The 230,686-nt window shown below is 39.1% G+C and carries 211 protein-coding genes and 2 tRNA genes (2 of these 213 only partly in view); 118 read left to right on the plus strand and 95 right to left on the minus strand.

Going from position 1 to position 230,686, the window contains the following annotated elements; all coding sequences use genetic code 11:
* The 6 genes from pgi to uvrC all read right to left on the minus strand — a co-directional run.
* Nucleotides 1-223 carry the beginning of a glucose-6-phosphate isomerase gene (gene pgi, locus J8L85_RS01770; protein WP_211013983.1) on the minus strand. The gene continues 1,415 nt to the left of window position 1, outside the view, so only the first 223 of its 1,638 coding nucleotides appear in the window; it begins with the start codon at nucleotides 221-223; the stop codon falls past the left edge of the window.
* On the minus strand, nucleotides 210-1,499 hold the full coding sequence (locus tag J8L85_RS01775) for a peptidoglycan DD-metalloendopeptidase family protein (RefSeq protein ID WP_211013984.1): 1,290 nt from the start codon (nucleotides 1,497-1,499) through the stop codon (nucleotides 210-212). Before J8L85_RS01775 ends, pgi begins: the two co-directional genes overlap by 14 nt.
* A gap of 2 nt (nucleotides 1,500-1,501) precedes the next feature.
* Nucleotides 1,502-2,473, minus strand: coding sequence for a tryptophan 2,3-dioxygenase family protein (locus J8L85_RS01780; protein WP_211013985.1), 972 nt, complete (start codon nucleotides 2,471-2,473; stop codon nucleotides 1,502-1,504).
* Nucleotides 2,474-2,478: 5 nt separating this feature from the next.
* Nucleotides 2,479-3,258, minus strand: coding sequence for a DUF3108 domain-containing protein (locus J8L85_RS01785; RefSeq protein ID WP_211013986.1), 780 nt, complete (start codon nucleotides 3,256-3,258; stop codon nucleotides 2,479-2,481).
* A gap of 333 nt (nucleotides 3,259-3,591) precedes the next feature.
* Complete coding sequence (locus tag J8L85_RS01790; protein ID WP_247656532.1) at nucleotides 3,592-5,874, minus strand: patatin-like phospholipase family protein; 2,283 nt, start codon at nucleotides 5,872-5,874, stop codon at nucleotides 3,592-3,594.
* On the minus strand, nucleotides 5,858-7,645 hold the full coding sequence (uvrC, locus tag J8L85_RS01795) for an excinuclease ABC subunit UvrC (protein WP_211013987.1): 1,788 nt from the start codon (nucleotides 7,643-7,645) through the stop codon (nucleotides 5,858-5,860). The genes J8L85_RS01790 and uvrC overlap by 17 nt, the downstream gene beginning before the upstream one ends.
* A gap of 478 nt (nucleotides 7,646-8,123) precedes the next feature.
* Here uvrC and J8L85_RS01800 point away from each other — a divergent pair, with 478 nt between their 5' ends.
* Nucleotides 8,124-8,690 (plus strand): 5-formyltetrahydrofolate cyclo-ligase, encoded by a 567-nt coding sequence (locus J8L85_RS01800; protein WP_211013988.1) that lies wholly within the window; start codon nucleotides 8,124-8,126, stop codon nucleotides 8,688-8,690.
* Here J8L85_RS01800 and J8L85_RS01805 read toward each other — a convergent pair.
* Genes J8L85_RS01805 through ileS form a run of 4 tightly spaced genes read right to left on the minus strand, consistent with a single transcriptional unit; the run spans nucleotide 8,669 to nucleotide 13,822 of the window.
* Nucleotides 8,669-9,340, minus strand: coding sequence for a lipoprotein signal peptidase (locus tag J8L85_RS01805; RefSeq protein WP_211013989.1), 672 nt, complete (start codon nucleotides 9,338-9,340; stop codon nucleotides 8,669-8,671). The genes J8L85_RS01800 and J8L85_RS01805 overlap by 22 nt on opposite strands.
* 31 nt (nucleotides 9,341-9,371) lie before the next feature.
* Nucleotides 9,372-9,992, minus strand: a complete 621-nt coding sequence (locus tag J8L85_RS01810) for a hypothetical protein (RefSeq protein ID WP_211013990.1) — start codon at nucleotides 9,990-9,992, stop codon at nucleotides 9,372-9,374.
* A gap of 37 nt (nucleotides 9,993-10,029) precedes the next feature.
* Nucleotides 10,030-10,413, minus strand: coding sequence for a TraR/DksA C4-type zinc finger protein (locus J8L85_RS01815; RefSeq protein WP_211013991.1), 384 nt, complete (start codon nucleotides 10,411-10,413; stop codon nucleotides 10,030-10,032).
* Nucleotides 10,414-10,417: 4 nt separating this feature from the next.
* Nucleotides 10,418-13,822, minus strand: coding sequence for an isoleucine--tRNA ligase (ileS, locus tag J8L85_RS01820; RefSeq protein WP_211013992.1), 3,405 nt, complete (start codon nucleotides 13,820-13,822; stop codon nucleotides 10,418-10,420).
* Nucleotides 13,823-14,009: 187 nt separating this feature from the next.
* On the opposite strand from ileS, the gene J8L85_RS01825 reads away from it, so the two are divergent.
* Nucleotides 14,010-14,429, plus strand: coding sequence for a hypothetical protein (locus tag J8L85_RS01825; protein ID WP_211013993.1), 420 nt, complete (start codon nucleotides 14,010-14,012; stop codon nucleotides 14,427-14,429).
* Between the two features lie 63 nt (nucleotides 14,430-14,492).
* Here the strand turns inward: J8L85_RS01825 and J8L85_RS01830 are convergent, their stop codons facing one another.
* The 4 genes from J8L85_RS01830 to J8L85_RS01845 form a co-directional block, all read right to left on the minus strand.
* Nucleotides 14,493-16,922 (minus strand): TonB-dependent receptor, encoded by a 2,430-nt coding sequence (locus J8L85_RS01830; protein WP_211013994.1) that lies wholly within the window; start codon nucleotides 16,920-16,922, stop codon nucleotides 14,493-14,495.
* Nucleotides 16,906-17,625 (minus strand): DNA repair protein RecO, encoded by a 720-nt coding sequence (gene recO / locus J8L85_RS01835; protein ID WP_211013995.1) that lies wholly within the window; start codon nucleotides 17,623-17,625, stop codon nucleotides 16,906-16,908. The genes J8L85_RS01830 and recO overlap by 17 nt, the downstream gene beginning before the upstream one ends.
* A gap of 125 nt (nucleotides 17,626-17,750) precedes the next feature.
* Nucleotides 17,751-19,094: an NADP-specific glutamate dehydrogenase gene (gene gdhA, locus J8L85_RS01840; RefSeq protein WP_211013996.1), complete on the minus strand. Its 1,344-nt coding sequence runs from the start codon at nucleotides 19,092-19,094 to the stop codon at nucleotides 17,751-17,753.
* A gap of 183 nt (nucleotides 19,095-19,277) precedes the next feature.
* Nucleotides 19,278-20,432 carry a cystathionine gamma-synthase gene (locus J8L85_RS01845; RefSeq protein WP_211013997.1) on the minus strand — a complete coding sequence of 385 codons (1,155 nt, stop codon included), beginning with the start codon at nucleotides 20,430-20,432 and terminating at the stop codon, nucleotides 19,278-19,280.
* A gap of 85 nt (nucleotides 20,433-20,517) precedes the next feature.
* Here J8L85_RS01845 and J8L85_RS01850 point away from each other — a divergent pair, with 85 nt between their 5' ends.
* A complete protein-coding gene (locus J8L85_RS01850; RefSeq protein ID WP_211013998.1) occupies nucleotides 20,518-21,261 on the plus strand; it encodes a DUF3298 and DUF4163 domain-containing protein in 744 nt (247 codons plus the stop codon).
* Nucleotides 21,262-21,263: 2 nt separating this feature from the next.
* Here J8L85_RS01850 and J8L85_RS01855 read toward each other — a convergent pair whose 3' ends face one another.
* Nucleotides 21,264-21,725 (minus strand): DinB family protein, encoded by a 462-nt coding sequence (locus tag J8L85_RS01855; RefSeq protein WP_211013999.1) that lies wholly within the window; start codon nucleotides 21,723-21,725, stop codon nucleotides 21,264-21,266.
* An 84-nt stretch (nucleotides 21,726-21,809) separates the two neighbouring features.
* Between J8L85_RS01855 and J8L85_RS01860 the strand changes: the two genes are divergently transcribed.
* Complete coding sequence (locus J8L85_RS01860) at nucleotides 21,810-22,163, plus strand: ArsC/Spx/MgsR family protein (RefSeq protein WP_211016251.1); 354 nt, start codon at nucleotides 21,810-21,812, stop codon at nucleotides 22,161-22,163.
* Nucleotides 22,160-23,065 (plus strand): DMT family transporter, encoded by a 906-nt coding sequence (locus tag J8L85_RS01865; RefSeq protein WP_211014000.1) that lies wholly within the window; start codon nucleotides 22,160-22,162, stop codon nucleotides 23,063-23,065. Before J8L85_RS01860 ends, J8L85_RS01865 begins: the two co-directional genes overlap by 4 nt.
* 32 nt (nucleotides 23,066-23,097) lie before the next feature.
* Here the strand turns inward: J8L85_RS01865 and J8L85_RS01870 are convergent, their stop codons facing one another.
* Both J8L85_RS01870 and J8L85_RS01875 read right to left on the minus strand, forming a co-directional pair.
* Nucleotides 23,098-23,724 (minus strand): GntR family transcriptional regulator, encoded by a 627-nt coding sequence (locus tag J8L85_RS01870; RefSeq protein ID WP_211014001.1) that lies wholly within the window; start codon nucleotides 23,722-23,724, stop codon nucleotides 23,098-23,100.
* Between the two features lie 52 nt (nucleotides 23,725-23,776).
* Complete coding sequence (locus J8L85_RS01875; protein WP_211016252.1) at nucleotides 23,777-24,250, minus strand: acyl-CoA thioesterase; 474 nt, start codon at nucleotides 24,248-24,250, stop codon at nucleotides 23,777-23,779.
* Between the two features lie 118 nt (nucleotides 24,251-24,368).
* Here J8L85_RS01875 and J8L85_RS01880 point away from each other — a divergent pair, with 118 nt between their 5' ends.
* The 3 genes from J8L85_RS01880 to J8L85_RS01890 all read left to right on the plus strand — a co-directional run bounded on the left by J8L85_RS01880 (nucleotide 24,369) and on the right by J8L85_RS01890 (nucleotide 26,880).
* Nucleotides 24,369-25,343 carry a nitronate monooxygenase gene (locus J8L85_RS01880; protein WP_211014002.1) on the plus strand — a complete coding sequence of 325 codons (975 nt, stop codon included), beginning with the start codon at nucleotides 24,369-24,371 and terminating at the stop codon, nucleotides 25,341-25,343.
* Nucleotides 25,344-25,351: 8 nt separating this feature from the next.
* Complete coding sequence (locus J8L85_RS01885; RefSeq protein ID WP_211014003.1) at nucleotides 25,352-26,314, plus strand: alpha/beta fold hydrolase; 963 nt, start codon at nucleotides 25,352-25,354, stop codon at nucleotides 26,312-26,314.
* A gap of 86 nt (nucleotides 26,315-26,400) precedes the next feature.
* Nucleotides 26,401-26,880, plus strand: a complete 480-nt coding sequence (locus tag J8L85_RS01890) for a cytochrome c (RefSeq protein ID WP_211014004.1) — start codon at nucleotides 26,401-26,403, stop codon at nucleotides 26,878-26,880.
* Between the two features lie 54 nt (nucleotides 26,881-26,934).
* Here J8L85_RS01890 and J8L85_RS01895 read toward each other — a convergent pair whose 3' ends face one another.
* From J8L85_RS01895 to J8L85_RS01905, 3 genes are all read right to left on the minus strand, one after another.
* On the minus strand, nucleotides 26,935-27,519 hold the full coding sequence (locus J8L85_RS01895; protein ID WP_211014005.1) for a TlpA disulfide reductase family protein: 585 nt from the start codon (nucleotides 27,517-27,519) through the stop codon (nucleotides 26,935-26,937).
* 63 nt (nucleotides 27,520-27,582) lie between these two features.
* The gene (locus J8L85_RS01900; protein ID WP_211014006.1) at nucleotides 27,583-29,160 is read right to left on the minus strand and encodes a SulP family inorganic anion transporter; all 1,578 of its coding nucleotides are present in this window, start codon (nucleotides 29,158-29,160) and stop codon (nucleotides 27,583-27,585) included.
* 82 nt (nucleotides 29,161-29,242) lie between these two features.
* Nucleotides 29,243-30,217 (minus strand): phytanoyl-CoA dioxygenase family protein, encoded by a 975-nt coding sequence (locus tag J8L85_RS01905; RefSeq protein ID WP_211014007.1) that lies wholly within the window; start codon nucleotides 30,215-30,217, stop codon nucleotides 29,243-29,245.
* 188 nt (nucleotides 30,218-30,405) lie between these two features.
* On the opposite strand from J8L85_RS01905, the gene J8L85_RS01910 reads away from it, so the two are divergent.
* A complete protein-coding gene (locus tag J8L85_RS01910) occupies nucleotides 30,406-31,254 on the plus strand; it encodes an AraC family transcriptional regulator (protein ID WP_211014008.1) in 849 nt (282 codons plus the stop codon).
* A gap of 90 nt (nucleotides 31,255-31,344) precedes the next feature.
* Here the strand turns inward: J8L85_RS01910 and J8L85_RS01915 are convergent, their stop codons facing one another.
* A complete protein-coding gene (locus tag J8L85_RS01915; RefSeq protein ID WP_211014009.1) occupies nucleotides 31,345-32,259 on the minus strand; it encodes a nicotinic acid mononucleotide adenyltransferase in 915 nt (304 codons plus the stop codon).
* Nucleotides 32,260-32,384: 125 nt separating this feature from the next.
* Between J8L85_RS01915 and J8L85_RS01920 the strand changes: the two genes are divergently transcribed.
* Entirely contained in the window at nucleotides 32,385-33,386 is a 1,002-nt protein-coding gene (locus J8L85_RS01920) for an NAD(P)H-dependent glycerol-3-phosphate dehydrogenase (RefSeq protein ID WP_211014010.1), read from the plus strand.
* Here the strand turns inward: J8L85_RS01920 and J8L85_RS01925 are convergent.
* The 4 genes from J8L85_RS01925 to J8L85_RS01940 all read right to left on the minus strand — a co-directional run bounded on the left by J8L85_RS01925 (nucleotide 33,383) and on the right by J8L85_RS01940 (nucleotide 37,404).
* Nucleotides 33,383-35,050, minus strand: coding sequence for a glycerol-3-phosphate dehydrogenase/oxidase (locus tag J8L85_RS01925; RefSeq protein WP_211014011.1), 1,668 nt, complete (start codon nucleotides 35,048-35,050; stop codon nucleotides 33,383-33,385). The two genes, J8L85_RS01920 and J8L85_RS01925, sit on opposite strands and share 4 nt — an antisense overlap.
* An 85-nt stretch (nucleotides 35,051-35,135) precedes the next feature.
* Nucleotides 35,136-36,620, minus strand: a complete 1,485-nt coding sequence (glpK, locus tag J8L85_RS01930) for a glycerol kinase GlpK (RefSeq protein WP_211014012.1) — start codon at nucleotides 36,618-36,620, stop codon at nucleotides 35,136-35,138.
* A gap of 120 nt (nucleotides 36,621-36,740) precedes the next feature.
* Nucleotides 36,741-37,046, minus strand: coding sequence for an antibiotic biosynthesis monooxygenase (locus J8L85_RS01935; protein WP_211014013.1), 306 nt, complete (start codon nucleotides 37,044-37,046; stop codon nucleotides 36,741-36,743).
* A gap of 1 nt (nucleotide 37,047) precedes the next feature.
* Nucleotides 37,048-37,404 carry a hypothetical protein gene (locus J8L85_RS01940; RefSeq protein WP_211014014.1) on the minus strand — a complete coding sequence of 119 codons (357 nt, stop codon included), beginning with the start codon at nucleotides 37,402-37,404 and terminating at the stop codon, nucleotides 37,048-37,050.
* Between the two features lie 83 nt (nucleotides 37,405-37,487).
* Here J8L85_RS01940 and J8L85_RS01945 point away from each other — a divergent pair, with 83 nt between their 5' ends.
* From J8L85_RS01945 to J8L85_RS01965, 5 genes are all read left to right on the plus strand, one after another.
* A complete protein-coding gene (locus J8L85_RS01945; protein WP_211014015.1) occupies nucleotides 37,488-37,994 on the plus strand; it encodes a CvpA family protein in 507 nt (168 codons plus the stop codon).
* 218 nt (nucleotides 37,995-38,212) lie between these two features.
* Nucleotides 38,213-38,686: a CAP domain-containing protein gene (locus J8L85_RS01950; RefSeq protein WP_247656533.1), complete on the plus strand. Its 474-nt coding sequence runs from the start codon at nucleotides 38,213-38,215 to the stop codon at nucleotides 38,684-38,686.
* A gap of 114 nt (nucleotides 38,687-38,800) precedes the next feature.
* A complete protein-coding gene (locus J8L85_RS01955; protein WP_211014017.1) occupies nucleotides 38,801-39,343 on the plus strand; it encodes a 3-hydroxyanthranilate 3,4-dioxygenase in 543 nt (180 codons plus the stop codon).
* Between the two features lie 44 nt (nucleotides 39,344-39,387).
* Nucleotides 39,388-39,717, plus strand: a complete 330-nt coding sequence (locus tag J8L85_RS01960) for a DUF1304 domain-containing protein (protein WP_211014018.1) — start codon at nucleotides 39,388-39,390, stop codon at nucleotides 39,715-39,717.
* 79 nt (nucleotides 39,718-39,796) lie between these two features.
* On the plus strand, nucleotides 39,797-41,350 hold the full coding sequence (locus J8L85_RS01965) for an aldehyde dehydrogenase family protein (RefSeq protein ID WP_211014019.1): 1,554 nt from the start codon (nucleotides 39,797-39,799) through the stop codon (nucleotides 41,348-41,350).
* A gap of 36 nt (nucleotides 41,351-41,386) precedes the next feature.
* On the opposite strand, the gene J8L85_RS18045 is transcribed toward J8L85_RS01965, so the two are convergent.
* The gene (locus tag J8L85_RS18045) at nucleotides 41,387-41,512 is read right to left on the minus strand and encodes a hypothetical protein (RefSeq protein ID WP_282102996.1); all 126 of its coding nucleotides are present in this window, start codon (nucleotides 41,510-41,512) and stop codon (nucleotides 41,387-41,389) included.
* A 438-nt stretch (nucleotides 41,513-41,950) separates the two neighbouring features.
* On the opposite strand from J8L85_RS18045, the gene J8L85_RS01970 reads away from it, so the two are divergent.
* Both J8L85_RS01970 and J8L85_RS01975 read left to right on the plus strand, forming a co-directional pair.
* A complete protein-coding gene (locus J8L85_RS01970; protein ID WP_211014020.1) occupies nucleotides 41,951-42,856 on the plus strand; it encodes an OmpA family protein in 906 nt (301 codons plus the stop codon).
* Between the two features lie 26 nt (nucleotides 42,857-42,882).
* Nucleotides 42,883-43,437: a hypothetical protein gene (locus tag J8L85_RS01975; RefSeq protein WP_211014021.1), complete on the plus strand. Its 555-nt coding sequence runs from the start codon at nucleotides 42,883-42,885 to the stop codon at nucleotides 43,435-43,437.
* Nucleotides 43,438-43,515: 78 nt separating this feature from the next.
* Here the strand turns inward: J8L85_RS01975 and J8L85_RS01980 are convergent, their stop codons facing one another.
* From J8L85_RS01980 to J8L85_RS01995, 4 genes are all read right to left on the minus strand, one after another.
* Complete coding sequence (locus tag J8L85_RS01980) at nucleotides 43,516-44,514, minus strand: acyl-ACP desaturase (RefSeq protein ID WP_211014022.1); 999 nt, start codon at nucleotides 44,512-44,514, stop codon at nucleotides 43,516-43,518.
* A gap of 64 nt (nucleotides 44,515-44,578) precedes the next feature.
* Entirely contained in the window at nucleotides 44,579-45,313 is a 735-nt protein-coding gene (locus J8L85_RS01985) for a metallophosphoesterase family protein (RefSeq protein ID WP_211014023.1), read from the minus strand.
* Nucleotides 45,310-46,392, minus strand: a complete 1,083-nt coding sequence (locus J8L85_RS01990) for a DNA helicase PriA (protein WP_211014024.1) — start codon at nucleotides 46,390-46,392, stop codon at nucleotides 45,310-45,312. Before J8L85_RS01990 ends, J8L85_RS01985 begins: the two co-directional genes overlap by 4 nt.
* 58 nt (nucleotides 46,393-46,450) lie before the next feature.
* Nucleotides 46,451-47,599, minus strand: a complete 1,149-nt coding sequence (locus J8L85_RS01995; protein ID WP_211014025.1) for an SPFH domain-containing protein — start codon at nucleotides 47,597-47,599, stop codon at nucleotides 46,451-46,453.
* 190 nt (nucleotides 47,600-47,789) lie between these two features.
* Between J8L85_RS01995 and J8L85_RS02000 the strand changes: the two genes are divergently transcribed.
* Nucleotides 47,790-48,734, plus strand: a complete 945-nt coding sequence (locus J8L85_RS02000) for a carbohydrate kinase (RefSeq protein ID WP_211014026.1) — start codon at nucleotides 47,790-47,792, stop codon at nucleotides 48,732-48,734.
* A 29-nt stretch (nucleotides 48,735-48,763) separates the two neighbouring features.
* On the opposite strand, the gene J8L85_RS02005 is transcribed toward J8L85_RS02000, so the two are convergent.
* The 3 genes from J8L85_RS02005 to J8L85_RS02015 are packed head-to-tail and all read right to left on the minus strand — an operon-like array spanning nucleotide 48,764 to nucleotide 51,540.
* A complete protein-coding gene (locus J8L85_RS02005) occupies nucleotides 48,764-49,900 on the minus strand; it encodes an ATP-binding protein (protein WP_211014027.1) in 1,137 nt (378 codons plus the stop codon).
* Complete coding sequence (locus tag J8L85_RS02010; RefSeq protein WP_211014029.1) at nucleotides 49,897-50,652, minus strand: SDR family NAD(P)-dependent oxidoreductase; 756 nt, start codon at nucleotides 50,650-50,652, stop codon at nucleotides 49,897-49,899. Before J8L85_RS02010 ends, J8L85_RS02005 begins: the two co-directional genes overlap by 4 nt.
* 12 nt (nucleotides 50,653-50,664) lie before the next feature.
* Nucleotides 50,665-51,540: an aldo/keto reductase gene (locus tag J8L85_RS02015; protein ID WP_211014032.1), complete on the minus strand. Its 876-nt coding sequence runs from the start codon at nucleotides 51,538-51,540 to the stop codon at nucleotides 50,665-50,667.
* A 158-nt stretch (nucleotides 51,541-51,698) separates the two neighbouring features.
* On the opposite strand from J8L85_RS02015, the gene J8L85_RS02020 reads away from it, so the two are divergent.
* From J8L85_RS02020 to J8L85_RS02125, 22 genes are all read left to right on the plus strand, one after another.
* Nucleotides 51,699-52,700: a MoxR family ATPase gene (locus tag J8L85_RS02020; RefSeq protein WP_211014033.1), complete on the plus strand. Its 1,002-nt coding sequence runs from the start codon at nucleotides 51,699-51,701 to the stop codon at nucleotides 52,698-52,700.
* Between the two features lie 105 nt (nucleotides 52,701-52,805).
* Nucleotides 52,806-53,672 carry a DUF58 domain-containing protein gene (locus J8L85_RS02025; protein WP_211014035.1) on the plus strand — a complete coding sequence of 289 codons (867 nt, stop codon included), beginning with the start codon at nucleotides 52,806-52,808 and terminating at the stop codon, nucleotides 53,670-53,672.
* A complete protein-coding gene (locus tag J8L85_RS02030) occupies nucleotides 53,672-55,333 on the plus strand; it encodes a hypothetical protein (protein ID WP_211014038.1) in 1,662 nt (553 codons plus the stop codon). The genes J8L85_RS02025 and J8L85_RS02030 overlap by 1 nt, the downstream gene beginning before the upstream one ends.
* Nucleotides 55,334-56,332, plus strand: coding sequence for a VWA domain-containing protein (locus J8L85_RS02035; protein WP_211014040.1), 999 nt, complete (start codon nucleotides 55,334-55,336; stop codon nucleotides 56,330-56,332).
* 2 nt (nucleotides 56,333-56,334) lie between these two features.
* A complete protein-coding gene (locus tag J8L85_RS02040; protein ID WP_211014042.1) occupies nucleotides 56,335-57,381 on the plus strand; it encodes a VWA domain-containing protein in 1,047 nt (348 codons plus the stop codon).
* A gap of 1 nt (nucleotide 57,382) precedes the next feature.
* Complete coding sequence (locus J8L85_RS02045) at nucleotides 57,383-58,237, plus strand: tetratricopeptide repeat protein (RefSeq protein WP_211014045.1); 855 nt, start codon at nucleotides 57,383-57,385, stop codon at nucleotides 58,235-58,237.
* Nucleotides 58,221-60,026 carry a BatD family protein gene (locus J8L85_RS02050; RefSeq protein ID WP_211014047.1) on the plus strand — a complete coding sequence of 602 codons (1,806 nt, stop codon included), beginning with the start codon at nucleotides 58,221-58,223 and terminating at the stop codon, nucleotides 60,024-60,026. The genes J8L85_RS02045 and J8L85_RS02050 overlap by 17 nt, the downstream gene beginning before the upstream one ends.
* Nucleotides 60,027-60,028: 2 nt before the next feature.
* A complete protein-coding gene (locus tag J8L85_RS02055; RefSeq protein ID WP_247656534.1) occupies nucleotides 60,029-60,790 on the plus strand; it encodes a tetratricopeptide repeat protein in 762 nt (253 codons plus the stop codon).
* 57 nt (nucleotides 60,791-60,847) lie between these two features.
* Complete coding sequence (locus J8L85_RS02060) at nucleotides 60,848-61,144, plus strand: hypothetical protein (RefSeq protein ID WP_211014049.1); 297 nt, start codon at nucleotides 60,848-60,850, stop codon at nucleotides 61,142-61,144.
* A gap of 71 nt (nucleotides 61,145-61,215) precedes the next feature.
* Nucleotides 61,216-62,808: a SulP family inorganic anion transporter gene (locus J8L85_RS02065; RefSeq protein ID WP_211014051.1), complete on the plus strand. Its 1,593-nt coding sequence runs from the start codon at nucleotides 61,216-61,218 to the stop codon at nucleotides 62,806-62,808.
* Nucleotides 62,809-62,847: 39 nt separating this feature from the next.
* A complete protein-coding gene (locus J8L85_RS02070; RefSeq protein ID WP_211014053.1) occupies nucleotides 62,848-63,675 on the plus strand; it encodes a universal stress protein in 828 nt (275 codons plus the stop codon).
* A gap of 27 nt (nucleotides 63,676-63,702) precedes the next feature.
* Nucleotides 63,703-64,332 carry a carbonic anhydrase family protein gene (locus J8L85_RS02075; RefSeq protein ID WP_211014055.1) on the plus strand — a complete coding sequence of 210 codons (630 nt, stop codon included), beginning with the start codon at nucleotides 63,703-63,705 and terminating at the stop codon, nucleotides 64,330-64,332.
* A 166-nt stretch (nucleotides 64,333-64,498) separates the two neighbouring features.
* Nucleotides 64,499-66,376: a SulP family inorganic anion transporter gene (locus tag J8L85_RS02080; protein WP_211014057.1), complete on the plus strand. Its 1,878-nt coding sequence runs from the start codon at nucleotides 64,499-64,501 to the stop codon at nucleotides 66,374-66,376.
* 68 nt (nucleotides 66,377-66,444) lie between these two features.
* Nucleotides 66,445-67,464: a phenylalanine--tRNA ligase subunit alpha gene (gene pheS / locus J8L85_RS02085; RefSeq protein ID WP_211014059.1), complete on the plus strand. Its 1,020-nt coding sequence runs from the start codon at nucleotides 66,445-66,447 to the stop codon at nucleotides 67,462-67,464.
* Between the two features lie 33 nt (nucleotides 67,465-67,497).
* Nucleotides 67,498-67,893, plus strand: coding sequence for a hypothetical protein (locus J8L85_RS02090; RefSeq protein ID WP_211014061.1), 396 nt, complete (start codon nucleotides 67,498-67,500; stop codon nucleotides 67,891-67,893).
* 157 nt (nucleotides 67,894-68,050) lie between these two features.
* The gene (locus J8L85_RS02095) at nucleotides 68,051-69,244 is read left to right on the plus strand and encodes a histidinol-phosphate transaminase (protein ID WP_211014063.1); all 1,194 of its coding nucleotides are present in this window, start codon (nucleotides 68,051-68,053) and stop codon (nucleotides 69,242-69,244) included.
* A 1-nt stretch (nucleotide 69,245) separates the two neighbouring features.
* Nucleotides 69,246-70,388, plus strand: coding sequence for a permease (locus tag J8L85_RS02100; RefSeq protein ID WP_247656592.1), 1,143 nt, complete (start codon nucleotides 69,246-69,248; stop codon nucleotides 70,386-70,388).
* Nucleotides 70,389-70,559: 171 nt separating this feature from the next.
* The gene (locus J8L85_RS02105) at nucleotides 70,560-71,042 is read left to right on the plus strand and encodes a transcriptional regulator (RefSeq protein ID WP_211014068.1); all 483 of its coding nucleotides are present in this window, start codon (nucleotides 70,560-70,562) and stop codon (nucleotides 71,040-71,042) included.
* A gap of 99 nt (nucleotides 71,043-71,141) precedes the next feature.
* Complete coding sequence (locus tag J8L85_RS02110; protein ID WP_211014070.1) at nucleotides 71,142-72,227, plus strand: efflux RND transporter periplasmic adaptor subunit; 1,086 nt, start codon at nucleotides 71,142-71,144, stop codon at nucleotides 72,225-72,227.
* A 40-nt stretch (nucleotides 72,228-72,267) separates the two neighbouring features.
* A complete protein-coding gene (locus J8L85_RS02115) occupies nucleotides 72,268-75,417 on the plus strand; it encodes an efflux RND transporter permease subunit (RefSeq protein ID WP_211014072.1) in 3,150 nt (1,049 codons plus the stop codon).
* 7 nt (nucleotides 75,418-75,424) lie between these two features.
* Nucleotides 75,425-76,828, plus strand: coding sequence for a TolC family protein (locus tag J8L85_RS02120; protein ID WP_211014074.1), 1,404 nt, complete (start codon nucleotides 75,425-75,427; stop codon nucleotides 76,826-76,828).
* A 13-nt stretch (nucleotides 76,829-76,841) separates the two neighbouring features.
* Nucleotides 76,842-77,450 (plus strand): TetR/AcrR family transcriptional regulator, encoded by a 609-nt coding sequence (locus J8L85_RS02125; RefSeq protein WP_211014076.1) that lies wholly within the window; start codon nucleotides 76,842-76,844, stop codon nucleotides 77,448-77,450.
* A 2-nt stretch (nucleotides 77,451-77,452) separates the two neighbouring features.
* Here J8L85_RS02125 and J8L85_RS02130 read toward each other — a convergent pair whose 3' ends face one another.
* Both J8L85_RS02130 and J8L85_RS02135 read right to left on the minus strand, forming a co-directional pair.
* Nucleotides 77,453-77,920 (minus strand): CYTH domain-containing protein, encoded by a 468-nt coding sequence (locus J8L85_RS02130; protein ID WP_211014078.1) that lies wholly within the window; start codon nucleotides 77,918-77,920, stop codon nucleotides 77,453-77,455.
* Nucleotides 77,907-78,584 (minus strand): nucleoside-diphosphate sugar epimerase, encoded by a 678-nt coding sequence (locus J8L85_RS02135; protein WP_211014080.1) that lies wholly within the window; start codon nucleotides 78,582-78,584, stop codon nucleotides 77,907-77,909. The genes J8L85_RS02130 and J8L85_RS02135 overlap by 14 nt, the downstream gene beginning before the upstream one ends.
* Before the next feature lie 28 nt (nucleotides 78,585-78,612).
* Between J8L85_RS02135 and dinB the strand changes: the two genes are divergently transcribed.
* A complete protein-coding gene (dinB, locus tag J8L85_RS02140) occupies nucleotides 78,613-79,713 on the plus strand; it encodes a DNA polymerase IV (protein WP_211014082.1) in 1,101 nt (366 codons plus the stop codon).
* 58 nt (nucleotides 79,714-79,771) lie between these two features.
* On the opposite strand, the gene J8L85_RS02145 is transcribed toward dinB, so the two are convergent.
* The 4 genes from J8L85_RS02145 to J8L85_RS02160 all read right to left on the minus strand — a co-directional run bounded on the left by J8L85_RS02145 (nucleotide 79,772) and on the right by J8L85_RS02160 (nucleotide 81,887).
* Nucleotides 79,772-80,161 carry a plastocyanin/azurin family copper-binding protein gene (locus J8L85_RS02145; protein WP_211014084.1) on the minus strand — a complete coding sequence of 130 codons (390 nt, stop codon included), beginning with the start codon at nucleotides 80,159-80,161 and terminating at the stop codon, nucleotides 79,772-79,774.
* A gap of 66 nt (nucleotides 80,162-80,227) precedes the next feature.
* The gene (locus J8L85_RS02150) at nucleotides 80,228-80,776 is read right to left on the minus strand and encodes a carboxymuconolactone decarboxylase family protein (RefSeq protein WP_211014086.1); all 549 of its coding nucleotides are present in this window, start codon (nucleotides 80,774-80,776) and stop codon (nucleotides 80,228-80,230) included.
* A gap of 15 nt (nucleotides 80,777-80,791) precedes the next feature.
* On the minus strand, nucleotides 80,792-80,947 hold the full coding sequence (locus J8L85_RS02155; RefSeq protein WP_211014088.1) for a hypothetical protein: 156 nt from the start codon (nucleotides 80,945-80,947) through the stop codon (nucleotides 80,792-80,794).
* Nucleotides 80,948-81,038: 91 nt separating this feature from the next.
* Nucleotides 81,039-81,887, minus strand: coding sequence for a helix-turn-helix domain-containing protein (locus J8L85_RS02160; protein WP_211014090.1), 849 nt, complete (start codon nucleotides 81,885-81,887; stop codon nucleotides 81,039-81,041).
* 180 nt (nucleotides 81,888-82,067) lie between these two features.
* On the opposite strand from J8L85_RS02160, the gene J8L85_RS02165 reads away from it, so the two are divergent.
* Nucleotides 82,068-82,592 carry a PAS domain-containing protein gene (locus J8L85_RS02165; RefSeq protein WP_211014092.1) on the plus strand — a complete coding sequence of 175 codons (525 nt, stop codon included), beginning with the start codon at nucleotides 82,068-82,070 and terminating at the stop codon, nucleotides 82,590-82,592.
* 60 nt (nucleotides 82,593-82,652) lie between these two features.
* Here the strand turns inward: J8L85_RS02165 and pyk are convergent, their stop codons facing one another.
* The 5 genes from pyk to J8L85_RS02190 all read right to left on the minus strand — a co-directional run bounded on the left by pyk (nucleotide 82,653) and on the right by J8L85_RS02190 (nucleotide 87,016).
* Nucleotides 82,653-84,095 carry a pyruvate kinase gene (gene pyk / locus J8L85_RS02170; RefSeq protein ID WP_211014094.1) on the minus strand — a complete coding sequence of 481 codons (1,443 nt, stop codon included), beginning with the start codon at nucleotides 84,093-84,095 and terminating at the stop codon, nucleotides 82,653-82,655.
* A 2-nt stretch (nucleotides 84,096-84,097) separates the two neighbouring features.
* On the minus strand, nucleotides 84,098-84,565 hold the full coding sequence (locus tag J8L85_RS02175; RefSeq protein WP_211014096.1) for an IPExxxVDY family protein: 468 nt from the start codon (nucleotides 84,563-84,565) through the stop codon (nucleotides 84,098-84,100).
* 119 nt (nucleotides 84,566-84,684) lie between these two features.
* Nucleotides 84,685-85,416 carry a ribonuclease III gene (gene rnc, locus J8L85_RS02180; RefSeq protein WP_211014099.1) on the minus strand — a complete coding sequence of 244 codons (732 nt, stop codon included), beginning with the start codon at nucleotides 85,414-85,416 and terminating at the stop codon, nucleotides 84,685-84,687.
* Between the two features lie 7 nt (nucleotides 85,417-85,423).
* Nucleotides 85,424-86,674 carry a beta-ketoacyl-ACP synthase II gene (fabF, locus tag J8L85_RS02185; protein WP_211014101.1) on the minus strand — a complete coding sequence of 417 codons (1,251 nt, stop codon included), beginning with the start codon at nucleotides 86,672-86,674 and terminating at the stop codon, nucleotides 85,424-85,426.
* A 108-nt stretch (nucleotides 86,675-86,782) separates the two neighbouring features.
* Entirely contained in the window at nucleotides 86,783-87,016 is a 234-nt protein-coding gene (locus tag J8L85_RS02190) for an acyl carrier protein (RefSeq protein WP_047247024.1), read from the minus strand.
* Nucleotides 87,017-87,277: 261 nt separating this feature from the next.
* Between J8L85_RS02190 and J8L85_RS02195 the strand changes: the two genes are divergently transcribed.
* The 4 genes from J8L85_RS02195 to J8L85_RS02210 all read left to right on the plus strand — a co-directional run bounded on the left by J8L85_RS02195 (nucleotide 87,278) and on the right by J8L85_RS02210 (nucleotide 91,516).
* Complete coding sequence (locus J8L85_RS02195) at nucleotides 87,278-87,847, plus strand: phosphoribosylglycinamide formyltransferase (protein ID WP_211014103.1); 570 nt, start codon at nucleotides 87,278-87,280, stop codon at nucleotides 87,845-87,847.
* Nucleotides 87,847-88,482 carry a ribonuclease H family protein gene (locus tag J8L85_RS02200; protein ID WP_211014105.1) on the plus strand — a complete coding sequence of 212 codons (636 nt, stop codon included), beginning with the start codon at nucleotides 87,847-87,849 and terminating at the stop codon, nucleotides 88,480-88,482. The genes J8L85_RS02195 and J8L85_RS02200 overlap by 1 nt, the downstream gene beginning before the upstream one ends.
* Before the next feature lie 167 nt (nucleotides 88,483-88,649).
* On the plus strand, nucleotides 88,650-89,576 hold the full coding sequence (locus tag J8L85_RS02205) for a PfkB family carbohydrate kinase (RefSeq protein ID WP_211014107.1): 927 nt from the start codon (nucleotides 88,650-88,652) through the stop codon (nucleotides 89,574-89,576).
* 41 nt (nucleotides 89,577-89,617) lie between these two features.
* Nucleotides 89,618-91,516 carry an amidophosphoribosyltransferase gene (locus J8L85_RS02210; protein WP_211014109.1) on the plus strand — a complete coding sequence of 633 codons (1,899 nt, stop codon included), beginning with the start codon at nucleotides 89,618-89,620 and terminating at the stop codon, nucleotides 91,514-91,516.
* 673 nt (nucleotides 91,517-92,189) lie between these two features.
* Here the strand turns inward: J8L85_RS02210 and J8L85_RS02215 are convergent.
* Nucleotides 92,190-92,798, minus strand: a complete 609-nt coding sequence (locus J8L85_RS02215) for a superoxide dismutase (RefSeq protein ID WP_211014111.1) — start codon at nucleotides 92,796-92,798, stop codon at nucleotides 92,190-92,192.
* A 120-nt stretch (nucleotides 92,799-92,918) separates the two neighbouring features.
* On the opposite strand from J8L85_RS02215, the gene J8L85_RS18085 reads away from it, so the two are divergent.
* From J8L85_RS18085 to J8L85_RS02235, 4 genes are all read left to right on the plus strand, one after another.
* Nucleotides 92,919-96,014 carry a UvrD-helicase domain-containing protein gene (locus tag J8L85_RS18085; RefSeq protein WP_211014113.1) on the plus strand — a complete coding sequence of 1,032 codons (3,096 nt, stop codon included), beginning with the start codon at nucleotides 92,919-92,921 and terminating at the stop codon, nucleotides 96,012-96,014.
* A 1-nt stretch (nucleotide 96,015) separates the two neighbouring features.
* Nucleotides 96,016-97,209, plus strand: coding sequence for a glycine C-acetyltransferase (gene kbl / locus J8L85_RS02225; RefSeq protein WP_211014115.1), 1,194 nt, complete (start codon nucleotides 96,016-96,018; stop codon nucleotides 97,207-97,209).
* A gap of 113 nt (nucleotides 97,210-97,322) precedes the next feature.
* Nucleotides 97,323-98,666 (plus strand): OmpA family protein, encoded by a 1,344-nt coding sequence (locus J8L85_RS02230; protein ID WP_211014117.1) that lies wholly within the window; start codon nucleotides 97,323-97,325, stop codon nucleotides 98,664-98,666.
* A 72-nt stretch (nucleotides 98,667-98,738) separates the two neighbouring features.
* Entirely contained in the window at nucleotides 98,739-101,477 is a 2,739-nt protein-coding gene (locus J8L85_RS02235; RefSeq protein ID WP_211014120.1) for a PD-(D/E)XK nuclease family protein, read from the plus strand.
* A gap of 5 nt (nucleotides 101,478-101,482) precedes the next feature.
* Here J8L85_RS02235 and J8L85_RS02240 read toward each other — a convergent pair whose 3' ends face one another.
* Nucleotides 101,483-102,193 (minus strand): SDR family oxidoreductase, encoded by a 711-nt coding sequence (locus J8L85_RS02240; protein ID WP_211014122.1) that lies wholly within the window; start codon nucleotides 102,191-102,193, stop codon nucleotides 101,483-101,485.
* Nucleotides 102,194-102,310: 117 nt separating this feature from the next.
* On the opposite strand from J8L85_RS02240, the gene J8L85_RS02245 reads away from it, so the two are divergent.
* Nucleotides 102,311-103,627, plus strand: coding sequence for a sugar porter family MFS transporter (locus tag J8L85_RS02245; protein ID WP_211014124.1), 1,317 nt, complete (start codon nucleotides 102,311-102,313; stop codon nucleotides 103,625-103,627).
* 14 nt (nucleotides 103,628-103,641) lie between these two features.
* On the opposite strand, the gene J8L85_RS02250 is transcribed toward J8L85_RS02245, so the two are convergent.
* On the minus strand, nucleotides 103,642-104,073 hold the full coding sequence (locus J8L85_RS02250; protein ID WP_211014126.1) for an Rrf2 family transcriptional regulator: 432 nt from the start codon (nucleotides 104,071-104,073) through the stop codon (nucleotides 103,642-103,644).
* 147 nt (nucleotides 104,074-104,220) lie between these two features.
* Here J8L85_RS02250 and J8L85_RS02255 point away from each other — a divergent pair, with 147 nt between their 5' ends.
* From J8L85_RS02255 to J8L85_RS02295, 9 genes are all read left to right on the plus strand, one after another.
* Nucleotides 104,221-104,733, plus strand: coding sequence for a cytochrome c (locus J8L85_RS02255; RefSeq protein WP_211014128.1), 513 nt, complete (start codon nucleotides 104,221-104,223; stop codon nucleotides 104,731-104,733).
* A gap of 66 nt (nucleotides 104,734-104,799) precedes the next feature.
* Entirely contained in the window at nucleotides 104,800-106,761 is a 1,962-nt protein-coding gene (gene nosZ, locus J8L85_RS02260) for a Sec-dependent nitrous-oxide reductase (RefSeq protein WP_211014131.1), read from the plus strand.
* Between the two features lie 111 nt (nucleotides 106,762-106,872).
* Nucleotides 106,873-107,517, plus strand: a complete 645-nt coding sequence (locus J8L85_RS02265; RefSeq protein WP_047247009.1) for a hypothetical protein — start codon at nucleotides 106,873-106,875, stop codon at nucleotides 107,515-107,517.
* Nucleotides 107,514-107,957, plus strand: coding sequence for a nitrous oxide reductase accessory protein NosL (locus tag J8L85_RS02270; protein WP_211014133.1), 444 nt, complete (start codon nucleotides 107,514-107,516; stop codon nucleotides 107,955-107,957). Before J8L85_RS02265 ends, J8L85_RS02270 begins: the two co-directional genes overlap by 4 nt.
* Before the next feature lie 151 nt (nucleotides 107,958-108,108).
* On the plus strand, nucleotides 108,109-109,497 hold the full coding sequence (locus J8L85_RS02275; RefSeq protein WP_211014135.1) for a nitrous oxide reductase accessory protein NosL: 1,389 nt from the start codon (nucleotides 108,109-108,111) through the stop codon (nucleotides 109,495-109,497).
* A 12-nt stretch (nucleotides 109,498-109,509) separates the two neighbouring features.
* Nucleotides 109,510-110,751 carry a nitrous oxide reductase family maturation protein NosD gene (locus J8L85_RS02280; protein ID WP_211014137.1) on the plus strand — a complete coding sequence of 414 codons (1,242 nt, stop codon included), beginning with the start codon at nucleotides 109,510-109,512 and terminating at the stop codon, nucleotides 110,749-110,751.
* Nucleotides 110,748-111,458 carry an ABC transporter ATP-binding protein gene (locus J8L85_RS02285; protein ID WP_211014139.1) on the plus strand — a complete coding sequence of 237 codons (711 nt, stop codon included), beginning with the start codon at nucleotides 110,748-110,750 and terminating at the stop codon, nucleotides 111,456-111,458. Before J8L85_RS02280 ends, J8L85_RS02285 begins: the two co-directional genes overlap by 4 nt.
* The gene (locus J8L85_RS02290; protein WP_047247006.1) at nucleotides 111,451-112,233 is read left to right on the plus strand and encodes a nitrous oxide metabolic protein; all 783 of its coding nucleotides are present in this window, start codon (nucleotides 111,451-111,453) and stop codon (nucleotides 112,231-112,233) included. The genes J8L85_RS02285 and J8L85_RS02290 overlap by 8 nt, the downstream gene beginning before the upstream one ends.
* A gap of 15 nt (nucleotides 112,234-112,248) precedes the next feature.
* Nucleotides 112,249-113,478 carry a hypothetical protein gene (locus J8L85_RS02295; RefSeq protein ID WP_211014140.1) on the plus strand — a complete coding sequence of 410 codons (1,230 nt, stop codon included), beginning with the start codon at nucleotides 112,249-112,251 and terminating at the stop codon, nucleotides 113,476-113,478.
* A gap of 79 nt (nucleotides 113,479-113,557) precedes the next feature.
* On the opposite strand, the gene J8L85_RS02300 is transcribed toward J8L85_RS02295, so the two are convergent.
* The 11 genes from J8L85_RS02300 to pcaH all read right to left on the minus strand — a co-directional run bounded on the left by J8L85_RS02300 (nucleotide 113,558) and on the right by pcaH (nucleotide 123,762).
* Nucleotides 113,558-113,905: a hypothetical protein gene (locus J8L85_RS02300; protein WP_247656535.1), complete on the minus strand. Its 348-nt coding sequence runs from the start codon at nucleotides 113,903-113,905 to the stop codon at nucleotides 113,558-113,560.
* A 49-nt stretch (nucleotides 113,906-113,954) separates the two neighbouring features.
* Complete coding sequence (ric, locus tag J8L85_RS02305; protein WP_211014142.1) at nucleotides 113,955-114,680, minus strand: iron-sulfur cluster repair di-iron protein; 726 nt, start codon at nucleotides 114,678-114,680, stop codon at nucleotides 113,955-113,957.
* A 67-nt stretch (nucleotides 114,681-114,747) separates the two neighbouring features.
* A complete protein-coding gene (locus J8L85_RS02310; protein ID WP_211014144.1) occupies nucleotides 114,748-115,182 on the minus strand; it encodes an Rrf2 family transcriptional regulator in 435 nt (144 codons plus the stop codon).
* Nucleotides 115,183-115,346: 164 nt separating this feature from the next.
* Nucleotides 115,347-115,826: a GNAT family N-acetyltransferase gene (locus J8L85_RS02315; protein ID WP_211014146.1), complete on the minus strand. Its 480-nt coding sequence runs from the start codon at nucleotides 115,824-115,826 to the stop codon at nucleotides 115,347-115,349.
* A 450-nt stretch (nucleotides 115,827-116,276) separates the two neighbouring features.
* Nucleotides 116,277-117,485 (minus strand): 3-oxoadipyl-CoA thiolase, encoded by a 1,209-nt coding sequence (pcaF, locus tag J8L85_RS02320; protein ID WP_211014148.1) that lies wholly within the window; start codon nucleotides 117,483-117,485, stop codon nucleotides 116,277-116,279.
* Nucleotides 117,486-117,489: 4 nt separating this feature from the next.
* Entirely contained in the window at nucleotides 117,490-118,833 is a 1,344-nt protein-coding gene (locus J8L85_RS02325) for a 3-oxoacid CoA-transferase (RefSeq protein WP_211014150.1), read from the minus strand.
* A gap of 12 nt (nucleotides 118,834-118,845) precedes the next feature.
* The gene (locus J8L85_RS02330) at nucleotides 118,846-120,039 is read right to left on the minus strand and encodes a 4-hydroxybenzoate 3-monooxygenase (RefSeq protein ID WP_211014152.1); all 1,194 of its coding nucleotides are present in this window, start codon (nucleotides 120,037-120,039) and stop codon (nucleotides 118,846-118,848) included.
* A 9-nt stretch (nucleotides 120,040-120,048) separates the two neighbouring features.
* Complete coding sequence (gene pcaD / locus J8L85_RS17970) at nucleotides 120,049-121,179, minus strand: 3-oxoadipate enol-lactonase (protein ID WP_247656536.1); 1,131 nt, start codon at nucleotides 121,177-121,179, stop codon at nucleotides 120,049-120,051.
* A 4-nt stretch (nucleotides 121,180-121,183) separates the two neighbouring features.
* Nucleotides 121,184-122,494, minus strand: a complete 1,311-nt coding sequence (pcaB, locus tag J8L85_RS02340) for a 3-carboxy-cis,cis-muconate cycloisomerase (protein WP_211014154.1) — start codon at nucleotides 122,492-122,494, stop codon at nucleotides 121,184-121,186.
* A gap of 14 nt (nucleotides 122,495-122,508) precedes the next feature.
* Nucleotides 122,509-123,045: a protocatechuate 3,4-dioxygenase subunit alpha gene (gene pcaG / locus J8L85_RS02345; protein WP_076453723.1), complete on the minus strand. Its 537-nt coding sequence runs from the start codon at nucleotides 123,043-123,045 to the stop codon at nucleotides 122,509-122,511.
* 9 nt (nucleotides 123,046-123,054) lie between these two features.
* Nucleotides 123,055-123,762, minus strand: a complete 708-nt coding sequence (pcaH, locus tag J8L85_RS02350) for a protocatechuate 3,4-dioxygenase subunit beta (RefSeq protein ID WP_211014156.1) — start codon at nucleotides 123,760-123,762, stop codon at nucleotides 123,055-123,057.
* Nucleotides 123,763-123,954: 192 nt separating this feature from the next.
* Here pcaH and J8L85_RS02355 point away from each other — a divergent pair, with 192 nt between their 5' ends.
* Complete coding sequence (locus J8L85_RS02355; RefSeq protein WP_211014158.1) at nucleotides 123,955-124,824, plus strand: helix-turn-helix domain-containing protein; 870 nt, start codon at nucleotides 123,955-123,957, stop codon at nucleotides 124,822-124,824.
* Between the two features lie 104 nt (nucleotides 124,825-124,928).
* On the opposite strand, the gene J8L85_RS02360 is transcribed toward J8L85_RS02355, so the two are convergent.
* Nucleotides 124,929-125,696, minus strand: a complete 768-nt coding sequence (locus J8L85_RS02360) for an IclR family transcriptional regulator C-terminal domain-containing protein (protein ID WP_211014160.1) — start codon at nucleotides 125,694-125,696, stop codon at nucleotides 124,929-124,931.
* A 202-nt stretch (nucleotides 125,697-125,898) separates the two neighbouring features.
* On the opposite strand from J8L85_RS02360, the gene J8L85_RS02365 reads away from it, so the two are divergent.
* The 10 genes from J8L85_RS02365 to xylE all read left to right on the plus strand — a co-directional run bounded on the left by J8L85_RS02365 (nucleotide 125,899) and on the right by xylE (nucleotide 142,885).
* Complete coding sequence (locus tag J8L85_RS02365; RefSeq protein WP_211014162.1) at nucleotides 125,899-128,652, plus strand: TonB-dependent receptor; 2,754 nt, start codon at nucleotides 125,899-125,901, stop codon at nucleotides 128,650-128,652.
* 63 nt (nucleotides 128,653-128,715) lie between these two features.
* Entirely contained in the window at nucleotides 128,716-130,566 is a 1,851-nt protein-coding gene (locus J8L85_RS02370) for an aryl-sulfate sulfotransferase (RefSeq protein ID WP_211014164.1), read from the plus strand.
* Nucleotides 130,567-131,191: 625 nt separating this feature from the next.
* Nucleotides 131,192-132,043 (plus strand): MBL fold metallo-hydrolase, encoded by an 852-nt coding sequence (locus tag J8L85_RS02375; RefSeq protein WP_211014166.1) that lies wholly within the window; start codon nucleotides 131,192-131,194, stop codon nucleotides 132,041-132,043.
* 7 nt (nucleotides 132,044-132,050) lie between these two features.
* Entirely contained in the window at nucleotides 132,051-133,805 is a 1,755-nt protein-coding gene (gene sulP / locus J8L85_RS02380) for a sulfate permease (RefSeq protein ID WP_211014168.1), read from the plus strand.
* A gap of 6 nt (nucleotides 133,806-133,811) precedes the next feature.
* Nucleotides 133,812-135,149, plus strand: a complete 1,338-nt coding sequence (locus J8L85_RS02385) for an MFS transporter (RefSeq protein WP_211014171.1) — start codon at nucleotides 133,812-133,814, stop codon at nucleotides 135,147-135,149.
* 65 nt (nucleotides 135,150-135,214) lie between these two features.
* Nucleotides 135,215-136,630, plus strand: a complete 1,416-nt coding sequence (locus J8L85_RS02390) for an aldehyde dehydrogenase family protein (protein ID WP_211014173.1) — start codon at nucleotides 135,215-135,217, stop codon at nucleotides 136,628-136,630.
* Nucleotides 136,631-136,642: 12 nt separating this feature from the next.
* The gene (locus J8L85_RS02395; protein WP_211014175.1) at nucleotides 136,643-137,407 is read left to right on the plus strand and encodes a coniferyl-alcohol dehydrogenase; all 765 of its coding nucleotides are present in this window, start codon (nucleotides 136,643-136,645) and stop codon (nucleotides 137,405-137,407) included.
* Between the two features lie 10 nt (nucleotides 137,408-137,417).
* On the plus strand, nucleotides 137,418-139,217 hold the full coding sequence (locus tag J8L85_RS02400) for a sulfatase-like hydrolase/transferase (protein ID WP_211014178.1): 1,800 nt from the start codon (nucleotides 137,418-137,420) through the stop codon (nucleotides 139,215-139,217).
* Nucleotides 139,218-139,468: 251 nt separating this feature from the next.
* Nucleotides 139,469-141,145, plus strand: coding sequence for a glycoside hydrolase family 43 protein (locus J8L85_RS02405; protein WP_211014180.1), 1,677 nt, complete (start codon nucleotides 139,469-139,471; stop codon nucleotides 141,143-141,145).
* Nucleotides 141,146-141,451: 306 nt separating this feature from the next.
* Nucleotides 141,452-142,885: a D-xylose transporter XylE gene (gene xylE, locus J8L85_RS02410; protein ID WP_348771739.1), complete on the plus strand. Its 1,434-nt coding sequence runs from the start codon at nucleotides 141,452-141,454 to the stop codon at nucleotides 142,883-142,885.
* Between the two features lie 132 nt (nucleotides 142,886-143,017).
* Here the strand turns inward: xylE and J8L85_RS02415 are convergent, their stop codons facing one another.
* The 3 genes from J8L85_RS02415 to J8L85_RS02425 form a co-directional block, all read right to left on the minus strand.
* On the minus strand, nucleotides 143,018-144,223 hold the full coding sequence (locus J8L85_RS02415; protein WP_247656537.1) for a serine hydrolase domain-containing protein: 1,206 nt from the start codon (nucleotides 144,221-144,223) through the stop codon (nucleotides 143,018-143,020).
* Nucleotides 144,224-144,337: 114 nt separating this feature from the next.
* Nucleotides 144,338-144,411, minus strand: a tRNA-Ala gene (locus tag J8L85_RS02420).
* A 54-nt stretch (nucleotides 144,412-144,465) separates the two neighbouring features.
* Nucleotides 144,466-145,263, minus strand: coding sequence for a universal stress protein (locus J8L85_RS02425; protein ID WP_211014184.1), 798 nt, complete (start codon nucleotides 145,261-145,263; stop codon nucleotides 144,466-144,468).
* Nucleotides 145,264-145,314: 51 nt separating this feature from the next.
* Here J8L85_RS02425 and J8L85_RS02430 point away from each other — a divergent pair, with 51 nt between their 5' ends.
* From J8L85_RS02430 to J8L85_RS02455, 6 genes are all read left to right on the plus strand, one after another.
* On the plus strand, nucleotides 145,315-145,815 hold the full coding sequence (locus tag J8L85_RS02430; protein WP_211014186.1) for a GNAT family N-acetyltransferase: 501 nt from the start codon (nucleotides 145,315-145,317) through the stop codon (nucleotides 145,813-145,815).
* Between the two features lie 7 nt (nucleotides 145,816-145,822).
* Complete coding sequence (locus J8L85_RS02435) at nucleotides 145,823-147,157, plus strand: MATE family efflux transporter (protein WP_211014188.1); 1,335 nt, start codon at nucleotides 145,823-145,825, stop codon at nucleotides 147,155-147,157.
* 21 nt (nucleotides 147,158-147,178) lie between these two features.
* The gene (locus tag J8L85_RS02440; protein WP_211014190.1) at nucleotides 147,179-147,952 is read left to right on the plus strand and encodes an enoyl-CoA hydratase/isomerase family protein; all 774 of its coding nucleotides are present in this window, start codon (nucleotides 147,179-147,181) and stop codon (nucleotides 147,950-147,952) included.
* A gap of 205 nt (nucleotides 147,953-148,157) precedes the next feature.
* A complete protein-coding gene (locus J8L85_RS02445; protein WP_211014193.1) occupies nucleotides 148,158-148,583 on the plus strand; it encodes a hypothetical protein in 426 nt (141 codons plus the stop codon).
* A gap of 57 nt (nucleotides 148,584-148,640) precedes the next feature.
* On the plus strand, nucleotides 148,641-149,096 hold the full coding sequence (locus J8L85_RS02450) for a 6-carboxytetrahydropterin synthase (RefSeq protein WP_211014195.1): 456 nt from the start codon (nucleotides 148,641-148,643) through the stop codon (nucleotides 149,094-149,096).
* A gap of 20 nt (nucleotides 149,097-149,116) precedes the next feature.
* Nucleotides 149,117-149,881 carry a UDP-2,3-diacylglucosamine diphosphatase gene (locus J8L85_RS02455; RefSeq protein ID WP_211014197.1) on the plus strand — a complete coding sequence of 255 codons (765 nt, stop codon included), beginning with the start codon at nucleotides 149,117-149,119 and terminating at the stop codon, nucleotides 149,879-149,881.
* A gap of 235 nt (nucleotides 149,882-150,116) precedes the next feature.
* On the opposite strand, the gene J8L85_RS02460 is transcribed toward J8L85_RS02455, so the two are convergent.
* Genes J8L85_RS02460 through J8L85_RS02475 form a run of 4 tightly spaced genes read right to left on the minus strand, consistent with a single transcriptional unit; the run spans nucleotide 150,117 to nucleotide 153,903 of the window.
* Nucleotides 150,117-151,388 carry an MFS transporter gene (locus J8L85_RS02460; RefSeq protein WP_211014199.1) on the minus strand — a complete coding sequence of 424 codons (1,272 nt, stop codon included), beginning with the start codon at nucleotides 151,386-151,388 and terminating at the stop codon, nucleotides 150,117-150,119.
* A gap of 3 nt (nucleotides 151,389-151,391) precedes the next feature.
* Nucleotides 151,392-151,778: a VOC family protein gene (locus J8L85_RS02465; RefSeq protein WP_211014201.1), complete on the minus strand. Its 387-nt coding sequence runs from the start codon at nucleotides 151,776-151,778 to the stop codon at nucleotides 151,392-151,394.
* Nucleotides 151,775-153,463, minus strand: a complete 1,689-nt coding sequence (gene recJ, locus J8L85_RS02470; protein WP_211014203.1) for a single-stranded-DNA-specific exonuclease RecJ — start codon at nucleotides 153,461-153,463, stop codon at nucleotides 151,775-151,777. The genes J8L85_RS02465 and recJ overlap by 4 nt, the downstream gene beginning before the upstream one ends.
* An 11-nt stretch (nucleotides 153,464-153,474) precedes the next feature.
* The gene (locus tag J8L85_RS02475; protein WP_211014205.1) at nucleotides 153,475-153,903 is read right to left on the minus strand and encodes an OsmC family protein; all 429 of its coding nucleotides are present in this window, start codon (nucleotides 153,901-153,903) and stop codon (nucleotides 153,475-153,477) included.
* Nucleotides 153,904-153,962: 59 nt separating this feature from the next.
* On the opposite strand from J8L85_RS02475, the gene J8L85_RS02480 reads away from it, so the two are divergent.
* The 6 genes from J8L85_RS02480 (at nucleotide 153,963) to J8L85_RS02505 (ending at nucleotide 160,350) form a co-directional block, all read left to right on the plus strand.
* Nucleotides 153,963-154,565, plus strand: coding sequence for a carboxymuconolactone decarboxylase family protein (locus J8L85_RS02480; protein ID WP_211014207.1), 603 nt, complete (start codon nucleotides 153,963-153,965; stop codon nucleotides 154,563-154,565).
* A 150-nt stretch (nucleotides 154,566-154,715) separates the two neighbouring features.
* A complete protein-coding gene (locus tag J8L85_RS02485; RefSeq protein WP_211014209.1) occupies nucleotides 154,716-155,084 on the plus strand; it encodes a hypothetical protein in 369 nt (122 codons plus the stop codon).
* A gap of 329 nt (nucleotides 155,085-155,413) precedes the next feature.
* Nucleotides 155,414-156,337: a hypothetical protein gene (locus tag J8L85_RS02490; protein WP_211014211.1), complete on the plus strand. Its 924-nt coding sequence runs from the start codon at nucleotides 155,414-155,416 to the stop codon at nucleotides 156,335-156,337.
* Nucleotides 156,338-156,340: 3 nt separating this feature from the next.
* Nucleotides 156,341-158,326, plus strand: a complete 1,986-nt coding sequence (locus J8L85_RS02495) for a TonB-dependent receptor (protein ID WP_211014213.1) — start codon at nucleotides 156,341-156,343, stop codon at nucleotides 158,324-158,326.
* Nucleotides 158,327-158,375: 49 nt separating this feature from the next.
* On the plus strand, nucleotides 158,376-159,254 hold the full coding sequence (locus J8L85_RS02500; protein WP_211014215.1) for an MbnP family protein: 879 nt from the start codon (nucleotides 158,376-158,378) through the stop codon (nucleotides 159,252-159,254).
* A 73-nt stretch (nucleotides 159,255-159,327) separates the two neighbouring features.
* Nucleotides 159,328-160,350 (plus strand): cytochrome-c peroxidase, encoded by a 1,023-nt coding sequence (locus J8L85_RS02505; protein WP_211014217.1) that lies wholly within the window; start codon nucleotides 159,328-159,330, stop codon nucleotides 160,348-160,350.
* Between the two features lie 4 nt (nucleotides 160,351-160,354).
* Here J8L85_RS02505 and rsmI read toward each other — a convergent pair whose 3' ends face one another.
* The gene (gene rsmI, locus J8L85_RS02510; RefSeq protein WP_211014220.1) at nucleotides 160,355-161,026 is read right to left on the minus strand and encodes a 16S rRNA (cytidine(1402)-2'-O)-methyltransferase; all 672 of its coding nucleotides are present in this window, start codon (nucleotides 161,024-161,026) and stop codon (nucleotides 160,355-160,357) included.
* A 67-nt stretch (nucleotides 161,027-161,093) separates the two neighbouring features.
* Nucleotides 161,094-161,777 (minus strand): hypothetical protein, encoded by a 684-nt coding sequence (locus J8L85_RS02515; RefSeq protein WP_211014222.1) that lies wholly within the window; start codon nucleotides 161,775-161,777, stop codon nucleotides 161,094-161,096.
* 107 nt (nucleotides 161,778-161,884) lie between these two features.
* Between J8L85_RS02515 and J8L85_RS02520 the strand changes: the two genes are divergently transcribed.
* The 3 genes from J8L85_RS02520 (at nucleotide 161,885) to mscL (ending at nucleotide 164,123) form a co-directional block, all read left to right on the plus strand.
* Complete coding sequence (locus J8L85_RS02520) at nucleotides 161,885-162,529, plus strand: thymidine kinase (RefSeq protein ID WP_211014223.1); 645 nt, start codon at nucleotides 161,885-161,887, stop codon at nucleotides 162,527-162,529.
* Nucleotides 162,522-163,628: an alanine racemase gene (alr, locus tag J8L85_RS02525; protein ID WP_211014226.1), complete on the plus strand. Its 1,107-nt coding sequence runs from the start codon at nucleotides 162,522-162,524 to the stop codon at nucleotides 163,626-163,628. Before J8L85_RS02520 ends, alr begins: the two co-directional genes overlap by 8 nt.
* 87 nt (nucleotides 163,629-163,715) lie before the next feature.
* Nucleotides 163,716-164,123 carry a large conductance mechanosensitive channel protein MscL gene (gene mscL, locus J8L85_RS02530; RefSeq protein WP_211014228.1) on the plus strand — a complete coding sequence of 136 codons (408 nt, stop codon included), beginning with the start codon at nucleotides 163,716-163,718 and terminating at the stop codon, nucleotides 164,121-164,123.
* A 138-nt stretch (nucleotides 164,124-164,261) separates the two neighbouring features.
* On the opposite strand, the gene J8L85_RS02535 is transcribed toward mscL, so the two are convergent.
* Entirely contained in the window at nucleotides 164,262-164,720 is a 459-nt protein-coding gene (locus J8L85_RS02535; RefSeq protein WP_211014230.1) for a hypothetical protein, read from the minus strand.
* A gap of 259 nt (nucleotides 164,721-164,979) precedes the next feature.
* On the opposite strand from J8L85_RS02535, the gene J8L85_RS02540 reads away from it, so the two are divergent.
* From J8L85_RS02540 to arfB, 4 genes are all read left to right on the plus strand, one after another.
* Nucleotides 164,980-165,969, plus strand: coding sequence for an aspartate-semialdehyde dehydrogenase (locus tag J8L85_RS02540; RefSeq protein ID WP_211014232.1), 990 nt, complete (start codon nucleotides 164,980-164,982; stop codon nucleotides 165,967-165,969).
* An 89-nt stretch (nucleotides 165,970-166,058) separates the two neighbouring features.
* A complete protein-coding gene (locus J8L85_RS02545) occupies nucleotides 166,059-168,215 on the plus strand; it encodes a prolyl oligopeptidase family serine peptidase (protein WP_211014234.1) in 2,157 nt (718 codons plus the stop codon).
* A gap of 86 nt (nucleotides 168,216-168,301) precedes the next feature.
* Nucleotides 168,302-169,291, plus strand: a complete 990-nt coding sequence (locus tag J8L85_RS02550) for an ABC transporter ATP-binding protein (RefSeq protein WP_211014236.1) — start codon at nucleotides 168,302-168,304, stop codon at nucleotides 169,289-169,291.
* Between the two features lie 73 nt (nucleotides 169,292-169,364).
* Nucleotides 169,365-169,766, plus strand: coding sequence for an alternative ribosome rescue aminoacyl-tRNA hydrolase ArfB (gene arfB / locus J8L85_RS02555; RefSeq protein WP_211014238.1), 402 nt, complete (start codon nucleotides 169,365-169,367; stop codon nucleotides 169,764-169,766).
* 42 nt (nucleotides 169,767-169,808) lie between these two features.
* On the opposite strand, the gene J8L85_RS02560 is transcribed toward arfB, so the two are convergent.
* The 10 genes from J8L85_RS02560 to pdxA form a co-directional block, all read right to left on the minus strand.
* On the minus strand, nucleotides 169,809-171,137 hold the full coding sequence (locus tag J8L85_RS02560; protein ID WP_211014240.1) for a GntP family permease: 1,329 nt from the start codon (nucleotides 171,135-171,137) through the stop codon (nucleotides 169,809-169,811).
* A 156-nt stretch (nucleotides 171,138-171,293) separates the two neighbouring features.
* Complete coding sequence (locus J8L85_RS02565; RefSeq protein WP_247656538.1) at nucleotides 171,294-171,755, minus strand: 3-oxoacyl-ACP synthase; 462 nt, start codon at nucleotides 171,753-171,755, stop codon at nucleotides 171,294-171,296.
* A complete protein-coding gene (locus tag J8L85_RS02570; protein ID WP_211014242.1) occupies nucleotides 171,745-172,236 on the minus strand; it encodes a hypothetical protein in 492 nt (163 codons plus the stop codon). Before J8L85_RS02570 ends, J8L85_RS02565 begins: the two co-directional genes overlap by 11 nt.
* A gap of 274 nt (nucleotides 172,237-172,510) precedes the next feature.
* Nucleotides 172,511-173,623 carry an FAD-dependent oxidoreductase gene (locus J8L85_RS02575; protein WP_211014244.1) on the minus strand — a complete coding sequence of 371 codons (1,113 nt, stop codon included), beginning with the start codon at nucleotides 173,621-173,623 and terminating at the stop codon, nucleotides 172,511-172,513.
* 85 nt (nucleotides 173,624-173,708) lie between these two features.
* Entirely contained in the window at nucleotides 173,709-175,061 is a 1,353-nt protein-coding gene (accC, locus tag J8L85_RS02580) for an acetyl-CoA carboxylase biotin carboxylase subunit (RefSeq protein WP_211014246.1), read from the minus strand.
* Between the two features lie 71 nt (nucleotides 175,062-175,132).
* Entirely contained in the window at nucleotides 175,133-175,618 is a 486-nt protein-coding gene (gene accB, locus J8L85_RS02585) for an acetyl-CoA carboxylase biotin carboxyl carrier protein (protein WP_211014248.1), read from the minus strand.
* A gap of 31 nt (nucleotides 175,619-175,649) precedes the next feature.
* Entirely contained in the window at nucleotides 175,650-176,645 is a 996-nt protein-coding gene (locus J8L85_RS02590) for a beta-ketoacyl-ACP synthase III (protein WP_211014250.1), read from the minus strand.
* A 226-nt stretch (nucleotides 176,646-176,871) separates the two neighbouring features.
* Nucleotides 176,872-177,069 (minus strand): 50S ribosomal protein L32, encoded by a 198-nt coding sequence (gene rpmF, locus J8L85_RS02595; protein WP_047246969.1) that lies wholly within the window; start codon nucleotides 177,067-177,069, stop codon nucleotides 176,872-176,874.
* An 8-nt stretch (nucleotides 177,070-177,077) separates the two neighbouring features.
* The gene (locus J8L85_RS02600) at nucleotides 177,078-177,608 is read right to left on the minus strand and encodes a DUF177 domain-containing protein (RefSeq protein WP_211016258.1); all 531 of its coding nucleotides are present in this window, start codon (nucleotides 177,606-177,608) and stop codon (nucleotides 177,078-177,080) included.
* A 128-nt stretch (nucleotides 177,609-177,736) separates the two neighbouring features.
* Nucleotides 177,737-178,783: a 4-hydroxythreonine-4-phosphate dehydrogenase PdxA gene (gene pdxA, locus J8L85_RS02605; RefSeq protein WP_211016259.1), complete on the minus strand. Its 1,047-nt coding sequence runs from the start codon at nucleotides 178,781-178,783 to the stop codon at nucleotides 177,737-177,739.
* Nucleotides 178,784-178,843: 60 nt separating this feature from the next.
* On the opposite strand from pdxA, the gene J8L85_RS02610 reads away from it, so the two are divergent.
* Complete coding sequence (locus J8L85_RS02610; protein ID WP_211014252.1) at nucleotides 178,844-179,428, plus strand: riboflavin synthase; 585 nt, start codon at nucleotides 178,844-178,846, stop codon at nucleotides 179,426-179,428.
* 14 nt (nucleotides 179,429-179,442) lie between these two features.
* Here J8L85_RS02610 and J8L85_RS02615 read toward each other — a convergent pair whose 3' ends face one another.
* Both J8L85_RS02615 and J8L85_RS02620 read right to left on the minus strand, forming a co-directional pair.
* Entirely contained in the window at nucleotides 179,443-180,528 is a 1,086-nt protein-coding gene (locus J8L85_RS02615) for a heparan-alpha-glucosaminide N-acetyltransferase (RefSeq protein ID WP_211014253.1), read from the minus strand.
* A 14-nt stretch (nucleotides 180,529-180,542) separates the two neighbouring features.
* A complete protein-coding gene (locus tag J8L85_RS02620) occupies nucleotides 180,543-182,354 on the minus strand; it encodes a sodium:solute symporter family protein (RefSeq protein WP_211014256.1) in 1,812 nt (603 codons plus the stop codon).
* 91 nt (nucleotides 182,355-182,445) lie between these two features.
* Here J8L85_RS02620 and J8L85_RS02625 point away from each other — a divergent pair, with 91 nt between their 5' ends.
* Nucleotides 182,446-183,183, plus strand: coding sequence for a sulfite exporter TauE/SafE family protein (locus J8L85_RS02625; RefSeq protein WP_211014259.1), 738 nt, complete (start codon nucleotides 182,446-182,448; stop codon nucleotides 183,181-183,183).
* 127 nt (nucleotides 183,184-183,310) lie between these two features.
* Here the strand turns inward: J8L85_RS02625 and J8L85_RS02630 are convergent, their stop codons facing one another.
* Nucleotides 183,311-185,926: a M14 metallopeptidase family protein gene (locus tag J8L85_RS02630; protein ID WP_211014261.1), complete on the minus strand. Its 2,616-nt coding sequence runs from the start codon at nucleotides 185,924-185,926 to the stop codon at nucleotides 183,311-183,313.
* Between the two features lie 323 nt (nucleotides 185,927-186,249).
* On the opposite strand from J8L85_RS02630, the gene J8L85_RS02635 reads away from it, so the two are divergent.
* From J8L85_RS02635 to J8L85_RS02670, 8 genes are all read left to right on the plus strand, one after another.
* Nucleotides 186,250-187,338, plus strand: coding sequence for a HAMP domain-containing sensor histidine kinase (locus tag J8L85_RS02635; protein WP_211014263.1), 1,089 nt, complete (start codon nucleotides 186,250-186,252; stop codon nucleotides 187,336-187,338).
* Nucleotides 187,339-187,340: 2 nt separating this feature from the next.
* Nucleotides 187,341-188,666: a sigma-54 dependent transcriptional regulator gene (locus J8L85_RS02640; protein WP_211014265.1), complete on the plus strand. Its 1,326-nt coding sequence runs from the start codon at nucleotides 187,341-187,343 to the stop codon at nucleotides 188,664-188,666.
* Between the two features lie 212 nt (nucleotides 188,667-188,878).
* A complete protein-coding gene (locus J8L85_RS02645; protein WP_211014267.1) occupies nucleotides 188,879-189,238 on the plus strand; it encodes a hypothetical protein in 360 nt (119 codons plus the stop codon).
* A gap of 334 nt (nucleotides 189,239-189,572) precedes the next feature.
* Entirely contained in the window at nucleotides 189,573-190,865 is a 1,293-nt protein-coding gene (locus J8L85_RS02650) for a Glu/Leu/Phe/Val dehydrogenase (protein WP_211014269.1), read from the plus strand.
* 16 nt (nucleotides 190,866-190,881) lie between these two features.
* Entirely contained in the window at nucleotides 190,882-191,301 is a 420-nt protein-coding gene (locus J8L85_RS02655) for a GreA/GreB family elongation factor (RefSeq protein ID WP_211014271.1), read from the plus strand.
* Nucleotides 191,298-191,690: a hypothetical protein gene (locus J8L85_RS02660; protein ID WP_211014273.1), complete on the plus strand. Its 393-nt coding sequence runs from the start codon at nucleotides 191,298-191,300 to the stop codon at nucleotides 191,688-191,690. Before J8L85_RS02655 ends, J8L85_RS02660 begins: the two co-directional genes overlap by 4 nt.
* 60 nt (nucleotides 191,691-191,750) lie before the next feature.
* Nucleotides 191,751-192,596, plus strand: coding sequence for a universal stress protein (locus tag J8L85_RS02665; RefSeq protein ID WP_211014275.1), 846 nt, complete (start codon nucleotides 191,751-191,753; stop codon nucleotides 192,594-192,596).
* A gap of 119 nt (nucleotides 192,597-192,715) precedes the next feature.
* Entirely contained in the window at nucleotides 192,716-193,969 is a 1,254-nt protein-coding gene (locus J8L85_RS02670) for a mechanosensitive ion channel domain-containing protein (RefSeq protein ID WP_211014277.1), read from the plus strand.
* A 5-nt stretch (nucleotides 193,970-193,974) separates the two neighbouring features.
* Here the strand turns inward: J8L85_RS02670 and J8L85_RS02675 are convergent, their stop codons facing one another.
* Together J8L85_RS02675 and J8L85_RS02680 are read right to left on the minus strand one after the other, a co-directional pair.
* Complete coding sequence (locus tag J8L85_RS02675) at nucleotides 193,975-194,874, minus strand: SdiA-regulated domain-containing protein (RefSeq protein WP_211014279.1); 900 nt, start codon at nucleotides 194,872-194,874, stop codon at nucleotides 193,975-193,977.
* A 151-nt stretch (nucleotides 194,875-195,025) separates the two neighbouring features.
* Nucleotides 195,026-195,703 (minus strand): response regulator transcription factor, encoded by a 678-nt coding sequence (locus tag J8L85_RS02680; protein WP_211014281.1) that lies wholly within the window; start codon nucleotides 195,701-195,703, stop codon nucleotides 195,026-195,028.
* A gap of 391 nt (nucleotides 195,704-196,094) precedes the next feature.
* Between J8L85_RS02680 and J8L85_RS02685 the strand changes: the two genes are divergently transcribed.
* From J8L85_RS02685 to J8L85_RS02735, 11 genes are all read left to right on the plus strand, one after another.
* Nucleotides 196,095-196,481 (plus strand): MerC domain-containing protein, encoded by a 387-nt coding sequence (locus J8L85_RS02685; RefSeq protein ID WP_211014283.1) that lies wholly within the window; start codon nucleotides 196,095-196,097, stop codon nucleotides 196,479-196,481.
* 72 nt (nucleotides 196,482-196,553) lie between these two features.
* Nucleotides 196,554-196,859 (plus strand): hypothetical protein, encoded by a 306-nt coding sequence (locus tag J8L85_RS02690; protein WP_211014286.1) that lies wholly within the window; start codon nucleotides 196,554-196,556, stop codon nucleotides 196,857-196,859.
* A 373-nt stretch (nucleotides 196,860-197,232) separates the two neighbouring features.
* The gene (locus J8L85_RS02695; protein ID WP_211014288.1) at nucleotides 197,233-197,949 is read left to right on the plus strand and encodes an ATP-binding cassette domain-containing protein; all 717 of its coding nucleotides are present in this window, start codon (nucleotides 197,233-197,235) and stop codon (nucleotides 197,947-197,949) included.
* Nucleotides 197,946-199,352, plus strand: a complete 1,407-nt coding sequence (locus tag J8L85_RS02700) for a DUF3526 domain-containing protein (RefSeq protein WP_211014290.1) — start codon at nucleotides 197,946-197,948, stop codon at nucleotides 199,350-199,352. The genes J8L85_RS02695 and J8L85_RS02700 overlap by 4 nt, the downstream gene beginning before the upstream one ends.
* Nucleotide 199,353: 1 nt before the next feature.
* Nucleotides 199,354-200,781: a DUF3526 domain-containing protein gene (locus tag J8L85_RS02705; protein ID WP_211014292.1), complete on the plus strand. Its 1,428-nt coding sequence runs from the start codon at nucleotides 199,354-199,356 to the stop codon at nucleotides 200,779-200,781.
* A gap of 10 nt (nucleotides 200,782-200,791) precedes the next feature.
* Nucleotides 200,792-202,000: a GTP-binding protein gene (locus J8L85_RS02710; RefSeq protein ID WP_211014295.1), complete on the plus strand. Its 1,209-nt coding sequence runs from the start codon at nucleotides 200,792-200,794 to the stop codon at nucleotides 201,998-202,000.
* A 2-nt stretch (nucleotides 202,001-202,002) separates the two neighbouring features.
* Nucleotides 202,003-202,632 (plus strand): ATP-binding cassette domain-containing protein, encoded by a 630-nt coding sequence (locus J8L85_RS02715; protein WP_211014297.1) that lies wholly within the window; start codon nucleotides 202,003-202,005, stop codon nucleotides 202,630-202,632.
* Nucleotides 202,629-203,924, plus strand: a complete 1,296-nt coding sequence (locus tag J8L85_RS02720) for an FtsX-like permease family protein (RefSeq protein ID WP_211014299.1) — start codon at nucleotides 202,629-202,631, stop codon at nucleotides 203,922-203,924. Before J8L85_RS02715 ends, J8L85_RS02720 begins: the two co-directional genes overlap by 4 nt.
* Nucleotides 203,914-204,348: a hypothetical protein gene (locus J8L85_RS02725; RefSeq protein ID WP_211014301.1), complete on the plus strand. Its 435-nt coding sequence runs from the start codon at nucleotides 203,914-203,916 to the stop codon at nucleotides 204,346-204,348. The genes J8L85_RS02720 and J8L85_RS02725 overlap by 11 nt, the downstream gene beginning before the upstream one ends.
* A gap of 29 nt (nucleotides 204,349-204,377) precedes the next feature.
* Entirely contained in the window at nucleotides 204,378-205,790 is a 1,413-nt protein-coding gene (locus J8L85_RS02730; RefSeq protein WP_211014303.1) for an alkaline phosphatase, read from the plus strand.
* 29 nt (nucleotides 205,791-205,819) lie between these two features.
* A complete protein-coding gene (locus J8L85_RS02735) occupies nucleotides 205,820-206,524 on the plus strand; it encodes a VOC family protein (RefSeq protein ID WP_211014305.1) in 705 nt (234 codons plus the stop codon).
* Between the two features lie 392 nt (nucleotides 206,525-206,916).
* Here J8L85_RS02735 and J8L85_RS02740 read toward each other — a convergent pair whose 3' ends face one another.
* The 7 genes from J8L85_RS02740 to mce all read right to left on the minus strand — a co-directional run bounded on the left by J8L85_RS02740 (nucleotide 206,917) and on the right by mce (nucleotide 217,014).
* Nucleotides 206,917-207,150: a DUF262 domain-containing protein gene (locus tag J8L85_RS02740; RefSeq protein ID WP_247656539.1), complete on the minus strand. Its 234-nt coding sequence runs from the start codon at nucleotides 207,148-207,150 to the stop codon at nucleotides 206,917-206,919.
* Between the two features lie 144 nt (nucleotides 207,151-207,294).
* Nucleotides 207,295-207,684 carry a hypothetical protein gene (locus J8L85_RS02745; RefSeq protein ID WP_211014307.1) on the minus strand — a complete coding sequence of 130 codons (390 nt, stop codon included), beginning with the start codon at nucleotides 207,682-207,684 and terminating at the stop codon, nucleotides 207,295-207,297.
* Nucleotides 207,681-210,071 (minus strand): AAA domain-containing protein, encoded by a 2,391-nt coding sequence (locus J8L85_RS02750; RefSeq protein ID WP_211014309.1) that lies wholly within the window; start codon nucleotides 210,069-210,071, stop codon nucleotides 207,681-207,683. Before J8L85_RS02750 ends, J8L85_RS02745 begins: the two co-directional genes overlap by 4 nt.
* 4 nt (nucleotides 210,072-210,075) lie before the next feature.
* Nucleotides 210,076-210,576, minus strand: coding sequence for a mismatch-specific DNA-glycosylase (locus tag J8L85_RS02755; protein WP_211014311.1), 501 nt, complete (start codon nucleotides 210,574-210,576; stop codon nucleotides 210,076-210,078).
* A 2-nt stretch (nucleotides 210,577-210,578) separates the two neighbouring features.
* Nucleotides 210,579-215,471 (minus strand): type ISP restriction/modification enzyme, encoded by a 4,893-nt coding sequence (locus J8L85_RS02760; protein WP_211014314.1) that lies wholly within the window; start codon nucleotides 215,469-215,471, stop codon nucleotides 210,579-210,581.
* Nucleotides 215,472-216,477: 1,006 nt separating this feature from the next.
* Nucleotides 216,478-216,551 (minus strand) — tRNA-Ile (locus tag J8L85_RS02765).
* A 58-nt stretch (nucleotides 216,552-216,609) separates the two neighbouring features.
* Nucleotides 216,610-217,014 (minus strand): methylmalonyl-CoA epimerase, encoded by a 405-nt coding sequence (mce, locus tag J8L85_RS02770; RefSeq protein WP_211014316.1) that lies wholly within the window; start codon nucleotides 217,012-217,014, stop codon nucleotides 216,610-216,612.
* 89 nt (nucleotides 217,015-217,103) lie between these two features.
* Between mce and rbfA the strand changes: the two genes are divergently transcribed.
* From rbfA to J8L85_RS02785, 3 genes are all read left to right on the plus strand, one after another.
* A complete protein-coding gene (rbfA, locus tag J8L85_RS02775) occupies nucleotides 217,104-217,496 on the plus strand; it encodes a 30S ribosome-binding factor RbfA (protein WP_047247993.1) in 393 nt (130 codons plus the stop codon).
* Between the two features lie 3 nt (nucleotides 217,497-217,499).
* The gene (locus J8L85_RS02780; protein WP_211014318.1) at nucleotides 217,500-218,705 is read left to right on the plus strand and encodes an FtsX-like permease family protein; all 1,206 of its coding nucleotides are present in this window, start codon (nucleotides 217,500-217,502) and stop codon (nucleotides 218,703-218,705) included.
* 171 nt (nucleotides 218,706-218,876) lie between these two features.
* The gene (locus tag J8L85_RS02785; protein WP_211014320.1) at nucleotides 218,877-219,974 is read left to right on the plus strand and encodes a hypothetical protein; all 1,098 of its coding nucleotides are present in this window, start codon (nucleotides 218,877-218,879) and stop codon (nucleotides 219,972-219,974) included.
* A gap of 32 nt (nucleotides 219,975-220,006) precedes the next feature.
* On the opposite strand, the gene dusB is transcribed toward J8L85_RS02785, so the two are convergent.
* Both dusB and J8L85_RS02795 read right to left on the minus strand, forming a co-directional pair.
* Nucleotides 220,007-221,005: a tRNA dihydrouridine synthase DusB gene (gene dusB, locus J8L85_RS02790; protein WP_211014322.1), complete on the minus strand. Its 999-nt coding sequence runs from the start codon at nucleotides 221,003-221,005 to the stop codon at nucleotides 220,007-220,009.
* Between the two features lie 39 nt (nucleotides 221,006-221,044).
* Nucleotides 221,045-222,271 carry a M28 family peptidase gene (locus J8L85_RS02795; RefSeq protein WP_211014324.1) on the minus strand — a complete coding sequence of 409 codons (1,227 nt, stop codon included), beginning with the start codon at nucleotides 222,269-222,271 and terminating at the stop codon, nucleotides 221,045-221,047.
* A gap of 33 nt (nucleotides 222,272-222,304) precedes the next feature.
* On the opposite strand from J8L85_RS02795, the gene J8L85_RS02800 reads away from it, so the two are divergent.
* Genes J8L85_RS02800 through J8L85_RS02815 form a run of 4 tightly spaced genes read left to right on the plus strand, consistent with a single transcriptional unit; the run spans nucleotide 222,305 to nucleotide 225,782 of the window.
* The gene (locus J8L85_RS02800) at nucleotides 222,305-223,414 is read left to right on the plus strand and encodes a PD40 domain-containing protein (protein WP_211014326.1); all 1,110 of its coding nucleotides are present in this window, start codon (nucleotides 222,305-222,307) and stop codon (nucleotides 223,412-223,414) included.
* A gap of 28 nt (nucleotides 223,415-223,442) precedes the next feature.
* Nucleotides 223,443-224,204, plus strand: a complete 762-nt coding sequence (locus tag J8L85_RS02805) for a prolipoprotein diacylglyceryl transferase family protein (RefSeq protein ID WP_211014329.1) — start codon at nucleotides 223,443-223,445, stop codon at nucleotides 224,202-224,204.
* On the plus strand, nucleotides 224,176-225,570 hold the full coding sequence (locus J8L85_RS02810; RefSeq protein ID WP_211014331.1) for a radical SAM protein: 1,395 nt from the start codon (nucleotides 224,176-224,178) through the stop codon (nucleotides 225,568-225,570). The genes J8L85_RS02805 and J8L85_RS02810 overlap by 29 nt, the downstream gene beginning before the upstream one ends.
* Nucleotides 225,567-225,782, plus strand: coding sequence for a hypothetical protein (locus J8L85_RS02815; protein WP_211014333.1), 216 nt, complete (start codon nucleotides 225,567-225,569; stop codon nucleotides 225,780-225,782). The genes J8L85_RS02810 and J8L85_RS02815 overlap by 4 nt, the downstream gene beginning before the upstream one ends.
* 2 nt (nucleotides 225,783-225,784) lie before the next feature.
* Here J8L85_RS02815 and J8L85_RS02820 read toward each other — a convergent pair whose 3' ends face one another.
* Both J8L85_RS02820 and J8L85_RS02825 read right to left on the minus strand, forming a co-directional pair.
* On the minus strand, nucleotides 225,785-228,190 hold the full coding sequence (locus J8L85_RS02820) for a TonB-dependent receptor (RefSeq protein ID WP_211014335.1): 2,406 nt from the start codon (nucleotides 228,188-228,190) through the stop codon (nucleotides 225,785-225,787).
* Between the two features lie 92 nt (nucleotides 228,191-228,282).
* A protein-coding gene (locus J8L85_RS02825; RefSeq protein WP_348771718.1) for an outer membrane beta-barrel family protein crosses the window boundary here: on the minus strand, nucleotides 228,283-230,686 show its 3' portion. 5 nt of this gene lie beyond the right edge of the window; only the last 2,404 of its 2,409 coding nucleotides appear in the window; its start codon lies off the right edge, out of view; the stop codon is at nucleotides 228,283-228,285.

A 230,686-nucleotide genomic window follows, 5' to 3' on the forward strand; every position in this document is an offset into this window, starting at 1 on the left:
TCACCTCGTTCGCTAAATCTATAAGCAGGCCCAATGTTTCATCGGTAATTCTGTTCTTGGAAAAATCCAATAGAAAATCGTTCCACTTTTTACTGAACTTCTCAGCTCTTTGATCATCCGAAGAAAAAAGCTCTTTTAAGTGAAGGTTTTTAGCGTTCTTATAATGCTCGGACAATTTTGCCCAAGCCTCGGTTGTTGTAGGGTTGATATTATTTAGTGCCATCTATTTCATTAAGTGTTAACAAATCTTCTTCGATTTTCTCTGGATAGACTATACAGTCCAATTGTTCCTTCAAAGGATTGATATATGCGAAATAATCAGGTCTCAGCTTTTCATCCAGTGGCTCCGCCAATGGCAGCTCTTCCTTTAACGGGTCTACCTGTCTTCCATTCTTCCAAAAACGATAACAAACATGTGGCCCTCCCGTATTACCGGTCATACCGATCCACCCGATAATATCACCTTGCCTAACATAGTCGCCCTTCTTAACATTTTGGGCCTTCATATGGAGGTATTGGGTAGAATAGGTACTATTGTGCCTGATCTTAACAAATTTTCCGTTTCCACCCCTTCGGGTAGACTCTACCACTGTTCCGTCCGCCGTTGCCATGATAGGGGTACCTATTGGCGCGGCATAGTCCGTTCCCTTATGCGGCCTAATCTTATAACCATAATAACGTATGCGTCTTTTAAGGTTGTAACGCGAAGAAATTCTACTAAATTTAACGGGCGCCCTTAAAAAGGTTCTTCTTAGGTTATTGGCTTGCTCGTCATAATAATCGACCATACCCCCTTTTAGCGAATCATTTTCGTAGGCAAAAGCATATACGGGCCTTCCGTTGTGCTCAAAATACGCGGCCTCTATAGGTCCTGCCCCTGCATAAATAGAATCGTTAATATATTTTTCTTTGTAAATGACCTTAAACCTGTCCCCTTTTTGAAGTCTAAAGAAATCTATGGTCCAGGCATATATTTCAGACAGGTTGTTGGTGACATTATAGTCGATACCTTGATCTAAAATAGCTTCTGACAAAGAAGTTTCTATAACGCCCGAGGCCTCGCGCTCTAAATACTTCACCTCTTTCTTACTTTTATAAGCCAGTACGGTGTCCCTAAAATCGACCACTGTATAATTTATGGCGTCGTTTTCATAGATAAACACTTCGGCCTTCTCTGTGGTGTCCTTTGATTTTAATATCAGATAAGGCTTGCCTACCCTTATTTTTCTTACATCAAAAGTATCTTTAAAGTCTTCGGATATTTTTGCGATTTTAGGGTAGTCTACCTTGTTCTGCAACATTAGCTCCCCAAAACTATCACCTCGCCTAACAGTATCTTTTTTTACTTTAAATTCATCTAGGTTGAAACCAAAATGTGTTACCACAGGAGTTTCTACCTGAGCTACTTCTGCCTCTTCATTTTGCACCAACGTGCTCTTATCTTCTTTACAGGCCCCTAAAAGGACCAATGCAAATATGACGCCCCAATACTTTTGCATTCTTATTCTATATTTATTTTGTTAGGATTATAAATGTGGTCTACCCATTGTTTACCCCATTCCTCTATTTCTTTTTCTGTGTATATATTCGGAAAGAAAATGACTTTCTGAAAACTTGGCGGAAGATACTCTTTCCAATTGGTACCACCTGTGGCCTCTATATCTCCCGTATCACGGCTTAAATAACGATGGGCAGATCCCATATGCATCAACGGCCAATTTACATTGGCGTTCATATCCATGGTTTTCATTGCCTCTATCAGCTCTTTGTTCTGCCGATGCCCAAGAGGTAGCCCTAGATACTTATGATAAACAGTACTGTTCTTTAATTGCTTGGCTATACGGATAAACCTTGGGGTATACCTATACTCGAACTGTTTTAACGTAAGTGTTTTTTCGCCCGTCGCCATATCGGTGGCGCCTCTTTTCCAATATATATGTTCGTAAAGTGTCTCTATATCGTCTTCGGAAGAAAATTCTTCTCTTTTAGAAGAGTGTACCAAATTCTCTAACGGTGTGGCATAAATTTCTATCATTCGGTACTGTGCCGACTGAAAACCACTTGCGGGCAACAACGCCATCCTATATTGAAGAAACTGCTCTTTCTCCATTCCCTTTATCATAATGCCAAAAGAAGAAATCAGAGCGGTATAGTAACTGTTTATACGCCGTAGCTTTTCAATGAAAAAATCTAGGTCTTGAGATTTATCGTCCACCAATTGTTTTTGCTCGTGCAGTATAAGCTTAAAGTAAAGCTCGGTGATTTGGTGGTACATGATAAATATTTCCTCGTCAGGAAAATGTGTTCTTGGCACCTGTAGGCTCAACAACGTATCCAGATGAATATAATCCCAATAGGTTAAATAACGCTGGTATAAAAGCCCGTCCAAATATGAGCTAAGGTCCTGGCCCGAGTTTTTATACTTTTCCTCTAGTTTTGAAATCTGCGATTTGACCCGCTCTTTATCCGTCATTATATCTAATCCATTAATATCTTAAATTGATGCTTTAAACCATTGTAACCATCAAGATCCGCCTTTATAGAACCAACGGCCAAATCTGCCTTTATACGAATGGGTATTCTATTTTCATCATTGGACACCCACAGAGACAAACTTTCCTCTTCTTTAAAAACTCGTCCGGACTGTACCAAAGGTCTAAATTTAAGACACTCTACCTTTCCAAATTTTGTTTTAACTATTTCTTTGCCTAGATACTTAAGTTTAAAATTAAAAATGCCATCGTCATCATATAACATTTTCAAATTTATTGCCTTGCCTACTTCTAGGTCTTTTGGCTCATAGTTATTTCTAAGATAGTAAAATGCAGAAATTAAATCCTGTATACCGTCTTCAAGGGTAAAATTAAGCTTTTTCTTGTTTTTTTTATCATTTAGGAAGGCTTTGTCCTTTTCATAGTCAAAATTTATTTCGACATCCTTTTTATAACCTCCTTCATTTATTTTTCTTATGAATCTATATGGCCGCCCATCCCTTTTATCAAAATAACTCTCATAAGTATCGTCTACCTTAAAGAAAATACTTGCAAAACCGGTAGTTTCACCATGGCCTACAACATGATACACCGGTGTGCCATCTATTGTAGCATTCTTTACGTGAAGCGTTGCATAGCTCGCATTCAAAAAACCATAATGCATTCTAAATTTTAGCCATTCTCCGGTTTTAAAGGCAGACTTCTTGTTTTGGGCAAAAAGATTACTTGCCACCAAAAACAAAACAACAATAAAAGTCTTTTTCATAAACCAGATTTTAAATCTAAAATACCATAAGATTCCTTATCAAAAGCCATCTTACAATATCTTAAACAAAATTTGTTCCAAAGTATTGTATAAAAAAAGCCCAGTCTTATAACTGGGCTTTTCCTAAATAACCAACCAAACTTTAAATTATGAAAAACCAATACTTAAAGCTGTAAGGGAACCACCCCTTACATGAACAAAATTAATACATACTTTTATTTCTTTAATAGGTTTTAACTTACTTTAACTTACTACTTAACAGTAATTCACACTTACGTCGTTTAATTAGCAATTTCTTAAGAAATATCCGTTTTCTTAAAGCATTTTTTTATCTCAAAACCAATAACCTATACTGAAGAAAAATCTAGAATTATCATTTTCTGGAGACCAAGAGTACATTACCTGAACCGGACCTATAAAAGACTCCCAACCATAACCTATGCCATACCCCGAAAAATCCGGTGACGTAAACCATTCCCCGGTCCGGAACAAATCGTCCTCTACATTGGCAAAGTTTGCCGATAGCAACAAATGGTTCTTTTTTGCAAATTCATAATCCAATCTACCATACGCCTTTACATAACTGTTTCCCGGCAGGCTCAAAAAATCGTACCCTATGAACGGAACAAAATTATTGATCAAATCTGTACCATAGCCGCCAAGCACAAAATCGAACGTGGTTACGTTAGATGTACCTAATTTAAAACCACCTTCCGTCTCTAAATTAAAAGAAAGTTTATCTGTAATGGGCAGGGCCACACCCATTCTGGCTTTTGATACCGAAAAATCTTTGAAGTTTTCGTTGTAATCAGAGGACAAAAGGTAATAATGCATATCTCCCTCAAAAAACAATCCCCTTGTTGGAAAATACTTGTCATCGTACGTATCTAACTTTAAGTTAGAAAAAACACTGAAATAACCGCTTTTTTCAAAATATGTTCTTCCGTCCGAATCTGAACCTGAAAGATCGCCCAAGGTAGTAGTACTATACTTCAGGTACTTATATTCTGCACCTATGGTAAACGCAAACTCTTCTTGTAAAACGGTCTGTAGATAAAATTGATTTGTGAAGTCGGATATATCAAAGTTTATAGTCTTTAGACTTTCTGTTACCGAGACATCAAAGTTATCTCGTATTACATCAAAATTTATATCTTTCTCAAAGGAGTTGAACCTAGAGTTCAACCCGATACTCCAGTAACTTCCCTTATCTATAAAATACTTAAAATTATATCTGATATTATCACCTAGAATAAGGTCGAACGAAGCTACATCATCTTGAAAGGCCAGATTCTTTTTTGTCAGATTAATGATTGCCCCGCTTTTATAAAGGTCGTCATAATGGGCGCCTAACTTAATATATGTTGTATTGGTAACCTCATCTAGGTTAAGAATCAGATCTTCACCTGCTCCGTTCGAAACCAATCTATACCTGTTCGTAGTAAAATTACCGGTAGCGGTTAGGTTGCTTATACCTTGTTGCAGCTTTTTAAACGTAACGGGCTCTGCTAGTTTAAACCTTAATTTTCCTTTTACATACCCTCTGGTATGTTTGTGGTTTCCGTTTATCAACAATCTGTTTATGGTAATGGTATCATTAAGACTTATAGTGCTGATAGGTTTTTTAAAATACCTTGGCATGGTCGCCACTTTTTGTAATTCCGTGAATTTCTCTTTGGCCGCGATTTCTCCTTTTTCTATAATTTCATCGGTCTTATCGAATTCTATTACCGTATAGTTTTCTATATCGGGCTTAATATAAATATCGGTCTTCTTCGATTTCTCCTTCATATCCTTTACGGTTCTGTAATTATTGATCTGTAAAAGAATTTCAGTTGCCGACAACAAGGCATCACGACTCGATAATCCGTGCTGTACATCTACACCAATGACTATATCGGCGCCCATGTCCCTTACTTTATCAATAGGATAATTGTTTACGATACCACCATCTATAAGAACTTTATCTCCTATGCTCGATGGCTCGAAAAGAGAAGGCAAGGTTCCGCTTGCCATAATGGCCTCTGGCAGGTAGCCCGAATCCAATACCACTTCTTGCCCCGTCTCTATATCTGTAGCTATACACACAAACGGAATGGGTAATTTAGAGAAATCGTCTATATCCTTTACATGGTATAAAAGGCGAACCAGTTCGTTATAAACGTTCTGGCCTCCAGAGAACGCTCGAGGAACGTTGACCTTAAAATTATCGAAAGGCAATGTTAACGCATACGTTTCAGAATTTTCTTTTTCATAAAAAGTCTTGGCACTTCTTGGCAGGTTGTCTTGAATTAGATTTACAAAATCTGTTGCCCTAAAAATAGAATCGAGTTCTGAACCGGAATAACCAGCGGCGTACAATGCCCCAACAATGGCCCCCATACTGGTTCCCCCAACATAATCTACTTTTACGCCCGCTTCCTCTATCACCTTTATGGCCCCTATGTGAGCTAGACCCTTGGCCCCACCACCACTAAGAACAAGGCCTATTTTTTTATCCTTTACTTCTAGGGTTGCCTGCGCATTAACTTTTAGAAGAAAAAAAAACGAACATAATAATACAACAGCAAACCTCATATTTTTAGAACCGACCTTATATTTAATGAAATGAGTCATATATCTTTTTTGCCTTGGACAAACCTACCACTTTGCTAAGATCTTCTATACCGGTCTCTTTAATTCTTTTTACCGACTTAAACCTCTTTAATAGTTCTTTGGCGGTTTTTTCACCGATACCGCCTATACTTTCCAGCTCAGAGTTGATAGCTGCTTTGCTCCTTTTGTTTCTATGGAACGTTATACCAAAACGGTGTGCCTCGTTTCTTAGGTGTTGAATTATCTTTAGACTTTCAGATTTCTTGTCAAGATAAAGAGGCACGGAGTCTCCCGGAAAGTATATTTCCTCCAACCTTTTGGCAATGCCCACAATAGCGATCTTGCCCCTTAACCCCAATATATCAAGACTCTTAAGAGCAGAGGATAATTGGCCTTTGCCCCCATCTATAACGATCAACTGTGGTAATGGCTCGTCTTCTTCTAAAAGTCGTTTGTACCTTCTAAAGACAACTTCTTCCATTGAGGCAAAATCATCCGGCCCTACCACTGTTTTTATATTAAAGTGTCTATACTCCTTTTTACTGGGCTTACCATCTTTAAATACAACACATGCCGCTACCGGATTACTCCCCTGAATATTACTATTGTCAAAACATTCTATATGTCTAGGCTCTGAAGACAACCTAAGGTCTATCTTCATTTGGGCCATGATTCTGTTCGTATGGCGATCGGGGTCCAATATCTTGATCTGATTAAACCTTTCTTGTCTAAAGAACTTGGCATTCCGTTCAGAAAGTTCTATCAATCTTTTTTTATCGCCAAGCTTCGGTATCGTCATTTTCAGGCTCGGATCTACAAGCACCCTGAAGGGAAGATAAATTTCTTTGGAAAGGGAATTGAATCGTTGCCGTATCTCTACTATGGCCAACTGCAGCAACTCCTCGTCCGTCTCGTCCAATTTTTTCTTTATCTCCATTGTATGGGACCGTATTATAGACCCGTGCGACAACTTAAGAAAATTCACATAGGCATAGGTATCGTCCGACACAATCGAAAAAACATCCACATCATCGATTTTCGGGTTGACTATCGTTGATTTTACCTGGTAATTTTCTAATACCTCTATTTTTTCCTTGATTCTTTGCGCCTCTTCAAATCGCATTTCAGAGGCCAAAGCTTTCATTTCGTTCTTAAAATAATGAAGCGACGATTTAAAATCCCCTTTAATAATTTCACGTATTTCAGAGATTTGACGATCATAGCTCTCTGTAGACTGTAGCCCTTCGCATGGCCCCTTGCAGTTACCTAAATGATACTCTAAACAAACCTTGTATTTACCGTTCTCTATTTTCTCTTTTGAAAGGTCGTAATTACATGTTCTTAAAGGATATACACTCTTAATAATCTCCAACAAGGTCCTCACCGTCTTCATACTGGTGTACGGACCAAAATACTCAGACCCATCCTTTATAACCCTTCTAGTTAGAAAAAGTCTAGGAAAACGTTCATTTTTTATACACAACCAAGGATACGATTTATCATCTTTCAACAATACATTATAGCGGGGCCTATACTCCTTGATCAAATTGTTCTCCAACAAAAGTGCATCTGTTTCCGTAGGAACTACAATATGTTTTATGGAGTTTATTTTTTTAACCAAAACCTTGGTTTTGCCATACTCGTGGTTCTTGGTAAAATAAGAGGACACCCTTTTCTTTAGATTCTTGGCTTTCCCTACATACAATATCTTACCGTCCTTATCATAGAACTGGTATACCCCAGGGCTATTTGGAAGCGACTTTAATTGAATATTTAAGGGAATTTCAGACATTCCAGTGTATAATTTTTATCAAAAATAAGATGATTCAAAATACTTGCTTTTACCAAAAGCACTAAATATTTTATAATATTTAACTAAAAAAACGGATCTGTCTATTCGTTGTTAAGACATATGGTGGACATTAGAAAAAAAGCCTACATCCGGACTTTAAGTACAAAAAGAAAAAAACAATATCTTAAATAGCTGATTTACAGTAAAATACTTATTTTCTAACCTTTAAAAACCACTATTATATGTTAATTTTTATATAAAAAAGTGCTTTTTAACGATAAAAGTGTGCTTTTCACAGATAATTAATGATTTTTTTACTTACATTTAACTTGAATCTAAACCCCGGATATTATAATGGAAAGCTATATCATAACACTTGGGACATATTTAATTTTAATGCTATTTTTCAAGGTTTTCTTTGCAGTTGCAGGAAAAGAGTAATTTTACACACTTATATTAACCTTATCATTTTTCAACAATGTTGAAAAAAGATTTACGAGAAAAATACGCCCTGCTCAGAAGTGAGCTTTCTTTTAGCGAGTTATCATCTAAAAGTCTTTCCATTTCAAATAAAGCTTTAACCCTTCCCATCTGGTCAAAAGAATTCTATCATATTTTTTTGCCTATTGAATCAAAAAAAGAAATCGATACTATTAACCTATTGTCCGTACTTCAAGGTAAGGACAAGAATATAATAGTACCTAAAGTACATGGAGATATCTTGAAACATTATCTTCTAATGGATAATACAAAATTTATAAAAAGTAAATGGGGCGTTCCAGAACCTATAGATGGTATTACCATAGACCCTATTAAAATAGATGTCGTATTTATACCCCTATTGGCCTTTGACGAAAAGGGCAATCGTGTTGGATATGGAAAAGGGTTCTACGATACCTTCTTAAAAGAATGTAGAGATGATGTTATCAAGGTAGGATTGAGTTTGTTCGAAGCCGAGAAAGAAATTTCGGATGTATATGAAAATGATATACCACTAGATTATTGCGTAACCCCCGAAAAAAACTACTCTTTTAAAACTTCTTGACTTTCTTTCTCTTCAACAGAATCTATAACCTCTTCATCTTGGTGCTTAAAAGCCTTTTTATTAAAAACGATTAAAATACCTACTCCGGTACTTATTGCCGTGTCGGCTATATTGAAAACTGGTTCAAAAAATCGAAAATTGTTTCCCCCAACAAATGGGACCCAATCTGGCCAAGTGGTATCTACCAAAGGAAAATAGAGCATATCCACTACCTTACCGTGAAACAGGCCTCCATAAGGTTCACTGGAGAACAACGTAGCAACTTCGTTATAGCTCTCGTTAAAGATTAACCCATAAAAGACGGAATCCAATATATTACCCAATGCACCTGCAAAAATTAAAGAAACCGCAACTATCAATGTTTTTGAAGATTTCTTTTTTATTACATCGTTCAACCAATACCCTATACCGAAAATTGCGAACAACCTAAAAATCGTCAGAATCAATTTACCGGAACGATCCGTAATAGGAAAAATATCGCTCAACTTTGCACCCCAGGCAGCACCTTCGTTCTCTATAAAAAGAATCTTGAACCAATTGAACACATCGACCGACTCGCCCAATACAAAATTGGTCTTAATATATATTTTGCTCCATTGATCTATAACAAGTATCAAAAGAATTAATAAGGCAGACTTTTTTAAATTCATATATTTTGTCAAAGAATCAAAAATAGAAATATTATTCGGTTTTATGTAGTTCGATGTTTCCGGTAACGGTATGCAGCGTATACCGGTTTGAACCATTGGAAATAGGATTATCGCTTAACCACCCATATTTTGTCTGCGCGATTATTTCCGCCCTCTCGGCGTTAACAACGATATTGCCGCTCTGTGTCTTTACCTCCACGTTCTGCGAAACATTGTTCAGCTCACAAGCGCCGTCAGAAAGAACAACATCCAAATTGTTATAATCACCATAAACGACCACCCTTGCATTGGTACCATAAACTTCAACATTCTTCCACATCGGCACTATAATATCCAAAGCTATGGATACTACTTTATGGGCGCTAAGTTTATCGTTAGGATTTATAAATATCGGCTGAAACCCCGCTCCTAAAATTAAGGTATTGCCGGTTTCGGTCATGGTCAGCTCTAAATCATCGCTATATTCCCCATCCATACGCGCATCTACTTCAACTACATTTTCTTTACTGGTATGAAGCATTATTACATAGCAATTGGTGGCATCTATCTGTATAGCTTTGATAGATTGGTCCAACATTACCTTTTTTACTCTTTTTTGTGCAGTTGCACCCAGAGCTATAAATAGTACTATGACGAAAGAGAATACCTTCAAGGTTATCTATTAAAAAACGCCCCTAAAGGCGTTTCAATTATTTTTGCATGTTCTTGGCCTCAATACTCAAGGTAGCATGCGGAACCAATTTTAACCGCTCTTTATTTATGAGCTTACCTGTAACACGACAAATTCCGTACGTTTTGTTTTCGATACGCAAAAGGGCGTTTTTTAAATCCCTGATGAATTTTTCCTGTCTTATGGCCAATTGTGTATTGGCTTCTTTACTCATAGTTTCCGATCCTTCTTCGAAAGCCTTAAATGTTGGTGAAGTATCATCTGTACCATTATTACCATCATTCATATAAGAACTTTTAAGCAGTTCTAAATGACTTTGCGCTTTCTCTATTTTTTCTTCGATCAAGACTTTAAATTCAGCCAAATCCTTGTCCGAATATCTAACTTTTAAATCTTCTGCCATTGTGTTAATGTTTTTGAATAAACAATTTAGTGTTCACTTCATCAAAAGCAACTTTAGTGCCATTTTCCAGTTCCTCTTCAAAAATAAGTTCGGCCGTCAAGGTTTCAGTTTTGATATAGCTTAGGTTACTTGTAACGGCTTGCTCCACAAAACCATCCTTTAGCATTTTTATATCAATCCTGTCCGTAACGTCAAAACCTGATTCTTTTCTCAAGTTCTGGATTCTGTTTACCAGCTCTCTTGCGATACCTTCCTTTTTTAGGTCTTCGTTGATGGTTACGTCCAGTGCCACTGTGGTTTTACCCGAAGTTGCCACTAACCAACCTTCAATATCTTGAGAACTGATCTCTACATCCTGTAACTGTAAAATAATATTTTTATTTTCAATTTGAACAGATAATTCGCCTTCTTGTTCAATTTTTTGGATATCCTCTTGATTTAGAGCATTTACGGCATTGGCTATTTGTTTCATATCCTTACCGTATTTAGGCCCCAAGGTCTTAAAATTGGGTTTTATACGTTTTACCAGAATACCCGAGGCATCATCTAAAAGCTGAATTTCCTTTACATTCACCTCTGATTTTATCAGTTCGCTCACAGCTAAGATATCCGCTTTGTCTTGATCGTCCAATACCGGTATCATGATTTTTTGAAGAGGTTGCCTTACCTTGATTTTTTCCTTTTGACGGATAGATAATACCAAAGAGGAAATTGTTTGGGCCTTGCTCATTTTTTTCTCCAAACCGGTATCGATCAAACTAGTATCCACGACCGGAAAATCTGCCAAATGTACACTTTCAAAAGGTTCTCCTTTGGTAGTTGCCATCAGATCTCTGTACAGTTGATCCATAAAAAATGGTGCTACCGGAGCCGATAATTTAGATACTGTCACCAAACAGGTATAAAGTGTTTGGTATGCGGCTATTTTATCTTTTTGATAATCGCCTTTCCAAAACCTTCTTCTACATAGGCGAACATACCAGTTGCTCAAATTTTCTTGAACGAAATCAGAAATTGCCCTTGTGGCCCTGGTAGGCTCATAATCCGCATATGCCTCATCTACCAAACCAATAAGTGTATTTAGTTCTGACAAGATCCAACGGTCTATCTCTGGTCGTTCGTTTACAGGTATGTTTTCTTCCTTATACGCAAACTCATCAATATTCGCATATAGGGCAAAAAACGAATACGTATTGTACAGCGTGCCAAAAAACTTTCGTTTTACCTCAACAATACCGTCCGTATCAAATTTTAGGTTGTCCCATGGGTTCGCATTGCTGATCATATACCAACGGGTAGCGTCCGCCCCATGTTCTTTCATAGTCTCAAAAGGGTCTACGGCATTGCCCAGACGCTTCGACATTTTTTTGCCTTCTTTGTCCAACACCAAGCCATTCGAAACCACATTTTTATAGGCAACAGAGTCAAATACCATAGTAGCTATGGCATGAAGCGTATAAAACCAACCTCGTGTTTGGTCGACCCCTTCGGCTATAAAGTCGGCCGGAAAAGTCTTGCCCTCATCGATCAAATCTTTATTTTCAAATGGGTAATGCCATTGTGCATAAGGCATAGAACCACTATCGAACCAAACATCGATCAAATCGCTTTCGCGTTTCATGGGCTTACCGGAAGGTGACACCAAGGTAATGGTGTCCACTATATTCTTATGTAAATCTATTTTCTCATAATTCTCCTCGGACATATCACCTATCGAAAAGTCTTGGAAAACATCTTTTTCCATAACTCCTGCATCGATCGCCTTCTTTATTTCCGATTTAAGTTCGGCAACCGATCCGATCATCAGCTCTTCTTTTCCATCTTCAGTTCTCCAAATAGGCAAAGGTATTCCCCAATATCTAGAACGGGAAAGGTTCCAATCGTTCGCATTGGCCAACCAATTTCCAAAACGACCTTCTCCGGTTGCTTTTGGTTTCCAATTTATTGTCTGGTTCAATTCGAACATCCGATCTTTTATATCGGTCACTTTTATAAACCAAGAATCTAATGGATAATAAAGTATAGGCTTATCGGTACGCCAGCAGTTAGGGTAACTGTGCATATATTTTTCGACCTTAAAGGCCTTATTCTCTTCTTTTAGTTTGATGGCAATCTCAACATCAACAGAACGTTCGGGTGCCTCCCCGTCTTCATAATACTCGTTCTTTACGTACTTACCGCCCAATTCCCCTAATTCGGGCCTAAATTTTCCTTGTAAATCCACTAAAGGCACAAGGTTGGCATTTTCATCGAGCACCAACATAGGCGGAACTTCCGGTACTGCTTGTTTTGCAACAAGGGCATCGTCGGCACCAAATGTCGGGGCCGTATGTACAATACCGGTACCGTCTTCGGTGGTTACGAAATCACCCGCTATAATTCTAAAGGCATTTTCGGCATTTTCATAGGGTAGTACATAATCCAATAATTGCTCATACCGTATTCCGACCAGATCTTTTCCCTTAAACTCTTTGCCTTTAACTATATAAAAAGGGATTTTCTTGTCACCAGCTTCATAACCGATCAAATCGGATTTCTCCTCTACTTCGCAATATTTACCCGAGAACTGTTTGCCTACCAAACTTTTGGCAAGCACCACATTCATAGGCTTAAAAGTATATTGGTTATATGTCTCTACGAGTACATAATCTATTTTTGGGCCAACCGTTAATGCCGTATTGGAAGGCAAGGTCCATGGTGTTGTTGTCCATGCCAAAAAGTAAATGGTTCCCTCGTTCTGTAAAAATTCGGGCAATGTTTCCTCCACTGCCTTAAATTGAGCTGTTACCGTTGTATCGGTAACATCTTGGTACGTACCAGGCTGATTTAATTCATGGGAACTAAGACCGGTACCTGCCTTGGGGGAATATGGTTGAATGGTATAACCTTTATAAATAAGACCTTTATCGTAAATCTGTTTGAGCAACCACCAAACAGATTCCATATACTTCGATTTATAGGTTATATATGGATCATCCATATCTACCCAATACCCCACTTGTTCGGTCATTGCGTTCCAGACATCGGTATATCTCATTACCGCTTTTTTACATGCGGCATTGTATTCCTCGACCGATATTTTGGTACCGATATCCTCTTTTGTAATACCCAACTCCTTTTCTACCCCAAGCTCAACCGGTAGACCATGGGTATCCCACCCGGCCTTTCTTTTTACTTGGAAACCTTTCATGGTTTTATACCTTGGAAAGATATCTTTAATGGTACGGGCCATTACGTGGTGAATGCCCGGCATGCCATTTGCCGATGGCGGACCTTCAAAAAAAACATAACTCTCTTTACCTTCTCTGGCGGATATACTTTTTTCAAAAATTCCTTCTGTTTTCCAGTAGTTTAAAACTTCTTCGGCAACTTTTGGTAAATCTAATCCCTTATATTCTGCGAACTTCATACGAAATGCTTATGGTACTGGGTTTTAAAGGCTGCAAAATTATAAAATTTAGTTTGATTTAGAGACTAATAACACTACGGAAATAGCCCAAAGAAACTTATCTGTGAAAAATAATTTCGTTTTTCACATCCATTTGTCAATTTTCCTCGTATATCCCTGTATAAACAAACACTAAAAATTAACAAAAATGAAAAAATTAGTACTAAGTTCAATTCTAATGCTTGCCTTAAGTATCTCATTTGTTTCTTGTAGAGAAACTGCAGACAAAGCAAAAGACGCCGCTTCTGAAGCTGGTGAAGCTATCGAAGAAGCAGGTGACGATCTTAAAGAAGCAGGTTCTGAAGCTATGGATTCTGCCAAAGAAGTAGTTGATGATGCTGCAGACGCCACAGAAAATGCGGTTGACGCTGTTAAAGAAACTGGTGAAAATGCTGTTGACGCCGTTAAAGAAACAGGCGAAGATGCCATGAACAAGGCTAAAGAAGCAGGCGAAGATGCTATGAACAAAGCCAAGGAGGCAGGTAAAGATGTAAAGGATGCCACCAAAGAAGCTGCTGATAATGTTGCCAAAAAGGCCAAAGCGGTAAAAGACTCTATTAAACTCTAAGTTTATAGGTTTTTTTATTTTTTTCGAATGAACAAAAGGTCCTTTTTAAAAGGGCCTTTTTTATTAAAAATAATACCCTAGTCCTAATACCAGGTTTCTACCGGCTGCTACAATGCCCGAAGAATAGGTCCTATACCGCTGATCTGTAATATTTTCTAAACTCAATGTAGCGTTCAGATTACTAGAAATCGCATACTGAGAGCGCAGGTTAAGCGTATACCAAGATGGTGAATAAGGATTACCGTTATCGTCCAAGGCATATATATACTCCTTTGACTGTTCTGACAAAGCCAAGTCGGCATTGGAAACCTCTCCGTTATAATTGACAAAAAAGTCCATTTTCAATTTTTGGTTTCTCCATTTAACATGAAAATCACCAAATGTAGGGGCAGCATGTCTGGCCGGGGTATCCGTACCATCATCCTCCTCTTCTATACCTTCTGTAATGGTAAGGTTCGAAGACAAAGACCAATTATCGTTCAAAAAGGCATCTACCCCAAATTCAAAACCGTACACATATGCTTTTGCGGCATTTTGAATGGCCTGTACATTACTTAACTCTCCCCCATACTCTATTTCAGACATTCCATTAAAAGTAAAATCCCTTCTTACCAGTGCATCGACCAGATATGTATAAAATGTGGCTCCTTTTAACAGTACCCTATCATTATAATTTTTCTGCGCCCCTAATTCTATATTATAGGCATATTCAGATTCCAAATCAGGATTTGGCACTACCACCGAGCCTGGTTCCGAATCAAAAATCTTACCTACATCATCTATGTTCGGAGCCCTAAAGCCCGTAGAGCCATTAAGCGTAATTTGCAAATCCTCTTTTGGAAACCAACTAAAACCAAGACTACCTGTCAACGCGCCCGTACTTAGGTGGGCATCATCAAAAGGGAAGGAATAAAAAGTCTGATCAAACTCGGCATTGATCCAAACATGGCTATAACGTAAACCCGACATCAGAATAAAATTAGGTTTTGCCCTGTATTCCGCATTTACATATCCGGCCAAACTTTTCCATGTAGACCCGTTCGGATATCTAGATGCGGCACCTACCAACTCTCTGGTTTCTATATTTAAATCGCTCCCCACAGAGCCTACCTTGTTATAGATAAATTCGCCACCATAGTACAGTTTAAAATTACCGATTTTCTTGTTTTCCAAGTCTAGATTAAAATTAAGTGCATCCACTTTTTCCTCGGTACTGTTTAAAATCACGTCCTGAAAATCCCTATTATGCCTACTTTCCTCAAAATGCTGGTATGCCGCAGTCAATTTTAGACCATCGTATAATTTTCCCTTTCCTTTTCTTTTTAGCTGGGCATTTCCCATAAACCACTTTTGAGGGCCATAATACCACTCGGCAGACCTCAACCCTTCGCCATCTTTACCAGGTCTTATTAACCTATCATACCTAGGATAATCGGAAGTTTCAGAATAGTAGGCACCTAAATTTAAGTCCCAAGTAGCATTGGGCCTAAAAAGAAACTTCTGCATAAAATTTATCTGATCATACCCTGTGGACACTTGTTTCTTGGGGTCGCTGTTCACCAGTAATACGTCTTCCCCATCTATTCTCTGCACATAATTATTGCGTAAATAGGAATCCGGACCATGACCGCCCATTTTCAAATCTTGAAAATCGTTATAGGAAAAACTGGTAAGGGCCGCCCAATGTTCTTTTCCATAATTTACATCTGCATGTACGGTATTTTCTGTATTGGCAGAAGAAAAACGATAGTTTGCACTGCCCGAAATATGAGCCTTTTCGTTTTGACTCAAAATCGGTGTTTTTGTATAAAAGTTCATAACGCCCCCAATGGCATCACTCCCATAAATAACGGAACCTGGACCAAAAATAATCTCTGTGTTCTTTATCGTAAAGGGATCTATCGATATTACATTTTGTAAATTCCCCCCTCTAAATATGGCATTGTTCATTCTTACACCGTCTACGGAAAGTACCAACCTATTGGTAGCAAACCCTCTTATCATAGGACTACCTCCGCCTAACTGACTTTTTTGAACGAATACTTGTCCGCTACTTTGCAAAAGATCGGCAGAAGTCTGCGGAGCGTTCATAAAAATCTCCTTGGCCGAGATCGAAACAATCTTATTGGGAATTTCCTTTTTTTGTTGTTCCCATTTAGAAATAGACATGACCACTTCGTTCAATTCTTCCGGTCTTATCTCTAAATACACTTTTTGCCTAAGTTTTAAAATTTGAGATTTACTGATACTCTTAACCTCATAGCTAATATGCTTAAAAGTAATACGGTCTTTATCCGAAAAAATAGACGCATCAAAATTACCTTCTAAATCCGTTAGGGCAATTTTTGTTTTATCCGAATTAAAAACGGCAACATTCGCAATCGGTTCACGGGTATCGGCATCCAAGACAACAACTTGTTGGGACCATCCTAAATAAGAGAGAAAAAGAAAACTAAGAAACAAGAACTTATGCATACTAACTAAAAACTTCATTTAGAACCGCAAGTGATTTAGGTTTTCTAAATCCCTGTAGGTGTAATTCATAATAAAGAACAAGAGACCTGAGCAACTCTTGTCGATTGTTTTTTTTCATTTTTATGGTATGTATTGCCTCAAAATTTATGCCCAAAAAGGATTTAAAGAATAAAAGATTTTCGCCACTAATCATCGGGTTCAATGAAGCGATGGAAACAAACTCCCCTTCCAACAAATCAAAAAAGGATCTATCTATATTATTAACATCGGGGTAAAAGCCAAAATACTTGGTCAATACCAACAAAAAATAAAGATGGAAGTTAGCTATTTCCGAATGTATGTCCAACCATTGCAAAGAAGCTTCCAAGAAGCTGAACATTTCTTTATTAGGTTCTTCTTCATGAATGCTGTTGCTTAACATTTCGGCCAAGAACATGGCCATTGCATTCTTGGCTATATGGGTATGCAACGTTTGGTAATTATAATTGACCTTGGCTTCTTTTATACTCTCCAAGGCACCTTTGTTTCTATGGCTGCACACGAGCTCTAATTGTGTTAATGGTTGGAAAAGTGCTTTTTTTACTTTCCCCTTTTTTGAGGATAGAATTCCCCTGAGCAAATATGATTTTAACCCATCCGACTCGGTAAATACCTTTACGATCAGACTGGTATCACCATATTTAATAGAAGTAAGAACTATACCTTTGGTGGTTACCTGCATTAAAGAAACAAAGTTTCAACAAATATAGTTGATGTAGGCTTTTGAATGAACGTATTATGTAGTAAAACAAAAGTGCGAAGTATTTGAACAATACCTCGCACTTGGATATAATAATCTATTATTTTCTAAATTACCCCTTGGGCCAACATGGCATCGGCAACTTTAACAAAGCCAGCAATATTCGCTCCTTTAACATAGTTACAATATCCATCATCTTCTTTTCCATACTCGATACAAGAATCATGTATGTCCGCCATAATACCCTTTAAGCGCTCATCTACCTCTTCACGTGTCCAGCTGATACGCAACGAGTTTTGTGACATTTCCAATCCTGAAGTTGCAACCCCGCCTGCATTGGACGCTTTTCCTGGGGCAAAAAGAATTTTTGCTTTATGAAATGCATGTACCGCATCTGCCGTACAGGGCATATTAGCGCCTTCTGCAACGCAGATACAACCGTTGTCCAATAGTTTTTGTGCCTCTTTTTCATCCAACTCGTTCTGGGTAGCACATGGCAATGCAATATCGCACTTAATATCCCATGGTGTTTTGCCCTTATGATAGGTGGCCGAAGAATATGTATCCGCATATTCCGATATACGCCCTCTTCTGTTATTCTTTAAATCCATAACAAATTCAAGCTTATCGGCATCAATACCTTCTGGATCATGAATAAAGCCACCAGAATCTGAAAGGGTAACAACCTTTCCTCCCAACTGCATTACCTTTTCTGCAGCATATTGGGCTACGTTTCCAGAACCGGATATTACTACCGTCTTTTTATCAAAATCTTCTCCTTTGGTATTCAACATACTTTGAGCAAAATATACCGTTCCATACCCAGTTGCTTCTGGGCGAATTTTTGATCCTCCCCAAGAAAGTCCTTTTCCGGTCAGTACCCCCGTAAATTCGTTACGGATCTTCTTGTACATACCAAACAAGAAACCTATTTCTCTGGCGCCAACACCTATATCTCCAGCGGGTACATCGGTATTAGGCCCAACATGCCTGTTCAATTCTAACATAAAAGCGTGGCAAAAACGCATAACCTCATCATCCGATTTACCTTTAGGATCAAAATCGGAACCTCCTTTTCCACCTCCCATGGGTAGCGTGGTCAAACTGTTTTTGAACACTTGCTCAAAAGCTAAAAACTTAAGAATACTCGCATTTACCGTTGGGTGAAAACGCAATCCGCCTTTATAAGGACCAATAGCCGAATTCATCTGAACCCGATATCCCCTATTTACATGTATTTCGCCTTTGTCATCTACCCATGCCACTCTAAAAGAGATAAGCCTTTCAGGCTCTACCATTCTTAATAGAATATTTTTGCCATTATATATTTCATTTTTGGCAATGTAGGGAATAACGGTGTCGGCCACTTCTTGTACCGCTTGGATAAATTCTGGTTCGTGACCATTTCTAGCCTTCACCTCATCCATAAATACTTCTATTTTTGTTTTCATAGAACTAATGAGTATCTGTTCGATTTAATAAATTCAAAATTTATCAGCAAAAATATGATATTAATATAATTTAATTCCTTGTTTTTTTGCAATTCCTCAAAAAATTGCGTTTTTAATGGAGTTTTTTAAATTTTATCGAAAAATAAACATGCTTTTGCCCCAAAGCATACAAGAATCTCTCTATTACTCAATTGATTGCTCTAAATCTTCAATTAAATCGTCTACATCCTCGATTCCAACACTTAATCTGATCAGGGCATCTACAATACCACTTTTCTCTCGTTCTTCTTTGGGTATGCTGGCATGCGTCATACTCGCAGGGTGACCTGCCAAACTTTCAACACCTCCCAAAGATTCGGCCAAGGTAAAAACGCGGAGCTTTTCAATAATATTAATTGCATCTTCGTAACAAGCTCCTTTAGGAACAAAGGATATCATAGCACCAAAGCCACTCATTTGCTCTTTTGCTACCTCATGGTTGGGGTGATCCTCAAAACCTGGCCAAAAGACCTTTTCAACTTTTGGATGTTTTTTAAGAAAATGAGCGATTTTTTCTCCATTTTCACAATGGCGTTGCATTCGTACATGCAGTGTTTTTATACCTCTTAGCACTAAAAAGCTATCCATTGGGCCGCTTACTGCACCACTGGCATTCTGAATAAAATAAAGTTTCTTGGCCAGTTCTTCGTCATTCACTATCAATGCGCCCAAAACAACATCGCTATGCCCCCCAAGATACTTAGTGGCCGAATGCATTACAATATCGGCACCCAAATCTAAAGGAGTTTGCAGATATGGCGATGCAAATGTATTGTCGACCGCCAATAGCACTTTTTTCTTTTTTGCGATTCTTGAAATAGCTTTTATATCGATGATGTTCATCATTGGGTTGGTAGGTGTCTCTACCCAAATCAATTTTGTCTTGTCATTTATATGCCCTGCAATATTATCGGCCTCTTGCATACCTATAAAACGAAAAACAATGCCGTACCTCTCAAATACCTGCTTAAACAACCGATAACTACCACCATACAGATCATTGGTAGAAATCACCTCGTCTCCAGGTTTTAATAATTTTAATACCGCATCAATAGCTGCCAGACCACTGGCGAATGCGAGACCAAATTTTCCGTTTTCTATACTTGCCAAAGATTTTTCCAATGCTGTTCTCGTAGGGTTTGCACTTCTAGAATACTCATAACCCAAGTGCTCCCCCGGTGAGGTTTGCGCATATGTGGATGTTTGATAAATAGGGGGCATTACCGCACCGTACGCCTTATCCGGCTGTTGGCCACCGTGTATGGTTTTACTGTTGAACCTTAAGTCTTTGCTGCTCATAAAAAATAATTATGGGCACAAATGTATTGTTATCTTTTTGGTATTACAACGAAGCCGTACTTTTGTAATAAATGTACCCTATCAAATGAAATTTAGATTTTCTTTTCTGATTCTTGTCTTATTTTTTTTTAGCTGCGAAAAAGACACTACAATTACTTTTGAACCTTTATCTCTAAAAAAAGAGACCTGTAAAGAATGTCCCTTGATAGAAGTATCAATCCCCAAAGCAATGGGGAAAAACAAAATAGATCAAGTTATAAATACGGCACTTAGGGAAGAGGTTATTTCTATATTGAAATTTGATGATGAAATCGATGTCGCCACTATTGAGGATGCCATGACATCTTTTGAATCTGAGAACAAAAAACTAAAAGAAAAATTTCCTGAAGAAACCACACAATGGGAAGCCAAGCTTGAAGGAGAAGTTACCTATGAAGACGATTATATTTTAACCATCCGTTTAAATTCTTATCTGTTTACGGGTGGTGCCCATGGTTACAGTACCATACGTTTTTTAAATTTTGACAAGATAAAGACCAAAGAGCTAGATCGATCCGAACTTTTTAAGGATAAGGATTCTTTTACAGAATTTGCGGAAACAAATTTTCGTTCCCAAGAGGACATACCTAGCAATGCACCTATAAACAGTACGGGTTTTATGTTCGAAAACGATACTTTTTATCTTCCCGAGAACATAGGGTACACAAAAGAGGGGTTACAATTGTTTTACGAGCAGTACGAGATTGCCTCGTATGCGGACGGCCCCATAATTCTTACCCTGGCGTACCCAGAGGTAAAAAAATATTTGGCCAGGCCTATTGAACCATAAACCTAATTTTTCAACATTTTTCTTAGCGATATAATCGCCGCCATATGAAGGCCTTCATGATAAAGGTTAAAACTAATGGCGTCTTCTATGTTATTTAGTTGAAATCCGGCACTTGTCTTATATGCCTTATACCCTTTAAAACGACCTGCATCAAGATCTTGCCCGGTCCAATCCACGGTATCTATCAACAAATCTGAAACAATCTTGATTTCTTCATCCGTAGCGGTACCATCGGGCACCGTGCCTTTCATAAACTTAGCGACCATTTCATCAGGTATGCGCATCTGTAGGCCTCCAAATTTATAAACCAATATTTGTTGGGTGACGACCACATGGGCAATATTCCACCAAACATTATTTCTGAACCCCTCGGGAATTTTCAATAAAGATTCTTTGTCCATTGAGGTTAAAATAGCATGTAAGTTCTTTCTGCTCTGAAGGGTCAGTTCTAATTGGTTTTTCAAAATAATAGCATTTTAATGAACTCTAAAAATAGCACATTTAAAGAGATTTGGGTTTCTTTGTGCTTTAATTTAAAGGCGCCCGACATGAAAAAAATATACCATTTAAGTACCTGCAACACCTGCCAAAGAATCATAAAAGAACTACAACCATTGCAAGGTTTTGATTTACAGGACATAAAAACACAACCGATCACCGAGGAACAGTTAGAAGAAATGAGAGCATTGACCGATAGTTACGAAGCTCTGTTCAGCAGAAGGGCCATGCTTTTTCGTCAACGTGGTTTAAACGAAAAAGAACTACATGAAAACGATTACAAGAATTTGATCTTAGACCATTATACTTTTTTAAAGCGCCCTGTCATTATCTTCAACGATAAAATATTTATTGGCAACAGCAAAAAGGTCGTTGAAGCGGCCAAAGAAGCCATTCATTCGTGAGCAAAAGAGTACTAGCCATACTTGCAGCTTTCGGAGCCACTGCCATCTACGGTCTAAATCATACCATCGCAAAAGGTGTTATGCCCAATTACGTGCAACCTTTTGGATTTATAATGCTACGTGTTTCGGGAGCAGCGTTGTTGTTCTGGATTTTTTCTTTTTTGGGGCCAAAAGAAAAAATAGAGAAAAGGGATTGGGGCCGTATCTTCATTTGTTCTATTTTCGGAATGGTCATAAACATGTTGGCTTTCTTTAAGGGTCTTCAATTATCGACACCCATAAATAGTGCCGTGCTGGTGACCATGACGCCTATAATAGTGGTCGCACTTTCTGCCCTATTGATCAAGGAAAAAATCACATGGCAAAAAGCATGTGGTATTCTTCTAGGATTTATAGGTGCTGTTTTATTGATTTTATTGGGATCCGAAACCCGACAAGATGCGCCCAACATTCCTTTGGGAAACATCCTTTTTATAGTGAATGCATTGTCTTACGGGGTTTATTTGATATTGATAAAGAAACTTATAGAAAAGTATCATCCGTTTACCTTGATGAAGTGGCTTTTTACCATAGCCATAGTAATAAATTTACCTATTACCTATCATGAACTTATAGCTATCCAATGGTCTATTATGCCCATAGATGCCTATATGGCCATTGCATTTGTTATTATCGGCACCACATTCTTGACCTATCTTTTCAATGCTTTTGCCTTAACGCAATTAAAGGCTTCTACCGTAAGTGCCTTTACCTATTTGCAACCACTTATAGGTATTATCTTTGCCATGCTAACGGGCAAAGACCATTTAAGCTTAACCAAAGGTTTTGCCGCACTTTTGGTATTTGCCGGGGTCTATTTGGCAAGTAGAAAACCTTCGGCACCCAAAATGGAAACCAAATAAACACCATAAAAGCTATGGTCTATAAATGCTGCTTAGCAAAGCAACGATTTTTTGCATTTTGACAAATGCTCGTTCATTAAAGAAACAGCCCTATTAACATCTCTTTGGTGAATGGCCGAAATAATATTCAGATGTTCTTGTAAAACATCGCGTAAAGACCTTGTAGGTGACACAAGATCCATAATTGACCAAAAATTGCCCTTCTTATACAGGTTTAACAATGTAGTATTACCGCAATTAGTTACTATTATTTCATGAAAATGTCTATCAATTTTTTGAAATACATAACTGTTTTCAGGTCCTTTTTCAAATGGCACCATTAAATTGCGAAGGTCATCTATTTTTTCCTGTGGCGCACGAAGGGTAAAAAACTTTACCGCCGAGGTCTCTAAGGCAATCCTACAATCTAGAACGTCAATTACTTCACTAGTACTCACTTCACGTACACTTATACCTTGACCAGGTTCATAAACGACCAGGCTTTCTTTTGAAAGCCTTTTAAAGGCCTGCTCCAAACAATCGCCGTTTGCACTTAATTTTCGGGAAAGGTGTTCTTGATCAAGTGGTTCCCCCCTTTTCAGTTTCTTTGTCAATATAAGCTTATGTAATTGCACATAAACCTCTTCACACGATTCTTGTAATTGCTCGGAGTAATACATACTATTTTTTACAGATTATACAAATAAACAGGGGAAGCAACATTTAGGTAACCTATAGATTTTTAGGTGTTTTTGAAAATTTACGTGTATCTTCTTTCGTCAATACACGAAACCCCGTTCCTTTTTCAACACTTTCGAACATTTTCATAAAATCATCGGGCAAGGCAATCAGCTTTCTGGTTTTTAGATCTATCCAAGCACCCATCATCTCGCAATGTGCGAAATTCTCTCCTTTGTGGTTGTAAAAATTGTGATGAAACTCAAAGAACTTTCCATCCTCGCTCATTCCCATAATCTCCATGGAGACCTTTACAGGTTTACCCGGAAAAGCCTCTTTAAAATAGTACATGTGTTCGTAAAAGACCACGGGGCCTATTTGATGTTGTGCCAATGACCTATGATCAACGCCTATTTCCATTAAAAAAGACATACGGGTATGACTCATATAATTAAGGTAAGCAGAGTTGGCCAAATGGCGGTTGGCATCAACATCGCTCCATCGTATTTCAAATTCTTTTAGATACATCGTCATTCTTTTTTTGCTATGCATGCATAATACTTAATAAAAATAGCATAGTTTTGAAAAAGCAAGTAGCTTTTTTTTATGTTTTTTTACTTAAATTATTAACTCAATATTCTGCACCATGTCTACTAAAGCATCTTTTATCAATGACCTTTCTCTTCCTATTGTTGCCGCTCCAATGTTTTTAATATCTGGACCCCAGCTAGTTATAGAATGTTGCAAAAATGGTATTGTAGGAACTTTTCCTGCATTGAACCAACGTACTAGCGAAGGATTTGAAGAATGGCTTATTGAAATTAAAACCGCACTGTCGGATTTTGAAAAGAAAACAGGAAAAAAACCGGCACCTTTTGGCGTAAACCTAATCGTACATCAAACCAATCCGAGATTAGAGGCAGACTTAAAACTATGTGTTAAACATAAGGTTCCATTGGTTATAACTTCTTTAGGTGCGGTATCTCAGATCGTAGATGCCATACATAGTTACGGCGGATTGGTATTTCATGATATTATTAAAAAAAGACATGCAGAAAAAGCGGCCGAAGCCGGTGTAGACGGACTTATTCTTGTTGCTGCAGGTGCAGGTGGCCACGGGGGTACCATTAACCCTATGACCTTAGTTGCCGAAATTAAAAAGTTCTACGACAAGACTATTCTTCTATCTGGATGTATCAGCACAGGGCGAGACGTTGCTTCCGCTCTACAAATGGGAGCCGATCTTGCTTACATGGGCACTCGTTTTATTAACACCGATGAAAGCAAGGCTACGCAAGAATATAGGCAAATGATCATTGATGCCGGCGCTAACGATGTCGTATACACCGCCTCTATTTCTGGAGTCCATGCCAATTTCTTGGCCGCCAGTTTAAAAGCTGCAGGAATTACCGAGGAAGATTTGAAAAAAGATACTAAAATTGATTTTGGCAAGGAACTGAACACAGAGGCCAAAGCATGGAAAACCATCTGGTCTGCCGGTCAGGGCGCTGCCACCATAGACGATACATTACCAGTATCTACCTTGGTCTCAAACCTAAAATCGGAATTTAAGAGCGCCATAGAACAGCAAGCAAAAGTATTGGAAATTTTCCCCAAATAAACAACTACATGCCTCTTGTAAGTTCTAGTTACGAACCTCCCGTACTTTTTAGATATGGCCATTTTTCTACAATCTATTCTGGCTTGGTACGAAAAATAGACAGCGTGGAACAAAAAAGGGACCGACTTATACTAACCGATGGTGATTTTTTGGATTTGGATTGGAGTTTTGCTCCCAAGGCCACCAAAAAAATAGCCATTATAATTCACGGGTTGGAAGGCAGTGCCCAACGTGCTTACATTAAAGGCAGCTCTAAAGTTCTTATCGCCGATGGTTATGATGTCTGCGCCATTAACTTAAGGGGCTGCAGCGGCGTACCCAACAAACTTTACAAATCTTATCATTCCGGTGCTACGGAAGACTTGGATGCTGTTGTTCAACATATCTTACAACAACAAAAATATAGTCAGATCTTCTTACACGGTTATAGCCTAGGAGGCAACCTTTTATTGAAATACCTGGGAGAAGACAGATTGTTGCCCACAGAGATCGTTGGTGCCGTAGCCGTTTCGGTACCATGTCAATTGGCAGATTCACTACAACAATTGATGAAATTCAAAAATGTTATATACGCCGAAAGGTTTCGCGGAAACCTGGTCGGCAAATTAAAAATAAAGCAGCAACAATTTCCAGATAAAATATCGACACAAGACATAAAACAGGTTAAGACATTAAAGGACTTTGACGATATTTATACCAGTAGGGCGCACGGCTTTAAAGATGCCATGGATTATTACCGACAATGCAGTTGTCTGCAGTTTTTGCCCAACGTTAAAATTCCCAGTTTAATAATAAATGCCCAAAACGATTCTTTTTTAGGAGAGGCCTGCTACCCTATCAAAGAAGCGGAGCATAACAAAAATCTATTTTTAGAAACGCCCAAATATGGTGGACATGTAGGTTTTTATGGCCCTGACAACATTACTTATACAGAAAGTCGTACGGTTCAGTTTTTCAATACTATAAATTAGCATCCTTCATTATTAAAAAACCATGCCTACGGATAAATTTTCATATCTTAGTCTCTCCAATTTTATTCAAGATTAAATTAAAAAAAATGCAAAAACTATTCACCCTATTATTTCTTGGCGCCTTGGTGGTTGGCTGTGGAGAAAAGAAAGAAGAAAAGAAGGAGGGTTTTGAAATGAACCGTACCAAAAAAGAAGTTAAAGCTGCTGCCTCTACAGAAGGTGTTCCTGTTGATTTGGACAACAAAGGGGTAGGACCTTTTAAAAATGTTGATTTTGGAGATGAAATCGATGCTGATTTGGCAGCGGCCGGAAAAGAAAAGTTTCAGGCTATCTGTACAGCTTGCCACATGGTAGACCAACGTATGATCGGTCCGGCATTAAAGGATGTATATGAGCGTAGAAGTCCAGAATGGGTAATGAACATGATCATAAACCCCGATGTAATGTTAAAGGAAGATCCTATTGCCAAAGCCTTATTAAAAGAATATAATAATGCAATAATGCTTAACCAAAACTTAAGCGAAGAAGATACGAGAGCTGTTGCAGAATATCTACGTACCCTATAATTGTATTTTCATACAATCTTAAAAAAGCCCTTTCAAAAATTGAAAGGGCTTTTTTTATTCCGATGGTGTTACCGAAGTATCCAATAACATGTCTAAAACATTCCTGATCTTTTGACTGTTCCAATCCGAAGCACCTTTCTCTTTAACAACTATTTTTCCTTCTTTATCTATAATATAATTGGTGGGCAAGGTTCTCTCGAATAGATTATAGGGGGCGTTCATTCGAGGCACATATGCCGGAATACCAAATTGCTTCTTTTCTAAAAAATCGGAAATAACTTCGGGATCTTCGTTTGATATAAGCAAAAAGTCTACCTTATCTCCATAATCCTCATACAAGCTCTGAATACTGGGCATCTCTGCAATACATGGCGGACACCATGTTGCCCAATAACTAATAAAAACAACATTGCCCTTGCCAATTTGCTTATCAACATATGTACCATCCAATGAGGTCAACTTATAAGTAAACGGTTCTAATTGGCCTTGTTTCTCCCTTCCTAAAACATCGGGCGAAAACACCAGTACCCTAACTTTGTTGATCGCGACCATAATAGGACTTCTGGTCTGGGGTACGATCATTAAAACTATAAATACCCAGAACAGTACGTTCCCTATTTTTATTTTTTTGAAATCCATTTGCCTAAAAAAGAAGCATTCGACTAAATGGCAATGTACGAATTATACGTACACCTTTCTTCTTTATACCTTATCTACGGCCACCTTATAGGTAGGATCTTCCATAACGTTTACATCTATGATCTTATCCGCATTTTTTAATAGACGAATACAGTCTTTGCTCAAGTGTCTTAAATGTACTTTTTTACCTACTTTAGAATAGCGTTCGGTCAACTTGTTCAATGCTTCTATACCCGACATGTCGGCCACACGGCTCTCTTTAAAATCGATGATAATTTCATCGGGATCATTTGTTACATCGAATTTTTCGGCAAAAAGTGCCGTAGAACCAAAAAATAACGGCCCATAAATCTCATAATGTTTCACCCCGTTTTCATCAATATGCTTTCTAGCCCTAATGCGCTTTGCGTTTTCCCAAGAATATGCCAATGCCGATATTATTACCCCCAATAAAACAGCGACCGCCAAATTGTGCGTAATGGCAGTTATCAACGTTACCAATACCATTACGATCACATCAGATTTAGGCATTTTACCAAATGTTTTAAAGCTTGCCCATTCAAAGGTTCCTATAGCCACCATAAACATAAGACCTACCAACGCGGCCATAGGCAAACGTTCTATTAAACTAGAACCGAACATGATAAAAACCAAAAGCATAATAGCCGCTGTAATGCCCGATAGGCGTGCCCTTGCCCCTGCCGAAGTATTGATTAAACTCTGTCCTATCATTGCACAACCGCCCATACCCGAGAAAAAACCTGAAAGAATGTTCGCAGTACCTTGAGCCACACATTCTTTGTTACCACTACCACGGGTATCGGTAATTTCATCTATAATGTTCAATGTCAATAAACTTTCTATCAACCCTACACCGGCTACGATGGCGGCATACGGAATTATTATTTTAAACGTTTCTAAGGTAAATGGCAATTGGGGAATGGACAAAGGAGGAAAACCGCCTTTGATACTTTCACCTTCTCTCATAGTATCGGCTACGGTCAATGTATCTATACCAAACCCTAAAACTATCGCGGATACCACTATAATGGCCACCAACGAAGAAGGCACTACCTTCGTTAATTTTGGCAGCCCCCAGATAATAACCATAGTCAATAACGTAAGCCCCAACATAATATAAAGAGAGGATCCGCTCAATAAGGTATCGGTTCCCTTTACATAAAAATTCGGGAACTGTGCCATAAAGATGATTATGGCCAAACCGTTCACAAATCCGAACATGACCGGGTGCGGCACCAAACGGATAAATTTACCCAAACGTAAAAGGCCTGCTATTATCTGTAATATACCAGCAATAATTACGGTAGCGAACACATAATTCAGAATGGTTTCTGGCTCTATTCCCGGAAAATTTCTTTTTAACTCCAGTATAAGCCCTATATAAATAACGGCCACAGCACCGGTTGCACCGGAAATCATTCCTGGCCTACCTCCTAAAATGGAAGTAACCAAGGCCAAAACAAAAGCCGCATACAATCCGGTTAACGGAGAAAAACCCGGTATAAGTGCAAATGCAATGGCTTCTGGCACCAATGCAAGAGCTACCGTCAACCCAGACAAAATTTCAGTTTTGTAATCTACTTTTTGTTTAAAATCGAATAAATTCAAATACTTACGCACAGCTTATTTATTTAAGGGCGCAAAAATAGTATTATTTCCTCTACACCACCAGAAAGTGGCAGATTATTAACGATTTCATATATTACCAAGGTTTTAACCCTAAAAGCCTCTCTCCCAATGGGTTTAATTTGGCTTTTTCATATTTTGTCTGTTCCCAATTTCTAGGATCGCCAGGAAATGCGTACCCTTCTGGCGCTATACGATTTTCCCAAGAATTGATACGCCACTTTCTTAACGCCTCATTATCCTCTTCTGCCGGCATCATAGATATATATTGCGCAATACGTACCTTATCTACAGATTTGTTGGGACGAATGCCATGTGGTTGTGTACTATTAAAAATAAGCAGGTCACCAGCCTTCATCTTCACCTTTACAATTTTATCTTCCAAGCCTGTTATATCTGGTTGAAAATGATCCCGGTCTTCGGGTTGGGTCAATTTCCATGTATCGTAATTTCTATATAACCAAGGTATACACTGAAAACCACCCATATTTTCATCCTCTTGATCTGCCAAGGCCAACACTCCCTGTACATTTTGTGGTCGTGTCTCCGGATCATAGTCCCAATGGATAAATCCTTTTTTATCAACTCCGGGAGGTAATGGAAAATTTAAATTAGCACGATCAATAGTAACCCATAACTTCTCTGTTCCCCAGACATCTACAAATGCATCGTACACACGTTGGGTCTGCCTATTGTTCCATAAATATTGATGGTTGTATACCTCTACCATTCCCGTACCGGTCAATTCCTTCATTTTCATCTCGGCACGTGGCGCCTTGTACCAAGTACTTTTATCTTTGGGGTCTTTTTCATCGAACTCCCATAAAAAATCGGCAGTTTCTTTTGCTTGCTTTGCAGGTATTGCATTTTTTATAACGATATAACCATTGTGCATCCAAAACCGCCAATCCTCTTCGCTCAAAACACATAAAGGTTTACCGTTCGAACGGTCGTTCAATTTCTGTTTGCTACTAGTTGCCGTAGAAGGATTCCCCGGAATTTCTGTATGTGCCTTATTGGCCATTTCTACTTTTTTAGATATTTTTTGCATGGCTTATAGTTTTATAATATTTAGATATAACATTCCAAAACTAGAAACTAACTGAAGTCATGGCTACCGTAATATTGACCTATTTTTGAACAATATTAACTTTATGATTCTTTATGTAGCACATTAATATCAATTTAGGTAAATTTACCCCCTATCGACATAGTTGATAAGGTTTTATTAAAAACAAAATGAAAGTAGAGTTAGAAACCATATTACCAGAATCTAAAAGTCCTTTTAGGCTATTGCACAACCCTAAACTAAACCACCTATTTTATTGGCATTTTCATCCAGAATTAGAGTTGGTATATATAGAGGGCGCAAATGCAAAAAGACATGTAGGTGACCATATTTCCAATTATGAGGAAAGTGACTTGGTATTGATAGGCTCAAACATTCCACATTTAAATTTTGATCATGGTGTAACCACCACTTATAGAAAAGAGGTGTTACATATAAAACCAAGTTTTAAAGAAAACGTTTTAAACGATTACCCTGAACTAAAACAATTGGACAGACTTCTGGAGCTTTCCAAATATGGAGTAGCTTTTTATGGAGAAACAAAAAAAGAAGTAGGCGCGCTTTTAAAAAAATTACACACTTTACAGCCATTCGATTTTTTTATGAGCGTTATGAACATACTTAAACGTCTATCGCAAAGCAAAGAGTTTGAGTTACTTCATAAAACCCCTTTCGTAAATCGGTTTAAACAAAAAGAACAGGAACGAATCAGAAAAATATATGCTTTTATTGATGAGCATTACCAAGAGAAAATAGCATTAGAAGAAGTATCGGAAATCTGTAACCTTACAAAACCGGCTTTTTGTAGGTACTTTAAAAAAGCTACGGGCAATACTTTTGTTTCCTTTTTAAACCAATACCGTATCAGCCAGGCAAAAAGACTTCTATTAATGGGAAAAAATGTAAGTGAAACAGCTTTCGAATGTGGTTTTGAGAGCCTTTCTTACTTTAACAGGAGCTTTAAAAAAATAACAGGGGAAAATCCATCTGTATTCAAAAAGAACTACGTAACCCCCTAACAATTTATCATGATTTGATAATCGTTTAAAGAATAAAAAACCGCCAAGAAAATAATTCTTGACGGTTTATCGATCCAACTAACTCAAACTTTAATTTACCCTCTTCCGAACCACATTCATGGTAGGGTTAGAAGATTTTGTTCGTTTTTTGTCCACAGCACCTTTAGACGTCTTTAAATATTGTTGGTAACCTCTACCCCTAAATTCGTAAACCGTACCGCTATCTGGATGATACAACTCAATAGTTGCATCGTTTATGACATATAATTCGAAATAATCGTTTCCAAAAAAATCATAATCCAAGGTCAACGCCTTTAATGTCCTATCGTTAGGTATATCATATATTTGATAGTCGCCTTTAAAATCCCAACGCAAGTTTGACAACGATGTACCCGGAGCGTCTGTAGAAGACCTAAAGAAAGAAGGTAAAAACTGTATAAAGTTTTCATTGTCAAAATCGTTCAATGCCCCCTCAAGACTAGTATATGATTTTTCCCAGGTATCATATTCCTGAATAAAATAGCCGATGTTATCGTAAAAGACCTGATCATAATCAAAGTTGTTTCTCTGATAGCCCTTTAATATATACGAGGTATCAGAACTGGCATCGTACAGCTCCAAGGTTCTGCCGTTTAGTGCATAAACCTCCAATAACCAATTACCATATACATCATGATCTATCTCTACTTGACCCCTGTACGTATTATAATAACCAACATCTATTCCGAATCCATTACCCGTTTTTCCTATACCCACTATATTATTGTTGGCATAAAAAACACCTTGATCGAACGAAACCGTAAACGCCCTTTGTAAAAAAGGAACTTCCCCGTTTCCACGTGTCTCGTTTATATCCACATACCAAAGTTCATATGATTGTAAGACTTGATCGGTATTGAACGCGGAGGTTTCTATATATTCATCATCCACGATCACCTCTGCATAACAAGAAACCAACAAAGTTGCTATAAGGGTATATCCAAAAAGTAGTTTTACAGTTTTCATATTTTTTCGGTTTTATATTCCCTTTGTGTAAAACAAGCACCATGCCATAAAATGTAATATGTTGGTTATAAGCGAATAGCGTCCTGAATTTTATTTGGTAATTTTGTGTTTATATTTTTATTGTGATGAACAAGAAAGTGAAATTTGCGGTGTTGGGTGGCGGAAGTTGGGCCACTGCCATTGTTAAGATGCTGACCACCAACCAACAAGAAGTAGGTTGGTACATGCGTAATTCTGATGCCATAGGTTATCTTAAAATTCAAAAACACAATCCGAATTACCTGACATCGGTAGAGTTTAAAACAGAACAACTGTTCTTGACGGACGATATCAATGAAATAGTCGCCTATGGTGATGTTCTTATTTTCGCTATTCCCTCTGCCTTTTTAAGTAGTGAACTAAAAAAGCTTAGCGCACCATTGACAGACAAAATAATCTTTTCTGCCATTAAAGGTATTGTGCCGGAGTCGGGCAAAATAGTTGGTCAACATTTTCATGACGAATACAATATACCTTATGAAAATATTGGAGTTATCACGGGACCGTGCCATGCCGAGGAAGTTGCAATGGAAAGACTTTCTTATTTGACCATTGCCTGTTCGGATAGTAAAAAGGCCAAACTTGTGGCAAAAAACCTGTCCAGCAATTTTATAAAGACTAAGATTTCAAAAGACATCATAGGAGCGGAATATGCCGCAGTGCTCAAAAACATCTATGCCATTGCAGCAGGTATTGCCCATGGCCTGGGATATGGAGATAATTTTCAAAGTGTTCTGATGAGCAATGCCATACGCGAAATGAAACGTTTTACGAAGCGTATTCATAATATAGACCGTAACATAAACCAATCTGCCTATCTGGGCGACCTTCTGGTTACCGGATACTCTACTTTTAGCAGAAATAGGATGTTCGGCAATATGATAGGCAAAGGGTATACCGTAAAAAGTGCACAAATGGAAATGAGCATGGTAGCAGAAGGGTATTATGCGGCCAAAAGTGCCTACAAAATCAAAGAAAACTTCAAAAAAAAGGTAAAAACACCGATTATAGATGCCGTTTATGAAGTTTTATATGAGCATAAGAACCCGAAAAAAGTGTTTGCCGCCTTAACGGAAAAACTGAATTAAGACCTTGTCAGGGAAAAATCAGAATGGTCCTTGATTTCATTTTGTAATGTTTCTTTCCATTCTAAAATTTGTTCATCATCGGACTTGAACACGCGCTTAAATTCGTTCAGAACAGGTTCCATAAAGGTTCTAACAGCGTCGATATCAAAATAAAGCCTTCCGGTTCTTCTAATAAAGAAATCCATAGGGGTAAGTACCATTTCATACTTAATACCATATTCCAGCTCTGCCAACACCAATTTAACGGCATTATCGGCCTCGGTTCTGTTTTGGTAATACTCTAAAATAGTCTCTGTCTGCTCACCGTAGTTGGTAACCAAAAACCAGGCATCGTGCTTATCGAAACCATCTGCCTTAATACGCTCATAGATTTCTTTAATATACTTTTTAACGTTCTTGAACTTTTTAAAATCGTTGTTTCCACAAAGAAATATTTTCTCGGTATAACAATCTTTCACTTCCGTATCGTATTCTTCTTTCAGTTTTTCGGCAATTTTATTGACTACGCGTTCTGCCATTTTTCTATAACCTGTAAGTTTTCCACCGGCAATACTCACAAGGCCTGTATCTGAAATAAAAATTTCGTCTTTTCTAGAAAGTTCAGAAGCTGATTTACCTTCTTCGTGAATAAGGGGGCGAAGGCCCGCCCATGAAGAAACAATGTCGTCCAACTCTAAATTAATATCGGGAAACATATTGTTTACCGCTGAAATCAGATAAATGGCATCGGCAAGGTCTGTTCTTACCTTATCTTTATTATCATTATAATTGGTATCGGTAGTACCGATATAGGTAACCTTGCCCCTTGGAATGGCAAACATCATACGACCATCGGGAATATCGAAATAGACCGATTGCTTAACAGGTAATTTTTCGAACGGAAACACCAAGTGTACTCCTTTGGTCAAATGCAATTGCTTGCCTTTTTTTGAATTGTTCAAGCTTCTCAATTCATCTACCCATGGCCCGGCCGCACTAATTACATATTTGGACTTGATTTCAAATTCATTATCGGAAATAACATCTTTTACCTTAACACCCGAAACTTTATCGTTGGTATATAAAAAATCCGTAACCGATGCATAGTTCAAGGCCTGCGCCCCGAACAGCAAACTTGTTTTTATGTTTTCGATAGTTAAACGTGCATCATCTGTACGGTATTCTGCATAATACCCGGCCCCATTCAATATGTTCTTGGGTAATAACGGCTCTAATTTAAGTGCTTCCTTTTTTTTCAACATTTGGCGTTTGTCCTCGCCAGTAACCTGAGCCAGAATATCATATACCTTAAGCCCTACCGATGTTAACCATTTACCGTAAGAACCGTTTTCTATCAAGGGCAAGAGCATTTTTTCGGGCAATACCAAATGAGGTGCCAATTTATGTACTATGGCCCGTTCGGAACCCACCTCTTTTACCAACCAAAAATCGAACTGCTTTAAATAGCGAAGTCCACCATGAATTAGTTTTGTAGATTTACTACTGGTACCCGAAGCAAAGTCGTTCTTCTCCAATAAAGCCACCTTTAAACCTCTAGACGCGGCATCCAAGGCTATACCGCCTCCGGTTATACCCCCTCCGATCACAACAAGGTCGAACTTCTCTTTTTTTAGTTTATCTATGGACTTGGCCCTATCTAAATTGGTGAACTCTATATTTTTCATGACTCATTTATCTTTTGCAAAGGTATTAGGTAGCCTTCGTCTCTCCATATTTTTAAAAGAGAAATTAACGATAAAATAACGGTGATCATTCTTCTTCCCAACCTTTTGAGCGTTCTACCGCTTTTTTCCATTTGGCATACAAACGTTTTCTCTTTACACGGTTAAAAGTGGGTTTGAAAATTCTGTCCATGGGCCTATTCTGATCAATATCGGCTTGGTTCCAAAGACCTACCTGAATACCTGCAAGAAAGGCCGCCCCCATCGCGGTAGATTCTATGACCTCTGGTCTATGCACCTCTGTATCCAATATATTGGCCTGGAACTGCATCAAGTAATTATTGGCACATGCCCCGCCATCTACTTTTAGATCTTCCAATTGAATGCCAGAGTCGTCTTCCATTGCCTTTAGAATATCTTTGGTCTGGTATGCCAGAGATTCTAATGTAGCTTTTGCTAAATGTGCCTTTCCGGTATCTCTTGTGAGTCCAAAAATGGCTCCTCTTGCATACATATCCCAATAGGGGGCCCCCAAACCTGCAAAGGCAGGAACAACGTATACCGAGCTATCGCCTTCTACAGAATCTGCCAAAGCCTCTGTTTCTTCTGCACTTTCTATCAATTCTAAACCATCTCGTAACCACTGTATTGCCGCACCGGCTATAAAAATGCTTCCTTCCAAGGCATAATTTACGTGCCCGTCCAGACCATAAGCTATGGTGGTTAACAATCCATTTTTAGAAAACTGAGGTTTCTTTCCGGTATTCATTAACATAAAACAACCTGTACCATAGGTGTTCTTGGCCGTTCCTTTCTTAAAGCACCCTTGGCCGAACAGAGCGGCCTGCTGATCACCCGCAATACCAGCTATGGGAATTTGAACCCCATCTATCTCATAATCGCCAAAATGATATGCTGAAGGCTTCACCTCCGGTAACATAGTTTTAGGAATATCCAAAACCTCTAAAAGTCTTTTGTCCCACGTAAGGTTAACAATATCATACAACATGGTTCTAGAGGCATTCGTATAATCTGTAAAGTGATTTTTATTGGAAGTCATGTTCCATACCAACCATGTATCTATGGTACCCATAAGCAAATCTCCTTTCGCCGCCTTTTCTCTTGCCCCCTTTACATTGTCCAATATCCATTTTACCTTGGTGCCCGAAAAATATGAATCTATAACCAAACCCGTTGTTTGTTTTACATGTTCGGTAAGACCTTCCCTTTTAAGATGCTGGCAAATATCTGCAGTACGTTTGTCTTGCCAAACAATGGCATTGTAAACCGGCTCCCCTGTTACTTTATCCCAGACCACCGTAGTTTCCCTTTGGTTGGTAATACCTATACCCTTAATGTCCGAAGGGTTTACATTGTTCTCTAAAATCAATTGTTTTAAAACGCCCAGTTGTGAATCTAAAATTTCTTTTGGATCGTGCTCCACCCAACCTGATTTAGGAAAAATCTGCTTGAATTCCTCTTGTACCATTCCATGGATCTTTCCTTTTTCATCAACTAAAAGCGCCCTTGAGCTGGTTGTCCCCTGATCTAGGGCTATTATAAATGTTCCCATATGTTAAATTGGATATTGCAGCCCTATGTGGTTACCACGAGACTACATTTTTGAAGTAATATAAAGGGATCTACCGAATTTTCAAAAAAACAGGCTATTTAAGCTCTTGCTATACCAAGATTAAAATTCCCATGAATATTCTCGCTCTACGGAACATATTCTAACATGGTAATAGCTATACCAATCTTTGATTCCCTTAGATTGCGCCACTAAATGTTCAGAGTTGTTCTTCCAGGCCGCTATAGCCTCAAGGCTCTCCCAATAACTCACTGTAATACCTATATCTTCCCTTGCACTTTCTATGCCCAGATATCCGGGCTGGCTTTTGGCCAATTCCACCATTTCTTCCGCCATGGCTTCATATCCGTTGTCACCTTCCTTTCTTCTAGAAGTAAATATCACTGCATAATATGGTTTGTTATTCATCTTACTCTATAAATTCCTTTTCTAAAAAATATTCAACGATGGCCTCTTTCATTAAAACTGTCTGTTCTCCCGCTTTTAAGGGAGGTAGCGCTTCTTTAACACTATAATGCGGCCAACCTTCCTCATCAAAAAATTCGAACTTATAATATCCGTAAGGTTCCAACAAACGGCAAATAGCAATGTGCATAAGGTCTAACTTGTCGTCTTTCTTATACTTTTTATGATATTGCCCCAGTTCTTGCACGCCCACCAGATAAATAATGGCATCCAATTCTAGCGGGTCTCCGTCCGAAAATCGTTGAGACAACTTTTCTACCAAACCTTCCCATCTTTCTTTAAGTTGTATATCTCTTGCCATAATTCTATATCGTACTTTACAGATATTTTTTACGGGCATAAAGGTACTAATCAATGTTCTATATTTGTCAAAACACCCGTGAAATGAATATTTTGGATATCGTTATTGGAGCATTGCTGGCCTTTGGTCTTTGGAAAGGTCTAAAAAACGGCCTTCTTGTAGAAATAGCTTCTATAGTCGCATTGATTGCCGGCATCTTTGGAGCCATTCACTTTTCGTATATAACAGGCGATTATCTGTCCGAGCGAATGGATTGGAATGAAAAATACATCAATATAGCCGCTTTTATAATCACTTTTGCCATCATTGTAACAATAGTTCATTTTGCCGGTAAATTATTGACGAAAATTGCAGATTTTGCCATGTTGGGCCTTTTGAACAAAATAGCGGGCGGTTTGTTCGGGGCTCTTAAGGTCGCGGTGATCCTTGGCGCCCTATTAATATTCTTTGAACGGTTGAACGCCAATTTAAACCTAGTAAGCGAAGAAACTAAGAGCGAATCATTGTTTTACACCCCATTATCCGAGATAGGGTCTTTTGTTTTCGAAAAAGTATTAAACAGAAATGCAATAAACGAAGAAAATATTTGATGGATTAATGACAAAAATCATAGTTTGAAAATATTTTTTAACAAAAAACAGGTATTTGGTCGAAAAAAGATAAAATTTTACCGTCATAAAAATCATTTTTGATTATCATTACAGCGTCAATTCCCCAATTGACATAGAACACATAAGATACCCCTATCTTATTCTTGCCTACGAGTGCTGTTAGAACGGCCTACTTACAAATAAAACACTTTATGAAAATGAGATTACGTAATGTAGTCCCTGTTTTATTTGTAATAGTTTTAAGTTCCTGTACCAGCGAGTCTTTAGACGAAACGACGGCACATGAAGCGGAAAATGTATTTACAGTAGAACAGGAGCTTTTGGAGATTGTGAACGATTACAGATCGTCTGTGGGCGCCGTTCCTTTGAAGTTTAGTGAAATAGCATACAAATATGCTAATTCGCATACCGATTACATGATTGAAAAAGGAAGTATAAACCACGATAACTTTAGCTCTAGAGCCTCTAGCATTAATTCAGAGGTCGGGGTAGAAATAGTTGCCGAGAACGTAGCCAAGGACTACGACACCGCTATAGAAGCCTTTAACGGGTGGCATGATAGTAGTAGCCACAAAAAAACTATGGAAGGTGATTTTACCCACACGGCCGTAAGTGTAAAGACGGATCCGTCGGGCAATTTTTATTACACCCAATTATTTTATAAAGAATAACCAAACCAATTATATTTAAACCAGTAAAAAAGTCTTTGGAATACAAAGGCTTTTTTATTGTTCATACGTAAGCATAAGATCGTTCTTTTTTATAACTTTCGATAAAGTTATAATATGAAAATTAGAGCACCCTTTAATCTTAACAAATGGATCGAAGAAAACAGGGATACCCTAAAACCCCCTGTTGGCAACAAAAACCTATATAAAGATGCCGATGATTATATTGTTATGGTAGTGGCCGGGCCAAATGCCAGAAAAGACTACCACTACAACGAGACCGAAGAACTATTTTATCAATTAGAAGGAAATATAGAAGTACACATACAAGAAGATGGCCAAAAAAAGACCATGAAGTTAGGGCCTGGCGATATGTATTTACATCCTGCCAAAGTACCCCATTCCCCGGTAAGATATGAAAACTCCATAGGGTTGGTCATAGAACGCAAAAGAGCGGATTTGGACATTAAAGATGGCCTTCTCTGGTTTTGTGATAACTGCAACAACAAACTATACGAAACCTATTTTAAGCTGAACGATATCGAAAAAGACTTTCTAGGTCATTTTAAACATTTCTATAGTTCAGAAGATTTAAGAACATGTGACAAGTGCGGAACCGTAATGCCCGTAGATGATCGCTTTATAGCCAAAGAAGAGTGATCGTTCTCGTAGTCGCCAAAACAGTTAGTTTCTTAGTTGCTTTAATGCACCTATACTTTCTATGGCTAGAAATGTTCGTTTGGACCACGAAAGGAAAAAAAGTTTTTAGAAACTTTCCTGAAGACCTATTTGAACCAACCAAAAGCATGGCCGCCAACCAAGGCCTTTACAATGGATTTCTCTCGGCGGGCCTTATTTGGTCCGTTCTTATAGATGATCCTATATGGGCCGCCAATATTTCATTGTTCTTTTTGGCCTGCGTTCTAATAGCTGGAATATATGGAGGACTGTCCGTCTCAAAAAAAATATTCTTTGTTCAAGGTATTCCTCCAATTATAGGTATAATACTTTGGCTAACAATAAGATTAACTTAAAACCACTTGGTTTGTATTAAGCAGGTTATTCTTTGTATTTTTGTTTAAATATAACAATTTGGTCTAAAAAAGTTACAAAATGTCAAAAGTCGCCATAGAATTTGGAATAGAAGAAGCTTTGAAAGCTTTGGGTATTAAAGATATTAATGACGGGTCTTCTACTGGGTCCCAGAATTTTTCGTCCGGTGAAATTATTGAGTCATTCTCTCCCGTAGACGGATCCTTGATCAGCAGCGTTAAAAGCACTACACCATCAGATTACGAAAAAGTCGTGCAAACTGCTCAAGAGGCATTTCTAACATGGCGTAAAAAACCTGCTCCACAACGTGGTGAAATAGTACGCCAGTTTGGAGAAAAGTTAAGGGAGTTAAAGGAACCCTTAGGTAAATTGGTTTCCTATGAAATGGGAAAAAGTTACCAAGAAGGTTTAGGTGAGGTACAAGAAATGATAGATATCTGTGATTTTGCGGTTGGTCTTTCCCGTCAATTACACGGTCTTACCATGCATTCTGAACGTCCCGGACATAGAATGTACGAACAATACCACTCTTTAGGAATCGTAGGTATAATCTCCGCATTTAATTTTCCTGTGGCCGTATGGGCCTGGAATACGGCGTTGGCATGGATCTGTGGTGATGTATGCATATGGAAACCTTCTGAAAAAACCCCTTTATGTGGAATAGCGTGCCAAAACATAGCCGCAGAAGTATTCAAAAACAATAATCTGCCAGAAGGCATTTCTTGTCTAATAAATGGTGATTATAAAGTAGGCGAGATGATGACCCACGATAAACGAGTACCCCTGATTTCTGCGACCGGTTCCATTAGAATGGGAAAAATCGTTGCCCAGGCCGTTGCAGCCCGTTTGGGCAAATCGTTATTGGAACTGGGAGGCAACAATGCGATTATAGTTACACCCGATGCCGATATTAAAATGACGGTGATCGGTGCCGTGTTCGGCGCAGTAGGTACGGCTGGCCAACGTTGTACTTCTACCAGAAGGTTAATTATTCACGAATCTATTTATGACAAGGTAAAAGAGGCTTTAGTAGCCGCCTACGAACAACTTAGAATAGGAAACCCCTTGGACGAAAACAACCACGTAGGCCCCTTGATAGATACAGATGCCGTAGCCCTTTACGAACAGGCGTTACAAAAAGTTGTAGAAGAAGGCGGCAAGATCGTTGTAGAAGGAGGCGTACTCTCTGGAGAAGGTTATGAAAGTGGATGTTATGTGAAACCTGCCATTGCAGAGGCACAGAACGACTTTGAAATAGTACAGCACGAAACTTTTGCACCCGTACTTTACCTTCTAAAATATAAGGGAGATGTTGAAAATGCCATAGCCATTCAAAATGGGGTGGTACAAGGGCTTTCATCCGCCATTATGACAAACAACTTGCGCGAAGCGGAAAAATTTCTTTCCGTTGCAGGTAGCGACTGCGGTATCGCCAATGTGAACATAGGAACTTCAGGAGCTGAAATAGGCGGGGCCTTTGGTGGCGAGAAAGAAACAGGCGGTGGTCGCGAAAGTGGTTCCGACGCATGGAAAGTATATATGAGAAGACAAACCAATACCATCAATTACACCACCGAACTACCCCTTGCTCAAGGCATTAAATTCGACTTATAAGATTCATAACCTAAAAACGGTCTAAAAGCAACAACTTTAGGCCGTTTTTTGATTTTGGTTTTCTGTTGTCCAACTTCCGGTTACCAAGTTCTGCAGACCAAGCACAACCACCATACACAAAAACCTAATCAAATCAAGTATTTTCTTTTTTACAGTTTTCATACTCTTATTATTCAACAATAATCAAGATAAAGCATATCTGCCCAAAGAAATCTTTATTCTGTATACTTCGTTTTAAAAACTGTATGAACTGCTTTCAATCTTTATTCAAATCGCCCCAAAAAAAAGCCCCATAAATGTATTAATGGAGCTTTTCCCTAAAACCAACTAACTCAAACTTTTTAACTATACCTAACTCAGTGCCGAAACTTGGACGGGAGAGATAGGAAGCTCTTTAATTTGTTACCGCAATTTCTCATTTAATCTCTTTAAAGAAAAATGGATTTATGCCTACTATACCATAACCTGTATAAATGACATTGAACTTTGTATAACTGGATATCGCTTTTCCCTGATTATTAGCAATTAAGACTGGATAATTATCATAATTTTAAGATTTTTTTAATACATTGTACGTCAAACACTAAACATTTATGAACAATGACTAAAACAACAACAAATCTACTGCTGATGCTGATCACCATTCTGGCAGGTACTTATTTCTACATTACCTGTTGTAGCGAATGTGGAGCCAGCCCGTTAGAAGAACCCCCGAAAGAAGTCGCTGCACCCATTGCCCCCGAGGCAACATCTTATCCTTTTGCGCTAAACGATGGCTCTTTTTCTTATAGCACAAACGATAATTATAACTTTACTATTTCTTCTTCAGATATTCTAATGCCATTGGCAAGCAGTTTGGAGACAGGTATTGACACCTTAAAATCTTTTTTTCAGGCAAATCCGGAAAAAGTAGTCAACATAACAGGTTACTACACCAGTGAGGAGACCAATAACTCGGCTTATCCAAATCTTGGTATCGCCAGGGCAAATGCCGTTAAAAATCATTTTGTATCGAAGGGAATATCATCTGCCAGCATCAACACTTATGGCAAATTAATGGACGAGATGGTACCCGAGAACAACATTTATCTTGGGCCCATTACTTATGCCCTTGGCGAAAAAACAGAAAATGCAGCGGAAGAACTTTCCGCCCTATATGAAAAAATAAAGGCCGATCCCTTGGTGTTGTATTTTAATACAGCAGAGGCATCTATTAACCTAAATTCCGAACAACGGCAGAAAGTGGCCGATATTTCCAGATATCTTGATAAGGTGGAAGCTGCCACGGTAAATGTGATCGGGCATACGGATAATACAGGGCAAGCCGCCACCAATATGAACTTGGGGTTAGACAGGGCAAATTTCGCAAAGAACTATTTGACACAAAATGGTATCTCCGAATCAAAAATAAACACTTCTTCCAAAGGGCAGGCAGAACCTATAGCCGATAACTCAACAGAAGAGGGAAGAGCAAAAAACAGACGAACCGTCGTAACCCTTAATTAATAATATAACAATTAAAATAGTAAAAAATGAATTTTGAAAATATGAACATCTGGTGTTGGCTTATTCCACTTTTAGTTGGTGTAATTTGTGGAATCTTAGGTTATCTTATCGGCAAGGGCAACAGTACCGTTATCGATAATTCTGCCGATTTAAAAATATTGCAAGACAAAAACTCAAAATTACAAGCAGATTTGGATGCCTGCAACAAGAAAGTTTCCGCTAATACGAACTTAGGTGCTTCCGCAGCCTCTTTTGCCGCAGGAGCCGTAGCCGCTTCCATTCCTTTTGATGGTGCCGCAGCAAAAGCCGTTTTCGGAAAGACCATAAAACAAGACGACCTAAAGGTTGTTGAAGGTATCGGCCCTAAAATTGAGGGAATGTTCAAAGAAGCAGGCATCAAAACCTGGAAAGCTTTATCGGAAGCCTCGGTCGCCGATTGCCAAAAAATACTGGATGGCGGCGGAAAACGTTATCAAATACACGACCCTGCCTCTTGGCCCATGCAAGCTAAAATGTGTTATGAGGGCAAATGGGAAGAACTTTTAAAGTGGCAAGACAAACATGATCACGGTAAGTTATAACCAATAACCAACTGACCAAGCAAAAACCCCGATCGTAAACAGATCGGGGTTTTTTTAATAATTATAAGAACTTAAACTTTATAATGCTCCGTTAGGCTCTACCCATTTAAAATGATATTGATCTTCAGGAAACTTCATACGTTCGGCAATACGCTCTAACCTAGCAGGTAATTTTAATAGATAGTCGCGGGCTTTTTCCGCTTCTTCGTTCAACGACCTTATAGTCTCCAACTCCCAATACGCATTCAGCTTTCTTAAAATATCAACGTAATCTTGCGCCGTATACACCCCTAAACGCTGGGCGCAGTTGGAAAAATTCTCAAATGCCGTACCTATAGTGCCACCAGACTCACGTAAGAAATGTGCCGGCATTACAATTTTTTTCTTCATCATATCGGCAAAGGCCAACATCATACCAGACGGATCCTCTCCGAATATTGTTTTCACAAACTCCCTATAGGCCAAATGATGTCTCATTTCATCACCTGCAATGATCGTACACATTTTACCTAGCAATGCATTCCCTTTTTTCTTGGCCATTTGCCCCACTCTTTTATGAGAAATATTGGTTGCCAGTTCTTGAAAAGAGGTATATACAAAATTTTTATAGGGATCACGATCCGTACCAATATCAAAACCATCCGATATTAAATGTTGGGTCGTAATTTCGATCTCCCGCATATTTACCCGTCCCGACAAGTATAAATATTTGTTCAATACATCACCATGTCTATTTTCTTCGCCTGTCCAAGCCCTTACCCATTTGGCCCAACCATTGGTTTTGTAATCTCCGTGCTGATCAATTCCCACAACATCCATTAACCATGATTCATAGGTCGGCAGTGCTTCTTCGGTAATGGTATCAGCTACCATGGTTACCCAAAAATCATACCCTAAATCTTTCGATTCTTCACGTATCTCTTTTACCTTTTCTAAAAAATCATCCTGTTCAGAATCTGGCAAAAAATCGCTAGGTTGCCAAATCTTTTCTACAGGAATAAGAAAAGAATCCATAAAACCTGCTACTTTAGGTTCTAAGGCCTGCATTACCTCTAGTCTTATATTTTTTTCTGCCATAATTTTAGTTTTAATCAAAGTTCGCCAATAATATAATGAATTGAACTTAAATAGATCTCTTTTTTTAATTTCTCCCCTTTTCACCTGGATAATAGGTGTGTACGGGATCACTCTGCCAATACTCTTTCGTATCTACGTTCATTGCCGTTAATGGCCCTCTGAAAGCTGCACCCGTATCTATATTCCATACGTTTGCCGCATTTTGCGGTGTGGTTTCCCCTATGCGCGTCACCGGAGTATGGCCAATATATATTTCCTTATATAAAGTTAACCGTTTTGGATAAACAATGGCATCCTTTTTTAACTTGGGGTTTAAGGCCAACGCCAATTCCCAAAGGGTACGGTCCCAATAAAAGGTTTTAGTGAAATACTCATGGTCTATACCCTTTAAATTGGTAAACCCCGCATGCAAAAAAAGTCTGTTCTCATCATCCAAATAGTAGTTCTGGAGATTTTTATAAAAGGCGATATGACCTTTTTTCGTTGCTTCGTCAATTTTATCGTATGATGCCATCGTGGCCTTGCCCCCGTGCATAAACCATGTTGGATTGTCTTTGCCCTTGGCGAGCCATTCATAACACAACTCATCATGGTTGCCCCTTAAAAAAACACAATTGTGGGATGATTTAAGCTCTATTAAAAAGTTAATGGTCTCAACGGCATCGCTCCACCCATCTATATAATCCCCCAAAAAAATGAGTGTGTCTTTTTCGGTAACACCAACTTTTTGCAACAAATGTTGCAGTGCCTTTAATCCTGAATGTATATCCCCTATTACAAATGTCCTCTCTGAATTCATTTAGCAAAAATCGCAATTACCCCAATTACCACAATAACAAAAAGGATTAAAAAGAAGATTTTCCAAAAAGAATAAGGTCTGTTTCCACTTACCGTACCCGTTTGTCCATTGATAAAAAAATTAAACTCCTTTCCATCATATCTGTATGAACTTATGTAAATGGGCAACAGCACATGTTTAAAAGTTTCGTCGGAAAGCTTTATATCGGCATTGGTGATACGCTGTGTATCCCCCCCAATATCATTCCTGATCCAATTATAGGCAATATTCTTTGCTTTCTGAAAAGATTGGCGGTGCCCTTCTTTTAAAGAAACGGTATATTTCTCGGTTACAAACCCCGACAGATATTTTGAATTAAAAGGAACCAAATCCTTTAAATTCCAGAATGCTACCTTAGAAGGAATCATATTTCGTTTTCTCTGTGAGGCATTGACCAGAATATCATCGACAAAACCATCTACCTTTCCAGTAACATAAGACCATCTTGTCTTTCTAACCCGCCTCGTTTTTCTACCTTTGCCCGTATTATAGGTTTGTGTTTCATAATAGTAATCCCCTCTTTGTCCTTGGTAAGACGCAAAAAGATTGGCGTCAAAAGTCCAATAGGGTAGGTAAAGCCCATGTATTGCCTCTGGATCTAAGGCGGCTCTTTTTAGTTTATCCGGAGCAAACCAGAGACTGCCCACCCATGTCTTGAATATGTTTCGTGCCTTTTTAGAATCTAGCTGAAAAGGGACCAAGGCACCCGGCAGGATCCACCCTTCCGTTTCCGCATCTTCAAGAATCAAAGGCTCACCACAATACACACAGTCCAACGACTTATAATGCTCTTCAACATGTTGGTTGGCCCCACAATTTTTACAATGCAACAATTCTATCGTATCGGTATGGGCATTTTCTCCCACTACTTTAATATAATGTTCCAACTCTAGCTCTTCAAAGCTACTTTTAGACTGCTCTATAAACTCCTCATATCCACAATATTCACAGGTAAGTTGGTTTGAACCAGGTTTAAACTTTAACTCAGCGCCACAATTGGCACAGGCTTTCTTTTTTTCTGATGCTTTAATATCTTCCATAGAAATAACTACCCCCTTTACACAAAGTGAGCAACTTTTTTAGCGTTATCTAAGTTTGTTAAACTGTTGGTAACGGTGGTGGTGTATTGCCCCCCAAAAAAGATTTTAGTTCCTCTATATCCTTTAAGGCACTCCAATTGGCCATGCCTTGTTTCCAGATCAAAGAATCTCTATTTATGGTTCTACTAGCAAAAAGTTCTTTTAACCTTTCATAGGATACAGGACCCAATTGTTGTCCGTTTACGGCATAATAATAATTAACCTGTGCCGGAACTGGGGGAGGCGCCATAGAAGCCTGTTGTGGTTGGCTCATTGGCTGGCCCATTGGTTGCCCCATAGATTGGCCTCCCATTAGACCGCCCATTTGCTGGGCCAGAACAAAGCCCATACCCATGCCCATACCTGCGCCGGCAGTTCCTCCTTCGTTCTTGGCCGCTGCTTCCATTGCTTTTGCCGCTTTGAACTGCGCAAGCTTGCTCATATCCAACTTATCTAAACGACTGTATTCGAAGATCTCTTTTTTAAGTTCTTCGGGCATGGATACGTTCTCTATATAGAATTTCTCCAGCTCTATACCTACTCTATTAAATTCTGGCTGCATTACTTCTTGGCAGGTCTCTGAAAGTTCACTGGTATTGGCGGCATATAACTCTATGGGCAGATTTGCCTCACCTACGGTATCGGTAAAACGCGTAACGATCAAACTCTTTAGATGTTCGTTTATTTCAAAATTTGTAAAATTACCGTCCGTTCCAACAACATCCACGATAAATTTACCTGGGTCGTTAATTCTAAAGCTATAGGTACCAAAAGCTCTTATCTCTACCAAACCAAACCGGTCATCGCTTAACATAAATGGGTTTTTGGTCCCCCATTTCTCATCGGTAAAAAGTCTTGTATTCACAAAATATACCTCTGCCTTAAATGGGCTATCAAACCCATATTTCCAACCTTTTAAGGTCGTAAGTATTGGTAAATTTTTTGTGTTTAACGTGTAGGTGCCAGGTTTAAAAACATCTGCCAGTTGCCCTTCGTTTACAAAAACGGCCATTTGCCCCTCTCTTACGATCAACTGGGCATTGTTCTTTATTTCGTTCTGGTATCTTTCAAATCGATGGACTATAGTATCATTGGAAGTATCCAACCATTCTACAATATCTATAAACTCATTACTTAATTTTTTCTTTATCTCGTCAAATAAACTCATTTTCCTATCTTTTATAATTGTTCTAAAAAGGTAGGGAATTCCAACATACCCAACAAAAAATGTAGTTATCTACCCATTAAAAATGGCATATTAGCACAATTCAAATATTTTGCCCCCGTAATAATCCACAACAAAATTTATATTAGGCAATTTTTCTGATTATCTTAGAAAATCTAATTTCGCCTTTTGTATGAAAAAAGTCTTTTGCATTGGAGAGCTGTTGATCGATTTTGTCGCCGAAAACCAAGGGAAAAATTTATCTGAAGCCAAAGAGTTTACCAAAAAGGCCGGTGGAGCACCGGCGAACGTTGCTTGTGCCATTAGCAAACTAAATGGGAAGAGCGTCTTTTTAGGATGTGTTGGAAATGACCCTTTCGGCTCTTTTTTACTTAATATTCTTAAAGATGAAAATGTGGATGTTTCGTCGGCTCAGCTTTCGGATACGTTTACGACCCTGGCTTTTGTCTCTATAGACGAAGAAGGGGAGCGAGACTTTGTATTTAGTCGGGGTGCCGATAAAAAATTAAAATATGACCCTGCATTAAAAAAGGAATTCAATAACAACATTGTTCATTTTGGAGCTGCCACCGCTATGCTAGGAGGGGAACTGGAAGAAGCCTACGGCAGGTATTTGTTCGATGCACTGACCCAAAATTCATTTATAAGCTTTGACCCTAATTATAGGGTAGACCTTTGGAAGAACAAAGAAGAATTGTTTATTAAAAAATGTACCCCTTTTATTGAAAAATCACATTTGTGTAAATTTAGTTTAGAGGAAGCGCAATTATTATCCAATAAAGAAAACTTGGAAGAGGCCTGCAAAGTATTCCATGAAATGGGTGTGCCTATAATCGTAATTACGCTCGGAAAGGAAGGAACCATGTTAAGCACCCCAAAATTTTCGAAAACGATTGAGAGTATAAAAGTGAAACCCGTGGACACCACTGGTGCAGGTGATGCATTTATCGGATGTTTGCTCAAACAACTTTCTATGCACGATAGTCTTGACAAGGTGCTAGAGAATGAAAACCAACTCACACAAATGGTTGCCTTGGCCAATAAAGCAGGTGCTATTACCACTACAAACTTTGGCGCCATAGAATCTCTGCCTACACCCGAACAATTAGCATCTTAGCAAAGGCAATTTATAACAGAAACAAAAGGTTAGTTATATTTTACCTTTCTTAAAACCCTTAATGCTTCTTTTATAGAACCATACGTTTTAGGAAACTTGTTCTTGGTCAGGTTTTTGGCAAGTTCCATTTGGGGCTTGGCCTCCTCGAACCCGTTTAGGTAGCATATAAGATAGGTGTCTGCCATATGCTTCAGGTCTTCTTTTTCCCTAGGTTTTAAAGGTATATTGTTTTTTACTTTGGTCAAAAGTGAATTGTTGCTATTGTAGACGTGGTACAAGGTCTTTTTGTCATACTGAGGAGCCTCGAACAATAATTCGGATTCTATCTTATAAGTACCGTTATCCTGAAAATTAATAACCACTTTTTCTAAAGGAAAATATTTCTGCTTTGTTCCTAGGCCCAATTGTACATATTCTATGGTTGTAAAAGAATCATCATCAAAGGTAATGGTAACCTCATCAAGGTTAGAGTAGAACAGTTTTACCTGTTCGTTGATCAATTCTATATCTACCCTATAATAATACGTTTGATCTTTTACGGTTTTGGTATTGCCGGCCCAACAAACTACAAACTGCTCTTTAAAAACTTTATAGTGGCTGTCCAGATCCCTATGTCTATTATTCAAAAAATCTATGACACCGTCCAATGTAAGTTCTATATTGTTTCTGGCATGCTGTTCTATGGTGGCTACAGCTTCCGAATTGATGTCTTTTAACTGAATGCCATAGGCTTTTGGCAAACTTATACTGCCTTCCCTAAAAAATACCATACCCCCATAGTACTTCCAGATGTTCTTACGCAGGGCACAAACTTTACCTATAGACCTAATGGTAACCAACCCGACCACCTTGCCTTCTGGCAAATGTGGAAATGGTATATTCTCGTAGGAAATTAAAGGGGGGTTGTCTAGATAGGCATTTACGAGGTTTTGGATCTTACTATCGTCAAAAAAATCTACCCCAACAATTTTGTTGTCCTCATCCTCTACCCCGACCACAATAAAAGAATTGTTGTTGGGGTTACTATTGGCCAATGCACATACGTGTTTTAAAAACTTGGCCTTACCTTCTTTTTCTCCGATGGAGATAAAACGTTTTTTGTCATAAAAACTATTTTCGTCGTTATGAGCGAGCAAGTTCTTGACAAGAAGACGTTTATTGATCATACCTTCTTATTCACAATTGTTGAAGAGGCTTGTGCCGTAGGCATCACAACTAAATCCGCAATATTAACATGAAATGGTCTCGTAACTACAAAATAAATAATATCTGCTATATCTTCTGGCCTTAACGGTGTAAAACCTTTATAAACATTTTCGGCACGTTCTTCGTCCCCTTTAAAACGAACGTTACTGAACTCCGTCTCAACCAAACCCGGGTTAACGGCACCGACCCTTATGCCGTACTGATTTAAATCTATACGCATTCCTTGGTTTATAGCATCTACCGCATGCTTGCTCGCACAGTATACATTTCCTTTCGGGTACACCTCCTTGCCTGCGGTAGAACCAATGTTTATAATATGCCCCTCTTTTCTTTCTATCATTTGGGGCAAAATTGCCTTTGACACGTATAACAATCCTTTTACGTTAATGTCCAGCATGGCGTCCCAATCATCTAGATCACCATCTTCAATTGGATCAAGACCATGGGCATTTCCAGCATTGTTTACCAAAATGTCGATCTTTGAAAAATTTTCGGGCAAAGAGGCCACTGCCTGTTGAACAGAGGCTTTGTTTCTAACATCAAAGTTCAAGGTAAAGACCCGAACCATCTTTTCTAGTTCGCCCTTAAGTTTATCCAACCTTTCTTGACGCCTACCACATAAAATAAGATTTATGCCGTTTTTGGCAAAAAGTTCTGCCGTAGCTTTTCCTATGCCACTGGTGGCCCCGGTTATAAACGCGGTTTTACTCATACTTATACATTTTTAAGGTACTTCATGACCATTACTTGCCTCTAACATTAAAAACCAATCTTCCAATTCTAACTCCAACGCTATAGCCTTTATGGCGGACTCTAATCTTTTGGGAGTTGTTGTACCCACCACCGGATACACCTTGGCCGGATGTTTTAATATCCAAGAAAGTAATAATTGATCTTCTGTTACACCATACTTGGCACTTAGTTTTTGAAGTACGTTTTTAATTCTTTTTGTCTGTTCGGTACCTTCCTTGAAATATACTCCCAACGGACTCCAAGACATGGCCATTCTACCATGAGACAAACAATCATCTAAAGTACCATCGTACATTACAGAGTTGGAAGTTAACGAATATTCTACCTGATTACCTTCGACCGGTACGACCGTTTCTAACAACCTAATTTGCGAAGGTGTAAAATTTGACACCCCAAACTGCCGGATCTTTCCTTCTTTTTTCAATAAGGTAATTGCTTCCAACACCTCATTGGGATCCATTAAAGGGCTCGGTCTATGTAAAAGCAACATATCCAAATATTCCGTTCGTAGTTTCTGCAGCGACCTTTCTACCGATTCAACAATATAATCTCTGCCGTAATCGTAATGCTTTACCCTATTATCTCTTGTTTCCGTCTTAAATTGAATACCACATTTACTGATCAGCTGAATATTTTCTCGCCCAATACCACTTTTAGAAAAAGCATTCCCGAACTGTTCCTCATTGGTATAATCGCCATAAATATCGGCATGGTCAAAAGTAGTTATCCCAAACTCTACACAATGGTTCATGAGGGCTATCATCTCTTTAGCATTAAAATCCTTGCCCCATTTGCCCCAGGTCATGGTGCCCGCTATAATTCGTGAATACTTGAAGGTTCTTTTCATAAAGAAGTTAAATTAAAAATAAATCCCTTAAATACTTCATAAAAATCAGGGACTTTGGCTTTTTTTAACCAATCGTTAACAGCGACTCAGTGAATTAATTTTCAATTTGCATAACTGTTAATTTTTTAAGCTAAATTACGCCAAAAACAAGCTGATACATGGAAGAAAATACAACTGTTGATATAAGTGCGGTAAATGAGAAGATTGCTCAGGAAAGCGCATTTATAGATTTACTTGTTCTTGAAATGAACAAGGTCATAGTAGGTCAAAAACACATGGTCGAAAGATTGTTGATCGGGCTTTTGGGCCAAGGCCACATACTTTTAGAAGGTGTTCCGGGCTTAGCTAAAACATTGGCAATAAACACATTGGCCAAAGCTGTAAAAGGAAGTTTTAGTAGAATACAGTTTACCCCCGATCTTTTGCCTGCAGATGTTGTTGGAACGTTGATCTACAACATGAAAGAAAATGATTTCTCCATTAAAAAAGGTCCCATCTTTGCAAATTTTGTCTTAGCGGATGAGATTAACAGGGCACCTGCCAAAGTACAATCGGCTTTATTGGAAGCAATGCAAGAAAAACAAGTTACCATTGGTGACGAAACTTTTGTGTTGGACAAACCATTTTTGGTAATGGCAACCCAAAACCCTGTTGAACAGGAAGGTACTTACCCTTTACCCGAAGCACAGGTAGACCGTTTTATGCTAAAAACGGTTATCGATTACCCTAAAATGAACGAGGAGCAACTTATAATGCGTCAAAATCTTTTAGGGGCCTATGAAACGGTAAAACCGGTGGTATCGCTAAAACAGATTCTTAGTGCGCAAAAAGCGGTGCGAGAAGTTTACATGGACGAAAAAATAGAAAAATACATTCTTGATATCATTTTCGCTACCAGATACCCGGAAAAATATAACCTAGAAAATCTAAAACCCTTAATAAGTTTTGGAGCATCGCCTCGTGGTAGTATCAATTTGGGTACGGCCGCAAAATGTTATGCCTTCATAAAAAGAAGGGGCTATGTAGTACCGGAAGATGTAAGGGCCGTGGTACACGATGTGCTAAGGCATAGAATTGGCATCACATACGAGGCCGAAGCGGAAAACATCACTTCTGAAGAAATTATCAATAAAATCGTTAACGAGATAGAAGTGCCATAAATCAGTTCACAGTTGTCTCTAAAAGTTCATGACCCGTTCTAAGAAAGGAATGGGAGATGACCTTCTCACCGACTTCTGCATGCTAATCACTGTTAACTGAAACAAATGGATACCAAAGAATTACTCAAAAAAGTTCGTAAAATTGAAATCAAGACACGTCGTCTGTCCGACCATGTTTTTGGTGGGGAGTACCATTCTACGTTCAAGGGTAGAGGTATGACATTCAGCGAGGTGAGGCAATATCAATTTGGCGATGATGTGCGTAGTATAGATTGGAACGTTACCGCCAGATATAATGAACCTTATGTAAAGGTCTTTGAAGAAGAACGGGAACTTACCATGATGCTCATGGTAGATGTGAGCGGATCAGAGTTTTTTGGTACCAAGAACCAGTTTAAGAACGAAATTCTGACCGAAATATCGGCAACCTTGGCTTTTAGCGCCCTTCAGAATAATGATAAGGTAGGGGTAATCTTGTTCTCGGATCAGGTAGAATTGTTTATTCCGCCCAAGAAAGGAAAAACCCATGTTCTTCGTATTATACGGGAACTACTGGAGTTTAAGCCCGTTAGCAACAAGACCAATATTGCAGAGGCCTTAAAATATCTGACCAACGTAATGAAGAAGAAAGCCATCGTTTTTGTGCTTTCAGATTTTATCGCCTCCGACTACGAACGAACGTTAAAGATCATTGGAAACAAGCATGATGTTACCGGAATAAGGGTCTATGATGAGCGAGAAGAATATATTCCCAATCTCGGAATGGTTCAAATGATGGATGCCGAAACGGGAAAATTACAATTGATAAATACCCAATCTAAAAAAGTTAGAAATTCATACACAGAATTTTATCGCGAAAGGGTTACCTATTTTAAGGAAACCTTTACTAAATCGGGATGTGGAGTGTTTGATTGCAGGGTCGACGAAAGCTATGTCAGAAAACTTTTAGGGTATTTTAAAAGAAGAGGTTAATGCAAATTAAAAGAGTACATTTTAAAGTTAATGCCATTTTACCCTTTGTAAAGGGTATACTTGCGCTGTGCTTCTTTCTTTTTTCTTTAGTAGGTTTTTCTCAACAAAAACCCACCATTGCCACAGAGGTAGATACAACCTATATTAGAATTGGAGAACAGATACATTGGAAAGTTTCGGTAGATGTAGACTCTACCGACCAAGTTATTTTTCCAGAGGGACAAACATTCTCCCCCCTAGAAACCGTCGAGGCATTTGCCACCGACACCACGCGTAAAAAAGATAGGCTAACCCTACAAAAAATATATGCCCTTACACAATTCGATTCGGGTGCATACAAACTTCCCGCGCAAAGAATAGATATAAACGGCATCGGTTATTTTACAGACTCTATGATGATCAATGTAGAAACCGTACCGGTAGATACCGTTGCACAGAAGATGTATGATATAAAACCGTTCATCAATGTGGATAAGGTACCGACAGAACGATGGAAGTATATACTTATCGGGTTAGTCGTCTTATTGTTATTGGGAGGTATATTTTATTGGTTCTTTATTCGTAAAAAACCATTGACACAAGAAGAAAAAGAAGCTTTATTGCCGCCATACGATCGTGCATTATTAGAATTAAAACGATTGGAAAATTCTAAATACTTGATCCAAGATGAATACAAGCAATATTATTCGGAGCTGACCACCATTGTACGGTCTTATTTAGAAGAAGATGTCAATGTCTCGGCACTGGAGAGTACTACGGGGCAGTTAATAGAAAAACTTGAATTGCTAAGTGATTCCGGAGAGCTGGAACTGGAGAAAGACACGATCGATCAATTCAAAAATATTCTGCAAACGGCAGACTTGGTAAAATTCGCCAAATCAAAACCTTCTACCTCTACCGCGGAACAAGATAGAAAACTGGTAGAACAAATTGTGGTAAAGACCCATGATGCCCTGCCAGAACCTACAGAGGAAGAACTTCTACAACAAGAGGAATACAAAGAAGAACTGAGCCGCAGAAAACAAAAGAAAAAGCTTATAATCGGCCTTTCCTCTTTAGCTGGCCTGCTAATCCTCGCTATTTTGATCGTAGGACTAAAAATGGGGTTTACACAATTAAAGGACACAGTTTTTGGACATCCCACCAAAGAATTACTAGAAGGTGATTGGATCTCCAGTTCATATGGGTATCCACCCATTATGTTAGAAACCCCCAAAGTATTGGTAAGAAACGAGGTAAAACTACCTCCCGAGGCCAAAGCCAATATTCAAGAAATTCAAGCTTTTAGTTATCGAAGCCCTGAAAGTTTGTTCACTGTCGGCACTACTTCTATCACCATGAACCAAGAAGCCCAGGCCGCTTTTGATCAAACTATTGAACAGATAATAGAAGGATTTGAAAAACAGGGAGCCAAAAATATCATAACAAAACAAGAAGAATTTACCACCATTAGTGGTGTAAAAGGCATCAAGGTATACGGTAGTGGAGATTTTGCGGTCCCCGATTCTAAAGAACTGGTCAAAGGAAAATACACTGTTCTATTATTTGGGGGAAATGGTTTTCAGCAAAACGTAATTATTACTTGGTTAGATGACGATATGTACGCACAAGAAATGGTAGATAGAATTTTAACCAGTGTTGAGGTAAAAACAGATGTTTAAATGTTAGAGAATATATCATTCGCAAATCCTGATTTCTTTTGGCTATTTCTCTTATTGCCATTGGCTATCCTTTGGTATATCTTTAAGAATAAAGAGGAAACCGCAGCCCTAAGAATCTCTACCCTTCAAGGTTTTCGGCACAATAGTTTGTTACCTAAAATAAAACCTGCATTGTTCTTGCTCAGGTTATTGGCCCTAAGTGCCATTATAGTCGCAATGGCAAGACCACAGACCGAAGATATTTCTACCCGTACCAAAACGACCAAAGGTATAGATATTGTTATGGCCATTGATGTCTCTTCTAGTATGTTGGCCCGTGACCTAAAACCAAATCGACTCTCTGCCCTTAAAAAAGTGGCTTCCGATTTTATCAAAAAAAGACCCAACGACAGAATAGGGCTCGTAGTCTACGCGGGGGAAAGTTATACAAAAACACCGATTACCACAGACAAAGGTATTGTGCTAAACGCATTACGTGATATTTCATATGGCCAGTTAGAAGACGGTACCGCTATTGGCATGGGGCTGGCAACCTCGGTGAACAGACTTAAAGAAAGTAAGGCCAAAAGTAAAATTATTATTCTTTTGACCGATGGGGTAAACAACTCGGGGTTCATAGAACCACAGACCGCGGCGGACCTAGCTACGGAATATGGAATAAAAACCTATACCATAGGCCTTGGTACCAATGGTAATGCCCTCACCCCTATCAATTACAATGCAGATGGGTCTTTTAGGTACGGAATGCGCCAGGTAGAAATCGATGAAGAATTATTGGAAAGTATAGCAGAGGTGACCGGAGGCAAATACTTTAGGGCTACCAACAATGAAACACTGGAAGAGATCTACGATGAAATAAACAAATTAGAGAAAACCGAGATAGAAGAGTTTAAATATTACCGATATGAAGAAAAATTTAGACCATGGGTTTTATTGGCCGGAGTATTTCTTCTATTAGAATGGGTTTTGCGAAATACCTTATTTAGAAGCTTTATATAATTATGATACAGTTAGACGAAAAAATATATTTCTATTTGCTGTTCATCATTCCGGTGATAGTGGTACTATTCCTATTACTACTGATCTGGAAAAAGCGTACCCAGAAAAAATTTGCGGACAGTGTATTATTAAAGAGATTAACACCTACGAGGTCATATTATAAAAGCACCTTGAAGCTCATAATTTTTCTATTGGGCCTTTCATCTTTGATCATGGCATTGGTAAACCCGAAAATCGGCACAAAACTAGAGACCGTAAAACGAGAGGGTGTAGATATCGTATTTGCCGTAGATGTCTCTAAAAGTATGTTGGCCGAAGACATTGCCCCCAACAGACTAGAAAAGGCAAAACGTATCGTCTCTGAAATAATCAACCAATTGGCAAGTGACCGTATTGGTATTATCGCCTATGCCGGCCAAGCATTTCCACAATTGCCAATTACCACAGATTATGGGGCCGCAAAAATGTTTTTGCAGAGCATGAATACCGATATGCTCTCGTCACAAGGTACCGCAATTAACGAAGCCATAGAACTGGCCACGACCTTCTATGACGATGAAGATCAGACCAACAGAGTCCTTTTTATCATCTCTGACGGAGAAGACCATTCTGAAGGCACCACCTTAGATGCCGTAGAAGAGGCCGTGGACGAAGGCATAAAAATTTATACCATTGGCGTAGGAAAACCAAAGGGCGCCCCTATTCCAATTAAAAGAAACGGTATCTTGGAGACCTTGAAGAAAGATGCCCAGGGCGAAGTCGTTATCACTAAATTGAACCCAGAGGTACTGGCAGAAATCTCAGAGGAGGGCGACGGCCTTTACATAGATGGCACCAATACGGAAGAAGCAGTATCCATTATAAAAGACGAACTGCTTCGAATGGATAAAACAGAGTTCGAGGCCAAGCAATTTGCAGAGTACAAAGACCAGTTTCAATGGTTTCTTGCCGCAGGTCTCTTGTTCTTATTTTTAGAAATCTTTATCTTGGACAGGAAGACAAAATGGCTAAAAAAATTGAATTTATTTAATGACAAACAGCCTGAGTAAAATGAAAAATATAACAATCACTTTTTTTGTTCTTTTTATTGCGGGCTTAAGTTTTGCCCAAGAAAAGGAGGCAAAACAAAAAGAAAAAGCGCTTAAGGCCGCTACCAATCTTACCTGGAACGGTAACAAAAATTTATCGGAAAATAACTTTGTTCAGGCCGAGGTGGATTATAGAATGGCCATAGCCAAAGATCCAGAAAATGCGATTGCCCCATACAATTTAGGTACTGCCTATTACAACAAAGAAACCTATAGCGAAGCCTTTGGAAGATTCAAACAAGCAGGCGAAACAGCAACCACTAAAGAAGAAAAACATAAAGCCTACCACAATATGGGTAATGTTTTTATGAAACGTAAAGAATATCCCAAAGCTATAGAAGCATACAAAGAGGCCCTTAGAAACGACCCTACGGACGAAGAGACCAGGTATAACCTTGCCTTGGCTAAAGAAATGCAAAAGAAAGATGATCAAAACAAAGATCAGAACAAGGACGACCAAAATAAAGAAGACCAAAAAGACAACAAAGACCAAGACAAGGAAGGCGACAATAAAGAAGACCAAAACCAAGATAAAAAAGATCAAGGTGACAAAGGGGACAAGGGAGATGAAGGAGATGATCAAAAAGATGAGAACAAAGAAGGTGATGGCGACAAAAAGGAAGAGCAAAAGAAAAAACCCGAACAAGGGGACGGAGACAAACCCAAGGATCAACCTGAACGAAAACCAAACCAGTTAAGTAAACAACAGGTAGAAAATCTTTTGAGGGCCATGCAAAATGCCGAGAAGAAAGTACAGGAAAAAATTGATGCAAAAAAAGTAAAGGGTGCTAAAGTAAAGAATGAAAAAGATTGGTAACATATTCATGAAGAACAGAAAGCTCTTTTTATTAGGGCCACTTTTGTTGTTCGCACTCATCTTACATGCTCAAGATGAGGATGCGGTTACTTTTGAAATGCGATTGAGCAAGCCCAAGTTGGGTCTCAATGAGCGATTAAGGGTAGATTTTACCATGAATAAGGATGGGGACAATTTTAACCCTCCAGACTTTGAAGGGTTCAGGGTTCTAATGGGCCCTTCACAATCCATTAGCTCTTCATGGATCAATGGTGTAAGAAGCTATTCGAAAACATATTCATATACCCTGGCACCAACTGCCAAAGGAAAATTTACCATAAAACAGGCCACTATTGTCATAGGTGGGGTTACCTATAAATCGTTACCAAAAGAAGTAGAGGTTACTGCTGCCGTAGACAAACCCAGCGATCAAATGACAGCTGATGATATTGCCGACGAAAACCTTCATTTGGTTGCAGAGGTCTCAAAAACAGACCCTTACCTAAACGAAGCTATCAGTGTTGTTTACAAATTATATGTTAGCCCCAATATCAGTGTTTCCAACTATCAACCGCTAGACAACCCTAAATACAACAATTTTTGGAGCCAAGACATTAAAGTATCCAGGTTAAGTGCACAAAATGGCACATATCAAGGCAAACCATATAGATATGTGGTATTGAAAAGAGTAGTTCTATATCCACAGAAAACTGGAAAACTGGAAATTGAACCGCTCTCTTTAGATGTGACCGTAGATGTACCTACCAATAGAAGAGACTTTTTTGGAGGTAGAATCTATTCACAAACCAACAAAACTGTTTCTGCAGGTAAAAGAACCATCAACGTAAAAAGTCTTCCAACCGCAAACCAACCAGCAGATTTTACCGGGGCCGTAGGTGATTTCGATTTCGCTGTAACTACCAGCAAAACCAGTTTAAATGCTTCAGAATCTTTGCAAGCGGTGGTAGAAGTTAGTGGTAAAGGCAACTTAAAGTTGTTTAAACTACCAGAACCTGACCTTCCTAGCTCTTTAGAGGTATTTGAGCCAGAATTTAACGAAAGGGTACGTACAACCTTAAGTGGCATGCAAGGTAAAGTAAGCAATAGCTACACGATAGTGCCGGCATATAGGGGCAAATACCCTGTTCCTCCTGTATCATTCAGCTATTTTAATCCAGACACAAAGAAATACCACACCCTTAATTCTGACGAAATTTTAATTAATGTGTTGGAAGGCCCCACAAAATCTTCCAACTCAGCCTCCCCATCAGGTGTAACATCTAACAAGCACAAGGTTATCGCCAGTGGAAATCAGTTCAATTTTATAAAATTGAAACCAAATCTTTCGGCAAAAAGCATTTCTTACTTTTTTGGTTCCAACCTTTATTACATATTGTTATTCGGACCATTACTGCTAATTCCCCTGGCTATATTCCTTAGAAAAAAGAGAGATGCCATAGCCAGTGACGTAATCGGCAACAAAGTGAAAAAAGCGAACAAGTTGGCAAGAAAATATCTTTCGGCCGCGAAGAAACAACTTGGTGATAAAGATTCTTTTTATGTTGCCTTGGAAAAAGCCCTACATAACTACTTAAAGGCAAAACTGAAAATAGAAACCTCTGAGTTTAGTAAGGACAAAATTTCGGAGTTACTCACAAAAAAGAAAATTGAAGAAGCTACCGTAACGGATTTTATAGGTCTTTTACAAAATTGTGAAGCGGCAAGGTATAGCCCCTTCTCAGATGTAGAGATGCAACGTGATTATGAAAAGGCCAGTGAAGTGATTTCATTAATGGATAAAGAATTATAGCCATGATCAAAAAGTTCACTTTAATTCTAGGTTTGCTATTTATGTTCATTGCCTCTGCGCAGAACGAGAAATTGTTCGACCAAGCCACCGAAGCCTATAACAATGGTGATTATGAAAAAGCCATTGAACTATACAATTCCATCTTGGGCAACGGTCAACATTCCGCCGCCCTTTATTATAATTTGGGAAACGCTTATTATAAGTTGAACCATATAGCGGAAAGCATCTATTACTATGAAAAATCGTTATTACTAAACCCGAGCGATGAAGAGGTAAAAACAAATCTAGGGTTTGCCCAGAATATGACTTTAGATGCGATCGACACGCTTCCTCAAACCGGATTAGCCCGTATCTATAAAAATGTTACCACTATATTGACGTTTGACCAATGGGCCTACATTTCCATTATCTGTATGGTTTTGTTCGTATTACTTTATATCGCTTTTTACTATTTTAAATATTCCACAAAAAAAAGGTGGGCATTTATAGGTAGTTTGATCGCTTTGTTCCTGTGCATAATAAGTATTGCTTTCGCCGCTATTGGAAAAAGGGATTTTAACCTAGACAACCCTGCCATAATATTTGCCGAGGAAATTGCCGTAAACACCGAGCCTAATAATACTAGCGAAACTATTTTCACCTTACATTCGGGCACAAAGGTTAATGTGCTTGAAACCTTGAACAACTGGAAAAAAATAAGGCTTTCGGACGGAAAAACGGGTTGGGTACCACAAACAGAATTAAAATTGTTAAAGGATTTTTAAAAATACATTAACAATTTTTGAAACAATGAGTTGTATATTTGCATTTAACATTGCAATATGAAACAATTTGCACGTTTTACCTTGTTATTTTTGTGGCTTTTTGCAATTGTTGCACCAAGTGTGGCTACGCTGTGCAATCCTGACAAACCCATTGTTGTTACAAACCTAAACGAAGAAGAACAACAAGAATCAGGAAAAAAATCTTTGGCTGAAGAAAAATTTGTCAAAGAAAACCTTTTAAATTTCTCATTGATTTGTTTTAATGACAAATCAAAAATAAATAGTTACCGAGGCATGGTTTGTTTTGACCATACCTTGGAAGTCTTATCGCCCCCCCCAGAATACACCTGTTAGTATTTTTCGGTATTTATTTCAATCAACTAACACGTGTTGCATTTAGATGCAAGACATAACACTTTATTTTTATGTTTAAATATATTAAAAACGATATTCCGGCGAGTATCGTAGTATTCTTTGTTGCCCTTCCTCTTTGTTTAGGAATAGCATTAGCTAGTGGGGCGCCGTTGTTTTCTGGGTTAATTTCAGGTATTGTAGGCGGTATATTTGTTGGAGCCTTAAGTGGTTCTAAAATTGGTGTCAGCGGTCCGGCCGCAGGTTTGGCAGCAATAGTTTTAACCGCAATAGGTACTTTGGGCGGTTATCAGAATTTTTTGGTCGCAGTGGTTTTAGGAGGAGTTATTCAAATAATTTTCGGTATTCTTAAAGCGGGCGTCATTGGTTATTATTTTCCATCTTCGGTCATAAAAGGAATGCTTACGGGAATAGGTATCATAATTATTCTAAAGCAAATTCCCCATTTTTTTGGTTATGACTCCGATCCCGAAGGAGACTGGGCATTTTTTCAAGTAGATGGAGAAAACACATTTTCAGAGATACTGAACACGGTCAACAACATAAGCCCTGGAGCAACTATAGTAGCCATAATAGGTTTAACCATTTTATTGTTGTGGGATAAGGTACTATCTAAAAAAGGTAGAATATTTCAACTCATACAGGGGCCTTTAGTGGCCGTCGCGGTTGGAATAATTTTTTACATACTAACCCAAAATAACGAGGTATTGGCGATATCGCCAGAACACCTGGTAAGTGTTCCGGTACCCGAAGATGCGGCCTCGTTCTTTGGTCAATTCAGTTTTCCTAATTTTGGGGCCATTACCAACCCTCAGGTTTGGGTCGTTGCCTTTACCATTGCACTGGTCGCCAGTTTAGAAACATTACTGTGCGTAGAAGCGACAGACAAATTAGATCCTAACAAGAATGTTACACCTACCAATCGTGAGCTACTGGCACAAGGTACCGGAAACATTATTTCGGGTATGATAGGAGGATTGCCTATTACACAGGTAATCGTAAGAAGTTCTGCCAACATTCAATCGAATGGAAGAACCAAGCTATCTACCATTATTCACGGTCTTTTATTATTGATCTCGGTAGTTTTAATACCTAGATTACTAAATATGATACCATTATCGGTATTGGCGGCAATTCTCTTTATTGTCGGCTACAAATTGGCAAAACCTGCGCTATTCGTAAAAATGTACAAACTAGGCTGGAAACAATCTATTCCATTCTTTGTGACCATAGCCGGAATCGTTTTCACCGATTTATTGATCGGTATAAGTCTAGGCTTGGCGGTAGGTATTGTTGTAATACTCTTAAAAAGTTATCAAAACTCGCATTTTCTGCATATTGAAGATAACAGCAACGGAAAACATAAGATTAAAATGACTTTAGCGGAAGAGGTTACCTTTTTTAACAAAGGCGCTATTTTGAAGGAATTGGAAAACTTGCCAAGAGATACCTATTTAGAACTCGATATTCTAAAAACAAGATACTTGGATTATGATATAATCGAAATTTTAGAAGATTTCGCATTCAAGGCAAAAGAAAGAAATATCGATATTAAGCTACTCTCAAAACGAGGGGTAATAGAAAACCCCCCAAGTTTTACCGACTTCTTTGAACAAAGACCTAAATCAAAATTAAGTTTAAGCTAGTCATTGTTCTTGGTATATCCAGAATATAAAAACATCGAGATGAAAAAAGATAAAAATAGAATAGTAATATTCTCACACTCAACAAAATATCTTGAAAAGACACTTAAAAGCACCGTTAATTTAGCCAATATGATCAACGGTGAAATAGTATTGTTTCTTGTCAAGAAACCTTCTGATGTGGTTAGGGAAGAAAGTCAATTATCAGCTATTCGGGCCTTAAGCCATGAGTATATAGCAACCGACAAGAAAATAAGGGATATATTAAATGGATACTCCAAAACCTTTGGAGTACCCATTTCCTATTCCTGTTCTGTCGGAAACATAAAGAACGAGACAAAAAAATATATACAGGATAACAGTCCTGATGTAGTTGTACTTGAAAAAAGAAAATCTGCTATGCTAGATTTTCTTGGTAATAACACCATAGACTATGTTCTTCAACATCACCAAGGTCCTATCTTTATAGTTAGTAACGATATTACTTTAGAACAAAAAAATCTATCAATGGCTTTCTTAAAGACCGATGGAAGAATAAAGCCCGTACCATTTGCAGAAAATCTGCTTATGTACACCCAAAAACCCATAAAATCATTCACCATTACTAAAAACTGTGACGGACTTGGTTCTTATAACGAATTCAATGGAAAAAAAACAATCGACTTTGTCTTTGAGAAACGAGACGATTCTTTTAAAAATCTATCGAACTATCTTACTATAAACAATATAAACCTTCTTTGTGTCAACAGAACAAATGATAATTTCAATAAAAAAAACAAGCATTCCCCGGATATGTTAAATGTCAAGGATATAATTGCCAATTTGAACGTTCCCATGTTATTTACGGGCGAACACAATTACACATCATAACAATCCAACAACTTAAATAAAAATACAATGAAAGCACATACAAAAGAAACACAAGCAACCATGACCCCCGAAAAGTCGTTACAATTCTTGAAAGAGGGCAATGAAAGGTTTCAAAACAATCTAAAAGCGAACCGTAATTTACTTGAACAGGTAAACGATACCAGTGAAGGACAGTTTCCGTTTGCCACCATATTAAGTTGTATAGATTCCAGGGTGTCCGCAGAATTGGTATTCGACCAAGGTTTGGGAGATATCTTTAGTGTTCGTATCGCCGGTAACTTTGTGAACGAAGATATATTAGGAAGCATGGAATTTGGCTGTAAACTAGCTGGCACCAAATTGATAGTTGTCTTGGGGCACACCAGTTGCGGGGCCATTAAAGGAGCCTGTGACCATGCCAGATTGGGCAACCTTACCGCTCTGATCAATAAGATAGAACCTGCAGTAGCAGCAGTAAAAGAGCCTGCTGACGAAAGTTTAAGAAATTCAAAAAATCTTGAATTTGTAGATATGGTAGCCGAAAAAAATGTTCAAATGACTCTTGATAACATTAGAAAAAGAAGTAGTGTTTTGGCCGAAATGGAAGAAAAAAACGAAATTATGATCGTTGGGGCCATGTATGATATTTCTACAGGAGCAGTTAAATTTTATGATTAATAGTTAAATTTTTAAAAAGCCGTTGTTTTTACAACGGCTTTAATACCAACATCATACGGTCTAACATATTTATCTACACGATTATGACCACATAGTTTGGGCCTTTCCAAAAATCAATTAAAAAATAATACTCTAATTAATAATTAATATTTGTTACTTTAAAACTATGAAAAAACTTTTCTCAAACTTCAAGGGTGATTTGTTCGGTGGTATTACGGCAGGTATTGTTGCCTTGCCCTTGGCGCTGGCTTTTGGTGTAAGTTCTGGACTGGGACCTAGTGCAGGCCTTTACGGAGCGATTTTTTTAAGTTTTTTCGCCGCATTGTTCGGAGGTACCAACACTCAGATTTCTGGTCCCACGGCACCCATGACCGCCGTAAGTATGGTTGTAATTGCAGGATTAGTGGCCGTGAACGATGGAGATATGGAAAAGGCATTGCCCAGTATTCTTCTTGTCTTTCTTCTAGCAGGTCTTATGCAAGTGGGGCTCGGACTATTGGGAATTGGTAAATACATAAGATATATACCATATCCCGTAGTTTCCGGTTTTATGACCGCTATCGGGGTTATTATATTAATAACACAAATACTGCCTGCCATTGGCTACTACCCTAAAGAAGATCTGGAATATGTGAACGAATTTAAACCAATGGCCGAAGAAATAATTCTGGACAATATTTTAAAAGAAGAAGCGGGCGAAGGTATTTTGGTCTTGGAAGATTTTAAAGAAACAATTATAAGGGCAGAAAAAATTACCAAAGAAGAAATGCTCAAAGAGGCAAAAACACTGGCCAATACAAACGCCTCTGGGGTTATTGGAGCTATAAAAATTCTACCTAGAGCCCTGAAGAACATTAATTGGCTAGAACTGGCCCTTGCCCTATCTACCATAATAATCATATACGGATTTAAAAGAATTACCACCAAAATACCTAGTGCTTTGGTGGCGTTGATCGTTGTTTCAGGGGTCGCCTTCGGTTTTGGACTCGACTATAGGCCCATAGAACAAATACCCAGTGGTTTTCCTGTACCCAACCTCAATATTTTTACAGAATTTGAACTAGGAGCCATATCACCTTATGTATTTACCGCACTTACCCTAGCATTATTGGGGGCAATAGACTCGCTTTTAACCTCGGTAGTTGCCGACAATATGACCAAGACCAAGCACAAACCTAACAAAGAACTGATAGGGCAAGGAATAGGAAATAGTATGGCCGCTATATTTGGTGGTCTGCCCGGAGCAGGTGCCACTATTAGAACGGTAGTCAACATCAATGCCGGCGGTAAGACAAAATTATCGGGTATGGCAGCGGGTGTTCTATTATTGATTGTTTTATTGGCCCTTGGGCCAATAGCCTCACAAATTCCTGCAGCGGTATTGGCCGGAATTTTGGTTACCGTAGGTATTGGGGTAATGGATTATAAAGGCTTAAAAGCTATTCCCAGCTTGCCAAAAGATGTAAGCGTAGGACCTTTTAAGTTTAGTTCGGAAGTAGTGATAATGTTAGTTGTTCTTGTATTGTCCTCTGTCTGGAACCTAGTTTATGCTGTCGGTGTAGGACTGGTAATAGCCTCTTTAATGTTCATGAAAAAAATGGGAGATCTCACGGCAGAACGTTCAGATGTTAAATCGTTGGAAAAAGAATCCAATTGGCCCGATGAAGCAACATTTCCACAATACCTGAAAGAAGAGGTTTTTATAAAACATCTAAAAGGGCCCTTATTTTTCGGCTCTACCAGTGAGTTTCAGCAATTAGCAGATCAGATACCGAGAACAGCTTCAACTGTTGTTATCAGAATGGGTCGTATGCAATACATGGACCAATCTGGTCTTTACACCTTAGAGGATGTATTGATAGACCTAAAAAGATCGGGAATCAATGTATTATTGGTAAACGTATTGAAACAACCAAGATATATGATGGAACGTGTAGACGTAATCCCCGATCTAATACCGGAAGAGCATATTTTTGAGACCTTTAAAAACTGCTTGGATTGGATAAAGGAAAACGTAAAAGACGAGTTCCAGACGGCAGAATAAATCAAAACCGACAAAAAGGTAACTTACCTTTTTTAAAAGTTTTAAATTTGCTCCTTTAATCGACCCTGATGATAGACAAGATAAAGGAACAAATAACTGAAGTACAAGCTTTTACCGCAACTGATCTAGATGCAGTAGAAGCTTTTAGAATTAAATATTTAGGAAAAAAAGGAATTTTAAACGGTTTTTTCGCCGAGTTTAAAAATGTTCCGAACGAACAGAAAAAAGAATTTGGCCAAACCATAAACCAGTTAAAGAACGCAGCCACCGAAAAGGTCGATCAATTAAAGCGATCGCTAGAGAACAGTAGCTCTCAAGAAAAAATATTCGGTGATTTGACACGTCCTGGAAACCCTATAGAACTTGGCGCCCGACATCCTATTTCTATCGTTAAAAATAAAATTATAGATATTTTTTCCAGAATAGGTTTCAATGTCTCCGAAGGACCTGAGATCGAAGATGATTGGCATAATTTTACCGCTTTGAACCTTCCCGAATATCATCCGGCAAGGGATATGCAGGATACTTTTTTTGTTCAAACAGATCCAGATATACTGTTGCGTACACATACATCATCTGTTCAGGTACGTTACATGGAAAACAACAAACCTCCCATTAGAACCATTTCTCCCGGTAGGGTTTATAGAAACGAGGCCATTTCAGCAAGGTCCCATTGTTTTTTTCACCAAGTGGAAGGATTATATATTGACAAGGATGTTTCTTTTGCCGACCTAAAACAAACGTTGCAGTATTTTACTACCGAGCTTTTCGGAAAATCAAAAATTAGACTGCGACCCTCTTATTTCCCATTCACGGAACCAAGTGCAGAGGTAGATGTTTACTGGGGGCTGGAAACAGAAGCCGATTATAGAATTACAAAAGGTACCGGATGGTTAGAAATCGGGGGTTGCGGCATGGTAGACCCTAACGTTCTTACGAATTGTAATATAGACCCAGAAGAATACTCTGGTTTTGCCTTTGGTGTTGGTATAGACCGTATTGCCATGCTTCTATACCAAATAACCGATATACGCATGTTAAGTGAAAACGATGTGCGCTTTTTAGAACAGTTTAAAAGCTCTTTATAAGGATTTTGAATTGATAAAATCTAACATTTATTTTTGAAAAAAGACATAGAAATACCGGTTTCAAAAGACGTATATGTTGCATTGATCAGAGAATGGAACGATGAATTCTTGTCCAAAGATTGGAACGCCTATATCATAAACAATAGAACAACACCGATAGAAATGGCACTAATTGTTTCTAAAGGTTATGATGACAAGGTAAAAACTTCCACTATGCGGCATGCTATCGGTGTAGTCGCAGCCAAATCGTACGAAAAAATTGAGTTGGTGCAAGAAGATGTACTTCGTCTTAACAATGAGTTTTATGTAACTTATTACGCTGATAATAAACTATTTGAAAGAAAATTTATTTTTGAAAAACATTCGGTCAACGAGGCAAATACGGTTACGATACCCATTATAGAAAAGGATGGGATTTTCGCAAAATAGCCCCTTTTTTTAACGTCCCAATTACTATATTGATAATTTCAGCCTTCAATTAATTTTCAATAAACATTCTAACTACCTGATTTTTATATTATTCGGATAGGTTTTAGCATTCTCTGGTTTTACCTTAGTAACTATAGCAACTAAACCAGAAGAACTAATGGAAACAAGTAAATTAAACCGTAGGGATTGGATACGAACAGGACTACTCACAGCAGGGGGAATAACACTATTGCCACATCTAGGGATAGCGGAAACCGCGAAAGCATCTATACCATTAGACAGAAACGGAAATGCATTATACAGTCCGTTATTTAAAGAATATCTTCCTGAAAAATTTCCTGACGAGTCTAAATTATTGGCAAAGTTAAATGCCAATGAAAATCCTTATGGGCCTTCACCAAAAGCTATCGATGCTTTAAAAAACGTGGCTACAAAAGGAAATAGGTACGCTTGGAAAGAACTTTTTGCCCTAATCGATAAAATTGCGATCAAAGAAGGTGTGGAGGCCAAAAATATTATGATGGGCCCTGGTTCTTCCGACCTATTGGAAAAAACAGCCATGGTGTTATTTATGGACGGTGGCAATGTTGTTTCTGCCGACCCTTCTTACATGTCTCTTATTCGTGTTGCCGAAGCAACCGGAGCAAGTTGGAAACCTGTTCCTTTAAAAGAAGATTGGTCCCATGACCTTAAAGGTATGGAAGCTGCTATAGATAAAGATACCAAACTCGTTTATATATGTAACCCCAATAATCCGACCGGTAGCATAACCGACACTAAAGAACTCTTAGACTTTTGTTCCCGTGTTTCAGAAAAAGTGCCTGTTTTTGTAGACGAAGCATATCTCGACTTCTTGGAAGATGGTACCAAGCAAAGTATGGTCGGATTGATCAATGAGGGTAAAAATGTAATTATAGCCCGTACGTTTTCAAAAATTCATGGCATGGCCGGATTAAGGGTAGGATATATTGTTGCACAAGAAACCACCTTAAACAAAATACAGAAAATTACACGTGGCGGAATGGGTATTGCCTATACTTCTATATATGCAGCTTTGGCCAGTATGGATGATCCTGATTTTCAAAATTCCTCCAGGTCTAAAAATGCGGAATCGAGAGAGTATGTTTATAAGAGCTTAAAACAGCTAGGCTACGACTATGTCACCTCATATACCAGTTTTATCATTTTCCCAATAGAAATGGAGGGTCAACTATTCCTGAAAAAAATGACGGAAAAAAAGGTAGGCGTTAGAGCATTTGAGTTCATGGGCAAGAATTGGTGCAGGGTGAGCATGGGTACCATGGACGAAATGAAGATTTTTACTGCAGCGTTAACAGACGTTCTTGCATAAGATGGATGTAACCCTACAAAAGACAATTACCTTTCTAACATTTATTGGTATCGGCTTTCTTTTAAAGATAAAGTTCAATTCAAAAGAGGAGCTTTCCGGTATCAAGAAAATCATACTCAACCTTGCCCTACCGGCAACAATATTTATAGCATTGATAGGGGTTAAAATAGATGGTGCTTTACTTTCTTTACCCTTTTTGGCTCTTACCTTAAATATTGTTCTTTTTTATCTGTTTCCGTATTTAATGCCACTAACGGGTATTAAATATAATTCACCGGAACATAGAACAGCTAGATTGCTCGTATCTTCTTTGGCCCCGGGCCTTTCATGTTTTCCCTTCGTATTAGAGTTTTTAGGGGAAGATTACTTGGCAAAGGCAGCAATGGCAGACTTGGGTAATAAGGTATTTGTACTTATCATCTTATATCTGGTTGCTATGAATTGGTTTTATAGCAAACGAGCTATAGAGTCAAAATCAAAAGCTGGAAAATTAAAATCCCTAACGATGGCAATGATCTCCGAACCTGTAAATATCTTTATAGTCATTGCCTTGATTTTGGTATTTTTTGGTTTTAATATGGAGTCATTGCCATTATTTATAAGCGACACCATTACTAGACTAAGTGTAATAATGACTCCTTTGGTACTTCTTTTTATTGGCCTTGCCGTAAAAATCAAAAAGCAACAGATCTATAAAATATTTTCACTTTTATTCTTAAGGGCGGGTTTCGTGGCCATGCTTTCAGGGGTATTTATTGTTATCGCCAACATTACCGTTCAGCAAGACATACTGCTACTTCTATGTTTCGGACTAAGTGCTTGTAGTTTTTGGCCATTTTCCCATATATCAGTAGTAGATGCTCAAGAAAAAGGAATAAAAAAGAAGAAAAAAACCTTTAACTCTACTTTTGGCGTCAACATTCTTGCTCTATCGTTTCCTCTTTCTACCATACTTATATTGGGTATCTTATCCAGTGGAAAACTTTTCTCAAATGGTTACAATGTAATGGCATTGGGCCTTATCTTTCTTTTAGTGGGAACCACTCCTTATATTCTTAAAAGGGTCTTTCTATTAAAAGGTAAAGAACATGATAAAAAAGCAAATATAATTCTCTATAAAACCTCAAGTACCGAAACCTCTTAAATTATCTTGAGGTAATTTTACGCACCAATGTAGCAGTAAGATCTGAATCTAATTAAATAAAGTTCTATTGCACGATATGACAACTTTAACACTAATTATGAAAATTTAAGTTCTTTTGGTTTGTTAGTTTCCGAACTAACTGTACCTTTGTACTTTCAATTTTTCATAATTATGAATAAAGAAGAAGCCAAACAACAGTTAATAGAAGAGCTAGGGGTTCATTTTGAATCGGAATATTCCCTACCTCCATTGGCTGCAAGAATTTTCGCAAATTTGGTCATTACAGAAGAGGACGGACTTACTTTTGAAGACTGCCTAACAAAACAATGTGCCAGTAAAAGTTCTGTATCAACATCACTGAACCTACTCTTACAAATGGACTATATTAAATATTTTACCAAGTCCGGAGACAGAAAAAGATATTTTAAGATCGCTAACAAAGACGCTTTTTTTATCGGAAAACTTAATGCAGTGCTCAAAAAACTGGAAAAAGAGTCGGAAATGCTAAAAAAAGTTGAAAACTATAACATAGCACATAACCCAGAAAAATATGAAGCCAACAAAGAAAAGAAAAAGATTTATATGAAATGCGTAGAAGATACCAAGGCCATATATCGAAAGACCATTCAAGATTTGAAAAATCTAAACAAATAATTTTTTTGCCTCTATAGTTCGTTTATTTCCGAACATTCAGAATTAACAAAACCTTAACAGGTTCACATTAATAATTACATATAAACATCCATCTAAAAAATGAAAAAATTATCAATCATAGGACTATTAAGTGCAGGCCTTCTTTTAAGTTCCTGTTTTGGAACCACCCCTGAAAATAAGGCGGGAGCGGCCGCACCTCCCCCACCAAGTCTAAAGGTCGGTGAACTTCAAAAGAAAGACATTACCATTTACAACGAATTTGCGACCACCCTAGAAGGTAAGCAAAATGTTGAAATATGGCCGAAAGTAAGTGGTTTTATACAAGAGGTCTATGTTGAGGAAGGGCAGAAAATAAAAAAGGGACAATTGCTTTTTAAATTGGAGACCCAAACCCTTAACCAAGATGCCAACGCCGCCAAAGCAGCGGTAAACGTCGCCCAGGTTGAGGTAGACAAACTTAAGCCCCTCGTTGAAAAAAACATCATTAGTGAGGTACAATTGGAAACGGCTAAGGCCCAATTAGCACAAGCAAAGGCCAATTACGAAAGTGTTGTTTCTAATATAGGATATTCACGAATTACCAGTCCGGTAGACGGTTATATCGGCGAGATTCCCTATAAAACAGGAGCTTTGGTAAGTTCAAATATGACCAAGCCCTTAACTACGGTATCCGATGTGAGTGAGGTACGTGCCTATTTCTCATTGAACGAAAAAGAGCTTCTAGCCCTAAAGGAGTCCATGCCAAAAAACGAGAATAACGGCATAGATCTTAAAAATGCGCCCGAAGTAACCTTAGTTATGATCAATGGCCAAGAATATCCCGAACCCGGAAAAATAGCCATGATCAACTCCATAATCAACAGTACTACCGGAAGCGTAACGGCAAGGGCCGATTTTAAAAACAAAAACAATCTCCTAAGTAGTGGTAGTACCGGTAAGATCAAGATGCCGGTTGTTTATGGAGGTGCCTTTGAAATTCCACAGGAGGCCACCATTGACCTTCAAGGCAAAAAACTGGTCTATGTACTAAAAGACGACAATACCATTACCACAATGCCCATAAACATAGTAGCAAATACCCAAAAAGGGTTTATCGTGGAAAAGGGAATTGAGGAAGGAACCAAAATCGTTCTTGAAGGAGTGACCAAATTAAGGGACGGAATGACAATAAACCCTGTCCAATAACAATCACTACACACATTCCATAATACATAAATAAAGAACAATGTTTCAAAAATTTATAGATCGTCCCGTACTATCTACGGTGATATCGATCATTATAGCCATTCTGGGTATTTTAGGGTTGACCTCATTGCCCGTTGAACAGTATCCTGAAATTGCACCGCCTACGGTACAGGTTTCAGCTACCTATACCGGTGCAAACGCCGAAACGGTGCTTAATAGTGTTGTTACCCCATTGGAGGAGCAGATCAATGGTGTCGAAGGCATGTTGTACATGACTTCTACCGCGAGTAATGACGGATCCGCCAATATAAACGTATTTTTTAAACTGGGTACCGACCCCGATATTGCCGCTGTAAACGTTCAAAACAGGGTGGCCCGCGCCAATAGTGTACTGCCAGAGGCCGTAATAAACACCGGGGTAATTACCCAAAAGGCACAGACCAGCGCCCTAATGTTCTTCTCCCTATTTTCGGAGAACGAAAACTACGACGCCACCTTTGTCGAAAACTACGCCCGAATCAATTTGGTGCCCAAGCTACAACGTATCGAAGGGGTAGGAAACGTTACCGTGTTCGGTGCCAAGGACTACTCGATGCGTATTTGGTTGAACCCGGAAAAAATGGCAGCCTATAAACTGATGCCCTCCGATATTCAAGCGGCATTGCGAGAGCAAAACCTTGAGGCGGCTACAGGTAAAATCGGTGAAAATGCCGATGGTATTTACGAGTACGTACTTAAATACAAGGGCCGTCTTTCCGAAGAGGCCGAATATGAGAACATCATCATCAAGGCACAGGAAAACGGACAATATTTGCGTCTTGGTGATGTGGCCGAAGTAGAGATGGGCGCTTTTAACTACAGTACCCTGAACGAAGGTATGGGAAAACCCGGTACCGCCGTGGGAATCTTTCAGACCTCTGGTTCGAACGCCAACGAGATCATCGACGCCATCCAGGATATTCTTGAAGAAAGCAAAAGTGATTTTCCCAAGGGAATCGATTATGTAATCCCATACAACACCAAAGACTTTCTTGATGCCTCTATCGACCATGTGGTACAGACCCTTATCGAAGCCTTCTTGCTGGTATTTGTTGTCGTGTTCCTGTTCCTACAGGATTTTAGGTCTACCCTAATTCCCGCGATTGCCGTGCCAGTAGCCATTATCGGTACTTTCTTCTTCCTATCGCTATTTGGGTACTCCATCAACATGTTGACCCTTTTTGCAATGATTCTGGCCATTGGTATTGTGGTGGATGATGCCATTGTGGTGGTAGAAGCGGTGCACGCAAAGTTGGAGGAGAGAGCCGATAACGCCAAAACGGCCACCAAGTCGGCCATGTCGGAAATATCGGGTGCCATTATATCCATTACCTTGGTCATGTCAGCGGTATTTATCCCCGTATCCTTTATCAGTGGTTCATCGGGTGTGTTCTACCAACAGTTCGGCATTACCTTGGCCATCGCGATCCTAATTTCTGCGGTAAACGCCCTAACGTTGAGTCCTGCCTTGGCAGCCCTTTTCCTAAAACCGCACAGCCCCTCCGAGGAACATAAGAAAAAGGGATTTTTGAAACGCTTTTTTACCGTGTTCAACACCGGGTTTGACGCCATGACCGATAAATATATCGGTTCCGTAAAATTCTTTTCCAATAAAAAATGGTTGACCGTTTTAACCTTGGTTCTCTTTTCGGCCATCGCTTTAGCCTTATTCAGGTCTACCCCTTCAGGTTTTATACCAAACGAAGATCAAGGTATTATCTTTACCGACATATCATTGGCTCCGGGTACCACCTTGGAAAAAACCCAGAAAACGGTTAAGAAAATAGATTCGATTTACCAATCCATGGATGTTATCAAATCTAGGATGAACATTGCCGGTAGAAGCTTTTTAAATGGCGTAAACGGTGGGTCATACGCCTTTTCTGTACTAAAACTACAGGACTTTGATGATCGTAAAGCCGATTCACTTTCGGTAGGTGCGACCATTCAAACCTTATTTGCTAAGGCATCGACCATCAAAGAGGCCAATATTATTTTTATCGCCCCGCCCAGTGTTCGAGGTTTCGGTAATTCCGCCGGTTTTGAACTTAACCTACAGAGTAAGGATGCCGACGATTGGCTGACCATAGGCCAAACCACGAACGAATTCTTGGCCGCCTTGAACGCAAGGCCAGAGGTACAATACGCCATTACATCGTTCAATCCGAATTTCCCACAATACGAATTGCAGGTCGATATCGAAAAAATAAAATCGGCCGGATTGGCCGTTACCGATATTTTCAACGCCATGCAAGGGTATTACGGTGGGTTGTACACCACCGACTTTAACAAGTTTGGTAAGCAGTACCGCGTAATGATCCAGGCGAAACCTGAAGATAGGGCCGACGAAAATTCGTTGAACCATATTTTTGTGACCAACGGAAACGGCGAATCGGTAGCCGTATCGCAATTCGTTTCCTTAAATAAAATTTATGGTCCCGAAATGGTCAGTAGGTTCAACCTGTTGAGTTCGGTCAAAATCAATGGTGCCATGAACCCCGGTTATTCAACAGGTGATGCCATTAAGGCGATCGAAGAGGTTACCGCCCAAGTATTGCCCAATAATTACACCTATGAATATTCCGGACTTACCAAGGAGGAAAACAGTGCGGGTAGCCAAACCGTACTCATCTTCCTGTTGAGTTTGATATTCGTTTATTTCTTGTTAAGCGCCCAGTACGAATCGTACATATTGCCCTTGTCGATCATACTATCACTGCCTGTTGGTATTGCCGGGGCTATCGGCTTTATTAATCTGGCCGGACTCGAAAACAACATTTATTTTCAAATCGCCTTGATCATGTTGATCGGTCTGCTTTCCAAAAACGCCATTCTTATCGTAGAATTTGCGTTGCAACGTAGAAAGCACGGCATGTCTATCATCGACTCGGCCATCGATGGTGCAAAAGCACGACTTAGACCTATATTAATGACGTCTTTCGCGTTTATACTTGGTCTGTTGCCATTGGCCCTGTCATCAGGTATCGGTGCCGTTGGTAACCGATCAATAGGTATGAGTGCCGTTGGGGGTATGTTGATAGGTACCGTGTTCGGTGTCTTCGTTATACCGGCACTGTACGTTATTTTCCAGTCTATTCAAGAACGGGTGAGCGGTGCTCCCCAAGAACCAATCGCAGAAATAAAGAACTAGAGAAATCATGAAGAAATTAGCTATAAATAAATTCTTGTTGGTGGCCATGCTTCCGCTCTTGTTGGAATCTTGCTTTACGGCAAAAACCTATGAGCGTCCGCAGGTCGAGACCGAAAACCTGTATCGCACCGACCATCTGCCCCAAGACAGTATCTCCTTTGCCTCGGTATCGTATAAAGACCTTTTTACCGATCCCTATCTAAAAGGTTATATCGAAAAAGGATTGGAGAACAACCTGGATATACGTATTGCCCTGCAAAACATTGAAGCGGCGCAGGCCTATGTAAAACAGGGAAAAGCGGGTTACCTGCCCACCATTAACGGTGCGGCAAGTGCTACCAGAACGGCAAGAACCAGTGAAAACGGCCAGTTCGGAAGTATCTTTTCGCAACCCTACAATCAATTTGAGGCTTCGGGAACCCTATCTTGGGAGGCCGATATCTGGGGAAAGATAAGAAGCACCAAACGGGCAAGCGACGCAAGTTACCTGCAGACCGTTGCGGCCCACAAAGCCGTTAAGACCAGCTTGGTGGCCCAAATTGCCTCCACCTACTACCAATTGTTGGCCTTGGACAAGCAAATTGCCGTTACCGAGGAGACCATTGAAAACCGAATGAGGAGCTTGGAGACCATTACCGCCCTAAAAGAGGCGGGACAGGCCAATCAAGTTGGCGTAGACCAAACGGCCGCGCAATTGTACAGCGCACAAAGTCAATTGTTAGACCTTAAAAATACGCTCTTCAAGACCGAAACGACCTTGAGCCTACTTTTGGGCGAGCAACCACAGACCTATACCCGTGGTTCCCTTGACGACCAAGAACTGGCAAGCGATATGCAACTTGGGGTACCGGCGTTATTGTTGCGCAACCGACCCGATATTATGCAGGCCGAATTCGGTTTGGTAAACAGTTTTGAGCTCACCAATGTGGCCCGAAGCAACTTTTACCCTTCCATTACCCTGTCGGCCCAAGGTGGTTTTCAAAGTCTGGAAATCGAAAATTGGATAGACAGTAGTTCTATTTTTGCCAACCTTATCGGCGGCCTAACACAGCCCATCTTAAACGGCCGAAAGGTCAGGACGGCCTACGAAGTGGCCAAGGCCCAGCAAGAGCAGGCCCTCCTTAACTTTAAAAAGACACTGCTTACCGCAGGCAAAGAGGTTTCGGATGCGTTGAACGAATACAACACCGCCGTTGAAAAAGAAGCCTATGTTACCAAACAGGTGGTCGCCTTAAAAAGGGCCGAAAGCAACTCGGAAGAACTATTAAACAGTGGATACTTAACCTATTTAGATCTGTTGACCGCAAGGGAAAACTCCCTGAACGCAGAACTTAACTTGGTCGATAACAAGTTGGCCCAGTTATCTGCAACGGTAGAGTTATATCGTTCCCTAGGTGGTGGATGGCACTAATTTTTATGGATATATGTTCAATAAGGAGCGTTTTTTAGAATTTGCCCTGTCCAAGTTCACAAAATTTGGAAGCAAGCGATTTACCCTGGACGATCTGGCCCATGAACTCGGTATCTCGAAAAAAACGATATACGAGAACTTTAAAGGCAAGGAAGAGATCATTCAAGAAAGCTTGGAGGCCCTTTTGAACAAATTAAGATCCGAAATAAACGAATGTGTAAACAAGGAAAAATCCGACCCTATTCTAACTATAATTTCAATTTATCGAATAGGGTTGGATACCTTTAAATCTTTTAGTCCCAATTTTCTGCGAAGCCTAAAAAAGTACTACCCCAATGTCTATCGCCTTTTCAACGATTTTAGGGAGAACGAGGTTTCCGTCCTTGTCAAAGACCTGCTATCGAGCGCACAAGAGAAAGGCCAGATAAGGCAAGATGTCAACATTGCCCTTACGTATCAACTCTACTTTAATCGGATGGAGCTCATTGTACATGCCGAACAAAAGAATTTTTTTGAAAAATTTACACGTGAAGAGCTTTTGAACCACATCATAATCAATAATTTAAGAGGTATTGCCACCAAAAGTTATCTAGATCAAAACGATGCTTTGTTCTTCTCGTAACGCTACCACGACCTATAAGGTTTTTTGCCCAATTGCGAATTGTAGTACTTTATTTCCCCGGTCACCTCTTGCCCCAGCCACTCGGGCTTTTTAAAGTTTTCGTTTTCTTCCCGTAGCTCCACCTCGGCCACGACTAGGCCCTCATTGTCGCCATAAAATTCATCCACTTCAAAAACATGTTGTCCCACGGGTACATTATAGCGCACCTTCTTGATAACTCCCGGTTCACAAATAAGCATCAGTTGCTCTGCCTCGGCTACCGGAATTTCCTTTTCCCATTCAAATCGAACGGTTCCCGCATCGTTTGATTTTCCCTTTACGGTCAAAAAACCCGAATCCGCCTTGATCCTCACCCTAACGGTTCGCTCCGGGTGGGTGTTCAAAAAACCTTGAACTATTCGTTCTTTAGAAGTGGCCTGCCCTTGATAGGCCGAGGACGTGACCAAAAATTTACGTTCAATCTCTATCACCTGATGCTATTTTATATATTTTGTCCGATTCTATAATCGGTTTTATATACCCTTTAATGGCCACCATTAGCATAGCTTTTGCTATGGTTTCGGGCTTAATGGAACGGTATTTTTTTAAAGGACCGGCCAAGACCAAATTTACACCTTTCATGAGTTGTTTGAACACCCATTCGCCCAAACGTTTTTCTTCGCGTTTGCCCCCGATTAACGAAGGTCTAAAGATATAGGTGTTCTTAATATGTTTACCAAGTACGGCATCTTCCATTTCACCTTTTAGGCGATTGTAGAACACCTTGCTCTTCGCATCTGCCCCCATGGAAGACATTACCAAGAAACTTGAAATTCCGTTTTTGACGGAAAGCTCGGCAGCCGCCACCGGAATACCATAATCGACTTTTCTATAGGCCTCCTTATCGGGTGTCTTCGACTTGGTGGTACCGATGCAACAGAACACCTCATCACCGGTAAAATCGACCTCAAATTGTACCAACTGCATCAAATCGCCCAAATGCTCCTCTATCTTTTGATGGGAGATACCTACGCTTGACCGAGAGAACAATTTTATCTTTTCGTACCGATCGTCCTGCAACAAAAGCCGTAACAAAATACCTCCGGTAAGACCGGTTGCCCCTAATAGTATCGCTGTCTTTTTTTGTGTTTCCATCCAACTAAATATACCTTAATTTTACAGGATGTCCAACGATTTTCCAAGACGAAAGATCATTCATGTAGATATGGATGCCTTCTATGCATCGGTAGAGCAACTGGACCATCCAGAACTGCGCGGAAAGCCCATTGCCGTGGGCGGAAACTCAAAACGTGGTGTGGTGGCCGCCGCCAGTTACGAAGCACGAAAATTTGGGGTCAGGAGCGCCATGAGCAGTGTCATCGCCCAACGGAATTGCCCCGAACTTATTTTCGTAAAACCTCGCTTTGATCGTTACAAGGAAATATCACATCAAATCAGAAACATATTCCACGAATATACCGATCTGGTAGAGCCCCTTTCACTGGACGAGGCCTACCTCGATGTAACGGTCAACAAAAAGGGAAACCCGTCGGCCACCCTGATCGCCAAAGAAATACGCCAAAAGATTTTTGACACCACGGGCCTGAATGCCTCGGCAGGGATCAGTATCAACAAGTTCATCGCCAAAGTGGCCAGCGATGTGAACAAGCCCAACGGACAAAAGACCGTAAACCCCGAAGAGGTGTTACAATTTCTAGAGGACCTGGAAATCAGAAAATTTTATGGCGTGGGAAAGGTCACTGCCGAAAAAATGTACAAACTTGGCATCTTTACCGGTAAAGACCTAAAACAAAAAACGCTTGAATTTCTGGAAGAGAATTTCGGAAAAAGTGGTAGCCACTACTACTATGTGGTCCGGGGCATCCATACCAGTCCCGTAAAACCGCATCGCATTCCCAAATCGGTAGGGGCCGAACGTACCTTTAGCGAAAACCTGAGCAGCGAGATCTTTATGTTGGAACGTTTGGACCATATCGCATCTGAACTGGAACGCCGCCTCAAGAAGTCGAAAATTGCAGGAAAAACGGTGACCCTTAAAATAAAATACAGCGACTTTACCCTGAATACACGAAGCAAGACCCTGCCCTACTATATTGCCGAAAAAGAATTGATCCTCGAAACGGCCAAAGAGCTTTTGTACCAAGAAAAGCTACAAAATTCGGTGCGCTTATTGGGTATTTCACTGGCCAACCTCAACACCGAAAAAGACACAAAAACCCCAAAAAAGGAGAGCGTTTCGGTACAGTTAAAATTCGATTTTTAACTAAAAAAACCGCTGGGATAAAATTATCCCAACGGCTCTGAAAACTTCTATTTTAAATCTATTTCACTATTAATGTATTATCTGTGGCCGTTGGGTTTAGCGGGCAAAAATAAACATACTCACCTTTCTCCAACATGGTAGGATTGGATACTCCCGTCTTTCCTGTCTCCACCTGTTTTTTTACATAGGCCGTTTTAATATGATTTTCAGGATTCGAAATGTCCTCTCCTTTTTTTACCAAAACAAAACCAACATTATGCCCTACATCATTATTCGAAATTTTAAAAATATACGTTCCTTCAGATACTGTTATTTGTTTCTGGGTAAACTCTCCGGGCACTTGTTCGAGTGCAATAAACTCTGTAGAACCTTTCATTGTTTTGTCTTGAGCGTTCGCTGAGAATATCGCTCCGATCGCCAATACCAATACTACTATAATCTTTTTCATAATTCTTGTTTTTAAGTTTGTTCCCCACTGTTGGGGAGCTTGTTGTTAATTATTTGTTTTTATCTATTATACCTCAACTGTTTCCAACGGTTTCGCTTCCGGAAAATCTACTGGCACGTTGGTAGTTTTATGTAGATAATTTGAAATGGTCTTATCGCCCACCAACACAATAGTATCCACCAAATTCTCTTTGGTCCAGCCGGCTTCAAAAAAATCATCTACAACAGTTTGGTCCGTTGCCCCCCTGTTCTCTGTAATATTCTTGGCCAGTTTGGCCAATGCATCCAACTTGGCATCGAAAGAGGCCTGCCCTTTTCTAAGCTCCAATATCTGGTCGTCGGTAAAACCGTTCATTTTTCCTATTGCCGTATGGGCCGCCAAACAATAACTACAATCGTTTACCTGACTTACCGCTAGGTTCACCACTTCTTTTTGTTTTGCGCTAAGCGATGTTTTTGCATTGCTCAATGCCAAATAATTGGCCAATGCATTCTCTGAATGCGCATAGGTAGCATATAGATTTGGAACAAAACCTACTGCTTTTTCAAGATTGTCGAAAATTGCCCGGTTGCTGTTTGATACTTCTTCTCTTTTAGGTACATTAAATGTGCTCATAACTTTCTTTTTATATTAAAATGATACGTATGGTTTTTCTGCATCACAGTAAAAATCGTGATGGTGTTTTTGCTCGCAATGCGCTTTAGCGCTCAAGGTTGTTTTTACCTCTTTTTTAGATTGCCCGAATATTTCAATTAAATTGAAAATGGATTTGATACGTGTCTTCATCTTTCTTTGTTTTTAATTACACTGCAAAGATGCGACCGCAAGAAGGGTATTTGTTAGGAGCTATTGCCCGACTACTTGTACAATTTTCCTTTTATGTACCTAACACTTGTGTTTGCTTGTATTTAGAAGGGGAATAGCCCGTCATTTTTTTGAAGAATTTGCTAAAATGTGCCGGGTCGTTAAAACCTAATTCAAAAGCTATTTCCTGATGCTGTTTGTCCGTAAAGCTGATAAGTCGTTTTGCTTCTAATGCCAAACGTTCCAATATTATCTGTTGTGGGGATTTTTGGTTATAAATAGCAAAAAGGTTGGAGAGGGTCTTAGGACTCTTAAAAAGAAGCTCGGCATATTCGCTCACTTTTCTTTTTGTTTTAAAATGTGTGTCCACAAGAACATTGAATTTCCGCATTATTTCTATCTGCTCGTTATTCAACGATTTTAAAAAGTGCTGTTCTTTAGCCAAACGCGTACAGATAATAATTAAACGTTTCAATAACATTTGCAACATATCTCCCTGTATCTGATCCGATGTATCAAATTCCTCTTTAAATACTTCATATAGTATATTAAACTTGTGCTCCTGTTCTGGTGGAATAGTAATGATCGGTAAATCTTGTGTGCCAAAAAATAGTACGCCGTTACAGGAAACCTCGCTGTCGTGATCATTGATACAGTAAAAAGCCCTATTAAAAAGAAAGCTGACCAAGGGAGCTTTCGTATTTGAGAAACTTACATGTTGCAGATAGGTTGTAGTTACAAGTTGATCTGGTCGTAAAGTAATGGTAAGACCGTCTATACACAAAAATACGGGTACCTTATTCCTGTTCCAAAGAATCTGTATATTGTCAGAATTGATAGAAAAGGTATTATGATACTTTTTAATATCATCGGTAAATCCAAAAAGAGATCCCAATTTGGGATCATGAAATTCGAATTTCATGTTCTTTGTTTCTTTAATTGGCCTAGTTTTATTCTTTTAGTCTCCGTTCTTGTTCATCCTTTACAAGCCAAAAGATATTTTATGGCATATTTTGTTAAACAAAAGAGTTAATCGATATTAAATATTTTAATCGGACTCACCATTTTTATAGCTTTATGTATATAAAGAAGCAGCATACACATGTACGATCTAATTAATTACGATAATGCCTTAGACAGATTTCAAAAGACCTTAAAAATTAATTCCCTACCATTGACCTCTTGGGATTTTTATGGCACCAGCTTCGATAGAGTTTTAAAATCGAACCATGATATCAAATTACTATTAGACCTTGCCGAAAACAATCGCTGGGCCTTTAACACCATTAGTTTTGAAGAAGAACTAATAAATAAAGAGCATACTATCGTTGTAACGGATACCGACCTGCATATCGTGTATGCCTCGCAGAACATATGGGAAATGAACAGATATCATCCGGAAGAAATAATAGGACAAAAACCCAAAATATTTCAAGGGAAAAAGACCTGTAAAAAAACACTTAAGGTAGTATCAAATAGTATTCGAAATCAAAAACCCTTTGAGGTTGTAGTTCTAAATTACAGAAAAGACGGTTCTACATATAACTGTCATATTCATGGACTACCTATATTTAATAAGGCGGGTGAGATAGTTAATTTTATTGCCTTTGAAAAGGAAGTGGCCTGATAGGCCATAAAAAAACCCGCTCAACGATAAGCGGGTCTTTTATATATTATATGGTATTCTTTAAAAATTACAGGTCTCTATTTCGGAAACCCTTAAGGTATTTACCATACCTTTTTCTTTAATTGGCATGGCCGCTAGGCTGACCAACATATCACCTACCTCTAAAAATCCTTTTTTACAAGCAATGGTATTCACATCTTCTATCGTTTGATCTGTAGAAACAAACTTATCATAATAAAATGCTTGTACGCCCCAAAGTAGATTTAATTGGGTAAGTATTCTTTTATTTGAGGTGAACACCAAAATATGTGCACTTGGTCTCCATGCAGAAATTTGAAATGCGGTATACCCACTATTGGTTAAAGTAGAAATAGCCTTCGCCTTTATTTCATTGGCCATTAAGGCTGCATGATAACAAATAGATTTCGTAATATATCTCTTAGTACGCACATGTGGTGGTTCGTGCGGAACCTTAATAAGTTCCGAAGCCTCAACGCTTTCCAAAATACTCGACATTTTCTCTATAACCTGCACAGGGTAGTTACCCACAGAGGTTTCACCAGAAAGCATTACGGCATCAGCACCGTCCATTACCGAATTGGCAACATCGTTCACCTCTGCCCTGGTCGGGGTTAGACTGGTAATCATGGTCTCCATCATTTGGGTGGCAATAATCACCGGTATTCTTGCTTTCTTGGCCCTAAGAACCAATTTTTTCTGAATTAAGGGAACTTCCTGCGCGGGAACCTCGACCCCTAGATCACCCCTTGCTACCATTAACCCATCACAATAGGCAACTATCTTGTCTATGTTCTCTACCGCCTCCGGTTTTTCTATTTTTGCAATGATAGGAATCTTATGCTCTGAATGTTCTTTTATAATATTCTGAAGATCTATAAGATCTTGGCTGAACCTAACGAACGAAAGTGCGATCCAATCTACTTCTAAAGAAATTGCAAATTCAGCATCCTTGATATCTTTGGGGGTAAGTGCCGGTAACGAAATATTGGTATTGGGCAGGTTCACCCCTTTTTTTGATTTTAAAGGCCCTCCTTGAATTACTTTTGCCTTTACTTCGGTTTCCCCATTGGTGGAAATAGCTTCGAACATAAGCTTACCGTCATCCAAAAGTATGCGCTCGCCAGGCTTTACATCTCTTGGAAACTCTTTGTAATTCATATAAACACGCTGGTTGGTACCTTCAAAGGGTTCACCGGTCACAAAAGTTATTTCATCGCCCGGACTCACAACAACCTCGCCGGCCATAACACCAACCCTTAATTTTGGCCCCTGTAAATCAGCCAAAATAGAAGTGTTTATTTCCAATTCTTCATTCAATTCACGAATCATTTTAACCCGCTCTTTTACATCTTCATAATCGGCATGCGAAAAGTTGATTCTAAAGACATCTACTCCTGCCTGCATCATGCTTCTTAGCACATCTTTCTTACTTGTAGCCGGCCCTAAGGTCGCTACGATTTTTGTCTTCTTGTTAGTTGGCATTCTTAAAAAATTAAATTATTCTTCGATTTTAGTTTGTCGGCATCAACTTCATACGCCGCCATTATTCTTGGCATACCCAATAAAAGTTTGATGATCTCTTCGCAATCGATACTTTCATCATCCTCGATCTTCAAAAAGTAATCCACCTCTTTAAGTTCTGGAATAAGACGGGGAGTACTGTAAGTAGATTCGTTCTGGAACAAATCGTTCGTATTGGCCACCAATTCTTTTTTTGTGCTTTGGTTAGCAACTAGCACCCAATAACGATCGTTAAGTTCATCTTGCCATTCATAAAAAGGGAATGAACTGTTCTTCGTCAGTTCAAAGTCCGTTTTGGCCCTTTTTAGGTTTGATTTCAATACATGGTTCAATCTGTATGCGACCGCGTAATCCTCTAAAGTGCTATGCAAAGCAATTAAAAAAAAGGAGTCATCGTAAAAATCATCGTTTATTTTATATACTGATGCCATAAGCACGGAAAAACCGTAAATATAGAACTATTAAAGTATAATGCCTAACAAGGAAATAAGTTTAAGATGTTCTAATTGTTATCAAAAAGTTAGTCTTTTGTTTCAATTATAACTAAACGTTATTTCATTTTATCCTGAAGGGCAAAAAAAGCTCTTTTCGATGCCCTTTCTTCTGCCTTCTTTTTAGAGGTTGCCCTAGCCTTTGCTACCACATTGCCCCCAATGGACAGTTTTACCGCGAAATGTTTTAGGGTATCGTTACCCGTATCTTCATACACATTAAAGTTGAAGGTCTTCTTCTGTTTTTGACACCATTCTATAATCAAACTTTTATAACTGATGACCTTACCTTCTAACTGTTCAATATCTACATAAGGTTCTATAACCCGCTTATTAATGAACTTTTCACAATAAGAATAGCCCCTATCCAAATAAATGGCCCCTACAAGCGCCTCGAAAACATTACCGTGTATATTTTCCCCAAAATGCGTTTTGGGAATTCTGCTCTCAACATATTTTATTAGTTGCAGATCTTTACCTAGCTCGTTCAAATGTTCTCTGCTGACAATTTTAGACCTCATCTTGGTCAAATAACCTTCATCTCCTTCCGGAACTTCGTTGTAGAGATATTTGGATATGATCGTACCCAACATGGAATCTCCCAAAAATTCAAGTCTTTCGTAGTTCATAGGATTTCCCTTATCGTCCTTTTTGTTCATGGACCTATGAAGGAAAGCCTTTTTATAAAACTCGATTTCTTTGGGTTTAAATCCTATGATTCTTTTGACCCCTAAAAAAAAATCCCCATCCTGTTTAGAATGGGAATTGAATATATTCTTAGGAAATGTCATAAATATCTTAATCTATTTTTTTAAAGACAACACAAGCATTATGTCCTCCAAACCCGAAGGTATTGCTCATCGCCACTTTAACATCTCTTTTCTGCGCCTTGTTTAAAGTAAGGTTTAAACTAGGGTCAATATTCTCGTCTACCGTAGCATGGTTTATCGTTGGTGGCACTATGCCGTGTTCCATCGCCAATATCGATGCTATTGCCTCAATGGCACCGGCCGCACCCAATAAGTGTCCGGTCATTGATTTTGTAGAATTTATATTGATATCTTTCGCATGCTCACCAAAAACTTCCGAAATCGCCTTTAACTCCGCAACGTCCCCTAAAGGCGTAGAAGTACCATGTGTATTAATGGCATCGACATCTTCAATACTTAACCCGGCATCGCGCAAACAATTCTCCATCACTTTAACAACACCGATCCCATCTGGGTGTGGGGCCGTCATATGATAGGCATCACTAGAAAGGCCACCACCTGCGACCTCGGCATATATTTTTGCCCCTCTGGCTTTTGCATGTTCGTATTCTTCCAACACCAATGCTCCCGCTCCTTCCCCAAGTACAAACCCGTCTCTGGTAGCATCAAATGGCCTTGATGCCGTTTCGGGACTATCGTTTCTGGTAGAAAGCGCATGCATTGCTCCAAAACCTCCCATACCCGCAATGGTTACGGCTGCCTCACTACCTCCGGTAACGACCACATCGCAATGCCCTAGACGTATATAGTTAAGAGCATCTATCATTGCATTGGCAGATGACGCACAGGCCGAAACCGTTGTATAATTAGGCCCCATAAAACCGTGCTTTATAGAAATGTTTCCTGGTGCAATATCAGCAATCATCTTGGGTATAAAAAAAGGATTGAAACGTGGTGTGCCATCTCCTTGGGCAAAATTCATCACCTCGTTTTGAAATGTTTCCAAACCTCCAATACCTGCTCCCCAAATAACGCCTACCCTGAACTTGTCAACTACATCCAAATCCAATTTGGAGTCTTTTATCGCTTCATCAGAAGAAACCAAGGCATATTGTGCAAACTTATCCAGTTTACGACCTTCCTTACGTTCAAAATAATCTTCTGTTTTGTAATTTTTTAGCTCACAGGCGAATTTTACCTTGAATTTTTCGGTATCATAATAGGTAATAGGTGCAGAACCGCTTTTGCCATTTACCAAACCGTCCCAATACTCCTCAATATTATTACCGATGGGCGTAAGTGCACCCAATCCTGTAACCACAACTCGCTTTAATTGCATTGAACTTATTTTTAGTTTAAATAAAAACCGGATGTAAATTAAAAAAAATTATCCATGCGGAGAATTTACCACATGGATAATTTGAATTCTATTTAAGAAATAATCAAATTACTTTGCTTCTTCTATATAGCTAATGGCCTGGCCAACTGTTGCGATGTTCTCAGCTTGATCATCAGGGATCTGAATATCGAATTCTTTTTCGAACTCCATAATCAATTCAACAGTATCCAATGAATCTGCCCCTAAATCGTTAGTAAAGCTAGCTTCTGATACCACTTCGTTTTCATCAACTCCTAATTTATCAACAATGATAGCTTTAACTCTTGATGCAATGTCTGACATAATAATATTGGTTTTAAAAATTTAAATTGAAGGCAAAAATAAAAAACTTTGGATTAATAACACTAAATGTCGTTAAAATGTACCGTAATTTAATAAAATTAAATACAGGTACCCTTATTTGTACTCAGAAAATTTTAGGTGTAGCCATCGAATTTTGTTTTATTCTTTTACTATGAAACCTTTGGCTATTCTTTAATTTCTATTTTCTTTTGCCTTGTATTTGCGAGGTAAACGGCTTATCTAACTTAAAATCTATTTCTTTTGAACACCAAACGAATTGTGCTTTTTGCATCCGGTTCCGGCTCTAATGTTGAGAACATTGTAAACTATTTTAGCGATAAGACCCATGTTACGGTCACTGCCGTACTTACTAACAAAAGGGATGCCAAAGTATTGGACAGGTGCAACAGGCTTAATATTAGCGGATTGTTTTTCAATAAACACGCGTTTGCCAAAAGCGATTGTGTTCTAAATATTCTTAAGACATTAAATCCCGACTTGATCGTTCTTGCAGGTTTTTTATGGAAAATCCCCAATTCCATTATAGAGGCTTTTCCAGATAAGATCATAAACATACACCCGGCATTGTTACCAAAATACGGCGGCAAGGGCATGTATGGCATGAATGTTCACCAAGCGGTAAAGGTCAATAACGAAACCGAGACCGGCATTACCATCCATATGGTCAACTCCAATTATGACGAGGGCGCCATTATTCACCAAGCAAGAACACCCGTGCTACCGACCGATAGTGCCGAAGACATCGCCAACAAAGTACACCAGTTAGAGTACGAGCATTTTCCGAAAGTGATAGATAAACTTTTATCATAATGGCCAAAAAGCAAAAATTCTATGTGGTGTGGCAGGGCAAAAAACCCGGTATTTATGATACCTGGAAAGATTGTAAAGCTGCCATAACAGGTTTTAAGGGGGCCCAATACAAATCGTTCGAGACTTTTGACATGGCAAAAAAAGCCTACAACGGAAACTATCAGGACTTTAAGGGAAAGAAAAAAGAAACAACAAAACTATCTCCTTCCGAGCTTTTAAAAATTGGCAGACCTAATTATCATTCCATTTCGGTAGATGCCGCCTCTAGCGGAAACCCGGGAGTAATGGAATACCAAGGTGTGGATACCAAAACCGGCAAAAAACTTTTCAAACAGGGCCCTTTTGAACAAGGCACCAATAACATTGGTGAATTTTTGGCCATTGTTCACGGCCTAGCGTATTTAAAAGAAAGAAAAAGCGACCGTATTATTTATACCGACTCACGAACCGCCATGAGTTGGGTAAGAAAGAAAAAATGTAACACCAAGTTGGTGGAGACGGACAAGAACAAAGAGCTATTCAACTTAGTAAGGCGTGCCATTGATTGGTTAAACAAAAACCACTACAACACCCCTATTGTTAAGTGGGAAACCAAAGCTTGGGGAGAAATACCTGCAGATTTCGGCAGAAAGTAACACTTGCCATCTTCAACATGGCTCAACTTGCCTCTACCATATACCTTATATATTAACAAACCCCTGCAGCGGGCACAACTTGTGAAAACTATTTATAAACACCACAAAAACTAATTTTCAATGGGCAATGAAAACCTTATATTTGCAACTTCATTTTTATACACCGTATGGGTAAATTAGTTATAGTTGGTACCGTCGCTTTTGACGCCATTGAGACCCCTTTTGGAAAAACCGATAAAATATTGGGTGGCGCAGCCACGTTTATCGGCCTGGCCGCCTCTCAGTTTCAAGTAGATTCCGCAATCGTATCTGTCGTCGGAGAGGATTTTCCCCAAGAATACTTAGATCTTCTTTCCAATAGAAATATTGACATATCGGCCCTAGAGGTGGTAAAAGGAGGAAAAACCTTTTTTTGGAAAGGAAAATACCATAACGACCTTAATTCTAGGGACACCTTGGCAACAGAACTAAATGTGTTGGCGGACTTTAACCCAGTGGTGCCAAGCGCATACAAAAATGCAGAGGTGGTTATGTTGGGCAATTTGCACCCCAACATTCAAATGAGCGTTATAGACCAAATGGAGAAAAGGCCCAAACTCATTGTTTTGGACACCATGAACTTTTGGATGGACAATACCTTGGAAGAACTAATGGAAGTCATTAAAAGAATAGATGTTCTTACCATTAACGACGAAGAGGCAAGGCAACTTACGGGAGAATATTCTTTGGTAAAGGCCGCCCAGAAAATATTTAAGATGGGCCCTAAATATGTAGTTATAAAGAAAGGGGAACACGGCGCTTTATTGTTCCATGAAGAACAAGTTTTCTTTGCCCCGGCATTACCCTTGGAAGATGTATTCGACCCTACCGGAGCCGGAGATACCTTTGCCGGAGGATTTTCTGGATATTTGGCCGCATCAGATAATATTTCGTTCGACAATTTAAAGAAGGCCGTTATACATGGATCCAACCTGGCATCGTTTTCGGTCGAAAAATTTGGTACAGAACGGATGCTAAACTTAGATCGAGACGATATTAACAGCAGATTACACCAATTTAAAGCACTAACCCAGTTTGAAATTGAATTACAATAACCCCACGCCCCTTTCTTGGGGTTTTTTTAATACCTATAATAATGAGTGACGCTATTAAGCACGAGTGTGGTATCTCCGTTATCCGGTTGCTAAAGCCCCTTGAATACTACAAGAAAAAATACGGATCGGCATTTTATGGAGTAAATAAAATGTACCTAATGATGGAAAAACAGCACAACCGTGGTCAGGATGGTGCCGGTTTTGCCAGTATAAAACTAGATGTAGAGGCCGGACAGCGTTACATAAGCAGGGTACGATCTTGTCAACAACAGCCCATTCAAGATATTTTTGCCCAGATAAACGAACGTATCAATTACGAACTAAAGGAACATCCGGAATACGAAGACGACGTTGCCCTACAAAAAAAGAATATTCCGTATATAGGAGAACTGCTTTTGGGCCATGTGCGCTATGGCACCTTCGGAAAAAACAGCATTGAAAGTGTTCATCCGTTCTTAAGACAGAACAACTGGATGCACCGTAACCTTATTGTTGCCGGTAACTTTAACATGACCAATGTTAATGAGCTGTTCGACAACCTTATTCAACTTGGCCAGCACCCTAAAGAAATGGCCGACACGGTGACCGTTATGGAAAAAATAGGCCACTTTTTAGATGATGCCGTTGCCAAATTATACAAACAGATAAAAAAAGAGGGGTATACAAAACAAGAGGCCTCCCCATTAATTGCAGAAAGATTAAAGGTTGCCAAGATATTAAGAAGGGCCGCCAAGAATTTTGACGGGGGGTATACCATGGCCGGTCTATTAGGTCATGGAGATGCCTTTGTACTTCGTGATCCCGCAGGTATTAGACCCGCCTATTATTATAAGGACGATGAAATTGTAGTGGTTGCTTCAGAAAGACCTGCCATACAAACTGTTTTTAACGTTCCTTTCGACAAAGTACAAGAGCTCGAACCCGGTAATGCCATAATCGTAAAGAAAAACGGAAACACCCAGATCAAGCAGATCCTAGAACCCACAGAACGGAAGGCATGTTCTTTTGAACGTATTTATTTTTCTAGGGGCAGTGACAAAGAAATTTATCAGGAAAGAAAAAAACTCGGCAAACTTGTATTTCCGAAAATACTTGAAGCCATTGACAACGACATAAAAAATACGGTCTTCTCATATATTCCAAATACTGCGGAAACGTCATTTTTTGGAATGGTCAAAGAAGCCCAAAACTATTTGAACAAGAAAAAGGAAGAGCAAATTCTTTCTATAGGCTCTAAGATCACAAGTAAGCAATTACATGAAATCTTGGAGGTTAGACCCAGAATTGAGAAGGTCGCCATCAAAGATGCCAAACTAAGGACATTTATTACCCAAGACGATAGTAGAGACGACCTTGTCGCCCACGTATACGATATCTCTTATGGATCTGTAAAAAAAGGGGACAACCTAGTCATAATAGATGATAGTATTGTAAGAGGTACAACACTTAAGAAAAGTATTTTAAAAATCTTAGACCGTCTGTCTCCAAAAAAGATAATAGTGGTCTCCTCTGCGCCACAAATCAGATATCCGGACTGCTATGGCATAGATATGGCCAAACTAGAAGACTTTATCGCTTTTAAGGCAGCACTTGCCCTGCATAAAGAAAATAATACGATGCATATTGTAGAGGACATCTATAAAAAATGTATTGACCAGGTTAAATCGAAAGACAAAGATGTCATCAATTATGTAAAGGATATTTATAGCCCGTTTTCGCCAGATCAAATCTCTGCCAAAATTGGTGAACTTTTGAGTCCACCGGACATAAAAGCAGAAGTACAAATTTTATATCAGAGCGTACCTAGCCTGCATGAAGCTTGTCCAAAAAATCTTGGCGACTGGTATTTTACAGGGAATTATCCTACCCCAGGTGGAAACAGGGTGGTAAATAGGGCATTCATTAATTTTTATGAAGGTAAGAACGAACGTGCCTACTAATACGCAGAATACCTTTCAACGTATAAATCATGTGCTTCATCGATAAAACAGGTATTTCATCGATGAAACGAACATTAAGGTTCACGGTAAGCATATTTTTAAGCTTGCCATAGCATAAGTAGGTTAAGTTCATGGTAAGATTTGGGGAAAAAAGGTGGAGCTATGCTCCGCCTTTTTTATTTAACACCCTTTTTATAGAAAGCACTTCTTTACCTTATTTGTAAGAGAATAAAACAACTAGGGTATTTCAACCAAGGTTTAAGTCTTTTGGCTAATACCTTTTTCTTGCGGACACACAAGCTATATCTTTGAAGGACCATAGCATAAGTAGGTTAAGTTCATGGTAAGATTTGGGGAAAAAAGGTGGAGCTACGCTCTGCCTTTTTTATTTTAACACCAAAAGTGCCTACATTCAGATAGTTAACTTCTTTAACAGAAATAACCTCATTAGGGAAAAGGAATTTTTTTTAACATTTCTTTTTTTATTTCCCACAATACCAGTATTTTAGTGTCGCCATAGCATAAGTAGGTTAAGTTTATGGTAAGATTTGGGACGAAAAGGGTGGAGATTTCTCCACCCTTTTCTATTTCTTAAAAACAAAAAAACCACCTATAGATTTATCCATAAGTGGTCCTTTCCCTGTAAAAGATCAGGGTTTTACAAAATCTTCGATTATTTGTTCTCTGCGTACAACCTAGAAACTTCTTCCCAGTTAATGATATTAAAGAACGCACTGATATAATCTGGTCTCTTATTTTGGTAATTTAGATAATAGGCATGTTCCCATACATCCAAGCCAAGAATAGGCTGTCCTCCACAACCAACACCTGGCATAATCGGTGTATCTTGGTTCGGAGTAGAACAAATTTCCAGTTTACCTCCTTTGTGAACACATAACCAAGCCCAACCAGAACCAAACCTGGTAGCTGCTGCAGCGCTAAATTTTTCTTTGAACCCTTCAAAAGAACCAAAGGCACTGTTTATTGCATCTGCCAACTCCCCTGTTGGAGCTCCACCTCCGTTTGGTGATAACATGGTCCAGAACAAAGAGTGATTGTAAAAACCACCTCCGTTATTTCTTACCGCACTGTTGTTCATGTCCAATCCGGTCAAAATATCTTCAATAGATTTTCCTTCTAAATCCGTACCCTCGATAGCGGCGTTCAATTTAGTAGTATATCCATTGTGATGTTTTGTGTGATGTATTTCCATAGTCCTTGCATCTATGTGCGGTTCTAAAGCATCATATGCATAGGGCAATTTTGGTAATTCAAAAGCCATAATTTTATTGTTTTTAGATTAATAATAATTCCAACTCAAATTTAGGTATTTTAACATTTATATTAACCCAATAATTTGTTAAGAACTGTTGTATAATCCTTATTTTGCAGGTAAAAACAAGTGCACGAAAGTTCCTTTAAGATATATAATGCTTCTGCTGGATCTGGCAAGACCTATGCCCTTTCCAAAGCCTATCTAAAGATAGTGCTTTCTTCTTCGAACAGTTTTAGACGAATTTTGGCTATTACCTTTACCAACAAGGCAGTAAACGAGATGAAGAGTCGTATTCTTCAAAATCTCTTTCAGTTTAGCCAAGTCACTTCATTGGAAAAAGCCCCTCCGTTGTTCAAAGAACTTATGGCCGATCTGAACCTGACCGATTCCTCTCTTAGGAATTTAAGCAAGCTTCGCTTAAAGGAAATTCTTCACAATTATGCTTTTTTTGACATCTCTACCATAGATAAATTTACCCACCGGGTAATACGCACTTTTGCCCGTGACCTTAAAATTCCTCAAAATTTTGAAGTAGTATTGGATGTGGACCTACTCTTGGACGAAGCGGTATCAAGAGTCATTGCAAGGGCCGGTGAAGACATGGACCTAACCAAAGTTCTGATGGATTTTGCCCTAGAAAAAATTGATGATGACAGAAGTTGGGACATCACCTATGACCTTACCAATATCGGAAAACTATTGTTCGACGAGAACAATGCAAAACACATAAATGGTTTTTCGGACAAAACTATTTCCGATTTTCAGAAATTGCAAAAAAAGGTTCTATCAGAAATTAAGGCGGCCGAGAAAAAAGCCACAACAATCGCCGAAGAGACACTTTCATACATTGCCTCTACAGGCCTGGACGATACCGATTTTCCGAGACAAACATTGCCCAACCATTTTAAAAAAATACGCAACGGCCAATTCTCGCCCTCACAATTGTACAACAATAAGTTAGAAGAAAATTTAATAGCCCAGAAAATTGTCAAAGCCAATGTTTCGCTCCCTTCAGAAGATATAGCCGTCAATTTGTTACATTATTACCAAAACTTAAAAACCCTCATATACACCAGAAGTTTCTTTCAGAACATTTACAGAAACCTGGTTCCGTTGACCTTATTGAATGAAATAGAAAACGAGATAAAAAAAATTCAACAAGAAAAGGACCAGTTATCCATATCTGAGTTCAATGCAATTATATCAAAAGAGATCAAGGATCAACCCGCCCCTTTTATATACGAGCGTCTGGGTGAAAAATACCGCCATTATTTTATAGACGAGTTTCAAGACACCTCTGAAATGCAATGGAAAAATCTGTTACCTCTGATCGGAAATGCTCTGGAAGGTGAAGATGAACAGGGAAACACGGGTTCTTTGTTTATAGTAGGCGATGCCAAACAAGCTATTTACAGATGGCGAGGCGGAAAAGCGGAGCAATTTTTAACCCTAGTCACTAAAAACTCACAACCGTTCTCAATTGCCGCAGACACTCATGTGCTACCCAGAAACTATAGAAGTTTTGATGAAATTGTTCGGTTCAACAATACATTTTTTCAAAACGTAAGTCCGTTATTAGAGAATCCTGTATATAGGGCTTTCTTTGAAGAAGGCAACAAACAAGAGACCAACCAAAAAGAGGGCGGTTATGTAAAGTTGTCTTTTTTAGAGGAAGATGATGATGAAAACTACGCCCTAAAGACACTAGAGGCCATAAATGAATCTCTACAGAATGGTTTTAAATATGAGGACATCTGTATTATTATCCGTAAAAAGAAGCATGCGGCCATTATAGCTGAATATTTGATGCAAAATCAAATTCCCGTTATATCCTCCGAGTCGCTACTGCTTTCTGCGAGTCCTAAAGTTCAGTTTTTACTATCGCTTTCCCAGCATGCCCTGTTCCCTATGGAAGCTGAATACAGTTACCAAATTCTTCATTTTCTATCCAACAGAACAGAAACAGAACATGATTTTATAAATAAGAATTTACATAGTGTCGACAGATTTCTAGAGAACACATTTGATTTCAATGTCAAAAAATTTATACGCAGTTCTGTTCTGGATGCCATGGAATACGCGATAAAAGCTTTTGAATTGGGATCAGGCTCGGATGCCCACTTACTTTCTTTTATGGACCTAATCTTTGAGGTGGAACAAAAAAAGGGAACAGATATACAGTCATTTCTTAATTATTGGGAAAAGAAGGGTGACAGCCTAAGCATAAGTACACCGGACAATGTCTCGGCCGTACAAATAATGACCATACACAAATCTAAGGGGTTAGAATTTCCTGTAGTGATTTTCCCCTATGCCAACTCGAATATCTTCGAAGAAATCGACCCTAAACTATGGATGCCGGTAGACCCGGAAACTTTTTTAGGTTTTGATGAGTTGTTGATAAGCAAAAAGAAAGAAGTAGCCGAATACGGTACTTCAGAAGCTTCTTTGTTCAACGAAGAACACAACAAACTACAATTAGACGCCTTTAACCTATTATATGTTGCGTTGACAAGAGCCGTTCAATCCCTATACATTATCAGCTTTAAACATCTTACAAAAGAGGGTAATTATAAAACGGATTACTACTCGGGCCTTTTTATACATTTTTTAGACAACAAAAAGCTCTGGAGCCCAGAAAAGCTAGAATACGAATTTGGCGCTGTTGCCATAAATAGGTCCATATCAGAAAAACAGACTTCCACTTTTGATATACCTTATATATATACCCACAAAGAAAATGCCGATTTTAGAATACACACCAAAGCCGGTATGCTTTGGGACACTGAAAGGGAAGAGGCTATAAAACAAGGAAACATCATACATTATATATTGGGCGACATTAAGTGCGAAGATGATTTAACCCCTGCCTTGGACAAGGCTGTGCAAAATGGTATTCTTATCAGCAAAGAATATAATATAGTAGCACAAAAACTTTTAAAATTGGTACAACACCCAAACTTAAAAGAGTATTTTTCCATCGATTATAAGGTCTTGAACGAAAAAGATATTTTAATGAAAGATGGAACCATTTTGAGACCCGACCGAGTCAACATCAAAAACAATCTGGTTTCTATAATAGATTACAAAACCGGTCAAAAGAACAATAAATATTACGAACAATTAGAATCTTATGCCAACGCCTTTATGGATATGGGTTATGAAATTCGTGATAAAATCATAGTATATATAAATCAAAATATAACAGTAGAATCAATCTAAAATGTACGGAAAAATCAAGGAACATTTACAGCAAGAGCTGAACCAGATCAAAGAAGACGGTCTTTTTAAGGAAGAACGCATTATTGTAACACCACAAGATGCCGTAATCAAAATATCTACCGGTGAAGAGGTAATAAATTTTTGTGCCAATAATTATTTGGGACTTTCCTCTCACCCAGATGTAATACAGGCCGCCAAGGATACTATGGACACCCATGGCTTTGGTATGTCATCGGTACGATTTATATGTGGCACACAGGACATACACAAAGAACTGGAAAAAAAGATAGCCGAGTTTTACGAAACAGAGGACACCATATTATATGCGGCTGCCTTCGATGCCAACGGTGGTGTCTTTGAACCTTTGTTAACGGCGGAAGATGCTATTATCTCAGATTCTCTAAACCACGCTTCTATCATAGACGGAGTAAGGTTATGCAAGGCAAAACGCTATCGCTATGCCAATAGTGACATGGCAGACCTAGAAAAGCAATTGCAACAGGCCAATGCGGACAATGCACGTTTTAAAATAATTGTTACGGATGGTGTCTTTTCTATGGACGGCCTTGTAGCACCATTGGACAAAATTTGTGACCTAGCGGACAAATATAACGCCCTTGTAATGATAGACGAATGCCATGCGGCAGGTTTTATAGGTCCAAAAGGCAAAGGAACCTTAGAAGAAAAAAATGTGATGGGGCGCATAGACATTATAACGGGCACCTTGGGTAAAGCCCTAGGTGGTGCCATGGGGGGTTACACTACCGGTAAAAAAGAAATTATAGAACTTTTAAGACAACGCTCTAGACCGTATCTATTCTCAAACTCGCTGGCTCCCGCCATTGTTGGGGCCTCTATCAAGGTTTTTGACATGCTCTCAAATGACACCTCTCTAAGGGACACCTTGCAAAAAAACACCGAATATTTCAAAAAAGGGATGAAAGATGCCGGCTTTGACATCATTGATGGCGACTCTGCAATAGTTCCGGTTATGTTATATGACGCCAAACTCTCACAAACAATGGCGAATAAACTGCTAGAGAAGGGAATTTACGTCATTGGATTCTTTTATCCAGTGGTACCCAAGGGCAAAGCCCGTATAAGAGTACAGCTCTCAGCTGCTCATAAGAAGGAACATTTGGATGCTGCTATCAAGGCTTTTACAGAAGTCGGAAAAGAGTTGAAAATCGTTTAAATGCATGTTTTACAGTATTAACTGCGTTAAAAAAAATAGGAAATTGATTTTGTTAATAATATTTAACAACTTACATTTGCAGCTAATAAACACTTAAACTTAAAAATTTGAACATGAAACATCTTAGCAAATTATTAGTTGTTGTCCTACTTGTTGTAGGTTTTAACAACATACAAGCGCAAGACGAGAATAATCCTTGGCAAGTACAGTTCGGGGTTAACGCTATTGACGTATATCCAACTGGGGATGTAAGTTCTTTTGGTAACGAATTCTTCAATGCGAACGATCACTGGAACATTTTGCCTTCTATCTCTTATGTAGGAGTTTCTAGAAGTGTTGGTGAAGGATTTTCTATTGGAGCAAGAGGTTCCTTGAACAAAATCAGCAAATTAGGTGATGTTAGCGTTGATGATCTTTCTCACTATGCTATAGATGGTACAATAAAATATGACTTCATCAAGAGACATACTGTTATCGATCCTTTTGTTGAGATCGGTGGTGGTTATACTTGGATTGATGAAATCGGTGCTGGTACTGTAAACGGTGGTGTTGGTTTGAACATCTGGTTCACTGAAAACTTAGGTCTTACACTTCAATCTTCTTACAAGCATGCTTTTGAAGATTACGGTTATCAACACTTCCAACACTTAGCTGGTATCTCTGTTAAATTTGGTGGTACAGATACTGATGGTGACGGTGTATATGACAAAGACGATGCTTGTCCAGAAGTTGCTGGTCTAGAAGCTTTCAACGGTTGTCCTGATTCTGACGGCGATGGTATAGAAGATAGCAAAGATAGCTGTCCTAACGAAGCTGGTTCTAAAGAAATGAACGGTTGTCCAGATGCTGACGGTGACGGTGTTGCCGATAAAGACGATGCTTGTCCTAACGAAGCTGGTCTTGCTGCTCTTGCAGGTTGTCCAGATGCTGACGGTGACGGTGTTGCCGATAAAGACGATGCTTGTCCTAACGAAGCTGGTCCTTCTGAAAACAAAGGATGCCCATGGCCTGATACTGATGGTGACAGTGTTCTTGACAAAGACGATCAATGTCCAGAAGTTGCTGGTACTGTAGCTAACGCTGGTTGTCCAGAAGTAACTGAAGAAGTTCAAAAACAATTGAACGACTATGCTAGAACTATCTTGTTCGACACTGGTAAATCTTCTATCAAAGCTGAGTCAACTTCTGTAATGGTTGATATCATCACAATCTTGAAAGAATATCCAAACGCTAAGTTTACCGTAGAAGGTCACACTGATAGCGTAGGTAGTGCTAAATTAAACCAAAGCCTTTCTGAATCTAGAGCTCTTTCTGTAAAAGAATTCTTAGTAGAAAAAGGTATTGAAGAATTTAGATTATCTGCTGTAGGATACGGTGAAGATAAGCCAATAGCTACTAACAACACTAGTGCTGGTAGAGCTCAAAACAGAAGGGTAGAAATCAATTTAGTAAAATAAGAGGACAAAAACCTTAAGTGTTTTAATAAATTAAAAGCTCCGCAAATTGCGGAGCTTTTTTATTTTTACACCATGCAAAGTTTTCTAGAAGAAGTTATAGATGATTTATACGGACAACAACGTAATATAACAGCATATATTTACGTACTACCCAGCAAACGTGCCGGTACGTTCCTTAGAAACGCCATATCTAAAAAACTTGGCAAAACCATTATATCGCCCGATATATACAGCATAGAAGAGTTTATAGAAAAAATATCCGGCTTATCGTACGCAAGCCAAACACAACAAATATTCGAACTTTATGATTCTTACCTAAAGGCAGGCCCTGAAGAAAAAGAACCGTTCGATTCTTATCTAAATTGGGCACAGACCCTTTTACAAGACTTTAATGAAATAGACAGATATTTAATAGATGCAAGTGACCTCTTCTCTGGCTTATCGGCTATACAAGAAGTAAATCATTGGTCTTTAAAAAGTGAAAAAACAACCCTTATGGAGAACTATCTCCATTTTTGGCAAAACCTGAATAGTATATACGAACATTTTAACAACAATCTGTTAAACAAACAATTAGGACACCAAGGGTTGGTATATAGAAAAGCGGTCGAAAACATAGATTCTTATGTAAAAGACGAGAAACAAAAACATGTTTTTCTAGGTTTTAACGCCCTTAATACTGCAGAAAGCAAAATAATACAAACCATTTTAGCAACTGGCGAATCTCATATTTACTGGGATATAGACCCTTACTTCTTAAATGATAAGATACATGACGCAGGCCTGTTTATAAGAAAACATAAAGCCACTTGGCACCATTTCGCTTCCAATGATATTGAGGGTATCAGCAATCATTATCTTTCTTCAAAGAATATCGAAATCATCGGAGTACCCAAAAATATTGCCCAAGCAAAATATGTAGGTTCATTGCTTACAAAACTACAAGAAGAAAAACCTGAATCACTTAAAAATACGGCAATAGTCCTCGGGGATGAATCATTACTGAATCCACTCATTAATTCTTTACCCGCAACTATTCCATCCATCAATATAACCATGGGGCAAAAACTAGCCCTTTCAGGTTTGGCCAGCTTTTTCGATTCTTTTTTGGACCTTCATCTGACAAAAACCTCAAAAGGATGGTTCTATAAAGATTTTATATCCTTTCTCTCCCACTCCAATACCGGCTTGCTCTTAAACCACGTTGGAGTGGAAACAAACAAATTGATAACCTCCATCAATCTAAAAAACTGGACGTATATTAAAGACACCCATTTGGACATACTTTTTTCAAATAATGAAAAAATTAGATCCATATTCTTTGATCCGTACCAAAACCCAAAGCAGTTGATCGATAGGTGCCACTATCTAATTGAAAAATTCAAAGATGAATTTATAGCCACTTCAAACAAAATTGAATTAGAGCACCTGTACAAGTTTCACAAACTATTTAACCAAATAGAGGAACTTACGACACAGTATCATTTCTTGACCACATTAAAAGGTTTTCATAATTTATACAAACAACTACTATCCTCCGAAACAATGGATTTTCAGGGAGACCCATTAGAAGGTTTACAGGTAATGGGAATGCTGGAGAGCAGAAATATAGATTTTGAAACCATTATTCTAACCTCAGTGAACGAAGGTATTCTACCCTCGGGCAAATCGAACAATTCTTTTATACCCTTTGATCTAAAAATAGAATATGGCCTACCCACCTATAAAGAGAAAGATGCAGTATATACCTATCACTTTTATAGGTTATTACAAAGGGCAAAAAACATATACCTTCTATACAATACAGAACCCGATGTTTTAGAAGGAGGTGAAAAAAGCAGGTTGATCACCCAATTGTTGACCGATGAAAACCGAACTGATATTGTTGAAAAAATTGCTGCTCCAAAAATAACTGTCATCCCAACAGAAAAGCAACAAATCTCTAAAACACCAGATTTAGTTCAACTTATAAACGATTATACCCAAAAAGGTTTTTCTCCTAGTTCTTTGAGCAACTATATTAGAAATCCCATAGATTTCTATAAACAAAACCTTATGAATATTGCCGAAACCAACTCGGTAGAGGAACATGTGGCCGCCAATACCTTTGGTACCATCATACATGATACCTTAGAAGAACTATACACCCCCTTTATCGGTACGGAACTCAATGTAGAAAATTTACAAAATGCCAAAAATCAAATAAAGGGACTGGTCAAAATAAATTTTGAAAAAACATACTTGGACGGTAATATTACCTCTGGAAAAAATCTAATTGCCCACAACGTCATCATTAAATACATCGAAAATTTTATTGATGCCGAGATCAAAGAACTAAAAACACAAAATATAAAGATCGTTGCCCTCGAACAGAAGTTGAAAGTCGAATTACATATTCCTGGTATAGAGCAACCGGTTATACTCAAAGGTAAGTTAGACAGGATAGATATCGCAAACGGTGTTACTAGGATAATAGATTTTAAAACAGGAAAAGTAGAACGTAGAAATGTAGAAATAACCGATTGGAAGGCGTTAATTGATGATTATGGCTACAGCAAGGCTTTTCAGCTACTCTGTTACTCGTACATGTTCTTAAAGACGCATACTGATACAAGCGAACTGAACGCAGCTATTATATGCCTTAAAAACCTAAAATCGGGATTACTGCAATTTGCCCAAAAAGAATCGTCTCGTAGTAAAAAGAACATACTTATTAACCACGAGACGATAACTCTTTTTGAGGAACAACTTTTTTTGTTGATCAAAGAAATTTGTAACGCCGATATTCCGTTTATAGAAAAAGACGTTTAACCTATCTATTTTTTATCAGGTCTGGTAGGTCTCACCTCTATCTTACTTGGCAAGGTCCTTGGATGCATTTTTAAAAGGTCCAGCACCAATTCACCTATATCCTCCGGTTGAATTTTCCATGCATCCTTTTCATCGGGTACGTTATGGTTAAAATTAGTGGCGACAGAACCTGGCATAATGGTAGATACCTTAATGTCGTACTTTCTTAAATCTAACATTGCTGCCTGTGTAAAACCTACCACGCCAAATTTAGAAGCATTATATCCGGCACCCGAAGCAAAAAAATTGGTTCCTGCCAAACTTGCCAATGTAATATAATACCCTTTAGTTTTTTTAAGTTCCTCTACAGAAGCTCTCAGAGTATGAAACGCACCGGTAAGATTGGTATCTATCATTTGATGCCAAGCCTCTTCCGTCATCTCATCAATCGGAGCAAAATTACCGACCCCTGCATTCGCCAATACAACATCTAGCTGCCCCCAAGTTTCCACAATTTTTGAAACGGCTTTCTTCTCCTCTTCCATTTTGGCCACATCGGAAACAATACCTAAAACCGAATCGTCGTTAAAATCCTTTAAGGCCTGATCCACACTTTTTTGGGACCTTCCGCTTATGGCAACTTTCATACCTTGAGACAACAATGTTTTAGCCACAGCAAAGCCAATACCTTTAGTACCTCCAGTAATGTAGGCTACTTTATTCTTCAAATCTTTCATAAGTCCAATATTAAAATTATTGCAAGTTACTACTTCTTCAATTTTAATGTTGTTGGTATGGATTACAAATTAACGGATATGATTTACTATATTTAAGACACACTAAAAACAAGTAACATGAACAGAATAGTCCTATGGTCCATTACGGTAGCTTTAGCCGGTTTTTTATTCGGATTTGACACCGTCGTAATTTCTGGAGCAGATAAACAACTACAGGCCCTATGGGACAGTTCAGATTCTTTTCATGGTTGGGTGGTTATTTCCAGTGCTTTGTGGGGCACTGTACTTGGGGCATTGTTCGCTGGTATACCTACCAATAAATTCGGCAGAAAAAACACGCTCATTTGGATCGGTATTCTTTTTACTGTTTCGGCCATAGGATCTGCCTTGTCCAACGACCCTATAACCTTTGCGATTTTTAGGTTTATAGGTGGTATAGGTGTGGGTGTATCTACCATAGCGGCTCCTGCCTATATTTCTGAAATATCGCCCGCAAACAAAAGAGGGAAATTGGTCGGTTTTTACCAATTTAGTTTGGTTTTCGGAATTTTGATCGCGTTCGTTTCCAACTTTATGCTTAGTGGTCTAGGGGAAAATGCATGGCGATGGATGGTAGGTGTAGAAGGCATTCCAGCCATTATATACACCCTATTCGTACTCACCGTACCAAAAAGCCCCCGATGGTTAATTACCCAGGGCAGAACTGAAGAAGCTAAAAAAGTGCTTCGTACGATAGATCCCGACGAAGATGTGGATGCCACGGTAGCCTTGATCCAACAAGACGATAAAAATAATGTAAGTGGAGAATCTATTTTTATGAAAAAATATAGATTTCCCTTGATATTAGCCTTCTTAATTGCCTTTTTCAACCAAGTTTCCGGTATTAACGCATTTTTATATTATGCTCCCCGTATATTCGAAGAAGCAGGTTTAGGAGAGAGTACCGCCCTTTTAAGTAGTGTAGGCATTGGGATTACCAATATGTTGTTTACCCTTTTGGGCATTAACCTTATAGACCGGTTAGGACGTAAGCAGTTAATGTACATAGGCTCTTTTGGCTATATTCTTTCATTGACCTTGGTCGCATGTGCCTTCTTTTTGGAGTGGGAAGGGTTAGCCGTACCTATTTTCCTTTTTATATTTATAGCCGCACATGCCGTTGGCCAAGGCAGTGTTATCTGGGTCTTTATATCTGAGGTGTTTCCCAACCACTTGCGTGGAAGCGGTCAGGCATTTGGTTGCTCTGTGCACTGGATATTGGCGGCGGCCATACCAGCAGCAATTCCATTCCTGTTTTCTACAATCGGGGCCGGAACAGTATTCCTCTTCTTTGCAATTATGATGGTATTGCAACTTTTATGGGTGCATTTTATGATGCCGGAAACCAAAGGGGTATCGTTAGAAGAGCTGAGCAAAAAATTGGTAAAGGAGTAGTTTTACATTTTGCACTAAATGGACAGGAAGCTATTACCCAGCTTAATGTCCTGTACCAAGTCTTGAATTCTGGTTTCTTTTAACCTTTTTACAAAGTCATTTTTAGAATCACTAAATAGATTATGTAAAGGACAAGGGTGTTTTGCATCACATTTATGTAGTGAAAGTACGCACGTCTCTAACCTATATCCCCCATCAATTGCCGTAATAATATCTATTAAAAACCTATTACATTCTTCCTTGGTCATATAAAACCCGCCGTTGGGTCCACGTGTAGAAGAAATTAAATTTTCACGTGTTAATTCTTGCATCAATTTGGAGAGATACGCCTTTGGCACACCTGTTTGCTCACTTAAATCTTTGGCCAATATTTTATTTTCTTCCGAAGAGTTGGCAGCGAGATACAATACAGCGATCAATGCATACTTGGCAGAATTAGAAATCATATTACAATTTTATCAAATTTAAAAATCTTTCCCTTTATCAATAATTAAAGATTAAAAGACTTTTTTATCCTTAATATGACTAATGTCATATTTAATCGTAATCATGGGAGATAAATTTGTTGTTATTAATTCGTAAATAACTATTCCATGAAAAAAGTCTCAAAAAGTATATTGGCAATCCTTACCCTAGTTCTACTAAGTTGCGGAGGTAAGGAAGAAAAGAAAAAAGAAGGTTTCAGCGTTACACGTGAAAAAGCCAAGACCGAAAAGCCGGCCGAAGCTACGCCAACAACCAATACCACAACAGCATCTGAACGTATCGATTTAGACAACAAAGGTGTAGGTCCTATACAATCTGTAACATTGGCTCCAGAAATTGATCAGAACCTGGCTAAAAAAGGTGAAGAACTGTATAATCAAATGTGCTTGGCCTGTCACAGACCGAACAAAAAATTTATTGGTCCGGCACCCACTGGCATTTTAAAAAGACGTAGCCCCGAGTGGGTCATGAACATGATTCTTAATCCTGAGGTTATGGTCAAAGAAGACCCTTTGGCAAAAGACCTTATGGCAGAATTTAATGGCGCCCCAATGTCTAACCAAGGTCTGACCGAAGAACAGGCAAGAAGTATTCTAGAATTTTTTAGAACACTGGATTAATAAATAAGAAAAGTCCAACTATAAAAACTGTCATCGACAGATATAATAACCACAAATACAATTCCAATGAAAAAATATTCAATTTATCTAAGTGCTATCCTAGGGTCGCTACTGACTCTTTCGGGATGTGGCAACCAAGACGGAAAAACGACGTCGAACGGAGCTCTCGCTTCAAATAATGCGGAAAAAGTATATGTTGCACCAGGTGAACAAGACGAGTTTTACGCCTTTATGTCCGGGGGATATAGTGGTAACCTCACCGTTTACGGCCTTCCATCTGGGCGAATGTTCAAAGAAATTCCTGTTTTTTCACAATTTCCAACATCTGGTTATGGCTATTCGGAAGAAACCAAACCCATGCTCAATACCTCTTTTGGTTTTATTCCCGCTGATGATGCCCACCATCCCGATATTTCACAGACCGACGGGGAACTAGATGGTAGATGGATTTTTATTAACGGTAACAACACCCCTAGAATCGCCAGAATAAGCTTGAGTACTTTTGAGACCGAGGAGATTATTGAAATACCTAACAGTGCAGGTAACCATAGCTCTTCTTTTATAACAGAAAATACGGAGTATGTAGTGGCCGGTACTCGTTTTTCAGTGCCGATTCCCCAACGAGATATGCCGATTAAAGAATACAAAGGTAATTTTAAAGGATCTTTATCTTTTATCAGTGTTGATCCCGAAGATGGTAGAATGGACCTTAAGTTTCAAGTATTGATGCCAGGTTTCAACTACGACCTTTCGCATCCCGGCCGTGGAAAATCTCATGGATGGTTCTTTTTTACAACCTATAATACCGAAGAAGCAAATTCTCTGTTAGAGGTTAACGCATCTCAAAACGATAAGGATTTTATTGCCGCCATTAACTGGAAAAAAATTGAAGAATATATAGCAAATGGAGGCGGTACGACCATGCCGACAAATTACGCCCACAACGTTTACGACGAAACAACGCATACAGCTACTTCTACCATGAAAAAAGAAGTATTGACCATAGATCCGACAAAAGTGCCGGGTGCCGTATACTTTTTACCTACACCAAAATCTCCTCATGGGGTAGATGTTGACCCAACGGGAGAATACATTATAGGTAACGGAAAACTTTCTGCCGACCTTACCATTCACTCGTTCGATAAAATGATCGCAGCAATTGAGAACAAAAAATTTGATGGTGAGGCATACGGTATTCCTATCTTAAAGTTCGAAGATGTACTTGCCGGAACTGTAAAAAGTGGAGGATTAGGACCCTTACATACAGAATTTGATGGCGAAGGAAATGCGTATACCACATTCTTTATCTCTTCTGAGGTTGTTATGTGGAAACTTGGAACTTGGGAAGTTATTGATAGAAAACCAACATTCTATTCCGTAGGGCATTTAATGATTCCCGGTGGAAACTCTAAAAAGCCCTTTGGTAAATACGTAGTGGCAATGAACAAGATTACCAAAGACAGATACTTGCCAACTGGACCAGAATTAGAACATTCTGCTCAGTTATACGATATTTCAGGTGATAAGATGGAGCTTATTTATGATTTTCCAACTCACGGAGAACCACATTATGCTGCGGGTATTCCTGCATCACTTTTGGCTCCTAAATCACAAAAAATCTATAAACTGGCAGAAAACGAACATCCATTTGCAGTGAAAAATATTCCGGATGCAAAAGTCGTAAGAGATGGTAATACGGTTCATGTATACATGGCAATGATCCGCAGCCACTTTACCCCTGACAATATTGAGGGCATTAAGGTTGGCGATAAGGTCTATTTTCATATTACCAACCATGAGCAAGATTTTGATGTCCCACACGGCTTTATGATGATCGGTGCCAATACTTCAGGATTGCTAATTATGCCAGGGCAGACCAAAACAACCCTTTGGGAACCCAAACAAGAAGGTGTATGGCCATTCTATTGTACCGATTTCTGTTCCGCTTTGCACCAAGAGATGCAAGGTTACGTAAGAGTTTCTCCCGCCAATTCCAATATAGATCTTTCATGGTCTGTGGGAGAATAGTTTAATGGGGTTATCTATAGACCCAACCAAAAAGCAGGTCGCTTAAAGGGCCGGCCTGCTTTTTATTCTCAATAAGGTATTTCGAAAGATTTAATTTTAAGATAGTGTAAGATGAAAAGGGCTAGTATAATAATGATCGTGGGTTCTTTATGTTTATTGGGGTTGTTTGCATTTCCTCTTTGGAACATAATGTTGGGAGCTCCACAATATCCCGACCCCTTAGGTATGAACATTCATATTACGGGTATTCAGGGAGTTTCTGAATTCGACCTACAAAATATAGATGGCCTTAACCATTACATTGGCATGAAAACCATCCCCAAAGCCGATGAAATGTGGGAGTTCAATGTTTTCCCCATAGTAATTATCGCGATGGTCATTTTAGGCCTATTACTAGGTGGCTTGGGATTCATTGGTAAAATAGATCATAGGTATTTTCTAGGTTGGTTTGTATTAATGTCGGTCTTGGGAATTATGGGGATGTATGATTTTAACCTCTGGTTAACCGACTATGGATCTAACCTAGACCCACATGCCATCATAAAAGTAATTAATGAAGATGGAACCCCTATGACCTATAAACCGCCTCTTTTTGGTTACAAAAAGTTGCTGAATTTTGATGTAAGTTCAATGCCCGCTACAGGAGCATGGTTAATGTTCATAGGTATGACCCTTACCCTAGTTGCATTTTTCATAGGGTGGAAAAGTAAACAGTCCAGCTCATCCGACACAAATCATAAACCGGCAACACCATGAAAAATTCAACAATCATTATAGGTATTCTGATCCTTCTGATGTCGGTTGCCTGCAATAATGGGCCCAAACCCATTGACTACGGGGCCGAAGGGTGTCATTTTTGTAGCATGACCATTGTAGATAAACAACATGCCGCACAGTTCGTAACCAAAAAAGGCAGAACCTATTCGTTCGACGCCTCTGAGTGTATGTTAAACCACTTAAAAGAAATAGATCGCACGACAGTAGCTCAATACTTGGTAAACGATTATAGCCATCCAGGTACGTTCGTAGATGCCACTATCGCCACCTATCTGATCAGTAATAACATACCAAGCCCTATGGGCGAATATCTAACCGCTTTCAACAGCTTAGAATCGGCAAGCAAAGCAAAAGAAGACAACGGCGGAGAACTGTTTACCTGGCCACAATTGTTAGCTAGGTTTGGGGTAACAAATTAAAAAATATCTTGCTACTGTTCCTTAAGGGTTCAGTAATCGCAGATGCTGTTTTTATGGCAACAATGGCTCTAAGCGCTATTATTTCAACACTCGTAAAATACGGCAGCCCCTATAAATGGCACTCAAATATTCATAAAAAAGACCATTTCAGATGAAACTCATAAAACTACATATTACAACCATACTATTTTTATTGTTTACCCAAATAGGTCTATCGCAGACACACTCTTGTACCCATTGCAATATGGTCATAAAGAATAAGGCGTTTAAGGCCAAAATAGAAACCAAAACAGGTAAAACCCTGCATTTTGATGCGATTGAATGTTTGGTCAATTATCTCAACCCTAAAAATGAAAAAACATTTAACAAGTTGTATGTAACCGATTATGACCAGCAACGGTATATCAACGCTGAAAATGCCTTTTATTTAAAAAGTGACGCCATTAAAAGCCCCATGGGAGCCAATCTTTCCGCATATAGATCTTTAGAAAAGGCGACCAAAAAACAAGAAGAAAAAGAGGGAGAAATATTCACTTGGCTACAATTAAGAGAGCGTTTTGTTTCTTCTGGGTTGGGTGCAACAAACCATTCGCACCATCATAACGCCAATTCGTATGCTCCCGTAGGTATTATGGGAGACCACTTGCATCCTCAGGGAGGTCTAATGGTATCATTACGATACATGAATATGAATATGGACGGTAACCGAGAAGGAAACGACAAAATTTCCAACGACGCCATTTATGAAAATTATATGGTGGCACCGCAAAAAATGACCATGCAAATGTATATGCTCGGTATCATGTATGCTCCTTCAGATAACTTAACGTTGATGCTGATGCAAAATTTCATATCCAAAAATATGGACCTTACCGCCCAAATGACAATGGATAACGGTATGCCAATGCTTACCGATTTTTCTACCTCATCTTCTGGTATTGGTGATCTTAAAGCAGGCTTTTTATACGGCCTAATATCTCATGAAAAATTTTCCTTACACTCCAACCTTACCCTTAATATTCCAATAGGTGATATCGAAAATAGGGATGATACCCCAATGATGGTTGATGCAAAACTACCATATGCAATGCAGTTGGGCTCTGGCACTTTTGACCTTACTATCGGTGCTACCCTAAAAGGAAACTTCGGTGATTTTTCTTGGGGGGTACAGCCTCTGGCAACTATTAGAACCGGTGAGAATAGCCAAGATTATCGGTTTGGGAATCTATTTGAGCTCAACAGTTGGTTAGGATATGGTTTCTCTAAAACCATAAGTTCCTCATTAAGGTTGAGCGGCAGTACGGAAGGTGAGATTCACCATGCCGATTCTGACCTAAACCCTATGATGGTGACCACAGCTGATACCAATAATTATGGCGGTGAAATTGTTAGGGGAGCGTTGGGGCTAAACGTTCTTTTATTAAAGAGCAAATTAGTGTTTAGCGCTGAAATTGTTTCGCCTTTGTACCAAAATTATAATGGCATGTTCATGAACGAAAAACTAACCCTAAATGGTGCGTTGAAATATACCATATTGTAAACGATAAAGACCATGAAACAAGTAGTGTTCTTATTAATTTTGATTTTCAACCTTCTTTCAGGGGTGTCGCAACAGCCAAAAAGAATTACTGTATGTGAAACTTGTGAATTAAAATCTATTGCCGAAGCAATTAAAACAGCTTCTGACCACGATACTCTTGTTATTAAAAAAGCGACCTATAAAGAATATAACATCTTGGTAGATAGACCGCTGACCATTATTGGGGAAAACTACCCCGTGATAGATGGTGAGGACAAAGGGGAAATTATTCGCATAGTGTCGGACAATGTCACCATAGACGGACTCTTCATTATCAACGTAGGTACAAGTTACACATCAGATTATGCCGCTATACGCGTGGTAAAGAGCGAAAACTTTGTGATACAGAACGTAGTGCTCGAAAAATTGTTTTTCGGCATCTATTTAGAAAAGTCCAACCACGGTAAAGTATATCACAACAAAATTGTTGGTGATGCCCAAGATGAATATAATTCGGGTAATGGCATTCAACTTTGGTACTCCCATAATATAGAGGTAAGCAATAACATTGTTCAAGGCGCAAGAGATGGTATCTACTTGGAATTTTCCCATAATGTTAAGATCCATAATAATAAAAGTACCGACAATCTAAGGTATGGTCTTCATTTTATGTTTTCAGATGATGATGTCTACACCAACAATGTCTTTGAGAACAATGGGGCCGGAGTGGCCGTAATGTTCTCTAAAAGAATTACCATGAAAGGCAATACTTTTAGAAAAAACTGGGGAACAGCTGCCTTTGGTGTATTGCTAAAAGAAATTAACGATGCCGAAATAATCGAAAATACGTTTGAGGAAAACACTATTGGCATCCATATAGAAGGATCTAACCGAATCACTTATAAAGGAAACAATTTTATAAAAAACGGATGGGGCATTAAAGTGCTTGGGGCCTGTTATACCAACACCTTTAGTGCTAATAATTTTCTTTACAACAGTTTTGACATCTCTTATAACAGTAAGTTGAACGACAATGTTTTTGATGGTAATTATTGGAGCAATTATACAGGTTATGACCTGGACAAGAACGGTATTGGCGATGTTCCGTACCGGCCAGTAAAACTTTTTTCCTATGTAGTAAACCAAACCCCAGAAGCTATTATTTTACTACGGAGTCTATTTATGGACATCATTGATTTTTCTGAAAAAGTTTCTCCCGTTTTTACCCCTGATAATTTAATGGATATTAACCCCCTAATGACAAAAGTACAATGATTCATATAGAAGGTTTATGTAAGAAGTTTGGTAAAAACAAGGTGCTATCCGACCTTGACCTAAACATAGAAGAAGGGGGTGTTTTTGCCGTTCTTGGGCCCAATGGTTCTGGCAAAACCACCTTGATCAAAAGTGTGCTGGGCATGGTGGTACCAGATAAGGGCCGTATTTCTGTAATGGGCGAACCCATTAAAAAAAACTGGAAATACCGCAAAAAAATAGATTATCTGCCGCAAATAGCAAACTTTCCGGGCAACCTACGGGTTAAAGAACTAATACGAATGATCAAAGACCTTAGGCAGGGCGAAAGCAATGAAGAAAAGCTAATAACCTTGTTTAAACTAGAACCTTTTTTAGATAAAAAACTTTCCACCCTTTCTGGTGGTACCAAACAAAAAGTGAACATAGTTTTGGCCTTTATGTTCGATAGTCCTTTGCTTATACTGGACGAGCCCACTACAGGGCTGGATCCCGCTTCCTTGATACACCTTAAAGAATTGATCCGTGAACAAAAACAAAAGAAGAAAACTATTTTGATCACCTCTCATATTATGCAGTTCGTTGCAGAGGTTTCTGATATAATCATCTATTTGTTAGAAGGCGATATCTACTTTAAAGGGACCATTGCCGAACTAAAAACCAAGACCGCACAAACTGATTTAGAACATGCCATCGCAAGCATAGCAACTACACCAGCCCATGTTTAAAATATTAAAATATAGTTTTTACGACCTTATACGTAGCCGTTGGAGCTATGTATACTTCCTCTTTTATCTATTATTAGGTTTTGTATTACTGTTTTTGAACAATGATATTTCTAAGGCAATCATTACCCTAATGAACGTTATTATTATTCTAGTGCCCTTGATCAGTACTATTTTTGGCATAATGTATTTCTACAATTCAAAAGAGTTTACCGAATTGTTACTGGCCCAACCGATCAAACGATCCTCTATTTTCTTGGGACAATACTTTGGTGTGGCCGGTTCTTTAACATTAAGTCTTGTTTTTGGCCTGGGTATACCATTTGTGCTATATGGCCTCTTTAAAAGTGATGCTATTTTCGACTTTACACTGCTATTGGTTACCGGAGCTTTCTTAACCTTGATCTTTACCGTATTATCATTTAATATTGCCCTCTCTAATGAGAACAAGATTAAAGGTTTTGGGTATGCCGTTTTGTTATGGCTATTTTTAGCGGTAATATATGATGGTCTGTTTCTTATGTCTTTGATCGTTTTTAAAGAATACCCTTTAGATGGTTTTTCTTTGGCGGCAACTATGTTCAACCCCATAGATCTTTCTAGAACCCTAATTCTTTTAAAATTGGATATTTCGGCCCTTTTGGGATATACCGGAGCTGTTTTTAAAAAGTTTTTTGGTACGGACCAAGGACTTTTTATTTCTATGTTCATGCTTGTTTTATGGACCGTTCTACCTATTTGGCGATTGGTGATAATCTCTAAGAAAAAAGATTTCTAATTTAGTACCAATAAAATGGCAAGACATATGGTACATCTTAAGAACCACACCCGAACGGCTCTGGTGTATTTTGTCTTGGCCGCTTTTCTTGGTTGTGTTCTAAGGTTTTTTAGAGTCTTGGAAATTCCCGTAACCTATAAGTTTATTGTTCATACCCATTCGCACATAGCTCTGTTAGGCTGGGTATACATGGCACTAACCACATTGCTCTACAAACTCTATTTAAGCAAATCGGGAGTTGATAAAAAATACAATAGAATTTATTGGTTTACACAGCTTACCATGGTTGGCATGCTACTGACCTTTCCATTTCAGGGTTATGCTTTTTTTTCTATCGTTTTCTCCACTCTTTTTTTATTCGCATCCTATTGGTTTTCTTGGTTTTTTTATAGAAACATCCCTGCAAATCTTAAATCTTCCAAGTCCATAAGGTGTGCCATGGCCGCCATATTCTATTTACTGATTTCAAGTATTGGTCCGTGGGCATTGGGGGCAATTATGAGCATTCTTGGAAGCGAATCCGTCTGGTATCGCTTGGCCATTTATTTCTATCTTCATTTTCTATATAACGGATGGATGATGATGGCATTGGTAGCCATCTTTATCTTCATTTTAGAAAAACACCGTATTAACATCCCAACAAATAAATTTAACCGATTCTTTTGGTTCTTAAACATAGGGATCGTGCTCTCTTTTCTGCTATCTACCTTATTCGCAGAGCCTACTATGGCCTTCTATATTTTTGGTGGTATAGGAGCTGTTTTACAACTGTTGGCTTTTTACGATTTATTGCAGTTTATAATGGGCGTTCGTAAACAATTTACCGCATTATTTTCTAGATTTCATCAAAACACATTAAAGTTGGTTGTTGTATTGTGGGGTATAAAAATGCTCTTGCAATTATTGACGGCCATACCATATTTTACTCATTTGACAGTCACGTATCTAGATTTTACCATCGGCTATTTACACTGGACATTTTTAGGGGTGGTTACAATCTCATTGATGTTGTTTTTAAACCGATGTAAACTTCTGATCCTAAACAAGGGCTTTTTTTATTTGTATGTGGTAGGTTTTGCCTTTACAGAAACATTAATTTTCTATAAGGCCATTACATCTTGGTTATCTACACCCTTGTTTTCTTCGTACTATTTGATTTTGGCCCTTTCCAGCACACTTATTCTTGTCGCTCTTTTTGGATTATGGATAAAAAATAAGCCAAACACGATACTTAATAAAACTTAAACGTCCTCAACTATTGATATACCAAAACCTGAGGACGTTTAAACTAATGACCCAAAATATCATTGTACCTGAAATTGCTTTAAATCAGGTTTGCTATGATAATTAAAGCACTAAAAAGTAAGCTTATCAATAAGAGATTAAACGTAATTTTAGAATTTAATTGGGCCAGTACCGCAGCATTGTAGGCCATACACAAAATTGTTACGAAGAAAACCAATATCATTTTATAAAGATCTTGCATATTGGACATAAGTAACAGCATTGCAGCAGCCGAACCTAAACAGCTTTGTGCAATAATGGCTATTGTAGAGTATCCGGTCTGCCGGCTTTTAAACTCTTCTAAGAGATTATTGTACACCTGAACTATTTTACTCCTTTTCCGATTTTTGTCGGAATATTCTATGGGATGCGATGCCGATGTTTTCATGATAATCGATTTTCCGTTTTTTGATGCTTAAAAAAATAGGTCTGGGTATTTAGACCATAGCCTTCATTTGTTTTTCCAATTCGTTCGCTTTGGTGAAAAGTATGTTGTTCTCTAGGTGAATGTGACGGTGCAGGTCTTCTTCAAACTCTTGTAATAACGAATATGTAACCTTATAAGTGGTACAGGCATCCGCGGGTGGAGTATAGCCATTGCTTAATTCTGCAATCGTCCTAAAACGTTCGCCTTCGTGATCGTGCTCGTCCATCATTGCATGGATCGGATTAGAAACACTACCAAAATGGGGTCTACTCAAGGTTTGGCCAGACTGTTTTGCCTCTACCATCTTACGTATAAATGGGAAGAGCACTAATTCTTCTTTTTTCATATGCATGGCCAGTTCCCCTGCAGAAACATTAAAAAGCTCTTTGATCTTAAAAAGTTCAGGATGTTTTTGCCCATGAACCCGACAAAGCTTATCTAAATATTGTTTTAATACAGTGCTTTGTTTTTCAACATACCTATGATGTTTTTTCTCAATATAGTCAACAAGAAGGTCTAACGACCATGATTTAAAATCAATGGCGTCATTTGTGCTCTCTTGCATAGCTGCGTTCAATTCATTGGTTAACAGGTCTACACTTAAATTGTTTTTTGTGGCAACCTCTTCAAGTGTGCGGTTACCCCGACAGCAAAAATCAATTTTGTGATTTTTAAAAACTTCGGCAGCTCTATAATCTTTAGCTACTATTTCACCTATGGTTTGGGTCTGTCTCATAATCTGTCTATTTATTGTTAGTACATAAATTAGGACAATTTTGTCCGATTTAATTTTAAATTTTTTTTTAGCGTCGCAAATAAGTTAGTTCCTGCTCTAGCCCCATGGTCATATCATATAAGGTGGTGCTTTCCAACATATTCTTTAACTCGGCACGTATCTGAACAAATCTATTGTGAACAGGGCAAGGTTCTTTGGCATTACATCTCTTTAGCCCAAGCCCACAGCCTTCATATACATTGTTACCATCTATGGCATATACGATCTGAGAAAGTTTTATTTGTGAAATGTTATTTTTTGAAATCTCAAAACCGCCAGACGAACCCTTTATGGATTCTACAATGTCATTCTTAGAGAGCTGTTGTAAAACTTTGGCAGTAAAAGCCACTGGAGAATCAATTTTTTCTGCTATTTCCTTTAAACTCACACGCGTACCCTCTAGCGATTTTAATGCTATATAGATGGATGCCCTTATGCCGTATTCACATGCTTTTGAAAACATTTTTTCTCTTTGTTTTACGATACAAAGATATACTATTTTTTAATTCGGACTAATTTGTCCTAATTAATTTTAAGCTTAGTACATACCATAAAGTAGTTATTTCGATTCTAAAACAGTATCAAATCTCATTTGTGTGAGCATACAGCACCTTTTTAAGATATATTCTATAACACCTTGAACATAATATACGTGTCTACTAAACCAAGTTTTCTATGTCTAAACCCGTTAGGCGTTGTTCCTATAATTTTAAAACCATATTTTTTCCATAGTTCAACGGCACTTTTGTTTGTACTGACCACAATGTTAAACTGAATGGCCAAAAAATTATTCTTTTTGGCAAACTTCAACGAATGCTCACATAATTGTCGCCCTATTCCTTTTCCTTGTGCGTTGGGGTGTACCATATAACTACAATTGGCAATATGGTTTCCTAAATCTATCTGATTAGGTTTTATTATATAAGTTCCCAAAATTTTACCGTTCTCTTCATATACGAACGTATTCATGTAATCGGCAAACCAATGTTTCTGAATATCTTTTTCTGCTGTGTCCGGGCTAAAAACATAAGTGTCACCAGTTGCGATAACTTGGGAGAATATTTCCCATACCGCCTTATAATCGTTTTTTGTCGCCTTTCTGATCATTGTGTAAGTTTTTAATGTTGTAGATATGAAAACCGTGAATAAAACAATGCAAAACAGCCCCGACCACAACGGGTATAGCATCTATTGCAAGATTATAAACAATTTACATAACACTAGAAACAAAGTTCCATGTTCTTAACTTTATAATGTTCTTATTTGATAAAGCATATAAAGCCACACCGAGAGCCGAAAAACCAATTAAATTAATCATTCTTTAAATGAATTAGAGTTCTATCCCTATAATTGGCTTCTGAGATAACATTCTCAATTTTATCCAATTGCTCAAAATTATTGGTAAACTCTCTTGTGTCCTACAATAATCTTAAATGAAAACCATACATAAACGAACCTATTAGAAATATACCTTTCTATAACTGAGAAAAAAGAGCTTTGACTCCTCTAAAGAGTCCTAGAAAAATTTCTAAAAAAATTAATATACCGCAAAGTTACCTATTTGATTCTTTCAATAATTATAGCGTAACCCATACCAACGCCTACACACATAGTTGCCAATCCGTATTTTCCACCAGAACGAATTAATTGATTTGTTGCAGCCTGAATAATACGAGTGCCTGACATTCCTAAAGGGTGCCCTAGAGCAATAGCACCTCCATTAGGATTTATTCTTGTATCGTCATCAGCTAAACCAAGTTCACGTATGCAAGCTAATGCTTGCGAGGAAAATGCTTCATTGAACTCCATGACATCCATATCACTTAACTTTAAACCAGCTTTTAGTAAGGCTTTTTTGGTGGCATACACAGGACCTATTCCCATAATTCTTGGTTCTACACCAACCACGGCAGAAGCCACGATTCTTGCTTTTGGGGTTAAATTGTACTTTTTCAAAGCATCTTCAGAAACAACTAACATTGCAGCTGCACCGTCATTTAACCCTGATGAATTACCAGCTGTAACAGTACCATCTTTTTTGAATACGGTTCTTAAAGTAGATAGTTTTTCTAAAGTTGTACTAGGACGTATAAATTCGTCCTGGTCCACAACCATCGGATCTCCTTTTCTCTGTGGAATATCTACTGGGCAAATCTCTTCAGCCAAGATTCCGTTTTGTTGTGCTTTGGAAGCTTTCATTTGAGAATTGTATGCAAACAGATCTTGATCTTCGCGGCTAATGTTGAATAGCTCAGCTAAGTTTTCAGCAGTAACGCCCATAGCATCTGTACCGTACATTTCTTTTAATTTAGGATTCACAAAACGCCATCCGAAACTGGAATCCTCCATTTTTGAATCATTACCAAATGCTATAGAAGCCTTTGACATCACGTAGGGTCCACGAGACATATGCTCCATACCGCCTACAATAAAAACATCACCGTCACCGGCTTTAATTGCTCTATTGGCTTGAACTACAGTAGACATACCCGATGAGCATAATCGATTAACCGTTTCTCCTGGTACTGAATATGGAATACCTGCCAGAAGCAATGCCATACGGGCAACATTTCGGTTGTCTTCGCCTGCTTGGTTATGACACCCTAAAATAACGTCATCGATAACATCTTTGGGCAAGTTTGGATATTTTTCAAGTAAAGCTTTTATGGGGATCGCTGCCAAATCATCTGCTCTGATTGGAGCCAGAGCACCTCTAAAACTTCCTATTGGTGTTCTTAATGCGTCAACTATATATGCTTCTTTCATTCTTTTATAATTTTTCTACAAATTTTGCGTCAGTTTTTTCTCGAACCTCCTCCAAACTACTTCCAGGCAGTATTTCTACAAGTGTCAATTGACCCGCTATAAATTTGAAAACCGCTAATTCGGTAATTAACATATCTACACAGTTGAAATCTGTAATAGGTAAGCTACATTTTTCAACCACTTTAGAAGCCCCATCTCTATCTGTATGTCTTAAGGTGACTATTAATTTTTTTGCTCCAGAGGCCAAATCCATAGCGCCGCCAACCCCTAGTAGAGGTTTTCCTGGAACCGTCCAATTCGCCAAATTTCCTGCAGCATCTACTTCTAGTCCGCCCATTATAGCAACATCTATATGGCCGCCGCGAATCATGGCAAAACTATCGGCACTATCGAAATAACTACTTCCTGGTAAAGCGGTTACTGGCACTTTACCTGCATTTACCGGGTAAAACATTGCGCCACCGCCATCTTTCGGTTCAGGACCAACGCCTAACATACCGTTTTCCGTATGTAGTATAATACCATCTTCTGGTTTAATCAAGTCTGCTACTAAAGTAGGAATGCCAATACCCAGATTTACCACGTCACCCTTTTTCAATTCGGCAAATGCTCGTTTCGCCATATTCATCCGTTTTTCATCAACTACTTTGGAGGAACCTACCGATGCCGAAGAACCTAAATCTTCTTCGGTCAATTTTCGTTCTACCAAAAAATCGACATAACAACCAGGTGTATGAATTTCATTCGGATCTAATTCTCCAACAGGAACAATCTCCTGAACTTCAGCTATAACGATATCTGCAGCGGTAGCCATGGCTCTGTTGAAATTCTGCTCGGTCATTCTGTATTGAAGATTGCCTGCCGTATCTGCTTTCCAAGCACGAATGATGGCTACATTACCTCGTATGCCTTCAATAAAGACCTGTTCTTTACCGTTCAGTATTTTAGTTTCTCGTCCTTCGGCAATTAGAGTGCCTGCCGAAGTTGGTGTATAAAATCCGCCAATGCCTGCGCCACCTGCTCTTATGGCTTCGGCTAAAGTGCCTTGTGGCAGTAATTCATAGTCTACGCGACCTTCTTGTGCAGCCAAGACCGCTTCTCGGTTAGAAGTAAAAAAAGAACCTATCATTTTTTTCAACTGTCCGTTATTCAACAAACGGCCACCACCCATATTAGGTTCGCCTACATTATTGGCTATAAAGGTTAAGTCTTTGGTTTTTGTTTTAGCCAATTCATGAATGATATTTACAGGGTTTCCCGTCATACCAAAGCCTCCGCCTAAAATAACATCCCCATCCTTTACTAAACTTGCAGCCTTTTCGGCTGATATTATAGGAACTATTTTCATAATTGTTTGTCGCTAATATTCATAGGTTTCAAAAGGTAGTCCTACATAATTTTCTGCAATGGTAGTTCTACTGGCTTTTGACATTTTCAGATAATCGAATTTCGCCTTCTGTAACTTATAATTATAAGAACCATGTTCCTCTTGTTTATGAAAAAGTGTGGTCATGAAATTAGAAAAATCTTGTGCTCTCCATATTCTACGTAGCGCCATTTGCGTGTAGTTATCTATGTCATCTGTAGAATTATGCTTGTAAAAACTTACCAGACCATCTACCAAATGTTTTACATCGGCAATTGCTAGATTCAGCCCTTTTCCGCCAGTTGGAGGAACAATATGAGCAGCATCTCCAGCTAAAAACAAACGACCTGAACTTAGATTGTCAATCATGTGACTACGCATTGGGGTAATACTCTTATCGAATATAGGGCCTGCTTTAAGCTCAAATCCTGGTGTCGCCAAGCGTGTTGATAGTTCGCTCCAGATACGGTCGTCCGACCAATCGTCAGGTGATTCTCCATTGGGTACTTGTACATACAATCTACTAACGGTTTCAGAACGGAGACTGTGCAAGGCAAATCCATTTTCATGGTAAGCGTAAATCAGTTCATCTGTTGAAGGTGCAACATTTGCCAAAATACCCAGCCAGCTAAACGGATAGGTGATATCATAAGAGCGATAGTTGTCTTTAGGCATTGTCTTTCTACCTACACCATGAAAACCGTCACAAGCTGCAACAAAGTCACATTCTAAAATTCCGTCTTCACCAGCATGTTTAAAATGAATTTTCGGGTTCTTTGTATCAAAATCTACAATTTCGCTAGCACCGGCTTCAAAATAAAGTTCTTCATCAGCATCCAACCAAGCATCGGTCATATCCTTTACAACTTCTTGTTGTCCGTAAATAGTGATTTTTCGTCCTCCGGTAAGTTCGGCGAAAGGAATATGTACCCGTTCGGAATCAAAACTCAAATTAACCCCATCGTGCTCAATACCTTCTTTCTTCAAACGGTCGGCCAAGCCCAGATCATTCATGATATCAACAGTGTTCTGTTCGAGCAAACCTGCGCGAACACGCCCTTCAACATATTCTCGGCTGCGAAGTTCTAGAATAACGGATGAAATTCCATTTCTTTTCAACCAGTGCGCTAATGTCAACCCCGCCGGACCAGCTCCTATAATTCCTACTTGTGTTTTAATTTTTTTCATTTGGTGCTATTAAAGTTTGATGTTATTTTCTTGAAATACCTCTTCGGCAGAGTGCATGGCATCATTAGCTGCTGGCAAGCCACAATAAATACCTGATTGCAATATGACTTCTTTGATTTCAGCTGCCGATACACCATTGTTGAAAGCTGCCTTTACATGCATTTTAAACTCCGCTTTTCGATTTAAAGGAATCAACATTGAAAGCGTTATTAAGCTTCGGTGGTGTTTTGATAATCCTGGTCTGGTCCAAATTTCGCCCCATGCATAGTGAGATATAAATTCTTGAAAATCGGTATTAAACTTGTTTTTATTGCCGTTCGCCCTATCTACATGTTCGCTGCCCAAGACCGTTCTGCGTACGTGCATACCTCTATCAAAAGTGAATTCACCCACTATAAAGTTGATAAGCGTCTCCGCATAGTCAAATGGTAATTCGGTACTTGGTAAATGTCGCGCATGAAATACTTTCATCTTTGCACCGGGAATCTCTTCTTGTATTTTTTGGGCAGCAGCTACATTGGTTACCACATCTTCATCACCCGTAATGATCAAGGTTTCTAAAGGTATCGTTTTAACAACCTCCCTGAAATCAGCGGCACCAATTGCAGCGCAACAGGCTGCATAGCCTGCAGGTTTGTTTGCCAAAAACATCGTGGTCATTTCTGCTACACGGGATGTATTGTTCTTGCGAAAGCCATCGGTGAACCATTTCTCCATAGTACCCTCAACAATAGAAGTCATTCCGTTTTCGGTAATGGTTTTTATGCGTTCGTTCCAACTTTCTACCGTTCCGATTCTTGAATCGGTATTACTGATAATTAGTTTATTTAGTCTCTCTGGATGGTTAATGCCTAACCATTGACCTATGAGTCCTCCCATAGATAATCCACAAAAATGCACTTTGTCAATGTTCAGTTCGTTCAAAAGATCGATAACATCGTTTCCTAATTGCTCAATGCTATATGGGCCTTTCGTAGATTCACTTTGACCGTGACCTCGGGTATCATATTGTAACACCCTGAAATAAGGTAATAGATACGGCACCAGTTCATCCCACATTTCCATGGTAGCCCCTAAAGAATTGGAGAACATTAAAACAGGACTATTTGGTGTGCCTTGTATTTTATAGTTGGTTTTCATAGTGTTACGAATAGGCTTTTAATAGATTCTTAACCCAAATGATGCTATTGCCAATCGCATTTTTTGGTTGAAATAATTTGTCGATATTTTCTATCTGCGGATGCATTTCCAACACCACTTCTTTTAAATGTCTTCTCTGTTGGGTAGCTATCTTACATGCCTTTTTAACCGATTCGTGAGCTTGCATTTTTCCAAGAGTTTTGGATAGTTGGAAAGACACTTTTTCAGCATATATTAAACCATTTGTGATTTCTATGTTTTGAAGCATACGTTCCTTGTCTACTTCTAAATCTCCAATTAAATCTACCGCCTTCTCCAACGAACCTGCTGTTAAACTCATCAATTGCGAAAGAGTTTCCCATTCGGTATGCCAGAGCCCGGCAGAGCGTTCGTGTTCTTGTGGCATGGCAGAAAGCATGGTAGAAATCAAACCCGGGGTTCGGGCGGCATTGCTCAATATAAGTGCACAACCAACGGGGTTCCGTTTGTGTGGCATGGTACTAGAGCCTCCCTTACCTTCAGCAGCTCCTTCGAAAACCTCAGCTACCTCTGTTTGCATTAAAAGTGAAATATCTTTTGCTATTTTACCCAATGAACCTGATAGGATGCCTAAGAAAGAAGCGAATTCAACCAACGAATCACGTTGCGTTTGCCATGGAAACGATGGTGATAACCCCAATAATTTTGCAAAAACGAATTGAACATCGGTTGTAATATTGGTATTACCGCTTCCTACAGCTCCGCCCAGTTGAATACACAAAAGGCGACTTTTTAAATCATATAATCTTGATTTGCTGCGGGAAATGCTTTCTAACCATCCAGCTGTTTTGAGGCCGAAGGTCATGGGTTTTGCCTGTTGCAACAAGGTTCTCCCCATCACAATAGTATCTATATGTTTTTTGGTCAAATCAATCAAAATAGTTTCGAGACTATTTAGTTTGACTTCTAACCATTCAATATATTCCTTGCTTGTACTTATAGTGGCCGTATCGATAATATCTTGACTCGTAGCCCCTAAATGAACATACTTAGAGGCTTCAAAATCACTGTTTTTTATAAGTTTCGTCAACTGCTTTACCAAGGGTATTGCAACATTGCCCCCTAAAACCACATCATTCTTCAAGGCATTAATATCAATGGCATCAACCACACAGCAATCAGCAATTGTCTTGGCCGCCGCTTCTGGTATAATACCCACTTTTGCCTGAGCCATCGCCAAAGCAGCTTCGACCCTCAATAATTGCGAGACTGCATATCGGTCTTCAAAGAGCTCAGATAATTCTCTGGTATAAAATGTTTCAGCGTATAGAGACATAACAATTTTTCTGATTATAATTGAAAGAAGACGGTTTCGTGATTTCCCTGCATATAAATATCAAATACATAGCGGCCGTCTTCTTTTTTGGCGATTATGGTTTTCCTACGGTCTTCTGGAATACTATTCAACGTCTCATCAGTAGCGTTTAACGTTTCTTCGTCTTCAAAATAGATTCGTGTGTAGGAATGCAATAACTGCCCGCGCATGAATATAATTACATTGATAAAAGGTGCTTGGCCATCTACTGATTTTGGCTTCACCGTAGTAAAGGAAAATTTATTGCCTTCATCCGTACCTGTACCATATCTACCGAATAATCGACGTTCACCATCATTCTGCCAAAGCTCTAGCATAGCATCGTCAACTGATTTACCCTCGGCATCATAGACTGTTCCAATTATTTGTACAACATTACCTTCATCATTCTTGTCAACCATCATTCCATCCACTATACCGGGAAAATTATAACCATATTGACCTGGTGTTAATCCATATGCAAAATAAGGACCTATGGTTTGGGAAGGGGTCTGTAGTTTTTTAGCACTCATAATTTTAGGTTATAAATTCTCGAATGGAGTTGCGTTCTCACCTCTTAAAACAATATCAAATCGATACCCTAAAGCGAAACTGGGCTCAGTGTGGTCGAGATCAAAAGTGGACACCAATAAATCTCTCCCTTTTGTTGGTACGGCATTAAAAATAGGGTCATACTTGCATAATGGATCGTTAGGGAAATACATTTGAGTAATCAATCGACTAGAGATGTCCCCACCGAACAAGGATAAATGAATATGCGCCGGCCGCCAAGCATTGTAGTGGTTTCCCCAAGGGTATGCCCCAGGTTTAATTGTATAGAACCTATACTTACCGTTTGCATCTGTCATACATCTTCCCGTACCCAAAAAATTTGGGTCTAAAGGTGCATCATGCTGGTCTACTTTATGTACATATCTACCTGCAGAATTTGCTTGCCAAATTTCTATCAAGGTATGTGGCAATGGTTGCCCCTTCTCGTTTGTTACGGTACCATGCACCACAATACGTTCTCCTAAAGGTTCGGCAACCTTAATTGCATTTTTTGTTAAATCATGGTCTAAGGCACCAATTTCAAAATCCTTGAACAAGGGCCCCGTACTTTCGGACAATGACTTTTTCGGAAGAACAAGGGCCCTTGATGGCGCCCTTAAAAGAGTTGATTTATAACCTTTATCCAAATAAGATGGCTGAACTTCCATATCAAATCCCTGTTGGGCCATTTCACTCATGACTAACTATTTTTTTATTCTACCGACTAAATTATATGCATCATAAAAAGAACTATTGGACATATTTATTTTATTATTGTACTTTTTAAACATTTATGTTTTGATTATACCAAAAATATATTCATAACTTACTATATATAAATGGTTAAGACTATTTATATATATAGCATATACTTGTTTTAAATACACATTATGAGTAACATTTTACGATTTCGAGGATTGTATGGGGACCAGCACCTATCTTTTGTTAGCGATTTTATTCACATAGAACCCTTACAAGAACGAAGTAAGATATACTCATGGGAGATCAAAGAGCACTTTCATTCTAATTTGATACAAATCTTCATTATTGAATCTAGTGAGGGCACTTTATTTTCCGAAGGAAAAAAAATCAACTTAAAAGCACCATGTGTTGTTACGGTTCCATCCAATGTACTACACGGATTTAATTTTGAACCAAAAATTACTGGCGATGTTATAACTATTTCTCAATCTTTTTTTCAGACACTACTGACCGAAAAGCCGTATATCACGAAAGAAATGGGGAAGCTATCTTGTTTAAACTTAAAAAATAAACCAGAAGTGTTAGCAGACTTGTTGAAGTTGAAATCCAAAATACAACAAGAAATATTCGATGAGGCCCCCGAAAAATCACTGGCCCTAAAAATTTATTTCGAGTTGTTTTATCTAGAACTATACCGCTCCACTTTACGAAGCACCTCCGAAGCCCTAATTAGCAAAAACAAGAACCTTGCCTATTTTCAACAATTTCAAGTACTCATAAGAAAACATGCCCAAAACCTACCTAGTATCAGAACTTTTGCAAAAGCTTTAGGAATTACCCAAACCCACCTTAACCGGGTTTGCCACACCGTTGCCGGCACCTCTGCCCTAAAGGTTGTACAGGATTTTACTATCAACGAAGCCAAAAAATACTTGTTGAATACATCTTATTCTATTTCCGAGATATCGTATTTTTTAAATTTCAACGACCCTGCCTACTTTAGTCGATTGTTCAAAAAACGGGTGGGTGTACCACCAGGAGAATTTAGAAAGGGATAATTACTACACTATGACCTTTAGCGCCAGTCATACAATCAAATTATAAAATACCCACTTTAGTTAGTATCAATAAAAATCTTCAATTCACAAACCATAAAACTTACTTATGAACTTTTTTTCAATGCTATACTAATTTCTTCACATGTCGCCTGAAGATGCGGTAAAACATTAGAGACCAGTTCCTCATTGTTGAATCTACTGGTTTGCACAAGAATATTTATAGCATACTTTACTTTGTTGCCCTTAGAAAAAATTGGAGCGGAAATCGAACGCAAACCTGCTTCTAATTCTTGATCGACCAAAGACCATTTTTGAAGTTTTACCTTTTCCAGTTCTCTTTTTAAATGCTCCTTACTCATGATAGAATTAATAGTGTATTGTTTGTATTCTATGTTATCAAGGGCATTTGTTAAATGCAGATCGTTCATGGCCCATAGAACACGGCCCATTGAAGTTACATGGGCAGGTAATCTTGATCCTACCCCTAGTGAAACCGTCATTATTCTAGACACCTGCTGCCTAGCTATATATATTACTTCTAAGCCGTCTAAAGTAGCCAAAGAACAAGATTCGCCAACCTCAAGGGATAATTTTTTCATTAAAGGACCGGCTAATTCTGAAATATCGAGAGAAGACATATACCGATACCCCAGATCTAGCACTTTTGATGTTAATTCAAAATATTTGCCGTTAGTGGACATGTAACCTAAATAACAATAAGTTAACAGAAACCTTCTTGCGGCAGCTCTTGTTAATCCAGTTATTTCGGCAACTTCAGATAATGTCATCGACTTTCTGTCCGCAGAAAAAGCCGTTAAAACCTTTAAACCTTTGTCTAATGACTGTACGTAATCCGTTTTCTTTATATCCAATTTTAAACAAAAATAAATTATTCGAACAAATATAAAACCTATTGTATTATCATCAAATATTTTATCTAGAAATAGAGTATTCTCAATTTTAACATACAAATATTTGCATATTAATTAATTAATAATAATATTTATCCGAAATAAAAACTTTTGTTCGCATATAGAACAAAAATAGATAACAATTCCAACTAAACTATTACTCATGAAACACTTAATGATTTATTTTATAATGGTGATCTTTACCGGTAATGCCTTGGCGCAAACAGAAATAAACGGAACGGTTACCGATGTGCAAAATGAACCCTTAATAGGGGCAACTGTAATCATAAAAGGAACAACCGACGGAATAGCAACCGATTTTGATGGCAAGTTTCAACTTTCAACAGATCTACCTTTACCAATAACATTAACTATTTCCTATATAGGCTTCAACTCTAAAGATGTAATAGTAGAGAAGGGCGGTGATATTGGTAATATTGCCCTAGAAGAAGGAGAGATGCTCGAAGAGGTAATAGTTTCCGCTTCAAGGGCTCCGGAAAAAGTTATTGAAGCAGTGGCCTCGGTAACTTCATTAGGCCCTGCTCAAATAGCGGCCACACCATCGAATGGAGATCCAACAGAATTATTGAGAAACGTACAAGGGGTTAATTTGGTACGAAGTGGGACCCAGTTTTCAAATATAGAATTGAGAGGATCTACCACTGTAAATGAAACCAACACACTAATACTAAAAGACTACATGCCATTAACAACACCCGTTGATAAATCAACAGAGTCACGAAACAGCTCATTGTCCTCCTTAGACATTGCCAGAGTCGAAGTAGTTAGAGGTCCGGTCGGTGCCTTGTACGGGCCAAATGTAACCTCTGGTGTGGTGCACTTTATTACTAAAGACCCATTTAAATACCCAGGGTTAGACGTTGCAGTAGGAGTTGGAGACAGAAGTGCAACCAATTATAGTTTACGATATGCTGGTAACAACGGTAAAAAGTTTGGCTGGAAACTTTTAACATCATATTCAAAATCAACTGATTTTGCAATTGCAGGTGAAGGTCTTATAGATGCCAATGGCAACCCCGTAGTTAGACCAAAAAACATGGAGACATTGGGCGGTAAAACATTCTATAATGTTGAAAATTTAGACCAAGAAGTAAGCAATTGGTTTGTAGAAGGTACTTTGGCTTATAAGTTCTCTGATAAGGTAAAATTGAATTACCTGTTTTCTCTTGCTAGATCTGTGGGTAATTCAAGAAATCAAACTGGACAGAATTATAGAGGTATGCAGCGATACGAACAGCAGTTAAGAATTGATGCCGGTAATTTCTTCGCTGCACTTTATCACCGCCATAGTTTCGGAAACATTGATAGTGATGGCAACCTCAACCGACTAAAAAATCACATTTTTACTGTAGGCTATAGTAATCCGCCCAATGTAGACAGAGATGGAGACGGTATCAATGAAACACGGGTAACCGATCCAATTGGGGCAACCGATTATTATGATATTAGCGCTCAATACACTATTAACACAAACGACAATCTCCGAATGATCGTAGGTGCAGATTCAAAAATAAGCCCTTCAATTGAGTCTCCAGCTGTTTATGGCATTAACGACAAAAGTAATGGAGGAGATAATTCTTTCAATATTTATGGGGGCTATATTTCCGGTAAATATAAAGTTACCGACAAACTGGCGGTAAGTGCAACGGGTAGGGTTGATCATTACTCGGCATACAAAGAAACCGCATTTTCACCAAGAATTGGCATGGTATACAATCCAAGTGATAAAACTGGTCTTAGGCTGAGCTTTAGTAGGGCGTTCGAATCTCAAAGTCAATTAAGAACTTGGTTAGACTTTCCAATTCCTGTTCCTTCCACTTTTCCCGAAACACATATTGCTGGGGTAGGAACTCCTGTTACCTATAATAACCCAGTAACCAAGTTCGCTTTTGGAAATGTAACCGGTGCAGGAACCTATCAATTTCAAGATATTGTAAACGCTTTGGCGGCAAATGCAGGTATTACAGCGCCTTCTGTTTCAGGCACTATTGATTCTCAATTAACATCTTCTGTGTTCTCTGGACCAGGAGCGGCCGGTGTAGGTGCCTCCACAGGGCCTATTTCCAATATAAACCAAGCCGGACAACCTAAAGTATCATTGAAAACCGTGAATCAATTCGAAATAGGATATAGCACCGTTCTCGAAGAGAAACTGAAGATTAATGTTGATTTATATTATTCTATTTCCGAAAATTTCCAACCTGCAGGATCAATACCAATCTCAGCAGGTTCACAATTAAATTTAGCCAATGTTCAAGCACAAATAGAAGCACAAGTACCGGCTGGCAATGATAGAGATGCCCTGCTCAATGCTCTATACAGCCAACTAGGCACACCTAGCAACAGTAGTGTTCCTGGCTACGGATTGGTCATCTCCGATTTGGCACAGGCCAACGGATGGGAGTTTGATGCCGGTTTTCCAACTTTTGGTAACGAATCTGCAAAGTACATAGGTGCCGATATCGGATTAACGTATTATATTACACCAAAATTGATTGGTTCTGCAAACTACTCATACGTATCTAAAAATATCTGGACACCAGAAGATCTTGGCGAAACAAATCAAAACTATCAGTTCTACCTTAATTCACCGACGAGTAGAGTAAACTTAGGTTTGCGATACGGTGGCGAAAAAGGTTTCTATGGTTCTATTAGTATGAACTATGCCTCAGAGTACGAAGGCAAACAAGGTGACGGTAGAGTATTCACAGGCGTAAACCCCGCCCGTACCATTGTTGACTCTAGAATTGGCTATAAAACATTAATGTTCAATGAAAAAGCCAAAGTAGATTTTGGGTTAAGTGTACAAAACTTATTTGACAAAAAATACTCTCACTTTGTTAACCTACCAGAATTAAGAAGATTTACCATGTTTAATGTTAGAGTTAGTTTGTAATTAGTTAAGAACACCTGTGAATATTACCCATAGGTGTTCTTTATAACTTTAAAACAAGATAAAATGCAAAAAACAATAATAATATTGGCCCTTTTTATTTGTCATTTTGGGACTTCTCAAAAAATAAAAGAAAAACCCAGACCTCCTGAATTGGAAAAACTTGTTTTCAGATTAATGACCGTTCCAAATGCAGTTGACAGTAACGGTGATGGTGACCTTTCTATCGAAGAAGTACTAGCGGCACCTAAACAATTATTAAAGTTAGATAAAAATGGTGATGGAATTTTAGATTCAAATGAAATAGGTGCATGGGAAGAACAATTACCTTTAGTACGCAATCATAATATTACCAATTATATTGACGTAAATGGTGATGTTATCATATCCGCAGAAGAAATTAGAAATGCTTCATCCTCATTAAAATTATTAGATGCCGATGGCAACTGGCATATCAGTAAAAAGGAAATAGAATTTAACAAACCCCCTCTTTTTCCGCTTTTTAGTAATTCTAGAATGCCTTTGAAAACATGGAAAAGGTTTAGGGGATATATAACAGAGCTCGAAGGTCCTATCCCCCCAGGAAAGAACAAGCATGCCTACAAAGGTTACACATTGATACATGAATCAGGTGATGCCACTTTAACCCAACAATCAGACAAAACCTATTTGTTAGATGAAAAGGGGAAAAAGGTTCATGAATGGAAACATAACGGATACTCCCCTGAAGCTTCTGTCGCCTATCTTTTACCCAATAGTCAATTATTAAGAACATATAGCAAACATCATTGGCATAAGGACAAAAAATTCCCTGTAGGTGCTACATCGACTATTGAATTGGTTGATTGGGAAGGAAATGTTCTATGGGACTTTACGATGAGTGTAGCTGAAAAATATAGTTTTCATCATGATGTAGAAGCATTGCCAAATGGGAATATTTTAGCGATTAGACATAACGCCTTCACGGTTGAAGAAGCTAAAGCAATGGGTTGGAATGCAGATTTAGGTAAAAGGGCCGCCTATATGATAACCAAGGATAAGACTAAGAAAAATGGGCTCGTTTGGATGAGTAATGTTTTAGAATTAAAACCAAACCTAGTAGACGGCAGTACAGAAATTGTCTGGCAATGGAATAGTTGGGACCATCTAGTTCAAAATAAATATCCTAAGAAACAAAACTTCGGGAACATAACAGATTCTGGTAAAATACATATAAACTACCTTGATTTAGACAAAGACGTACCATATAACGTTGGACAATTTTTTCATCTAAATACAGTAGATTATAATGCGGACTTAGACCTAATTATGTTGAGTTCTCCGACTTATGGAGAATTTTGGATTATAGATCATAGTACCACTACCGAAGAAGCTGCAGGCAGTACAGGAGGAAAATATAAAAAAGGAGGCGACATAATTTACCGTTGGGGCAATGATGAAGCATTTGGGAAAGACATTCGAGACAATTCAACGTTGTATTGGCAACACAACGTGCATTGGATACCAGATGGTTTACCTGGCGCGGGCAATATCCTAATTTTTAATAATGGCCAACGTCGCACACTAGATGGCAAATTCGTTAAAGAAACAAAAACAACCGGTTTTGGTAGTACATACTCTAACATTTTGGAAGTTAAACTTCCAATGGATGAAACTGGAAACTTTAACCCGAACAAGAAAACCAAAATAGTTTGGTCTTGGGCCAACCCAGATAAGACCTGGTTCTATTCTCCGTTTATGAGCGGAGTTCAACGATTACCTAACGGTAACACCATTTTCAATAGTGCTTATGATAAATACATTATAGAAGTAACACCTAATGGGAAGAAAGTTGAAGATTATAGAGTGCAAGGTTGGGGAAGATTGTATCGCATATATAAATATGGCGATGATTACCCTGGGCTTAAATTTAAATAAATGGCAATCATCAATTCTATCTATGCCAAGACAAAAACGTAATTGCAATTCAAAGGCTTTACATCCTATAAATTATGTTGGATGGTTCAAGCATCTCGGGTTTAGGGAGCAATTGTGGTAAAACATCTACACCTTATACAAATACATGAGTCAACATTTTACAATGGTTCCCTGGTTTTAGAACAGATTCAATGTGCGATTATTTAATAGGGATAATGATAAAGGACAACGGTATTCTTAAGAAAGGTAAGAACAGAATTATGAATAAGTATTAAAAAACATTGTTACAGAGGACTCAAGTATTCCTAAGAAGAAATTTCGGACGATATAACTGTCTTTCGAAAACGGTCGCTGTTGGCAAATAGTATTTAGTATCAAAAAAGATTATTTCTAATTAACCAAGGAAATATGGGGCTTAAGAAAAGAAGATTGGAAAATTGCAAATCAAAAAGATGTTTCAAAAAAAGGATTCTTTCAACTTTTTAACTTAAAACAAGATATGTATGAACAACAAAACTTCGCTAGTGAATATCTAGAAATGTGTTCCAATCTAATTCAAGATCGGAAGTTTAGAAATAGATGTATTGTTTTTAGAAAATTTTGAATAATTAAAAACACAGAATAATTGAAAAAATCAAGAACTAAAGTAGTGCTCTTAGGTACTGGTACCCCAGTAATGGTGAGTGGTCGCTATCAAAGTTCATTAGCAATAATTGTTGATGAGACTTCATATATCGTTGATTGTGGTAGTGGTATTCTAGAACGCCTTTCAAATGCCCGCGCAAGGGGCATTAAAGGACTGGAAAATAAAAAATTAACACGTTTGTTCATTACCCATTTTCATCCAGATCATACCGTAGGCCTGCCTGCGTTTATGATTTGTCCCTGGAATGCGGAAAGATGGGATACACTTAAAATTTTCGGGCCCAAGGGTATTGAAAAAAAAGTGAATGGGCTATTGGACGTTTTTGAAGATGGCATCAATGAACATCTAAATAGTAACCCAAAATTTATGTCTCCTATAGATATAGAACCAAAAGCATATACACAAGGCATTATTTATAAAGATGATTTGGTCAAAGTTGAGGCCATTCCAGTTGAACATGGTAATTTGGAGGCATATGCCTTCAAATTTATTACTCCAGACAAAACAATAGTAGTTTCCGGTGATACCTGTCCCAGAGGAGAACTATATGAAAAAGCCATGGACTGTGATATTTTGGTTCATGAAGTTTATTGCGAAAGTGCAATAAAAAAAGGAAAAGGAGTCGTACAAGAATATTTTAAAAGAGTACATACTGGTGGTGTTGAATTGGGAAAAGTAGCCAATAGAATAAAACCAAAAAAGTTAGTCTTGACCCATCAGATTGCATATGGTCTTTCTAATGAAGAGGCAGAAAAACAGATTTTAAAAGAAGTTCAAATGAATTTTTCAGGAGAGGTAATCTATGGTAATGATTTAGACGTGATCGAATAAAAAGATAATGATTTCAATACCAATTATAAATAGAGTAAAGCATTACAACTTTAAGTTGTTCCAGTCTGACTTAATTTCTGGGCTAACTGTTGGCGTAATGATAGTACCTCAGGGCATGGCTTACGCTATGCTTGCCGGTGTACCTCCTATTTATGGATTGTACGGTGCCATAGTCCCACTTTTTTTGTATGCTATTTTTGGTACATCACATGCTATGGCCATAGGGCCCGTAGCAATTTCATCATTGTTAATTTTTGCAGGCATAAGTGAAATAGCGGTGCCCGGTTCTCCCGAATTTATTTCATTCGTGATTTTGTCCGGTTTTTTTATAGGGCTCCTTAAGCTTCTAACTAGTATAATGCGATTAGGGTTTTTGGTCAATTTTTTATCAAAACCTGTGATTATTGGTTTTACTTCCGCTGCAGCAATAATTATAGCCATTAGTCAAGTGAAGTATGTGCTTGGTGTACATATTCCGACAAGTTCATCTTTATTAAGTACTATTCAGGGTTTAAGTTCAGAAATAGATAACACTAATGTGGCAACGGCATTGGTTTGCATTAGTGGTATTACATTAATGTTATTATTAAAAAAGCTGAACAAAAAAATACCTGGCGCCTTATTGGTTGTGATATTGAGTGTAGCGGTAGTCTCTCTATTCCATTTAGAAGACTATGGCATTACAATTGTTAAAGAAGTACCTAAGGGTTTCCCTTCTTTTTTAGTGCCAAACTTCACCATAGAAAATATTCGTTTGGTAATGCCTACGGTCTTGACCGTAACAGTAATCAGCATTGTAGAGTCAATAAGTATTGCCAAGGTTTGGGAGTCTAAATATAATGCAACTCAAGATCCAAAAAATAGATATAAGATAGATGCAAACCAAGAATTATTTGCCCTTGGTATTGCTAAAATTGGTGGTTCCTTTTTTCAAGCTTTGCCTTCTTCAGGAAGCTTTACTCGCTCAGCAATAAACCATGAGAGCGGAGCAAAAACACAAATTTCATCAATAATTACTGCGCTTTTCGTCACGCTGGTATTGTTGTTTTTTACGCCGCTATTTTATTATTTGCCCCAAGCCATATTGGCTGCTATTATTTTAGTATCCGTTGTGGGGCTGTTTGAATACAAAGAGGCATTTTCATTATGGAAAACCCATAGAAGCGACTTCTATATGCTGTTGACTTCTTTTATATTAACACTTGTAGTTGGTATTAAAGAAGGGGTGTTTGCCGGTATATTTTTATCCATTATTGTTGTTGTTTATCGCTTGGCAAAACCAGACATCCTTGTGTTGGGCAAATTACCAAACACAAGCCATTTTAGATGTATTCACAGATATCCTGAAGCTGAGCAAGTCAAAAATTGTAAAATCATTCGATTCAACGGTCAACTATTCTTTGCTAATAGTGATTATTTGAAAGATTTTATTGTAAGCGTCATAACTGAAAACAGTAACATCAAAGTACTCATCATAGATGCTTCGAATATTCATGATGTAGATTCTACAGGAATAAAAATGCTAAAAGAAGTTAAAGAGCTTCTGGAAGCAAAAGACATCCATTTTTATTTTGCTAATACGATAGGTTCTTTTAGAGACCGGCTACATAGGGCTGGTTTAACACAAAAAATAGTCGGTAAAAATCATTTTATGTCAATTCTGGAGGCCGTTGAATATTCTCAAGAACAAATTCCCGAACAAGAAAAAACAATGAATAACAACGTGGTCTATGCAATCTCATCCGTAACCACCAAATTTTAAAAGATCATGACCACATTAGATATAAACCAAATAATAGATAAGGCTAAAGCCACGCCATTTCTAGTTCACATAGTTGTTCTTGGATGTTTGTGCTCAATTATTGAAGGTTTTGAGATGATAGTTTTGGGTATGATTATACCAAATCTTGCAAAGGATTGGGGCTTAAAACCAGAAGACTTCGAATATGCACATCTAGCCGTTCTATTCGGAATTTTAGCAGGCTCTATTTTTGCCGGAATCCTCATGGATAAAATTGGCCGAAGAAAATCAATGCTACTTATGTTTGGTCTGGGTACTATTGGTATGGGGGTAAGTTTTTTCCTTGAAAATATGACACAGCTGATTATACTAAGGTTTTTGACAGGATTGGGGGCCGGAGGTTCGTTGCCGATCGCGTTGGCAATAGTAACCGAATATTCTCCTAAAAAGGTTAGAAACATGTTAGCCGTATTGGTATATGCCGGAGCCCCATTTGCCACTACCGTTGGCGGGTATATAGGTCCTCATTTCATTGAAATGTACGATTGGAAGGGGATGTTTCTTTTAGGCTTTATGATGTCTTTGCCAATTTTTCTTTGGATGGTCTTTTTCTTACCTGAATCATTAAAATACCTAGTAGCCAAAGAGAAAAATACAGAGAAGGCAAAAAAATTATTAATCAAAGTTGATAGCTCCATAACTATTGCCGAAACGGATCGACTGTTTATCAATGAAAAATCGATTGCAAAAAGTCCTATTGGAGCACTGTTTTCTGAAGGTAGGTCTATTGTTACCTTCTTATTATGGATTGCATTTATTGGCGGTCAGTTCATCGTTTATTTTATGTCGCTATGGCTACCGACAATTTTACAAAATAATGGTTGGGAACAAAATCTAAGTTTAAACGCAATCGGTCATTACTATTTAGGTGCTGGAATTGGTGGAATTATTATTGGCTGGATGGCAGACCGATGGGGGTCCGCAAAAGTTTTGGCCATAGCTTTTCCTCTTGCCGCATTGCTATATTTTTGGTTAGGACAAGTTGTTGACGACCCGGATATGTGGTTTATCATAGCGCCATTTGCAGGAGCCGTAAGTGTTGGTGCAATGATGGCAAAAGCTCCCTTTGCTGCTAGTCTTTATCCAACAACAATTAGAGGAACAGGTATAGGTACGGCAATGGGCGTTGGTCGTATCGGTGGTTTGCTGACTCCTGGGGTTGGTGCCGCATTGGTAGCCGCCAACGTGACTGCTGCCCAATTTTATAACATAGCTACAATTGCCCCGATAATATGTGCTAGTGCAATACTCGTCATTTTGTTGATTACCAGGAAAAAGAAATTCGGCATAGATAATATTCAATAAATTCAATTATACCCTAAAAACACCAAAATATGTATAGTTCTTATATAAATGGAAAATGGACTGCTATGGGCGAGAATTTTGAAACCACCAGCCCAGTAACCAATAAACCATTCGCTACTGTTATTGGTTGCGATGCAGAAGATGCTAGGGCGGCCATCAAAGCAGCGAAAACGGCATTTCCATTATGGTCAGGTTTGAGTGCTGAAGAGCGTAGTCATTACCTGATCAAAGTAGCGGAAGCTCTTGAGGAAATGGTTGAGGAGATTGAAGATATATTAATAGATGAGGTTGGCTCTTGGATCGGGAAAGCAAAATTTGAATGCCTTACCACACCTAAGTTATTTCGTGCAGCAGCAGACCTTACTAAAACCGTAAAAGGTTATGAGCTAGTATCGCCTGCTGGCAAAAAGAGCATGGTAGTAAAAGAACCTATGGGAGTGGTCAGTGTTATCACACCGTGGAATATGCCCTTAAACCTTTCATCAAGAACCACATCTAGTATTCTAGCGGTAGGTAATACCGTAATATTAAAGCCTGCCGAATTATCTCCTTTGTCAGGAGGATGGGTTTTGGCAAAAGCCTTTGAAAAAGCTGGTGTTCCTAAAGGTGTATTTAATGTTCTTTTGTGCTCCAAACAAAATGTAGAGAAAGTTGGTGATGTTATGGTTACGGACCCCTCTATTAAGGCCATAAGTTTTACGGGGTCCACAGGTGTGGGTAAGCATATCGCTGCAAAAGCCGGAAGTCTTTTAAAAAAGGTTAGTATGGAGCTCGGCGGTAAAGATGCGATGATTATTTTAGACGATGCGGATTTAGATATAGCCGTAAACGCAGCTGTTTTTGCCTCCTTTAATCATTCTGGTCAAATCTGTATGGGTACCAAGCGTATCTATGTACATGAAAAACTAACTACCGAATTTACTGACCGTTTTGTTGCTAAAACTAAGAAACTTGGTTACGGTGATGTGCGAGATTTAAATAAGCCCATTGCTCCCCTGATCAATGAAACCCAAATTAGGAAAATTGACGAACAAGTAATAGATGCAGTTGCTAAAGGAGCAACTGTTTTAGCTGGCGGAAAAAGAGATGGCATGTATTACCTGCCCACAATTCTTACTGGGGTAACTTCCAATATGAGCACTTTTGACGAAGAAGCCTTTGGTCCTTTAGTATCTATATACGTTTTTTCAACTATCGAAGAAGCTATTGATCAAGTGAATGCCTCTAAATATGGTCTTTCAGGCGCTGTAATTACTAAAGATACAGTTAAAGGGTATGAAGTAGCCAGGAAAATTGAAAGTGGAATGTGCCATGTAAATGACGGTACTATCTATGCTGAAGCTTTAGCCCCTTTTGGGGGTGTTAAAAATAGTGGTATCGGGCGTTACGGTGGTCAAGCGTCAATAGATAGTTTTACGACAACGAAATGGATTACAATTGCCGATAAAGGTATTCAATATCCACCAGCATTCATGGAATAAAAATAAAACAAAATGAACAAAACAATAATAATAACGGGGTGTTCTTCAGGAATAGGAGCAGAAACAGCAAGGCAGCTTAAAGCACAAGGCATGACCGTAGTCGGCTTCGACTTAAAAAAACCCGAAGCTAACGTCGACGTATATATTCCTATGGACTTAAGTGATTATTCCTCTATTGATAAGGCCGTAGAAGCACTAAAAGTAAAAGGTGATGCACTATATAACGTAGCAGGGGTTCCCCCAACATTACCTACTGATATCCAAATTAAAGTGAATTTTTTTGGACTGCGCCATTTTACCAACCTTATGATTCCTAAATTAAATTCGAACGCTTCAATTATAAATTTAGCTTCATTGGCTGGTGCTAATTGGCTTAATAATATAGATCACATTAATTCTTTGTTCGCAATTGAAAACCCAGATGAAGCAGAACAGTTTTTAATAGAAAATAATTTGAACGATGTAGCTACCTATGCCTTTTCAAAAGAGGCCGTCATTGCATGGTCCCTTAAAGTATCGGATAAATGGAAAGAAAAAGGTATCACTGTAAAATCTGTAAGTCCAGGTCCAATAAAAACACCTATTCTTAAAGATTTTGAAGCAACAATCGTAAAAAAACAAGTAAGTCTTCCTGAGGAATATAAAGGTGAGACAAGAGATATTGCCGCAATGCTTTGTTTTTTATGTAGTGATGGTGGTAGATGGGTTAATGGCACAGATATTCTTATGGATGGAGGCTTAAAGGCTTCAAGGTTGAAATCATCATTGTTCAATTAAAATAATTGGTATGTCTTTAAATAAAGTTTTTACGGTAATTTTCATTTTGGTATTTGCAGGTTTTACATTGACTAGTTGCGAATCAAAGAAAAAGAATGATGAGAAAAAAAATGTAATAACTACAACAATTGAATTGCCAAACCGACCAAATATTTTATGGTTGGTCACTGAAGATATGGGGTCATATATACCTTCTTTTGGCGACTCTACAATTGCAACTCCCAACTTAAGCCGCTTGGCCAAAGAAGGAGTGGTGTATCCTAACCTGTTCTCTCCCTCCGGAGTATGTGCGCCTAGTAGGGCGGCAATTACTACGGGAATGTACCCAACAAGTATAGGGGCCAATAATATGCGTACCATTTTGCATACCAAGATGACAGGTTTGCCCGCCTATGGGGCAGTGCCTCCACCTGAAACGCGTATGGTAAGCGAACTTCTTCGAATGAACGGGTATTATTGCTCAAACAACTATAAAGAGGATTATCAATTTAAAGCCCCAAAAACTGCTTGGGACGAAAGTAGTCCGTATGCCCATTGGCGAAATCGAAATAAGGACCAACCTTTTTTCGCGGTGTTCAATTTTACGGAAACACATGAGTCTGGATTATTTGAACCCTATGGTCATAGAAAAATTGAAACGAGACATTATCACTCGGGAGACACTACCTATACTTGGGGAGAGGATAAATTAAAATTACAAAAAAAACCGTACATAGCTTGGGGAGCTAGTCGATTTACTGAAGAAGAGACGCCGGTGAACTTGCCCAAAAACACAAAGTTTTCTATTCCCCCATATTTGCCCAATACCCCTATAGTACATAGGGATATGTGGAAATTATATAATAACATAGCCGAAATGGACAAACAAGTTGGAGCCATTTTAAAGCAATTGGAAGATGATGGATTATTGGAAAATACCATCATTTTTTTCTATGGCGATCATGGAGGGCCAATGCCAAGGGAAAAGCGGCTAATTTATGATTTAGGGCTGAAAACGCCTATGATTATTAGGTTTCCAAACAAGCAACGCTCAGAAACAAGAGATAATCAATTACTCAGTTTTGTAGATTTTGCCCCTACCTTACTTTCTTTGGCCGACATTGAACCACCAGCTTATATTCAAGGACAAGCTTTTTTAGGAAAGTACAAAGCCAAGGAAGAACGAAACTATATATATGGGGCCGCAGATCGTTTCGATGGGGTTACCGACGCCATACGTGCCGTTAGAGATAGCCAATATAAATACATACGTAATTATAGACCTGATCAAGGGTATTATTTGCCTGTAAAATTCAGGGAAAAGATACCTACAATGCAAGAGTTGTTACGACTACGTGATGATGGAAAATTAGATAGTATACAATTACAATGGTTTCGTAAAAAGAAGCCCCATGAAGAACTTTATGATTGTTCGGCTGATCCATACGAGCTAAATAATTTGGCTCAAGACCCTTCTTATCAAGGTAAACTTGTTGAATTGCGAACAGAATTGGACCGTTGGTTATCTAAAATTGGAGATGAGCCCAATCTTCCTGAAAAAGAACTGATTGCCAAGTTGTGGAATGGGGCAAAAAAACAGCCAACAACCTCAAAACCAAAACTTACGTTTTCTGATAATAAATTAACTATTAGCTGTGCTACCATAGGAGCTTCCATAGGTTATAAAATTATTCCTGAAAATGGTAAAACACCAAAAACATGGTCAATATATCAGAAACCATTAAACCTTCCTAAACATGCTAAAATAGTTGTGCAAGCGTATAGAATAGGATATGTGCCAAGCGACATTGTTACTGAAAACAGAATCTAACAGATGAGAACCATGGTTCTTTTTTTATTCAAAATGCAACTATTTACTGGGTAAAAAAATCCATAAGCCAATAAAAACAACTGTTAGGAAAAACTATTATTAATAAAAGATGTTTTGCGATTTATAATATAAAAGCATAATGCCAAGAATAAAATTTCTGGATATCTAAAAAAGGCGCTACGTCGATAGAGTTATTCAAAAAATGATAAATGGTCTTGTCACATTGCTGAATTTTAAAATATATGTATACGATGATTAAAAATATTATTACAATTTCATTAGTTGGGATTGTTACTTTAAGTTGTGTTACGAACAAGAGGATTGATAAAGTTTCAGTGAATGAAATAAATGAGTACTCAAATCCAATTTTACAAGGTTTCTACCCCGACCCAAGTATATGTAAAGCCGGTAGTAATTACTACATGGTACATTCAACCTTTGCCTATTTTCCAGGAATTCCAATTTTTGAAAGTAATGACCTTGTGAACTGGACACAAATTGGAAATGTATTAGACAGACCGGAGCAATTAGATTTAGAGGGGTTAGATGTGTCAAGAGGAGTTTTTGCCCCGGCAATCAGTTATCACAAAGGAATTTATTATTTAGTAGGCACAATAGTTAAAGGAGGAAATAATTTTATTGTTTCCGCAACCGATCCAGCCGGTCCTTGGTCCAATCCGATATGGATACCCGAAGTAAAAGGAATAGACCCTTCACTTTTTTTTGATAATGAGAAAACTTTTATTGTATACAACAGTGTCCCTCCAGATGGAAAACCAATGTATAAAGGACATAGGACTATAAGAATGTATGAGTTCGATATAGAAAAAGGAAAAGTTTTAGGGGCACCTATAATTTTGGTAAATGGTGGTTCGGATATTTCCAAAAAACCAAACTGGATCGAAGGTCCACATATCTACAAAAGAAATAAGTATTACTATTTAATGGCTGCCGAAGGTGGAACTTATGAAAATCATTCAGAAGTTGTTTTTCGAAGTAAAAATGTAACTGGGCCATATACAAGTTATGAAAATAATCCAATTCTAACCCAGCGTCATTTAGACCCAAATAGACCAAACCCAATTGTTTCAACTGGACATGCGGATATAGTAGAAGATAATTATGGAAATTGGTGGGGTGTTTTTTTAGGATGTAGACCTTACGAAGGCAATTATTATAACACTGGTAGAGAAACATTTATGGCGCCTGTAAAATGGGTAGATAACTGGCCTATTTTTGATTTAGGTGGAGATATTGTAAAGAGAAGTTATCCAACACCCAATAATGCAAAAAAACAAAAGCAATCATTTAAAAACAGTGGAAAATATATATACAAAGAAGAGTTCGAAAAATCGGAACTTGGTTATGAATGGTTGTTTTTAAGAACACCAAGAGAAAAGTGGCACACTATTTCCAATGGTACTATTTCAATTAAAACAAGGCCGGAAAGTGCTTCCAAAAAACAAAATCCAAGTTTTATAGGATACCGACAGCAACATATAAATGGGAGTGTAAGTGCAGAAATGGACTTTAAAACACTTAAAGAAAACGAAAAATCCGGATTAGTAATTTTTCAAAACGAGACACATTATTACTACATGTGTAAATCAATTTCCAATGATAGGCCCGTAGTTCAGTTATTTCAATCTAAAAAAGACACATTAGAACTCTTAATTGAAAAACCTGTAATCTCAAAAAGTTCATTACAGCTAAAGATAGAAGCAAATGGAGCGCATTACAATTTCTATTATGCTGACGAAAATGAAAATTGGAAACCATTACAATTAGATGTAGATGCACGTTTTTTAAGTACTCAAGAAGCAGGTGGTTTTGTAGGTGCTATTTATGGTATGTACACGACTTCGTTAGGAGAGAAAAGTGATAACACTGCTAGATTCAATTGGTTCGAAATTGAAAACTTGGATTAAATGTTGATTAAAAGAACTTTCCTTCTTTTTACTTGACCTCAAACCCGTAATAGCAATAAACAAAAATCATTAAGGTTCTTCCTTTCTATGACATGTAGAATTACCCTTAATATTTATTATCAAAACAGTAATAATTTAAAGGAGGGACTAACCTATTTCAAGTCAAAAAAATGCATGAGGTAATAACTCAGGAATATTTCTTAAAACCAAAAGGGAAAAATATGACAATGTCAAATTCAGTTAAAAACTTATATAAATCGCTCAAAAAATAGCAATTCCGCAACCAAAAGTTGTTTGAAAATATTAATCAATCTAATTAAAATCATGGGAACATCAGCAAACAAAGGTTATTTAATAAAACTAACAATAGTCGCAACACTTGGCGGTTTGTTGTTCGGATATGATACAGCAGTAATTTCAGGAACTGTTAGTTCTTTAGAAAATTTCTTTGTTCTTCCTTTCGGTTTAAATGAAATGGATGCTAATGCTCGATTAGGGTTTGTTGTTTCCAGTGCCTTAATTGGTTGTGTCATCGGAGGAATATGCGGAGGAATAATCAGCAAAAAATTGGGACGTAAAAATGGCTTAATTTTGGCTGCATTGTTGTTTTTAGTGTCTGCAATAGGATCTTCAATGCCCGAACTATTTATCGAGTCAATAGGAAGCGCGGATCACACGTACATTTATATTTTTGTTATTTATAGAATTATAGGTGGCATTGGTGTTGGTTTAGCATCTATGCTTTCTCCATTGTACATTGCTGAAATTGCACCAGCTAAAATAAGAGGTAAACTGGTTTCATTGAATCAGTTTGCTATTATATTTGGAATGTTAGTGGTGTATTTTGTCAACTTTTACATTGCAAAACAAGGAGATGATTCTTGGTTGAATTCTATTGGATGGCGTTGGATGTTTGCTTCGGAAACCATTCCTGCAACACTGTTTTTAATTATGCTATTTTTTGTGCCTGATACTCCGAGGTCATTAATGTTGAAATCAAAAACAGAGAAAGCCATGGAAGTTTTAACAAAAGTAAATGGCTCAAAAGAGGCAAAGAAAATATTCATAGAAATTGAAAATACTGTAACCAGGCATTCTGGAAAATTATTTTCTTTTGGAATAGCAGTAATTACAATTGGAACATTACTTTCTGTTTTTCAACAGTTTGTTGGCATCAATGTGGTGTTATATTATGCTCCAGAGATTTTTAAAAGTATGGGCTCTGGAACCGATACAGCATTATTGCAGACAATTATTGTTGGTTCCGTCAACTTAATATTTACAGTATTAGCAATAACGACAGTAGATAAATATGGAAGAAAACCATTGATGATTATTGGTGCTATTGGTATGGCTATTTCTATGTTTGCTTTAGGGACAACTTTTTTTTCCCAATCTATTGGAGTGGGAGCATTATTATTTATGCTTATTTATGTAGCAAGTTTTGCCATGAGTTGGGGGCCTGTTTGTTGGGTTTTGTTGTCAGAGATATTTCCAAATAAAATTAGAGGCAGGGCATTGGCAGTTGCCGTAGCAGCACAATGGATTTCCAACTATTTAGTTTCTTGGACTTTTCCAATGATGGATAAAAACACTTATTTATTAGATAAGTTTAATCATGGATTTGCTTATTGGATTTATGGATCAATGAGTTTGTTGGCAATAATTTTAGTATGGAAATTTGTACCGGAAACGAAAGGAAAAACATTAGAGGAAATAGAGAAATTTTGGAAGAAATAAAAGAGCACCTAATTCCAATAAATTTCCATAACAATTACTACTATATTCAATTGTATGGCCAAGAAATAGTTCAGATTTTATACTACAGAAAAGTATAAAAGAAGCGTTTACTATATAGGTTTTCTCTTTACTCTAAAGTTTGCCCTCATAGGCAATCAAGGCCTTCCAAATAGCTATAAATTCTTGTATTCCTTCTTTGTCCAGTTCTGTATTCACCAACAATAGTTTTCCAGTCTTGGTTTGTTCATTAAAAAACATATGGGTGGCCACACCTGGGTCTCCTCCGGTGTGTCCAATTTGCCCTTTTGCAGACATCCCCATAAACACCCCCATATTGTATTCATCATTATATTCATTATCGCTTCTGTCTTTATGGTTTTGGTCTGTCAATCGAGGTTCGAACAGCATTCTATAGCTTTCTTCGGATAAAATTTTTCCATTTCCAGAATACCCCTTAATAATTTCAGATAGGTATTTTGCCAAATCATGAACAGAGGTAATAAGTCCGCCATCAGGGTAATTCACCAACATATAAAATGCCAGTTCCGTATCCGGATCTGCATATAGTTTTGAATGCATAGATAAATCTATCGCTTCAAAAGACCATCCGGAATCGGACATGTTTAAAGGGTCAAAAATATATTTCTTCGTAAACTCCGAAAAAGATATCCCCGTTGCGCGTTCTAGCACATACGCGGCCAAACCCGCTCCAATATTAGAGTAATTGAACATGCCTCCTGGCGGATACTTAGAAAATGTTTTCTTCTTATACCATCTTCCGTCCTCACTTAAAATTGCTTTTAGAAAATCTCCTAATGGCATCATCTCATCAGGATTCAAAAAATTGTCGCTTACTTTGGCGTTCCCATTTTCGAAATCTTTTAGTATATACCCCTTATCTTCATATTCAGATGGGTCTTTTATACCCGAAGTATGACTTGCTAACTGACGAATAGTTATTTCAGTATTCTTAAATTTAGGATGCACCACCTTAAAAGGCAGGTAGTCGTTTATAGGGTCATCTAATTGAAGTTTACCCAATTCTTGCGCTTTCAACAAGGCCACCCCAATAAAGGTTTTAGAGATAGAACCAATATTCTGAAGCGTATTTTGCGTGTATTGTTTATTTGCTTTTTTATCGGCAAAACCAAATCCGTTTTCATACAGTGTACCGTCTTCATTAACGATCGCTACTGAAAACCCCACCAATGGTCCGTTCGTGGAAATTTGTTCCAATTCTTTGGTTAGTTTATTGGATATAGAATCGTTTTCCTGGGCATAGGTATTACCCATACATAGTGAAAAGAGAAAAAGTAGCCTGATTTTTTTTGCTATCATAATTGTAACTAATTGATTGATGTATAATTAGTTGCAATTTAACCATTAAAACATATATGGTTTGATGGAAAATGACAAAACAAAAAGGCCCCCAATTTCTTGGGAGCCTTTACGTGGAGAATACCGGATTCGAACCGGTGACCTCTTGCCTGCCAGGCAAGCGCTCTAGCCAACTGAGCTAATCCCCCTTTTTTTTTGGAACGTCAAAGGAAATACATTTTTCGAACCTATCAAAATACATCTTAATCTTTCTTCGTACTTAATATCAAAACGGGGATGGGTACAGAAAATTCAGATTTTAAAATGGTGCTTTTTTCCCAAAGCTTCTTAAAGAATCCTCTCTTTCTTCTAAAAACACATAACAAGTCTGGATGTTTAGATTGAAAATGCTCCAAAACCCCTAAATAGGTCGTAGCATTTTCAGAAATGGTAAGTTGCGAGCTGATATCCATCAATGCCGTATTTACCCTTAGGTCGTCATCTGAATATCCAGGTGTTTTTACTAGTAATAAGTTGACCTCAGATCTATGTTTTCTTGTAATGGACACCAATGGATCCAGTATTCTCTTTCGTTTCAAAATACCCGATTTAAAGGCCACCAATACGTTTTTAAACGTAGTATATTTTGTGCCTTTTGGTACTACCAGTGTTGGTATGTTGGTTTGTTTAACAATACGACCAGAGGTATGCCCCAAATACAGTTCCTCTTGTATATCATTACTTCTAGGGGCCATAATAATCAAATCGATTCCTAAATTTTTGTCTATTTCTTTAAGGCCATCTACCAACTCCCCATTAAAAGAAGCTATTTTAATCGCTACTTTTTTAGAGTCTATCTCATTTATGACTCCTTTAAGGCGTTCTTTACCACTAGCGGCAATTTTTTCTGAAACATTGGACAAGGTTCCTGTTTTTGCCGAAGCGCTAAAGACTTCCATTACGTAGATATTTGCTCCAAAATCTGTTGCAAAATCAACGGCATATTGTAAGGTTGTTTTGGCATCTTGCGAAGTACCTATGGGCACAAGAATATTCTTCATGATAATTTTGTTGGTTATTACCCTAAATTTACAATTTTAAAATTTCATTTTATGATTAGGTCTGCAAAGTTATCGGAAATTAAGGAGATTCTGTCAATGACAAATGCATGTAGAATACATATGGAGTCTAAAAACATTTTCCAATGGACTACCTCATATCCTTCTGAATCAGCATTCACCAAAGACATTGAGCGTGGTGAACTTTTTGTTCTAGAACATGAAAACCACATTATTGGCTCTATTGTTATTTCCTCATTAATGGACGAGGAATATGAACATATTACTTGGCTCACCCCAAATTCTAAAAACATATACATTCATAGATTGGCGGTACATCCTTCTTTTCAAGGCAAGGGTTTTGCCCAACAATTAATGACATTTGCAGAAGATTATGCAATAAAGAACAATTTTGTTTCTGTTCGGTTGGATACCTTTAGCCAAAATAAAAGAAACCAAAAGTTTTATGAAACCAGAGGCTATCAAAAACTGGGAGACGTTTATTTCCCCCAACAGAGCGAACACCCTTTTCATTGCTATGAACTTATAGTCTGAACATACATTGAAAACTACCGTTAATTTTAAAAACATAAACAACCTGGCCATACCTGCGACCATTGCGGGCATTGCGGAACCGCTACTCTCTATCACAGATACGGCCATTGTTGGAAATATTCCCGTGGACGGACTGGAGTCTTTGGCCGCGGCCGGTATAGTAGGCTCTTTTCTATCTATGTTAATATGGGTGCTCGGCCAGACCCGTAGTGCCATTTCCGCAATTATTTCGCAATACCTCGGAGCAGGAAAACTGGATGAAGTAAAAACCCTGCCCGCACAGGCCATTTTCTTGAACATTGCCCTGAGCATTCTAATATTGCTTTCGACCGTTTTTATTATCCGAGAGATTTTTGAACTCTTAAACGCTACGGGTAAAATTCTAGAATACTGTATCAGTTATTATTCCATTAGAGTTTGGGGCTTTCCGTTAACGCTATTTGTTTTCGCCGTAATGGGTATTTTTAGAGGGTTGCAGAACACCTATTGGCCCATGGTAATAGCCATTACCGGTGCCGTACTGAATGTGGTTTTCGACCTTGTATTGGTATACGGTATAGAGGGGTTCATAGAGCCTTTATATTTAGATGGTGCCGCTTATGCCAGTTTAATTTCACAAGCGATCATGGCCATTATGGCCTTTTGGCTTCTCTGGAAAAAAACGGATATAAGCCTGGTTCTTACCTTTCCCTTACATCCAGAGTTAGGACGGCTGGTTATTATGAGCCTTAACCTTTTTGTAAGGGCCTTGGCCTTGAACACCGCCCTTATCCTCGCTGTTAGAGAAGCAACGGCCCTTGGCGAAAAGTATATCGGGGCACATACCATTGCTATAAATCTCTGGCTCTTTTCCGCATTTTTTATAGACGGTTATGGTGCTGCCGGAAATATCATGGGAGGAAGACTTCTTGGAGAAAAAAATTACGACGGACTCTGGCTCTTGGCTAAAAAAATAGTGACTTATGGGCTTTATGTTAGTCTCGTGTTAATGCTCACTTCATTTATATTCTACAAGCCCATAGGGGCACTATTTTCTAATGAAGATGTTGTTTTGGAGACCTTCTATGGTATTTTCTTCATTATTATTCTAGGACTTCCAATGAATACCATTGCCTTTGTTCTAGATGGTGTTTTTAAAGGTCTGGGGGAAATGAAGTATCTAAGGAACACCTTATTGGCCGCCACTTTTTTAGGCTTTATCCCTACCTTGTTCTTGGGAAAATATTTACACTGGGGCCTAACAGGTATATGGATTGCTTTTACCGTCTGGATGTTGATCAGGGGAGGTGCATTGGTCTGGAAATTTAGAAGAAAGTTTCGACCACTTTTACAAAACACTTAATTTTGACTAAAATATAAGTACATGAGAACAGATAGAAACAACGGTAGCCTTTATACAAAGATCGATGGTAAGGTGGCAACAATAGAGTTTGGCCATCCTGCAAGCAATTCTTTTGTGTCCGAGCTATTGGACAGGCTTACAAAAGAATTTGAAAAACTATCTGACAACGAAGAAGTAAACCTAATTGTTCTTAAATCTGAAGGGGACAGGGCTTTTTGTGCCGGTGCCTCGTTCGATGAGCTATTGGCCGTCTCTACTTTTGAGGAGGCAAAAACATTCTTTAGCGGCTTTGCCCATGTCATAAATGCCATGCGCCAATGCAAGAAAATTATTGTGGGCAGGATACACGGCAAAACCGTTGGTGGCGGAGTAGGCTTGGTGGCGGCCTGCGATTATGCATTCGCCAACGTAAATGCCTCCATTAAACTTTCTGAACTTAGTATAGGAATAGCCCCATTGGTAATAGCCCCGGCAGTTGAACGAAAAATCGGTGTAGCCGCCCTAGGAGAACTGTCACTTGCACCTACAGAGTGGAAAACAGCATATTGGGCCCAAGAAAAAGGTCTCTTTGCAAAGGTTTTTGAAACAACCCAAGAACTGGATAAAGAGTTGGATTTCTTTACCCATAAATTGTCTGGTTACAACGCCGAAGGACTAATGGAATGGAAAAAAGTACTATGGCAAAATACCGATCATTGGCAATCGCTGCTAACCCAAAGGGCTGCCATAACCGGTAAGCTGGCCCTGTCCGAATTTACCAAAAATGCCCTATCTAAATTTAAAAACAAACAATAACCGAAACAGCATATCGTTCTGTTTCTAAATAATTTTTATGGAGTTCTTTCAATTTTTAAACGGTAACCTAGTATTTCCTATTCTAGCACTTTTTGTTTTTGTTATCTATTTTGTGAACAGAATACGATCTAGGCGAAAATATAAAAGGTAAATTTTTATTGCACGCAACTTTTCAAGGTTCGTGTCTCTTTATATAAACAATTACATGTTTGCACGACTCTCCTTAACGCTACTTTTTCTATTCATAATGGCCTGCAATGGCCATAAAGAAACTGAGCAGGAAGAATGTGCAATGGTCGTATGCACAGAAATTTACGTTACCCTAACCGTTTCTGTAAAAAACACTTCAGGAGATATTATTGCACTCGATAGTTTTGAAGTCGTAGATACGGATACGGGCAAAAACCTTACTGAAAACTACAGCGACCCTGAATATCAATATTATAAAGAACAGGGCCTCTACCCTATTTTTAGTGACAAATACCATGAGCAATACAAAAATTCAGAAGCCGTTATTTCTTTTAAGGGCTATGTCTCCAACAATAAAGTAGTGGACCAAGAGTTTATTGTGGGGGCCGATTGTTGCCATGTAAATTTAATTTCCGGGCCATCGGAGATTGTTCTAGATTAATTTCTTTCCTATAAATCCTTTCAAAGTTTCGCTACCTTTGCCCCATAATTAAATGCTATGAGCAAGATTCGTATTACCAAGCAGTTCAATTTTGAGACCGGGCATGCCTTATATGGTTATGATGGAAAATGTAGAAATGTACACGGGCATAGTTATAAACTTTCTGTAACGGTAATCGGCCGACCTATTACAGATGTATCCCATGTAAAATTGGGAATGGTAATAGATTTTGGCGATCTTAAAAAGATCGTAAAAGAAGAAATAGTGGATGTTTATGACCACGCTACCGTATTCAATAAAAATACGCCCCATATAGAGCTCGCCAAAGAACTGACCGACAGAGGACACAATGTGATCTTGGCAGACTACCAACCCACCAGTGAAAATATGGTCATCGATTTTGCCGCCAAGATAAAATCACGGCTACCGGAAAATATCGAGCTTTTTTCATTAAAATTACAGGAAACCGATTCTTCTTTTGCGGAATGGTTTGCCAGTGACAATCAAGGGTAACATTGCTATCTTTACCTAACATGACCACAATAGAACTCCCAGAAGGAAAAAAAGTATATTTCGCGAGTGACAACCACTTGGGAGCTCCGACAATGGACAAAAGTTTTCCGAGAGAGAAAAAATTTGTTGCATGGCTAGAACAAATAAAGCACGACGCCGGTGCTATTTTTTTATTGGGCGATCTTTTCGATTTTTGGTTCGAATACAAAACTGTAGTACCAAAGGGTTTTACCAGAACTTTTGGCAAATTGGCGGAGCTGTCAGATGCAGGAATACCTATCTTCTATTTTGTAGGCAACCATGATCTTTGGATGAACGGCTATTTTGAAGAAGAGCTTAATATCCCCGTCTTTCACAGACCTCAGCAATATCTAATTAATGGGGTTTCCTTTTTTATTGGACACGGTGATGGTCTTGGCCCTCATGACAAGGGATACAAAAGAATGAAAAAAGTTTTTACCAACCCTGTGGCCAAATGGTTCTTTAGATGGCTTCACCCAGATTTAGGGGTGCGATTGGCGCAATACTTCTCTGTTAAGAACAAACTGATTTCCGGTGATGAAGACGCTAAATTCTTAGGAGAGGATAAAGAATGGTTGGTACAATATGCCAAACGAAAATTGGAAACACGGCACTATGACCACTTTATTTTTGGACATCGACACTTACCCTTGGAAATAACCCTTTCTCAAACATCAAAATATACCAATACAGGCGATTGGATACATTATTATACCTATGCCGAGTTTGATGGACAACAACTTCAATTGAAGAAATTTGAATAACTGCTTCATAAAAAGAGGCTTCTTGTGACACAAATGTTTTGTAATCCTTTTCTTACAACATTTTTATAGACTTTCACAACATAAATGACATACTTCGTTATTTAGCATCTACCTTTAAGGTATCATAGAGTTATTATTTATACTTATTTAAAAAGTATTTGGTTATCCAAATCTTAATTACCTACTTTAAAAAAGAACGGCCCTTACAAAGGGCCTTTTTTATGCAAGAAATACATTATTCCTCTTTCTCGTGTTCCTCTATATCTTTCAGTAAATCCAACTTTCTAAAGGTAGGCGAAGAAAAAGCGGTCAGCCCCACGGTTAACAAAGTCATGCTTCCTCCAAATACAACGGCGGTCACCGTCCCCATAAGTTTGGCGGTAAGTCCACTTTCAAAAGCTCCCAGCTCATTTGACGAACCTACGAACATAGAATTTACCGAAGCTACCCTTCCCCTCATATTGTCCGGTGTCTTTAGCTGAAGGATCGTTTGCCTAATAATCATAGAAATACCATCGACGGACCCACTTATGAACAGGGCAATGACCGACAACCAAAAATAAGTGGACAGGCCAAAGACAATAATACAGATTCCGAATCCGAATATGGCCCACAATAATTTTTTCCCGGCATTTTTATGCAACGGAAAACGGGTAGACCCTAACATGGTAATAGATGCCCCGACGGCAGGTGCCGCCCTAAGTATACCAAAACCTTCGGAGCCTACATGAAGAATATCTTGTGCAAAAACAGGTAATAAAGCAACGGCACCGCCAAAAAGTACTGCAACCATATCCAAGGTCAAAGCCCCAAAAACAGCTTTGTTGCTAAATACAAAATGAAGCCCCTCGCGTAAACTCTGAAAAATGGGTTCGCCTATCTTAGGGTTTAGAATCGGTTTTTTCGGAATTTGAAAAAGTGTGATCAAGGCCAAAACAGAAAAACCAAAAATGACGCACATAGACCAATGCACCCCAATAATACTTATGGAAAAACCGGCCAATGCGGGGCCTAAAACAGATCCTAATTGCCACGTAGAACTGCTCCAAGTAGCTGCATTCGGATATATTCTCTTTGGTACGATCAGCGCTATCAACGAAAAAATGGTAGGGCCAATAAAAGCCCTTACAAACCCACCTAAAAACACTAAGGCGTAAATACCATACAAAATTGTTTTGGTTCCAAATTTGGTGTCTATAGATGGCCAACTTAAAACAAACAAGCCAAAACTAATGATAGAGAAGCCAAAAATACATTTCACCAATAGATTTCGTTTCTCTTTCTGATCCACGACATGCCCCGCAAAAAGGGCCATACTCACTGCCGGTATTACCTCCATTAAACCAATAATTCCTAAAGAAAGGGGGTCTTTTGTCAACGAGTATACTTGCCACTCTATCACAATAAACTGCATAGACCATGCAAAGACCATAGAAAAGCGTACCAATAAAAAAATATTGAACTCTCTAAACCTTAATGCCGCATACGGATCAATATTCTTGTTCATTTATTAAATGGTAATTTCTATTCTGTTTGCCTCTGGATCCAATATTATACTTTCATAGTAACCGTCACCCGTGGTTCTTGGGTTTCCTTCTACGGTAAACCCATCGTTTCTTAATTGTTCCGTAAGGGCATCCACTTTTTCCTTAGTACCCACAGAAATCGCAAAATGGGCGAGGCCCAATAGATCACTACTCCCCTCAAGAGATTTAAAAACGGTAGGTTTGTGCATTAGCTCTAACCTTACCCCTTCCTTAAAACCCAAAAAATAAGAAGTAAACTCTTTTTGGGGGTTATGGTATAATTCCCCTGCAATTGCATTAAAGTACTTCTCATAAAAATTGCGCATCAACTCCAGATCCTTCACCCATATGGCAATGTGCTCTATTTTCATTGAATATCTTTAAGTTTAAGCTGGATGCTTACATTGCCCTGCCATTCATTTTCATCAATGGAGAATACCGCGTTAAAAGGTTTTCTGCCTGTTACCAATGGTAGTTTATGCCCCAGGTTAAAACCTATGGCATTTATCTTATGGCTATCATGTTGGGTAACCGATAATTTTAAATGTGCTCCTTCTTGCCCTACTGTTTTTCCATAACCCGTATCCGTTAAATTTTCAGCCATAAATACGGGAGACATATTTCCAGGACCAAAGGGGGCGAACTGTTTTAAAATTCGTAGTAGTTTGGGGGTAATATCCTTTAGTTCTATAATGGCATCTACCGTAATTTCAGGCGTAAGAAGAACAGGGTCTATGGTTTTACGCACTACTTCTTCGAACTTGGACTTAAAAACTTCGTATTGTTCTTCCAACAAAGTGAGTCCTGCTGCATATTTATGCCCCCCAAACTGCTCTATACACTCAGAACAGCCCTCAAGGGCATTGTACACATCAAAACCTTTTACGGACCGTGCCGATGCCGCTAGCTTCTCTCCACTCTTGGTAAATACCAAGGTGGGTCTATAATACGTTTCCATTAACCGGGAAGCTACAATGCCTATGACCCCTTTGTGCCAGTCTTCTTGAAACACCACCGAAGTATAACGATCTTCTTCTTTGTTTTTTTGAATCTGGTTTAGAGCCGCTACGGTAATTTCTTGATCCAACCCTCTTCTATCGGTATTGAATTTCTCTATCTCGGCGGCAAATTTTGAAGCTTGCAGCATATCTGTTTCGGTCAAAAGATTTACGGCATGTTGGCCATGTTTCATTCTTCCGGCCGCGTTGATCCTTGGTGCTATTATAAAAACAACATCGGTAATCGTCAGTTCCGATTTATTAATCTGATCTATAATCGCCTTAAACCCCGGTCTTGACTGCTGATTGATAACCTGTAGGCCATAAAAAGATAGTATTCGATTCTCTCCGGTTATCGGAACTATATCCGCCCCGATCGCAGTAGCCACTAAATCAAGGCAATAGAAAACATCGTCTATTGTTTCTCCCTTATGGGCACCAAGTGCCTGAATTAATTTAAAACCGACCCCACAACCACATAATTCATCGAACGGATAAGTACAATCTTCTCGTTTTGGATCTAAAACCGCTACTGCATTCGGTAATGTTTTACCGGGTCTATGATGATCGCAAATGATAAAATCGATTCCTTTTTCCTTCGCATAGGCCACCTTGTCGATAGCTTTGATACCACAATCCAATGCAATGATCAAGGAGAATCCGTTATCCTCGGCGAAATCAATTCCTTTGTAAGATACCCCATACCCTTCGTCGTAACGATCGGGAATGTACGTGGCCACATTGGGGTAATAAGATTGTAGGTATGAGGAAACCAGGGCAACGGCCGTTGTACCATCAACATCATAATCGCCATAAACGAGAATATTCTCATTATTGGCTATCGCCTCTTCTATTCGTGTCACGGCAATATCCATATCTTTCATTAAGAAAGGGTCATGAAGATCGCTTAACTGTGGCCTAAAGAATTTCTTGGCTTCTTCGAAATTGGTAATACCTCTTTGTAACAATAACTGCGCTACCAAATCATCGACCTGTAGCTCATTGGCCAAAAAGTCGATGTCCTCTTGTTTTGGTTTGGGTTTAATAGTCCAGCGCATGCAATCGACTACTAATTATGGTGAAAAATGGTCTTGATATCCAGTTCTGCAAATTTTCTGAACATTTCCATAACACCACAATATCTTTCTACGGAAAGATCTACTGCTCTCTGAAGCTTTTTCTCGTTGAGGTCCTTACCATGAAAATGGTATTCTATTACCACTTTATCATAATATTTTGGGTGCTCGTCGGTAAGATCGGCAATGGTTTCAATATGAAAATCTTCCACATCCAATTTCATTTTCTTGATAAGCGCGGCAACGTCCAAACCTGAACAACCTGCCAATGCAGATAACATTAATGCCTTGGGTCTGTACCCACTACCGTCACCTCCGTCTTCCTTGGCAATATCTATTTTTAATGAATGTCCGGATGGGTTATTGCTTTCAAAAGCCATGTTGCCCAACCATTTCGTGCTGATATGATTTGTCGTGCTCATAATTTTTTGTTTCTTGTAGGTTACAAAAATACTACAAATACAATCTAAAAGCGCATAATATGGCATTGGTAACACCTCTAGACCCGAATCATGACCCAGAAACGAAAGAATTGGCAGAATTCTTTAACGAAACCCTCGGGTTTTGCCCCAATTCCGTTTTGACCATGCAGCACAGACCTGCCATTTCTAAAGCCTTTATAAACCTCAACAAGGCGGTAATGGCCAATGAAGGCAGGGTTACTTCTGCCCTAAAAAGGATGATCGCATGGGTAAGCAGTAACGCTACAGGTTGCAGATATTGCCAAGCACATGCCATACGGGCCGCGGAACGTTACGGAGCCGAACAGGAACAGTTGGACAATATATGGGAATACAGGACACACCCCGCATTCTCGGAAGCAGAACGGGCAGCGCTAGATTTTTCTGTACAGGCCTCTCAAGTACCCAACGCAGTAGATGCAGAAATAAAAGAGCGTCTTTACAAGCATTGGGATGAAGGTGAAATTGTTGAAATGTTAGGTGTTATCTCTCTTTTCGGGTACCTTAACCGTTGGAACGATTCTATGGGAACAACTATAGAAAAAGGGGCCGTTGAAAGTGCCGATCAATATTTGGGCAAACATGGTTGGGAAAAGGGCAAACATGACGGATCCGTTTATTAACCAAATAAAACTTCCTTTTATAAAAGGCGCTAAACAACTCATAAAGCCTATTCGCCTCCGCATTTGATTACTTGATTAAGAATCGACCGGAAGGCTGTTATAAATCATTTTTAATTAGGAAAATTTTAAAAAAATATAAACCTTTGCTACGTGAAAACGGCAGCAATCATATTGTCATTATTTTTATTCTCCAAGCCATTAATTCCATTTATGGAATATGCCGCTTTCTATGATTACATTAAAAATGAACTTTGTGTAAACAGAGAAAAGCCAGAGTTAAAATGTAATGGAAAATGCTATTTGATGAAAAAATTAGCAGAGGCTTCCGATTCCGACTCAGAAAAGGGCAATGAAAAAAATCATTCTCTGGCTACAGAATATTCCATTGTCTACTTTCAAGAAATTAATTCATATATATCCCCGTTCTTAAAAGAACAAAATGAAAAAGTAGAATCTCCGTATAATAAACTTTATAAGTTCGATTATATGGGTTTTGTTTTTCATCCTCCCCTCGTTTAATTTCTTTTTCAGTAAATAGAAACGCAAACACTGTAAATCACCACAAATGTGTTGAGTCAAAGATTAGTTTTTGGCCATATGCGCTTATGTGCTTCCCACAAATACTTGTTTACAGGTATTTGGCATAATTACCATGCCGTAGCATAAAAGCTACTTGGGTTTGCGGTGACTCTAGATGAATTTTCTATTTACATTATAGTAGCGGGCAACGACAGCAATTTTGATTATTGCGGCCAAATGAACGGAACATTCCATTTATTTCTAAACGGGTGCCGTTCCAGCACTTAGCGCTACCCTATTTTCAACAGTTTTAATTAAAAAGGCATTAGATGAGACTTTTACATTTGTATGTAATTGCGGTGTTCGTTATGGTTGTTTCTTGCACCATAGACAAAACGGATTATGAGGCTGAAATAAGTACAGAAACTACAGAATATATTGATTTTGAAGAAGCAACTTCTATAACCAGTGGAGATTACACCATTAGTATAGAGGCGTTGAACGGTTCTTTATATAAGGGCTATAACGAGCTTCGCTTAAAGATCACCAATACACAGACAAATGTTGATCTCGAGAATTCGGAAGTTGCTTTTTTACCGATAATGACAGATGCCAACGGCAATAAGGTCTCTTGTCCTCATGAATACAATTTGCCCTTTGATGCAACAGAGGAATATTACAAGGGGTATGCCGTGTTTACCGATGAGAGCGATACAACGGTAAGTTGGCAATTGTACATTGGCTTTGTAGACAATGATCAATCGTACATGATCGATCATACCATTACTGTTGAAGAACAAACGAACCTTAACCTAAACATGACGGCGTTTACGGGCAATGACAACGAGCAATATTTTATTGCCCTGGTATCCCCTCAAAGTCCGAATGTTGCAGAAAACGATTTGGTTGCAGGTATATATAAATACAACCAACCCACGGATCCCTCAGGAACTTTTCCCGACCCATCACAGTTTTCATATTCCATAGTGCAAAACCACACCTTACTGCTAGATCCTAGAATGCCAGAACCTTCAATGGGGAACCATTCATCACCAAACAATGAGGATCTAACACAACAAAGCGACGGTTTATACCATGGGGTCGTGAACTATACCATGACAGGAAACTGGACATTGAACTTTATCCTACAGGATGAAAATGGACAGACCATCAAGGGCACCGAGGTTTCTACCGAGTTTACCCCGGGTATCGAAGGTGAGAAAAGTGAACTATATATCGACATATTATTTTAAGCAATGAAACGAATAACACTAGCTATACTTTTATTGGGAATATTCGCGAACGCTCAAAATACGCCGATAAAAAAGGACACTTTAAATGTGGTCTTGGATGAAGTGATCGTTATTGCCGCCAAGAAAAAGAAAATTGAAACGGAAATGAAAATGGCCGTTTCGGTCGATGAATTTTTGGCGTCTTCCGACAACATAAGCTTTATTAAACGAGGCGCCTATGCGTGGGAACCGTTACTGAACAATATGAGTACCGAGCGTTCTACCGTTACCATTGACGGCATGCATATTTTCGGGGCCTGTACGGACAAGATGGACCCCGTAACCTCTTATGTAGAAAGTAATAACCTTTCTGACATAGAGATAAAGTCGGGTCAAGAGGGAAGCATGCACGGGGCGACCGTAGCAGGAAGTATCAACCTAAAAAGGAAGAGTACTTCATTTGGGCTCAATAAAAAATGGAACGGTGGCTATCAGACCGGTTATGAGTTTAACAACGACCAATTTTTTAACCTTGGCAAACTCTCCTATTCTGGCGATAAGCTGGTTGTGGACGGTAGTGTCTCTTACCGAAGGGCGGAAAACTATACCGACGGCAACAACGACGAAGTAGAGCACTCTCAATATAAAAAATTCAATGCATCGTTGGGGGTGGCCTACAAGACGAGCCCATTGTCATCTGTAAGGGTAGATGCCATTTTTGACAAGGCCAAAGATGTTGGTTACCCTGCACTTCCAATGGACCTATCGCTATCAAGGGCCCTTATTACCTCTGTGGCGTATAAGCGTTTTTTTGAGGACGGACCTATAAAGGTTTGGGACACCAAAATTTATTTCAACGCCATTGAGCATTATATGGACGATACCACACGGCCAGAAAATCTTGTACATATGGATATGCCTGGTTGGAGCACCACGTACGGACTTGTTTCCAAGGTCAACTTCAAAAAAGACGATTATGCCTCTGAAGTACAATTAAACGCGTACAACAACTTGTCTATCGCAGAAATGAGGATGTACCCCCAAGACCGAAGTGAGCGCACCATGTTCGCCTATAGCTGGCCTTGGGTTACAACAAGTTATGCCGGTCTTTCCATGAGCAATTCATTGGATGTCTCCAATATAAGCCAGTTAAATTTTGGTGGTACCCTTGGGTTAAATTACAACTATTCGAAATATGTAGAGTTTAACTGGATTTTTCATCCGGGTGCTCCACAAAAAAAGACCCGATTTCTACCAAATATTTATGCCAGCTATCAACTTAATATGAGCGGTTTCGACTTTTCTGTAGGAGGAGGATACGGGCATAGGGCACCTTCGGTATCGGAAGGGTACGGTTACTATATCTATAACAGTTTTGACCGATACGATTATATAGGTGATCCGGACCTGAAAAATGAGGTTTCTTACGAAGTAAATGCCAGTGCCGGTTTTAAGAACAAAAGAGCAAGCATACAGGCACAAGCAAACTATTTCTATATACAAGATTACATTATAGGAAGAATTTTAAGTACGGGTAGCCCCATGAACTATCAATCTGTAGGTGTTAAAGGGTATACCTCGCTAGACTACGCAACATTGTTCAATTTTTCATTGAACGGAAGCTATGCCATCTTACAGGATTTGCACTGGAAAGGAAGCCTTACCTATGCACGGGGGTTGGATGAGAACAAAAACAATCTGCCTTTTATCCGCCCGCTAAGCTATCAGACTTCCTTGCATTTTTCTTATGGAAAATTTGGGTTTCTAACCTCCTTGAACGGTGATTTAAAACAGGTAGACTATAGTCCGGAATATGGGGAAGATGAAACCCCGGCCTACTCTAATTGGAATGTGTCCGCCGATTACACCTTTTTTATCAAAGACCACAAAACAGTTCTACAAGTAGGTGCCGAAAATATATTCAACACCTACTACAGTACATATGCAGACTGGGGCAATATCCCAAGAATGGGCCGTAATGTTTTTACGTCCTTAAAAATCGATTTATAAACATATAAATAACAAAAGAAAACAAATATTAACTATTAAAATCAAAACAATGAAAAACTCAAAAAAGTATCTTTTAGTATCCCTTATAGCACTAGGCGTCATGTCTTGTAGTAACGACGATATTCCGGTGGCCAACAATATAACCTTGGAATTCAACAACACTTTTGAGGACAACACTATTGTTCTAGGCGATGCCACTTCATCAGAAGCTACCGTAAACACTTCCGATGCAGGCCAGGTTCACCACTTTTCAGAATTAAAATATGTAATAAGCAATATTCGTCTTATCAAGGAAGATGGTACCGAAATACCTTATAACGTAAACGATTTGGATAAAGGCGCTACTGTCGTTGACCAATCAAAAGAGGCAACCTTGCAATATGTATTAAGCGATATTCCTTCTGATGAATATGTTCAGGTAAAATTTGGATTGGGCGTAAAAACCGAGCTAAATACCTTGGACGAAGTAAGTTTTCCTAATTTTTATGCCGCAGCGGGAGAAAACGATACCGAAATGATGTGGGAATGGGGAACAGGATACCGTTTTACAAAAATTGAAGGTTTTTATGATACCGACAACAAAGAACTATCGATCCATACCGGTAGTACAATTGACGAAGACCCTGACGATGCTACAGGAGAGAGTTTTGTTCAAGGAGTCGATGCATATAGGGACATTACATTGAACCTTCCTACAAACGCAATTGTGGGAAGTAGCGCTCCTAAAATTACAATCAAAGCTGATTTTGACTATTTGTTAAGCGGAAGAAGCAATACAATTACATTGACTTCAGGAACCAGTGGAACCGACAATGCCACACCAAATATCCATACTGCCGTTGAAATGGTAAAATTTGTAGATAATATTGGTGGTAACGGTGATACCGACATTACTGGAATGTTCTCTATAACCGCCGTAGAAAACTAAATATAAAAACCAAGGACCGTTATGGGCCAAGCCCATAACGGCTCTTTTTAATGGTTTACAAAATAGATTCCCAATGAAAAATTTAATATCCACTGTTGCTATTGTTCTACTATTGGCTTCTTGTAGCAATGATGACAATTTTGAGCTTATTCCTTTCGACAATCCAGAGGTGTCATTGAATATTCCCTCCGGTTTTCCGGAACTGAACAGTGCGGTATATACCAATACTCCCACACAATATGGGGTTGAATTGGGCGAAAAACTATTCTTCGATAAAAGATTAAGTACAGATAACACCATATCGTGTTCTACGTGCCATATACAGAAAAACGCCTTTTCGGACCATAATAAAAAAGCCATCGGAATCGAAAACAGGATAGGCCTTAGAAATGTTCCCCCTATTCAGAACATGGCGTTTATGCAATTTTATAATTGGGACGGCAGTAAACTTAAGTTAGAAGATCAGCCATTGGTGCCCATCATAACACATGAAGAAATGGATTCTTCCATTCTTGAGGTGATAGGCAAAATTGAAGATGACGACGATTATATTGAGCTATTCTATAAGGCCTTCGGTGATGAAGATATCACCCCTGACAGAATCTATAACAGCATTGCCCAGTACGAATATACATTGATATCTTCCAACAGTAAATATGACAAAGTAAAAAGGGAAGAAGGTGAAACCTTCACCGAAGAAGAAGCCCAGGGTTATACCGTTTTTCAAGAAAAATGTATCAGTTGCCACAGTACCGAACTCTTTACCGACCAAAGTTTTAGAAACATCGGCTTTCCTTTAAACACCGATACCAATGAAGCTGGGCGCGCTAGAGTTACCGGTATTTCAGAAGATTATATGAGTTTTCGAGTACCCTCATTGCGCAACATTGAGTATACGGCCCCGTACGGAAGTTTTGGACAGTTCGCTACCCTAAAAGATCTGTTGGACTATTTAAGCAATGGTGTTCTCGAGGCGGATAATCTTGATCCCTTTCTTAAAGAAAACGATAATAGGATTCCTTTAACCGAAGAGGAAAAAAGCTATCTTATCTCATTTATGAAAACATTGAGTGATGAAGAATTCATTGGTCAATAATCTTTTATTTATTACCCCCAACAACGATCACTATTTCACCTTTTGGAGGCTTTTCGGTATAATATTTTAAAACCTCACTTACCGTTCCCCTAATTGTTTCTTCATATAATTTGGTCAATTCCCTTGAAACGGAAATAGGACGGTCCGCACCAAAATATTCTTCAAAATTAGTAAGTGTCTTCACCAACTTATGTGGAGATTCGTAAAAAATTATGGTCCGCGGTTCTTCCGCCAATAATTTTAATCGTGTCTGCCTTCCTTTTTTTACAGGCAAAAAACCTTCAAAAACAAACTTGTCGTTCGGTAACCCACTATTTACCAAAGCCGGCACAAAAGCTGTGGCACCAGGAAGACACTCTACTTCTATATCGGCCTCTACACATGCTCGTGTCAATAAAAATCCAGGGTCGGAAATAGCGGGCGTACCTGCATCCGAGATCAATGCAATAGACTCACCTTGTGTAAGTTTATTTACGATATTGGCAACCGTTTTATGCTCGTTGTGCATATGGTGGCTTTGCATAGGGGTGCTGATCTCAAAATGCTGAAGAAGCTTTCCGCTGGTTCTTGTGTCTTCTGCAAGAATTAGGTCCACCTCCTTTAAAATGCGTATGGCCCTTAAGGTAATATCCTCTAAATTGCCTATTGGTGTTGGTACCAAATATAACTTTCCCATAGTCTTTTACCGAAACTAAAAACCCAACACCAAGTGTTGGGCCAATTTATGTTCTAAACTTATTGCTCTATAAAAACCTCCGCTCTATCAGTTCCATAAAACGTTGTTCATATTCTTCTTTTCCTTCCCAATTGTTATAATCGGGTTTTACCATGTTCTTTATGAACGAAACAGAACGCTCATACGTATCTATGGTGTTTAACTGAGACAATACCCTATTATAATCTTCTGTACTACCATTGAACAAATGTTTAATAAAGCCCAAGCGGTTATTCAAGTCTATTTTTAAGTCTTTGTTTACCAAACGATCGTTTAAAGATTTGGGCGCTTCTGTTTTTACATCTGCCTTACTGGGTGTAAAAAGCTCCTTATCATTCTTCATAAGATCCGGTTTGTTCATAAACTCCGTCAATACCTCTTCTAAATTATCGGTACTCGGCATTTCCGATACTATATCTTTAATAGTATCCATACCCGGTATAATAATATCCTCTTCATGTGGATTGCTTTCCGGAACCGTGGCATTTTCCCGTAACACCGCATTCGCCATTTTTTCAAATTTATCGGCAATTACACTCTTGGACACATCTACTTCAATGTCGTTCAGTTCTTCTTCAATAAACTTAAGAACCGCAATTTTTTCATATAGCCCTTTCGCAGCTTCATACAGTTTAGCTATGTCACTAATGTCTTCGGCGGTAATTATATCAGTCGACATTTTAACCAATTCAGCCTTCAATTTTTTCTTCATACCTACAAATTAGTTTATTCCTCTCTATTTCAATCCCTTTTTTCAATAACTTTAAGATTCTATAAAGAAGAACGAAAAAACCTCTTATTTTCGTCTAAAATTACAAAATGTTTCTCGAAAATACCGTTAACCATAAGGAACAATTCGGCTGGATAGAAGTCATTGCCGGCTCTATGTTTTCCGGTAAGACAGAGGAGTTGATTCGGAGATTAAAAAGAGCCCAGTTCGCAAAATTAAAGGTAGAGATCTTTAAGCCCATTATAGATACCCGTTATGATGACGATATGGTTGTCTCGCATGATGCCAATGAAATTAGATCTACCCCTGTACCCGCAGCTGCCAATATAAGGATCTTAGCAGATACTTGTGATGTTATTGGTATTGATGAGGCTCAATTTTTTGACGATGAAATTGTTACTGTCTGTAACGACCTCGCCAATAAGGGCATTCGTGTTATAGTGGCCGGCTTGGACATGGACTATAAAGGAAATCCCTTTGGGCCCATGCCCGCATTAATGGCTACGGCGGAATATGTAACCAAAGTACATGCCGTCTGCACAAGAACCGGAAACTTGGCCAATTACAGTTATAGAAAATCAAATAACGATAAATTAGTAATGTTGGGAGAAACCAATGAATACGAACCCCTGAGCCGAGGCGCCTTTTACAAAGCCATGCTAAAGGAAAAAGTAAAAGGTATGGATGTTGATGCCAAAGAAATAAAAAACTCCAAAGACGATTTAGATGCATAAGGCCAAGGAAACAGTTCTGGAGATAGATTTAAAGGCCTTGGAACATAATTACAATTATCTACGTTCAAAAATAGACCCGAAGACCAAGTTTCTGGGAGTGGTCAAAGCCTATGCCTATGGTAGCGATGCAGCCACCGTTGCCCTTAAACTAGAGGAATTGGGCGTTGATTATTTTGCCGTTGCCTATGTAAACGAAGGTGTGACATTACGTAATGCGGGCGTTACCAAACCTATTTTGGTATTGCATCCCATAGCGGCCAATTTCGAGACATTGGTCAGCAATCGGTTAGAGCCAAGTATCTATTCGCCGTTTATATTACGTCAGTTTATGGAAACGGCCCAAAAAATGGATATGAAGGACTATCCAATTCATATAAAATTCAATACCGGTCTTAACCGGTTGGGTTTTACCGAGAATGATATCACCGATTTAGGTGAACTGTTGTTAGGGCAAGATCAACTGAAGGTGGTTTCCATTTTATCGCATTTGGCAGCTTCCGAAGACCATAGCGAGGCCGAGTTTACTAAAAAGCAAATTTCTTCCTTTGATAAAATTGTGGGCCGGTTCTCTGAAGTCTTCAAGTATAGGCCTATTTGCCATATACTTAACACTTCCGGTATACTTAATTATCCGGAAGCACAGTACGATATGGTCAGAAGTGGTATAGGTTTGTACGGTTATGGCAACGAAGCTAAATTTGATGCTCAATTAAAACCTATAGCTACGTTAAAAACCATTATCTCCCAATTGCATAGATTGGGACCAAACCAAAGCATAGGCTATAACAGGGGGCATATTACCCAAGAAAATACCGTAACGGCCACTTTGCCCATTGGACATGCAGACGGTATCGGAAGACAATATGGAAAAGGCAAAACATATGTAATGCTCCATGGGAAAATGGTGCCGATAATCGGAAACGTCTGTATGGATATGATAATGATAGATGTTACCGGCATTGATTGTAAAGAAGGTGACGAGGTCATTATTTTTGGTCCCCAACTATCCGCTCAAGAACAAGCCGAAACGGCAAACACCATTTCTTATGAACTTCTTACGGCCATTTCGCAACGTGTAAAACGAAGGTTCATCGACTAAAAACGTCAATTAACATTTCATTAAGACTCTTTTTTTTTCTTACATTGCGCACTCTTATTAATTTTAATTTTTCAAAAACACTAAATCATGTTAAAAGAATTTAAGAATTTTATTATGACCGGAAATGTCATTGACTTGGCAGTTGCGGTAATTATGGCTGGGGCCGTAGGTCTTGTAGTCAGTGGCTTTGTCAGTGATATTATGATGCCGATCGTAGGTCACTTTGCAGGTGGTCTTGATTTTGCCGATATGAAACTTGTATTGGACGAAGCAGTCTTGGCAGCCGATGGAACTGTCGAGAAACCAGAAAACGCCATTATGTATGGTAAATGGGTAAACGCTATAATCAATTTGATTACAGTAGGTTTTGTTCTGTTTATGATCGTAAAGGCTTACAACAAAACAAAAACTCCACCAGAACCAGTAGAAGAAGCTCCAAAAGGACCTACTGCCGAGGAATTATTGGTAGAGATTAGAGATGCTTTAAAAAAGTAATTTAAAACATACCCTTTCCAAGGGAACCGTTGCACTGCAACAAATTTCAACTTAAACCGTCAACGCTGTTTCGCTAACAACGTTGACGGTTCTTTTTTTATTAGCATATGATGCGTAGAATAATATCATTATCCCGACTCAATTTAACAAATAAGGGGCCAAATCCTGATCCTTTTTTTTCACTATGCCAGTTTGAAATGATATTATTTTATTATTCTCAGTAATTACTGGTAGAATTATTTTTTTACCGCACACGACGAAATATACATTTTCAAAAGCAACATAATTTTGTTTATAGCGATTGAAGTCCTCTAAATTCATGCTTTCTGCACTTTTATAGTCTTTTATAGTATATTTTGCTTCGCACCCTTTTCCCATAGAATCTTTAATAGATTTAAAGTTTTTCTCAAAAAATTCTTGGTATCCCGCTTTATTTGTAATTCTATTACTTAACGCCAAATAAGCACTAAGGTTTGAAACATCTTCTTTAAGAATAGCGTTCTCTACAAAATTTCTAATTAACCTATCTTGTGAATTAAGCTTACATCCTGCAAATAAAGCTATCATCACAATTAATATATATACATTCGCTTTCATTTTAACATCCTTTTTGTGTTTTGGGAGACATCTAACACAATATATTTTGAAACACAAGAGCATGCATCAAACTATAATATAATACTCTAAACAAATTTAGAAATTTCTTACTTTTTTACTTGGTAATTTTAATGGAACAAATTTTCAAATTGTTATTTTTGTAACTTTTTGTTATATTTTATTTATTTTGTTGTTTTTATCTTGTCCAACAGACTGTAATAGCTATTTTTGTCCTCAATTTAATTTTAAGCATAAATAGATGAAAGTAGCAGTTGTTGGTGCCACAGGAATGGTAGGTGAAGTGATGTTGAAAGTGTTGGCCGAACGTAATTTTCCCATTACGGAGCTATTATTAGTGGCTTCGGAACGCTCCGTAGGTAAAAAACTCTCTTATAAAGACGAAGAACATACCGTTATAGGTTTATCGGATGCGGTTGCCGCTAAACCTGATATTGCCATCTTTTCGGCAGGTGGTGATACTTCCCTTGAATGGGCGCCAAAATTTGCAGAAGTAGGTACTACCGTTGTAGACAATTCCTCTGCATGGCGAATGGATCCTGACAAAAAATTGATCGTTCCAGAAATAAATGCGGACACCCTCACCCCCTCGGACAAAATTATTGCCAACCCCAATTGCTCTACCATTCAATTGGTAATGGCATTGGCCCCATTACATAAAAAATATAAAATGAAGCGTGTGGTCGTTTCAACCTATCAATCGGTATCGGGAACGGGAGTAAAAGCCGTACAACAACTAGAGAACGAGATTGCCGGAGTTAAGGGCGAAATGGCGTATCCTTATCCAATAGGTAGAAACGCCCTGCCCCATTGCGACGTTTTTCTTGAAAACGGCTATACCAAAGAAGAAATGAAATTGGCGCGCGAACCACAAAAGATTTTGGACGACCGTTCATTTTCCATCAGTGCCACAGCCGTTCGTATACCTACGGCAGGTGGACATTCAGAATCGGTAAATGTTGAATTTCATAACGATTTTGAACTGAACGAAATACGCCAACTATTGAACAATACACCAGGGGTAACGGTACAGGACAACCCAGATACCAACACCTATCCTATGCCCATATACGCACATGATAAAGATGAAGTTTTTGTGGGCCGTATGCGAAGAGACGAAACACAACGAAACACTTTGAACATGTGGATCGTTGCCGACAACCTTAGAAAAGGTGCCGCTACCAATGCGGTTCAGATAGCGGAATATTTAGTGGATAAGAATTTGGTGTAACCCTTCTTGTACGAATGTTAAAACCTTCAAAATAGACCCGTTTTGAAGGTTTTTTTATGGTATTTTTATGATTATCAATTAAAAAAACCATGAAAAAACCATTTTTATACGCGCTTATTGCCATTACAGTAGTATCGTGTGAAACTAAAACCAATAAAGAAACTATTACCGTGAATTACCCAACTACTGCCAAAGTTGACACCGTGGACACCTATTTTGGCACCAAGGTCAGCGACCCTTATCGTTGGCTAGAAGATGACCGAAGCCCTGAAACCGAAGCATGGGTAAAAAAGCAGAACGAAACCACTTTTGGTTATCTAGAAAACATACCTTTTAGAAACGACCTTAAAAACCGATTGGAACAACTTTGGAACTACGAGAAATTAGGAGCTCCCTTCAAAGAAGGGGATTATACTTATTTCTATAAAAACAACGGTCTACAAAACCAAAATGTAATCTATAGAAAAAAAGGTGACGGGGAAGAAGAGGTTTTTCTTGACCCCAATACGTTTTCTGAAGATGGCACTACCTCATTGGCCGGCCTACGCTTTACCAAAGACGGTTCATTGGCCACGTATCTTATATCTGAAGGAGGGAGCGATTGGAGAAAAGCGATTGTAATAGACACGAAAACCAAAGAAGTAGTTGAAGATACTTTGGTAGATATTAAATTCAGTGGTGTTTCATGGAAAGGAAACGAAGGTTTCTACTATTCCAGCTACGACAAGCCAAAGGGAAGTGAGCTTTCTGCCAAAACAGACCAACACAAAGTTTACTATCATAAACTTGGTACGCCTCAAAAAGACGATCAACTTATTTTTGGCGGCACTCCTTCCGAAAAACACCGATATGTTGGCGCCAGTGTTACCGAGGACAATAAATATCTTATCATCTCGGCATCGGTATCCACTTCGGGCAACAAACTATTTATTCGTGACCTAGAAGACCCTAACGGACTTTTGATTCCTATTGTTGAAGACACGGATTCCGATAACTCTATTATTGAGAATGTGGGCTCAAAACTTTATATAGTAACCAACAGAAATGCCCCCAACCAAAAAATAGTTACCGTAGATGCCAAAAATCCATCACCGGAAAACTGGGTAGATTTTATCCCTGAAACGGAAAACGTACTGAGCCCCAATACGGGAGGCGGCTATTTCTTTGCTAGGTATATGGTAGATGCCATCTCAAAAGTTTTTCAGTACGATTATGATGGCAATCTTGTTAGAGAAGTAAAACTTCCGGGCGTAGGAACCGCAAGTGGTTTTGGCGGTAAAAAAGAGGACAAGGAATTCTATTTTTCGTTTACCAATTATAACACCCCCGGATCTTCTTACAAATACAATGTAGAAACCGGCGAATATGAAGAATATTGGAAACCGGATATAGATTTTAATCCCGACGACTATGAATCAAAGCAGGTATTTTATTCCTCGAAAGACGGCACCAAGATCCCTATGATCATAACCCATAAAAAAGGCTTGGAGCTCAACGGTAAAAATCCTACTATCCTATATGGTTATGGTGGTTTTAATATTAGTCTTACCCCGTCTTTCAGCATTATTAATGCCGTTTGGATGGAACAAGGCGGTGTTTATGCCGTGCCCAACTTAAGGGGAGGGGGCGAATATGGTAAAAAATGGCACGATGCAGGTATCAAAACAAAAAAACAGAACGTATTCGACGATTTTATTGCAGCGGCAGAGTACCTGATAGAAAACATCTATACCTCTAAAGAATACTTGGCCGTACGTGGCGGATCTAACGGCGGACTGTTAGTTGGTGCCACCATGACCCAAAGGCCCGATCTAATGCAAGTAGCCCTGCCCGCCGTTGGTGTAATGGATATGTTGCGATATCACACTTTTACCGCTGGTGCCGGTTGGGCCTATGATTACGGAACCGCCGAAGATAGTAAAGAAATGTTCGAGTACCTTAAGGGCTACTCTCCTGTACACAATGTTAAAGAAGGAGTCTCTTACCCTGCTACCTTGGTAACTACCGGTGACCATGATGATCGTGTAGTGCCCGCACATAGTTTTAAGTTTGCAGCAGAATTACAGGCAAAACAAGCGGGTGATAAACCTACCTTGATCAGAATAGAAACAAACGCAGGTCACGGAGCAGGAACCCCCGTAAGCAAAACCATTGAGCAATATGCCGATATTTTTGGGTTTACCCTTTATAATATGGGCTATGAGGAGTTACCAAATCAGTCCGTTCTCAAAGAATTCAAAGATTAAGGTTTTTACACATCAATAAATAATTGAAAAATCCGTTCCTATTTAAGAACGGATTTTTCTTTATTTTAATCCTTCAACTTTTCTTTATGCTTAGAGTAGAAAATGTTTCGTTTACCTATGATACAGTTCCGGTATTGGAAAATATAGACCTTAGGATTCAACGAAGGGAACATGTAGCCATTATTGGGGAAAGCGGATGCGGAAAAAGTACCTTGCTAAAAATCATATACGGACTCATGGATTTGGAACAAGGAGAGGTGTTTTGGGAAGACGAGCCCATTCTCGGCCCCGCTTTTAACTTGGTGCCCGGAGCTCCGTACATGAAATATTTGTCCCAAGATTTTGATTTGATGCCTTTTACCACGGTATCTGAAAATATAAGCCAATATTTATCTGTGTTCTATCCAAAGGAATTAAAAGAGCGTACACAAGAGCTTTTAGAGATGATAGAACTTACTGAATTCGCGGACAAAAAGGTAAAGACCCTGAGCGGGGGACAACAACAACGGGTTGCCTTGGCAAGGGTACTTGCCCAAAAACCAGAAGTGTTGTTGTTGGACGAGCCTTTTAGCCACATAGATAACTTTTTAAAAAACAGCCTGCGAAGAAATATTTTTAAATATCTAAAGGACAACGGTATTACCTGCATCGTAGCCACCCATGATTATAATGATGTACTGCCATTTACTGACAAGGTGGTCGTTATCAAAGAAAAAAACATTATTGCGCGAGGACGGCCCACAGACCTATACAAAAACCCGAAAAGTCTCTATGTTGCGTCTCTTTTTGGCGAAGCCAATTCTATTGCCATCGACGTTCTAAAATCATACGCAAATACCAAAAGAAAAATCATTGTCTACGCACATGAGTTTAAGGTCTCGGAAACTTCGGGTATTCCGGTCACCGTAAATACTTCATACCCTATGGGCAGTCATTATTTGGTACAAGGTAAAACAGAAGAAGGGGAATCTATTTTCTTTCACTCCAATTCAGAACTCCCATTACATAAAAAAGTTTTCTTGAACGTTTCTTTAGAAACGATCAATCAAAGAATACAACACTCACCCACAGAATAACATTAAACACTTATTTTTACCGTACGTACGCTTCCCCTACAGTTTACTTACCTTTGGGCATAAAGAACTATCGTTGAACAAAGAGACCATACTTAAAGAACTTCAATTCAAGGCCATTAGAAGTAGTGGCCCAGGAGGGCAACATGCCAATAAAGTATCTTCTAAAGTGGAGCTCAACTTTGATCTGTTCAATTCCAACGGTCTTTCCGATACCCAAAAAAAACGTATTTCACTTAAATTAGGTTCTAAACTGACCAAAGAAGGTCTCCTATTATTACAGTGTGATGATACCCGCAGCCAACATAAAAACAAAAGTTTGGTGACCGATCGCTTTTTTGATCTCGTGGACAGAGCACTACTTGTTCAGAAAAAAAGAAAACCCACCAAACCCTCCAAATCATCTATTGAGAAAAGACTGCGGTCAAAGAAAATTTCCGCCTCTAAAAAAATAAATCGAAGAAAACCAGAAATCTGATTTGTACATTAGAATACGATAGCATTAGATATATAGGCAGGCTTAGGCGAAAAAGGAATAAAAAACAAAGACCGTTAAAGCCCCTACTACACCCAAAATCCCACATCCAAGACTAAACAACCTATACCCTGTTTTAACGTTCATTCCGCTCATTTGGGTAACTACCCAAAAAAAGCTGTCGTTAGCGTGGGAAACAACCGCAGAGCCTGCGCCAATTATAACCACGACCAAAGCTTTTTGAATATCGGTCTCAAACCCGAGCGATGACATCATGGGCATAATTATAGACGCCGTGGTCACCAAAGCTACCGTAGAGGAACCTTGGGCCGTTTTTAAAGCTGCAGCCAGAACAAAGGGTAAAAAAATACCAATATTATACTCCATCAATAATTGACCCAAGGTATCCGCTATTCCAGAATTTTGAAGGATTTTTCCAAAAATACCCCCAGCTCCGGTTATCAAAATAATCGAAGCGGCATCTTTAATAGCCTTTCCTACCCAACCCGATGACGAAAGCATATCGTAATTGAGCTTTTTAGGCAACAGCAGGCACAAAAAAATACCTATTAACAAGGCAATTACAGGTTCGCCCAAAAAACCGATTAGGTCCACAAAAGAATTGTCCAAATTTGTTCTTTTGGGATTTAATACCGATTTAAGCACAATTAAAAGAATAGGAACCAATATGGGAATAGATGACTTTAGAGCACTGGGAGCACTTGTCAATTCCTTCTCGGCCTCTAGGGCATCCTCCACATCAGGTTCTATTTGCGTTTTAGAGGCATATTTTTTAGCGAAGATAATACCAGAGATCAAGGCAATTATACTTGCCGGAAAACCAAATGCGATAACCAACCCAAGGTCCGCATCTAAAATACCGGCCGCTGCAATAGGCCCCGGAGTTGGAGGCACCATCGTGTGCGAGGCCATTAAGCCCACCCCTAAGGCAATGGCCGGGCCCGCAATTGAAATACCCGCCTTTTTAGATAAACTTTTATTTAAAGGGTGAAGCAACATAAACCCACTATCGGCAAAAACAGGAATGGATACCACATAGCCTATAATTCCCATAGCCGTGGTAACTCTCTTTTTACCGATCAGTTGTAGTACCTTCTCCGCAATGGCGAAGGCACCGCCCGTATTTTCTAAAAATGCACCGATTATAACCCCTAGAACAATGATCAGTCCTATTTTACCCAAGGTATCTCCGAACCCATTATTTATGGAAGAGATAATCTCTTCATAAGGCATACCGGCAAAAAGGCCATATAAAATGGAAATAATAAAAAGAGCTATGAACGCATGTACTTTTAACCGAGTGGTCAAAAAAATGATGGCCAAAACCGCAACCAATAAAAACAATAACTCCATAACCTACTATAAATTTTTCTAATCTTTAGTTGGGTACAATCTTTAATCCAAGGTGTACTACCGTAAAATTCTTTTAGAATTATCCTTAATCGGCCCTCTTTACAAAACCCATTGTACATCAAATGTTTAAGGTAACCAAAAAATCGGAAAACATGTTCAATAAACCGCCTCTATACGATGGGTCTTACCATTGAAGGTAAATTCATCATCCTTCATTTTTCCTAAGAGTAATTTTCCAATAGGAGTGGCCGGAGAAATACAGTAAACTACGACACCGTCTACCCTAAATTCACCTGCCGAAATTGCGATATAGTAATTGGCCGCCGTTGTATAGACCAAAGTTCCAATAGCAATAGAACCCGTACCACCGTCTACACGAACTTTGTTCAATAGGCCTTGCATATTTTCCGCATTGGCGAGCTGAACCCCAATTTTCTCCCTTTCTAGCTGTAACATGGCCCTACCGGTCTCATGCTTGTCACCAGCACTACTTTTGGTCTCTGATGTAAGTGCCTTCCCTATTTCCGAGATTTGCTTTTTTAACCGGGATATGCGGCCAAAAACAAACTCTTTACAATAGATATAAGCGGCTTCTTTAATTTCTTGATTATTTTTCAACGTGATATAAATCGGCAAGTTTATAAATGAGAAAGTTAACCATTTGATCCATACTATCGCCATTACCGAACATTGTTTGAACAGCTTCCCTATTTTCCTTCTTAAAATATGCCAGATCACCTGATCGGTCTTCACTAAAGATATTCCATGATTTTAACCCGCTGAGCATGGCTTTATGAGCTTTGTACTTTCTTGTAATCTCTTCTTTGTTCTTTTTATATACTTTATCGACAACAGACTTTTCTTGCAGCATACTATATTCTGCGGTAATGCGAGCATCCAGTTTTTCTGCCTCGGTAATAATCTTAAAATATGCCCTGGACACCAACGAATGGTATTTCTTTTCGAATAGCACATCATTGTCCAAAAAAGAGTTTTCCGGTTCCAGTATAACATCGTCATCGGCACTGGCATACATGGTAGTATAAGCAACTTGGTTTTCGTTGTTCAAAGATTCTTTCCAGACTTGCGATTGAATCATCTCTTTCCATATTTCATTATATCTAAGTTGATATTTTGTTTTGCCACTGGAACAAGATGTAATTAAAATAAATAAACAAATAAGACTCCTAAACCTCCTTTTCATATTGGTTGCTACTCGTAATTAACACTTTACAAGCAAAGAAGTAGGAATTAAAAATTTCAAGGTCTGGGGAACCTTATACTGATAATAAGAAAAGCAATATAGGAAGAAAATAGCGGTATATATATACTTTTAACAGAATGGTTAAAAAAACTGAAAAAGACGGATTTCATTAAAAAATGTTAGCCATTCGTTCGCCGACCGAAGCTCCAATAGCAACACCCATTCCACCCAATCGTACCCCACAAGCCACATTATCGGAAAGCTGTTTTACAATTGGCTTTTTCTGTGGTCCAACGCCCATAATACCGCTCCATCCATAGTCGATTTTAAAGGGGGTTCTTGGCAAGATCAATGTAGCCAGTAATTCCTTCAACTTGTGCCGGACCAAAGAGGTCTGCCCAAACTCAAAGGTTTCTTCGGTCTTAAAGTCAAGGTTTCTGCCCCCTCCCAATAAAATTCTATCATCTATATTCCTAAAGTAATAGTACCCCTCCTCTAAATGAAACGTCCCTTTTATATGTAGGTTCTTTATAGGTTTGGTAATGATTACCTGTGCACGTGCCGGCCTTACATTCTCTTTAAAAAGCTGTTGTGCAAAACCATTGGTGGCCACTAATAGTTTATTGGTCTTAAATTGAAACCCATTACACTTTATTTCCACACCACTTCCTGTGTCCAAAAAAGATTCTACCAAGGCTGAGTTCAAAATATTGATATCGGACTTCATTGCTTTCGCCAATAAAGATTTCATCATTCTTCCCGTATCTATTTGTCCTTCAAAAATATGGGTGATATAATGCTGGTTAATTCCCTCAAAACCAAATCTATTGATAGAAACCTTGAAAGGTTCTTCTTGAAAAACTGGGGTCAACAGTTCATTTATGACCGATATATTATCATAACAGTATTGAAACCGCTCTTCGTCCTTTTCTAAAAATATTTCATGCCCCGCGTTGTTTTGATATCCAATATTGGTATCGCCCAATAAGCTGCGAAGTGATTTAATTCCCTTCCATCTTTGATCCACTAAACCTACCAACTCTTCTTCTGAATGTTCTTTTAGGTCCGCCAATATTTCCGAAATACTACCAAAACATGCAAACCCGGCATTTTTGGTACTTGCCCCTTGGGGCAATATCCCTTTTTCCAATATTAAAATACTTGCCTTTGGATGTTTTTCCCTAAGCCGCAAAGCCGTAGTAAGGCCTACGATACCACTTCCTATAACGGTATAATCAACATTGGAAAACCATGATTTATATTCCCAGTAACTTAAATTCATTCCTCTCTTAAAAATTAAAGGTAAAATAAGCATTACAGTATTACTTAAAACAAAAAACCCCAACATTTCTGTTAGGGTCTTTGTCTTATTCTTTAGGTGGAGGATCCATCTTAAAGTCGTTCATAAAGGCAGTGGTATAATTACCTGCCAAATAATCGGGATCGTCCATCAATTGTCTGTGAAAAGGAATCGTCGTTTTTACGCCCTCTATCACAAACTCGTCCAAAGCACGTTTCATCTTATTGATCGCCTCTTCCCTTGTCTGGGCCGTTGTAATCAACTTGGCTATCATAGAATCGTAGTTTGGCGGTATGCTATAGCCACTGTACACGTGTGTATCCATACGTACACCATGACCTCCCGGTGTGTGCAAAGTAGTTATTCTACCTGGTGAAGGTCTAAAGTTATTATAAGGGTCCTCGGCATTGATCCTACACTCTATGGAGTGTAGTTTAGGTAGGTAATTTTTTCCTGAAATCGGAACACCTGCAGCCACCAATATTTGTTCACGAATTAAATCATAATCTATGACCTGTTCTGTAATGGGGTGCTCTACCTGAATACGGGTATTCATCTCCATAAAATAGAACTTACGGTGTTTGTCCACCAAAAATTCGATGGTACCGGCACCTTCATATTTTATATACTCGGCCGCCTTAACCGCCGCTTTCCCCATTTCTTCCCGCAACTTATCGGTCATAAAAGGAGAAGGGGTTTCTTCGGTCAGTTTTTGATGTCGCCTTTGAATAGAGCAATCACGTTCAGAAAGATGACATGCCTTACCATATTGATCACCAACGATCTGTATTTCTATATGTCGGGGCTCTTCGATCAGCTTCTCCATGTACATACCGCCATTACCAAAAGCAGCAGTTGCTTCTTGTACGGCACTTTCGAAAAGCTCTTCCATCTCATCTTCGCCCCATACGGCACGCATACCCTTTCCACCACCACCAGCGGTAGCTTTGATCATTACGGGGTAGCCCATCTTCTTGGCCACTTTTTTAGCGTCTTCAACATCTTTTAACAAACCATCAGACCCCGGAACACATGGAACCCCGGCCTTTTTCATGGTTTCTTTTGCCGTAGACTTATCTCCCATACGATCTATTTGATCACCCGAAGCTCCAATAAATTTTATATCGTGCTCTGCACAGATTCTGGAAAATTTTGAGTTTTCGGAAAGAAAACCATATCCAGGGTGTATGGCATCGGCATTGGTAATTTCTGCCGCGGCAATAATATTAGGTATCTTCAAATAGGACTCATTACTTGGTGCAGGACCGATACATACGGCCTCGTCCGCAAAACGTACGTGAAGACTTTCTTCGTCCGCCTTACTATAAACGGCTACGGTCTTTATCCCCATTTCCTTACAAGTACGGATAACACGTAAAGCGATTTCTCCCCTATTTGCAATCAATATTTTTTTAAACATCTCTTGATATTTTAGTATAAATCTTAAATTCTGGACATTGGCATAGTACCAATGATCTGGGTTAAACCAATTTAAGCTGGGTCTACCAAGAATAATGGTTGGTCAAACTCTACAGGCGATGCATCATCTACCAAGACTTTGACAATAGTACCGGACACTTCAGACTCTATATCATTGAATAATTTCATTGCCTCGATTACACAAAGCACATCTCCTGATGAAATCTTATCACCGACCTCAACAAAAGCAGGCTTATCAGGTGATGGTTTTCTATAGAAAGTTCCAATTATAGGGGATTTGATAGTAATATATTTGGAATCGTCCTCTTTCTTTTCTGGTTCCGCAGCTTTGGCAGGAGCCGAAGGAGCCTCATGCGGAGGTGCAGCGTGGGCCACCGGAGCCTGGGCCATAGGTATAGATTGAACATAGGTCGGCTCATTATTTCCAAGACTACCCGTTCGTATGGTAATCTTTATCTCATCGGTTTCCAATTTTACTTCGCTGGCACCAGATTTTGCGACAAATTTAATAAGGCTTTGTATTTCTTTAATATCCATGGTTAAATATGTTTTTTTGTTGGTTGTCTAATTAATTATAGGCCCATTTTAAATAAATGGATCCCCAAGTAAAGCCACCACCAAAGGCGGCAAAAACAAGATTATCTCCTTTTTTTATTTGGTCTTCGTAATCGTTCAACAATAAAGGTAACGTTGCAGAAGTCGTATTACCGTAACGTTGTATGTTCATCAGTACTTTTGAATGGTCAAGTCCCATGCGATTTGCGGTCGCATCAATAATACGCTTATTGGCCTGATGGGGCACTAACCAAGAAACATCTTCGTCTGTTAAATTATTTCTTTTCATTATTCGTTCTGCGACATCCGCCATGTTCGAAACGGCAAATTTGAAAACTGTTTTGCCATCTTGAAAAATGTAATGCTTTCTGTCTTTTACGGTCTGTTCGGTAGCTGGCATCAAAGAACCTCCCGCTTCCATGCCCAAAAACTGTCTACCGGCACCATCTGATCTTAAATACTCATCTTGAAGTCCTAGACCTTCCGTATTTGGTTCGAACAATACAGCGCCTGCACCGTCTCCAAAAATAATACAAGTAGTCCGATCCGTATAATCTATAATAGACGACATTTTATCCGCCCCTATCAATAAAATCTTTTTGTAACGTCCGGACTCTATATAACTAGCCGCCGTGGACATACCAAAAAGAAAACTGGAGCAAGCTGCCAATAAATCATATGCAAAGGCATTAACGGCTCCTATCTCTGAAGCCACAAAAGCTGCCGTAGAGGCGACCATACTATCTGGGGTTGCCGTGGCAACCATGATCAAGTCTATTTCTGCGGGATCTAATTTCTTCTTTTCGATCAACTGCTTAGCAGCCTTAATAGCAAGATATGAGGAACCTTCCCCTTCTTCTTTCTTTAAGACTCTCCTCTCTTTAATACCTGTTCGGGTAGTTATCCATTCATCATTCGTCTCTACCATCTCCTCCAACATTTTATTGGTGAGGACAAACTGGGGAACATAGCCTCCTACAGCTGTAATCGCTGCCGTAATTTTGGTCATATTTTAATTGCATTCAGGTGAAAACGTTCAAAAACACGTCAAAAGTGGTGAAAATTAGTGATTTTAGTCGACTTTTTTCCTCAAAACAACCGGTTTTTGAAAAATTTAATTCCTTTATGTTAAAATTGATTATAAAATTTAATGGTCGGCCTATATTAAATTATAGGTGAAAAAAAACTCCCTACTTCTTAGAAGTGGGAGTTATATATAAGGTCAATAAGCTATATTAAGCTTCTATTTCTTCGGTTTTATCTACCAATACTTGGCCTCTGTAGTATAATTTACCTTCGTGCCAGTGTGCTCTATGGTATAAATGCATTTCACCTGTTGTTGAATCAGTAGCCAATGTAGGTGCAACTGCTTTATAGTGCGTTCTTCTTTTGTCTCTCCTAGTTCTGGAAATCTTTCTTTTAGGATGTGCCATTTATAACCTTATTTATCCGTTAATAGTTTTTTTAATTCGTCCCACCTGGGATCGTTATCGTCTTTATTATTTTTTTTGTCCTTTGGTTGAAGCTCTTCGAGCTTGCGCAACGCATCCGATTTTAAAGTACCGTCCCAAATACCGGGGTGTACTCTTTTTTGAGGAACAGCCAGTATAATCATTTCATAAACATACTGGGCTATGTTTACTTGATGCTCGCCATGTGGCAATATCAAGATCTCATCGTCATCATCATTGTATTCCTCACCAAACTTTACCACCAACTGAAGTGTTCCACTTATAGGCTGGTCGTACGGTTCGCTGGTAAGATCACAATTGACGTTCACTGTTCCGTCAGCGTCAAAATCAAGCTCCATCATAGTGCTTGTTTTGTTCAACACAACGTTTAGCTGCACATCAACCGCTTCAAATTCGTCGTAACCAAAAGATTCAAAGAACTTATTTTCGATTTTATAATTAAAGTCGTGCTTCCCCTGTTTCAATCCCGAAAAAGGAATGTTGAACTCCTTTTGCTCCATCACTTACAACTCTTAATTTTAAATCATTACCATAAAAGGCGGGTGCAAAGATACTATTATTTTAATAACCGCCAATAGTTATCAACTATTTATCTTCATAACTTCTTTTGCAAAGAAATAAAATGGTATTACCGTTTTACCCGTTGCTTTTTAAGTACGTTTTTCGTCAGTTCTAGATACTCTGTCCTGTTCTTATAAATTTTCAAGGCCATAAACACCGCTTCTTTAAAAGAACTATGGTCGGCCTCACCTTTACCGGCTATCTCGTAGGCCGTGCCATGGTCTGGGGAAGTTCTCACCTTGTCCAGACCCGCGGTAAAATTAACCCCGCGACCAAAAGAAAGTGTCTTAAATGGAATTAAGCCTTGATCATGATATGCGGCCAATATGGCATCGAAGTCCTTATAGGTATCCGAACCAAAAAAACTATCGGCAGAATAGGGCCCAAATACTAAATGTCCTGTATTGGCCATTTCCTTAATAACCGGTTTCAACACCTCGTCATCTTCTTTTCCGATAACTCCATTGTCGCCACTATGGGGATTAATGCCCAATAGTGCGATTTTTGGTTTTCTGATACCAAAATCCATTATCAAAGATTTTTCTATGGTATTGATCTTGTCTCTTACCAATCTGGGAACAATGGCCTTCGACACGTCTTTTACCGCTACATGGTCTGTTAACAGACCCACTTTGAGCGTATCGGTTACCATAAACATAAGGCTTTCCCCTTGAAGCTCTTGTGCCAAATAATCGGTATGGCCCGGAAAGTTAAATTCTTCCGATTGAATATTATTTTTATTTATGGGTGCAGTTACCAGAACATCTATATCCCCTTTTTTTAAGGCCGAAACAGCAGCCTTTAACGATCGTATCGCAAAATCGCCCGCTTCTTTTGTCGCTTGGCCAAATTGAATTTTAGGTACTTGCTTCCATACGTTTACGATGTTAAGCTTGCCCTCTACCACCTTTGAAGCGTCATGTACCCCATTAAAGGCTATATTTAGCCCCAAAGCCTTTTGTTGCCCTGAAATAGTTTTGTTTGAAGCAAAAATAATCGGAGTGCAAAAATCCAACATTCGGGCATCCCCAAATGTTTTTAGTGCCACTTCACAGCCGATACCGTTCAAATCCCCAATGGAGATACCTAACCTTATTTTCCCTTTTTCCTCCATTATATCTTGTACCTTTGTAATCAAATTTCGATCATCAAAATTACTTAAATTAAACGACACATGTTCACCGGTATCATTGAAACATTGGGCAAGGTAACTTCTATTGAAGCCCATGGCTCCAATTTGGATTTAACTATTGAAGCCTCTATTACCCCAGAACTTAAAATAGACCAAAGTGTGGCCCATAACGGTGTTTGCCTTACGGTAGTAGCCATTTCTGGTAACAGTTACACGGTTACCGCAATTGCCGAGACCTTAAAAAAAACCAATCTCGGAGATTTAAAACCTGGAGACAAAGTAAACCTGGAACGCGCCATGATCATGGGGTCTAGACTAGATGGCCATATTGTACAGGGGCATGTGGACCAAACAGGGGAATGTGTGGGTATAAAAGAGGAAAACGGAAGTTGGGTCTTTTCATTTGAATATGATGCTACCACAGGGAACCCTACCATCGAAAAAGGTTCTATTACTATAGATGGCACCAGCCTTACGGTAGTGAATTCAGGAAAAAATACTTTTGATGTGGCCATTATTCCGTACACATACGAACATACCCGGTTCAACACATATAAAGAAGGTACTATCGTAAATTTGGAGTTTGATGTAATCGGCAAGTATGTTGCCAAATTAATGCAACATTAAGTATATTAACCTTTTTACACTTTTATAAAGATCTTCTTCTTATAAAGTACGAAGGCCAATAGCCCATAAAAGGCAACAACGGTTAAACCATATAGCAAAGAGGACAACTCCATTGAAATGGTATCGTGTACATATATGGTTTGAAAAAGCCATCCGTGTAACGACGTATCCCCTACTTTTATCTGCCCCATTACCTTGGCTATAAAACTGGACAGAAAATATACCACAATGGCGTTGGCCCCGGCATACCTGAAAATACTTCCGAACTCCATTTTTCTTACGTCCGTCAAATAGTATATCAAGGCAAGAATCAGATTGGCCCACCCGGCGGTTACCAATACAAAACTACTGGTCCACAATGCTTTGTTTATCGGAAACACCAAATCCCATACATGTCCTATTATTAAAAAACTGCCCCCGATACCCATTAAGATAGTGGCCTTTTTTTCTTGTTTGGAAGTCAATATCAACCCGGTAAAAATTCCCAACAAAGAACTTACAATAGACGGAACGGTACTTAACAGGCCCTCTGGGTCATAGTCTGGCTTATAGTTGTGCGAACCAAAAACCTTTACATCCAGCCAATTGGCCAGATTATTAGGGGCTCTTTCCAACGTTGAGGCAACCCCATCTACCGGCACCAATGTCATTAATATCCAATATAAGATCAATAATGTGATGGCAATACCTATTAGTGTTTTCCATTTAAAATTGATAAACAGCAAAGAGGCAAAGAAAAAGACTACTCCGATTCTTTGCAGCACGCCCGGAAAACGTATACTCTCCCAATCTTTTATGAAAGGAAACCTTATAAGAAAAGCCCCCAAGAAAAGTCCGAGGCCAATTAACTTTAGGGTTCTAATGATAATCTTTTTATAGGTATCATAACCAACCTCCCTATTTTGATACGAAAAAACAATAGAAGTGCCCACAATGAACAGAAAGAAAGGAAAGACCAGATCTGTAGGCGTGTACCCATGCCAATCGGCATGCAAAAAAGGGGCATACACATTAGACCAAGTGCCCGGTGTGTTTACCAATACCATTAATAAAATGGTAGCTCCCCTAAAAATATCTACGGATAAAATTCTTTCTCTCATAACAAAAGCATTTATTACAAGATATCTTCTTTCATTCTACCCCAAGCTTTAATGAGCAGAAAGCCAGAGACCAAGGCGATCGCAGAAAGAATCAAGGCACTGGTGGTTCTTCCATAAATCCAATATCCGGTTGCGAACATGATCGAATAAATAAGTGTAACCCCCAACAACATGGCAGAAACACCAGATGGCACGCTCCATTTTTCGCCCGGTTTCACGATTTCTTCTTGTGCCTTTTCTGCATCGGACACCACTTTTTGCCAACCAGGACCTCCCGGTTGAATTTTTCTATAAAAAGACCGTAGGGTCGCATCGCTTTCCGGAGGGGTTAAAAATGTAGCCAACATCCAAATAGCCGTGGTTACCACCACAATAAAGGGATAATTTGCCCATTCTGGAAAAACCCCAGTTTCCGGGGCAAAAAGAATATCGCCCAAGCTTGTTTTGGCCAATAGTATTACAATGATCCCCGAGGCGAACATAGCCGTAATTTCGCTCCACGCGTTTATACGCCACCAGAACCATCGAAGAATAAACACCAATCCCGTACCCGCACCAAACTGTATCAACAGATCAAACACCTCAAAGGCATTTTGCAAAGTTAGTGCAAACAGGGCGCTCAAAACCATAAGCACTACCGTAGATATTCTACCTACGGCTACCATTTGTTTTTCTGTGGCGTTCGGATTTACCTGTCTTTTATAAAAATCGAAAACAATATAAGAGGAACCCCAATTCAATTGGGTAGAAATTGTACTCATATATGCCGCTATCAAAGATGCCAAAACCACTCCTAAAAGACCGCTCGGCAATTTTGTCAACATAGCGGAGTAAGCAAGATCATGCCCCAATTTACTTTCGGCAACATTTGGAAATGCTTCTGCAATACTAGCAATATCAGGATATACCACCAACGAGGCCAACGCCACTAAGATCCATGGCCATGGACGCAGTGCATAATGCATAATATTAAAAAAGAATGTGGCCCCAATGGCATGGTTCTCATCTTTGGCGGCCAACATACGTTGTGCTATATACCCACCGCCCCCGGGTTCGGCTCCGGGATACCAAGAGCTCCACCACTGTACCGCAATAGGAATAATAAATAAGGTTATAAGTACTTCGGTATTATCAAAATCGGGTAAAATATTAAGCTTATCCACAACATTCTCGTTTGCCATTAAAGCATGTATACCACCTACCTCGGGAATATTGACTAAGTAGTATGCCGCACCCACGGCACCGGACATCGCCACAAAAAACAATAGGAAATCTGTATATACCACACCTTTGAACCCTCCAAGAGCACTAAAGACAACGGTAATCAAACCTGCTCCGACGACAGTTTCCCATGGTTCTAGCCCCAACATAATGCCTCCGATCTTAATAGCGGCCAAGGTAACCGAAGCCATGGTAATTATATTGAAAAGTGCCCCAAGGTAAATAGCCCTGAATTTTCTTAAAAAACTGGCTGGCTTGCCCCCATACCGCATTTCATAAAACTCCAAATCCGTATTTACGTTCGATTTTCTCCATAATTTGGCGTATACAAAAACCGTAAGCATACCGGTAATAAGAAAACACCACCACACCCAGTTACCAGAAACACCATTGCTACGTACTATATCTGTAACCAAGTTGGGCGTATCGGTAGAAAAAGTTGTCGCCACCATGGATAATCCCAATAACCACCACGGCATGGTTCTTCCAGACAGAAAAAATTCCGATGAGTTTTTTCCCGACTTCTTTGATACATAAACTCCTATTCCTAAAACTATTGCAAAAAAGACCACAATAAAACTGTAGTCGAGGGTACTTAATTCCATGGTTTGGTTGTTTGTTAGCTTCTAAAGATAAAATAAATTAAGATACTTTTGTTCTTTCATGACGAAACCTATTTCGTCTTTAACATTATAAATGGAAGTTTCTCTCACATCATGGATACTGGCAAGCTTGGCCGCTTTTGTTATTGGTATGTCCAAGGCAGGTATTAAAGGAATAGCGGTAATCAATGTCACTTTTATGGCTTTGGCCTTCGGGGCCAAAGAATCCACAGGAATGGTGGTTCCCCTACTCGTATTGGCCGATGTTTTCGCTGTAATCTATTACCATCGCCATACCCAATGGGCTTATGTTTTTAAGGTATTGCCATGGATGATCGTTGGTTTGGTCATTGGTGTTTTTGCAGGAAAAGACCTTCCTGAGGATGTTTTTAAAATTGGTATGGCATCCATCATTATCATTACCGTATTTATGATGTTTTGGTGGGACAGAAAAAAGGTGAAAACCGTACCTTCCCATTGGACATTTTCAAGTTTCATAGGTATCATTGCCGGTTTCACCACTATGGTAGGGAACCTGGCCGGTGCTTTTTCCAATATTTATTTTTTGGCCATGCGACTGCCCAAAAATCACTTTATAGGCACGGCTGCTTGGTTGTTTCTGATCATCAACATCATAAAGCTGCCCTTTCATATTTTTGTTTGGGAAACTATTTCATATGACTCGTTGATTCTTAACCTAAAGTTATTGCCCGGTATATTTTTAGGTTTTTTTGTAGGTATCCGCATCATAAAGTTGATAAACGAAGCTTTTTTTCGCAAAATGATTTTGGTTCTTACGGCTTTGGGCGCCGTATTGATCATGGCGGGATAGTCTTACTTTCCTAGACAAAGCAAAATCAAAAAACTTTTACAATGAAAAAACCCATCAGAAGAATCTGATGGGTTTTTACCATTATAACAATTAACAAGACTCTTTTTAGTCTTGTTCTTATCTGTTTTTATTCTGCTGCACCTTCATAGATGGTATTAAAAATCAATTTATAGGTACCTCTTGGCTGTGCCCTAAATTGTGGTCTAAAAGCAAAAAGCACTACAGACCCTTGTCCGTATTTTGCTTTTACCATTGCGGGCTTTTTGGCTATGTATTTATTTTCTCCCATAGCCCATCCACTCATTAATAGATCTTTGGGTGCATAAGTGGCTATTACCTCTACCTCTGGTGCGGGGGCATCTTTAATATCCTCATCACCACCTTCTCCTTTTTTACGTTGTTTATCTATAACGAACGCCCGACTTTTATTGAATGATACGGCAACGGTATCTTGCATACCAAAGGCCAACGGATGAGATGTGTCTATTCCCGTTTTTATCAACGAACCCGGAATAAAGAAACTTTTACTGCTAACCCCTTCGGTAGCATCTCTTAATGGCAAACCGAACTGCTCTATCACATAATTGCTCGCAGCATCAAAAGCCATTAAAAGACCTCCTTTTTTTACGTATTTGCTCAGAGCCAAAGAACCTTCCAAGCCTATACCTCCGGTGAATTTTTCTGGCATTTGCAGTATAGAATTACCGTGTAGTATAGATTCTGCCCTTTGGGAAGGAAGTATGATGACGTCATATTTTGACAAATCTGCCGTTTGTATGTCCCTATCGTGCAAGGTATCCATCTCAAAGGCATATTCATCCATTACAAAACGAGTCCACCCCTCATCCATATTGGCGACCCAAGATTTATAAAGACCCACCTTTGGCAAGTGTAATTTTGTTAATTCTACCTCTGGTTTAGATGATACTCCCTTAAACTCAAGACCATACTCCTCGGCAAGCGAACCTATTAATTCCTTGTCTCCAGAAACAACATAAGACCCAGCAGGATATGTTGTTTTGCCGACCTTAAAAGATTCTTTACTCTTATAAGCAGTACCACCTGCCTTAAGTATTTTATTGGTTGCTGCCACTGAGGCATTCGTATTTACGCTAAGGGCATACCCAAAAGAGGCATTTCCCGCTACCTCGCCTTCATAGTAATCTACCAAAGAGGTTACTTTTTCTGTTGAGACATTGAACGAGTCGCCTATTTTATCTACAGAAACACCCATTTGCATAGGTAGCGTCCAACCTGCCAAATCGTATGGCGTATCCGGTGGACCTCCAGGATATTGAAAACGGGTAGGATAATTTTGTTTTTCCAACAAATCCATCAAATAAGGCCTAAAAGCCTGTCCCCCGTATATGACATAAGAACCCTTTTCGTATTTTTTGTCGTTTACCGTAAAGCTTTTAGTGGCTTTTTCTATCTCTATTCCTCCTTTTAGCAGAACATTCACCAAGTTTACGGCCTCAAAAGAATCCCATTGTTCCTTTCCGATTATATAGGCAAAAGGGCCCTCGGTCTTCGCTTTTTCAATTGCGGAAGCCCCCATTTTATAGATGTTGTACAGGTAGTTGCTTTTTCGGTCAGCGGCCAGGTCCAATGTGGCCCAAGTAGCAGTAAGCATATAATCTACGGCATCCCTAAAATGAGATTCACCACCCTTCCAAGGGTCTGGATACATAATATCGGTGCCATCGGTAGGGGTACCGCCAGCCACTGTTTTTGGTAATTTTTCAGGATCATAAAACCTTGGGGTAGGTGAGGCCTGTCCCGTTTCGGTCAAAATACCGATCATATTATGGTAATAAGGAACGGTACGTCCGCCCCCGTTCCAGAACATGGTGTAAAAATTATCGGCAATGGCACCTGGCATATTCTCCAAAGAAAATCTTTTTATCATGGCAGACCCAACTTCACTCACACCTGCTGTGATTGCAGGGTGAATTCTTGGGTTTACGGGATCTGCATAAGGTGGCAAAGAAATTTTTGTCCATGCCGGTGAAGATTGATGATGGTTATAAACAATTTGTGGATACCACTCATTATAAAGAATCTTGGAAACATGGTACGTCTCCGGCATGGTATTCATAAACCAATCCCTATTATTATCATGCCCCATATAGTAATGATATAAAATAGGGGGACGAGAAGTTTCATAAGGAGTTCCAAGGTTTTTCTTGTACCAATCCACTACAATATCCAACCCGTCCGGATTCATTACCGGCATTAATATGGTAATTACGTTTTCCCTGATTTTTTTTATTTCGGTAGACTCCGATGTAGCCAAGGTATACGCAAATTCAGAGGTCATTTGCCCATGCGCCAATTCCGTAGAGTGCATTCCGCCATCTATCCAAACAATTGCCTTGCCTTCTTCCGACAGTTTAACGGCTTCGCTATCCGAAACTTGAACCCTGGCAAGTTTGGTGCTAATATCTTTCCATTTGTCCAACTGAGCCAAATTACCCTCACTCGAAATGAACAATACATACATTTTACGGCCTAGAACCGTTTTACCTATTTCAACCATTTTTACCCGATCAGAAGCCTTATCCAACTTTGTCAAATAATCTTCGATCTGTGAGTAATCGGCCAATTTGTAATCGTCTCCTACCCTAAAACCATAAACATCTTTTGGGGAAGGAACTTGTTGCGCCCAGCCCATGTAAATACATGACAACGCCATCACAAGAGTCACAAGGGCTACCTTGTACCTTTTTGTTTTTAATATCATTTTTTTGAATTAGTTTGAATTTGATAGAAAATTACGCAATAGTCAGGAAGAAATTAAATTCTGCGCAAAAGAATTTAACGTTCGAATATTTTTTTAAGAGTTTATAAATTGTAGATCCAATTATCATTGATTTGACAATGCCATTGGGTTTGTCGAAACAAAAGACATTACTGTCTTTTACGTTTCCATCTATATGCTCTTGGTTTTGGGAATTTTAAATTTTTCAACTCCATAGCACGATTATTACGCCTATATTTCTGATACCAAAAATTATTTAAGATCTTGCCTAGCTCAAGTTCTATATATGTAAAGACGGATATACCATGAATTCTACCGAAGACAAACTTAAAGAACGTATAAAAGAGTTAACCTGCTTGTATGATGTTACATCTATTATAGTAAACGCCGACTATCAACAACTGGAAACTTCGTTGCAAGCTATTGTACAGTGCTTAAAAAAAGCTTGGTTGTACAAGGACGATGCGGAAGTTTATCTGTCTTGTAGTGCCTACGAAATAAAAACAAAGGCATACGACCCTTCAATGGTGTCTTTAAAATCGGACATTAAGGTATTCAATAAAATAGAAGGGTATATTAAAGTAGGTTACCCGAAAGAAAAATACTCGCAATCAGATTTTCTGGAAGAAGAACAAATACTGCTGGCAAGCGTAAGTTTGGCGGTAGGCAATTTATTGGAAAGAAAACAAATAAGAGATAGTGAAGCTGCCGTAAAACGACAAATGGAACATACGGACAGACTTTATATACTCGGTGAAATTACAGCTGGTATCGCCCATGAACTAAATACGCCCCTTGCAAATATTTTAGGCTTTGCAGAACTCTTAAAAGAGAGAATGGTAGATAAACAGACCATTAAAGATCTTGAAAAGATCATGGACAATGCCATTTTTAGCCGGGAAATTGTAAAAAAGTTAATGTTCTTTGCCTGCGAAATGCCCCAAGAAATGCATTCTTTACAGGTAAACTCCAACGTAGAAAGTGTTCTAGAACTATTAAAGCCCTCTTTACAAGAGAAAAATATAAAAGTCAATACATCTTTCAGTAACGACGACATACAGTTAAGGGCAGATACCGTACAACTTACTCAAGTACTTTTTAACATGATCATGAATGCCATCTATTATTCTCCCGTTAATGGAGCAATAGGACTAGATGTAAAGGAAAAGAAAAAGAATATAGAAATCAGTATCTCTGATCAAGGTAAGGGAATAGACCCCGAAAACGAAACCAAGGTATTTGAGCCTTTCTTCACCACAAAGCCCCATGGCGAAGGCTCGGGTCTTGGCCTTAGTGTGGTGCACGGTATTATTACCAGCCATAAAGGAACCATAACACATAAGCCCAACACTCCGAAAGGAACTATTTTTACCATCGATTTTCCTAAATTATAACCATGGCCCTACACAAAGAAAACATTTTATTGGTAGATGACGACATCGATATTCTAGAACTGTTGCAAAGGCATTTGCAATCTATGAACTACCATACCTACAAGGCCGTTTCGGTAAAAGAAGCCATCTATATCTTAAAGGATACTTTTATTGATTTATTGATAACAGATATTCAAATGCCAGAAGTAGACGGACTTCAATTGCTAAGGTTCGCAAACGAGCATTATCCAGAAATGCCAAAGCTGGTGGTCACTGGTTACCCATCGGTAGGTGGCGCCTTGGAGGTCATTAAATCTGGGGCTGCCGATTATCTAACGAAACCCTTTACCAAAGAAGAGCTCAGACAGGCCGTACACAAAGCTTTTGAGATCGGCGCCAAACGAAAGACGATTACCTCTAAAACAAGTGGGGCCAAACCCAATGTGTATGCAGATATGGTCGGCCAATCAGAAGGATTTCGCAAAATCACCAATATCGTTGATAGGGTAAAAGACAATAAAGCTACCGTTTTGATCAAAGGTGAAAGCGGAACAGGAAAAGAACTCGTGGCCAGGGCCATTCATTACTCTGGTAAATACTCCCGTGCCCCTTTTATCGCCGTTAACTGCGGGGCCATTCCCGAAAATTTGCAAGAGGCCGAGCTGTTCGGTTACCTCAAAGGTGCTTTTACGGGAGCCAATGAAAATAGAAATGGCTTTTTTCAAGCGGCAGAAGGTGGCACCTTGTTCTTAGATGAAATAGGTACGGCTTCCTTGGCCGTACAGACAAAAATGCTTCGTGCACTACAAGAAAAAGAGATTACCCGGGTAGGATCAAGAAAGGCCGAAAAAGTAGATATCCGTATTATTGCCGCCACCAATGCCGATCTATTGGAAGACATTAAAAACAATACATTTCGCGAAGATCTGTACTATCGCCTTACAGTAGTAGAAATTAACGTGCCACCGCTTCGCGAACGAAAAGCGGATATTCCCCTCTTGGTAGAAAAATTTATACGTAAATACGGTGTTGAATACAAAGATCGATTATTGCAAATATCCCCAGATGCTCTCCGAATCTTGACCAATTACCACTGGCCCGGTAATATTAGGGAGTTGGAGAACGCCATACAGCGAGCCGTTATTATGAGTGATGGTACCATAGGGGTGAAGGACCTTCCGGAACACCTTAAATTTCAAATAGACTTTCCAGATTCCGAATTCATGTCTTTGCAAGAAATGGAAAGAGAGTATATTCAACGGGTTCTTAACCATACTAAAGGAAATAAGACCAAGGCAGCCGAAATACTTCAAATAGACCGCAAGACGTTGCGCGCAAAATTAAAATAACGTACCGGACAAAAATTACTCGACTGGGTAAATTATACCCGATACCTAAAACTCTTATTTTTTTTGATATATTGTAATGTGCTGTTTATCAGTTTGTTATAAATTTTATTTTTTCTTTAAGAATTATGGGCATGCCATTTGCCTAATTGGCACAAAGCTAATTAGGGAAAATTATCCCTGATAGAAAACTGTATAACCGTAAACAAGTAGATATGATCAAATACGCAATTACCATGCTGTTCTCTGTAGGTACCTTACTTGCACAGGACATTGACCAGACAACGACCGATGTAGAAGTGGGCGATGTATTTGAGATAGGAAGACCCGAAACAAACAAATACAAGCATATAAATTTTCCACGAGCCAATTTTATCATCAAACGAGGAGGAATTGCCAACTACAAAAGTGTTGAAAAAAACATGGTGGTGGTTACCTCGGTAAAAGAAAAAAAGGACGGCAGTACAGAGGTTAAAATAAAACGCAAAGATGGAGGTAGGTTTTTTGGAAGCCACACCGTAGTCTCCGTTGATTTTGACGATGCGCTACAAGCCGGTGAACTTCATGTAAAATAAAAATTTAGTTGGTTGATGTAAATCTGCCTGACTTCCAAAAACTCTAGGTTTATTCAAAGTTTGGGGATAAGGGTCAGGTAGGTTTTACTCACTTTATAGGTCTTATTACTTTCAGAGATGATTTATCCAAGAAGCATTTGTAGTACCTGTAGGTACAGAAAAAGGTGCGTATTGGCCAAGAACAAAAAAACAATAAGTTCTTGTAGCGAGTACCAACATATTTATGACAAAAATTCGTATATCCTAAACTATAGGAGACCAGAAATACCAAATTATAAAAGTAACCGTTAAAAAAAGAAAGTTTAAAAAACGGTTTCATTTTAATACCAAAACTATGATTGCAAAAACATCTGCACCCAAAAAACAAAGAAAGCAAGGCATGTTGGATAATGTCATGAGACAATTTGACAATGCGGCTGACATAATTGGGCTTAATCCCAATATTAGAAAAATATTGGAAGTAACGAACAATGAGCTTGTAGTTCATTTTCCTGTACGAATGGACGATGGTGAAGTAGAAATTTTCACTGGCTACCGCGTACAACACAATAATTCTTTAGGCCCCTACAAGGGAGGGCTTCGTTACCACCCTACGGTAGATATCGATGCTGCAAGAGCCTTGGCCATGTGGATGACATGGAAAACTTCTTTGGCGGGTCTGCCCTATGGTGGAGCTAAAGGTGGAATACAGCTAGATCCTACGAAATATTCCGATGCCGAGCTAGAACGTATTACCAGAAGGTTTACCTATGCCCTTGGTGACAACATTGGACCAGAACTGGATATTCCGGCTCCGGATGTAAACACCAATCCACAGACAATGGCATGGATCCTAGATACTTTTATGTCTACAAAATCTCCTTCCGAACGCTCTACCAACATGCACGTGGTTACCGGTAAACCCATTGGTGCAGGTGGTTCTCAAGGTAGGGACAGGGCCACAGGATATGGCGTTTTCTTAAGTATAAAATTTTGGGCCGAACACAAAAATATCGACCTAAAAGACAAAAAGTTTACCGTACAAGGTTTTGGTAACGTTGGTTACTGGGCCGCTCATTTCTTAGAGCAAGAAGGTGCTATCATGACCGCCGTGCAAGATGCGTATGGCAGTATTGTTAACGAAGAAGGTATTTCTGTAGAAAACCTATTGGAGTATTCTAAGGCAAACAAAGGTAGTATTGTAGGGTATGCGAAAGCACATTCTATCGACAACAGTGAATTTTTTGGACTCGATTGCGATATCTGTATTCCTGCCGCTTTGGGTAACCAAATTACAGAAAAGAACGCTTCTAAGATAAAAGCATACCTGATTGCAGAAGGTGCTAACGGACCTACCGATGTAAAAGCAGAACAAATATTGCTTAAAAAAGGTGTCGAAATCATTCCTGATATACTTTGTAATTCCGGTGGGGTAATCGGTAGTTACTTTGAGTGGTTGCAAAACAGAAACGGAGAAATCTGGCAATTGGAAGAAGTTATGGCAAAACTAGAAAAGAAACTTAGAGAGTCTTTTAACAAAGTCATGGAAACTTCGAAAAAACGAAATGTAGACCTAAGGTCCGCAGCGTTTATTATCGCTATAGAAAGATTAGAGGAAGCTTATGTACAACGAGGAATTTTTCCATAATTAAAATCTGGTTAAAATGAAATATGGTGTATTGGTCATAGAGAAAAAAGAATATGTACTCTTAAAAAAGTTAATGAACCTGTCAGGGTACTATAAAGATAGTACCCTTGGCAAATCTGTTCAAAAACTTGTTGGCGAAATGGAGACCGCCAAAATTTATGATGATGCCAATATGCCAAGCGATGTTATTCGTTTTAACTCTTCTGTCACCATAGTATCTGAAAATGGCTGGCGAAAACAGTTTAAGTTGGTAATGCCCAGCGATAGTGATGTAAAAAGTGATAAAATATCTATTCTCACCCCCATGGGGGCCGCAGTAATAGGTTATAGCGAAGGGGATACCATTATTTGGGAATTTCCTTCGGGAGAACAAAAACTTACTATAGAAAAGGTTGTTCAAGAGAACGAACCTATCAACTTAAATATGGTCTTATGAACGGGCTTAAACCTTTTTACAACCATGAATCCGACGATAGGATCATGGTAAAAAAAGATACGCTGGAAGTCCGAAATTGGACCGATCATCTAGAGTATATAAACGAAGAGCTGGATTATTTGCTGGATATTGAGGATAGCATGCTCAATAACTCTGAAATATACGCACAGTTACATGCTATACGAAGAGAGAATACCATAAGATTAGCAACGTTGTACCGGTACCAAGGCACTATTAAAAATGCCGTGGAGTGCGATACACTTCAATGCGACTCTTATTACCTGAGCACTCACGAAAAAAATCGTAGTCTCTATATAGAACATATTCAAAAATATCGAAATATAAAATCAAAGATTTTATCAAAAATTTTATTGCATGCCAAAAGATAACGAAACAACATAAGGTCTAAGAAGAAAAAATGTCTTGGGGCCTAAAACAAAAACTACATCATGGGAAAAAATATATTATTGCCAACAGATTTTTCAAGAAGTTCATGGAGTGCCATTCAATATGCCACTAGCCTTTTTGAAGATTGTGATTGCGATTTTTATATATTGAACACCTATGCGAAAGAAACCCACGGCCTAGACAACCTAACTCTTTTGGATCCCGATGAGGCTTTCAATAAAATGTCCGAGAAAAAATCAAAAGACGGGTTGGGCAACACCCTGGCCCGTCTTACCTTGGAGAACAACAACCCAGACCATCGTTTTCATGTATTGTCTAAATCCAACCTGTTTATTGATGTCGTTAAAGATGTCGTTAAAAACCTTTCTATAGACATGATCGTAATGGGGGCCAAGGGCGCCGGCAATAGAAGAGGGGACAACTACGGGAAAAACACTTTGGCCGTTATAGAGAATATTAGAAAATGTCCTATTCTGGTCGTGCCTAAAAATGTTGCCTTTAAAACCTTGAGAGAAATTGTATTGGCCACTGACTTCAACACCAACTTTAACAGTTATGAAGTAAAGTGTTTGGCGGAAATTGCCAAATTAACGAATGCAAACGTGCAAATATTAAGTTTAACGGACACCAAGGAACTCTCTTTAGAGCAAAGAAAAAACAAGATACTGTTACGAAAATTTCTTCAGGGCATAGATCACTCTTTTAATGTATTGCACAATGTTGAAATGCCTACGGCCATAAGTTGCTTTATAGAAAGTCGAAAAAGCAATATGGTCAGTTATATCGATAAAAAACCTTCTTTTTTTAAAAGGCTAGGTTTCGGCAAGCCAACCTTGGGTAAACTGGGGTTTTATAAACATGTACCCGTCTTGGCACTACATGCATAACAGGAAGGTTATCTCATTTTTCTTACATTCCATAATTTTATGTTATAACTACAGTTATTGAACTATAATTGCCGTTCATGATGTAATTTTGCTCTTTGTTAAGTTCAAAACAAAACACCATGAATAACGGACTGTCGCGGCTTTTATATCATTATCTTTTAGAAACAGGTATGAGCGAAAAACTTGCCTCATATCTAAACTTATTGGTTTTATTGGTTGGCGGTTTGCTCATAGCCCTATTTCTAGACCTTATTATCTGGAAAGTATTGCGATCCATATCATTACGATTGGCCAGAAAATCAAAAACCAACTATGATAATTTTTTAGTGACCAATAAGGTGCCTAGGTACCTTGCCCATATTATTCCCTTATCTATCTTGTTCGAATTGCGACCCTACACCTTTGTAGATTTTGAATATGCCGGCAACATAGCAAATAAAATACTTCAGATTGCCTTTGTAGTATTGACTCTATTGATCGTTAAAAGTGTTTTTAGAAGTACCAACGACTACCTAAAGACCAAACGAAGGTTTCGCGATAAACCCATGGATAGCTACATACAGGTATTCATGATTTTTGCATGGTTCATTGGCACACTAACCATTATTGCCATAATTACAGAGGTACAGATATGGAAATTTTTTACTGCCCTGGGCGCTGGCTCTGCCGTAATTCTATTGATATTTAAAGACTCTATTCTAGGGCTCGTAGCCAGTATACAGGTAAGTATCAATGATATGGTGCGGATCGGCGATTGGATCACTTTTGAAAAATATGGAGCCGATGGCGGCGTTATCGAAATTACCCTTGCTACGGTAAAAGTGCAGAATTTTGATATGACGATTACCACCATACCTACGTACTCACTGATATCAGATTCTTTTAAAAACTGGCGGGGAATGCAAGAAGCAGGCGGAAGACGTATTAAACGCGCCTTGATTATTAGCCAAAAGAGTGTCCGGTTTTTAACAGGTGAAGATGTGGAGAACCTTAAAAAAATCCAACTTATACAACCTTATCTTACCGCAAGAAACGAACAGATAGAATCGTACAATACCACAAACGAAGTAAATAAAGAATTGGAAATAAACGGTAGAAACCTTACGAATATCGGGGTCTTTAGAAAATATGTGAACGACTATCTACAGAGCCATTCTGCCGTTAACAAGAACATGACCTTAATGGTGCGCCAATTAGCGCCCACTTCTCAAGGTATACCATTAGAGGTCTATGCCTTTAGTTCTGATAAAAGATGGGAGAATTATGAATATATAATGGCCGATATCTTTGATCATCTTCTGGCGGCCCTGCCCTATTTCGGGTTAGAAGTTTTTGAACTACCTACTTCTTTGACCAATGCCCCAAAGGCGTAACCATTTTATCTTTTTACCAAGGTCGTATGTGGTTGTAGTTCTGTAATAGTGCCTACACCGTTCTTTTCCCCTTCGCTAGATATATACAAGGTACCGTTAGGGCTAAACGTTATACCTTCGGGCTGCGGAAATAATGTTTCGTTCAACGTATATACGTTTTTTGTTTTTCCGTTTTTGTCTAAAATCAGCATCTTTGGGTGCGCCCCGTCCAGCAGATAAATTTCTTTTGTTTGGGGGTGAATCGCCATATCAGAAGGGCGAAAGGTTTTTTGAATCTTCTTTTTTCTGTAACGATCTAAAACCTCATCGGTCATATCGATCTTAAAAATAGGTTTTTCATCAAGCTCCCAATCCTTCAAAGAAAAGGCATAGACCCCTTTATATCTATCTGAATCAACTCCGCGCTCTTTTGGTATTACCAACAACCGGTCGTGTTCGTTATCAAGCTCCAAACTCTCCATATCGTTCTTTGTACTAAATAGGGTGTGATACTCCGTTAGTGTTCTATCCTCATTTTTGTAATTCTGGATGATAGAAATTCTACCATTGCTCTCCAACACGTATGCGTTGTTATCGTCAACGGCCAAACCTTCATAATCACCGGCACCGCCAAATTCTATTTTCTGCACTACCTTTTTTTTAAGTAGATCATATATAAATATGATCCCGTCTTCATCCTGTACCGCGGCAATGCTGTTTTCATCAACCCAATCTATCGCAGAAATCTCTTTAAGCTCTGTAGGCAACTCCCAACGGCCCGCTACCTCATAACGTACTTTGTCCGGGTCATCATTCGGGGTCCAATCCTTAAAGTTCGCATAAAGAAAAACCGACCCTATGAGCAGTGATGCCAATGTCCAAAACTTCACCTTTACCATATCCAAATTGTTGCTTTTCTCATTCATTTTTAAATTTTTTGAATTTTCTAAGCTTACTGGCCTAAAATTAGACCTGAAATCTGTAAAGACCTTGGAATTAACGCAAGTAAGGATCTTTTGTCACTATTTTAACCTTTCGAGGCCTTTCTTTAATAACTAAAGATGCCGTCTTGTTCTTTTAAACTCCTTGTAGTTTATACCCCACTCCATATACTGCTTCTATTTCAATAGCGGCCCCGGCATCCGAAAGTTTTTTGCGAAGGTTCTTTATTTGAGAGTATATAAAATCAAAACTATCGGCCTGGTCTATGTGATCGCCCCATACATGCTCTGCCAAGGCCATTTTTGTAACCAATCGTGTTTTATTTGAAATCATATACAGTAGAATATCATATTCTTTTCTGTTAAATATTATGTCTTTACCAGCTATGGCTACACTTCTACTCTCGGGATCAATGACCAGATTGCCTATTTCTATATGTTTATTGCCTTCAAAACTTCGTCGGCGCACAACGGCCTTAACGCGTGCATGCAATTCGGCCATATGAAAAGGTTTTGGCAAGTAGTCATCCGCCCCTAGATCAAGGCCCTTTATACGATCGTCCAAAGAATCTTTTGCAGAAACAATAATTACACCATCTTCTTTTCCCTGGCTTTTAAGCTGTTCTAAAAGAGCCAGTCCATTACCATCTGGCAGCGTAATGTCCAATAGAATACAATCGTAATCGTACACCCCTATTTTTTCTTGGGCCGTGGTATAATCGCAAGCAGTCTCTACTATATACTTTTCGTGCTCCAGGGTCTGGCGCATATTCTCTAGCATCTGTGGCTCGTCCTCTACTATCAAAATCTTCATCGGTATCCCATTTTATGACAAAAGTAGGATAGAATTCTAGAAAAAAATGGGAATCCCTCGCTTTAGCCAAATGAAAGAACACCCAACATGATTGTTACCGAAAAAAAATCCTGAATAGGCACAATTCAACCTACATTAACACTGTATTCACTCTTTTTAAAAATTATTAATGCGATAATGTTGCAATAAGATAAATTCTTCTTAAGTTTGACAACTCTATTAAGACCGGATGATAAAAAATTGGAAAGAAATTTATTCCCCAACAATAAACAAAGTGCCCAATATATACACAATAGGCTTTAGCACTTTGTGCTCAAAATAAGACACTACATCCGGCCAAATCATCGTCGCAATAACCAGAAATTTTATACGAATACATTAAACAATAGCAATGAAGATAAAAAATCAAACTTTTGACATAATTGCACTCACCAGCTCTTTAATATGTGCTATTCATTGTGCCGCAGTGCCCATTTTACTCTCGTTCTCATCCTTAACCAGTCTACATTTTTTACACAACCCCCTTATAGAGTGGTCGTTTATAGGGCTGGGTATATTATTTGTCTTTATTTCTCTATGGCCAAGCTATAAAAAAACACATCGTAGATCCAGGCCCTTGCTTATTGCCGCCGTTGGCTTTATTCTAATTGCCATAAGTCGACTACATTTTGGTGAAATATGGGAAGCCGTAAATACCGTAGCCGGAGCATTATTGGTTTCATCGGCCCATTATGTAAACTGGAAACTATTGCGTTGTAAAATAAATCATGGTCATTGACTTCATATTTGGTTCCCATTACCAAGAACTTTAATATCATCTTAACCTTTTTTATTATAACTTTATTGATCAATGCACAAAGGCTTAGTGAAACATACCATTGGCTTTTTCTTTTTGTCCATTTTCCTCATGGTAAAAATGGCCGGCCTTCACGTGCTTGCCCATGATATTGATCAAGACCACTATGCCCATTGCGTCGTTTGCGACCACGTTGTCAAAATTCAGCACACGCCAGAGATATTTCCCCTAACTCCCGACTATACGGTTGCACTTATTGCACCGACACCTCAAAAAATAATTACCCAAGAGTACAAATTTCTTTTAGACGGTATTCTTGCCAGCGACCGGCTCTTTTCTAGACCACCTCCACTTATATAACCATATCCCAATAATTTGGTTGTTTACATTCTATAGTTCTTAAGACAAGAGTGTTTTCTCTAGCCTTATTATCGTAATGTACCAAACCGTGTTCTTTATGAATCATTGGCTATCGGGTACATATGAAAACTATTTCTGTGGTATCCTTTTTCATACTGCCCGGATCAAGTATAAATCTAGAGCTAATATTCTTTCCAAGATTCAAAAGAAAGTTAGTGTATTCCACTATTAAACACTGATATTCAATACACATAAAACGCTGACCTCAGCAGACATATATTGTTTTCAGTTCTGTTTTCCTCTAACCAAACAAGGGTTCTAAATAAAGTCAAGAGTAATTGATTTTAACCAAATACAACTAAAATAAACCACTATGATCTCAACGAACAAGCTTACCAAAAAATTTGGCGATTTTACCGCCGTCGACAACCTTACCCTTTCGGTAAAAGAAGGGGAAATACTCTGCCTGCTAGGCGCAAACGGAGCGGGTAAATCTACCACCATAAATATGTTGTTGGGCTTTATAAAACCAACTTCGGGCACAGCAGAAATACATGGTCTCGATGTCGCCAAAAACAACCTGAAAACGAAGGAGTTCATTACCTATATCCCCGAAAACCTAATGCTCTACCCTAGTCTAACGGCCGTTGAAAACCTTGATTATTTTGCCGGAATAGCAGGAAAAGAACTGTCGCCACAAATGTTGACGGATTTTTTAAAAGAGGCAGGGCTGCAGGAAGAAGCTTTTCAAAAACGCATCTCCACCTTTTCAAAAGGAATGCGCCAAAAAGTAGGGATCGCCCTTGCCCTTGCCAAAGACACCAAGGTATTGCTGTTGGACGAACCCACTTCAGGTCTTGACCCAAAAGCCAGTAACGAATTTGGAGAACTGTTGCAAAAGCTAAAAAACAAGGGAGTAGCCATATTAATGGCCACCCATGATCTGTTCAGGGCAAAGGAAGTGGCTACCCACATCGGAATTATGAAAGATGGCAAATTGCGCCAGCAATTTGTCGCCGAGAACATTTCTCTTCCAGAATTGGAAAAAGCATATCTAGATACCATGAACTATAAAGAGGCTTTATCATGATCATAAAAACCTTTTATAAAGAAAGCAAAGAATTGTGGAGAGATGGCCGGGTTCGCATCACATTTGCCATTGTGGTCTTACTTTTAGGAATCGCTGTTTGGATTAGTGCCCGCCAGTATCAAAACATTAACGAACAACATCAAATAGCCCAAAAGGCGGAAAGGGAAGTTTGGGACAACCAAGGAGAGAAAAACCCACATTCTGCGGCGCATTATGGCACTTACGCATTTAAGCCAAAATACCCCTTGTCTTTGGTGGACCAGGGAGTGGACAAGTATGTAGGCTCCTCCATTTTTCTAGAGGCACATAAACGAAACGAAGCGCAGTTCAGTGCCGCAGCGGACCAAACGGGCCTGTCTAGGTTCGGCGACCTGACCCCAGACTTTATTTTACTTTTTATAATCCCTTTGTTGATCATTCTTTTAGGGTACAATACGTTTACCAAAGAACGCGAAATGGGCACATTGACCTTATTAAAAAGTCAGGGAATTACGCCCTGGAAATGGGCCTTGGGCAAATGGACGGCCTTATTTTTACCCGTTTTGCTGATTACGGCACTGTTATTTCTGATTACCGGACTTGTATTGTCTAACCTTAAAGATTTTGGTGTCTTCAATTGGCAATCCCTGTTTTCTTTGTTTTTGGTATACATTGGGTATTATATCATTTTCATCAACATTGTACTGTTCATTTCATTAAAGGCCACGAAATCGGGCATAGCCCTGGTACTATCGCTTTCCGTATGGATCTTGGCCTGTTTGGCAGCACCCAAGGCCGCCAGTAATATAGCCGAGGCAAAACACCCGTACCCTACCCGGCAAGAATTTGCGGCCAATGTGCTCAAAGACAAGCAAAACGGGTTGGACGGTCACAATCCTTGGAGTAAAGAATCCAAACTGTTGGAACAAGAGGTTCTTGCCGAATATGGTGTGGACAGTATTCATAAACTACCTTTTAATTTTGATGCCTACCGCATGCAAAAGGGCGAGGAGCACGAGGCCGAGATTTATTTTAAACATTACAATTATCTAAAAGACCAATACTCTAAACAATCGGATCTATACCAAAGCTTAGCCTTAGTATCACCATACCTTCCCACAAGGTTTTTAAGTATGGCCATCGCCAGAACCGATTATACCGCGCATTGGGACTTTTCCGATGCCGCTGAAGATTATCGGATCGCCACACAAAAGTTTTTGAACGCAAATTTTGCCGAAAATTCATCCTATGGTGAATGGGGGTACCGGGCCGATGCCGACTTTTGGAAAAAACTTCCAGACTTTAGCTATACCCCGCCCAAGCTAAACGCAATACTCTCGAGCAACGCCTCCAATCTATGGATCTTGGGAGCCTGGATGGCCGTATCATTTGCCTTGTTCCTAATAACCACTAAAACCGTTTAGCATGTTACGATACAATTTTAAATATGAATTGAGACTTTTATTACGTAGTCGTTGGATTCAAATATTAAGTCTTATACTACTGGTACTTTTCGGCTTTTCTACCTTTAACGGCATAGAAAAAGTAGCCAAAAGAAAAAGTGATATTTCAATTGCCAAACAACAAGTACAAGAGTCGGATGAGGCTATGCTTAAGCTTTTGGACTCTGTGGAACGCGGCCTTCCGGTAAGCGCTTCCTCTTGGACCATACCTACCAGCCCCATGGCCGTAGGCAATTATCATCCTAGGGTAGCGGCCATGGAACCCAAGCCTATGGCCTTTGTCGCTACAGGACAGGCAGATCTGTTTACGCATTATATAAAACCAACGGTTTCAGGAGACGATTTTGCTTTGAATTTTACAGAAATGACCAGTCCTGTCCAACTTCTTTTCGGAAGTTTTGACCTGGCCTTTGTCATTGTCTATCTCTTACCATTGCTGATCATTGCCTTTACCTATAATGTGCTATCTGCTGAAAAAGAGCAAGGCTCTCTTCGCCTATTGGCATCGCAGCCCATCTCCATACGAAAATGGGTGTTTCAAAAACTCATTCTTCGCTTTTTTTGGTTGTCGGTCTTGGTAACGCTGTCCATGCTGATCGTGTTTCTCTTAGTAGGTACTGAAACATTCGAATGGGGCGGTATCGTAAGTTTACTTGGGTTGACCTTGTCTTATATGCTTATTTGGTTTGCCCTGGCATTTTTGGTGAACCTATTTGTTGGTACTTCGGCAAAAAATGCCGTATCCCTGATAATGCTATGGGTCATATTTGTTCTTTTGACCCCATCGGTTATCAATCAATTGGCAAACACCCTTTACCCAATGCCATCGCGTACGCTTATGATCAATGAAATGAGGGAACACAAGGCGGAAGCAACCAAAAGACAAGATGAAATTTTAGACAATTTTCTCCGTGATCATCCGGAATATGCCATAAACGACTCTACCCAATCAAGAAATTTTTACCACAGCTATATGGCCTCGCAAAAAGTGGTAAAAGAGGCTTTGGAGCCTATTGTGGATACATACGAGCAACAATTGCACAAACAACAGAAATGGGCTAAAAAACTACAATGGTTTTCACCTGCCATCGTGGTACAGGAATCATTGAACCAATTGGCCGGAACCTCCACCGCGGACTATGAGAGCTATCGCAATCAGGTCATCGGTTTTGCAGAAACATGGAGGAACCATTTAATGACCTATCTGTACAACAACAAACCCTTTGCCCAACAAGATTATCCATCCCTTCCGAATTTTCAATTTTCATATATCGCCAATGCGACCATTGGTTTGTCCGTATTGGTGTTGCTTTTGATTGCCGGAGCATTGTTGGCCTTTGGGTTTGCAGTACAGGGGAGGTTACAAAAAAGAGGATTATTAAGTAATTAAATTATAAAAAATGCAAAAATTACCCGTAACCGTACTTAGCGGTTTTCTTGGCGCAGGAAAAACTACCTTGCTCAACCACATATTGCACAACAAAGAGGGCCTAAAGGTCGCCGTCATAGTAAACGATATGAGCGAGGTGAACATAGACGCCCAGTTGGTGGAAAACGAAAACACCCTCTCACGAACCGATGAAAAATTGGTAGAAATGAGCAATGGGTGCATTTGCTGTACCCTTAGGGAAGATCTTATGATAGAGGTGGAACGATTGGCCGCCCAGAAAAGATTTGATTACCTGTTGATCGAAAGCACGGGCATTAGTGAGCCGATTCCCGTGGCACAGACCTTTACATTTGAAAGCGAGGACGGTAACATTGATCTAAGCAGGTTCAGTTACATCGATACGATGGTGACCGTAGTGGATGCCTTTAATTTTCTGAAAGATTTTTCAAGTCCCGATTATCTGCGCACTCGCGAGCTGACCGATATCGAAGGAGATGAACGTACCATTGTCAACCTGCTCACCGACCAGGTCGAATTTGCCAACGTCATTATCCTGAACAAGGTAGATCTTGTGACCGAAGACCAACTTAAAGAACTTTATGCCATTCTTCAAAAACTGAATCAAGAGGCCCGTATCATTCCAACAACAGAAAGCAACGTGCCCCTTAAAGAGGTCATCCATACAGGGTTGTTCGATTATGAAAAGGCAGAGGCCTCTGCCGGGTGGATCAAGGAGCTTGAAAACGAACATGTGCCCGAAACCGAGGAATACGGAATCGGTTCTATGGTATTTAGAAGCAAAAGACCCTTTCATGCCGAACGGTTCCTGACTTATGTCAACACCCAATTCCCACAAAATATAATTCGTAGCAAAGGATTGTTCTGGTTGGCCTCAAGGCCCGACCAAGCTTTGATATGGAGTTCTGCCGGAGGTTCGTGCAAAGTAGACCCTGCAGGTGTTTGGTGGGCCTCTATGTCCTTCGGAGAGCGCATAGGCAGTGCCGCCTTTGTTGATAACCAAGAACTGATAGAATCTGACTGGGACATCACCTTTGGCGACCGTAAGAACGAACTCGTCTTTATTGGGCAGTACTTACAAAAGGAAAAGTTATTAGATGGATTAAACGCTTGCCTACTTACCGATACGGAAGTGGAATTATGGAAAAATGGTCTTTTGGAACAAGAAGACCAATGGCCCGTGCCTGTTTATAATCAATAAAAATGATACGTACCAAAGATCTAACTTTTAAATACAGAGAGCACAGTGCCCTCTTCGAGTTTCCCGACATTGCCTTGGGAGCGGGTGAAAACTTGCTGGTTTTGGGAAAATCGGGCATCGGAAAAACAACGTTGTTACACCTGTTGGCGGGACTGTTATACCCTACGGGCGGCAGTATCGTAATAGACAAGGTGCCGACCCAATTACTTCCTAAAAAACAACTGGATAAGTTTAGGGGGCAAAATATAGGTCTCGTTTTTCAAAACAACCATGCCGTACAGTCATTGAGCGTGATCGAAAATTTAAAGGCCCGGTTGTTTTTTGCGAAAAAGGCCATTTCAAAAAACATAATCACAGACTTGTTGGAACATCTTGATATTATCGATTGTAAAGACAAGAAACTTAGGGAGCTTAGTGAAGGGCAACGACAACGACTTGGTATTGCTATGGGCATAGTACACCGACCCAATATAATATTGGCCGACGAACCCACCTCTAGCCTAGATGACGACAATTGCAACAAAGTAATGCAACTTCTGATAGAACAGGCCAGTGTAAGCAATGCCAACCTCATCGTCATTACCCACGATCAGCGTATAAAACCTTTGTTCACTCATAAACTGGAACTATGAACATCTGGAAAATCAGTTTAAAAAACTTTAGGTTCAAACCCCTGTACAGCTTCTTGGGTATTCTCATACTTTCGGTCAGTATAGCCCTTCTTATCGGTATTCAACAGCTAGACCGATCGTTTCGGCATCAACTGGAAAATAACCTCGGGGATATAGATATGGTGGTGGGTGCAAAAGGAAGCCCCTTACAGTTAGTACTTGCCTCCGTACTCCATATAGACAACCCCACGGGCAACATTTCTTTTGAAGAAGCCAAAAGGCTCATTAAAAACCCGATGGTAGGAAAAGGAGTGCCCATATCTTATGGCGACAACTATAAAGGCTATAGAATTGTCGGTACCACCCAAGATTTCCCAGAGCTGTACAAGGCACGTTTATATGAGGGAAGATTTGTACAAAAACCGATGGAGGTAGTACTGGGGTCTACCGTCGCAGAAGCCATTGGACTTCAGATTGGCGACAGTTTTCAAAGTTCCCATGGGTTGGCGGAAAAAGGGGGGCACGACCACGATGAACCATTAACCGTTGTCGGCATATACCAACCCACCCATAAGGTAATGGACCGTTTGATCATCACAGGGTTGGAGACCGTTTGGGATGTCCACCATCATGAAGATGACCATCAGACCAACAACGAACACATTGAAGGAGATGTACATGACGAAGAAACGGACCATACCGAACATAATGAAACGGAGTCTCATCACGAAGGGGAAGAAGCGCATCATCATGAAGAAGAGGACCAACAAGAGATTACCTCTATGTTAATTTCTTTTCGGAATCCGAGGGCTCTTTTAACGGTCCCCAGAAGCATAAACGAAAACACCAACATGCAGGCGGCCCTGCCAAAATTTGAACTGGAGCGACTGTATCAATTTACGGGGGTAGGGGTAAAAACCATCACCTGGATCGCTTATGCCATTCTCATAATTTCCTGTATCACCATTTTTATCAGCTTGTACAGAATGGTCCGCGACAGGGCTTTTGACCTAGCGCTTATGCGCAGCTATGGGGCCAATACCTTCCAGTTAATAAGAATGGTGGCCTACGAAGGTTTTATGATCGCCGGATCGGCCTTTATTGTAGGGGTACTGTTGTCACAAATAGGCGTGTATTTCATTTTTGAAATGATAACGGACCAGTACAAACAACAAATGCCGCTTCAACTACGATACCAAGAATTATTACAAACCGCAGGTCTGGTAGGGCTTATGGTGCTATTGTCAATAGCCTTGGCCATTTACCCGATCCTTAAAATGAACATATCAAAAATACTGAGTCATGAAAAATAATATACTGGTAACTCTTTTTATGTTATCCTCTATGTGCTGTTTGGCCCAAACAGAGATAACCTGGTGGGACCTGGCCCGTATCAGCTATACGGAGAAGTTTTTTCCTTCTTATGGGGAAAATTTCCTGTATCCGAAATTTAGTGAAAACATGAAATCGCTCGAAGGCAAAAAAGTGGGCATCACCGGATACTTTCTAGACATTGACCCCAGTGGTAAAATGTATATCCTATCAAAAAATCCTATGGCTTCGTGTTTCTTTTGCGGAGTGGGAGGGCCAGAAACGGCCATGGAACTTCAATTTAAAACCAAACCCAATTTTAATACGGACGATATTCTATTCGTCACAGGAATTTTAAAACTCAATGCGGACGATATAGAGCATTTTAATTACATCCTTACCGACTGCGTAGCAGAAAAACTATAACAAAAAAACAAACCATTAATACAACGAAAATGAACAGAAGAAAATTTTTTAGAAACGGCGTCCTTTCTACCATAGGCGCTTCCATTTTTACCCCTTTCGAAACCGTAAGGGCGTCTGACCTTGAAAGTACCTGGAAACGTAACAAGGCCAAAAACATCATTTTATTGGTCAGTGATGGTATGAGTACCGGCACGCTAAACATGGCCGACCTTTATCTTTCAAGAAAAACAGGAAAGGGCAGCAATTGGCTGGGTCTCTATCGAGAGAACAAAGTGTCGCGAGCCCTTATGGATATGGCCTCTGCCAGCTCTATCGTTACCGACTCGGCGGCGGCAAGCTCTTCTTGGGGCGGAGGGGCGAGAATTAAAAACGGCGGCCTAAATATTGGGCTCAACGGGGAACCGCACCTTCCCATCTGGCAAAAATTCAAGGCCGTAGGCAAAAAGGCCGGTTGTGTGACCACCGTACCCGTTACCCATGCCACCCCTGCCGGCTTTTGCGTGAACCAAAAATCTAGAAACGATCAAGCATCCATTGCCGAAAAATACCTGAAACATGGTTTCGATGTTTTAATGGGCGGTGGAAACGAATACTTTTCCCCAGAAAAAAGAAAGGACAAAAAAGATATGTACACTGCCTTTGCCAATAAAGGGTACCATGTGGCAAAATCTAGGAACGAGATGTTGTCCGCTCCCACCAATAAACCCATGCTAGGTGTTTTTTCAGACAACGGACTTCCCTATACCAAAGACCGTGAAAACAATAAGGAGCTTTTGGAAAACACCCCAAGTTTGGCCGAAATGACCCGCAAGGCCATAGAAAACCTAAAAGACGGCCCTCAAGGGTTTGTATTACAGGTAGAAGCGGGAAAAGTAGACTGGGCCGCCCACGGAAACGATATTGCAGGCCTGCTTTATGATCAGGTGGCCTTTGATGAAGCCGTGCAGGTAGCGATGGATTTTGCGGAGAAAGACAAAGAAACATTGGTGATCATCACCACGGATCACGGAAACGCCAATCCAGGGGTCATCTACGGTAAATATGCCAATGATAATTTTGACTCCATTCAAAACTACAAGCACACCAATGAATGGATCTTAAACGGTATAGGCAAGGAGTCTTCCATAAACAACATAAAAGAGCGTGTAGAATACGCCAACGGCTTTGCTTTGACCACCGAAGAAGCCGAGACGCTTCTTAGCTATTATGACTCCATTCAATCAGAGGATGGTTGGTACAACCCAAAGCACTTACCGTTCCGTGCCTTGGCAGAGATCCAAAAACAACACAACTCGGTAGGCTGGATCAGTATGCAGCATTCTGCCGATTATGTGGAACTGGCGATGTTCGGCCCCGGAAGTCAATTGCTGAAGCCGTTCATTAAAAACACCGACCTCCACTACCTTATGTTGGAGGCAGCAGAGGTGGAGAATACCTTTTAAAAGTAACCGGCCAAACCTCATCGATCAATATGAAACCAAAAAAGCTAAAAAATATCGCAATGGCTTTATTGCCAATACTGCTGATGGGGTGTACGTGCTCTGTGGAACCGCCTTTGCAATTAGACCATATCGTATTGGCCACCAATAACCTTGACGAAGGCATCAAAGAGTTTCAGAATAGTACGGGGCTACGGCCTACCTATGGGGGTAGACATGCCAACAGCTATACCCACAGTGCCACGGTGGCCCTAAAAGGCAACATGTATGTTGAAATTTTGGCGCCAAAAGACAATTTAGATTCCATACCAGCATTTTTTCAGAAAATACATGGGTTAACCCCTATTGGTTTTGCCGTTTCGGTAAATGATGTCTCTAGGTTTAAAAGAAGAATAGAGACACTTGGTTTTCAAACCAATGGCATCAACAACTGGTTGAGAAAAAAAACAGAGCCCGAAGAGTTTCAGTGTAATTTTATAATGACTAACGACCCCCAGTTGACCATGAATCCGTTATTCGTTAATTGGTCAGAAAGTGCCGAACCGTCCTCCCTAGAAAGTGATGGCAGCTCTTATTTAAAATCTTTAGAGCTGGCAACACCCTATAAAGAAGAGGTTGAACAATTGTTTGTTTCCAATCGCACTCTTTTTCAGCAGTTGAAATTTAGCAAGCGCCAACAAGCGAAAATAAGATTTGCTCTACAAACCCCTAAGGGACTCATTAAATTTGGGGAATGAGGTGCTAGGTAAATGTTTGTTATTTAAATGGCTGTTGTAGTTCTTTTAAGATACGCCGGCTTATGGTTGAGCACTTCGAATATTCGTTTAAAAAGCCATTTCCAACTATAACACTCCTAATAATCTCCCATGGGAATATTGTCGAAAAAAGTGTTCGTAACTGTTACTATAACCTCCACAAAAAAGATATTCAAATACAGTTATTATGACATACGACCCATTAGTAATTAACAATACACAACTTGTAAAAAATTCTTCAAATTTCTAATTTGGCAACTAGAATTCTTACGTGTTTTAACACTTATCTATAACGCTAACCAAACCAGTATGCCAGACTGTATTGAATGTGGAGCCTACACAAAATTCAACAATGGGCTCTGTACTAGTTGTTATCAAAAAAAGAATGGAAACCCATGGGTTTCTGGAGTAATTAAAGGCAGAATTGCGGAAACATTATACTCATCCTTTTCCAGCTTGAAAGCATCCTTTAAAACTTTCAATAAAATAATTATGGTAGTTAATCTTTGCTGTCCATCTACAACATCCACCGTATTAACACCTCCGTGATGCGCTTCGGTATGTAATATTAATATACCAAAAAGGTGCCCTTCACCCGGCAACAGCATATCAATATCTCTAAAAAGTGCAGCTTGCTGCCCATACCCCCAGGCATACCTATACCTCCTCTAGTAGGAAGGGATTCTAAATTGTTCGTTTCTATAGTTTAATAAACCATCAAGTGTAAAATCTTTAGGTATGATTTTAATATTTTACTTTTTTAATCCATCTATTATACTTCCAACAATCGCTCCGCCCGCTGCCGTTAGCAAGAACAACGGCAATCCAATTGCACCACCTAGAGCGGCAATCCCTGCACCACTAAAGCCGACCAAAGATAATGTTCCTGCCCCAGCTAAAAAGGCCAGTCTCTTAGTATAGTTTGCCTTTTTCCATTGATCTTTTGTTTTATTGCCAACATACTTTGAGATATTCTTAAAGGTCGATGAGTTGTTGAGTTGTTTTAGTTCATTTAGTTTCTCTTTGAAGCTAAGGCTTTTATCATTTTGAATTGCCTTGACGCGCTCGGCCCATTCTAGTAATTGGTCTTTTTCTTCTTCGGTTAAACCATCAAAATCGATATATTTATTAGAACGACTCATACACTTATTTTTTTTGTTGCTGCTTGCAAAATCCCTGTAATCAACTGATCTTGAAAGAACCTCCACTCGTCTGGGTTGCAAACAATAATCAATCTCTTTTTTGCTCTACTTATCGCTGTATTAATATTGTTAAGGCCAGAAGACAAAGTATTTTGTGAATCGGTAAACCAAGGCCGTTTACCATTACCTATATCACAAACAGAGTAAATGACAGTATCCCATTCCTGACCTTGGGATTTATGAACGGTTAGAACCTTATTATTCTGTTGATATGAAGACAATTTGCTTCCTATCGCCCTAACTTGCGCAGAGTAAGGTGCTAAAATTGCGACGCTTGATTCTGGTGTGAAATTTGAATTTGCCAAATTAACAATCGCATCCACTTCTGAAGTGTTCAGACGCCCTCTCCTTCTGTTTTCAGGGGGGTTTTTGACATCATACAAGATGATTTCTGTTTCGGTGTTTAACTTTGAGCAAAACCCTTCCTTGTAAACATACTGCTGCAATACATTCGCTAATGATTTGCCAAATCGAAATGTACCAGTAAGGTTTGTTTTTTTCAGGCTTTGAAAAGGAGCCTGAACACCATTTAGATACCCACGAACAACATCATCCAAGTTTTTTTGAACAAACAGGGCTTCCAAAAAAATTGCTGACTGATCCCAGACCATTACAGGTCTGAAATTTATGTCGTTTTGAATATCCCTTTTTGATATTTCACATACTGGAGGTAGCTGCATATGGTCTCCTAAAAAAGTTACCGGCAAGCCTTGGTTGAAAAGAGTTAAAGCTTTAATGATGTTAGAATATCCCGCTTCATCCAAAAAAATATGATCTGCATTAAGCTTTTCTTCTCTAAATCTATATAAATAAGTATCAAGGGTAGCCCCTACTATAGAAACATTTTTTAACCTTTCTTCAGTGCTATAATTGGCCAACCTGACCCTTTCTGCTTTTAAAGCTTCGTGCTTGAGCAATAGGGCTTCTTTGCTCATGTGATTGTACTCTGTCGCTAAAGTCTCGTAAACGGGCCTATTCTCCCTTATTGATTCGATCTTTGTATTGATAGCTGACTTGATTTTTGAATAATCTGGAGTTCGTGACGATAGTTCTGATCTTTCTTCGAGGTCAACAGTGCTCAAAATTGTTTTCAGTTCTTTTTTCTTGTCTCCTACGGAGGCTTTGAAATCCTGTATTAATAAGTAAAGTTCTTTGGTTTTTTCTTCAATTTTTAAGGCTTCTTTTTTAATCTTTTTTAATTTAATGTCATATTCAGCTTCCTCTTTTAGAAGTATATCTATTTGCTCATCGTAGTTTTTAGTGGCTCCGAACACTTTGGATATGCTATGAAAAAAAGAGTCCCTTTTTCTTCTCAAAGTTTCTTGATCTCTCTGAAGGCTTTTCAATTTTAATTCATAGCTTCTACTTTTTACATCATATTTTTCTAGCTGTTTCTTAATATTACCATGTTGATTACTTAGATCTGAGATTTGATTCTTAAAATCTTCAACATCCTTTATCTTATCTAATACTTTTTCAAGCTTCTTTTCTTCTTCCGAAGATGAATCGATTCCCAATATATTCTCAATAATCGCAATTTGAGTATCCAGCTGCTTCAGTTGATTCTCTAATCCAATTATTTCGCACACTTCTGGAAATTCATCGGCAAACTTTTTTGACGGACCTCCCAAACGTAATATTTGGTCACGGTCAATTCCAGCCAAATCTGTCATCTTGATAACCCCACGATAAATTTGTTCTAGAGCATGATTGGTAGGGGCAACTATGGCAACCTTTTTATTGTTTGCCAAATAATGCAAAATCGCATAGCTCAAAACAAACTGAGTTTTACCTGTACCTGGAGCACCCCAGATATATGATAGTGGCTCCTCAAAAATGAACTCAAGGGCCTTCTCCTGTTCTATTGAAGGAACATTGCCTTCTAAATAAATATCAGACTTTGGTGGTTTTAATCTTGATGCCTGATTGGGTAGTTTTAAATCCTTACCGTTTAAGATATACCATTGCTTTACCCTTTCGATTAGAAATTTTAAATCAGAAATAATCTGCCAATCGTTCACATTGGCATTTGCCATTTTTTGATAAACCTCTGGCTTTGGTTTAACCACTAAGGTATTGGTATCTCTATCATAAACTTGGATTTTAACCCCTTCTATGGACCATTCTTGATTTGTTGCCAGATATTTAAAAACCAAGGTCTCCTCATCAAATATTTTAGAGTTAATCTTGAGTTTTAACTTATCCTCTTTGACCTTTTCAATTGAATGGATATTGATGATGTGTATGCCCTTACCGTTTTTATCCAAATGGTCGTAATATGCTTGGGAGCCATCAATGCATACCTTTCTGATTTCTTCTGTGGTCATTTGACTATGGTTGATTGATTAATTCGGCCAGTTCTTGCCAATACTTTTCATTCCAATATTTTCGGGCACTTCCAGAGGTTGAGGGTAAAACATAAATCCTCGATTGATGAATCATTTGTTCTTGCAAACCATACTCGACTTTTTGAGTTTTGCCATCAAAACCTAAGGCATAAGCTGCAGATTTTTTTCCATTAAAAGCAACATATCTTGGCTTGAACTTGGCAATCTTTTGTTTGAAACTCACAACATCGTAGTTCTCATGAGCCAAGACATCATCGTTGCCGCTTTGTGAATGTACTAAGTCCGTTAAGCCAATATTGTAATCTCCAATCAGGTAACAATCAGAAGGCAAAAGCAATCTCTTTGTCAAACCTGTCTTATGTAAAATAGAGTAAAACTGATTGCCCGGGGCCGCATAATAATAGCCTAACCTAGCTGAAGCCTTCCCCTTAGCCGTCCCACAAAAAACAATGTCAAGGTTATATGTTAAAACATCGCTTAACATAATTAGTCAAACTCCAATTTAGGCAAGCTATTTACAATATCTACGGTTTGAACACTTAAATTAATGATGCTCAATAAAAGGTCGAAAATGTAACTGGGATTTTCGTGTTCTTTGCCCCAATCGTTGGGATCGTTGGTAATACCTGATTTCTTATCGGTTTTTACTTGGTAGCGTTCCATAATCCACTCAATGGCTGATTTGCCATTAACCACATACTCATAGGCTTTTTCTGGGATATTTTTTATGGTAATACGACCGTTGTACAAAATGGTATCCTTTTGGTCTTTTTTAGGGAAACGCATTTTACTCACTCTATAAAATTCGTAGGCATCAGCATCAAGTAAGGCTTGTTGCCCTTCTATCTGAACATCTGGATATGGCTCAACACTCTCATAGTTAATATGTAAATCTGCCAAGGCACGACCTGCTTTGCTAAATTTCCAGAAGTCTCTTGGCTCATCTACTAATGGCAAACGTGGCAACATTTTTTTAAGGTCGTTGGCAAAGGTTTTCCTGTAGTCTGGGCTGTGTAGAATACCATAGACATAATAGAAAATATCTTCTTTGGTAACTGATTTTCCGTACTGTTTTTGAGTGCAACCCAAAATAAAATCACTGACCCCATCATGCCTTATGTTCTCACTTTCCCCAACCTGGTCAAATAACCCAGGAGATTGCTTAACTTTTTCTTCGTAATAAAATAAAGGGAAGCACTGTGTTCCTGAATCAAGAATATTTAAATCAGGAATTACATTAACAAGAAGAGTACTAAATGACTTTTTACCTCCTAGTCCAGAAATACAAATAATTTTATTAGTAGAGTCATTTTCTGGAAAAAACGAATCCATTCTTGAAACATAATTATTCAGTTCACGACTGAAATACAAATATTGTTTAACAAATGGCCTATAACTACTAATTCGAATATTATTCGCTGTAAATTCCTTTCTGATGTTATTTTTAATATCATTTACAAATGCCCTTGACCAACTAATTTTTAAATCATTGAAATTTAAAATATCCTTTGGATCAATATCCTTAAATGCATATTTTGATTGATAAACTTCCAACTGGTCATTATAAAAATTAACAGTTGTGGTTATGTTGGTTTCAAGCTTAAATTTATCATAATTATAAACCCAAACATCTCTTGCAGTTTCTAGGCCTCGGCAATGCAATCCGGACTTGAAAAAATTATTTTTTAATTTTTTATCTCCAATTGACAAATATTCTTCAAAAGAATCGTTTCGCTGATTAATCCATTCCCCATGTTCATTAGGTGATAAAATTTCCCATTCGATTTTAGAATTAATAACTGTCTTTAATTTTCCAATCTTTTCTAACTTTTCTTTTTGGGTTAAATAATCGCCAATGTCAAGATATCTAATTGTAGCTTTAACATTTTTAGAATTAGGTTTTTTTACTAAAATTGAAATGGAAATTGGGGTTCTAGTACCTTGTCCAAAGACATTGTCCTTTTCTTTTCTTCTCAATTCTCCGGATGTTCTGGCATTTCCTCTCAAATTAAAGACATAAATGGAATCAAACTCTTCCTGAATGGTCTTTCTAAATCCATCTTGCGAATTCCCATCTAACCAAGCGCCATTTGTTACAAAACCAATAATTCCGCCATCATCGGCTAATCTATCGGTACTCCAACGAAATGCTTTAATGTAAGAATCATATAATGCATTCATGTTTGTTGCATTTGATTTGCTAGCATACGTTTGATTTATTCTAGCATCCAGTTTTTCATATTTAAGATTCTGTGCATCATCATTTGCTGACTTTTGACCTATGGAATAGGGTGGGTTTGCAACAATGACTCGAATTGGTCCTTTTTTCTGCATTTCCAATCGCTCCGAGTTTTGTGGGAACATTTCAGAGAAAATCACAGAATCCTTGGTTTCGCCCAATTGGAAGGTGTCGGTTAAACAAATACCATCAAAAGGCACATAATCACCTTCATTGCCCATGACATCGTGGTAGGCATTTTCAATGTTGACATCTGCAATATAATAGGCCAATAATACAATTTCATTACAATGTATTTCACGTTCGTATTTACGAGGTAAGTCTTCTTTTTTAATAAGCCCAGACTGGATTAAACGTGTAATAAAGGTTCCTGTTCCTGTAAATGGGTCTAATACATGTACATCTTCATCAGAAATACTTTGTCCAAATTCTTGCTGTAACACATCGTTCACCGAATGCAGAATAAAATCGACCACCTCAACAGGTGTGTAGACAATACCCAATTGCTCCACCATTTTAGGAAAAGCAGTTTTAAAGAACTTATCATATAATTCAATAATGATGCGTTGCTTACCTTCAGCATTATCGATGCCTTCAGCCCGCATTCGTACCGATTCATAGAATTTATTCAACACTTTAGTGTCCTTATCCAGTGCACCTTCCTCCAGCAACTCCATCATATGTTCCATTGCTTTTGAAACCGCATTGTTATCAACAAAAGAATAGCCCTCAAACAACGCTTCGAACACCGGTTTGGTGATCATATGCTGGGCCAACATCTCTACCGCCTCCTTTTCTGAGATGCTGGAATTGATATTGGACTGTAAGCCCTTCAAGAACATGTCGAAAGCCTTTCGATGTTCTGTTTTTTCCTCTATTAAATATGTAATACGCTCAACCAAACGTGTGGCGATTTCACCAATGTTTTGAGCCCATTGTTCCCAATATCGTCTATCTCCCACTTTTTTGACCAAACGGGCATAGAGTACATTTTGTAAGGCCTCAAATTGAAGCGTAAATTGTTGATTGAGTTTATCGTTTTTATAGCCTCCTTCATTTTCATTGACCCAATTACCATCCTCGTCAAAGGAATAATCAGGCCTACCAATAAGAATTTGATCCGGGCGTTTTTTATTGAGGTCAATTTTATTGATAATGGAGTTGAATCTATCATCGTGCGCTCGTAAGGCGTTTAAAACCGTCCAAACTACAGCATAGCGTTTATTGTCATCTAAGGCTCTTTCAGGTTCTACATCTGAAGGCACTAAAACAGGTATAATGATATATCCATATTTTTTACCTTCGGAACGTCGCATCACACGCCCTACGGATTGTACCACATCAACTTCCGAATTACGGGCAGACAAGAACATTACGGCATCCAAGGAAGGAACATCCACACCTTCACTTAAACAACGTACATTGGTCAAGATTCTGGTATCGTCACTATCTTCTTTAAGCCATGATAGCAACTCTTCACGCTCCGTGGCGGACATGGTACCATCGATGTGCTTGGCTTCCGTACTGATACGTACTTTTTGTTCTTCCTTTGGAAGTGACTCGATATATTCGTTGGAAACCGTATTAAAGTAATTGGCAATGGTGGTGGAGGCAGTGGCATCTGAATAGGCCGTTGGGTTAATACGGGAACAGAAGGCCACTGCACGTTTCATAGGTCCGGGGTCTACTTCGCGTAGTTTACCATCGTCCCCCATCATTTGTTTTGCCATGGCGTTGATACAACCGATCAGTTTAGAAGCATCATCGCTATTGATTTCCTGTTCTTCATCAGAAATCATTTTTTGAACCGAAGGCGGTACATCCTTATCGCTCAAGGTGAGAATAAGTACTTTATAGTCAGTTAAAAGGTTTCTTTCTACAGCCTCACCAAAACCAATGCGGTAGATTTCTTCGCCGTAAACATCCTCATCATCCATAGACCATAGATCAACGTCCTTTTGAGCTGCCTTGTCTTTTGCTTTAGGGTCGTACATTCGCGGTGTCGCGGTCATATACAAACGCTTCTTTCCTTGAATAAAGTTATTGTCATGTACCTTGGTAAATGCCGACTCTTCTTCGTTACTTAATTTTGCGCCTGTCGTTCGATGCGCCTCATCGCATATGATTAGGTCAAATATTGATTCGTCCCCAATATTTTTTTGTAAGCCTTTTTGTGCTCTGGCAATAACCTCAATGGATTGATAAGTGGAAAAAACAACCGTCATTCCTCCATTATGATGTTCACTATAATACCTGAACTGTCTCATGATATTGTCAACATCAGTTGAAGCCGGCAGTGCCAAGTCTACGGTACTATAAAAATCGGCATCTTCACCTTTCTTTTTCTTTTTGGTAATGTCAGGTTGCGAACAAATACAAATAGCATTAATTGGGTTTATTGCTTGTGCAGTCCATTCGTTTAACGTTTGCCCAATTAATGCAATGGAGGGCACTAAAAACAGAATTAAGCCTTTACCATTGGTTTCATTTTCGGCAATACGAAGTGCGGTAAAAGTTTTACCTGTGCCACAGGCCATGATAAGTTTACCTCTATCCTGCTCCTTGAAATATTCATGGGTGTTTTCTAAAGCCGTTTTTTGATGGGGTCTTACATCAAATTTTTCGACTAGGGCATTTTTGCCTGAAATACCGTCGTCCAATTTATCCCATTGTACGGGAGCTTCTTCCAGATGAAACAAGCCAATTCTGGAAACCGGTATATTTTGGTTAAGAATTACCTGCTCCGCATTTGAACTCCAACGCTTACCAGTGGTATCTATCCAGAGGCGGTGTGAAAAGTGTACTTTTTTTAGGTTTTCATCTTTGAATTGTCTGCTGGAAGTGGAAAGAAAACTATCAACGGCTTTTTTATCTATTGTTGTCCCTTCGGCGTAACATTTACATTGTATGGCCCAATATTGGTTATCATGGGTTAAAGCAACAATATCAATTCCTGTATCGCCACCACCTAGGTCATTTCTTCCAGGAAATTCATACCATAGCCATACTTTTTTGAATTTGCTACTGTACTTAGGGTCCGTTTGTAGATAGGCGGCCATTAGCCGTTCAAAACGGTCGCCTTTGTCCCTTTCCGAAAATGAATACTTACGGTACTTTTCGAGTATCTCTTTAAAAGACATTTTTATTTATTGATTAGCAGTTTGTTTAAGGTTCCAAACGTTGTAGGGGGAACATCGAATATAAAATGTTAAAATAAAAATAATAGCATCCCATTGCAATGAAAATGATACAATATTTTTCATTTCATTCCTAATAGATTCACTCAACCAAAAAAAATTTTTACAATTTGAACAAAACCAATTGAAAAACGAAGCTTCAAAAACCATTTGATGGGGTACGGGGGTGTTTTATTAAAAATGCAGAACAATTTTCCATTCCGTGAGGGTCCTCGTTCAACGGCCCTTAAACGGCTTATTCTGGCTTCAGACCGAGTTCAATAATCGCAATAAATCAATATTTTTATTATGAAGAAAAATATTTACATTTCTTCTTATTCCAAAAAATTATTTTTTCTTTATGTGTTTTTTTTAGGTTTTTTGGTATCAAAAATTGGCTAAGTAATTGTGTGTTTATCCTCTTTGACTCTCAAGCGCACTTGAAGCATGTTTTTTTAGTATCCCCGCGTTGTTTTTTTATTCCATCTGAAATTCAAACCAATCTATCATTGAAACAAATTGTTTTACTAAAACGCACCCTGACAAGCACCCTTTTAAAACAAAAAAAAGCAACCTAAACGATTGGATTAAATTTTTATAGAGGTAGTCCCACATGGGTTAGCTCGCAGTGCTCTTAGAACATTAGTGCCCGCTCCTGCAAATAGAAAACCATGCTACGCTAGCACGAATCGTTCTTTTTCATTTCGGGGTAGAAGCCCGGGCAAACCCGGCTTACTGCCAAGAAACAAAAAAGCCTCTCGATTTCTCGAAAGGCTTTATTTTAGTTGTGGTCCCACATGGGTTAGCTCGCAGTGCTCGTGGACCAGTAGTGCCCGCTCCTGCAAATAGAAAACCACGCTACGCCAAGGCGAATCGTTCTTTTTTATTTCGGGGTAGAAGCCCGGGCAAACCCGGCTTACTGCCAAGAAATGAAAAACCCACACCATAGGCGTGGGTTTTCTGCTTGATGTGGTCCCACATGGGCTCGAACCATGGACCCCCTGATTATGAGTCAGGTGCTCTAACCAGCTGAGCTATAGGACCCGCAATTTGCGGATGCAATATTACCACTTATTTTTATTTGGCACAAGCAAAAACGTACCTACTTCTTTATTTCTTGACATAGCTCTACCAAAACCCCGTTCGTAGTCTTGGGGTGTACAAAAGCGACCCATTTATTGTCGGCCCCTTTTTTTGGGGTCTCGTTCAAGATATGAAAGCCTTCTTTTTTTAGTCTGGCGATTTCAGAAACAATATCATCTACCTCAAAAGCGATATGGTGTACGCCCTCTCCCTTTTTCTCTAAAAACTTGGCAATGGGCCCGGTGTTGTCCAAAGCTTCCAATAATTCTATTTTATTGGGTCCGTTCTGAAAGAAAGAGGTCTTCACCCCCTCCGATGCCACTTCTTCTTCCTTATAGGGCCCACTACCCAATAATTTGTGGAACAGCTCATTGGATTCTTCCAAATTTTTGACGGCAATACCAATATGTTCTATCTTTTTCACCTTCGTAATTTTTTGTGCGTATCCGAGAAAGAATCGGATGCTTTTCTTTATTTTACTAAAATACATACTATTCTATGTATTTTTGTCCTATGGAAACGCAAAGACAACGTAAAATAGCCGGAGTAATACAAAAAGACATTGTGGATATTCTACAAAAGGCAGCCATTGAAGGCGGTCTTAGAAGCACCTTGATATCGGTATCGAAGGTATCGGTAACCACCGACCTGTCTATAGCAAAGGTGTACGTTAGCATTTTTCCTAACGAGCAGGCCGCAGAACTTTTAGAGGGCATAAAATCTAACCAGCCCCTTATTAAGCACGAACTGGCCCAACGTACCAGAAACCAATTGCGAAGGGTGCCAGAACTACTCTTTTACCTGGACGACTCTTTAGAGTACATCGAAAAAATAGAAAAGTCGTTAAAAAGAGAGGAGAACCCGATCGAGAACCGAGATTTATTGCCTAAAAGAAAAAAATCCTGATTCTTGAACTTTCCATTATATATCGCTAAAAGATATGTGCGCTCTAAGAGTTCGCAGAATGCGGTAAACATTATAAATTTCATTACCTTTTTGGTAATCGTAATTGGATCGGCCGCACTGTTTATTGTATTGTCCGGTTTCGCCGGACTTAAAACGTTTAGCCTTTCCTTTACAAATTCATTTGACCCCGAACTAAAGGCCCTGCCCGTTACCGGTAAGTTTTTTACCATAACCCCAGAGCAGGAAACCCAACTTAAAAGCATTAAAGGCCTTGCTTCCTATTCAAAAGAAATAGAGGAAAAGGTATATCTGGAACATCGGGGCAAAAACCATATTGCCTATATCAAGGGAATCGACTCCAATTACACCAAGGTGATCAATACCGATAGTATCTTGTACATCGGCGACTGGACCATTAATGAACAACAAGTGGTTTCGGGCATCGGTATCGCCAATATTCTGGGGGTTACGATCAATCAATTTATTAGTCCGATGCAGGTTTATGCCTTTAAGCCCGGAGAAGGGTCTATCTCGCAGCAGGGGGTAAGTTCGCTTTACAACCAACTACCCGTTGTAATAGGCGGTGTATATGCCGTAGAGGCCGACCTCGACAACAAGTATGTGTTTGCAGACCTTTCGTTGACACAGGCCCTACTGGAAAAAGGTCCGGATCAAATTTCGGGCATTAATTTTAAGGTAGACAGCACCGCCGATATGGCCCAACTGCGATCCGACATACAATCGGTGCTGGGCGACAACATCGTTTTAAAGAACAGGCAAGAGCTGAACAGTACACTCTATAAAATGCTGAATACCGAGAACATGGCGACCTACCTTATTTTTACCCTAGTGCTCATTATTGCCCTGTTCAATGTTGTTGGAGCCATTATAATGATGATTTTAGACAAGCAACAAAACTCTAAAACACTGTACAGTATGGGTACTACCATTAAAGAACTTCGCCATATCTATTTTGTACAAGGGCTTTTGGTTACCGGTTTTGGGGGTGTTATAGGTGTGTTGTTGGGCTCTCTACTTATTTGGACGCAGCTAATGTTCGGGTGGTTAAAAATTACTCCGTCGTTACCCTATCCCGTAGAATATAAACTGATCAACGTACTTATTGTTTTGGCTACCATTTTGGTGCTGGGCGTTATTGCCTCTAAAATTGCCAGTAGTAGAATCAATAAGAAACTGGTGGTCAATTAAGCAGTATCGCACTTCTTTTTAAATAGTGTTTTTCATCTAGACAAAAAACCCTTACTATCTAGTTTTTAGACTACTACAATTGTTATTTGTCAAAAAAATTATAACTTATTCGCAAATAGGAATTCTTATTTTTTTGAACAAAGTCGAAAACTGTTTAGTCCCCTTATTACAATGAAATATTATATTCTTCTTTTTGCCTTCTTCTCTTTTATACAATCACAGGCACAATCTTTAAAAACAAAAGGAATTACGGTTACCATGCCAAATTACGCCAACCAAGTGGCCCCAAAAGATGTGGAAACATATTGGGCAGAATTGGTACTTGGCACCGGTGAGGTTATGAACTTTAGCAATGATGAATTTAAAAAAGAGCTGCAGCTAGAAGGTTTTAGAAAAATTATCGGTGATGAGGCACCGGATATATTTGTGGCGGTAAGCGGTATTTCTGTTGATGTACTCGATGTTAAGGGTACCATTGCCCCTGCCGATGACAAGACCTATACTATAGATATTTTACCCAAAGAAAGGGCAAGTGTAAAGCTGCTCTTTTATTATAACGAAGAACTGACCCAGTTCTGGGAGATCCCTATTTTACCAAAAGCGGATATACGCGGCACAAAAATACCCACTACCATAAGTTTTCCCGTTAAGGAAAAAGAAAAGTACCTGGACTTAGAAGGGGATCCCGTGGAGCCGGACATAAGTGCGTATACCATCAAAAAATATCTGGACATAAAACTGGGGGAAAATTTTCTAAAAAAGGTTACCGGTACGATCAAGGATATATACGACAACCATATGGCCAAAGAATACCAAAGTTTCTATTATATAAAAGACAAGAAGAACAAAGCCCTTACCAACGAGACCGAAGAACAACTAAATAGTTTGGTCTCTTTATGCGATGCTAGTTTTAGCTCCATTAAAGACCTAAGGGCAAATAAACAGCAAATAAACGCTCACCTTGATTATTGGAAAGGTCTACTGTCCGATTATGATGGGGAAGACAAAAAAATAAAAAAGATAAAATGGGGCATCTTAATGAACCTGTATCACCTATCTATAATGACCGAAGATTTCAACAATGCCCAAAACTATTTGAAAAAGGCTTTGGAGTTGTCTGTAAAGTCAGGAGCAACAAAAGGGGCAAAAAACAATTTGTTACAACAATATGGGGGCTATTTAGAGAATTATAGGGAAGGTACCGGTGAACGAAAATTCTCCAATGGCTATGTAAAACATCTTTCGGCCCAAATATTGAAGGCATTGTAAAGAGAATAATCCCTTTTTTTTAGAATGAAGGGCTACTGGGAAACGAACTCGTAGTCGCCAAATTTGTCCAACACCTCATCAAAGGCGGCAAACACATCGGCGGCATCGTCGCTGGTGACCATTTTCATACGGTATTCCTTAAAATTGGGGATTCCCTTAAAGTAATTGGTGTAGTGCCTACGGGTCTCAAAAACCCCTAGTTTTTCCCCTTTCCAATCAATGGACATTTGTAAATGCCTTCTTGCGGCCTCTACACGGGCTTTCATATTGGGCGGTGCCATGTGCTCCCCCGTTTTAAAATAGTGCTTTACCTCGTTAAAGAACCAAGGGTAGCCGATACTGGCCCGGCCGATCATAGCCCCGTCCAACCCGTACTCGTCCCTCATTTTCATAGCGGCCTCGGGGGTGTCTACATCCCCGTTGCCAAATACAGGAATGTGCATACGCGGATTGTTCTTTACCTCGGCTATTGGCCTCCAGTCCGCATTGCCCTTGTACATCTGCGCTCGGGTACGGCCGTGAATGGCGATGGCCTTGCACCCCACATCTTGCAAACGCTCGGCGACCTCAACGATCTTGATCGAGCTTTCGTCCCAACCCAAACGGGTCTTTACGGTAATGGGCAGCTTGGTACGTTCTACCATTGCCTTGGTCAAAGAGACCATGAGCTCCACATCCTTTAAAATACCGGCGCCAGCGCCTTTGCTCACTACTTTTTTCACAGGGCACCCAAAATTGATGTCTATGATGTCGGGGTTCGATTTCTCTACAATTTCCACCGATTGCAGCATAGAATCGAGATTGGCGCCAAATATCTGAATGCCTACCGGGCGTTCCTTTTCATAAATATCCAACTTCATGACGCTCTTTGCGGCATCCCGTATCAACCCTTCCGAAGAAATAAACTCGGTATACACCACATCGGCACCGTTCTCTTTGCACAGGGCACGAAAAGGTGGATCGCTTACATCTTCCATCGGTGCAAGCAATAAAGGAAAATCAGGTAATTCTATGTCGCCTATCTTGGGCATATAATTGTTTTGATTTTAAGGGTGCAAAAATACGCTTATTTAGAACGTAATTTTCGTGGTTATCTTTTCTCCGTTTCGGTCTACCGTTACTTCCGTTTCGTTTCCTTCCTCAAAAACCGAAAGTGCCCGCATATAGCTCATCATATCAACCACGGTACTGTCGCCCAATTTAACCACGACATCGCCCTTTTGTAGGCCTGCTGCGGCTGCGGGTTTTCCTTTGGTGACCCCATCGATGCGCATGCCCTTTCCGTCGAACAGGTAATCGGGCATTACACCAAGGGCAACCTTGAACCTAGGGGTGTCCTCGCTTTCGTTCTTGGTCTCCCGAAAAGAAAGTTTGGCAGCATCGTCCAGGTCTGTGATAACATCCAAAATATAATCACTGATCATTTCCATGCCCTTGTAGTTCAGTTTGTCGGAATCGTCGGAAGGTTTGTGATAGTCCTCATGTTGGCCCGTAAAAAAATGCAATACGGGAATATCCTGCAAATAAAAAGAGGTGTGGTCGCTAGGGCCTACACCCGATTCGCTCAAGACCAGCTTAAAACCAGGATTGTTGGCATTGAGCACTTGGTTCCAAATTGGCGCGGTACCTGTACCACTGATCGATAAGGTCTTATCTTCCCTAAGCCTGCCCACCATATCCATATTGATCATGTAGTTCGCCTTTTTTAAATCGATGGTCGGGTTTTTTGAAAAATAATTACTTCCTAAAAGTCCCATTTCCTCACCTGAAAAAGCGATGAACAAATAATTGCTTCCCGTAACGCTATCCTTTAGTTTTTTTGCCAGGTCCAAGAGTACGGCCACCCCACTTGCATTGTCATCGGCCCCGTTATGGATCGCCTCGCCATCGGCATATAAAGAACCTTCACCGCCCATGCCCAAATGATCGTAATGGGCTCCTATGATCACTGTTTTATCGGCCTTATTGTCTACATACCCGATCACATTGGTTCCGGTAATGGTGCTATCACCGGCCACGAACTGCACTTCGGAATGCGGGTCTTTCTTGGGTTTAAAGCTAAACGTCTGAAAATAAGTACCCTTGTTTCCTTTTGGTGCCAGTCCGATCTGCTTCATACGCCCTTGCAAATAATCTGCCGCCTGTATTTCATATGGGGTACCTGTTTCACGCCCCATTAAGCTATCCTTTGCTAAAAAGACAACATCGTCTTGCATACTTACGGCTACCTCTTTTTCCTGTTTACAGGATAACAGCACCGCAAAAAAGATGTATAAAAATATTTGATTGCGTAACATAGCTTGTATTTTTGACAAAAATACACATACTACATGAGACTTTTATTTATTTTAGGAAGCCTATGTTTATTGGGAAGCTGCAAGTCGGAGCCCAAGAATACCGCACCCCAAAAAGAAGAATCAACCTCTATTATGGCCGGTGCCGATACCTTGATCTACCCCGAGGAAAAACATTTTAAGAGCATCCGTCAGATTACCTTTGGGGGAGACAATGCCGAAGCGTATTGGAGCTGGGACGATAAACAGTTGGTCTTTCAATCGAACAACGAGGCTTGGGGCCTAAACTGCGACCAGATGTTCTTGATGAATGTGGATGAAAGCTTCAACGACAGTATTATGCCCCCTATGATAAGTACCGGTCTTGGCCGTACTACCTGTGCCTATTTTTTACCCGATAACAAACATTTTGTGTATGGCTCTACCCACTTGTCGGACAAGGAGTGCCCCGAGGTACCCCTTCGTAAAAACGGAAACTATGTATGGCCCGTTTACGATACCTTCGATATTTTTGTTTCGGACCTCGAAGGAAATATTACGGCCCAATTGACCGATGAGCCGGGTTACGATGCCGAGGCTACAGTTTCGCCCAAAGGCGATAAAATCGTCTTTACCTCCGACAGAAGTGGCGACCTAGAGCTGTATACCATGAATCTGGACGGTTCGGACGTGAAACAGATCACCGATGAGCTGGGTTATGACGGCGGTGCTTTCTTTTCTCCCGACGGAACCCAACTGATCTTTAGGGCATCTCGCCCAAAAACGCCCGAAGCGATAAAAAAATATAAGGACCTATTGGCGGAAGGCCTGGTAGAACCTACCGAAATGGAGCTTTTTATATGCGATGCGGACGGAAGCAACCTGAGGCAACTGACCTTCTTGGGCAACGCCAATTGGAGTCCGTTCTTTCATCCTTCCGGAAAAAAAATATTGTTCTCCAGTAATTTTGAGGCCGAGAAAGGTTTTCCCTTTAACCTCTACCTCATCGATATCGATGGTAAAAACCTGGAACGTGTTACCCATGGTAAAACCTTTGATGCCTTTCCCGTATTTTCAAACGACGGTAAATACTTGGCGTTTTCGAGCAATCGTAACAATGGGGGCACAAGGGACACCAATTTGTTCATTGCCGAATGGCAAGAATAGCTTACCCTTCTTAAAAGCAGTATAAAGGATGGATATTCCTTATGAACCGGTATTGTTCGGCACCAAGGTGAATGTACACCTAGTGCTAGAATACCTAGCCTTTTTCATCGCTTTTAGGTATTATGTTTTTCTGCGGAAAAAAAGCAACGATCCCATATCGTCGAACAATCGGTTGTCCATTATTATCGGGGCCATTTTTGGGGCCTTGCTGTTTTCACGCTTGGTCGCCTTTTTCGAAAACCCCGTATTGCACTGGCAACAAGGCTGGTTGGCCATCTTGAACAACAAGACCATTATGGGCGGTTTGTTCGGTGGTCTCCTGGGAGTGGAACTCGCCAAAAAGATAATAGGCGAAAAACAGTCGTCTGGCGATCTGTTTACCCTACCCATTATTTTAGGAATCATAATCGGGCGTATCGGTTGTTTTTTGTCGGGCGTAAAAGAATTTACCTACGGAAAATCCACTACTTTCTTTATGGGGATGGATCTGGGGGACGGTGTTGCAAGACACCCCATTGCCCTATATGAGGTTGTTTTTATGGTTTTCTTGTTCATCGCCATTAAGTATGGCCAAAATAAATTCGTACCTCGTGAAAGAGGGGCTTATTTCAAGTTTTTTATGGTCAGCTACTTTACTTTTAGATTCTTTATAGAGTTCCTAAAACCCAATACGTTTTTCATCGCAGGACTCAGTAGCATTCAGATATTATGTTTAATTTGTCTTCTTTACTATTTTAAATTCATCCGTCAAGGACTGTCCTATGCCCGAAAAAAATTACGTGTATTATGATTTTACACTAAGCCTTTGCCCTGAGTGTTTAAGAAGGGTGGATGCCAAGATTATTTTTGAAAATGAAAAGGTATATATGCTAAAACGTTGCCCTGAGCACGGAGCCTCAAAAGTGCTTATTGCCGACGATATCGAATATTACAAGAATATCCGAAACTACAACAAAGCATCGGAGTACCCGAAAACCTTTAATACGAAAACACATTACGGTTGCCCCTACGATTGTGGCCTATGCCCCGATCACGAACAGCATTCGTGCCTAACCGTGGTGGAGTTAACGGACCGTTGCAACCTTACCTGCCCGACTTGCTATGCCGGGTCATCGCCCACCTATGGCAGGCACCGTACATTGGCGGAGGTAAAATCGATGTTGGATGCCATCGTAAAGAACGAAGGCGAACCCGATGTTGTACAGCTTAGCGGTGGCGAGCCCACCCTACACCCCGAGTTCTTTGAAATTCTTGACTACTGTAAAACTTTGCCCATTCGCCATTTGATGGTGAACACCAACGGTATAAAAATTGCGAAGGACTATGGGTTTGCCGAGAAACTGGCCACCTATATGCCCGATTTTGAGATTTACCTGCAGTTCGATTCTTTGAACAACGAAGTTTTACAAACCCTACGTGGGGCAGATTTGGCCGATATCCGTTTAAAGGCCCTGGAACACCTAAATAGGCTGAACCTTTCCACAACCTTGGTGGTTACGCTTCAAAAAGGCCTTAACGACCATGAAATGGGCGAGACCATAAATTTTGCCCTTCGTCAAAAATGTGTGCGGGGAGTTACCTTTCAGCCCACACAAATTGCAGGGCGTTTAGAGAATTTTGATGTCGATGAAAATAGAATTACCCTCACCGAGGTACGTAGAAAAATACTGGAGCAGTCCCCTATTTTTGAACCCGACGACCTAATACCGGTACCCTGTAACCCCGATGCCCTGGTCATGGCCTATGCCTTAAAGATAGATGGAGAAGTAAGCCCTTTGACCCGATATATAAATCCGGACGATCTATTGAACGAAGGAAAAAATACGATCATCTACGAGCAAGACGAGCAACTGCACGGAAAAATGATCGCCCTTTTTAGCACTGGCAATTCGGTAGAGAAAGCTTCGGAAAACCTACAGAGCATTATGTGCTGCCTACCGGAAATAGATGCCCCGGACCTGGGGTACGACAACCTTTTTCGGATCATCATAATGCAGTTCGTAGACGCCCACAATTTTGATGTGAGGGCGATCAAAAAGTCATGTGTCCATATCGTGAACAAAGACAATAAGATAATCCCTTTTGAAACGATGAACCTTTTTTATAGGGATGATAAAATAAACCGATTGAAAGAACTACAAAACGAAATACCATGATCCATTTACCCTTAGAAGTTGGAAGCCTAGACGGCCTGTTCTTCTTCCTTTTTTTAATCATGTTCGGCCCCGCGATTCTTTTTCTTATCATCGGGGTGATCTTGTTGTTAAAACATAAAAAGAAGGCCGGTAAGATATTCGTTATTCTTTCCGGGGTCTACTTGCTTATTAGCTTAGGTGTTTGCGGCACTATTATGATGAGTATGCCATAGCCCTATATTCTGCTATCCTCCTCTGTGCTCTTTCTCTTTTGGTTGTCACGAATTTTCGTGTTCCCGAACTTATACCTAAAACCAAAGACAAAAAGTCTTTTTTCGCTTCTAGAGAACGTGCTGTTGTTCTGGTTTAGATAGTTTCGGGTAGAAAAAATATTACCGTCATTGAAAATATCTTCCACGCCTAAAGAAATACTGGCCTTTTTGTTCCATATCGTCTTTCTAAAAGATAGCCCTAGCTCACTAGTAGACTCTCTTTCAGAGTTGCCATAAACAGTTGGTGCCAAATACCTAAATGTTATATCCGCAAAAAGCGATTTGTCCTTTAACAGGGTGAAATAATTATTGGCAACAAAATATGCGGTCATGATATTATTTTCCAACAAGTTTCCTGAATCCAAGTCTATAAAGCCGTTTTCTTTATAGAAATAACTCAATAAAACATAGGTGTCCCAGAAATTCGTCCATCTTTTGTTTATCCTAAAATCTATGCCATAGCTTTGGTTAGACTCTAAATTGGTGCTTACGAACCTTAGTAAATTACTGTCGTTATCTTGAACGACTTGCTCAAAAAAGTCGTCTTTTTTAGCCAAGTAAAACAGTTCTACCGTGTAAGATTTGTCATAGGTATACCCCAAAGAAATATAGTTTCTGGTCGTTGGTTTTAGGTAGGGGTTTCCTTCCACAACGGCATTGTTGCTCTGAAAATATTGAAACGGATTTAAATCGTCGTACCTAGGTCTTGTAATTCTACGGTAGTATTTAAGGTTTAAATCGTTCTTTTCACTTAATTCATGTTGTACCGATATGGATGGAAAAAATTCTAAATATGAATTTTTAATGGGAGCAAGGTTCGTTTCTAAATTACCTTTTGTTTCGGTATATTCTGACCTTAGGCCTACATTCAGTTGCCATTTTTTCCAATTGTTGTTTAAACTTACATAGGCCGCCATAATACTTTCATCATATGAAAACAGGCCTTCTTCCGTAGGGTCTATTCCCGGTTGGTTACGATCAAACCCTTCTTGTAACACCTTTGATTCTGAATTAATGCCGGCATAGCGCAATCCTGTTTCTAGTTTTGATGATTTTTTTATCGGCGTAGCATAGTCCAATTGAAAAGTATAAAGTGCCGTTTTTTGTCCGGAATTCGTGGTAAAATCATTGGCTCCGGTAACGGTTCCGTCCAAATCAAAAAAATCGGTATTTATTTCTTGTCCCCGGTCGTAATCATAATAGGTAAAATGGTTACTAAAGGAAATTTCCGCCCCTTCTCGTTTTAACTTATGTGTCCAATCTAAATAATAAGAGGTGTTATAGACTTCATAATCGGAATTGTTGTCGGTAGAAAAACTTGAATTCAAATCTCCGTTGGGATCAGAAATTAAAGTTTGTGAGGTTATATACCTATTGGCGGGTGTAGAAAACGTGTTTATCGTAGATATACTAAGGTTGTTTCTTGCGTTGATCCGATAATCAAAAAATGCATTTACATTATGGTGTTTGCCTTTAGAAACGGTGCTCTGTTCAGCGGTCCATATTTCATCAACAACATTGTTTTCAAAAAAATTGGTGATATCCGTATATCGGTTCAATCTTTTGTCGGCCCTAAAACTGTAGGTAATGGAAAAATCGGTCTTTTCTCCCTTAAAAAAATGGTCGGTGCCCAGCATATGTTTTGCAAACACCCCTTGGGTATATCGGTTATAGACAGATCCATTATAACCTGCGATCAGGTTTTTCTTCATTTTTATATCTAACAACATTCCGCCTTCGGCACTATATTTTGCCGGAGGGTTAAGAACCACTTCTACCGCCTCTACATTGCTTGCAGAGCTTCCCGATAGTAGGTTAATAATATCCTCTTGGGGAATGTTCACTTTTTTGCCGTTGATCATTACCCCAATATTGGTACTGCCCTTTATGCTTATCTTGTCGTTTACGATAATTACGCCCGGTGTTCTCTTTACAACGCTCCAAATATCGCTATCGGAAAGAGAGGTGTTCTCTATATTGAAAACCACACGGTCCGCCTTTTGTTCTATTGTAGGTTTTTTGTAGCTCACCACTACCTCGTCTAAAACCTCTTCGGTCTGTTCTATGATCAATCTGTCGACATCAATATCGGAGGTAACCGAAATTTTTTTTATTACAGAAAAGTTGTCCAAATAACTCGCGGACAACAAATAGGTTCCTTTTTCAACATTGTTCAACTCAAAAAAACCTTCTTCGTTCGTGGCCGTACCGGCCAGCAAAACGGTATCGGTAGATTGAAGCAAAACATTCGCAAAAATTAAAGGTTGATCATTAGAATCTAAAACTCTTCCCTTAACACTAAACTCTTGGGCCTTAGCAAAGGAAAACAACAATGTAAAAATTAAAAATAAACTAAAATTCCTGTTCATAAATTAATAGAAGGTAAAGGCCTAAAAATATAAAATATTCGGAAATTACTTACGAAAAAATGTAACTGATATAGTACAAAAAAGGAACGGGTCTATTCTGATTGCAAACGGTCTCTTTCTTCTTTCTCTATTTCTCGTTTGTTGTCGTCCAGCCTAAAGTTTCCAAAATTATAGGTAAACCCAATTCGGAAGTTTTGGGTTTCTTCTACTGACTTAAAGGCATTGTTCTGGTTTAAGTATTTAGAGGTATTCCATGGGTTGGCCCCGCCTAAAATATCATTTACCGACAAACTGATCTGAGCCCTTCTGTTCCATAAAGATTTTTGTAGACCAAGGGTAAGGTTTGTTGTTTCGTTCTGTTTATTGGAGCCTGCCAAAAAACCGGACAGGTACGTAAGCCCCAATTCTCCCTTAAACGTGCCGTCTTGCGACAGTGTTACGTAATTGGTGAGATCCAAGTAAAAACCGTTGACCTCATTTTTTGCAGATACTTCGTCGCTCTCCAAGGCCAAAAAGGTCTCGTCTTCATGAAAAATGGAAATATAGCTATAGAGATACCAATAATTGGTGATAGATTTTCCATAATTAAAATCGAAACCATACGACGTGCTGCCCAGTACATTCTGCGAGCTGTCTATTAGCACCAGGTTATCGTTGTCTTGAAAAGACAACGTAGAAATATAGTTGCCATTGTCCCGGTAGTAAAAGTCGAAGAAATATTCTTGGTTCAGGGTATAGTTAAGATTAAAGTTGTTACTGAAACTTGGCTGTAAATAAGGGTTTCCTTCATAAAAAATATTCTCGCTTATAAAGGTTTTAAAGGGGTTTAGGTCTTCATATCTGGGGCGCTTTACTTTTCTTGAATAATCAAAGGACAAACTGTGGTTTTCATTTATGGAATGAAGTAAATAAAAAGAGGGAAACAGTTCAAAATAGTCCAAATTGTTAACCTCGGAAAGTACCAAGGAGTTTCCCGAGCTTTGTGTCTGTTCTGCCCTAAGACCGGCCTTTACGCTCCATTTTTCCCAATCTTTGGAAAAACTCATATAGGCCGCATAAACATCTTCGTCGTACAGGTAATTGTCCGATAGATCAGAAACATATTCCCTTCCATTGTTCTGGGTATAAAAATTAAGCAGGCTTTTAGAATTTATAAGAGATGTTTTTATACCTGCCTCAATACCGACTTCTCCCAACTGGCCACTATAGTCTACCTGTGCCGTAATAATTTCAATGTCTTGCTCTTCATCCGTAAAAAAACCATAATCACGTATAAATGTGCCGTCGGGTCTAAAATAATCGGATCTGGCATCTTGTGTTCTCGACTGATCAAAATTGGTGTAATGCCCATTAATACTAATAGATCCGTTCTCTTTAAAATAATGTTTAAAGGTAAGATCCCCAGAAATGTTGTTTTTGGCCTCGTCCAACTTACTGGCCGTAGTAGAAGTAGAATCTAGCAAACCTTGCCCGTTTACCATAGTGGTGTACTGAAAATTATCATATTCCCTGTCCGGAGATATCTGTGCATTCGATGTTAGGTTTATTGTATTTCTATCATCAAACTCATAATCTACCACGATTCCCGCATTATGGGTCTTAAACCTATTGGTCTTATCAAAATCGGTATTCCATCTAGAAAAAATACCGTCATCGTTCATGAAATTGGTTTCATTTATAAGGTCTTTAAAGTCTTTTCTGGGGGCATATGAATAGCTAGCATTAAGGTTTAGCTTTTTTGTTTTATAAAAGTGCGAGGTGCCAAAATTAAATTTAGAAAAAACACCTTGTGTGTAATTGGTGCTAATGTTGCCTTTATACCCAAGAGAAATGTTTTTGCTGGTAACAATGTTCAACACCGCACCACCCTCTGCATCATACTTTGCCGGTGGATTGTTTATTACTTCTATGGACTTTATGTTTTCCCCTTGGTAATTTTCCAAAAGGCTTCTTATTTCTTCTGAAGAAAGCTGAACCTTACGGTCATTTATATAAACAACAGCTGGTTGGTTTCTTATCTGTAATTCGTCTTGCAAGGTTATTACACCTGGGGTCTGGCTTAAGATATCCCAAGAATTGCTTTGTGAAAGCACGGAGTTTTCTACATTGAACACCAAACGGTCTACCTTACGCTCTACCTTTGGCCTATTGCTGAAAACTACGACCTCATCCAGTTCTTCTACCTGTTGCGGAATAACCAAGGCCCCTATTTTGATATCTTTATCTATATCCAAAGGAAGGTCTTTAGAAACTTGCCCAATATAACTTGCCTTTAACAAGTAAAGCCCCGGTTGAATATTCTCGATAACAAATGCACCGTTCTCATCGGCCGAAGAACCGTTTACCATAGTACCGTCTTCGGAATCGAGTAGAAAAGCCGAAGCAAACGGAATAGGGGTTCCGGACTCGTCCTTAATAGTTCCGGAGAGCTGAAAAGACTGACACATCGCTTCTTGAAAAAATCCTATAGCGATGATGAAAAATAGGAGTAATGGC

It is taken from the genome of Maribacter sp. MMG018, from assembly GCF_018100785.1.
In the GTDB taxonomy this organism is placed as follows: Bacteria; Bacteroidota; Bacteroidia; order Flavobacteriales; family Flavobacteriaceae; genus Maribacter.

Coding starts and splice junctions, on each gene's coding strand:
- J8L85_RS01775 (WP_211013984.1), bottom strand. CDS start 1,499: ATGCAAAAGTATTGGGGCGTCATATTTGCATTGGTCCTTTTAGGGGCC.
- J8L85_RS01780 (WP_211013985.1), bottom strand. CDS start 2,473: ATGACGGATAAAGAGCGGGTCAAATCGCAGATTTCAAAACTAGAGGAA.
- J8L85_RS01785 (WP_211013986.1), bottom strand. CDS start 3,258: ATGAAAAAGACTTTTATTGTTGTTTTGTTTTTGGTGGCAAGTAATCTT.
- J8L85_RS01790 (WP_247656532.1), bottom strand. CDS start 5,874: ATGACTCATTTCATTAAATATAAGGTCGGTTCTAAAAATATGAGGTTT.
- uvrC (WP_211013987.1), bottom strand. CDS start 7,645: ATGTCTGAAATTCCCTTAAATATTCAATTAAAGTCGCTTCCAAATAGC.
- J8L85_RS01800 (WP_211013988.1), top strand. CDS start 8,124: ATGTTGAAAAAAGATTTACGAGAAAAATACGCCCTGCTCAGAAGTGAG.
- J8L85_RS01805 (WP_211013989.1), bottom strand. CDS start 9,340: ATGAATTTAAAAAAGTCTGCCTTATTAATTCTTTTGATACTTGTTATA.
- J8L85_RS01815 (WP_211013991.1), bottom strand. CDS start 10,413: ATGGCAGAAGATTTAAAAGTTAGATATTCGGACAAGGATTTGGCTGAA.
- ileS (WP_211013992.1), bottom strand. CDS start 13,822: ATGAAGTTCGCAGAATATAAGGGATTAGATTTACCAAAAGTTGCCGAA.
- J8L85_RS01825 (WP_211013993.1), top strand. CDS start 14,010: ATGAAAAAATTAGTACTAAGTTCAATTCTAATGCTTGCCTTAAGTATC.
- J8L85_RS01830 (WP_211013994.1), bottom strand. CDS start 16,922: ATGAAGTTTTTAGTTAGTATGCATAAGTTCTTGTTTCTTAGTTTTCTT.
- recO (WP_211013995.1), bottom strand. CDS start 17,625: ATGCAGGTAACCACCAAAGGTATAGTTCTTACTTCTATTAAATATGGT.
- gdhA (WP_211013996.1), bottom strand. CDS start 19,094: ATGAAAACAAAAATAGAAGTATTTATGGATGAGGTGAAGGCTAGAAAT.
- J8L85_RS01845 (WP_211013997.1), bottom strand. CDS start 20,432: ATGAGCAGCAAAGACTTAAGGTTCAACAGTAAAACCATACACGGTGGC.
- J8L85_RS01850 (WP_211013998.1), top strand. CDS start 20,518: ATGAAATTTAGATTTTCTTTTCTGATTCTTGTCTTATTTTTTTTTAGC.
- J8L85_RS01860 (WP_211016251.1), top strand. CDS start 21,810: ATGAAAAAAATATACCATTTAAGTACCTGCAACACCTGCCAAAGAATC.
- J8L85_RS01870 (WP_211014001.1), bottom strand. CDS start 23,724: ATGTATTACTCCGAGCAATTACAAGAATCGTGTGAAGAGGTTTATGTG.
- J8L85_RS01875 (WP_211016252.1), bottom strand. CDS start 24,250: ATGTATCTAAAAGAATTTGAAATACGATGGAGCGATGTTGATGCCAAC.
- J8L85_RS01880 (WP_211014002.1), top strand. CDS start 24,369: ATGTCTACTAAAGCATCTTTTATCAATGACCTTTCTCTTCCTATTGTT.
- J8L85_RS01885 (WP_211014003.1), top strand. CDS start 25,352: ATGCCTCTTGTAAGTTCTAGTTACGAACCTCCCGTACTTTTTAGATAT.
- J8L85_RS01890 (WP_211014004.1), top strand. CDS start 26,401: ATGCAAAAACTATTCACCCTATTATTTCTTGGCGCCTTGGTGGTTGGC.
- J8L85_RS01895 (WP_211014005.1), bottom strand. CDS start 27,519: ATGGATTTCAAAAAAATAAAAATAGGGAACGTACTGTTCTGGGTATTT.
- J8L85_RS01905 (WP_211014007.1), bottom strand. CDS start 30,217: ATGCAAAAAATATCTAAAAAAGTAGAAATGGCCAATAAGGCACATACA.
- J8L85_RS01910 (WP_211014008.1), top strand. CDS start 30,406: ATGAAAGTAGAGTTAGAAACCATATTACCAGAATCTAAAAGTCCTTTT.
- J8L85_RS01915 (WP_211014009.1), bottom strand. CDS start 32,259: ATGAAAACTGTAAAACTACTTTTTGGATATACCCTTATAGCAACTTTG.
- J8L85_RS01920 (WP_211014010.1), top strand. CDS start 32,385: ATGAACAAGAAAGTGAAATTTGCGGTGTTGGGTGGCGGAAGTTGGGCC.
- J8L85_RS01925 (WP_211014011.1), bottom strand. CDS start 35,050: ATGAAAAATATAGAGTTCACCAATTTAGATAGGGCCAAGTCCATAGAT.
- glpK (WP_211014012.1), bottom strand. CDS start 36,620: ATGGGAACATTTATAATAGCCCTAGATCAGGGGACAACCAGCTCAAGG.
- J8L85_RS01935 (WP_211014013.1), bottom strand. CDS start 37,046: ATGAATAACAAACCATATTATGCAGTGATATTTACTTCTAGAAGAAAG.
- J8L85_RS01940 (WP_211014014.1), bottom strand. CDS start 37,404: ATGGCAAGAGATATACAACTTAAAGAAAGATGGGAAGGTTTGGTAGAA.
- J8L85_RS01945 (WP_211014015.1), top strand. CDS start 37,488: ATGAATATTTTGGATATCGTTATTGGAGCATTGCTGGCCTTTGGTCTT.
- J8L85_RS01950 (WP_247656533.1), top strand. CDS start 38,213: ATGAGATTACGTAATGTAGTCCCTGTTTTATTTGTAATAGTTTTAAGT.
- J8L85_RS01955 (WP_211014017.1), top strand. CDS start 38,801: ATGAAAATTAGAGCACCCTTTAATCTTAACAAATGGATCGAAGAAAAC.
- J8L85_RS01960 (WP_211014018.1), top strand. CDS start 39,388: ATGCACCTATACTTTCTATGGCTAGAAATGTTCGTTTGGACCACGAAA.
- J8L85_RS01965 (WP_211014019.1), top strand. CDS start 39,797: ATGTCAAAAGTCGCCATAGAATTTGGAATAGAAGAAGCTTTGAAAGCT.
- J8L85_RS18045 (WP_282102996.1), bottom strand. CDS start 41,512: ATGAAAACTGTAAAAAAGAAAATACTTGATTTGATTAGGTTTTTGTGT.
- J8L85_RS01970 (WP_211014020.1), top strand. CDS start 41,951: ATGACTAAAACAACAACAAATCTACTGCTGATGCTGATCACCATTCTG.
- J8L85_RS01975 (WP_211014021.1), top strand. CDS start 42,883: ATGAATTTTGAAAATATGAACATCTGGTGTTGGCTTATTCCACTTTTA.
- J8L85_RS01980 (WP_211014022.1), bottom strand. CDS start 44,514: ATGGCAGAAAAAAATATAAGACTAGAGGTAATGCAGGCCTTAGAACCT.
- J8L85_RS01985 (WP_211014023.1), bottom strand. CDS start 45,313: ATGAATTCAGAGAGGACATTTGTAATAGGGGATATACATTCAGGATTA.
- J8L85_RS01990 (WP_211014024.1), bottom strand. CDS start 46,392: ATGGAAGATATTAAAGCATCAGAAAAAAAGAAAGCCTGTGCCAATTGT.
- J8L85_RS01995 (WP_211014025.1), bottom strand. CDS start 47,599: ATGAGTTTATTTGACGAGATAAAGAAAAAATTAAGTAATGAGTTTATA.
- J8L85_RS02000 (WP_211014026.1), top strand. CDS start 47,790: ATGAAAAAAGTCTTTTGCATTGGAGAGCTGTTGATCGATTTTGTCGCC.
- J8L85_RS02005 (WP_211014027.1), bottom strand. CDS start 49,900: ATGATCAATAAACGTCTTCTTGTCAAGAACTTGCTCGCTCATAACGAC.
- J8L85_RS02010 (WP_211014029.1), bottom strand. CDS start 50,652: ATGAGTAAAACCGCGTTTATAACCGGGGCCACCAGTGGCATAGGAAAA.
- J8L85_RS02015 (WP_211014032.1), bottom strand. CDS start 51,540: ATGAAAAGAACCTTCAAGTATTCACGAATTATAGCGGGCACCATGACC.
- J8L85_RS02020 (WP_211014033.1), top strand. CDS start 51,699: ATGGAAGAAAATACAACTGTTGATATAAGTGCGGTAAATGAGAAGATT.
- J8L85_RS02025 (WP_211014035.1), top strand. CDS start 52,806: ATGGATACCAAAGAATTACTCAAAAAAGTTCGTAAAATTGAAATCAAG.
- J8L85_RS02030 (WP_211014038.1), top strand. CDS start 53,672: ATGCAAATTAAAAGAGTACATTTTAAAGTTAATGCCATTTTACCCTTT.
- J8L85_RS02035 (WP_211014040.1), top strand. CDS start 55,334: ATGTTAGAGAATATATCATTCGCAAATCCTGATTTCTTTTGGCTATTT.
- J8L85_RS02040 (WP_211014042.1), top strand. CDS start 56,335: ATGATACAGTTAGACGAAAAAATATATTTCTATTTGCTGTTCATCATT.
- J8L85_RS02045 (WP_211014045.1), top strand. CDS start 57,383: ATGAAAAATATAACAATCACTTTTTTTGTTCTTTTTATTGCGGGCTTA.
- J8L85_RS02050 (WP_211014047.1), top strand. CDS start 58,221: ATGAAAAAGATTGGTAACATATTCATGAAGAACAGAAAGCTCTTTTTA.
- J8L85_RS02055 (WP_247656534.1), top strand. CDS start 60,029: ATGATCAAAAAGTTCACTTTAATTCTAGGTTTGCTATTTATGTTCATT.
- J8L85_RS02060 (WP_211014049.1), top strand. CDS start 60,848: ATGAAACAATTTGCACGTTTTACCTTGTTATTTTTGTGGCTTTTTGCA.
- J8L85_RS02065 (WP_211014051.1), top strand. CDS start 61,216: ATGTTTAAATATATTAAAAACGATATTCCGGCGAGTATCGTAGTATTC.
- J8L85_RS02070 (WP_211014053.1), top strand. CDS start 62,848: ATGAAAAAAGATAAAAATAGAATAGTAATATTCTCACACTCAACAAAA.
- J8L85_RS02075 (WP_211014055.1), top strand. CDS start 63,703: ATGAAAGCACATACAAAAGAAACACAAGCAACCATGACCCCCGAAAAG.
- J8L85_RS02080 (WP_211014057.1), top strand. CDS start 64,499: ATGAAAAAACTTTTCTCAAACTTCAAGGGTGATTTGTTCGGTGGTATT.
- pheS (WP_211014059.1), top strand. CDS start 66,445: ATGATAGACAAGATAAAGGAACAAATAACTGAAGTACAAGCTTTTACC.
- J8L85_RS02095 (WP_211014063.1), top strand. CDS start 68,051: ATGGAAACAAGTAAATTAAACCGTAGGGATTGGATACGAACAGGACTA.
- J8L85_RS02100 (WP_247656592.1), top strand. CDS start 69,246: ATGGATGTAACCCTACAAAAGACAATTACCTTTCTAACATTTATTGGT.
- J8L85_RS02105 (WP_211014068.1), top strand. CDS start 70,560: ATGAATAAAGAAGAAGCCAAACAACAGTTAATAGAAGAGCTAGGGGTT.
- J8L85_RS02110 (WP_211014070.1), top strand. CDS start 71,142: ATGAAAAAATTATCAATCATAGGACTATTAAGTGCAGGCCTTCTTTTA.
- J8L85_RS02115 (WP_211014072.1), top strand. CDS start 72,268: ATGTTTCAAAAATTTATAGATCGTCCCGTACTATCTACGGTGATATCG.
- J8L85_RS02120 (WP_211014074.1), top strand. CDS start 75,425: ATGAAGAAATTAGCTATAAATAAATTCTTGTTGGTGGCCATGCTTCCG.
- J8L85_RS02125 (WP_211014076.1), top strand. CDS start 76,842: ATGTTCAATAAGGAGCGTTTTTTAGAATTTGCCCTGTCCAAGTTCACA.
- J8L85_RS02135 (WP_211014080.1), bottom strand. CDS start 78,584: ATGGAAACACAAAAAAAGACAGCGATACTATTAGGGGCAACCGGTCTT.
- dinB (WP_211014082.1), top strand. CDS start 78,613: ATGTCCAACGATTTTCCAAGACGAAAGATCATTCATGTAGATATGGAT.
- J8L85_RS02145 (WP_211014084.1), bottom strand. CDS start 80,161: ATGAAAAAGATTATAGTAGTATTGGTATTGGCGATCGGAGCGATATTC.
- J8L85_RS02150 (WP_211014086.1), bottom strand. CDS start 80,776: ATGAGCACATTTAATGTACCTAAAAGAGAAGAAGTATCAAACAGCAAC.
- J8L85_RS02155 (WP_211014088.1), bottom strand. CDS start 80,947: ATGAAGACACGTATCAAATCCATTTTCAATTTAATTGAAATATTCGGG.
- J8L85_RS02160 (WP_211014090.1), bottom strand. CDS start 81,887: ATGAAATTCGAATTTCATGATCCCAAATTGGGATCTCTTTTTGGATTT.
- J8L85_RS02165 (WP_211014092.1), top strand. CDS start 82,068: ATGTACGATCTAATTAATTACGATAATGCCTTAGACAGATTTCAAAAG.
- pyk (WP_211014094.1), bottom strand. CDS start 84,095: ATGCCAACTAACAAGAAGACAAAAATCGTAGCGACCTTAGGGCCGGCT.
- J8L85_RS02175 (WP_211014096.1), bottom strand. CDS start 84,565: ATGGCATCAGTATATAAAATAAACGATGATTTTTACGATGACTCCTTT.
- rnc (WP_211014099.1), bottom strand. CDS start 85,416: ATGACATTTCCTAAGAATATATTCAATTCCCATTCTAAACAGGATGGG.
- fabF (WP_211014101.1), bottom strand. CDS start 86,674: ATGCAATTAAAGCGAGTTGTGGTTACAGGATTGGGTGCACTTACGCCC.
- J8L85_RS02190 (WP_047247024.1), bottom strand. CDS start 87,016: ATGTCAGACATTGCATCAAGAGTTAAAGCTATCATTGTTGATAAATTA.
- J8L85_RS02200 (WP_211014105.1), top strand. CDS start 87,847: ATGGCCAAAAAGCAAAAATTCTATGTGGTGTGGCAGGGCAAAAAACCC.
- J8L85_RS02205 (WP_211014107.1), top strand. CDS start 88,650: ATGGGTAAATTAGTTATAGTTGGTACCGTCGCTTTTGACGCCATTGAG.
- J8L85_RS02210 (WP_211014109.1), top strand. CDS start 89,618: ATGAGTGACGCTATTAAGCACGAGTGTGGTATCTCCGTTATCCGGTTG.
- J8L85_RS02215 (WP_211014111.1), bottom strand. CDS start 92,798: ATGGCTTTTGAATTACCAAAATTGCCCTATGCATATGATGCTTTAGAA.
- kbl (WP_211014115.1), top strand. CDS start 96,016: ATGTACGGAAAAATCAAGGAACATTTACAGCAAGAGCTGAACCAGATC.
- J8L85_RS02230 (WP_211014117.1), top strand. CDS start 97,323: ATGAAACATCTTAGCAAATTATTAGTTGTTGTCCTACTTGTTGTAGGT.
- J8L85_RS02235 (WP_211014120.1), top strand. CDS start 98,739: ATGCAAAGTTTTCTAGAAGAAGTTATAGATGATTTATACGGACAACAA.
- J8L85_RS02240 (WP_211014122.1), bottom strand. CDS start 102,193: ATGAAAGATTTGAAGAATAAAGTAGCCTACATTACTGGAGGTACTAAA.
- J8L85_RS02245 (WP_211014124.1), top strand. CDS start 102,311: ATGAACAGAATAGTCCTATGGTCCATTACGGTAGCTTTAGCCGGTTTT.
- J8L85_RS02250 (WP_211014126.1), bottom strand. CDS start 104,073: ATGATTTCTAATTCTGCCAAGTATGCATTGATCGCTGTATTGTATCTC.
- J8L85_RS02255 (WP_211014128.1), top strand. CDS start 104,221: ATGAAAAAAGTCTCAAAAAGTATATTGGCAATCCTTACCCTAGTTCTA.
- nosZ (WP_211014131.1), top strand. CDS start 104,800: ATGAAAAAATATTCAATTTATCTAAGTGCTATCCTAGGGTCGCTACTG.
- J8L85_RS02265 (WP_047247009.1), top strand. CDS start 106,873: ATGAAAAGGGCTAGTATAATAATGATCGTGGGTTCTTTATGTTTATTG.
- J8L85_RS02270 (WP_211014133.1), top strand. CDS start 107,514: ATGAAAAATTCAACAATCATTATAGGTATTCTGATCCTTCTGATGTCG.
- J8L85_RS02275 (WP_211014135.1), top strand. CDS start 108,109: ATGAAACTCATAAAACTACATATTACAACCATACTATTTTTATTGTTT.
- J8L85_RS02280 (WP_211014137.1), top strand. CDS start 109,510: ATGAAACAAGTAGTGTTCTTATTAATTTTGATTTTCAACCTTCTTTCA.
- J8L85_RS02285 (WP_211014139.1), top strand. CDS start 110,748: ATGATTCATATAGAAGGTTTATGTAAGAAGTTTGGTAAAAACAAGGTG.
- J8L85_RS02290 (WP_047247006.1), top strand. CDS start 111,451: ATGTTTAAAATATTAAAATATAGTTTTTACGACCTTATACGTAGCCGT.
- J8L85_RS02295 (WP_211014140.1), top strand. CDS start 112,249: ATGGCAAGACATATGGTACATCTTAAGAACCACACCCGAACGGCTCTG.
- J8L85_RS02300 (WP_247656535.1), bottom strand. CDS start 113,905: ATGAAAACATCGGCATCGCATCCCATAGAATATTCCGACAAAAATCGG.
- ric (WP_211014142.1), bottom strand. CDS start 114,680: ATGAGACAGACCCAAACCATAGGTGAAATAGTAGCTAAAGATTATAGA.
- J8L85_RS02310 (WP_211014144.1), bottom strand. CDS start 115,182: ATGTTTTCAAAAGCATGTGAATACGGCATAAGGGCATCCATCTATATA.
- J8L85_RS02315 (WP_211014146.1), bottom strand. CDS start 115,826: ATGATCAGAAAGGCGACAAAAAACGATTATAAGGCGGTATGGGAAATA.
- pcaF (WP_211014148.1), bottom strand. CDS start 117,485: ATGAAAGAAGCATATATAGTTGACGCATTAAGAACACCAATAGGAAGT.
- J8L85_RS02325 (WP_211014150.1), bottom strand. CDS start 118,833: ATGAAAATAGTTCCTATAATATCAGCCGAAAAGGCTGCAAGTTTAGTA.
- J8L85_RS02330 (WP_211014152.1), bottom strand. CDS start 120,039: ATGAAAAAAATTAAAACACAAGTAGGAATTATAGGAGCTGGTCCGGCG.
- pcaD (WP_247656536.1), bottom strand. CDS start 121,179: ATGAAAACCAACTATAAAATACAAGGCACACCAAATAGTCCTGTTTTA.
- pcaB (WP_211014154.1), bottom strand. CDS start 122,494: ATGTCTCTATACGCTGAAACATTTTATACCAGAGAATTATCTGAGCTC.
- pcaG (WP_076453723.1), bottom strand. CDS start 123,045: ATGAGTGCTAAAAAACTACAGACCCCTTCCCAAACCATAGGTCCTTAT.
- pcaH (WP_211014156.1), bottom strand. CDS start 123,762: ATGAGTGAAATGGCCCAACAGGGATTTGATATGGAAGTTCAGCCATCT.
- J8L85_RS02355 (WP_211014158.1), top strand. CDS start 123,955: ATGAGTAACATTTTACGATTTCGAGGATTGTATGGGGACCAGCACCTA.
- J8L85_RS02365 (WP_211014162.1), top strand. CDS start 125,899: ATGAAACACTTAATGATTTATTTTATAATGGTGATCTTTACCGGTAAT.
- J8L85_RS02370 (WP_211014164.1), top strand. CDS start 128,716: ATGCAAAAAACAATAATAATATTGGCCCTTTTTATTTGTCATTTTGGG.
- sulP (WP_211014168.1), top strand. CDS start 132,051: ATGATTTCAATACCAATTATAAATAGAGTAAAGCATTACAACTTTAAG.
- J8L85_RS02385 (WP_211014171.1), top strand. CDS start 133,812: ATGACCACATTAGATATAAACCAAATAATAGATAAGGCTAAAGCCACG.
- J8L85_RS02390 (WP_211014173.1), top strand. CDS start 135,215: ATGGGCGAGAATTTTGAAACCACCAGCCCAGTAACCAATAAACCATTC.
- J8L85_RS02395 (WP_211014175.1), top strand. CDS start 136,643: ATGAACAAAACAATAATAATAACGGGGTGTTCTTCAGGAATAGGAGCA.
- J8L85_RS02400 (WP_211014178.1), top strand. CDS start 137,418: ATGTCTTTAAATAAAGTTTTTACGGTAATTTTCATTTTGGTATTTGCA.
- J8L85_RS02405 (WP_211014180.1), top strand. CDS start 139,469: ATGATTAAAAATATTATTACAATTTCATTAGTTGGGATTGTTACTTTA.
- J8L85_RS02415 (WP_247656537.1), bottom strand. CDS start 144,223: ATGATAGCAAAAAAAATCAGGCTACTTTTTCTCTTTTCACTATGTATG.
- J8L85_RS02425 (WP_211014184.1), bottom strand. CDS start 145,263: ATGAAGAATATTCTTGTGCCCATAGGTACTTCGCAAGATGCCAAAACA.
- J8L85_RS02430 (WP_211014186.1), top strand. CDS start 145,315: ATGATTAGGTCTGCAAAGTTATCGGAAATTAAGGAGATTCTGTCAATG.
- J8L85_RS02440 (WP_211014190.1), top strand. CDS start 147,179: ATGAGAACAGATAGAAACAACGGTAGCCTTTATACAAAGATCGATGGT.
- J8L85_RS02445 (WP_211014193.1), top strand. CDS start 148,158: ATGTTTGCACGACTCTCCTTAACGCTACTTTTTCTATTCATAATGGCC.
- J8L85_RS02450 (WP_211014195.1), top strand. CDS start 148,641: ATGAGCAAGATTCGTATTACCAAGCAGTTCAATTTTGAGACCGGGCAT.
- J8L85_RS02455 (WP_211014197.1), top strand. CDS start 149,117: ATGACCACAATAGAACTCCCAGAAGGAAAAAAAGTATATTTCGCGAGT.
- J8L85_RS02460 (WP_211014199.1), bottom strand. CDS start 151,388: ATGAACAAGAATATTGATCCGTATGCGGCATTAAGGTTTAGAGAGTTC.
- J8L85_RS02465 (WP_211014201.1), bottom strand. CDS start 151,778: ATGAAAATAGAGCACATTGCCATATGGGTGAAGGATCTGGAGTTGATG.
- recJ (WP_211014203.1), bottom strand. CDS start 153,463: ATGCGCTGGACTATTAAACCCAAACCAAAACAAGAGGACATCGACTTT.
- J8L85_RS02475 (WP_211014205.1), bottom strand. CDS start 153,903: ATGAGCACGACAAATCATATCAGCACGAAATGGTTGGGCAACATGGCT.
- J8L85_RS02480 (WP_211014207.1), top strand. CDS start 153,963: ATGGCATTGGTAACACCTCTAGACCCGAATCATGACCCAGAAACGAAA.
- J8L85_RS02490 (WP_211014211.1), top strand. CDS start 155,414: ATGAGACTTTTACATTTGTATGTAATTGCGGTGTTCGTTATGGTTGTT.
- J8L85_RS02495 (WP_211014213.1), top strand. CDS start 156,341: ATGAAACGAATAACACTAGCTATACTTTTATTGGGAATATTCGCGAAC.
- J8L85_RS02500 (WP_211014215.1), top strand. CDS start 158,376: ATGAAAAACTCAAAAAAGTATCTTTTAGTATCCCTTATAGCACTAGGC.
- J8L85_RS02505 (WP_211014217.1), top strand. CDS start 159,328: ATGAAAAATTTAATATCCACTGTTGCTATTGTTCTACTATTGGCTTCT.
- rsmI (WP_211014220.1), bottom strand. CDS start 161,026: ATGGGAAAGTTATATTTGGTACCAACACCAATAGGCAATTTAGAGGAT.
- J8L85_RS02515 (WP_211014222.1), bottom strand. CDS start 161,777: ATGAAGAAAAAATTGAAGGCTGAATTGGTTAAAATGTCGACTGATATA.
- J8L85_RS02520 (WP_211014223.1), top strand. CDS start 161,885: ATGTTTCTCGAAAATACCGTTAACCATAAGGAACAATTCGGCTGGATA.
- alr (WP_211014226.1), top strand. CDS start 162,522: ATGCATAAGGCCAAGGAAACAGTTCTGGAGATAGATTTAAAGGCCTTG.
- mscL (WP_211014228.1), top strand. CDS start 163,716: ATGTTAAAAGAATTTAAGAATTTTATTATGACCGGAAATGTCATTGAC.
- J8L85_RS02535 (WP_211014230.1), bottom strand. CDS start 164,720: ATGAAAGCGAATGTATATATATTAATTGTGATGATAGCTTTATTTGCA.
- J8L85_RS02540 (WP_211014232.1), top strand. CDS start 164,980: ATGAAAGTAGCAGTTGTTGGTGCCACAGGAATGGTAGGTGAAGTGATG.
- J8L85_RS02545 (WP_211014234.1), top strand. CDS start 166,059: ATGAAAAAACCATTTTTATACGCGCTTATTGCCATTACAGTAGTATCG.
- J8L85_RS02550 (WP_211014236.1), top strand. CDS start 168,302: ATGCTTAGAGTAGAAAATGTTTCGTTTACCTATGATACAGTTCCGGTA.
- J8L85_RS02560 (WP_211014240.1), bottom strand. CDS start 171,137: ATGGAGTTATTGTTTTTATTGGTTGCGGTTTTGGCCATCATTTTTTTG.
- J8L85_RS02570 (WP_211014242.1), bottom strand. CDS start 172,236: ATGATTCAATCGCAAGTCTGGAAAGAATCTTTGAACAACGAAAACCAA.
- J8L85_RS02575 (WP_211014244.1), bottom strand. CDS start 173,623: ATGAATTTAAGTTACTGGGAATATAAATCATGGTTTTCCAATGTTGAT.
- accC (WP_211014246.1), bottom strand. CDS start 175,061: ATGTTTAAAAAAATATTGATTGCAAATAGGGGAGAAATCGCTTTACGT.
- accB (WP_211014248.1), bottom strand. CDS start 175,618: ATGGATATTAAAGAAATACAAAGCCTTATTAAATTTGTCGCAAAATCT.
- J8L85_RS02590 (WP_211014250.1), bottom strand. CDS start 176,645: ATGACCAAAATTACGGCAGCGATTACAGCTGTAGGAGGCTATGTTCCC.
- rpmF (WP_047246969.1), bottom strand. CDS start 177,069: ATGGCACATCCTAAAAGAAAGATTTCCAGAACTAGGAGAGACAAAAGA.
- J8L85_RS02600 (WP_211016258.1), bottom strand. CDS start 177,608: ATGGAGCAAAAGGAGTTCAACATTCCTTTTTCGGGATTGAAACAGGGG.
- pdxA (WP_211016259.1), bottom strand. CDS start 178,783: ATGGAGGAAAAAGGGAAAATAAGGTTAGGTATCTCCATTGGGGATTTG.
- J8L85_RS02610 (WP_211014252.1), top strand. CDS start 178,844: ATGTTCACCGGTATCATTGAAACATTGGGCAAGGTAACTTCTATTGAA.
- J8L85_RS02615 (WP_211014253.1), bottom strand. CDS start 180,528: ATGAGAGAAAGAATTTTATCCGTAGATATTTTTAGGGGAGCTACCATT.
- J8L85_RS02620 (WP_211014256.1), bottom strand. CDS start 182,354: ATGGAATTAAGTACCCTCGACTACAGTTTTATTGTGGTCTTTTTTGCA.
- J8L85_RS02625 (WP_211014259.1), top strand. CDS start 182,446: ATGGAAGTTTCTCTCACATCATGGATACTGGCAAGCTTGGCCGCTTTT.
- J8L85_RS02630 (WP_211014261.1), bottom strand. CDS start 185,926: ATGATATTAAAAACAAAAAGGTACAAGGTAGCCCTTGTGACTCTTGTG.
- J8L85_RS02635 (WP_211014263.1), top strand. CDS start 186,250: ATGAATTCTACCGAAGACAAACTTAAAGAACGTATAAAAGAGTTAACC.
- J8L85_RS02640 (WP_211014265.1), top strand. CDS start 187,341: ATGGCCCTACACAAAGAAAACATTTTATTGGTAGATGACGACATCGAT.
- J8L85_RS02645 (WP_211014267.1), top strand. CDS start 188,879: ATGATCAAATACGCAATTACCATGCTGTTCTCTGTAGGTACCTTACTT.
- J8L85_RS02650 (WP_211014269.1), top strand. CDS start 189,573: ATGATTGCAAAAACATCTGCACCCAAAAAACAAAGAAAGCAAGGCATG.
- J8L85_RS02655 (WP_211014271.1), top strand. CDS start 190,882: ATGAAATATGGTGTATTGGTCATAGAGAAAAAAGAATATGTACTCTTA.
- J8L85_RS02660 (WP_211014273.1), top strand. CDS start 191,298: ATGAACGGGCTTAAACCTTTTTACAACCATGAATCCGACGATAGGATC.
- J8L85_RS02665 (WP_211014275.1), top strand. CDS start 191,751: ATGGGAAAAAATATATTATTGCCAACAGATTTTTCAAGAAGTTCATGG.
- J8L85_RS02670 (WP_211014277.1), top strand. CDS start 192,716: ATGAATAACGGACTGTCGCGGCTTTTATATCATTATCTTTTAGAAACA.
- J8L85_RS02675 (WP_211014279.1), bottom strand. CDS start 194,874: ATGAATGAGAAAAGCAACAATTTGGATATGGTAAAGGTGAAGTTTTGG.
- J8L85_RS02680 (WP_211014281.1), bottom strand. CDS start 195,703: ATGAAGATTTTGATAGTAGAGGACGAGCCACAGATGCTAGAGAATATG.
- J8L85_RS02685 (WP_211014283.1), top strand. CDS start 196,095: ATGAAGATAAAAAATCAAACTTTTGACATAATTGCACTCACCAGCTCT.
- J8L85_RS02690 (WP_211014286.1), top strand. CDS start 196,554: ATGCACAAAGGCTTAGTGAAACATACCATTGGCTTTTTCTTTTTGTCC.
- J8L85_RS02695 (WP_211014288.1), top strand. CDS start 197,233: ATGATCTCAACGAACAAGCTTACCAAAAAATTTGGCGATTTTACCGCC.
- J8L85_RS02700 (WP_211014290.1), top strand. CDS start 197,946: ATGATCATAAAAACCTTTTATAAAGAAAGCAAAGAATTGTGGAGAGAT.
- J8L85_RS02705 (WP_211014292.1), top strand. CDS start 199,354: ATGTTACGATACAATTTTAAATATGAATTGAGACTTTTATTACGTAGT.
- J8L85_RS02710 (WP_211014295.1), top strand. CDS start 200,792: ATGCAAAAATTACCCGTAACCGTACTTAGCGGTTTTCTTGGCGCAGGA.
- J8L85_RS02715 (WP_211014297.1), top strand. CDS start 202,003: ATGATACGTACCAAAGATCTAACTTTTAAATACAGAGAGCACAGTGCC.
- J8L85_RS02720 (WP_211014299.1), top strand. CDS start 202,629: ATGAACATCTGGAAAATCAGTTTAAAAAACTTTAGGTTCAAACCCCTG.
- J8L85_RS02725 (WP_211014301.1), top strand. CDS start 203,914: ATGAAAAATAATATACTGGTAACTCTTTTTATGTTATCCTCTATGTGC.
- J8L85_RS02730 (WP_211014303.1), top strand. CDS start 204,378: ATGAACAGAAGAAAATTTTTTAGAAACGGCGTCCTTTCTACCATAGGC.
- J8L85_RS02735 (WP_211014305.1), top strand. CDS start 205,820: ATGAAACCAAAAAAGCTAAAAAATATCGCAATGGCTTTATTGCCAATA.
- J8L85_RS02740 (WP_247656539.1), bottom strand. CDS start 207,150: ATGCTGTTGCCGGGTGAAGGGCACCTTTTTGGTATATTAATATTACAT.
- J8L85_RS02745 (WP_211014307.1), bottom strand. CDS start 207,684: ATGAGTCGTTCTAATAAATATATCGATTTTGATGGTTTAACCGAAGAA.
- J8L85_RS02750 (WP_211014309.1), bottom strand. CDS start 210,071: ATGACCACAGAAGAAATCAGAAAGGTATGCATTGATGGCTCCCAAGCA.
- J8L85_RS02755 (WP_211014311.1), bottom strand. CDS start 210,576: ATGTTAAGCGATGTTTTAACATATAACCTTGACATTGTTTTTTGTGGG.
- J8L85_RS02760 (WP_211014314.1), bottom strand. CDS start 215,471: ATGTCTTTTAAAGAGATACTCGAAAAGTACCGTAAGTATTCATTTTCG.
- rbfA (WP_047247993.1), top strand. CDS start 217,104: ATGGAAACGCAAAGACAACGTAAAATAGCCGGAGTAATACAAAAAGAC.
- J8L85_RS02785 (WP_211014320.1), top strand. CDS start 218,877: ATGAAATATTATATTCTTCTTTTTGCCTTCTTCTCTTTTATACAATCA.
- dusB (WP_211014322.1), bottom strand. CDS start 221,005: ATGCCCAAGATAGGCGACATAGAATTACCTGATTTTCCTTTATTGCTT.
- J8L85_RS02795 (WP_211014324.1), bottom strand. CDS start 222,271: ATGTTACGCAATCAAATATTTTTATACATCTTTTTTGCGGTGCTGTTA.
- J8L85_RS02800 (WP_211014326.1), top strand. CDS start 222,305: ATGAGACTTTTATTTATTTTAGGAAGCCTATGTTTATTGGGAAGCTGC.
- J8L85_RS02805 (WP_211014329.1), top strand. CDS start 223,443: ATGGATATTCCTTATGAACCGGTATTGTTCGGCACCAAGGTGAATGTA.
- J8L85_RS02810 (WP_211014331.1), top strand. CDS start 224,176: ATGCCCGAAAAAAATTACGTGTATTATGATTTTACACTAAGCCTTTGC.
- J8L85_RS02815 (WP_211014333.1), top strand. CDS start 225,567: ATGATCCATTTACCCTTAGAAGTTGGAAGCCTAGACGGCCTGTTCTTC.
- J8L85_RS02820 (WP_211014335.1), bottom strand. CDS start 228,190: ATGAACAGGAATTTTAGTTTATTTTTAATTTTTACATTGTTGTTTTCC.